The organism is Micromonospora sp. SYSU B005, assembly GCF_055362685.1.
Window position 1 is genome coordinate 170,932 of record NZ_JAXCFU010000004.1, and the last position, 226,186, is coordinate 397,117.

Genomic DNA, 226,186 nt, shown 5'->3' on the forward strand with positions numbered 1-226,186 from the left:
CCACAGACCCCAGCAGGAGACGTGCACCGGCCACGGCCACGCGGTGACGACGTTGTTGAAGAACCCCCGCACCGGGAACGAGGCGGGCGAGCCCGCCGGCCGCACCGGCACCGCGACCCCGTCCAGCTCGGCGTGCCCGTCGGCGTGGGGCATCGGCGGGACCGGGTCGTCCCGGCGGCCGACCGTCCAGCAGCAGATCGCCGGGAAGAACAGGGGACGACCCGCCGGCACCACGCAACGCCGGCTGACCCCGCCACCCTGCGTGCCGGCCAGGAACCACACGTCGGCGGGCTGGTGACGCCCGCCGTGCCGGCCGGTCGTGTCCTTGAGCGGGTTGACCGGCTGGCGGTGGGCGGCCACCCAGGCCACCCACCGGGCGGCGAGCGGGGCCAGTGCCGGTGCCGGGTCCGGGGCGGGGAGGTGCATGACGGCAGATGGTAGTGCGGGCGCGCCCGGCTGCGGCGACCCGTCACGGGACGCATAGGATGTGCGGTCATGGCACGCGTGCTCACTCCCCGTGCGGAGGACTTTCCCCGCTGGTACCAGGACCTGATCGCCAAGGCGAAGCTGGCCGACAACGGCCCGGTCCGGGGGACCATGGTGATCCGACCGGCCGGCTACGCCATCTGGGAGCGGATGCAGGCCGAGATGGACGCCCGGATCAAGGCGGCGGGCGCGGAGAACGCGTACTTCCCGCTGTTCATCCCGGAGAGCTACCTCAAGCGTGAGGCCGAGCACGTCGAGGGCTTCTCGCCGGAGCTGGCGGTGGTCACGCACGGTGGCGGCAAGCAGCTCGCCGAGCCGGTGGTGGTGCGCCCCACGAGCGAGACGGTCATCGGCGAGTTCATGGCCAAGTGGATCGACTCGTACCGCGACCTGCCGCTGCTGCTCAACCAGTGGGCGAACGTGGTCCGGTGGGAGCTGCGCCCGCGGATCTTCCTCCGCACCAGCGAGTTCCTCTGGCAGGAGGGGCACACCGCGCACGCGACCCGTGAGGACGCCCGCGCCTACGCGCGGCGGATCCTGCACGAGGCGTACGAGGATCTGATGGTCAACGTGCTCGGCATCCCGGTCGTGGTCGGCCTGAAGACCGCCCGGGAGCGCTTCGCCGGCGCCACCGCCACGTACACGTGCGAGGGCATGATGGGCGACGGCAAGGCGCTGCAGCTGGGCACCAGCCACGAGCTGGGCCAGAACTTCGCCAAGGCGTTCGACATCAGCTACTCCTCGGCCGAGGGCGGCCGGGAGCACGCGTGGACCACCTCCTGGGGCACCTCCACCCGGATGCTCGGTGGTCTGATCATGTGCCACGGCGACGACAACGGGCTGCGGGTGCCGCCGAAGCTGGCGCCGGTGCAGGCGTACGTGATGATCGTCAAGGACGGCGAGGGCGTGAGCCAGGCGGCGGCCAAGCTGTGCGACGCGCTGCGCGACGCCGGGGTGCGGGTGGCGCTCGACGACCGGACCGACACCGCGTTCGGCCGCCGCGCCGTCGACGCCGAGCTGCGCGGCTACCCGGTCCGCGTCGAGGTCGGCCCGCGTGACCTGGCCGCCGGCAACGCGGTGGTGGTCCGGCGTACGGACGGCTCGAAGGCCCCGACGCCGGTGGCCGACGTGGTCGGCGCGGTGGTGGCCGCGCTGGATGCCGACCAGCGGGCGCTGCACGACCAGGCGCTGGAGTTCCGCCGGTCCCGCACCGTCGAGGTGTCGACGCTGGCCGAGGCGATCGAGGCGTCCGCCACCGGCTGGGCGCGGGTGCCGTGGTCGGCGGTCGGCGTCGAGGGCGAGGCCGAGGCGAACGGCCAGGGCGTGACGGTCCGCTGCCTGGTGCGCGCCGACGGCTCGGTGCCGGACTCGGAGGACGAGCCCGACCTGGTGGCGATCCTCGCCCGCGCGTACTGAGATGCGGCCCGGCGATCCGGCCGGCCGGTTCGCGCCGGGGCGGCTGATCCTGCACCGGAACGTGCGGCACGGCCGGATCGGCTGGGTCCGGTCGGCCCGCGTGGTCTCCGACGACGAGCGTGGCCTGCTGCTCTGGGTGGCGCGGACAGCGCCCGTCGCGCACGAGGTGACGGAGGCCGGCCTGGGCATGCGGGCCGTGCCGTTCGCCGAGTGGGTGACGTCGTCCTACCGGCTCGCGCAGGGACTGTGGAACGGCCCGCCGGTGCTGAAGTTCCTGCCCACCGGCGCGGCCCACTCGGTCTGGTGGTTCCGCGACGCCGCCGGCCGCTTCCAGAACTGGTACGTCAACCTGGAGGAGCCCGGCGTCCGCTGGGACGACGGCACGGTGGCCGGCGTCGACATGGTCGACCAGGACCTCGACGTGGTGGTGTACCCGGACCTGAGCTGGGAGTGGAAGGACGAGGACGAGTTCGCCGAGCGGCTGGCGTTCCCGGAGCACTACTGGGTGACGGACGAGAAGGCGGTACGCGCCGAGGGCGAGCGGGTGATCCGAATCGCCGAGGCGGGGGAGTTCCCGTTCGACGGCACCTGGTGCGACTTCGCTCCGCCCGCCGAATGGGACGTACCGGACGAACTTCCGCCGGGCTGGGACCGCCCGCCGGTGCGCTGAACGAGTGTCCTCGGTCACGGCCCGGGCTTCCCCGGGCGTGGTGTCCGGGTCCGGTGTGAGAGTTCCGGTCCGGATCTGGCAGAATGGTTCGCTGGTATCCGGCACGCGTCCGGCGCCCTCTAACCCGGGCGCGTCGCCAGTTCACCGAGCAGTCTCCGGCCCAAACCCCACTGTGCCGGTCGGCGCTCACCCGCACACCGCCCGTACGGGCCGGTGAGATCGCAACAGGAGCGAAACAACTGTGGCCGTAAAGATCCGGCTCCTGCGGATGGGCAAGATCCGCAACCCGCAGTACCGCATCGTCATCGCCGACTCGCGCACCAAGCGTGACGGTCGGGCGATCGAGTTCGTCGGTGTGTACCAGCCGAAGGAAGACCCTTCGGTGATCGAGGTCAAGTCGGAGCGGGTCCAGTACTGGCTCTCGGTCGGCGCCCAGCCGAGCGAGGCCGTGCAGCGCCTGCTGGAGCTGACCGGTGACTGGCAGAAGTTCAAGGGCCTGCCGGCCCCGCCGCCGCTGAAGGTCGCCCCCGAGCGGGCCGACCGCAAGGCGGCGTACGAGGCCGAGGCGAAGGCCGCCGCCGGCGTGGCGGACACCCCGGCGAAGCCGGCCAAGAAGGCCGCCGCCAAGGCGGAGGAGCCGAAGGCCGAGGCCCCCAAGGCCGAGGAGCAGACCGGTGCCGAGTCCGGCGAGCAGGCCTGACATGCCGCTGCGTCCCGCTCTGGAGCACCTGGTCAAGGGCATCGTCGACCACCCGGACGACGTCCGGGTGCGCATGGTCGACTCCCGTCGGGGCAAGCGCCTCGAAGTCCGCGTGCACCCCGAGGACCTCGGCACGGTGATCGGGCGGTCCGGCCGGACCGCCAAGGCGCTGCGCCAGGTGATCGGCTCCATCGGCGGGCGTGGGGTACGCGTCGACATCGTCGACTCGTACTGATGCTTCTCGTCGTCGGCCGGATCGGTAAGCCGCACGGCATCCGCGGTGAGGTCACCGTGGAGGTGCGTACCGACGAGCCCGAAGCACGGTTCGCCCCCGGTTCGGTGTTGACCACCGAGCCGGGGGTCACCCCGTCGGAGCCCGGCGCCTGGCGGGTGCCCCCGACGCTCACCGTCGAGTCGGCCCGCTGGCACCAGGGCCGCCTGCTCGTCGCCTTCGAGGGCGTGCTGGAGCGCGACGTCGCCGAGGCGCTGCGCAACACGCTGCTCGGCGTGGACAGCGCCGACGTCGCCCCGCCGGAGGACCCGGAGGAGTTCCACGACCACCAGCTGGTCGGGCTCACCGTGGTCACCCGCGACGGCGAGCACGTGGGCGAGGTGGCCCGCATCGACCACGCGCCCGCGTCCGACATGCTGGTGCTGCGGCGCCCCGAGGGGCGTACCGCGCTGGTCCCGTTCGTCAAGGCGATCGTGCCCGAGGTGGATCTGGCGGGCGGTCGCGTCGTCGTCGACCTGCCCGGCGGCCTGCTCGACCTCTAGCTCTCGACCTCCGGCTGGAGCCACCGCATGCGCGTCGACATCGTGTCGATCTTCCCCGAGTACTTCGCCCCGCTGGACCTGTCGCTCATCGGCAAGGCCCGCGCGAACGGCACGCTGCGGCTGGCCGTACACGATCTGCGGACCTGGACCCACGACGTGCACCGCACCGTCGACGACACGCCCTACGGCGGCGGTCCCGGCATGGTCATGCGGCCGGAGCCGTGGGGTGAGGCGCTGGACGCGCTGGCGCCCGGCGAGCTGAGCCCGGACGGGCACACGCTGCCCCGGCTGCTCGTGCCGTCGCCCGCGGGCGTCCCGTTCACCCAGGCCCTGGCGCACGAGCTGGCCGCCGAGTCGCACCTGCTGTTCGCCTGCGGCCGGTACGAGGGCATCGACCAGCGCGTGCTGGACCACGCGGCGACCCGGATGCCGGTGACCGAGGTCTCCCTCGGCGACTACGTGCTGTTCGGCGGCGAGGTGGCCGTGCTGGTGATCCTGGAGGCGGTCACCCGGCTGCTGCCCGGCGTGCTCGGCAACGCCGGGTCGCTGGACGAGGAGTCGCACGCGCACGGGCTGCTGGAGGCACCGCTCTACACGAAGCCGGCGAGCTGGCGCGGGCTGGACGTGCCCGAGGTGCTGCGCTCCGGCGACCACGCCCGGATCGACCGCTGGCGGCGCGACGAGTCGCTGCTGCGGACCGCGGCCCGGCGCCCGGACATGATCGGCGCGCTGGCCCCGGAGACGCTCGACAAGCGGGACCGGGTGACGCTGGAGCGGGGCGGATTTTCCCCGCCACCGGGGCATGTGGCAAAGTAGAGGGGTTGCCGCATCCGTCCACGCCGTGGGCGGTTGCGAGGACCCTCGACCGGGGCCGGTATCGCCGGTCACCACCCGGGGGTCAGAATCACCCATCCGCGCATCGACTGACGATGCGCCGTGAGCCTCACGAGGACGCAGCGATGAACATCCTGGACGCCCTTGACGCCCAGTCGAAGCGTACCGACCTGCCCGACTTCCGTGCCGGTGACACCGTCAAGGTGCACGCGCGGGTCGTCGAGGGCAACCGCTCCCGGGTCCAGATCTTCCAGGGCGTCGTCATCCGCCGCCAGGGTGACGGCCTGCGTGAGACCTTCTCGGTCCGCAAGGTCAGCTTCGGTGTCGGCGTGGAGCGGACCTACCCGCTCAACGGCCCGGGCATCGACCGGATCGAGGTCGTGACCCGCGGTGACGTGCGTCGCGCCAAGCTCTACTACCTGCGTGAGCTGCGCGGCAAGAAGGCCAAGATCAAGGAGCTGCGGGAGAAGCAGCCGGCGAACTGATCCACGTTCGCCACGCCGCCCGGCCTGCGCGGATGTCGTATCGACCAGACCGCATTACCCTGGTCGGTACGGGCGCAGCCGGACGGTGCGAAACGGTCCACTACCGCCCGTGGGGTCTCCGAGGAGACTCCCGGGCGGTAGTGTCGTTTCCGCGGACCGGAGAGTGGCATGGTGCAGATGGTTGACGAGGACGGCGCCGTCGATCCCTGGCGCCGGCGGGCCCGCCGCAGCCGCCGCCAGATGCCGCTCTGGCAGGAGTTGCCGCTGCTGCTGATCGTGGCGTTCTGCCTCGCGGTGCTGATCCGGACCTTCCTGCTCCAGGCGTTCTTCATCCCCTCCGGGTCGATGGAGGACACGCTGCTCGTCGGCGACCGGGTGCTCGTCAACAAGGTCGTCTACGACGTCCGGGACCCGGTCCGCGGCGAGGTGGTGGTGTTCCGGGGCACCGACCGCTGGGTCGCCCAGGAGGCGCCCGCGCCGCCGACGAACTTCGCCGGCCGGGTCGGCCGCACGCTCGGCGACCTGGTGGGCGTCAGCCGCCCCGGCGAGAAGGACTTCATCAAGCGCGTCATCGGCGTACCGGGCGACAAGGTCTGGTGCTGCGACGACGGCCGGGTGGTGGTCAACGGGGTGCCGCTGGACGAGACGGCGTACGTCTCCGAGGACTCCCCGGTCGAGCTGCCACCCAATCCGAAGGAGTGCCGGTCCCGGCAGTTCACCGAGGTGGTGGTGCCGCCGGGGCAGATCTTCGTGATGGGTGACCACCGGCTGGTCTCGCAGGACGCCCGATGTCAGGGGCCGGTGCCGATCGAGAACGTGGTCGGCCGCGCCTTCATGATCGTCTGGCCTTCGCAGCGTTGGACGAGTCTGCCCGTACCGGAGACCTTCTCGAGCGTGCCGCGTGCGGACGCCGCGGCGGCGCCGGGGCCGGTGCCGGTGGATCCCGACCCGGTCGGCGGCGTCGTCCTGATCCTCCCGGTCGCGGCGACGCTCACCGTTCTGGCGGGTTCGGGGCGACCGCGGCGTACCCGGCGACGTAGGCTCCACCCGTGATCGACGAGCAGACCGAGAAGCCCCGCAGCTCCTTCTGGAAGGAGCTGCCCATCCTCCTGGGCGTGGCGATCCTGGTCGCGGTGCTGGTGCGTGCCTTCGTGCTGCAGACCTTCTTCATCCCGTCGCCGTCCATGGAGAACACCCTCAAGATCGACGATCGGGTGCTTGTCAACAAGCTGGTCTACGACTTCCGCTCGCCGCACCGGGGTGAGGTCATCGTCTTCAAGGCGCCCACCGAGTGGAGCGGCAACCCCGACGGCGAGGACTTCATCAAGCGGGTCATCGGCGTCGGCGGCGATCACGTGGTCTGCTGCGACCGCACCGGCGGCCAGGAGCGGCTGGTCATCAACGGCAAGCCGATCGACGAGCCGTTCATCTTCCCCGGCAACAAGCCCGCCGACCAGGACTTCGACATCACGGTGCCGAAGGGGCGCCTGTGGGTCATGGGTGACCACCGGGAGGCGTCCGGCGACTCGCTGGAGCACTGGCAGCAGTCGGGCGAGGACATCAACGTCGCCACCATCCCCGAGGGCGAGGTCGTCGGCCGGGCCTTCACCATCTTCTGGCCGGTCAGCCGCGCGACCTGGCTCAGCGTTCCGAAGCAGTTCGACGGGATCCCCAATCCCTGAGCAGGCCCGCGCCACGCTCCGGCACGCCGGCCCCGCGCCGGCGGCGGGAGGGCGTGGTCGTTCGTCGCAGGCGTCTGGCAGGCTGGTGCGGTGACCGTCTACACCCCTCGTCGCGCGGCCCGGGTGCTGCTGGTCGACGCGTCCGACCGGGTGCTGCTGTTCCAGGGCAGTGATCCGGCCCGGCCGGGTCACCGCTACTGGTTCACCCCCGGCGGCGGGCTGGACCCGGGGGAGTCCCCGGCCGACGGCGCCGCCCGCGAACTGGCCGAGGAGACCGGCCTGCGGATGGCCCCGGCCGAGCTGGGCGCTCCGGTCTGGGCGGACACCGTCGAGTTCCCGTTCGACGGCGTCTGGTACCGCCAGGAGCAGCAGTTCTACCTGGTCCGGGTGACGGGCTGGGAGGTCGACACCGCGGGTTTCAACGACGTCGAACGGGCGAGCGTGCACGGGCACCGCTGGTGGCCGGTCGCCGAGCTGGCCGCCACCGCCGAGCGCTACTACCCGCCGGACCTGCCCGGCCGGCTCGGCGCCGTGCTGGCGGGAGGCGGCGCATGCTGACTCCGCCGCGCACCGTGGTCCGCCGCGACGGCGGCCTCTACGCGCTGGAGCGCGCCCTGCAACGGCGTGGCTTCCGGCACGTGGCGGGCGCCGACGAGGCCGGCCGGGGCGCCTGCGCCGGGCCGCTGGTGGCCGCCGCCGCGATCCTGCCCGAGGGCCGGCGCGGCGAGATCGACGAGCTGGCCGACTCGAAGCTGCTCACCCCCGCCGCCCGCGAGCGCGTCTACGACGAGGTGGTGGCACGGGCCCTGGCGTACGCCGTGGTGGTCATCCCGGCCGAGGAGGTCGACGCCCGCGGGCTGCACGTGTGCAACCTCGCCGCGATGCGCCGGGCGCTCGCCTCGCTCACCACCCGCCCGGAGTACGTGCTGACCGACGGCTTCGGCGTCGACGGGCTGGACGTGCCGGGGCTGGCGGTCTGGAAGGGCGACCGGGTGGCCGCGTGTGTGGCGGCGGCGAGTGTGCTCGCGAAGGTCACCCGGGACCGGATGATGGTGGAACTGGACGGGCGGTTCCCCGGCTACGGCTTCGCCGAGCACAAGGGCTACATCACCGCCGAGCACAGCGCCGCCCTGCGCGCGCTCGGGCCCTGCCGGGAACACCGCTTCTCGTACGTGAACGTGGCCGCCGTCTCCGGACGGGACGGCCGGCCTCCCCGCGCCCGCCGCCCGGTGGGCACCGACGCGGCGTCGCCCGAGCCCGCAGCAGGGCTGCCGGGTCTCGGGCCCGGAGCGTTCGCCGGCCGCCCGGACGAGCCGATGGGGCACTGCGGCGCGTCAGGGGGTACCGTCGGCGTGGCGTTGGGCGAGCAGCCGCGACCTCCGGCGTCGGTGGGGGAAGATGTGGTCATGGAAGGCGGAGTGCGATGAGCGCGGAAGATCTCGAGAAGTACGAGACCGAGATGGAGCTGCAGCTCTACCGGGAGTACCGGGACATCGTCCGCCAGTTCTCCTACGTGGTGGAGACCGAGCGCCGTTTCTACCTGGCCAACCAGGTCGACCTGCACGTGCGCAACTCCGACGGCGAGGTCTACTTCGAGGTCGAGATGCACGACGCCTGGGTGTGGGACATGTACCGCCCTGCCCGTTTCGTCAAGAATGTTCGAGTAATGACGTTTAAGGACGTCAATGTGGAAGAGCTCGAAAAGCCCGACATCTCGCTTCCCGCAGATTCCGGATTCGGGAGCTGACCGCAGGCGGCTGAACGCCCCCGATCACTCCGCAGGCACGACCACCTCGACCCGCTGCACCAGGTTGTTCGCGAACCCGCCCCGGTTCCACGGCTGCTCGACCGGTTGGGTCCGCCCCGACGCGTCGGTCGCCCGGGCGCCGAGCACGTACCGCCCCGGGGTCGCCGTCCAGTTCACCGACCAGCGGCGCCACGCCCACTCGCCCCCGGCCGGCTCGTCCAGGACCGCCGGTGTCCACGTCCCGCCGCCGTCGGTCGTCACCTCGACCGAGGTCACCGGCGCGTGGCCGGACCAGGCCCGGCCGTCCAGAGTGCACGGCCCGGGCCGCAGCACTCGGGTGCGGGACATGAAATCCGGGAACCCGGGCGGACGCACCAGCGCACGCGGCTCGATCCGGGTCACCGGCACGCCCGGGTCGTCGGCGTCGCGCCGCAGCCGGTAGGCCACCGCGTTCTGGTAGCCGTCGAACGGCTCGGTCGTCACGGTGATGTCGCGCAGCCACTTCACGTGCGCCATGCCGTACCAGCCGGGCACGATCAGGCGCAGCGGTGCGCCGTGCTGCGGCAGCAGGGGAGCGCCGTTCATCTCGTACGCCAGCAGCACCTCCTCACGCAGCGCGTCGGCCACCGGCAGCGCCCGCTGGTAGTCCTGCTCGACGCCGCGCTCCACTCCGTGGTCCGCGCCGGTGAACACCACGTCCACCGCGTCGCCGGACAGGCCGGCCTCGCGCAGCAGCGGCGCCAGCGGCGTACCGGTCCACTCGGCGTTGCCCACCGCCTCCACCAGCCAGGGCTGGCTCACCGGGCGGGGATGCAGCAGCGCCCGGCCGTTGCCGGCGCACTCCAGCGTCACGCGGTGGGTCACCCGGGGCCGGTCGAGCAGCGCCGCCAGGTCCAGCCGCAGTGGACGCTCGACCGCGCCGGACACGTTCAGCGCGTACGCCGCCGGGTCGACGTCCGGGATGTCGTAGTGGATGAGCAGGTAGTGCAGGCCCGCCGGGGTCACGTCGTACCGCAGCGCCTCCAGCGGGATGCCGTGGTTGCGCGCGGCGAGCTGAAGCTCCTCGGTGCTGATCGCCTCGTCCGGCCCGGCCACCCGGGAGGGCCGGCTCACGTCGTCCACAGTGGTCATTCCTGCTCCGTCCGCTCCAGCACGTCGTAGCCCACGAACGTGAACATCCGCACCCCGGGCGTCAGCGGGCGGGGCGTGCCGGTGAAGCGGTGCGCGCCGACGCCCACACCGTCGGCCGGGCTGTTCACCGCGACCGGCTCGAAGCCCTCCTCGGCGAACCACTCGCAGATGACCGGCACCAGGTCCGGCTCGCGCCGGTGCCGCGTCCACAGCACCGTGCCGCCGGTGGCGCAGAGCGAGGCGCAGTGCCGCACCGTCGCCCGGATGTCGTCGTCGCTGATGTTGCCGAAGATGCCGCAGACCAGCACCAGATCGGCCGGGGCCAGATCGGCGTACCGGTCGGTCAGCGAGGCGTCCCCGGTCACCACCTCCACGCCGGTGAGCCCGGCGTCGGCCGCGGCACGGCGGGCCGGATCGGTGTTGCGCGGATCCAGCTCGACCAGGCGGGCGGTCACGTCGGCGCCCCGCGGATGGGCGGCCAGCACCGGGATCAGGTCACGGCCCTGACCCGCGCAGAGACTCAGCGCGCGCAGCGGACCGGCCGGCGCGGCGTCGAGGGCGTCGGAGACACGCTGCCGCACCTCGGCGAGCCGCCGGGCCAGTGCGGACTCGGGCTGGTCGTAGTCGCTGTGCCAGGCGTACCAGTCCTTCGTCACCCGGCCAGCATAGGCGTCCGGGCCGTAGCAGATCGGCCCCGAATTCGGCGCTCGTCCACAGTGAGGGCGTCGTCCACAGGGCCGGCCGGTGGGGTGCGCGGGAGGGTGCCCGGGCCGGGCAGGGTGCTCGCGTGCGTTCCTCGATCTCTTACGCAGTGGTGTTGTTCCTCGTCGTCTGCCTGCCGGGGCCCTCCGCGTCTTCCCGGGCGACGCTGTCGGCCCCGGCCGGGCCGTTGTCGGGGCTACCTTCGGGTGCCCCGGCTTCTGGTGCTTCGGCGACGGGCGGCTCGGCTGCGGGACTTCGGGGTGCGCCCGGTGGGCGGTTCCGGTGGCCGCTGCCGGGCGCGCCCCGGGTGGTGCGGCGCTTCGACCCGCCGCCGCAGCCCTGGCGGTCCGGGCACCGGGGCGTCGACCTCGCCGCCGAGCCGGGCGCACCGGTGCTGGCGGCCGGCGCCGGGACCGTCCTGTTCGCCGGCACCGTCGCCGGCCGGCCGGTGCTCACCGTCGGCCATTCCGACGGGCTGCGCACCACATACGAACCGGTCCGCTCCCGGCTCACCGCCGGTACCCCTGTGAACGCCGGCACGCCGCTCGGCGACCTGCTCGCCGGGCATCCCGGGTGCGTGGAGGCGGCCTGCCTGCACTGGGGACTGCGACGCGACGCGGAGTACCTCGATCCGCTGGCCCTGCTCGGGCTCGGTCGCGTCCGGTTGCTGCCGCTGCACCCCGTCCCCGCCGGGTGATCGGCTGTGTCGCTCAGCGCTGGGCGAGCAGCGTGGGCAGCCGGACGGCCAGCCGGTCGTACTCGTCGGGGGTGTTGTAGACCTGCCCGCACAACCGCAGGTAGCCGCGCCCGTTCCAGCCGGCGATCGACACCTCGGCGGAGAGCCGGTCGGCGATCCGGGCCCGCAGATCCCGGGCCGCGTCCAGCGTCGTCGCGACACCGGGCGGCAGCGGCACGAGCCGCATGGCGACCGCCGGTCCGCCGGGCTCCGGCAGCCGCTCCGGCGCCACACCGAGCGCGTCCCCGACGACCCGTTGCCCGTACGCGGCCAGCGCCGCGTTGTGCGCGCGTACCCGGTCCACGCCGAGGCTGCGCAACGTGAACAGGCCCACCGGCGCGGCCAGCCAGCCGGTGTAGTCGAGCGTCGCCTGCCACTCGACACGGACCGGGAAGCCGCTGTCCTGCTCCCACGAGACGACTAGCGGCTGGATCTTCTCCCGCCACTGCGGCGCCACCACGAGTACGGCGGTGCCGCGTGGCGCGTACGCCCATTTGTGCAGGTTGCCGACCCAGAAGTCGGCGCCTACCGACGCGACGGTGGCCGGCAGCATGCCCGGCGCGTGGGCGGCGTCCACCAGCACCGGCACGCCCTGCTCCCGGGCCACCGCGACGATCGCCGCGGTCGGGAACAGCCGGGCGGTCGGCGAGGTGAGCTGGTCGACGATCAGCAGTCTGGTACGCCCGGACCGCAGCCCGGTGCGGACGATCTCGACCACCTCCTCGTCGGTGGCGGTCAACGGCACCGGCAGCGTGCGGTGCACCGCCGCGGTGCGGGCGCACTCCCTGGCGATCGACAGCGCCACCGCCCCGTACCCGTGGTCGGTGGTCACGATCTCGTCGCCGGGGCGCAGCGCGAGCGACTGCAACACCACGGCCGCACCGGTGGTGGCGTTGCCGACGAGCGTGGTGCCGTCCGGGTCGGCGCCGAGGAACGCGGCCAGGTGCCGGCGGGCGTGGGCGATCCGGTCGACCAGGCCCTGCGTGAAGAACCGCAGCGGGTTGGCCTCCATCTCGTCGCGCAGGCGCTGCTGGGCGCGTTGCACGGCGATCGGTACGGCGCCGAACGAGCCGTGGTTGAGGTGACTGACGGAGGGATCGAGGGAGAAGAGCAGCCGAGCCCCGGGAATCGGCTCGGGCGGCTGCGGCACCGTCATCCACCGATCCTAGCCCGGAATGGATCATGCGCCGGCCGGATTCGGTGGTCAGGCGCGGGGGTGTGCCTGCCGGTACGCGGCGCGGAGCCGCTCGACCGAGACGTGCGTGTAGATCTGGGTGCTGGCGAGCGACGAGTGCCCCAGCAGCTCCTGCACGGCGCGCAGGTCCGCGCCTCCTTCGAGCAGGTGCGTGGCGGCGGAGTGGCGCAGCCCGTGCGGCGTGACCCGCGGTACCCCGGCCGCACCGGCCCACCCGGACACGATCCGCCGCGCGGTGGTCGGGTTGAGCCGCCCGCCCCGCGTCCCGAGCAGCAGTGCCCGGCCCGAGCCCGGGGTCAGCAGAGTGGGCCGGCCGTCGCGCAGCCAGGCATCGAGCGCCCGCTGGGCCGGCACCCCGTAGGGCACCGAGCGTTCCCGCCCGCCCTTGCCCAGCACGCGTACCACCCGGCGGGCCTGGTCGACGTCTGTGACGTCGAGGCCGCACGCCTCGCTGACGCGTACCCCGGTGCCGTAGAGCAGTTCCAGCAGCAGCCGGTCGCGCAGCAGCACCGCGTCGGGCGGTCCGTCGCCGGCCGCCTCGGGGGCCGTTCCGTGGTCGCGTCCGAGCCCGGCACCGTCGGGGTGGACCGTCGAGCGGTCGGCCTCGGCCGGGCCCGGGCGCTGCCGCGACGGGGCCTCCACGAGAGTGGCGGCCTGGTCGGCGCGCAGCACGGTGGGCAGTTCCCGCCGCGCCCGCGGGCTGGCCAGCGGCGCGGCCACGTCGTCGGCGAGCAGGCCGGTCCGGTGCGCCCAGGCACTGAACGTCCGGGCCGCGGCGGCGCGCCGCGCCATCGTCGTCCGGGCCGCCCCCATGGTCCGCTGCTTCGCCAGCCAGCTGCGCACCACGGAGAGGTCCAGCTCCGGCAGTTCGGCGCAGCCCATCCGGACGGCGTGATCAAGCAGCGACACGAGATCCGTGACGTACGCCCGGACGGTGTGGACGGAGCGGTTGCGCACCCGCGACAGGTGGTCGGCGAAGTCGTCCACCGCCTCGCGCATCGAGGGCGGCAGTTCCTCGTGCGCGTCCCGGGTGCCGCGCTGCCGTTTGCTCACCGCGGCACCCGATCCGGGCGCACACGGTCGCGGCGGCGGAGGCGGACGGCGATCACCGCCCCAGCGTAAGGCCGGAGCACCGCCCGTCGCCGTGCCGCCGCCCGCCGCTTCGCCGTGCCGCCCGGCTGTCGCTCCCGCCTTCGCGGCGGGTCGGCCGTCGCCCGTGGGTTGTGCCGTCCGCCACGTCGCCCGCGTCCTTCCGCCGCGGGATGCGTGACGACGCGCTGAGCGGGGTGGCAGAAGCCGGTCTGGACAGGGGAAACTCATGCTGCGGCACGCTCCGGTGCGGCGACCGGCGGGCAGCGTGGCCCGAGCCGGCCCCGACGGAGGCCGATCCGGCCGCGATCAGGCCAGTGCGTCCCGTGACGGTGACGCCGGTACGAGGAGGCCGAGAGTGGGAGTGGACGCCGTCCTCTACCGGCAGATATCGGCGGGCACCGGTCGTCGCCGGCCCGCGTACGTCTCGATCGAGGCCGTTGCGGACTCGCAGGACGTGCTGCTCGACCTGCTCAAGCGTGTCCGGGGCGGTGGGCGGACCCCGCTGCTGGACCGCGTCGACCCGCTCGGCGAGCTGACAGTGAGCGCCGAGCGGATGCCGCAACTGCTCGCCGAGCTGCGGTGCCTGGCCGAGGTGGCCGGGGCACCGGCCGAGGTCGAGCACGTGCACCGGCTGGCCCGGCTCGTCCGCCGATGTGCCGAGCGTCGCGACGCCGAGATCCGGTTCGAGGGCGACTGACGCGCTCACGAACGGGCGGCCGGTGGTGGCGGTGCGAGCGCGTAGCCGTCGTCCCGGCGTACCACCATCGCCAGTTCCTCCAGCATGGACAGTTTGCGCATGGCGGTACGCAGGTCCACGCCCGCCCGCGCCGCGACGCTCTCCAGGTCGAGGGCCCGGCGGCGGGGCAGCGCTTCCAGCACCTGGGTGGCCTCCTCGTCGAGCCGGTCCCGGGGACGTTCGGGCGCCCGGGCGGGCGGGGCCAGGTCGTACCCGATGCGTCCCACCTCCTCCAGCACGTGCGCGACGTTCGCGACCAGCCGCGCCTCCGGCCGTTCCCGCAGCACCTCGTGCCCACCGACCGACATCGCTGAAGTGACCGGCCCGGGCACCACCATCGCCGGGCGGCGCAGGCCGAGCGCCCGGTTGAGCGTCTGGGTGGCGCCGCTGCGAGCGGCGGCCTCGACGAGGACAGTGCCGTTCGTCGCCGCCGCGATGACCCGGTTGCGGATGAGGAACCGTGGCCGCAACGGCTCCGCGCCCGGAATCCACTCGCTCACCAGCAGGCCGGTTTCGGCGATCCGGTCGAACAGCGCGGCGTTGCCCATCGGGTAGGGGCGGTCCACCCCGCAGGCGAGCACGGCGACGGTGCGCCCGCCCGCCGTCAGCGCCCCGCGATGCGCGGCGGCGTCGATGCCGAACGCCCCGCCGGACACGACTGTCCACTCCCGGTCGGCGAGACCGTAGCCCAGCTCGGTGGCGATGTGCGCGCCGTAGGGGGTGGCCGCCCGCGCGCCGACGACCGCCACCGAGCGTGCCAGCGCCTCGCCGAGCGGCCACGCTCCGCGTACCCAGAAGCAGAGCGGCGGATCGGTCTCCACGTCGACCCGTCGGGTGGCGCCGGACAGCGCCAACCGGCGCAGGTCGCCGACCTGGGTGGGCCATTCGTCGTCGTCCGGGGTGACCAGCCGGGCGCCGAGCCGTTCGCCGCGGGCCAGCGCGTCGGCGGCGACCGTCCGGGCGTCACCGGCGGCGCCGCGCGCCGCGACGGCCGACCGCAGCGTCCGCTCCGGCGCCCCGCCGGACAGCAGCAGATCGAGTGCCGCGACCGGGCCGAGCCGCTCGACCAGGGCGTACACCGACCGGGTACCGGGCTCGGCGAGCCAGGTGAGCGCGACCCGCGCCAACCGGCGGTCGTCGGCGCTCACGCAACCTCTCCCGTCCGGAGCTGGATGGCCTCCGCCACGTCGTCGTGGTCGGGCCGGTCCCGCCCGTCCAGGTCCGCGATGGTCCAGGCGAGCCGGAGTACGCGGTCGTAGCCGCGCGCGGACAGCGAACCGGTGTCGAGCCGGCGGCGGAGATCCGTGGTGACCCGGGCGGGCAGGTGCCACGGCGGCCGGCGCAGGTACGGGCCGGGGACGTCGGCGTTCACCCGATGCCCGGTGGCCGCCCAGCGCTCGGCGGCGGCGTGCCGCGCGGCGACCACCCGGGCGGCGACGGTGGCCGAGGACTCCTGCGCGGCGCCGGTGCTCAGCAGCTCCGCCGCGCGTACCGCCTTCAGCTTGACCTGCACGTCCACCCGGTCGAGCAGCGGACCCGACAACCGTCCGAGGTAGCGTCGCCGGGCCAGCGGCGGGCACTCGCAGTCGACGTCGCCGGAGGGCTTCGCGCACGGGCAGGGATTGGCCGCCAGCACCAGTTGGGTGCGGGCCGGGTACTCGGTGGCGCCGCGGGTGCGCGCCACCCGCACCCGGCCGCTCTCCAACGGCTGCCGCAACGCCTCCAGCGCGCCCTTGCCGAACTCGGGCGCCTCGTCCAGGAACAGGACCCCGCGGTGGGCGAGCGACACCGCGCCGGGCCGGGCCAGCCCGGAACCGCCTCCGACGAGCGCGGGCACCGTGGCGGTGTGGTGCGGCGCCTGGAACGGGGGACGGCGCAACAGCCCGCCGCCGGGTGGCAGCAGACCGGCGATCGAGTGCAGCGCGGTCACCTCCAGGGCTGCCTCGTCGTCCAGCTCGGGCAGGATCGACGGCAGTCGTTCGGCAAGCATGGTCTTGCCGGCGCCGGGCGGACCGAGCAGCGCGAGGTGGTGGCCACCGGCGGCGGCGATCTCCAGCGCCCGCCGCCCGAGTGGCTGCCCGGCCACGTCGACCAGGTCCGGCCCGGCCGTGCCGTGGCCCGGGGCGGGAACGGGCGGAACGAGCAGCGGGCTGCCGTCGCGGACGTGGGCGACGAGTCGATGCAGCGTGTCGACCGCGTGCACGCGTATGCCCGGGATGACTGCCGCCTCGGCGGCGTTGCCGGCGGGTACGACGACGCGGGTGTGCCCGGCGCGGGCGGCGGCGGCGACCATCGGCAGCGTGCCGCGGACGGGGCGTACCGCGCCGTCGAGGCCGAGCTCACCGAGCACGACAGTGGCGTCCAGGGCGACCGGCGGCAGTTCACCCGAGCCGGCCAGGACGGCGAGCGCGATGGCGAGGTCGAACGCCGAGCCGTACTTCGGCAGGGTGGCGGGGAGCAGGTTGAGGGTGATGCGCCGGTTGGGCCACTTCTGGCCGGAGTTGACGATCGCGGCGCGGACCCGGTCGCGCGCCTCGTGCAGGGCGGTGTCGGGCAGGCCGGAGATGATCACGGCGGGCAGTCCGGGAGCCAGGTCGGCCTCGACCTCGACGAGATGCCCGGCGACGCCGGCCAGGCCGACGCTCAGCACCTTCGCGTATCCCATGTCAGAACGCGCCGCGGACGTGCTCGACGCGGGCGGGGCCGGTGAGCGGGAGCCGGACGGAGAGCACGTCGAAGCGGACCTCGTCGGCGGTGATCCCGGTCTCGGCGAGCCAGCGCGCGGCCAGGCCGCGCAGCCGGCGGGCCTTGGCCGGTACGACGGCCTCGGCGGGCGAGCCGAACTGCTCGGTGCGGCGGGTCTTGACCTCGCAGATGGCCAGGACCCGGCCCTCCCAGGCGATGATGTCGATCTCGCCCTCGGGGCAGCGCCAGTTGCGGGCGACCGGGCGCAGGCCCGTCTCGATCAGGTGCCGTAGCGCGCACCGCTCGCCGTACGCCCCGACGGCTCGGTTCCGGTTCGTCATGCCGGCCAGGATGCGACCGGCGGACGGGAGCGGGGGCGCCGTGAGGGGCTGCCCTGTGGACAGGAGCGGCCTTGTGGACGGACCGACGATCATGCGGCCGTTCTGCTACGGAACCCGGCAGAGGCATGATGATCCGACTCGATCGCGAGGGGGAGTGCCGTGACTGATCGGAACACGTCGTTCGATGCGTCGACCTGCGGCATCTGCGGGCAGCCGTCGGATGCCCGCCATGGCGGCGACGGACCCGGCGCCGGCCGGAGAGTCGACTACGTCGTGGTCGGCACGAGGGGCGGGATCGCGGAGTTCCGCGAGGCGGACGCCGAATCCCGGGTTCGGAGGACGGATGCGGCGGTGCTCGCCCTGAATCTGAGGGTCGAGCAGTCCAGCCTTGCGGGCAGGCGTTTCAGCTGCCTGGTGGTGCCCGACCAGTACGGGGTCACCAGAAGTGACTTCAGACTCGCGTGAACCGGTACGTCGAGCGGCTCGCGCGGATGATGCCGCCTCCGCCCCGGTCGAGCGCGCCGCCGAACTGGCCCGCGGTGGAGCGCTCGCTCGGCTTCGCACTCCCCGGCGACTACAAGGATCTCGTCGACCGGTACGGCCCGGGGAGGTTCGACGACTTCCTGGCGGTGCTCGTGCCCGGTCATCCGGTGCCGCGACTGGACCTCGTGCACGGTGTCGCGGAGGCCACCGAGACGTTGCGCGCGTACGCCTCCAGCGGGGAGGCGCTACCCGCGCCGGTCGACGGTCTGACGGCGGTCGCGCTGACCGACAACGGAGACACCGTCTACTGGCTGCGTGACCCCGGCAGCCCGCCTGACCGGTGGCGCATCGCGGTGAACGGCGCCCGGGACTTCGGCGAGTGGCACCTGTTCGACGGTTGCCTGGCTCACTTCCTGGTCGCCGTGCTGAACCGCGAGTCGGTGGTGCCCGGGTTCCCCGGCGACTTCCCCTACCCGGACGTCGCGCCGATCTTCACGCCGTACGGCTACTGAGCGTGTCCCGCCGGCGACCCGGCGATATCGGCGCTGACCTGGGCCGATCCCCGGAGACCCGAATGGCGCGGCTGGAGCCCGTCGCATACCGTGCCGGTCGTGGACGGACGACGGAACTATTCCGAGGATGAGCAGGGGTCGCGATGGGGCGACCGGGGATACGAGTCGGACTGGCGCGCCGCGGGCGAGCCCCGCTACCGCGACGACGACTACCGCACGCCCGAGCAGCGCGCCGGTGAGAATCGGTACGCCGAGCCGGGCCGGTACTCCGCCGCCGATCCGCTGGTGGACGACACGAGCAGCTGGCGGTCGCAGCGGCCGGACGACCCGGAGGTCTCCGGTGAGCTGCCCGGGTCGCGCGCCGGCCGTCGCGCGGCACGCGAGTCGGCGGCCGACCCGCTCGGCGCGGTGTCCCGCAGCGGAGTCGACGCGCTCGGCACCGCCGCGCACGGCAACCCGCTGTCGAGCACGCTCGGTACGCCGGCTACCGCCCCGCTGACGGGTGCCGCACCGGCCGGTGCCGACCCGTACGGTCTCATCGCCCTCGGCAGCGACCCGGCGGGCGGCGCCGGCGTCGACGCCCGGAGCGCTGCCGCCGGCGTCGAGAAGCCCCGGCTCAGCCCGATCGGCGGCTATCCGGTCGTCGAGCCGGCGCCTGGTGCCGACGGCGGGGCCGAAACGGCCGCCGCGGCACGGCTGAACCCCGGCGAGGCCACTCCGCTGCGGATCGGCGAGCGTCCGGGTGGTCCGGCCCAGCCGGCGGCGACCCCGAATCCGCTGGAGATGCCGACCGGTCCGATGCCCGCGGTGCTGCCCCGCCCGGACGGGCCGCCGCCCGGTGACGGCGTCTACCGGACCCGGCGTCCGGCGCTGGCGGTCCTGCTGGCGGTGATGGTGCTGGTGCTGGAGGTGCCGGCGGTGCGGGTGCTGCTGCACGGCCTGTTCGGCGACCCGGTGTCGACGTCGCACGTGGTGGTGGGCATCTTCCTGGTGGTGGGTCTGCCGATCTTCGGCACCGGCCTGTACGGGCTGCGCACCGGCGGGCTGGCGCTCGCCGACGGCAGCCGGGGCTGGCTGCGCCCGCCGACCGCCTACCTGACCGTCGGCCTGGTGCTGTTCCTCGCCGCCGCCCTCGCGGCGGGCTGAGCCCGACCCCAGTACGCCGGAGTGGCGGTGTCACCGACAGGGTGACGCCGCCACTTCGCCGTCCTGGAGTCGATCAAGGCGCACCTGGAGTCGATCACGCCGGCCTCCGCACCCGGGGGTCGTGCAGCGGAGAGGGCGCGTACACTGGTCGACTGGCGACCGCCTCGCGCGGTCGACCTCGCGTGCCCTCTCCACGGTCTCCTCCGTGGGGCGACGGCCTCCCTGGTCCCGGTCTGACGTACCGGGCCCACCCTGGCCGGCGACCGGGCGCCAGGCGTCCGGCCGCCGGCTGGACGGACAACCAGGGACAACGTAGGAGTAACCCACCATGGCCGTCGTGACCATGCGTCAGCTGCTGGAAAGCGGTGTGCACTTCGGGCACCAGACCCGCCGCTGGAACCCGAAGATGAAGCGCTTCATCTTCACCGAGCGCAACGGTATCTACATCATCGACCTGCGCCAGACGCTCGACTACATCGAGAAGGCGTACGAGTTCGTCCGCACCACCGTCGCCGGTGGCGGCAGCATCCTGTTCGTCGGCACCAAGAAGCAGGCCCAGGAGGCCATCGCCGAGCAGGCGACCCGGGTCGGCCAGCCGTACGTGAACCACCGCTGGCTCGGTGGCATGCTGACCAACTTCCAGACCGTGTACAAGCGGCTGCAGCGGATGAAGGAGCTGGAGGCCCTGGGTGACCTGAGCGGCACCGCCGCCGGTTACACCAAGAAGGAGACGCTCCAGCTCTCCCGCGAGAAGATCAAGCTCACCAAGACCCTCGGTGGTCTGCGGGACATGCAGAAGCTCCCGGCCGCGGTCTGGATCGTCGACACCAAGAAGGAGCACATCGCCGTCGACGAGGCCCGCAAGCTGGGCATCCCGGTGATCGCGGTGCTCGACACCAACTGCGACCCGGACGAGGTCGACTTCCCGATCCCGGGCAACGACGACGCCATCCGTTCGGCCGAGCTGCTGACCAAGGTCGTGGCCGCCGCCGTCGCCGACGGTCTGATCGCCCGTTCCGGCCGTAACCGGGGCGCGGACGAGAAGCCCGAGGCCGGCCAGGTCGCCGCCGACGAGCCGCTGGCCGAGTGGGAGCGCGAGCTGCTCGAGGAGCCGAAGAAGGCCGACGAGCAGCCCGCCGCCGCCGCTGCCGCCGAGCCGGCCGCGCCTGCCGCCGAGCAGCCGGCGACCGCCTCCGCGGAGTGATCTCGCCGTCGCGTCCCCACCGTCTGGGTTCCCGGCGGTGGGGACGCGACGGGTACGCCGGGCAGAACCGGCCCGGAACCGGGTAACCAGCACCCCAGACCACCTCACTGACACCGAAGAGAGAGTCATGTCCAACTTCACCGCCGCGGACGTCAAGAAGCTCCGCGACCTCACCGGCGCCGGCATGATGGACTCCAAGAAGGCGCTGACCGAGGCCGAGGGCGACTTCGACAAGGCCGTCGAGATCCTGCGCGTCAAGGGCGCCAAGGACGTCGGCAAGCGGGCCGGGCGCACCGCCGCCAACGGCCTGATCGCCCACTCCGGCCAGGCGCTGCTCGAGCTCAACTGCGAGACCGACTTCGTCGCCAAGAACGACGCCTTCATCGCGCTGGCCCAGCAGCTGGTCGAGCACGGCGTGGCCAGCGGCGCCACCAACGCCGAGGAGCTGCTCGCCAGCAGCATCGACGGCAAGAGCGTGGCCGACCTGATCCAGGAGCAGTCCGCCAAGATCGGCGAGAAGCTGGTGCTCAACCGCTTCGCCAAGCTGGACGGCACCACCGCGGTCTACATGCACCGCAAGAGCCAGGACCTGCCCCCGGCAGTCGGCGTGCTGGTCGAGTTCACCGGCAAGTCGGACGAGGCGGCCGACGCCGACGCGCGCGCCGTGGCCATGCAGATCGCCGCGATGCGGCCGAAGTACCTCACCCGCGACGAGGTGCCGGCCGAGACCGTCGAGTCCGAGCGGCGCATCGCCGAGCAGACCGCCCGCGAGGAGAACAAGCCCGAGGCGGCGCTGCCGAAGATCGTCGAGGGCCGGGTCAACGCCTTCTTCAAGGACTTCGTCCTGCTGGAGCAGGCGTCGGTCGCCGACAACAAGAAGACCGTCAAGCAGGTGCTGGCCGACGCCGGCATCGAGGTGACCCGCTTCCTGCGGTTCGAGGTCGGCCAGGCCTGAGCCGCCGCACCGGGCCGTCCGGCCCGGGCACAGGGGAGAACGTCGACGAGGAGGCCGCCGGTGTACGCGACAGGCACCGCGGCCTCCTCGTCACATAGGGTCGGCAGGGGCACGTACGCGACGCTCGCGCGATGCGCGGGGAGAAGGGGCGGGGCGGATGACGCAGGTTGTGAGTGACCGGAGCCTGGCGGCGGAGGACCCGACCGCCCCTCCGCCCGGTCGGTCCCGCCGGGTGGTGCTGAAGCTCTCCGGTGAGGTGTTCGGCGGCGGCGCGATCGGCGTCGACCCCGACGTCGTGCAGGGCATCGCCCGCCAGATCGCCACCGTGGTACGCCGCGGCGTGCAGGTCTCCGTGGTGGTCGGCGGCGGCAACTTCTTCCGCGGCGCCGAGCTGCAGAAGCGCGGCATGGACCGGGCCCGCGCCGACTACATGGGCATGCTCGGCACGGTCATGAACTGCCTGGCCCTCCAGGACTTCCTGGAGAAGGAGGGCATCGAGACCCGGGTGCAGAGCGCCATCACGATGGCCCAGGTCGCCGAGCCGTACATCCCGCTGCGCGCGATCCGCCACCTGGAGAAGGGCCGCGTGGTCATCTTCGGCGCGGGCGCCGGCATGCCGTACTTCTCCACCGACACGGTGGCCGCCCAGCGGGCGCTGGAGATCCGCGCGGACGTGGTGCTGATGAGCAAGAACGGCGTGGACGCGGTCTACACCGCCGACCCCCGGATCGACCCGACCGCGAGCAAGCTCGACTCGATCACCTTCTCCGAGGTGCTGCGCCGTAACCTGCGGGTGGCCGACGCCGCCGCGTTCAGCCTCTGCATGGAGAACGGCCTGCCGATGCTGGTCTTCGGCGCCCAGGGCGACGACACCATCGTCCGGGCCGTCGGCGGCGAGAAGATCGGCACCCTGATCACCGCCTGACCGGCCCGCCGGACCGGCAGCGGTCCCTCTGCCACGGCAGCACCCGCACCACACACGACGAGCGACAGAAGGAGGCGAGGAGACCGGTGATCGACGACACCCTCCTCGAGGCGGAGGAGAAGATGGAGCGTGCCATCGAGCACGCCAAGGAGGAGTTCGGCGGCATCCGTACCGGACGCGCCAACGCCGCCATGTTCTCCCGGATCGTGATCGACTACTACGGCAGCCCGACCCCGCTGCCGCAGATGGCGTCCATCGCGGTGCCCGAGCCGCGCATGGTGATCATCAAGCCGTACGACAACTCGCAGCTGGGCGCCATGGAGAAGGCGATCCGCGACTCGGACCTCGGGGCCAACCCGAACAACGAGGGCAACCAGCTCCGCATCGTCCTGCCGCAGATGACCGAGGAGCGGCGCCGCGACATGATCAAGGTCGCCCGGCAGAAGGGCGAGGAGGCCAAGGTCGCCGTCCGCAACATCCGCCGCAAGGCCAAGGAGGAGCTGGACCGCCTGGTCAAGGACGGCGAGGTCGGCGAGGACGAGGGCCGGCGCGCGGAGAAGGAGCTGGACGACCTGACCCAGCGCTTCGTCGCCAACGTCGATGAGCTGGTCAAGCACAAGGAGAGCGAGCTGCTCGAAGTCTGAGCACCCGCGTACCTCGCACGGCACCGCGCCGCCGTCGCCCGTCCGGGCGGCGGCCCGGTGCCGTCGTCGTGCCCGGCGGCGCACACCCTCGGGGCCGCGGCGGGTGCAGTAGGCTCGGCACGATTCCCGACCACCACGGGGTGAACGGCGGGAGTCGCCCGGCCGTCGGTCGGTAAACAGGAAGTCTCACGCCGGTAGGGGATGGTCTTGGTCTTGCGTCATGTGGTGGCTCTCGTACCGGCTGCCGGTGCGTGATGTCCCACCCCGACCCCTACGGCAACACCGAGTCGCGTGGCTGGGACCGCCCGGCCGCCCCGGCCCTGCCCTGGCCGGACACCGATCTGGAGCCCGGCCCCTGGCGGCCCGGCCCGGCCGCGCACACCCACCCCGCCGAGCCGGACACCTACGCCCGTCCCGGAGCAGGCCCGGACACGTACGCCGGTCCGGACACGTACGCCGGATCTGACACCTACGCCGGGCCGTACCCGACGACCTCGCGGCACCACGACGGCCCTGGCCGGTACGACGGACCGCCGGCCGGCGACCGTGGGCGGCCCGCCGGGCCGGACCACGACGGCCCCTGGGGTGAGCCCGCCCGCGACGACGAGTACCCGACCGCGCAGATCGCGCCGGTGCGCGACGAGCCCACCGAGCAGATCCCGGCGGTACGCGACGAGCCCGCCTCGGAGCCGCCGGCCGGCCGCCGCGGGCCGGGACGCCGGCGGGCGAGCGCCGAGCGTCCGCCGACCACCGCCCCGAAGACGTCCCGGGCGGGGCGCAACCTGCCGGCCGCGATCGGCGTCGGGGTGGCCCTCGGCGCGGCGGTCGTGGTGCCGCTGTTCTTCTTCATGCCGGCGTTCCTCGCCGTGCTCGCGACCGCTGTGGGGATCGGCATCTGGGAGATGGCCCGCGCGGTACGCCGCAGCGGCGCCCACCCGCCGCTGGCGCCGCTCGTCGCCGGTGGCGTGATCACCGTGGGCCTGGCCTGGTACGCGGGCCCCGACGCGCTCTGCCTCGGCCTGCTGGTCACGGTGCTGGGCACGATGATCTGGCGGCTGGGCGACGGGCCCGGCAACTACCAGCGTGACCTGACCGCGGCCACCCTGATCGCGGTGTACGTGCCGTTCCTCGCCGGGTTCGCGGCGATGCTCGCGGCGGCGCCCGGTGACGGGCACCTGCGGGTGCTGGTGACGCTGGCGGCGGTGGTGCTCTCCGACACCGGCGGGTACGCCGCGGGCGTGTCGTTCGGCAAGCACCCGATGGCGCCCACGATCAGCCCGAAGAAGTCCTGGGAGGGCTTCGCCGGCTCGGTGACCGCCGCGGCGGCGGGCAGCGCGGCGCTGCTGTGGGCGTTGTTCGACGTGGCCCCCTGGTGGGGTGCGCTGTTCGGGATGGCGATCTCGGTCTCGGCGGTGCTCGGTGACCTCGCCGAGTCGATGATCAAGCGGGATCTGGGCGTCAAGGACATGAGCAACCTGCTGCCCGGGCACGGCGGCCTGATGGACCGGCTCGACTCGATCCTGTTCGCCGTGCCGGTGGCGTACCTGCTGCTCGCCGTCTTCGTCCCGGTGGTGAACTGAGGCATGCGTCACGGCGGCGACCCGCTGCGGGCCGGGTGGCCGGGGGCGATTCGACACGTACGGACGGGTGCGTCCGGGCGGGAGCGTGTCAGACTGGACGCGCCATGACGAGTCTTCCGCTGATCTCCGTAGACCCCGACGCCCGCGGCCGCCGGCCCGCGATGCCTCCCCGCCACCTCGCCGACCTGGACCTGCCGGGCCGGCAGGCGCTCGTCACCGAGCTGGGTGAGCCCGCGTTCCGCGCCAAGCAGGTCTCCAACCACTACTTCGGCCGCCTGGTGCGCGACGCGGAGCGGATGACCGACCTGCCGGCCGCGACCCGGGAGCGGCTGGCGGGTGAGCTGCTGCCCACGCTGCTCACCCCGGTCCGCGAGCTGGCCTGCGACGACGGCGCGACCCGCAAGGCGCTCTGGCGGCTGCACGACGGCTCGCTGGTGGAGAGCGTGCTGATGGGCTACCCGGACCGGGTGACCGTCTGCATCTCCAGCCAGGCCGGCTGCGGCATGGCCTGCCCGTTCTGCGCCACCGGCCAGGCCGGGCTGACCCGTAACCTGTCCACCGCCGAGATCGTCGACCAGGCGGTCTACCTGGCCGGGGTGGCCGCCTCCGGCGCCGTGGCCGGGTCGCCGCCGCGGCTGTCGCACGTGGTGTTCATGGGCATGGGCGAGCCGCTCGCGAACTACTCGCGGGTGGTGGCGGCGATCCGCCGGCTGGTCGCCCCGGCGCCGGAGGGACTGGGCCTGTCGCAGCGGCACATCACCGTGTCGACCGTCGGTCTGGTGCCGGCGATCCGCCGACTGGCCAGCGAAGACCTCTCGGTGACCCTTGCGCTGTCGCTGCACGCCCCCGATGATGAGCTGCGCGACGAACTCGTCCCGGTCAACCAGCGCTGGAAGGTGTCCGAGGTGCTGGACGCGGCGTGGGACTACGCGGCCACGACGGGGCGTCGCGTGTCCATCGAATACGCGATGATCAAGGACGTGAACGATCAGCCGTGGAGAGCCGATCTGCTCGGGCGGCTACTGGCCGGCAAGCTGGCCCACGTGAACCTGATCCCGCTCAACCCGACTCCGGGCAGCCGCTGGGACGCCAGCCCGAAGCCGGTCGAGCGGGAGTTCGTCCGGCGGTTGCGCGACGCCGGCGTGTCGACCACGGTGCGCGACACCCGGGGACGCGAGATCGACGGGGCCTGTGGGCAGCTCGCCGCCGCCGGGGACACGGACGGCGACTCACGCGCGGCAACGGCGTAGCGGTACGAGACCAGGAGACATAGTGGCGAGTCAGGGTCAGCGTTTCCGGCGTAAGGCGCTCCGCCGGGGCTACAAGGTCGACGAGGTCGACGCCTTCCTGGACCGGGTCGAGGCGACACTCGACGGCCAGCCGATCGGCGCGCCCGTGGCCTCCCAGGAGGTCCACGACGTCGTCTTCCGGGTCCGGTTCAACGGCTACGACGAGTGGCAGGTCGACCTGCACCTCGACCGGGTCGAGCGGCAGCTCGCCGAGCTGGAGGAGCGCGGTGGCGCGCCGGCCGGGCGCGGTGGCGACCCCCGGATGGCCGACCGGCTCGGCCCGCCGATGCGCGACGACCGGGGTATGTCGCCGGTGCCGCAGCCGCCGATGCCGCCCCGGCAGATGCCCGCCCAGCCCGGCCCGCCCGCCGACCGGTACGGCAACCGCTACGACGAGCCGACCGGCGCGTTCGCCGGTGGTTACGACGGCCCGCGCGGTGGCTACGACGGCCCCCGCGGCCCGGGTGGCCCCGGCCCGATGGGCCCGGGCGCGCCGATGGGGCACGGCGGCCCGCCGCCGCGCGGCCTGCCGCCCGGCCCGGGCGGCTACGGTCCACCGGACAACGGCCCGGGCGGCTACGGTCCGCCGGACAACGGTCCCGGTGGGTACGGTCCGCCGGACAGCGGCCCCGGTGGGTACGGTCCCCCGGACAGCGGCCCTGGCGGGTACGGCCAGGAGGAGCGCTTCGACGGGTTCGAGGCCGGCCGGCGTGCCCGTGCCGACATGACCGCCGAGATCCGCATGCCCGAGCGTGAGCTGCGCGGCCGTGGCCCCGGCGGCCCGCCGGCGCTGCCGCAGCAGGGTTACGGCGCACCGGAGCCCGGCTACGGCCCGCCGGACCCGGGTTACGGGCCGCCGGACCAGGGCTACGGCCCGGGCCCCTCGATGACCGGCCCGCCGCTCGTGAGCCCGCCGGTCGCCGGTCCGCCGATGGTGGGGCCGCCGATGGCCGGCCCGCCCGGCAGCGACCTGCACCGGGTCGACCAGATCCGGCGCAGCTTCCAGGTCCGGCGGTTCGGCAGCGGGTACGACCCGGACCAGGTCGACCGGTTCTTCGAGACACTGCTCGGCGGCATGCAGGGGCGCAACCCGATGCCGGTGAACCCGAAGGAACTCGACACGCTGCGCTTCGGGCTGGTGCCCGGTGGCTACTTCGAGGCCGAGGTCGACGCCGCGCTCAAGGACGTGCAGGACATCCTGCTCGGCCGCTGACCCCGCCTCCCGAGACGACGAAGGGCCCGCCCCCCGGGTGAGGGGGCGGGCCCTTCGCGCACTACCGTGGGCGCCGCGCGTCAGGACCGCAGGCCGTTGCGGCGCAGCACGGCGTCGCCGATGACGATGGCGATCAGCAGTCCGGCGATCCCGAACAGCCAGATGTGCTCCACCCGGCCCTCCTCGATCCCGCAGAGCGCCATCAGTACCAAAGCCACCGCCGACAGCACCGCACCGATCCGTCCGGACTTGCGGTGTCCGGGCTTGTGCTGATCTGGCGCGGTTACCGGCTCGTCTCCTGCCACTGTCGGTCCTTCCCTCGCGATCGGATCTCCGATCAGTCTGGCACGGCCCCAACCGGGCCCGGCGCAGGGTCCGACCTCCTGTGCCGGGGATGACCCGGGCGGGCGACAGCGGGCGGGCGGCGCGGCCCGGGTCGTTGGTCCCGTACCGGTGGGGGCGGATGGCCACTACCGGCGTCGCGGGACGGCGAGCACACTGCCTCCGGTAGCGTCTTGACGTACACCTTGATGCCTTTTTGAGGAGGACTGCGGTGCGAGTGACCGGTACGGGGCATGCCAGCATGCGGATCGACACGGCCGCGGGCAGCATCCTGTGCGACCCGTGGGTCAACCCCGCCTACTTCGCCTCGTGGTTCCCCTTCCCGGACAACTCCCTGCTCGACTGGGCGACCCTCGGCCAGGTCGACTACCTGTACGTGTCGCACCTGCACCGGGACCACTTCGACGCGAAGCACCTGCGTGACTTCGTGTCGAAGGACGCCACCGTCCTGCTGCCCGAGTTCCCCACCTCGGAGATGGAGGACGAGTTCCGGGAGCTGGGCTTCACCAAGTTCCTCAAGGCCCCGAACGAGCAGGTCGTGGAGCTACCAGGCGGCCTGAAGATCATGATTCAGGCGCTGACCAGCCCGACCGACGGCCCGATCGGCGACTCGTCGCTCTGGGTCGAGTACGACGGCGTGCGGCTGCTCAACCAGAACGACGCCCGCCCGACCGACCTGACCGTCTTCGCCGAGCTGGGCCACGTGCACGCGCACATGCTCCAGTTCTCCGGCGCGATCTGGTACCCGATGGTCTACGAGCTGCCGCAGGCGGCGAAGACCGCGTTCGGCAAGCAGAAGCGGGACCGGCAGTTCGACCGCACCTGGCGCTACATCGACGACCTGAAGGCCGACCACGTCTTCCCGATCGCCGGCCCGCCGTGCTTCCTCGACGACGAGCTGTGGCAGTTCAACGACATCTTCGGCGACGAGGGCAACATCTTCCCCGACCAGTCGGTGTTCCTGGCCGAGTACGCCAAGGTCGGCGGCACCAACGGCATCGTGCTGCTGCCGGGCAGCGTCTCGGAGGTCACCACCGAGGGCGCCACCACCACGCACCCGGTGCCGGTGGAGGAGTTCTTCGCGAACAAGGTCGCCCACCTGGAGGAGATGCGGGAGCGCAAGCGCCCGGTCATCGAGGCCGAGAAGGCGTCCTGGCGGCACCCCGAGGTCGACGTGCTCGGTGAGATGAAGCGCCGGATCGAGCCGCTGCTCGACGAGTCGATCTACCTGGCCAAGGGCGTCGGCGGGCCGGTCCGCTTCGACCTGGTCGGCTACGACGGCGCCGAGGTCGAATCCATCGTGGTGGACTTCCCGGGCAAGGAGGTCCGGCCGTACGCGGACGAGAAGGTCCGCTACCGGTTCCGGACCGAGCGGGCGCTGATCGAGCACCTGCTGCACATCGGCGAGGTGGACTGGGTCAACTCCCTCTTCCTGTCCTGCCGTTTCTCCGCGGCCCGCATCGGCCAGTACAACGAGTTCGTCTACGCCTTCTTCAAGTGCCTGTCCGAGGAGCGCCTCCAGTACGCCGAGGGCTGGTACGACGAGCACGAGCGGGCGGTCGACGCCGAGGACATCACGCTCGACGGCTGGGTGGTGCAGCGGCGCTGCCCGCACCTGAAGGCGGACCTGAGCCGGTTCGGCATCGTCGACGGCGACCAGCTCACCTGCCAGCTGCACGGCTGGAAGTTCGACCTGGCCAGCGGGCGCTGCCTGACCAGCGTCGGGCACAAGATCCGCGCGCACCGCGCCGACGCGGAGACCTCGACGCCGGCCGTCTGACGGTTTCGCCCCGCACGCCGCCCCGGCACGCGACCATCGGTCGTGAGGGGGCGGCGTGACGGGTGCGGACAGGGAACCGGCGTACCGGTTCGGGCGCGGCAACGAGATGGCGCGCGACGCCTCCCGGGTGGAGGCGTTCAGCGACGCGGTGATCGCCATCGTGCTCACCCTGATGGCCGTCGAGCTGCTGTCGTTCGACCCGGACACGCCGCAGGACGACGGGCTGCCGGCCGCGCTGCTGCACGAGTGGCGCGCCTACCTGGCGTACGTGATCACCTTCGCCATCGTCGGCCAGGTCTGGCTGACCCACCACAACATGTGGCGTTACGTCCGCCGGGTCGACCAGATGCTGCTGGTGCTGAACCTGCTGCTGCTGATGTTCGTGGCGGCGATCCCGTTCACCGCCGACCTGCTCGCGGACAACCTGCGCGGCACCGTCGGTGACCAGCGGCTGACCGCCGCGCTGTACGCGGGCGTGGTGCTCGGTGAGGCGCTGTTCTTCAACCTGAGCTGGTGGTGGGCGCGCCGCCGCGGACTGCTGCAACCGGGCCTGGACCCGAGGCTGGCGCGGGCGGTGGCCCGCCGGTTCCGCCTCGGTCCGCTGCTCTATCTGGTCGCGTTCGCGATCGTGTTCGTCGACCCGGTGCTGAGCCTGCTGGCGTACCTGCTGCTTGTCGGCGTCTACCTGGTGCGCGGTCCGGGCGACCTCCCGCCCGCCGGCCAGGAGGCGCCCGAGACGCCGTGAGGACTCAGCCCAGGTCGGCGAGGATGCGGCGGGCGGCGTTGTGCCCGGCCGCGCCGATCACGCTGCCCGCCGGATGGCAGCCGGCGCTGCCCGCGTACACCCCGTCCACCCCCGTCGCGTACGGCATCCGGTCGGTGAACGACACAGTGTTGTCGACGTGGTGGATGTGTCCGCCGGTGATCCCGAAATGCGCCTCGATGCCGGGCGGCGGCAGCGGCACCGCGTCCGCGACCAGGTCACCGGCGCCCGGGGCGTACCGCTCGCAGATCGCGATCAGCCGCTCCACGTAGCCGGGCAGCGCCGCGTCCCAGGTGGTGCCGGCCAGCTCGTAGGGGACCGACTGCACGAACAGCGCCGACGAGTGGTGCCCCGCCTCGTCGGACAGCGACGGGTCGACAGTGGTGTGCAGGTACCACTCGATCGTCGGCTCCTCCGGCAGCCGCCCGGCCCGCACGTCCGCCCACATGCCGCGCAGCGCCGCCATCGGCGACTCGCCGCCGTCGCCGACGAGCGAGGCCGAGCCGGGCAGCAGGTGGATGGTCGACCCGAACGGGCTCGGCGCGTCGGTCGGCAGGCAGGAGAAGCGCGGCAGCCCGGTCAGCGCCAGGTTGAGCTTGAGCGTGGTGCCGGGGCGGCGGACCGCCGCCATCCGCGCGCCCAGCTCCGCCGGGAGCGCGCCGTCGGGCAGCAGCCCCATCAGCCGGTACGGGTCACAGGCGCCGAGCACCACCGGGGCGTCCACCTCCCGCCCGTCGGCGAGCGTCACCCCGGCGGCGGCGCCTCCGGCCAGCCGGATCGCGGTGACCGGCGCGTCGGCCACGATCCGCGCCCCGGCGCGCACGGCGGCCTCGGCGAACGTGCGGGACACCGTACCCATGCCGCCCCGGGTGATCATCCAGGTGCCGTCCGCGCCTGGTAGCCGGCACATGTTGTGCACCAGGAAGTTGTGCCCGGTGCCGGGGTCGTCCGGGCCGGCGTTCAGCCCGGACAGGCCGTCGGTGACCGCGTACATGCTGACCAGCAGCTCGGAGCGGAAGTCGAAGCGGGCCAGGTGGTCGGCCACCGAGCCGCGTACCAGGTCGACGAAGACCTGCCGCAACGCGGGCCGCACGTAGCGCTCGGCGGTCTCCTCGACCGGCAGCGGCTCGGCCAGCCACGCCGGGGCGAGATCCTCCCGCAGCTGGGCCAGCTCGGCGTGGAGCGCATCGTCGGCGGCGACGTCGGCGGGGGAGAACATCTCCGCGAGCTGCCGCCGGCTCGCCGCCACGTCGCTGCCGGCCAGCAGGTACGGCGAACCGAGCCCGCCCGGCGTGGGCAGGAAGTAGTGCGGGTCGCGGCGCAGCACCGGGATGGTCACGTCGAGCGTGGCCAGCAGCTCCGGCGGCATCAGCCCGAGCAGGTACGACCCGGTGGAGTGACGCAGCCCCGGCACCTTCGGGAACGGGTTCTCGGTGCGGGTCGCCCCGCCGATCACGCCGGACGCCTCCAGCACCAGCACGTCCAGGCCGGCGCGGGCCAGCAGGATCGCCGAGACCAGGCCGTTGTGCCCGGCGCCGACCACCACGACGTCGGCGCGGGACGGCAGCTCACTCGCGTCGCTCATGGGCCGGAGCGTAGCGGCGGGCGAGCTATTGCGGGAGGGTTCGCCCTGGGGCGCTACCGTTCCGGGCATGTCCCCGGCTGTCCAGATCGCGCTCGCGGTGGCGCTCGTCGTGGTGGTGCTCCTCCTCCTGCTCGTGCTGCGGCGCGACCGTCCCCGGGACCTGGTCGCCCCGGATCGCCCGGCCGGCGACGGGCAGGCCGAGGTGCTCCGGCTGGCCCGCGCGGGGCGTACCGTCGAGGCGGTCAAGGTGCTGCGCGAGCAGACCGGGCTGTCGCTGCTGGACGCGAAGCGGGCGGTGGACGCGCTGACGGCCGGTGGAACCTGGTCGCCCGGCCCTCCGGCCCCCGGAAAGGGCGTCGACGAGGCGGTGCGGGCCGAGGCCGCGCGGCTGCTGTACCAGGGGAAGAAGATCCAGGCGATCAAGGTGGTGCGGGAGCACACGCACATGTCGCTCGCCGACGCCAAGCGGTACGTCGAGGGCCTCTGACGCCGGACGGCCGTCACCGGGCGTTCACTCTATAGTGGCGGTGGTCGATGCATTTCTCGTCCTACCGTCGACGGGACACCCACCGCCTCCGGGAAGGTCACCCCCGATGGATCGTCGTACCGTCCTGCGTGCCACAGCCGTCGGTGGCGCCGCCGCCTTCGCCGGTGGTCTCTGGGCCGCCGCTGCCGCCCCGGCCCAGCCCGCCCAGCCCGGTCCCGGCCCGTACGGCGACCTGCTGGCCGCCGACGCCAACGCCCTCCAGTTGCCGGCCGGCTTCACCAGCCGGGTGATCGCGCGGTCCGGGCAGCGGGTCGCCGGCACCTCGTACACCTGGCACCCGGCGCCCGACGGCGGCGCCTGCTTCCCGGCCGGCGACGGCTGGATCTACGTCTCCAACTCGGAGGTCCCGCTCGTCGGCGGCGCCTCGGCGGTGCGGTTCGCCGCCGACGGCGCGATCGCCGCCGCGTACCGGATCCTCGGCGGCACGAACGTCAACTGCGCGGGCGGGCCGACCCCGTGGGGGACGTGGCTGTCCTGCGAGGAGGTGCCGCTGGGGCGGGTCTTCGAGACCTGGCCCGAGGGCGGCCGGTCCGGCGAGGAGCGGACCCGGATGGGCCGCTTCAAGCACGAGGCGGCGGCCTGCGACCCGCAGCGGCGGGTGGTCTACCTGACCGAGGACGAGGGCGACGGCTGCTTCTACCGGTTCGTCCCGGACACCTGGGGTGACCTGCGCACCGGCAAGGTGCAGGTGCTGTGCGCCCCGGACGGCCAGGTGACCGGCCCGGTGACCTGGCGGGGCCTGCCGGACCGCGACGGATTCCCGGTGCCCACCCGCTACCAGGTGGGCGCGGCGCAGACGTTCGACGGCGGCGAGGGCTGCTGGTACGCCGACGACACCTGCTGGTTCACCACCAAGGGGGACAACCGGGTGTGGGCGTACGACGCGGTGAACGAGCGGCTCGACCTCGCGTACGACGACTCACTGGTGCCGGCCGGTGCCGCGCCGCTGACCGGCGTCGACAACATCACCGGCACTGCCGGCGGTGACCTCTACGTGGCCGAGGACGGCGGCAACATGGAGATCAACGTGATCACCCCGGCCGGTGTGGTGGCACCGTTCCTGCGGCTGCTCGGGCAGCCCGAGTCGGAGATCACCGGGCCGGCGTTCTCGCCGGACGGCAGCCGGCTCTACTTCTCCTCGCAGCGCGGCACCAGCGGCGCCCGGGCCGGGACCGGCGGCATCACGTACGAGGTGCGCGGCCCGTTCCGGCGCTGACCTCCCGCCGTCAGGCGCGGGCCGCCTCCCGGGTGGCCCGCCACCGGCTCGCCGCCAGCGTGGCCGAGTAGCCGGACAGCACGATCACGTGGAACAGGTACAGCCAGAGCAGCACCGCCACGCCGCCGCCGATCTCGTCGAACCCGCCGAACGGCACGCCCAGGTCCAGCGGCAGCGAGCAGAACAGCACGAAGCCGTGCACGAAGCCGGACAGGTTCGCCGCCGTGAACGAGCCCAGGCCCACTGTGGCGAGCCAGTCCGGCGAGGCCGGGCCGACCACCCGGAACACCCAGATCAGCACCGGCGTGAGCACCAGCCACACCGCGAGGAACGACAGCACCACGCCGAGCGCGCCGATCCAGCCGCCCTGGCGTACCAGCCGGGTGGTCATCGGCAGCCCGAGCAGGATCGACAGCAGCAGCACCGGGGCCGGCGCCAGCAGCGGGAGCAGCAGCAGGCGCCCCCGCCAGCCGACCAGCGCGCCGGACTCGGCGCGCGGCTCGGCCACCGAGACGAAGGCGCGGCGCAGTCCTTCCCCGTAGAGCGAGGCCGGCAGCAGCGACGCCAGCGCCAGCAGCGGGGTCAGCCCCAGCCCGGCCTCGACGAGTGCGGCCGCCGCCCGGTGGGCGCCGATCTCGGTGGGCAGCGTGTCGATCGCGTACCCGGTCAGCCGCCGCACCCGGTCCGCCCCGGCGAGCAGCCCGGTCAGCCAGATCGCCAGCAGCGCCACCGGCACCACGGCGATCGCGCCGTAGAAGGTGATCGCGGCGGCGTGCAGCGACAGGTCCCGGCCGCGGACCGGCCGGAACGCCGCAGCCGTGATCCGCTTGGTCCGCTCCCACCCGTCGCCCATCGCCCTCTCGTTCCCCGTACGAGCCCGCGCCACGCATTACGATCCGGCGGCATGACGATCGCCACGACCGACCGGCTGGTGCTCCGCGACTGGACAGAGTCGCCGGACGACCTGGCCCGGATCTACGACATCTACTCACGGGACGAGGTGATGCGCTGGCTGGGCGGCGGCAAGGGGCGGATGACCGACCCGTCCGAGGCGCGCGAGCGGGTCCGGATGTGGCACGAACGCTGGGCGCCGTACGACGGCCGGTGGGGCCTGTGGGCGATCGAGCCGCGTGCCGGCGGGCCGGTGGCGGGGAGCATCCTGCTCAAGCCGCTGCCGGGACGCGACGGCGTCACCCTGACCGACGACATCGAGGTCGGCTGGCACCTGCACCCCGACGCCCAGGGCAACGGTTACGCGACCGAGGCGGCCCGCGCGGTGGTGGAACGCGAGTTCGCCACCGGCACCCCGAGGGTGTACGCGGTGGTGATGGCCGGGAACGACCCGTCGATGGCGGTGACCCGGCGCCTCGGCATGACGCACGAAGGCGTGCGCACCGACTGGTACGGCGGGGTCGAACTGGAGACCTTCGTCCTGGAACGTCCGGCCTGAGCCGTGCCGTTGGCAGTTCGCCCTCGGCCTCCTACGGTGGTGGGGACGCGGGGGAGGCACGGATGGTCGACGGTGGCGACGCAGCGCGTTGGCTGCACCTCCACGCCGCCCGGGGCGGTCCGGACGACCTGTCGCTCCTGGTGAACCGGGTCGCGCCCGTCATCGGGGCCACCGACATCGTGATCTACCTGGCCGACTACACGCAGTCCTCGCTCGTACCCCTGGTCGGCGCGGGCGCGCCCCGGGACGAACTCACGATCGAGACGACGCTGGCCGGCCGGGCGTTCACCGGCCTGCAGGTGCAGCGCGCCCCTGACCGCCCGGACCGGCTCTGGGTGCCCCTGCTGCTCGGCTGCGAACGGCTGGGGGCGCTGGAGATCGTGTCGTCGCGCGCCGGCGACCCCGCGCTGGACCGGCCGGCCTGGGAGGTGGCGGTCGCCGTCGCTCAGGTCCTGGTGAACCGCCGGCTCTACGGCGACGTCGTGGAACGGATCCGCCGCCGCCTGCCGATGCAGGTCGCCGCCGAGACCGTGTGGGGGCTGCTGCCGCCGCTGACCTTCGCGACGGACGAGCTGGTGATCACCGCCATCCTCGAACCGTGTTACGACGTCGGCGGGGACATCTTCGACTACGCGCTCAACGGTGACGTGCTCAGCGTCGGGCTCTTCGACACCTGCGGGCACGGGATCAAGGCGAGCGCGTTGGCCTCGCTCGTGGTCAGCGCGTACCGCAACGCCCGGCGCACCGGTCTCGACCTGGTCGACACGGCGATCAGCATCGACAGGTGGGTCCGCTCCGAACACCCCGGCCTGTTCGCGACCGCGCTACTCGCCGAACTCGACCGGCGGACCGGCGTGCTGCGGACCATCAACGCCGGCCACCCCGGCGCCATGCTGCTGCGGAACGGCAAGGCCGTCCGGGCACTGCCCGGACCGACCGCGCTGCCGCTCGGGCTGGGCAACCTGTCGACGCGGCGCCCGCGGGCGCACGAGGAGGCGCTGCACCCGGGCGACCGCATCCTCGCCTACACCGACGGCATCACCGACGCCCGGGGCGACGACGGGGAACGGTTCGGGCTGGACCGGCTCGTCGACTTCGTCGAGCGTGCCCTCAACGAGCGGCTGCCCAGCCCGGAGACGATGCGCCGGCTGGTGCGCGCCGTCCTCGCCTACCAGCAGGACGAGCTCGACGACGACGCCACCGCGCTGTTCCTGGAGTGGCAGCCCTCGCACCTGCCGTTGGAGCACCTGGAGCACCTCACCGCGCCAGACGGGACGATCGCGTCCCCGTAGCCCGGTGGAGACCTACGCCCGGGAGCGCCTCGCCTGACCGTTCGGCGGGACAGGCGCACAGTGGGTGCGACCGGCGGCTCCGAGAACGTGTGATCCTCCGGTGCGATCGGCAGGTTTCAGCGCTGCCAGGTGAGAGGATGAGGCATTCAGTGAGGTGGAGAAGGTGAGCGCCCCCATGTCGACCGACGCCGAGCGCAACCCGGACTGGCCGAGCACGTTTCACGTGCCGGCCGACGAACTCGCACGGCGCCAGGGCGTCGAGCCGGTCACCAGTCTCGACGACCTTGCCCGTCCGGACCTGATCGAATCGGACGAGGAACTGGACCGCTTCCTCGCCGACCTGTACGCCTCCCGGCGCGAGGGACTGGCTTGAGCATCATCGTCCTGGACACCGACGTGGCTTCGGCGATCCTGCGAGGCCGAGTGGACGAGCGGTTGAGAGCGCGGCTGACCGGGTCGACCCTCGCCATCACCTTCGTAACGTTGGGGGAGTTGACCAAGTGGACCGTGGTCCGCAGCTGGGGCCCGCGCAAGTTGGCTGACCTGGCGCTCTGGCGCCGGAACCTGGTCCTGCTGCCCTTCGACGAGGCCGTCGCGGTGCGTTGGGGCCGAATTCAGGCCACGGCCCAGCTCCGTGGACGGCCGCGGCCGGTCAACGACTCATGGATCGCCGCATGCTGCCTGGTCCACAGGCTTCCGCTCGCGACCTTCAACGGCAAGGACTACGCGGACTTCGCCGACCATGACGATCTAAAGCTCCTCGACCTGGCCTGACCACGACCCGTCCCGGGGCCGTTGGATCTGCTCGGGTGTCTTGACCAGCCCACGACGAGGAGGCGCTCGAGGCGTGATCGACACCAGTTCGCCGAAGTGGTGGCATCGCGGCGGCTGGGATGCCACCACCTCGGGGAAGTGGAGTGGATCATGTCGCCGGGCACTCCGGGACGAACCGGGGTGAGGCGCTGGGGAACAATGGTCCGGTGACCACTCCCCGAGATCTCGTGCTGCTCGGCTCGACCGGCTCGATCGGCACCCAGGCCATCGACATCGTCAAGCGCAACCCGGACCGCTTCCGGGTGGTTGCCCTCGGCGCGGGTGGCGGCAACGTGGAGTTGCTCGCCGCGCAGGCGCTGGAGCTGGGCGTGGAGGCGGTCGGTGTGGCCCGCGCGTCCGCCGCGCAGGATCTTCAGCTCGCGTTCTATGCCGAGGCGAGCCGGCGCGGCTGGGCCACCGGTGACTTCAAGCTGCCCAAGATCGTGGCCGGGCCGGACGCGATGACCGAGCTGGCGCAGTGGCCGTGTGACGTGGTGCTCAACGGGGTGGTGGGCTCGCTGGGCCTGCCGCCGACGCTGGCCGCGCTGCACGCCGGTCGTACCCTCGCGCTCGCCAACAAGGAGTCCCTGGTGGCCGGCGGCCCCTTGGTCAAGGCCGCCGTCTCGCGGCCGGGGCAGATCGTCCCTGTTGATTCCGAGCACTCGGCGCTGGCGCAGTGCCTGCGCGGCGGCGCCCGGGGCGAGGTACGGCGGCTGGTGGTCACCGCCAGTGGTGGCCCGTTCCGGGGGCGGCGGCGGGACGAGCTGACCGCCGTGACGCCGGAGCAGGCGCTGGCGCACCCGACCTGGAACATGGGCCCGGTCGTGACGATCAACTCCGCCACGATGGTCAACAAGGCGCTGGAGGTGATCGAGGCGCACGAGCTGTTCGACGTGCCGTACGCCGACATCGAGGTGATGGTCCACCCGCAGTCGGTGATCCACTCGATGGTCGAGTTCACCGACGGGTCCACGCTCGCCCAGGCCAGCCCGCCGGACATGCGACTGCCCATCGCGCTCGGTATCGGCTGGCCGGACCGGGTGCCCGGCGCCGCCGCGGCCGTCGACTGGACCACCGCCCACACCTGGGAGTTCTTCCCGCTCGACGACGCGGCGTTCCCGGCTGTCGCGCTGGCCAAGGCGGCGGGCGAGGCCGGGCGCTGCCGCCCGGCGATCTACAACGCGGCGAACGAGGAGTGCGTGGCGGCGTTCGTCGCGGGCCGGCTGCCGTTCCTCGGCATCGTCGACACCCTCCAGCGGGTGCTGGAGGACGCTCCCGATTTCGACGAACCAGGTACCGTCGAGGACGTGCTCGCCGCCGAGTCGTGGGCACGGGCGCACGCCCAGGAGATCATCGTCGGGTCGGTGGAAGGAGCTCGATGAGCTATCTGCTCGGGGTGGTGCTGTTCGCCCTGGCGATCCTCATCTCGGTGAGCCTGCACGAGGCGGGGCACATGCTCACCGCCAAGGCGTTCGGGATGAAGGTCACCCGCTACTTCGTCGGCTTCGGCCCGACGCTCTGGTCGTTCAAGCGGGGCGAGACCGAGTACGGCATCAAGGGCATCCCGCTCGGCGGCTTCTGCAAGATCGTCGGCATGACCCCACAGGACGACGACGTCGAGCCGGGGGACGAGAAGCGCGCCATGTGGCGCTACCCGGTGTGGAAGCGGACGATCGTGATGTCCGCGGGCTCGATCACCCACTTCGCCCTGGCCCTGATCGCGCTCTGGATCATCGCGGTGTCGGTGGGGCTGCCGAACCCGAAGTTCCCCAGCACCGAGGCCGGCTTCCGGGCCGAGCCGGCGGTGATCGCCATCGCGCCGTGCGTGGTGGTGGAGAACGCGGCCCGCGCCTGCGAGTCCGGCGACCCGGCCAGCCCGGCCGAGAAGGCCCAGCTCAAGGACGGCGACCGGATCACCGCGGTGAACGGCAAGCCGGTCTCGACCTGGGGCGACATGCTCGACGTGGTCCGGGCCACCCCGCCCGGCACGGCCACCGTCGCCTACGTGCGTGACGGCAAGCCGGCCGAGGCGCGGGTCGACCTGGCCTCGGTGCAGCGTCCGCCGCTGGGCGACCCGAAGGGTGCCACCTCGTCGGTCTCCGCGCTCGGCGTGGCGCTCTCGCCCAGCACTCCGACCCGGGTCGAGTACGGCCCGGTCGCCGCGTTCGGCGCCACCGCCGACTTCACCGGCACCATGGCCGTGCAGACCGCGCACGCCATGCAGCGCATCCCGCAGAAGGTGCCCGCGTTGTGGAACGCGATCACCGGCGGCGAGCGCGACGTGGACACCCCGATCAGCGTGGTCGGCGCCAGCCGGCTCGGCGGCGAGGCCGTGGAGAACAACGCCTGGCTGGTGTTCTTCATGCTCTTCGTGTCGCTGAACTTCTTCATCGGCGTGTTCAACCTGCTGCCGCTGCTCCCGCTGGACGGCGGCCACATCGCCATCGCCTGGTTCGAACGGGCGCGGTCCTGGCTCTACGCGCGCATCGGCCGCGCCGATCCGGGGCGTGTCGACTACCTCAAACTCATGCCGTTCACGTACGCGGTGATCCTGATCGGTGGCGCGTTCACGCTGCTGACGGTCACCGCCGATGTCATCAACCCCATCACGCTCTTCTCAAGGTGAGTGCCTGAAGTGACCGCTGTCAGTCTCGGTATGCCCCCCGTACCGCCGCCGCCGCTGGCCCCGCGCCGGGCCAGCCGCCAGATCATGGTCGGTTCGGTGCCGGTCGGTGGTGGCGCGCCGGTCTCGGTGCAGTCCATGACCACCACCCTCACCGCCGACGTCAACGCCACGCTCCAGCAGATCGCCGAGCTGACCGCGTCCGGCTGCCAGATCGTCCGGGTCGCCGTGCCGTCGCAGGACGACGTGGAGGCGCTGCCGGCGATCGCCAAGAAGTCGCAGATCCCGGTGATCGCCGACATCCACTTCCAGCCGAAGTACGTCTTCGCGGCGATCGACGCCGGCTGCGCCGCGGTCCGGGTGAACCCGGGCAACATCCGGCAGTTCGACGACAAGGTCAAGGAGATCGCGCGGGCCGCCGGCGACGCGGGCGTGCCGATCCGGATCGGCGTCAACGCGGGCTCGCTGGACAAGCGCCTGCTGGCCAAGTACGGCAAGGCCACCGCCGAGGCGCTGGTGGAGTCGGCGCTGTGGGAGTGCTCGCTGTTCGAGGAGCACGGCTTCCGGGACATCAAGATCTCGGTGAAGCACAACGACCCGGTGGTGATGATCCGCGCCTACCGGCTGCTGGCCGAGAAGTGCGACTACCCGCTGCACCTCGGCGTGACCGAGGCCGGCCCGGCGTTCCAGGGCACGATCAAGTCGGCGGTGGCGTTCGGCGCGCTGCTGGCCGAGGGGATCGGCGACACCATCCGGGTCTCGCTGTCCGCCCCGCCGGTCGAGGAGATCAAGGTCGGCAACGCGATCCTGGAGTCGCTGGGCCTGCGCGAGCGCGGCCTGGAGATCGTCTCCTGCCCGTCCTGCGGCCGGGCGCAGGTCGACGTCTACAAGCTGGCCGAGGAGGTCACCGCTGGGCTGGAGGGCCTGCCGGTGCCGCTGCGCGTCGCGGTCATGGGCTGCGTGGTGAACGGTCCGGGTGAGGCCCGCGAGGCCGACCTGGGTGTGGCCTCCGGCAACGGCAAGGGCCAGATCTTCGTCAAGGGCAAGGTCGTCAAGACCGTGCCCGAGGCGCAGATCGTGGAGACGCTGATCGAGGAGGCGCTGCGGATCGCCGACGAGATGGGCGCCGAGATCCCCGAGGAACTGCGTGACCTGGTGCCGGGCGGCGCCACCGTCACCGTGCACTGATCTGTTCTCCGCGTCGTCGTGCGGCCGTCCCCGTTCGGGGGCGGCCGCACGCGCCGTCTCAGGGCCGGGGCACGGCGGCGAAGGGGGAGAGGGTGAACCAGCCGGGCGCGGCGCGCCGCAGCGCCTCCGGCCCGGCCAGCTCCACCGCGCCGCCGCGCAGCGCCGCGGCCCACTCCAGGTCGCCCATCCAGACCTGGACCAGCGCGCGCAGGTCCGCCGTGACCGTCACCGCCACGTCGTGCCCGGGGTCGATGTCGCAGACGTCGGCTTCGCCCGCGGCGATCACCATCCACCAGTCGCGCTGCGTCGTGGGCACGTCCCGGAAGCGGAACCGCACGACGGTACGCCCCGGCGGGACCGCGTCGTGGTCGACGTGCCGGTGCATGTCCCACAGCAGCAGCTTCGGGTCCAGGTCGGCGTCGCCCAGTTCGCCGATCCAGCGCACGCCCCAGGCGCCGAGCGCCTCCAGCACGGGCCGCAGTTCGCGTCCGGCGGCGGTCGGGACGTAGCGCACGTCGGCGCCGTCGACGCGCCGCTCCACCACCCCGGCGCGGACGAGCTGGTGCAGCCGGCGGGACAGCAGGGTCGGTGACATCCGGGGCAGGCCCCGGCGCAGCTCGTTGAAGCGTTCCGAGCCGCTGACCAACTCCCGGACCACGAGCAGCGTCCACCGCTCGTCGAGCAGTTCCATGGCCTTCGCCACGGGGCAGAACTGGTGGTAGGAGGCCCCCATGGCGGGCACGCTACGCCCGGCCCGCCGCCCCGGCCAGGCGCCTGTCGGGAGCGGTACAGATCTCGTACTGGGGGCCGGGTCGTCCGCTGCCTAGCGTCCTGTGCAGGGACGACTGTGAGGAGCGACTGATGATCGAGGAACGGGAACAGGACGCCGCGGTGAAGGCCCGGCACCGTGCGATGTGGGCGATGGGTGACTACGCCGCCGTGGCCGCGCAGGTGATCCCGGAGCTGGGGGCGACGCTGGTCCGCGCCGCCGGGGTGGCGCCGGGCATGCGGGTGCTGGACGTGGCGGCCGGGACCGGCAACGCGGCTCTGCCGGCGGCCCGGGCCGGTGCGGAGGTGGTGGCCGGCGACCTCACCCCGGAGTTGCTGGCGATCGGGCGGGCCGAGGCCGAGCGGGAGGGCTTGACGCTGACCTGGGAGGAGGTGGACGCGGAGGCGCTGCCGTACGCGGACGCCGCGTTCGACGCGGTGCTGTCGTGTGTGGGCGTGATGTTCGCGCCCCGGCACCGGGCCGCCGCCGACGAGGTGCTGCGGGTGTGCCGGCCTGGCGGGACGATCGGCCTGGTCAACTGGACCCCGGAGGGCTTCGTGGGCCAGTTGTTCGCGGCCATGCGGCCGTACGCGCCGCCACCGCCGCTGGGTGCGCAGCCGCCCCCGCTCTGGGGCGACGAGGACCATGTCCGGGAGTTGTTCGGCGACCGGGTCGACGCGCTCCGGCTGGGGCGCGACGCCGTGGTGGTGAACCGGTTCGCCACGCCGGAACAGTTCCGGGACTTCTTCGCCACCCACTACGGGCCCACAGTGGCGGTCTACCGGGCGAACGCGGGCGACCCGGAGCGCACGGCCGGTCTCGACCGCGCGCTGACCGACCTGGCGGCCCGGCACCTGGACGGCGGCGTGATGCGCTGGGAGTACCTGCTCGTCACCGCGCGCCGCGCCTGACGGCACGCCGGTCGTCGTCCGGCCGGCGTGCCGTCGCGGCGGCGGTGTTCACTCGGACTCGGCGAGGATGGCGTAGAGCTTGCGCCGGGTCTCGTCGAGCACCTGGGCGGCCCGGGCGCGCTGGTCGTCGGTGCCGGTGGTCATGACCTGCCGCAGCGCCTGCATGGCCTGCGCCCCGGCGTCGCGGATGTCGTGCCAGCTGTTGACTGTCTGCTCGGCGAACTCCGCCCAGGGCGGGGTCTGCGCCGCGTCGGCCGCCTCGGCCTGCCCCGCCTCGGTCAGCGCGAACCGCTTGCGCCCGCCCTCGGAGTCGGCGGCCGTGGCGATGACGCCCTCGTCCTCCAGCAGTTGCAGTGTCGGGTAGATCGAGCCGGGGCTGGGCCGCCAGGCCCCGCCGGTGCGGGAGTCGATCTCCTGGATCATCTCGTAGCCGTGCATCGGCCGCTCGGTGAGCAGGGCCAGCACCGCGCCGCGGACGTTCGGCCGCCGTCCGCGTCCCCGGCCGCCGCGCCCCCGCCCGCGACCGTGCGGTCCGGGGGAGAAGGGCGGCGGACCCGGAGGTACGGGCGGGAAGCCGAAGCCGCCGTGGCGGCGCATCTCGTCGTGCATGGCGTGCATGCGTCGATGGAAACTCATCAGTGGTTCTCCTTCTGTCGTCGTATCACTGATGCATCAACGATATATCGGCAATGCATCGCCAGCAAGACGTCGCGTAAACCGGACTGCAAACCGTACGTACGTATTGTTAGGCTGCCGGTGTGCGCCTGCTTCCCGAACCGGGCCCGTCCCGGACCCTCGCCCTCTCCACGCTCGTCAACACCGTCGGGCGGGGCACCTGGCTCACCGCCAGCGCGCTGTTCCTCACCCGGTCGGTCGGGCTCTCGGTGGCCCAGGTCGGCGTGGCGCTCACGCTCACCGCGCTGGTCAGCCTGGTGGCGAGCACCCCGATGGGCTATCTCGCCGACCGCCTCGGCCCGCGCGGACTCCAGATGGCCGCGCTGCTCGCCTCGGCCGCGTGCACGACCGCCCTGGTCACCGTGCGCTCCTTCACCGGCTTCCTGGTCGTCGGCATGCTGATGGCGGTCGCGGACGCGGGCACCCGGGGTGCCCGGGGCGCGCTGATCGCCGGCGCCGTACCGCCCGACCAGCGGGTCCGCACCCGCGCCTACCTGCGCGCCGTCACCAACGTCGGGATCTCGGTGGGCACCGTGCTGGCCGGGTTCGCGCTCGCCGCCGACACCCGCGGCGCGTACGTCACGCTGATCCTGCTCGACGCGGCCACCTACGTGCTGGCGGCGGCCGTGCTGCTGCGGCTCCCGCCGGTGCCGCCGATGCCCGCCCCGGCGCACGGGCCACGGCTGATCGCGCTGCGGGACCGCCCGTTCCTCGCCTTCACCGTGCTGGACGGGCTCATGTCCATGCACTTCTCGCTGATCAACATCGCCCTGCCGCTCTGGATCGCCGGGCACACCAGCGCACCGAACTGGCTGATCTCCGTCTGCCTGCTCGTCAACACGGTGGTGGTGATCCTGTTCCAGGTCCGCGCCTCGCGGGGCACCGAGGACCTGACCGGCGCGGGCCGGGCCGCCCGCCGGGCCGGCGTCCTGCTCGCTGCCGCCTGCGCGCTGTTCGCCGCAGGGGGCGGCGTACCGGTGGCGGTGGCGGTGCCGCTGCTGCTGGCCGGCGCGCTGGTGCACGTGGTGGGGGAGCTGTGGCACGCGGCGGCCGGCTGGGGCATCTCCTTCGGCCTGGCCCCGGCGCACGCGCACGGGCAGTACCAGGGCGCGTACGGGATGGGCATGCAGCTCGGTTCGATGGTCGCCCCGGTGGTGGTGACCACGCTCGCGATCGGCTGGGGCGTGCCCGGCTGGCTGGTGCTCGGCGTGGTGTTCCTGCTGCTCGGCACGCTGGTGCCGCCTGTGGTGCGATGGGCCGCCCGGACCCGGCCGGCCGCGCCCGAACCGGTGCCGGCGGCGGCCGGCTGAGGGCCGTGCGGCAGGTGCCCGGTCGGCCCGCGCGCGCCGGGGTGGATCTGGCAGGCTGGTAGCCGTGCTCACGGTGCCGGTACGCCAACTCGGGGAGTCGGAGCGCCGCGCGGTCGAGCGGCTGCTCGACCTCGACCCGTACGCCGCCGCGCAGGTCGCCGAGCGGGTGGCGGCACGCGGTCTGGCCTGGTGGCGGGCCGAGGCGCGGATCCTCGGGTACGGCTCCCGCCGGCACCTGGAGTCGATCTGCTGGCTGGGCGGCAACCTGACCCCGGTGCTCGCGTCCGAGTCGGCGGTGACCGCGTTCGCCGACCAGTTGAGCGCCGAGGAGCGGCTCTGTTCCTCGATCGTGGGCCGGGCCGACGCGGTGCTCGGGCTCTGGGACCGCCTCTCCGCGCACTGGGGGCCGGCTCGGGACGTACGCCCGAACCAGCCGTTGCTGGCGACGGACGCGCTGCCCGCCGTGGCGCCCGACCCGCACGTGCGTCGGGTGCGCGGCAACGAGGTCGACCGGCTGTTCCCGGCGGCGGTGGCGATGTACACCGAGGAGGTCGGGGTGTCGCCGCTGGCCGAGGACGGCGGGCGCGGCTACCGGCGGCGGGTGACCGAGCTGGTGCGCGCCGGCCGTGCCTACGCCCGCTTCGTCGACGGGCGGGTGGTCTTCAAGGCGGAGCTGGCAGTGGTGACCCGCCGGACCGCGCAGGTGCAGGGCGTCTGGGTGGCGCCCGAGTGGCGCGGCCGGGGCATCGCCACCGCCGCGATGGCGGCAGTGGTACGCGACGCGCTGGAACGGGTCGCGCCCACGGTGAGCCTCTACGTCAACGACTTCAACCTGCCCGCCCGCCGGGTCTACGAGCGCTGCGGCTTCCGCCCGGTCGGCACGCTCGCCACAGTGCTGTTCTGAGGATCACTCCCGCCAGACGTCCCGATCCGGACACCCGGCGCTATGCTGGGCATGTTTTTATACTGACTAGTCAGTGCGGAATTCGGGAGCGGAATGAACATCGTCGAGGCCGTCGGCCTGGGCCTGCGCACTCGCCGCGGCTGGGTCTACCGGGACGTCGACCTCACCGCCGCGAGCGGTGAGCTGCACGCCGTCACCGGCCCGCCCGGCAGCGGACGGACCTCGCTGCTGCTCACGCTGGCCGGGCGCTTCCCGCACAACCACGGCGAGCTGCGCCGCCGCGGCCCGGCCGCGCTCGGCCAGGTGGCCGGCGTGCACGAACCCGACCCGACGCTCACCGTCGCCGAGCACATCACCGAACGCCTGCTGCTGCTCGGCCCGGTGCCGCGCCGCCGGCGCCGCCTCGTGCCGGTGGCAGCGGTCCGGGCCCGCCGGGCCTACCGCCGCGACGCCTACGCCGCCGCCATCGCCGGCGCCGGACTCACCGACGCGCCGCTGGACCCCGACCGGTACGGCCGCGACCTCACCCCGGTCGAGCGGCAGGTGCTCGGGCTCGTGCTCGCCAGCCTCGGCGGCCCCAGCCTGATCGTCGCCGACGACGTGGACGCCGGCGCCGACCGCCCCGAGCGGGAGTGGATGTGGGGCGCGCTGGAGCGCCTCGCCGACCAGGGGTACGCCGTGGTCGCCAGCGCCCGCACCGTCGAACCCGGAGTCGCCGCCACCGTGCACCGCATCGGCGACCCGGTTCCGCCCGTTCCCGCCCTGACCGTTCCCACCGAGCCCGCCGAGGTGCCCGCATGAGCGTCCTGCGACTGGCCGTGTTCGAGCTGCGACGGATGACCCGGGGCCGGCTGCCACGCGCCGCCCTGGCGGTGCTCACCATCGTCCCGCTGCTCTACGGCGCCCTCTACCTGTACGCGTTCTGGGATCCCTACGGGAAGATGGACCGGATCCCGGTCGCCCTGGTCGACGCCGACCGTCCGGCCACCGCCGGTGACGGCAGCGAGGTGCACGCCGGCCGCGACCTCACCGAGAAGCTGCTCGACCGCAAGGTCTTCGGCTGGACCGTCACCGACCAGGCCGACGCCACCAAGGGGCTGCGCGACGGGCGCTACCACCTGGTCTTCTCCATCCCGGAGGACTTCTCCGCCACCCTCGCCGCCGGCCCGGAACCGGACCGCCCGGCCCGGCAGGGCGAGCTGAAGGTCGTCAACGACGACGCCACCAACTACCTCTCCGGCCTGCTCGCCCGGTCGGCGTTCAGCGAGATCCGGGCCGCCGCCGCGCAGAGCACCGCCGCCACGTACTTCGACAAGATGCTGATCGGCTTCACCGACGCCAAGGCCGAGACCGGACGCGCCGCCGACGGCGCCGGGAGGATCGCCGACGGGCTCGGCAGCTCCCAGCAGGGCGCGGGAAAGATCGCCGACGGGCTCGGTGACGCCGAGGACGGCGCCGGGCAGCTCGCCGGTGGACTCAACCAGTCGGTCCAGGGCGCGGACAAGCTCGCCAAGGGCCTCGACCAGCTACGGACCGGCGCCGCCCAGCTCGCCGACGGCGCCGGCCGCGCCGCCACCGAGACCAAGGCCGCCGCGGCCACCGTGAACGCCGCCGCCGACAAGTACGAGCCGGTGCTGCGCCGCAACGCCGACAAGATCGAGAAGGCGGCCACACTGGTCGCCGACGGCGCGCAGCAGCTCGCCGCCGGGCTGGACGCGCTGCCGGGCAAGGCCGCCGAGGTGGTCGCGACCGCCGAGGAGATCCGCGACCGGCTCGACGCGGTCGCGAAGGAACACCCCGAACTGTCCGACAACCCGGACTTCGCCGCCGCCCGCAAGGCCGCCGACCGGGCCGTCACGCAGGCCCGCTCCGTGGTGGCCGCGCTGGACAAGACCGACATGGCCACGCTGCGCAAGCAGATGACGGACGTGGCGAAGACCGCCCGCGAGGTGGCCGCCGCCGCGCCGCACCTGGCCGACGACGTCGCCTCCGCCCGCGCCAAGGTCAACGAGCTGGCCGGCGGGCTCGCCACACTGGCCCAGGGCAGCGCCAAGCTCCGCGACGGGCTGGGCGACGCGTCGACCGGCGCGACCGAGCTGCGCGGCGGCCTCTACCGGCTCGCCACCGGCGCCCGCCAGCTCGACGGCGGCCTGGCCCAGCTCGGCAGCGGCAGCAACCGCCTGGTCGACGGGCTGACCCGGCTGGAGGGCGGCGCCGGCGACCTCGCCGACGGGCTCGCCGCCGGGGAGCGGAAACTACCCGGGTACGACGACGCGGCCACTCGCGCCGGCGTGCTCGGTGACCCGGTCGGCCTGATCCGCGACTCGCAGAACCCGGCCGGCTCGTACGGCGTGGGCTTCGCCCCGTACTTCCTGTCGCTGGCGCTCTGGGTCGGCGCGATGATCACGTACATGCTGTTGCGGCCGGTCAACCGGCGGCACGTGATGTCCGGCGCGCCCGGCTGGCGGGTCGTGCTCGCCGGGTGGCTCCCGGCCGCCGGCATCGGCCTGGCCCAGGTCACGGTGCTCTACACGGTGGTGACGCTCGGCCTCGGGCTCGACCCGAGGCACGGCCCGGCCACGTTCGGGCTGCTCGCCCTCACCTCGCTGGCGTTCACCGCGATCATGCAACTGCTCGGCGTGGCGCTCGGCCCGGCCGGCCGGCTGGCCGCGCTGGCGCTGCTGATGCTCCAGCTCACCTCGTCCGGCGGCACCTACCCGGTGCAGACCTCGCCCGGCTTCTTCCAGGCCGTCCACCCCTGGCTGCCGATGACGTACGTGGTGGACGGCCTGCGGCACACCATCAACGGCGGTACGACCGCCCCGGTGGTCGCCGCCGCGCTGGTGCTGCTCGCGTTCGGGCTGGGCGCGATGGCGCTCACCGTCGGCGCGGCCCGCCGGTCCCGCCGGCTGACCCCGTCGAAGCTGCACCCCGAACTGACCATGTGAGGATGAGCCGGTGACGGACGGACGGACACGCCGGCGCGAGGACACCCGCCAGCGCCTCTTCGTGGCGGCGGTGGACCTCATCGCCGAGCAGGGCTTCTCGGCCACCACCGTGGACGACATCGCGGCCCGCGCCGGTGTGGCCAAGGGGACCGTCTACTACAACTTCGAGTCCAAGACCGTCCTGTTCGAGGAACTGCTGCGGCACGGCATCGGCCTGCTCACCGCCGAGTTCCGGGCCGCCGTCGACGGGCTGCCGCCGCTGGAGGCGCTCGGCGCGCTGGTCCGCGCCCAGCTGGAGTACATCCGCCGCTACCGCGCCTTCGCCCAGCTCCTGCTCTCGGAGATGTGGCGGACCAACAGGGAGTGGCAGCAGACGCTGCGGCTGCTGCGCGGCGAGGCCATCGCGGTGATCGCCGACACCGTGCAGGCCGGCGTGGACAGTGGCGACCTCCCGGCCGACCTGGACGTGCGTACCGCGAGTTCGGCGCTGTTCGGCGTCGGGCTGGTGGTAGCAGTGGACTGGCTGGTCTTCTCGCCGGAGCGGCCGATCGACGAGGTGCAGGAGTCGCTGCTCGGCATCGTCCGGCGGGTCGCCCGGACCTGACCAAGGGCCGGTAATTCGGTTGAATCCGGGTCGCCGTGAGGACGAGGCTGGGGACACCGCCCCCACCGAGCCGAGTCCGGAGGACCTTCCATGCGCCTGCTCCGAGATCTCTGGGCCACGGCGCCCCGGCGGATGACGGCGGTCCTGCTGCTGATCGTGCTCGGCGCCGCCGGCCAGGCGGCCGCCTCCGCGCTGGCCGGGCCGGTGCTGGTGCACCGCTCGTCCGGCTGGTTCGTCGCGCTCGCGGTGGCGCTCGTCGCCGCTGTCGTCACCGACCTGCTGATCGGGCTGATCATGGCCCGGCTCACCGCCGACTGGTCGGCCGACGTGCGGCGGCGGCTCTGCCGGGTCGCGCTCGGCCAGGACCTGCCCACCCTGGAGACCACACCGGTCGGCGAACTGCTCGACCGGATCGACAACGACGTCTACCAGGTCGCCGCCGAGATGCGGAACACCGGCGTACGGCTGGCGCAGGGCCTCGCGGTCTGCGTCCTCGCGACGGTGAGCGCGCTGATCGTCTGGTGGCCCGCCGGTGTCGGCATGATCGTGCTCACCTCCCTGCTCGCGGTGACGCTGCGCCGCCCGACCGCCCGTATCGCCCCGGCCCGGATGGCCGAGGAGGAGGCGTGGTCCGACCTCGCGGCCGTGATGGAGGAGGCGGTGCACGGGCAGGACGACGTGCGCACCAGCCTCGCCCGTCCGTACGTGCTGCGTCTCTACGCCCGCCGCGCGGCCGAGGTGATCGCCCGGTGCGTCCGGGTGTTCCGGCTCTCCGCGCGGGTCACCGCGATCGCCGCCGGCGCGGTCGGGCTCGGCGTCGCGGGCGTGGTGCTGGGCGGCGCGTGGGCGCTGGCCACCGGCCGGGTGGACGCCGCGCGGCTCACCGCGATCTGGCTGCTGGCCGTCGCGTTCGGCGCGACTGTCGAGCAGATCGCCCGCTGGGTGCCGCACCTGCAACAGGCGTTCGGCGCCTGGGGCCGGGTGCAACTGCTTGCCGGATCGCCGCAGGAGCCGGACGGCGGCGACGCCCCGGTCGACGGCGACCTGACCGTGCGCGGGCTCACCTACCGCTACCCGTCCGGCGGGGACGACCGCGGTCCGGCGCTGCGCGACGTCCACCTCGACTTCGTCCGCGGGCGCTCGTACGCGCTCGTCGGGCGGACCGGCTCGGGCAAGTCGACGCTGGCAAAGGTGCTCACCCGGGCGGTGGAGGTACCGCGCGGCACGGTGTTCCTCGGCGGCACCGACCTGGTCGACCTGGACGTGGAGGAACTGCGCCGGTGGATCGCCGTGGTGCCGCAGCGCACCGAGATCCTGGCCGGCACGCTCGCCGAGAACGTGGCGCTGTTCGATCCGGAGCTGCTGGACGCGGCCGAGCGGGCGCTGGCCGAGCTGGGCCTGGCCGGCTGGATCGCCGAGCTGCCCGACGGCGTGCACACCCGGCTCGGCGACGGCGGCTACGTGCTCTCCGCCGGGCAGGAGCAACTCGTCGCGTTCGCCCGCATCCTGGTCCGCGACCCGCACGTGGTGATCCTCGACGAGGCCACCGCGCGGCTCGACCCGGTCACCGAGAACCGCGTACGAGAGGCCACCGAACGGCTGCTCACCGACCGGATCGGCATCGTCATCGCGCACCGGCTCTCCTCGGTGCGCCGCTGCGACGAGGTGGTCGTGATGGCCGACGGCGCGGTGCTGGAGGCCGGTCCGCTGCGCGAGTCGGCCCGCTTCGCCGAGCTGCTCGCCACCAGCCACGCCGGGGCGTACGCCGGGGTGGGCGCCCGGCGCGGCGGCGTGGACCTGCTCGACGTGCCCGCCTGGGACGACGCGCCCGCCACGCCGGCCGCGCCCGCGACGCGGCCGGCGGCCGTGCCGCGCGCCGACCCGCCACCGGCGCCGCCCGCGCCGCCCGCGCGGACCATGCGGGAGATCTTCCGGCTGGCCGTCAACGATCCTCGATACGGCCTGCTCTCGGTCGGCCTGTTCGTCGTGATGACGGTGCTCGGCCTGGACGGCGCGGTCCTGCCCTGGCTCTGGGCCGACCTGGTCGGCGGCGGCGACCCGTGGCTGCCCGCGCTGGGCATCGTGGCCGCGCTGCTGGTGGTGCTGCCGCTGCCGTACCTGACGAACCTGTGGTTCCCGCAGTGGTGGATCCGGCAGATGCTGCGGATCAGCGCCCGGCTGGTGCACGGGCAGACCGGCGCGCGCCGGGTCAGCGGGCACACCCCGGCCGAGGTGGTGGCCCAGGGCGGCGACACCGACCGGGTGGTGCACCTGGCCGACAACCTGATGGACCAGTTCATCTCGCTGGTCATCGTGGTCGCCATGACGCTGGTGACCGGCAGTCTCGTACCGGCGATGTTCTTCGTCGGCACGATGGTCGTCTCCGGGCTGGCGGCGACGCTGTTCGGGCCCCGGCTGGAACGCACCGCGGCCGGCACGGTGAAGGCGCGCGCCGCGTTCGCCACCGCGCTGGTCTCCGCGCTGTCCGCCGCCCGTACGGTGAAGCTGGCCGGCGCCACCCGCCCGGTGCTGCGCCACCTCGCCCGGCTGGACGAGGTACGCAGCGAGCGGCAGCGGCGCGAGATCGCCATGCAGGTGTGGGCCCGGTCCACCCCGTCGGTCGCCAGCGGCCTGCTGCCGATCGGCGCGTGGGCGCTCTACCTGGCCGGTGAGCTGTCCGCGGGTGCCACGCTGGTGGCCGTGTCCACGCTGGGCGCGGCCCGCTGGTTCGCGTGGACCACCGCGTCGCTGGTGTCGCAGTACCCGTCGGCGCGGGTGTGGACCAAGCGGACGGTGGCGATGACCGGCGAGGCCGTGTACGCGGCGCCGGTGCCCGGCCTGGATCTGGTCGCCGGCACCGCGCCCGCGCCCGAGCCGCCGCCCCGGCACCCGCTGCGCCGCATGGAGCTGGCCGGCTTCGGTGCGCTGCACTCCGACGGCACGCTCGCCGTCCGCGACGTGGACCTGGTGGTCGAGCGCGGGCAGCTGGTGCTGGTCGTCGGCCCGGTCGGGTCCGGCAAGTCGTCGCTGCTGCGCGCGCTGGCCGGGATCGTGCACCACGTCGGCGAACTGCGCTGGAACGGCGACCCGGTCACCGAGCCGGAGATGTTCCTGCGCCCCAACCAGGTCGGGTACGTGGGCCAGCTGCCCCGGGTGCTCTCCGGCACGGTGGCCGACAACATCGCGCTCGGCCACCAGGTGGACGCCGCCGGGGCGGTCACTACCGCCCAGCTCGAACACGACCTGGCCGCCGCCGGGGGTGGGCTCGGGCTGCTGATCGGGCACAAGGGCACCCGGTTGTCAGGCGGTCAGCTCCAGCGGCTGGCGCTGGCCCGGGCGCTCGCCCCGCGTACCGAACTGCTGGTGGCCGACGACGTGTCGTCGGCGCTGGACGTGAGCACGGAGCTGGCGCTGTGGGGGGCGTTGCGCGAGCACGGGGTGACTGTGGTCGGCTCGACCGCGAAGCGGGCCGCGCTGGTCCGGGCCGACCACGTGGTGGTGCTGATCGACGGCACCGTGGCCGACCAGGGCACCTGGACCGACCTGGAACCCCGCTGGAACCACCTGGCCGGCTGACCTCTCGGGGTCTTCCCCGTCGCACGGGCGGGGCGGACGGTCAGAAGGCTCGGGTGTACTGGTCGGGCCAGGTGGGGGCGGCGCCGAGCTTGGCGGCGGCGCGGCGCGGCCAGTACGGGTCGCGCAGCAGTTCCCGGCCCAGCAGCACCAGGTCCGCCTCGCCGCCGGCCACGATCTGCTCGGCCTGCTCGGGCTCGACGATCAGGCCCACCGCGCCGGTCGGCACCCCGGCGTCGCGGCGGATCCGGGCGGCCAGCGGCACCTGGTAGCCGGGTCCGACCGGGATGGACGCCTTGACCGCCGCGCCGCCCGAGGACGTGTCGACCAGGTCGACTCCGGCGGCGGCCAGTTCCCCGGCGAGCACCACGCTGTCGTCGACGGTCCAGCCGTCGTCGGTCCAGTCGGTGGCGGAGATCCGGGTCAGCACCGGCACTGATTCGCCGACGGCGGCGCGTACCGCGCGGGCCACGTCGAGAGTGAGCCGCATCCGGGCGGCCCGGTCACCGCCGTAGCCGTCGGTGCGCCGGTTGGTCAGCGGGGACAGGAACTCGTGCAGCAGGTAGCCGTGCGCGGCGTGGATCTCCACGGCGGCGAACCCGGCGTCGAGCGCCCGCCCGGCGGCGGTGGCGAAGGCGTCCACCACCGCGGCGATGCCCGACTCGTCCAGCGCGGTCGGCGTGCGGTACTCCGGTACGAACGGCTGGTCGCCCGGGCCGACCGGGGTCCAGCCGCCCTCGGCGTCCGGCACGCCGCCGCGCGCCGGTGCCCACGGCCGGTACGTGGACGCCTTGAACCCGGCGTGCGCGAGCTGCACGGCCGGCACCGCACCCTGACCGGCGACGAACGCGGTGATCGGCCGCCACGCGTCGACGTGTGCGTCGGACCAGAGCCCGGTGTCCTGCGGGCTGATCCGGCCCTCGGGCACCACAGCCGTCGCCTCGGTGATGACGAGCCCGGCCCCGCCGACCGCGCGGGAGCCGAGGTGGACCCGGTGCCAGTCGGTGGGCAGGCCGTCGGGTCCGGCGCTGTACTGGCACATGGGCGCCAGCGCGATCCGGTTGGGCAGCGTGACGCCGCGCAGGGCGAGCGGGGTGAACAGGGCGCTCATTGGCGAGGATCCTCCGGTCATGACTTCGGGTGCGCCCCGGTTTCGCGGGACGCACCCGAAGAGGTGTGGATCAGGCGGGTACGGGGTCGAGCCGCTCGGTCTCGACCGGCTCGATCAGGTCGCGCTTGCCGGCCGAGTCGTACGCGGCCCGGTCGAGCGTGCCCTCCCGGGCAGCCACGATGGTCGGCACCACCGCTTGCCCGGCCACGTTCGTGGCGGTGCGGATCATGTCCAGGATCGGGTCGATGGCCAGCAGCAGGCCGGCCCCGGCCAGCGGCAGGCCGAGCGTGCTCAGGGTCAGCGTCAGCATGACGATCGCGCCGGTCAGGCCGGCGGTCGCGGCCGAGCCGACCACCGAGACGAACGCGATCAGCAGGTAGTCGGTGACGCCCAGGTTCACGCCGAACACCTGCGCCACGAAGATCGCGGCGAGCGCCGGGTAGATGGCGGCGCAGCCGTCCATCTTCGTGGTGGCGCCGAACGGCACCGCGAAGGAGGCGTACTCGCGGGGGACGCCGAGGCGCTCGACCGAGCGCTGGGTCACCGGCATGGTGCCCACCGAGGAGCGGGAGACGAACGCCAGCTCGATGGCGGGCCAGGCGCCGGCGAAGAAGCGCAGCGGGTTGAGCTTGCCGGCCACGGCGAGCAGCACCGGGTAGACCACGAACAGCACCAGCGCGCAGCCGACGTAGACGGCCGTGGTGAACTTCGCGAGCGGGGCGAGCAGGTCCCAGCCGTACGAGGCGACGGCGTTGCCGATCAGGCCGAGCGTGCCGATCGGGGCGAGCCGGATGACCCACCAGAGCGCCTTCTGCACGATCGACAGCAGCGAGCGGTTGAGCGCCACGAACGGCTCGGCGGCGTCGCCGACGAGCAGCGCGGCGGCGCCCACCACCAGGGCGAGGAAGACGATCTGCAGGACGTTGCCCTCGACGAACGCGCCGACCGGGTTGGTCGGGACGATGCCGGTGAGGAAGTCGATCCAGGAGCCGGTGGTCTTCGGCGCGGTGGCGCCGGCCGGGTCCAGGTCGACGCCCCGGCCCGGGTCGGTGAGCAGGCCGATGCCGATGCCGATGCTCACCGCGATCAGCGCGGTGACGGCGAACCAGAGCAGCGTCTTGACTGCGAGCCGGGCGGCGTTGGCGACGCCGCGCAGGCTCACCACGCTGACCACGATGGCGGTGAAGACAAGCGGCGGCACGGCGAGCTTGAGCAGCTGGACGAAGAGGCCGCCGACGGTGTCGAGCGTGCTGGTCAGCCAGGCGAGGTCGGCGGCGCGGGCGAGGAAACCGAGCGCCACGCCGAGCACGAGGCCGAGCAGGATCTGGACGGAGAAGGGGATTCTGCGCAGGGCGGAAGTCATGGGGACGGATCCAAGGTCTGGAGAGGGAAGGCGGGCGTCGGGGGCGTGGAGCTACGCCGGACAGACGCCGCTGGCCTGCCGTCGGAGATCGACGTACAGGCGCTCGGTGAGGCACCAGACATTGGTCATCGTCGCGACACGTTACTCCCCTCCGGCGCCGGAACGGAAGGACCGTCGCCGGTGAGGCTCCTTACAGCCAGGTAGCCGGCGGTGACCAGTCCCCAGGCCGCCACCACGACCAGCAGCACCCGTTCCGACACCCCGAGCAGCGTGCTGCGCCCGACCAGCAGCAACGCCAGCGCGACCACGGCGGCAACCGGCAGTGCCAGCCCCGCGCCGACCGCGGCGATCCGCCGCAGCCCTTGGTCCGCCACCCGGGAGAACAGCACCACGAGCATGGCGAACACCACGGCGGCGGTCGCCGCGATGCTGGCCCCGCCGTGGACCAGGTCGGCCACCGTGGGGGCCTCGAACGGCGGCAGCGGGCAGCCCTCGCTGCACGTGACAGCGCCCGAGAGCACAGTGGCGACCGCGCCGACGCCGAGCAGCCCGGCCGCCGCGCGCAACCCCGGTGGCAACGCCCCGGCGAGCAGCAGCAGCGACGCGGCCACCGAGAAGATTCCGATCCGGTACGCCCCGGCGTACCCGCTGTCCGTGATGCCCGCTTCGCTCACGTACCCGGCGGGGCCCGGACCGGGACCGGCGATCACCGCAACGGTCACCGCGCCGACGCCTGCGGCCAGGCAGACGGCGGCGAACGCGGCGGCGATCCGGCGGCCTGTGTCCTCAGCCACGTCCGTGCGGGGTGGTCCAGCCGGACAGGTCGGGGCCGAGCGGCACGATCCGGGTCGGGTTGATCATGTCGTGGGTGGCGTAGTAGTGCCGCTTGATGTGGTCGAAGTCCACCGTCTCGCCGAAACCCGGCGTCTGGAACAGGTCCCGCGCGTACGCCCACAGCACCGGCATCTCGGTGAGCTTGCGCTCGTTGCACTTGAAGTGCCCGTGGTACGCCACGTCGAAGCGCACCAGCGTGGTGAACAGCCGCACGTCCGCCTCGGTGATCGCGTCGCCCATCAGGTAGCGCCGACCGGCCAGCCGCTCACTCAGCGCGTCCAGGCGGGCGAACAGCGCGGTGAACGCCTCGTCGTACGCCTCCTGCGAGGTGGCGAAGCCGCACCGGTAGACGCCGTTGTTGACGTCCCGGTGGATCTCCGCCATCAGCGCGTCCATCTCCGGGCGCAGCTCGACCGGGTAGAGATCGGGGGCGTCCGGCGCGTGGAACCGTCGCCACTCGGTCGAGAAGTCCAGCGTGAGCTGCGGATAGTCGTTCGTGACCACCCGCCCGGTGAGCGTGTCCACGAGCGCGGGCACCGTCACCCGGCCGGTGTAGTCCCTGTCGGTGGACAGGTACGCCTCGGACAGGAAGCCGATGCCGAGCACCGGGTCGAAGCCGTCCGGGTCGAGCGCGAACCGCCAGCCCCGCTCGTCCCGGATCGGGTCGACGGTGCCCAGCGAGATCACCTCGTCCAGCCCGAGCAGGCCGCGCACGATCCGGGCCCGGTGCGCCCACGGGCAGGCCCGGCACCAGATCAGCCGGTAGCGGCCCGCCTCCAGCGGCCAGCGTCCCTGCTCGTCCGGCCCGCCGCCCTCGGGTGACGTGGAGTGCGGGGTGACCCGGCCGGTGAACCGGTTGGGCTGGCGGACGAACGCGCCGCCGCCGCTTGTCTCTGCGCTGAACTGGGCCCCGGACATGCGGCAAACCTATCCGCTCCGGTCACGGATATCCTGGCGCCGGGTACCCCCACCGACCCCTTCCCACCCCCCGAAGGACGTACGCGCGATGACAGTGGCCTATCTCGTTGCCGGAGTCCGCACCCCGATCGGCCGGTACGCCGGCGCTCTGGCCGGGGTCCGCCCCGACGACCTGGCCGCGCACGTCGTCCGCGAGCTGGTGGCCCGCCACCCCTCGGTCGACTGGGCCCGCACCGACGACGTGATCCTGGGCTGCGCCAACCAGGCCGGCGAGGACAACCGCAACGTGGCCCGGATGGCCGCGCTGCTCGGCGGCCTGCCGGAGGAGGTGCCGGGCAGCACCGTCAACCGGCTCTGCGGCTCCGGCCTGGACGCGCTCGCCTCCGCCGCCCGCGCGATCGTCGCCGGTGAGGCCGACCTGGTGGTGGCCGGCGGCGTGGAGAGCATGAGCCGGGCGCCGTTCGTCATGCCGAAGGCGGCCACGCCGTTCGCCCGCACCGCCGAGGTGTACGACACCACGATCGGCTGGCGGCTGGTCAACCCGCTGATGCGTAGGGGCTGGGGCATCGACTCGATGCCGGAGACGGCGGAGAACGTCGCCGCCGAGTTCGGCGTGGACCGGGCCGCGCAGGACGCCTTCGCGTACCGGTCGCAGCAGCGGGCCGCCAAGGCGCAGGCCGACGGCCGGCTGGCCGAGGAGATCGTCCCGGTGACGGTGCCCGCCGGCAAGCGCGAGACGAAGCTGGTCGAGGCCGACGAGCACCCGCGCGAGACGACGCTTGCGAAGCTGGCCGCGCTGCCCACCCCGTTCCGTGAGGGCGGCACTGTCACCGCCGGGAACTCCTCCGGCGTCAACGACGGCGCCGTCGCGCTGCTCGTCGCCTCCGCGGCCGCCGTCGAACGCTACGGCCTCACCCCGCTGGCCCGGGTACGCGGCGCCGCGTCGGCAGGCGTACCGCCACGGATCATGGGCATCGGCCCGGTCCCGGCGACCCGCAAGCTGCTGGACCGGACGGGCCTGTCGCTCGCCGACGTGGACGTGATCGAGCTGAACGAGGCGTTCGCCGCGCAGTCCGTGGCGGTGCTGCGCGAGCTGGGCCTGCCGGAGGACGCCGAGCACGTCAACCCCGGCGGCGGGGCGATCGCGCTGGGGCACCCGCTCGGTGCCAGTGGCGCCCGGCTGGCGCTGACCGCCGCGCTGGAACTGCGCCGGCGGGGTGGCCGGCGGGCGCTCGCCACCATGTGCATCGGCGTCGGCCAGGGCATCTCGCTGCTGCTGGAATCGGCCGACTGAACCGGGCCGCCGGCATCGCCTCCAATGGATCTCCCGAACCCGGCCGTACCGGCCTAGAGTGGTCTGGACCACATGATCCGCCATCGACGGCGGACGACGACCTGGGGGACCGAGCGATGCAGACGCCGGAGAGCCTGCCCACCGAGATCGACCTGAGCCGGCCGAGCGCCGCCCGGGTCTACGACTACTTCCTCGGTGGGGCGCACAACTTCGAGATCGACCGGCAGCTCGCCGAACAGATCGCGGCCATGACGCCGAACCTGGCCGCCACCATGCGCTCCGGGCGGGAGTTCCTGCGCCGGGCCGTACGGGTGCTGCTCGACGCCGGCATCGACCAGTTCCTCGACATCGGCTCCGGCATCCCCACCGTCGGCAACGTCCACGAGGTCGCCCAGGCGGCCGACCCGGACGCCCGGATCGTGTACGTCGACATCGACCCGGTCGCGGTGGCGCACAGCCACGAACTGCTCGCCGGCAACGACCGGGCCACGGCGGTCCTGGCCGACCTGCGCGAGCCGAAGCTGATCCTGGACCACGCCGCCGCCAGCGGCCTGATCGACTTCGAGCGGCCGCTGGGCATCCTGCTCGCCGGCGTGGTGCACTTCGTGCCCGACGCCGACCGCCCGGCCGACATCCTGGCCACCCTGCGCGCCGCCGCCGCGCCCGGCAGCTACCTGGTCATCTCCCACTCCACGTTCGAGGACCAGCCGCAGGAGATGCTGGACGCGCAGCGGCTGTCGGCGCGTACCGCCACGGAGATCACGCTGCGCTCGCGGGCCGAGATCACCGGCTTCTTCGGCGACTGGACGATCCTCGAACCGGGCGTGGTGCACATGCCGCTGTGGCGGCCCGACTCCCCGTCGGACGTGGACGAGCACCCGGAACGGTTCGGAGCCTTCGGCGGCGTCGCCCGGCACGACCGCACAGCCGGCTGAGCCCATGCGCGCCCCGGACAGCGACGGGGGAGACGTCAGCCGGCCCGGCGCCGCCGCGTACGCCGCCGAGTGGGCTCGCGCGGTGCGCCGCATCGGGTTCGTGCCGCTGAGCGCGGCCGAGACCGAGCGCCTGCTGGTGCCGCTCACCGAGCGGCTCGGTGAGGCCCTGCTCGCCCCCACCTTCTCCGCCCGTCCCGCGGAGGAGGTGGGGCGTGCCCTGGTCGAGGCGCACCTCACCGAGCCCGGCGTACTCGACTGGTCGGTGCAGGCGCTCGGTGACCGGTTCCTGCAGTGGGTGCTGCCGTCACGCACCGAGTCGCCGGAGCTGCGCGAGCGGGTGGCGCTGCTGCAGGGCGCGTTCGCCGCCGGCTTCGCCCGCGCGTTGCGCGACCGGGTCTTCAGCCAGCAGGAGCGGATCGCCCGGTCCGCGTGGCAGGCCCGGGACACCGTCGAGCAGGCGCTGCGGGACAGCGAGGCCCGCTTCCGGGCGGTCTTCACCGGCGCCGCCATCGGCATCGGCATCGCCGGGGTGGACGGGCAGATCATCGAGGTCAACCAGTCGTTCGCGGACATGCTCGGCTACGCCGTCGCGGAGATGCGGCGGATGAACGTGTCGGCGTTGTTCCACCCCGACGACGCGGCCGGGATGTGGGAGCTGTACCAGGAGCTGATCGAGGGCAAGCGGGACAGCGCGCGGGTGGAGAAGCGCTACTACCGCAAGGACGGCAGCGTGGTCTGGACCGACCTCGCGGTCTCGCTGATCCGGCACGACGACGGCAAGCCCCGGTTCACCGTCGCGATGGTGGAGGACATCACCCAGCGGTACGAGCTGCAGCAGCGGCTGCGCTTCCAGGCGCTGCACGACCCGCTGACCGGCCTGCCCAACCGCACGCTGTTCTTCGAGCAGCTCGGCGCGGTCTTCGAGGGCGCCGGCCCGGACCAGCGCGTCGGGCTCTGCTTCATCGACCTGGACGGCTTCAAGGCGGTGAACGACAGCCTCGGCCACGACCTGGGCGACCGGCTGCTCAAGGTGATCGCCCGCCGGCTCAGCGACTGCGTGGCCGGGCGCGGTCACCTGGTGGCCCGGATGGGCGGCGACGAGTTCGTCATCCTGGTCGACTCCGACGGCGGCATTGACGACGCGGTGGAGGTCGCCGAGCTGGCCCTGGCCGCGGTGTCCGCGCCGGTGCACGTCGGCGACCAGCAGCTCGCCGTGTCGGCGAGCATCGGCATCGTGGAGTGCCCGGCGGCGGAGACGAGCGTCGGTGACCTGATGAAGGCCGCCGACACCACGCTCTACTGGGCCAAGGCGGAGGGCCGGGGCCGCTGGGCGGTGTACGACCCGGAGCGCAGCGCCGCCGACATCGCCCGCTCCGCGCTGGCCGCGAACCTCCCCGCCGCGCTGGACCGGGGCGAGTTCGTGCTGCACTACCAGCCGATCGTGTCGCTGCTGGACGGCACGATGGTGGCGGTCGAGGCGCTGGTCCGCTGGCAGCACCCGGAGCTGGGACTGATCGGGCCGGACCGGTTCATCGGGCTGGCCGAGGAGACCGGCCTGATCGTCCGCCTCGGCGCCTGGGTGCTGCGTCAGGCGTGCCGCGACGCCGAGTCGTGGCGGCGCGCGTACCCGGACACCACGCCTGTTGTCAGCGTCAACCTGGCCGCCCGGCAGGCCGACGACCCGGCCATCGTGGAGACGGTGGCGGAGGCGTTGCAGCACACCGGCCTGCCGGCCGAGCTGTTGCAGCTGGAACTGACCGAGAGCGCCGTCATGGGCAGCGCCGGCGAGCCGCTGCGCACGCTGCACCAGCTCGCCGGACTCGGGCTGCGGCTGGCCATCGACGACTTCGGCACCGGCTACTCCAACCTCGCGTACCTGCGGCGGCTGCCGATCCACTGCGTGAAGCTGGCCGGTCCGTTCGTCGAGGGGATAAAGGGTGACGGCGGGGACGTGGTCGCCGACCACCGGGACGAGCGGATCGTGGACGCGCTGGTCCGGCTGGCGCACGCGCTGGAGCTGTCGGTGACGGCCGAGGCGGTGGAGACCGAGGTGCAGGCCGAGCGGCTGCGGGCGCTGCGCTGCGACACCGGGCAGGGCCGCCTCTTCGGCGCCCCGATGCCCGCCGACGGCATCCGCGCCCGCCTGGGCGGGTAGGAGAGAACGGTGAGCCTTACCGATTCGCAGGCAGTGGTGTCGGTGGTCGCCGCGCTGGCGATCGTCGCCGGCCTGGCCGGAGTGATCGTGCCGGGGCTGCCGGCACTGCCGCTGTGCTGGGGCGGCGTACTGGTGTGGACGCTGTTCGGCGACGCCGGACCGGGCCGCTGGGCGGTGCTCGCCGCCGCCACGGCGATCGCCGCCGGCGGCACCGTGCTCAAGTACCTCTGGCCGGGGCGCAACCTGAAGCGGACCGGCGTGCCCACCACCTCGCTGCTGGCCGGCGGGCTGCTCGGCGTGATCGGGTTCTTCGTGATCCCGGTGATCGGGCTGCCGATCGGCTTCGTCGGCGGCATCTTCGGCGCCGAACGGCTGCGACTCGGCGACACCCGCCTGGCCTGGCCGGCCACCGTGCAGGCACTCAAGGCGGCCGGGCTGTCCATGCTGCTGGAGTTCACCGCCGGCCTGATGATCGCCGCGCTGTGGGTCGCGGGGCTGCTGTTCGTCTGACCGTCGCCGGGCCACCCGGCGACCACCCCACCGGTACGGTCGACCGGATGCGGACAACCGTCCTGGGCGGCCTCGGCGCCTACCCCACCGCCCACCAGGCCTGCGCCGGCTTCCTCGTCGAACACGACGGCTTCCGGCTGCTGATCGACCCCGGATACGCGACGCTGCAACCGTTGCTGGCGCTCACGAGGGCGGAGCACGTCGACGCCGTCTACGTCAGCCACGGCCACCCCGACCACTGCGCGGACCTGCAACCGCTGATCCGCGCCCGGGTCCTCGCGAACCGGTCCGGGCCGCCCCTGCCGGTGTACGCCCCCACCGGCAGCCTCGCCGGACTGCTCGCGATCGACGAGCCGGGCCTGCTCGAACCCGGGTACCGGCTGACCGGGTTCACACCGGGGGAGACGCTCCGTCTCGGGCCGTACGAGGTGCGGACGTTCGCGTTGCCGCACTGGCTGCCGAACGCCGGAGCCCGGTTCTCGGCGGCGGGCCTGGTGCTCGCCTACACCGGGGACACCGGACCCAGCCCGGCGCTGGTGGAACTGGCCCGCGACGCGGATCTGCTGATCGCGGAGGCGACCTATCCGGACGACATCCCGCAGCGGCACGAGGGCAACCTGTCCAGCGCCGTCGAAGTCGGCCGGTACGCCGCCGAGGCCGGGGTGCGGCGCCTGCTGCTCACCCACCTGTGGCCGGGGACGGAGCCGCGGGAGGCGCTGGCCGCCGTACGGCGCGGGTTCGCCGGCCCGGTGGAGGTGGCAGCGCCCGGGCTGACGGTGGCAGTCGGCCGGTAGGGAGCGGCGGCGCGGGGCGTCCGGAGGGTACGGCCGATAGCCGTACATCAGTGAGAGAGAGGTGGACGCCGCGCGCCGCCGCGGACCGGGCGTTGCCGAGCGCCCGGTGCCGGCCCGTCGGGTCGGGCCTGGTCACGCCCACAATGATGCCCCGGGTGGGATCGGGCGACAACGCAATTACCGGGGTGCGTATTGACCGCCTTGATCGGCCGGGAGCACACTGCGAGCACTCGCACGAGGATCGCCTCGAGGAGGTGTGCAGTGGCCACGACGCCCGCGCCGACCGCCGAGCAGCCGATGGACGACGACGCCCGACGACTCGCCGAACTCGGCTACAAACAGGAGCTGCGCCGCAAGTGGAGCGGCTTCTCCAACTTCGCGATCTCGTTCTCCATCATCTCGATCCTGGCCGGCTGCTTCACCACGTTCGGCCAGGCGTGGAACAACGGCGGCCCGGTGGCGATCTCCTGGGGCTGGCCGCTGATCTCGCTGTTCATCCTGATCATCGGCTTCTGCCTGGCCGAACTGGTGTCCGCGTACCCGACCGCGGGCGGGATCTACTGGTGGGCGGCGACGATGGGCCGGCCGGTGCACGGCTGGTTCACCGGCTGGCTCAACCTGATCGGGCTGGTCGCGGTGACCGCGTCGGTCGACTACGGCTGCGCCACGTTCCTCAACCTGACGCTGTCGGCGCTGTTCGACGGCTGGGCCGGCACCGGGCACCAGACGTTCGGGCTGTTCGTGGTGATCCTCGCGCTGCACGGGCTGATCAACATCTACGGGCACCGCGTCATCGACGTACTCCAGAACGTCTCGGTCTGGTGGCACGTGGCCGGCGCGGCCGCCGTGGTGCTGATCCTTGTCCTGGTCCCGGACAACCACCAGAGCTTCCAGTTCGTGTTCACCGAGCGGTTCAACAACTCCGGCTTCGGTGACGGCGACACCGGCGGGCTGGCGTTCTGGTTCTACGTGCTGCCGCTGGGCTTCCTGCTCACGCAGTACACGATCACCGGCTTCGACGCCTGCGCGCACGTCTCCGAGGAGACGCGCGGCGCGTCGAAGGCCGCCGCGCAGGGGCTGTGGCGGTCGATCTTCTACTCCGCGGTGGGCGGCTGGATCCTGCTGCTGGCGTTCCTGTTCGCGGCCACCGACGTCGACGCGATCAACGAGGCGGGCGGCTTCTCCGGGGCGATCTTCGAGAGCGCGCTGACGCCGTTCTTCTTCAAGGCCGTCATCATCATCTCCACCATCGGGCAGTTCTTCTGCGGCATGAGCTGCGTGACGTCGATGTCGCGGATGGCGTACGCGTTCAGCCGCGACCGGGCGGTGCCCGGCTGGCGGCTGTGGTCGAAGGTGAACCGCAACGGCACGCCCGTCAACGCCATCATCGGAGCGACGCTGGCCGGGCTGGTGCTCACGCTGCCCGCGCTCTACCAGCGCGGCGGCATCCCGGTCGCGTTCTACGCGGTGGTCTCGGTCGCGGTGATCGGGCTGTACCTGTCCTTCATCATCCCGATCTTCCTGCGGCTGCGGATGGGCGACCGGTTCACCCCGGGCCCGTGGACGCTCGGCCGGCGCTACAAGCTGCTCGGCTGGATCGCGGTGGTCGAGATCGCTGTCATCTCGGTCTACTTCGTGCTGCCGATCGTCCCGGCCGGTGTGCCCGGCAACCCCGACTTCAGCTGGACGGCGGTGAACTACGCGCCCATCGCGATCGGCGGCGTGCTGCTCGGCGTCGCCATCTGGTGGTACGCCTCGGCCCGCAAGTGGTTCACCGGCCCGCGCCGCACGGTCGACCAGGCCGAACCCGAACCCGAACCCGCCGAGCCGTCGTGACGTGTCGGTGGGGCCTGCCATGATTCGGCCATGAATGCGGAAGCGGTGGTACGCGCGTTGTGGGATCGCATGCAGGCCCGGGACTGGACCGGCGTCGGCGAGGTGCTGGCCGACGACGTGGTGGTCGAGTGGCCGGTCAGCGCCGAGCGGATCGTGGGCCGCGAGAACTACGTGAAGGTCAACGCCGAGTACCCGGAGGGCTGGTCGATCCGGGTGCTGCGGGTGGTGGCATCCGGCGACACGGTGGTGTCCGAGGTGGAGGTGCCGCACGAGGGGATGGGCGTGCACCGGGTCGCCTCGTTCTGGACCGTGCGCGACGGGCGGATCGTCGACGGCCGGGAGTACTGGACCAGCCTCGGCCAGGACCCGTCCCCGCAGTGGCGAGCGGCCTGGGTCCAGCCGATCTGACGCCGCCGGCTGTCCGCGTACCCCAGGGGTCAGATCGTGGGGCGGCGGTGGGTGAGCGGGAAGCGGAGGATGCGGTCGTCGCCGGCCGCCGGGGTGCCGCGGCCGTCGCGGTTGCTGGTCGCCACCCAGAGCGCGCCGTCCGGCGCGACCTCGACGCTACGCAGGCGGCCGTACGTGCCGGCCAGCTCCGCCACCGGTACGCCGACGCGGCCGGCGGCGTCGACGGGCACCGCCCAGAGCCGGGCGCCGCGCAGCGCGGCGACGTAGAGCGTGCCCCTGGTGAACGCGGCGCCGCTCGGGGACGCCTGCGCGGGCGGCCAGACGACGACCGGGTCGCGGAACCGGGGATCACCGGCGACGCCCTCGACGAGCGGCCAGCCGTAGTTGCCGCCGGGCACGATCCGGTTCACCTCGTCCCAGGTGCTCTGGCCGAACTCGGTGGCGAACAGCCGCCCCTGCCGGTCCCAGGCGAGGCCCTGCACGTTGCGGTGGCCGTAGCTGTAGACGAGCGAGCCGGGCAACGGGTTGCCCGCCGGCACGCCCCCGTCCGGGCGGATCCGCAGGATCTTGCCGTTGCGGCTGGTCAGGTCCTGCGCGCGGGCGGACACCCCGGCGTCGCCGATCCCGGCGTAGAGCATGCCGTCGGGGCCGAACGCGATCCGGCCGCCGTCGTGGACGGCGCTGCGGGCGATGCCGCTCACCAGCACCTGCGGCGCGCGGGACGAGCCGAGGCGGAACCGGACGATCCGGATGTCGGTGGCGGTGGTGTAGGCGGCGTAGACCCACCGGTCCCGGCGGTACGTGGGGGACACCGCCAGCCCGAGCAGGCCCGCCTCGCCGCCCGCGGCTGCGTCGGAGATCCGGGCCACCTGCCGGGCCGGGCGACCCGGGCGTACGCGCAGGATCGTGCCCTGGTCCCGCTGCGCGACCAGGGCGCTGCCGTCGGGCAGGAAGTCCAGCCCCCACGGCGCCTCCAACCCGGCCGCGACGACGCGGGGACGGGTCAGGTCGTAGCCGGACCAGCCGGCGCGCCCGTCGAAGCCGCGCAGGTCGAGCGCGACCGGGCGCTGGTGCGCGTCGGCGGGGGCCGGCCGGTCCGGGCCGTCCGCGGACGGCCGGCCGGTGGGCCGGTTGCCGGCGTGGGCGTCGGTCGCTGCCAGCACGATCGCGAGGACGGCGGCGACGACCGCGACGGTACGACGGCGCATGTGCACTCCCCGGTTTCGCACCCGGCCTCGCCGGGGCATTGACGGTGATCCGGTTTGCCAGTAGACCTTGGTGATGGAGGCCCCTGATGAAGCAAACGCCGCTCTCGCTGGAACAGTTGCGGGTCGCCGTCACCGAGGGTGAGATCGACACGGTGGTGCTCGCGCTCACCGACATGCAGGGCCGATTGCAGGGCAAGCGGTTCCACGCGCCCTACTTCCTGGACCAGGTGGTCGCCAACGGCAGCGAGGGGTGCAACTACCTGCTCGCCGTCGACGTCGACATGAACACCGTCGACGGGTACGCGATGTCGAGCTGGGAACGCGGCTACGGCGACTTCGCCATGAAACCCGACTTCGCCACCCTGCGCCGCACGCCGTGGCAGCCCGGCTCCGCGCTGCTGCTGGCCGACCTGGAGTGGCTGGACGGCTCCGGCCCGGTGGTCGCCTCACCCCGGCAGATCCTGCGCCGCCAGCTCGACCGGCTGGCCGCGCACGGGCTGACCGCGTACGCCGGCACCGAACTGGAGTTCGTGCTCTACCGCGACTCGTACGAGGAGGCGTGGCAGCGCGGCTACCGCGACCTGACGCCGGCCAACCAGTACAACGTGGACTACTCGCTGCTCGGCACCGCCCGGGTCGAGCCGCTGCTGCGCCGCATCCGCACCGAGATGGCGGGCGCCGGGCTCACCCCGGAGAGCGCGAAGGGCGAGTGCAACCTCGGCCAGCACGAGATCGCCTTCCGGTACGACGAGGCGGTGCGCTGCGCCGACCACCACGTCATCTACAAGAACGGCGCGAAGGAGATCGCCGCCCAGGAGGGCATGGCGATCACGTTCATGGCGAAGCCGAACGAGCGGGAGGGCAACTCCTGCCACATCCACTTCTCGCTGCGCGACGCCTCCGGCTCGTCGGCGATGCTGGGCGACGGGCCAGCGCACCTGAGCGTCACCGGGCAGCGGGTGCTGGCCGGGCTGCTCGCCACGATGCGCGAGTTCAGCCTGTTCTTCGCACCGAACATCAACTCCTACAAGCGCTACCAGCCCGGCTCGTTCGCGCCGACCGCGCTGCGCTGGGGCACCGACAACCGCACCTGCGCGCTGCGGCTGGTCGGGCACGGGCAGGGGATGCGGGCGGAGAACCGGGTGCCGGGGGCCGACGTCAACCCGTACCTGGCGATCGCCGCGCTGGTGGCCGGCGCGGTGCACGGCATCGAGAACGAGCTGGAGCTGGGCGACGAGTGCGCCGGGAACGCGTACGGCGACCCGGACGCCGAGCGGGTGCCCACCACGCTGCGTGACGCGCTGGACCTGTGGCAGCGCTCGGAGGTGGCCCGGGAGGCGTTCGGCGACGAGGTGGCCGCCCACTACGCCAACCAGGCGAAGGTCGAGCTGACCGCCTTCGACGCCGCGGTGACGGACTGGGAGCTGACCCGTGGCTTCGAACGCCTCTGACCCCGCCGCGCTCCCAGGCCCTCCTCCGCGATCTTGCACTTGCGGCCCTCGGTGCGGGCGTTATGCGGCTTTCGCCGGGGCAGCAAGTGCAAGATCGCGAGGGCGAGGGCGAGGGCGAGGGCGAGGGCGAGGGGAGGGGAGCGCGCGTGGGTGAGGTGATCTCGCCTGTTGATGGAGCCGGGATCGGGGTTGTTCCGGGGTGCTCCGTTGAGGACGTGGATGCCGCGATCTCGCGGGCTTCCGCGGCGTTCGAGACGTGGCGTCGGGTGGCGCCGGGGGATCGGGGGCGGCTGCTGCGGCGGTTCGCGGCCCAGGTCGACGCGCACCTGGAGGAGCTGGCTCTCCTGGAGGTACGCAACGCCGGGCACACCATCGGCAACGCCCGCTGGGAGGCGGGCAACGTCCGCGACGTGCTCGACTACTACGCGGGCGCGCCGGAACGGCTGACCGGCCACCAGATCCCGGTGTCCGGCGGGCTCGACGTCACGTTCCACGAGCCGCTGGGCGTGGTCGGCGTGATCGTGCCGTGGAACTTTCCGATGCCAATCGCCGGCTGGGGATTCGCCCCGGCGCTCGCCGCCGGCAACACGGTGGTGCTGAAGCCGGCCGAGCTGACCCCGCTCACCGCGCTGCGCCTGGCCGAACTGGCCCGCGACGCCGGCCTGCCCGACGGCGTGTTCACAGTGCTGCCCGGCCGGGGCAGTGTGGTCGGTGAACGCTTCGTCACCCATCCGGCGGTCCGCAAGATCTGCTTCACCGGCTCGACCGAGGTCGGCACCCGGATCATGGCCGGCTGCGCGGCCCAGGTGAAGCGGGTGACGCTGGAGTTGGGCGGCAAGTCGGCGAACATCGTCTTCGCCGACGCGGACCTGGAGAAGGCGGCTGCGACCGCGCCGTACGCCGTCTTCGACAACGCCGGCCAGGACTGCTGCGCCCGCTCCCGGATCCTGGTCCAGCGCCGGGTGTACGACCGCTTCCTGGAACTGCTCGAACCGGCCGTACGGGCGGTGCGGGTGGAGGACCCGGCCCGGGACACGGCCGAGATGGGCCCGCTGATCTCCGCCGCGCACCGGGACCGGGTCGCCGGGTACGTCGACGGTGCGGACGTCGCATTCACCGGCTCGTGCCCCGACGGCCCCGGATTCTGGTACGCCCCGACGGTGCTGCTCGCCGGCTCCCCGGCCGACCGGCACTGGCGGGAGGAGGTGTTCGGCCCGGTCGTCTCGGTGCTGCCGTTCGACGACGAGGCGGACGCGATCCGGCTCGCCAACGACACCGAGTACGGGCTCTCCGGCTCGATCTGGACCCGGGACGTCGGGCGGGCGGTGCGGGTGGCCCGCGCCGTCGAATCGGGCAACCTCAGCGTCAACTCGCACTCCTCGGTGCGCTACTGGACCCCGTTCGGCGGGATGAAGCGTTCCGGCCTGGGCCGGGAGCTGGGTCCGGACGCGCTGCACGCCTTCACCGACGTCAAGAACGTGTTCATCGGCACCGAGGAGTGATCACAGTGCAGGGACGGCTTTCCGACCGGGTGGCGGTCGTGACCGGCGCGGGCAGCGGCATCGGGCTGGCCACCGTACGGCGATTCGCCGCCGAGGGCGCCCGGGTGGTGTGCGTGGACATCGACGCCGACGCCGGTACCCGGGCCGCCCAGGAGGTGGGCGGCGAGTTCGTCGCCGCCGACGTGGCCGACGAGGCGGCCGTGCGCGACCTGTTCGACGGGGTGGTGCAGCGGCACGGCCGGGTGGACGTGTCGTTCCACAACGCGGGCATCTCGCCGCCGGACGACGACTCGATCCTGGAGACCGGCCTGGACGCCTGGGAACGGGTGCTGCGGGTCAACACGACGAGCGTGTACCTGTGCTGCAAGTACGTCATCCCGCACATGCGGCGGCAGGGTAAGGGCTCGATCATCAACACCGCGTCGTTCGTGGCGCTGATGGGCGCGGCGACGTCGCAGATCGCGTACACGGCGAGCAAGGGCGGGGTGCTGGCGATGACCCGGGAGCTGGGCGTGCAGTTCGCCCGCGAGGGCATCCGGGTCAACGCGCTGTGTCCCGGGCCGGTGGCGACGCCGCTGCTGCTGGAGTTGTTCGCCAAGGACCCGGAGCGGGCTGCCCGGCGGCTGGTGCACGTGCCGATGGGCCGGTTCGGCGACCCGACCGAGATCGCCGCCGCGGTGGCGTTCCTGGCCAGCGACGACGCCTCGTTCATGACCGCCGCGCAGTTCGTCGTCGACGGCGGCATCACCGGCGCGTACGTCACCCCGCTGTGAGCGTTCGGAGAAGGCCGGTCATCGGCATCACCGCGTACGTCGAGCCGGCCGGCTGGGCGGTGTGGCGGGACGTGCCGGCGACGCTCGTGCCGCACGCGTACGTCCGGGCGGTCACCGCGGCGGGCGGCCGGGCCGTGGTGCTGCCCCCCGACGACGCCGACGCGGACGTGCTGGGGCTGCTGGACGGGCTGCTGCTGGCCGGCGGCGCGGACGTCGGCCCGGAGCGGTACGGCGAGCCGCCGGACCCGCGTACCGAGAGCCGGCCGGAGCGCGACGCGGGGGAGGTGACGCTGCTGACCGCCGCGCTCGCCGCCGACCTGCCGGTACTGGGCGTGTGCCGGGGGATGCAACTGCTGGCGGTGGCGTACGGCGGCCTGCTGCACCAGCATCTGCCGGACGTGGTCGGGCACGACGGGCACCGTCCCGCGCCGGGTGTCTACGGGTCGCATCCGGTGCGCTTCGCCGCCGGCAGCCGGACCGCCGAGGTGATGGCCGGGGTGGACCGGGTCAACTCGTACCACCATCAGGCGGTGGCCGACCCCGGCGGCCTGGCGGTGACCGGCTGGGCCGACGACGGGGTGGTCGAGGCGGTGGAGGATCCGGCGCGGCGCTTCGTGCTCGGGGTGCAGTGGCATCCGGAGAACGAGGCCGAGCCGCGGCCGGTGGCCGCGCTGGTCCGGGCCGCGATGTCGGCCAGATCACACACCCGCGTTTCGTAGGTGCGCGGACAGCCGAATCGGCGGTCCCGCCGACCAGGCGAGGTCCACCCGAGTCGCCCCGGAGCGTCGGTTACGCCAGGATGACACGGAGGTAAGCAGCGTCGAACGGTGCGGGTGCGTTACGTTGCTCGACCTTCGGGGTAGTAGGCGGGGACGGTCGGCGTGACAGCGCCGACCGTCGTGATCATGGCCGGAGCGGGAGGCTGCATGGGCTCGGCCCAGGGGGGCGGGGGCGACAGTCGTTCGTCCCCGGCGGCCGGCGAGGCGTCACTGTCGCCGCTGCTCGCCGCGGCGTTCGCGGCCGGCGGCGAGATGGGCGAGCGGCTGCGCGCCTTCGACTGGTCCGCCACCCCGCTCGGCAGCCCGGACCGCTGGCCCGCCGCGCTCTCCCACGCGATGAGCACCATGCTGTCGTCCCGCGCCCAGATGGTGGTGTTCTGGGGCGAGCAGCACCTGGCCTTCTACAACGACGCCTACCGGCCCACCATCGGCGACAAGCACCCCGCCGTGATCGGGCAGGCCGCGCACCGGCACTGGGCCGAGACCTGGGACGTGCTCGGCCCGCTGCTGGACGGGGTGCGCCGCACGGGTGTGCCCTACCGGGGTGAGAACCACCCCTTCGTGCTGAACCGGCACGGCTTCCTGGAGGACGTCTACTTCGACGTCTCGTACGACCCGATCCGCGACGTCGACGGCACCGTCAGCGGGATCTTCTGCTTCGTCAACGAGACCACCGGGCGGGTGCTCGGCGAACGCCGGCTGCGGGCCCTGGCCGAGCTGGGAAACGAGCTGGGCGACGTGCCGAGCATGCTCGAACTGGGCCGGGCCGTCGCCCGGGTGCTCGACGCCCACGACGCCGACGTGCCGTTCAGTGCGCTGTGGTTCCCCGACGAGCGCGGCACGCTCGTGCCGGGCGGCTGCACAGGTGTGGACCCGGTCACCGTCGCCGGTCCGCCGCCCGGGCTGCCCGACGGCGAGCCGCTGACCGCACCGCGCTGGATCGCCACCGCCGACCTGCCCGGCGCGGTGCCCCCGGACGCCGCCGGCCAGGCGCTCCTGCTGCCGCTGACCGCGACCAACGAGTCGGCCGGCGTGCTGCTGCTCGGGGTGTCCCGCCGGCTGCCCTTCACCGACGACTACCGCGACTTCGTCGACCTGGTCGGCGCGCAGGTCTCCCGGGCGGTGGGCAAGCAGCGGGCGTACGAGCAGGAACGCGCCCGCGCCGCCGAGCTGGCCGCGCTGGACCGCGCCAAGACCAGCTTCTTCGCCAACGTCAGCCACGAGTTCCGTACCCCGCTGACGTTGGTCCTCGGGCCGCTGGAGGAGATGCTCGCGGACCGGGAGCTGCCCGAGCGGTACCTCGACCGGCTCACCGTCATGCACCGCAACGGGCTGCGTCTGCTCAAGCTGGTCAACACGGTGCTCGACTTCTCCCGGCTGGAGTCCGGCCGGCTGGCCGCCCGCTACCAGCCCACCGACCTGTCCGACTACACCTCCCGGCTGGCCAGCACGTTCCGCTCGGCCACCGAGCGGGCCGGGCTGCGCCTGGTGGTGGACTGCCCGCCGCTGCCCGCGCCGGTCTACGTCGACCGGGACATGTGGGAGAAGATCGTCCTCAACCTGGTGTCGAACGCGGTCAAGTTCACCTTCGACGGCGAGATCCGGGTCCGGGTCCGCGCGACCGACGGCGCCGCCGTCCTGGAGGTGGCCGACACCGGCGTCGGCATCGCGCCCGAGGAGCTGCCGCAGGTCTTCGAGCGGTTCCACCGGGTGGCCGGCGCCCGCTCGCGTACCCACGAGGGCACCGGCATCGGGCTCGCCCTGGTGCGCGAGCTGGTCGAGATGCACGGCGGCACTGTCACCGCGCACAGCATCGTCGACCGGGGCACCACGTTCACCGTGACACTGCCGTTCGGGTACGCGCACCTGCCCGCCGACCGGGTGGCCGCGTTGTCCCCGGTTCCGCTGAGCGAATCGGAGCAGGCCCGCCTGTACGTCGCCGAGACAGCGCTCTGGACCGACGAGGTGGCCCGGCCCACCGGACTGCCCGAGGCGTCCGGCGCACCGGGTGGATCCGGCCGCATCCTGTTCGCCGACGACAACCCCGACCTGCGCGAGCACGTCGTCCGGCTGCTCTCCCCGGCGTACGAGGTGGTGGCCGTGCGGGACGGCGTGGAGGCGCTGCGGCTGGCCGTCGAGACCCCGTTCGACCTGGTGCTGACCGACGTGATGATGCCCCGGCTGGACGGCTTCGGGCTGGTCGCCGCGCTGCGCGCCGAACCGGCGACCCGGCACGTGCCGATCGTGCTGCTCTCCGCGCGGGCCGGCGCCGCCGAGGAGGTCGCCGGCCTGTCCAGCGGCGCCGACGACTACCTGACCAAGCCCTTCTCCAGCCAGGAGCTGGTGGCCCGGGTGCGGGCCAACGTCGAACTGGGCCAGTTGCGCGGGCAGATCATCCGCCGCCTGCGGGCCCTCGCCGACGCCGCTGTGGAGATCAACACCGCCCGGTCCACCGCCGACGTGGTCCGGGTGGCCGCCCGGCACGCGCTGCGCCTGGCCGAGGCAGGACGGGTCCGGGTCACCGCCACCGGGGCCCGCCACGAGGAGGACGCCGGCGGCGACCTGCCTGCCGAGCCGACCGTGGTGCTGCCGCTCTCCGGCACCTCCGGCGAGCAACTCGGCGAGCTGCGCGTGTGGCGCGGAGAGGGTGGTGGCACCGAGGAGGCGGCGCTCACCGAACTGGCCCGGCTGATCGGCGTACGGCTGGAGAACGCCCAGCTCTACGAGGCCGAGCACCACATCGCCACCACGCTCCAGCACAGCCTGCTGCCGCGTACGCTGCCGCAGCTGCCCGGCGCGGTGATCGCCAGCCGCTACCTGCCGGGCAGCGCGGACGTGGAGGTCGGCGGCGACTGGTACGACGTGATGGCCACCGCCGATGACGGCCTGGTGCTGGTCATCGGCGACGTGGTCGGCAAGGGCGTGCGGGCCGCCGCGGCGATGGGCCAGCTCCGCAACGCGCTGCGGGCGTACGTCCTGGAGGGCTACGACCCGGGCGAGGCGCTGACCCGGCTCAACCGGCTGGTCCACTCCGCCGGCAGCGGCTCCTTCGCCACTGTGGTCTGCCTCGGCTTCTCCCCGCGCACGGGCCGGATCCGGTACGCGAGCGCGGGCCATCCCTCACCCCTGCTGATCCGCGGAGACGAGGTGGCGTTCCTGCACGATCGGGCCCTCGGACCGCCGATCGGGGCGATCCCCGGCGCCGTCTATCCGGCCGCCGAAGGTGAACTTGCGCCGGGCAACCGGCTTCTGCTCTACACCGACGGCCTGATCGAGGACCGGTCCGCGGGCATCGACGCCGGGCTGGGCCAGTTGCGGGCCGACGCGACGGCGCGCGCCGGGCACGTGGCGGACCTGGTCGACGCCGTCATGGCCCGGGTGGCCGAGCGGTCCCGGCACGACGACGTGGCGGTGCTCGCGCTGGAGGCGGCCGAGCTGAACCGGTTCGCGCTGCGCCTGCCCGCCGACCCGACCCGGCTCAGCGTGCTGCGCAAGCGGCTGGAGGACTTCCTCGTCGCCCACCACGTCGGCGAGACCGACCTGTTCGACCTGACCGTGGCGGTCTCCGAGGCGGCGGCGAACGCGATCGAGCACCCGGTCGACCCGGTGGACCCGACGATCGAGGTCGAGGTGACCATCGCCGACCGTACGGTCACCGCGACCATCCGGGACAGCGGACGCTGGCGGGAGTCGAGCGGGTCGACCTTCCGGGGGCGCGGGCTGGCGCTGATCCAGGCGCTGGGCGAGATGAACGTGACCCGTTCCGCGAACGGCACCGAGCTGACGCTGCGCCGCCGGCTGGCCGACTAGAGACGTGCCATCGGGCATGATGATCGGCATGCGTTACCTGCTGCCTCACCCCGACGCCGTGGCCGACCTCAGCGATCTTGACGTCGGGCTTTACGACGGCACGCAGCCCCTTCCAGAGAACCTGGACGACGTCGAGTTGTACGCGGTGCCGTACGGGCTCATCGATCCGCGCCTGTGTGAGCCGATCACTCGGATGCCTCGGCTCAACGTCGTGCAGACAGTGACCGCTGGTTACGACCACGTCCTGCCATTCCTGCGGCCTGGTCTGACCCTGGCCAACGGCCGGGGCGTTCACGATGCGGCTACCGCCGAACTCGCCGTGACGCTTACGCTCGCCGCCCGGCGCGGACTGCCGCAACTCGTCCGGGCGGGCGACGAGGGCCGCTGGGACGCGTACTGGTCGCGTGGACTGGCTGACGCCCGGGTCCTCATCGTCGGCTACGGCTCGATCGGCGCCGCGATCGAACGCCGGCTCGCCGGGTTCGAGGTAGCCGTCAGCCGGGTGGCCCGGACTGCCCGCCCCGGGGTCCGGCCGATCTCAGAGATCGCGGACATGCTGCCGCACGCGGACGTCGTCATCCTTTCCACACCGCTGACCCCGGAAACCGAAGGCATGGTGAACTCGGACTTCCTCGCCAAGATGGCCGACGGGGCCCTGCTGGTGAACGTGTCAAGGGGCCGGGTGGTGGACACCGACGCGCTGCTCAGCGAACTCGGCAAAGGCCGGATGCACGCCGCCTTGGACGTTACCGAGCCCGAGCCGCTGCCCGCTGGTCACCCGCTGTGGTCCGCGCCGAATGTCCTTATCAGCCCGCACGTCGGCGGCCTGACCGCGGCGTTGTCACCCCGGGCTCGCCGCTTGTTGGTCGACCAGGTACGGCGGCACGCAGCGGGCGAACCACTCGCGAACGTTGTCGTCGCGCCATGACCGCCCGCTGCGGACGTCCGAGGTAGCGGCGACCCTCGCCCACGGCACGGACAGGTTCCGCGCCGTCAGGGCTGGGCGAGCCAGTCCTGGTCGCCCAGCCCGGAGATGTCCAGCACGCGCCGGACCTGCAAGGACGGCAGCACGGTGAGCGCGTCCGGGAACCGCTGGGCCAGCCGGACCACCGCGTGGATGGCGGCCGAGTCGAAGAAGGTGACCGCCCGCAGGTCGAGGGCCAGCCGCTTGGCGGGCTCGCGGAGCGCGGTCTGGAACATGGTGTCGGCGGTCGCCATGTCGACCTCGCCGGTCACCTGGACGCGCAGTTGGTCGCCGTCGACCTGGGCGGTCACGGAGAAGACGGGCGCCGCGCCCCCTTGATCCACGGAGCAACAATGGCACAGCGTTTGCGGCACGGCAACAACCTCCCCGGCGGGCCTGTGGCGGGGGGCACACCGGCCCCGGCGATAGGCTTGGACCATGACCGTCCGTGCGCCGCTGACCCCCGGCACGCTCTCCCCGTGGCGAGCGGTTCCCGCCCACATCCCGCGCCCGGAGTACGTGGGTAAGAAGCGCCCGCAGGAGTGGCGCGGCTCGCACGTGCAGACGCCGGAGACCATCGAGAAGATGCGCGTGGCGGGGCGTCTCGCCGCCCAGGCCACCCAGCTCGCCGGTGAGCACTGCAAGCCCGGGGTGACCACCGACGAGATCGACAGGGTCGTGCACGAGTTCCTCTGCGACCACGGCGCCTACCCGTCGACGCTCGGCTACCGGGGCTTCCCCAAGTCGTGCTGCACCAGCCTCAACGAGGTGATCTGCCACGGCATCCCCGACACCACTGTGCTCCAGGACGGCGACATCATCAACGTCGACGTCACCGCGTACCTGAACGGCGTGCACGGCGACACCGACGCCACGTTCTGCGTGGGCGAGGTGAGCGAGGAGGCCCGCCTGCTGGTCGAGCGGACCCACACGGCGATGATGCGCGGCATCAAGGCGATCGCACCGGGGCGGCAGATCAACGTCATCGGCCGGGTGATCGAGTCGTACGCCAAACGCTTCGGCTACGGCGTGGTCCGCGACTTCACCGGGCACGGCATCGGTGAGGCGTTCCACAGTGGCCTCTACGTGCCGCACTACGACAGCCCGCGCCCCACCGACGTGATGGAACCGGGGATGACGTTCACCGTCGAGCCGATGATCACGCTCGGCACCTACCAGTACGACATGTGGGACGACGGCTGGACCGTGGTCACCAAGGACCGCCGGTGGACGGCCCAGTTCGAGCACACCATCGTCGTGACCGACGACGGCTACGAGATCCTGACGCTGCCGTGACCGACACCCCCGCGGCACTGCGCGAGGCGCACCACGCGGACGTCTCCGGCGGGTGGCTGCGTCCGGCGGTCTTCGGCGCGATGGACGGCCTGGTCACCAACATCGCGCTGATCGCCGGTGTGGGCGGCGGCGGGGTGTCCCCGCGCAGCGTGGTGCTGACCGGCACGGCCGGCCTGGTGGCCGGCGCCATCTCGATGGGCCTCGGCGAGTACACGAGCGTCCGGTCAGCGAACGAGCAGGTCGCCGCCGAGGTGGCCAAGGAGCGGCGCGAGCTGGAACGCCACCCGGAGGCCGAGGCCCGGGAACTGGCCGACGCGTGGGTCGCCCGTGGACTGCCCCGGGATCTGGCGACACAGGTCGCCGAGGCGGTACGCGCCAACCCCGAGGAGGCGCTGCGCGTGCACGTACGGGAGGAACTGGGCGTCGACCCCGACGACCAGCCCAGCCCGTGGGCCGCCGCGATCTCGTCGTTCATCTGTTTCTCGATCGGCGCCCTGGTGCCGCTGCTGCCGTACCTGCTCGGCTTCACCAGCCTCTGGCTGGCGCTCGCCGTCGGCGGCGTGGGGCTGTTCGTGGCCGGTGCGGTCGTGGCCCGGTTCACCAACCGCGCCTGGTGGCGCAGCGGCCTGCGGCAGTTGCTGCTCGGCGCGCTGGCGGCCGGCGCCACCTACCTGATCGGCGCGCTGATCGGCGTCGGCGGCGGCATCGGCTGACGGTAAACCGTCCGCGACCGGCAGCCGTCGGCGAGCCGCCAGCCGTCCGCAGGTCGTCAGCCGGACAGCAGGTCGTCGATGGTGCCGTCGACCGGGCGGCCCCGGGCAGCCAGCTCCTCGGCCTGGCGGGTCAGCGCCGCGCCCACCTCGGTCATGTCCGCCCCGGCCAGCCCGGTACGCCGCACCGCGTCCCCCGGGTCGCGGAAGTAGGTGCGGCTGAACAGTCCCTGCACGGTTGCGGCGGCCAGCCGTGCCTCGCCGAGCATGAGCAGCGCCTGGTCCGTCTCGTACCACTCGGCCAGCCGCAGCGCCCGGGCGTGCGCCGCGCTGCCCCGGTACCACGCCTGCCGCGCCGCGCTCGTGAACTCCGCCGGCCGGGCCCGTGCCAGCCGCGCCAGGTGCTCGTCGCGCAGCTTCCGCAGCCAGCCGGTCGGATCGTGCAGGGCGCGCGTGGTGACGTACCGGTCCGCGGCCAGCGGCCAGCGGGACGTGATCGTCGTCGCCCGGCGCAGGTAGTCGTCCGCCCCGGCCACCGTGAGGTCGACGAGCACACCGTCCACCCGCCGGGTGGCGGGCGGCGGCCCGGCGCCCGGCCGGTAGGTGACGACCAGCAGCCCGACCTCGCGGTCCCCGCCGCCGTCGTCGTCGCCGTGCGCGAGCGGACCGTGTACGGCGACCGCCAGCACGTCGGCCGGGAACCGCCGCAGGACGGCGTCACCGACCCGCTCGGCCACCTGCCACCGTGGATCGTCCAGACGCCGCTCGGCGTTCACGTCGAGCGCCACGGTCCACCTCCGTCCGACAGGTCGCCTGCGGCAACCCTAGTCAGATCGGGCCGGACCGCCCCGGCGACGCGGATGTCGGATTGTGCGCGGCTGCGGCCGGGAAGGACGCTCAGGCGTTCGGGACCAGGCGGAACACGCGGATCTCGCGGCCACCGGCGCGCTCGACGTACGTGCGGTACGCGGGCCACTCCTGCACCAGCCGCTGGAACAGCCGTTCCCGTTCCTCGCCCGTGACCTGCTCCGCGGTGACCGGGATCCGGCGTCCCTTGACGTCCACCTCGGCACCCGGGTGGGCCATCAGGTTGAACGTCCAGGACGGCTGGTGCTGCTGCCCCCAGTTCGAGCCGATCACCACGTAGGCGTCGCCGTCGGGGACGTACACCAGGGGGTTGCTGCGGGGCTTGCCGGAGCGGCGGCCGGTGGAGGTGAGCACCAGCGTGGGCACGAGCCCGAAGGCGACCACGCGGCCCTTCGTCATCCGCCCGACCAGCCGGTCGGCCGGGACGAGCAGGCGCATGGTGGCGCCGAACCAACGCTGGTGACCTAGGCGGCGGGTGAGGGTTCCCAGGGCTGACATCCGACAAGTGTGCCGCCCACACCGCGCCCCGTCACCCCCTCGGACGGTCAGTCCGCCCCAAGGTCGACTCCATTTCCCCGAAGTGGTGGCATCCACCTCACCGGGATGCCGCCACTCCGGCGAAGTGGTGTGGATCATGGCGGGTGGGGGTCAGTCGAGCCGGCGTTCGATCGGCAGGCGGGAACGGGTGAACAGGGCCGCGCCGCCCATCGCCACCAGCGGCACCACGACCAGCGCGGCGAGCGTCACGCCGGGCACCGTCACCGGGTACTGCGCCTGCACCGGCCAGGCTTCCGCGTACCGCTGGTTGAGCGCGGCCAGGACGACCACGGCGGAGCCGAGCCCGGCGACGATGCCCAGCGCCGAACCGAGCACCGCGATCACCCCGGCCTGGCAGAGCGACAGCAGGCGGCGTACCCGGGGATCGGCCCCGACCGCCGCGAGCGTGGACAGGTCCCGGCGGCCCTCGGCGGCGGCGAGGCCGGTGGCTACCGCGGCGGCGCCGAGCGTGATCACACCGGAGGCCACCGCGAGAAGGAGCAGCATCGGGCGCTGGTCCGACGGCGGGTCGGCGGTCGCCAGCTGCGCCGACATGGGCCCGATGTCGAACAGCTCGTCGGCCAGCATCTCCATCTGCCGTTCGGTGGGCGAGCCGGCGGTGTCCAGTAGGTAGCCCATCGGCACGGCGGTCAGGCCGAGCGCGTCGGCGGCGGCGGGGGAGAGCACCAGCCGGTCGACTGTGAGACCGCCGCGCAGCGCGTACGCGGGCAGGAGACGCCCGGTGGGCGGGCCGCCGGAGTTGTAGTTGACCTCCACCCGGACCTGTCCATCCGTCACCCGCCGGGGGTCGGTGACCACCACGCCGCCGGCGGCGAGCGTCCGGCGCGCGGCGGCCAGTTCGTCGGCGGGCGCTCCGGTGAGCGCGGCCAGCGCGCCGCCGTCGTCCACGAGCGCCGGCAGGTAGACGTCGACCGGCTCCTGGAAGGGGCTCACGCAGCGCGGATCCCGCCGGGCCGCGTCGGGGACCGGGCCGGCGGCGTCGTACGGGCAGCGCTGCTCGGGCGGAACGAGCGCGTACGTGGTGCAGTCGTTCTTGTCCCGGACGTCGCCGACGCACCCGGGGGTCGCGACGGACACCACTGTGGCGTCGGGCAGGACCGCGCGGGCCCGAGCGGCGACGACCTCGGCCGACGGCGGGTCCGCCGGTGTCTCACCGGAGTGGGTGAGCAGCACGTTCCCCGGCGGCAGGCCGGGTTGCCAGAGCTCTCGCGACCGGGTCTCGTCGCTCGCCACGTAGACGCCGAGCGCGACGCTTCCGGCCACCGCCGCCATCACCGCCGAGATGGCGGGCGCGGCCGAGGACCGGTTGCGGCTGGCGTCACGCAACGCGAGCCGGGGGGTCAGCGGCAGCAACCGGCCGGCCCGGCCCAGCGCGCCGACCAGCGACGGGGTGCAGAACACCAGCCCCAGTTCGCCCAGCGCGACACCGGCCAGCACTCCGGTCTGCGAGGTGCGGCCGGCGGCGAACGCGGCGATCGCGGTCCCGGCGACGGTGAGCGCCACCCCGATCAGCAGCCAGCGGCGGCGGGGCCGGGTCGCGTCGCGCCGGCCGGCCAGGCCGGTCGCCACGTCCTGCCGGGCCGCCGCCCAGGCCGGCGCCATCGCCGCGAGCACCCCGGCCAGCACCGCCGTCGCGGCGATCGCCACCAGCGCGGCCGGGAAGATCCGGTACGCCCCGAGGCGTTCCCCGAGCAGGTACTGCTCGACGATCGGCCGGCCGGCGAACGCGGCCCCGATGCCGAGCAGCATGCCCAGGGCGGCCCCGCCGGCACCGAGCACCACCCCGTCGGCGAGCACGATCCGGCGCAGGTGGGAGGCGTCGCCACCGGCCACCGCGACGAGTGCGAGGTCCCGCCGCCGGCGCCGGACGCTCACCGCGAAGGCCGGGCCGACCAGCAGCACCACCTCCAGCAGGCCCAGCCCGCCGACGACGCCGACGACGCCGGCCTCGTCGGCGTCCGGTACGGACATGCCGCGGTTGAACTCCTGCCGCCCGGGCAGCGGGTCACGGACGACGACCTGGATGCCCTGCGCGTTCAGCCGGTCGGCGAGCCCCGGTTCCAGCGGGCCGGGCAGGTCCACCAGCCAGGTGTCGCTGCCGGCTGCGGTCTCCCGGGTCACCCCGGCCAGCGTGACCACGTCCCGGAGGTTGTCCGGGTACTCCACCACCCCGACCACCCGGTACGTGGCGCCGTCGACGCTGCGGACCGGGTCGCCGATGCGGGTGTCGAGCCGGCGCAGCGCCGTCGGGCTGACCGCGATCTCGTCGGGGCGTACCGGCGGCCGGCCGTCGAGGACCTCGGCCAGCGGCCGGGTGAGCGGGTCGGTCAGGTCCAGGGCGCGCGCGTCGAGCGACTCGACGTGCCGGTTGACCCGCGTCGAGAACGTCATCCACCAGCCCGTGCGGGCGACCCGGCTGCCCTCGGGCAGCAGCGCGCGCACCTCCTCGGCGGTCGCCGGACGGGTCCGGCCGACCCAATCGCCCTCGACCGGCCAGGCCGACTCGCCCCAGGCGTCCTGCGTCACCGGCGTCAGGCTGTCCCAGCGCAGCGCGATGTCGGCGCCGCCGAGCTGGCGCTCGATGCGCTCGGCGCGGTTCAGATCCGCCATGTCGTAGCTGACGGCGGCGAAGCTGAGGCCGAACACCGGCAGCGCGATCATCACCAGCACCAGCAGCGTGCGCCGACGGGACCGCCGGGCCTCCCGGCGGGCGATTCGCAACGCGGTCCGCCACGACCCGCGTACGGCGGCGAGGCGGCCGCCGGTCACCGGCTGCTGCCGCTGAGCAGGTGGTCGACGCCGATCAACGGTGCGGTCGAGTCGACCATCACCCCGTCGCGCAGGAAGACCACCCGGTCCGCCCAGCCGGCGTGCCGGGCCTCGTGGGTGACAAGCACCCCGGCCGCCCCGGCGTCCACCCGGCGGCGCAGCAGGTGCAGCACCGCCTCGCCGGTCTGGGAGTCCAGCGCACCGGTCGGCTCGTCGGCGAGGACCAGGCGGCGCTGGCCGACGAGGGCCCGGGCGATGGCCACCCGCTGCTGCTGACCGCCCGACATCTGGTCCGGGAAGCGGTCGGCCAGATCCTCCAGGTCGACCTCGCGCAGCGCATCGAGGGCCGACTGGCGGGCGGCCCGTACGCCGGTGCCGTCCAGTTCCAGAGGAAGCGCCACGTTCTCCACGGCGGTCAGGCTGCCGAGCAGGTTCAGGTCCTGGAAGACGTACCCGATCCGGCGGCGGCGCAGCCGGGCCAGCTCGCGGGCGGACAGCCCGACCAGCGCCTCGCCCTCGACCACCACCTCGCCGCCGGTGGGCCGGTCCAGGCCACCGGCGAGCGCCAGCAGCGTGGACTTGCCGGACCCGGAGGGGCCCATCACGGCCACCAGCTCCCCGGCCCGCACGGTCAGGCTCACGCCGCGCAGCGCGTGCACGGCGGCCTCACCGGCGCCGTGGGTCCGGCGTACGTCCCGCAGTTCCAGCACCCCGTCGATCGGGTCCATCAGCGCCTCCCGTGCCGGGTCACCGGCGGGCTTCGTCGCCGGCCCGGTCCACCGCCTCGGGGTGGTCGACCGCCCGGATCGGCGCCGGGCGGTGCCGGACCAGGCTCGTCTCGCAGTGGTCGAGCCACCGCACCTCGGCCTCGGTCTGGAAGATCATCGCGTCCAGCACCAGCCGCCAGGGTAGATCCTCCGGCTTGTCGCTCGTGTACTTCAACCGGGTGAACTCCTGGAGCGCGCGCATGGTGGCGGTGCGCTGGGTCTGCACCACCGACCGCACGTCGACGCCGGGGGTGGTCAGCGCCAGCGCCAGTTTGATGGACAGCTCGTCCCGGGGCCGGTCGGCGCGGCTGATCGGCGTGGCGAACCACAGCGCCAGGTCCGCCCGTCCGGCGTCGGTGATCTCGTACGGCCGCTGCCCGCTCTCGTTCTCCGGCAGCGGGCGGACCAGTCCGTCACGTTCCAGCCGGGCCAGCGTCGTGTAGACCTGTCCGATGTTCAGCGGCCAGGTCGACCCGGTCGACTCCTCGAACGCAGCGCGCAGCTGGTAGCCGTACATCTGGCCGCGTTCGAGCAGGGCGAGCAGGCCGTGACGGATGGACATGACCGCGAGTATGCATACCTGGTATGCGCAACGCAACCGGAGGGTTCCGCCGGGTGACCGGCGCCGCGCTCAGGCCGGGCGGCCCGGGAACGGAACGGTGACCGGCGTCACCCCCGCCGTGCGCCGCCAGCGGGTGGCGCGCAACGCGCAGTCGGTGAGCGCGGCTAGCGCGGTGTTCCGGTCCGCGCCGGTGGTGTGCGGCAGCGCGGCCCGCCAGTGCCCGGCCGTCCGCTCCTCGATCTCCACCGCCAGGCGCAGCGCGCTCGCCCGATCCGTCACCGGGTAGGGCAGCGCGTATCCGGCCCGGTCGGCGGGCACCTGCCCGGAGCCCTCGGCGAGCTGGAGCAGCAGCGCGTCGCGGCGGGACCGGTGGGCCGCCTCGGCGGCGCGGGCCGCCGTACGCGCCGCCTCGGTCAGGTGCACGCCGATCACCCCGTACGCCCAGATCGCCGCATACTCGGCGGCGAGCGCGTCGGCGAGCGCGGTGGCCGGGCCGGTCGTCGGGCTGTTCACTTGAGCGCCTCCACGTGGGTCGCCCGGGCGGCGGCAATGGAACCGAGCAGCGCGGCCCGCTCGGCCGGCGCGGCGGCGCACGCCTTGGCCGCGTTCGTCCGGCCCTCCTGCTCGGCCCGGCGCAGCTCGGTGAGCACGGCGTCGGGTGCGGGCGCGCTCGCCGAGCCGGCGGGCGCCGGGGCACCGGACGGCGCCGGACGGCCGATCACGCGGCGTAGCTCCTCGGCGTGCGCCCGGTGCGCGTCGGCGATCGGGGTGAGCCGCCCGGCCAGCGCCGGGTCGGCGGTGGCGGCGGCCCGGTAGCGGGCCTCCAGCGCGAGCGCCTCGGCCACCAGCGGCTCCAGCGCGTCCGGCTCCGGTGGCTCCTCGTCGCGGTCGAAAAGATCACAGCCGGTCAGCGGCGCGGTCGCGCCGCCGAGCGCCACGAGCCCGCCGGCGCGCAGCAGCCAGCGCCGGGAATGCCCCGCTCTGACCTGGTCGGATGGTGTTCTGCCGATCCCCACCTGACAGAGTCAACACCATTCGCGCCGTCTCGTGGGTCAGGGTCTCGGTGCGCCGCCGGGTCCGTCGGCGGTCGTTAGCGTTACGCTCTGCGCAACCACCGGGCGCGGACGCCCCGGTGGCGCGCCGGTATGGCGGGCCGATCGCCCGCACCGGCCAGGGACAACACGGCCCGTGGGCCGTGGCAACAGCAGGAGAGGTGCGCGCAATGACGCAGCGTGGCCGTGCCACCCGGTCGACGGGGCCCGCCGGGCGGCCCCGCCGGCCCGACGGCCCCCGCGGCACGGACCGGAGCGGCGCACCCCGCGGCGATCTCGCCGCCCGCCGCAACCGGCTGCGCGAGGTGATCGAACCGGTCGTCACGGCGGCCGGTTACGACCTGGAGGATCTCTCCGTCTCCCGCGCGGGCCGCCGGCACGTGGTCCGGGTGATCGTGGACGCCGACGGCGGGATCAACCTGGACGCCGTGGCGGACGTCTCCCGCGCGGTCTCGGCGGCGCTGGACGCGGCCGAGGAGGCCGGCGGCGACATCGTGGCCGGCGAGTACCAGCTGGAGGTCAGCTCGCCCGGCGTGGACCGCCCGCTCACCCTGCCCCGGCACTGGCGGCGCAACGCCGGGCGGCTGGTGAAGGTCACCGTCCGCGGCGACGCGGGGGACCGCCAGCTCACCGGCCGGATCACTGCTGCCGACGACGAACGCGTGGTGCTGGAGACCGACGCCGGCCCCGCCGAACACCCGTACGCCGAACTCGGGCCCGGCCGGGTCCAGGTGGAGTTCAACCGCCTGGACGACCTGGCCGACGAGGACTTCGGTGACGACACCGACGACGACGAAGATCTGGAGGACGAGGAGAGGTGAACATCGACCTCGCGGCGCTGCGCGCCCTGGAGCGCGAGCGGGAGATCCCGTTCGACACGATCCTCGCGGCGATCGAGACCGCGCTGCTGACCGCCTACCGGCACACCGACGGCGCCGAGCCGCACGCCCGGGTGGAGATCGACCGTAAGAGCGGGGCCGCCTCGGTCTACGCGCAGGAACTGGACGCCGACGGCACGGTGACCCGGGAGTGGGACGACACTCCGCACGACTTCGGGCGGATCGCCGCCATGACCGCCAAGCAGGTGATCCTCCAGCGGCTGCGGGAGGCCACCGACGAGGTGCACTTCGGCGAGTACGTCGGCCGCGACGGTGACCTGGTCACCGGTGTGGTGCAGGCGCACGAGACCCGCCGGGAGAAGGGCATCGTCAGCGTCGACCTGGGCAAGCTGGAGGGCGTCCTGCCGCAGTCCGAGCAGGTCCCCGGCGAGCGGTACGAGCACGGCGAGCGGATCCGCTGCGTGGTCGTGCACGTCGCCAAGGGCATGCGCGGCCCGCAGATCACGCTGTCCCGGTCGCATCCCGGCCTGGTGAAGAAGCTGTTCGCGCTGGAGGTGCCGGAGATCGCCGACGGCACCGTGGAGATCGGCGCGATCGCGCGTGAGGCAGGTCACCGTACGAAGATCGCCGTGCGTTCGACCACCTCCGGCGTCAACGCCAAGGGCGCCTGCATCGGCCCGATGGGCCAGCGGGTCCGGGCCGTGATGAGCGAGCTGCACGGCGAGAAGATCGACATCATCGACTGGTCGGACGACCCGGCCACCTTCGTCGGCAACGCGTTGTCGCCGGCCAAGGCGCTGCGGGTCGAGGTGGTCGACCTGGCCTCCCGTACCGCCCGGGTGACCGTGCCGGACTTCCAGCTCTCGCTCGCGATCGGCCGGGAAGGGCAGAACGCCCGCCTCGCGGCCCGGCTGACCGGTTGGCGCATCGACATCCGGTCCGACGCGGAGACCGCGGCCCCGCAGAGCCGGGGCGGAGCTGATCACGTCCCGGAGCCGGGCGGCGCGATCTCCGGCGGCTAGGGGTAGACTTACTCAGTGGCACGACGCACGATTCCGGAGCGCACCTGTGTGGGCTGCCGGAAACGAGCGCCGGCCAGCGAGTTGTTGCGGGTCGTCGCGATCGGTGACGAGGCTGGTCACATCAGCCTCCGGCCCGATCCGGCCCGCAGACTGCCGGGTCGGGGAGCGAACATGCACCCTGATCCGGCCTGCTTCGCGCAGGCGGTGCGACGCCGCGCCTTCGGGCGGGCACTGCGCCTCACCGGGGTCCCCGACCACGGTGCGCTTGCGGAGCACGTCGACGCGCAACCCCCGACGACCGGTCAAGCCCGACCGGTCGAGGGTCGCTAGCAAGGTAGGACGACCGACATGAGCACACGATGAAGTCCCTGAAATGACCAGGCTTCAAGTGCAGGAGTGAGGTCGCTGCGGGTGCTGCCCGCACGACCTCGGAGTGAGGAGTGCAGTGGCAGGAAAGGCCCGCGTACACGAGCTTGCCAAGGAGCTCGGGGTCGAAAGCAAGACCGTTCTCGCCAAGCTCAAGGAGATGGGCGAGTTCGTGAAGTCCGCGTCCAGCACCGTCGAGGCGCCTGTCGCCCGGCGGCTGCGTAGCGCGTTCGTAGCCGGTTCGTCGGCGCCCGCCGGCCCGCCGGCTGCCGCGCCCAGTGGCCCGGCACCGACCCCGACGCCCACCCCGACCCCGGGTGCCCCCCGGGTCTCGGCCAAGCCGATGCCGCCCCGGCGTCCGGCCGCGCCGACCCCTGGACCGAAGCCCAAGGGCCCGGTCCCCGGCCCGCCGCAGCCGGCGACTCCGGTCGCCAAGCCGGCGAGCGCGCACGACATCGAAGTGGCAGCCGCCGAGGCGCGTGCCGCCGCGCTCAAGGCTGAGCAGGAGGCCGCGGTCAAGGCCGCCCAGGCCGCCCGTCAGCAGCAGCGCGAGACCGTACGCCGGGAGCCCCCGGCCGAGGGCGGTGCTCGCCCGGGTCCGCGTCCCGGCCCGAACGCCATGCCGCCGCGTCCGGGTTCCCCGGCCGCCGGTCGTCCCGGCGGTCCGGGTCAGGGTCAGGGCCCCGGTGCCCGGCCCGGCGGTCGTCCGCCGGCGCGCGGCGCCGGTAACAACCCGTTCGGTATCCAGGGCGGCCAGCAGCAGCGGCCCCCGGCCGCCGGTGCGGGCGGTCCCCGTCCCAGCCCGGCCGGCATGCCGCCGCGGCCCAGCCCGGCGTCGATGCCGCCGCGGCCGAGCCCGGCCTCGATGCCGAGCCAGCGCCCGACCACCGGCCGCCCCGGCGGCCCCGGTGGCGGTCGTGGTGGACCCGGCGGCGGCGCCGGTCGTCCCGGCGGCGGTGGCGGTGGCTACCGCGGTGGACCCGGTGGTGGCGGCGGTGGCGGTGGCTACCGCGGCGGTCCCGGTGGTGGCGGCGGTGGCGGTGGCTACCGCGGCGGTCCCGGCGGCGGTGGCGGTGCTCCCGGCGGTGGTTTCCGTCCGGGTGGTCCGGTCGGCGGCGGTGGCCGTCCCGGTGGCGGCGGTCGTGGCCGTGGCGGTGGCGCGGCGGGTGCCTTCGGGCGTCCCGGCGGCCGGCCCACCCGCGGTCGCAAGTCCAAGAAGCAGCGCAGACAGGAGTTCGACAACCTGTCGGCCCCGACCATGTCCTCGGGCGCGCCCCGCGGTCAGGGTCAGGTCGTCCGGTTGTCCCGTGGCGCCTCGCTGTCGGACTTCGCCGACAAGATCAACGCCAACCCGGGTTCGCTGGTCCAGGAGATGTTCAACCTGGGCGAGATGGTGACGGCCACCCAGTCGTGCTCCGACGAGACCCTGCAGCTGCTGGGTGAGCACCTCGGCTTCGACGTGCAGATCGTCAGCCCGGAGGACGAGGACCGCGAGCTGCTCGCGCAGTTCAACATCGACCTCGACGCCGAGGTCGCGGCGGACCGCCTGGTCAGCCGTGCGCCGGTCGTGACCGTCATGGGTCACGTCGACCACGGTAAGACCAAGCTGCTCGACGCGATCCGCAAGGCGAACGTGGTGGCCGGCGAGGCGGGTGGCATCACCCAGCACATCGGCGCCTACCAGGTCCACGTCCCGCACGAGGGCGAGGACCGCGCGGTGACGTTCATCGACACCCCGGGTCACGAGGCGTTCACCGCCATGCGTGCCCGTGGTGCCCAGGTCACGGACATCGTGATCCTGGTGGTCGCGGCCGACGACGGCGTCATGCCGCAGACCATCGAGGCGCTCAACCACGCCAAGGCGGCGGACGTGCCGATCGTGGTCGCGGTCAACAAGGTCGACAAGCCCGAGGCGAACCCGGACAAGGTCCGCCAGCAGCTGACCGAGTACGGCCTGGTCGCCGAGGAGTACGGCGGCGACACCATGTTCGTCAACGTGGCGGCCAAGCCCGGTATCGGCATCGAGGAACTGCTCGAGGCCGTGCTGCTGACCGCCGACGCGTCGCTGGAGCTGACCGCTCCGATCGACGGGCCGGCGCAGGGTGTCGCGATCGAGGCGCACCTGGACAAGGGCCGTGGTGCGGTGGCGACCGTGCTGGTGCAGAAGGGCACCCTGCGTGCCGGTGACTCGATCGTCGCCGGTGGGGCGCACGGCCGGGTCCGGGCCATGCTCGACGAGAACGGCAAGCCGGTCGATTCGGCCGGTCCGGCCCGTCCGGTCATGGTGCTGGGTCTGACCACGGTGCCGGGTGCGGGTGACACCTTCCTGGCCGCCGAGGACGACCGCACCGTGCGGCAGATCGCCGAGCAGCGGCAGGCGCGGAGGCGGGCGGCGTCGTTCGCCAACTCCCGTGGCCGGGCCACTCTCGAGACGCTCATGGAGCAGCTCAAGGAGGGCGAGAAGACCTCGCTCAACCTGGTGCTCAAGGGCGACGTCTCCGGTTCCGTGGAGGCGCTCGAGGACGCGCTGTTCAACCTCGACATCCCCGAGGAGGTCCAGCTTCGGATCATCCACCGGGGCGTGGGCGCGATCACCGAGAGCGACGTCATGCTCGCGAGCGCCTCGTCCGAGGCGGTCACGATCATCGGCTTCAACGTGCGGGCCTCGAACAAGGTCCGCGAGATGGCCGACCGCGAGGGCGTGGAGATCCGGTACTACACCGTCATCTACCAGGCCATCGAGGAGATCGACGCCGCGCTCAAGGGTCTGCTCAAGCCGGAGTACGAGGAGGTCGAGCTGGGCACCGCGGAGATCCGCGACGTCTTCCGCTCGTCCAAGATCGGCAACATTTCCGGCTGTATCGTCCGGTCCGGCCTCATCCGCCGCAACGCCAAGGCGCGGCTGCTGCGGGACGGGGCGGTCGTGGCGGACAACCTCACGATCAGCTCCTTGAAGCGGTTCAAGGACGACGCGACCGAGGTCCGCGAGGGCTTCGAGTGTGGTCTGACGCTGGGCGGCTACAACAACGTCCAGGTCGGCGACGTCATCGAGACGTTCGAGATGCGCGAGAAGCCGCGCGCCTGAGAACCACGCGTACGACCGGCCGGCGGCCGGCGGCCGGGGCCTTCGGGCCCCGGCCGTCGCCGTTTCCGCAGGCTGCGACAATCTGCGGCGTGATCCGGTACGCACTGCTCCTCGCCCCCTCCGCCAACCGCGTCTACGCCGACGCGGCGGCCCGGCTGGCCCGCGCCGAACTGGCCGTGTTCGCCGGTTCCGGCGTACTGGACGCCGTACCGGCCGACGCGGAGGTGACGCGGATCGGCGGGGTGGAGTACCTGACGTTCACCACCGGCGGCCCCGGGCTGGGCGAGCGGGACCTGGCTCACCTGGCGAACCTGTCGGCCGCGTACGCGCTGTTCGAGCGGGTCGGCGACGACCTGCTGCGGCCGGTGCCGCTGCGCCCGCTGGCCCGGTACGACTCCGACCTGATCACCATCCCCAAGTACGCCGGCAAGACCAACGAGCAGTTCACCCGGCTGCTGCTCAACGTCACGGTGCTCGCCTCCGCCGCCGCGCCGCGGATGCTGGACGGGCCGGTGGTGGTGCTGGACCCGCTCTGCGGCCGGGGCACCACGCTCAACCAGGCGCTGATGTACGGCTACGACGGCATCGGCATCGAGCGCGACAGTCAGGACGTGGAGGCGTACGCGGCGTTCCTGCGTACCTGGCTGCGCCGCAAGCGGCTCAAGCACACCGCCGAGTCGACGTCGGTGCGCCGGGACCGCAAGCTGGTCGCCCGCCGGTTCGAGGCGGTGCTCGCGCCGTCGCGGGACGAGCACCGGGCCGGGGCCACCCAGCGGGTCACCGTGCTCAACACCGACACCACCCGGGCCCGCGAGGCGTTGCGCGCCCGCTGCGCGGACGTGATCGTCACCGACGCGCCGTACGGGGTGGCGCACGGCAGCCGTACCGGCCAGGGGTTGTCCCGCAGCCCGCTGGAGCTGCTCACCGCGGCCGTGCCGGTGTGGCGGGAGCTGCTGCGCCCCGGTGGCGCGATCGGGCTGTCCTGGAACACCCACGTGGCGCCGCGGGCGCAGGCGGAGGCGGTGCTGGCCGACGCCGGTCTGCGGGTGCTCGGCGGCCCCGGCTTCGGTGACTTCGCCCACCGGGTCGACCAGGCGATCGAGCGGGACGTGCTGGTGGCGGTCGCGCCTTGAGTGCGTGCCGTGGATGAGGCCGAGGGCGGCTTGGAGTTCGGCGGGTAGGGGGTCCGCTGCGGCTGTCTCACGTCCGCACATCGGCCAGATCCGCGCCCGGCGGCCTCGATCACTCTCACGGCTACCGGGCGAATGATCGCGCCGTTGCCCCGGCTCCGACGCGGGCGCCGCCTCCGACCGAAGCTGTCACGCCGGCAGAAGGCCGTCACGCGAAGGTCCGTGCCCACGGCGAACGCGACCCCGCGAGACATGGCCGGTCGTCCGGGTATGCCTAGCCATACTCGCAATACGCCCACGAGTGTCAGTGACCGCGACACGAACCCCATGATCTTCTGGCTCTGCAACGGAACCAGAAGGAAGGTGGCACTTCGTGACGACGAGAATGAAAGGGGTGCTGGCATTCTTAGTCATTTCGTTTGGGATGAGTTGGGCGTGGTTGCTCCTCGCCCGGCTGGGCTTGGGGCTTTCGCTGGTCAACCCGCTGGTTCAGCTTCCTTTTGGCTTCGCCCCAGCCATGGCTGCGATCGTCGTACGTCGGTGGATCACGCGGGAGGGGTTCCGCGATGCGGGGCTCGCTCCTCGTTTGCGCGGTGCGTGGTCCTCCTATCTCGTGGCTTGGCTCGGTCCGATGGGGCTCGTGGTGGCTACCGTCGGGTTGGCGGTGGCGACGGGCCTGTGGAATCCGGATCCCTCTGCCCTGGACGGCGCCGTTCCTGGGCTTCCGGGGTGGGCGCTCGTTCTTCTGCTGATGGTTGCCGTCCCGTTGCTCACCCCCTTCTACTGGGGTGAGGAGTTCGGCTGGACGAGCTATCTGAGGCTCAGGATTTTCGTGGGCAGGCCGCTTATGTCGGCCACCGTGACAGGGCTCATCTGGGCGGTCTGGCACTATCCGCTCGCCTTTCTCGGTTATATCGAATTCACCAATGTTCTCCTCGGGCTGTTGGTCTGGACAGTGGGTTTCCTGCTGCAGGAAATCATTCTCGCCTGGCTGCGCTCGCGGAGCGACAGTATCTGGCCGCCGAGCTTGGCTCACGCCGGCAACAACATGGTTCTGGCCCTGCTGACAGGATTGCTGCTGAGCGAAGGCGGAGAACTCGGTGAGATCACGGTGATGCTCCTGACGGCGGTACCGATGGCGGTCGTGTGCGTCTGGATCCTGGCCGGACGACGGCTCGCGGTACCGAGGGCCGTCGATGACCAGGCAGAGAGCGCCGCCCAGCCCGAGCCGGCCAGCAAATGGCAGCGCGGAGTCACGCCGCAGGCGTACCGTTGCTCGCCGTGTATACCGGAACCGCGCTGTTCGACCTGTTGCTCCCGGGTGACTCCCGGTCCCTGAAGGCCAAGCGGTCCTACGTCCGGCCGATCGTCGCCGCGCTGCGCAAGTTCGAGGTCTCCGCCGCCGAGGTGGGGGCGCTGGACCTGCACGGCCGGGCCGAGATCGGGGTGGCTGTGGTGGCCGCCGAGCCGGCCCACGTCCGCGAGGTGCTCGACTCCTGCGAGCGGCTGGTCGCCGCCCGCCCGGAGACCGAGCTGCTGTCGGTCCGCCGTCGACTGCACGGCGAGGACGACTGACGGCGCGTCGCGCGGCACTCCGGCCGTGCCGCGCGACGCCCGGCCGGGCGCGGGTAGTGTTCTTCAGCGTTGGGCGGTCGGACCCGGCGGCGCCCACGCGCCCGCCGTCTCCGGCCGACGGCCCGGATCGCCTGGTGGTCCGGTGCCGTCATTGGTACAGGTGATCCCGGAGGTGGGGGACATGACGGATCAGGCAAAGGTTCGCCGGCACGCGGAGCGCATCCGGGAACTCGTCGCGTCGTTGGTGCGCAGCCAGATCAAGGACCCCCGGCTCGGCATGATCACGATCACCGACGCCCGGATCACGGCCGACCTGCGCGACGCCACCGTCTTCTACACGGTGCTCGGTGACGCGGCGGCCCAGGCGAGCACCGCCGCCGCGCTGGAGAGCGCCAAGGGCATGCTGCGCAGCACCGTCGGCAAGGCGCTCGGGCTGCGGCACTCGCCGACGCTGACCTTCGTCCTCGACGACGTGCAGGACCAGGTCAAGCACATCGACGACCTGCTCGCCGCCGCGCGTACCGCCGACGCCGAGGTGCAGCGGCTGGCCGCCAAGTCCTCGTACGCGGGCGACGCCCAGCCGTACCGGGTCGAGGACGACGAGGACGCCGACGACGCCTCGGCCGAGGACGAGGACGACGACGAGCCGCGCGCCGGCGAGCGCCGGTGACCGAGGCGGCCGGGCCCACCGAGACCGCGTGGGCGGCCGCCGTCGCGGCGGTACGCGATCTCCCCGCCGACGCGCGGGTGCTGCTGATCTGCCACGTGAACCCGGACGGGGACGCGCTGGGCAGCATGCTCGGCTTCGCGCTGGGCCTGCGCCGGCTCGGCGTACGCGATCTCCAGGCCACCTTCCCCGGCCCGCCGGAGGTGCCGGAGCCGTTCCGCTGGATGCCCGGGGTGGACCTGCTGGTGCCGCAGGACGACGCGTACCCGGCGCCGGACCTGGTGATCTGCTTCGACGCGGCGAGCGAGTCCCGGCTCGGTGACCTGGCCGACCGGCTGGACACGGCGGGCGCCTCGCTGGTGCTCGACCACCACGCCTCGAACACCGGCTTCGGCCGGATCAGCCTGGTCGACCCGCACGCCGCAGCCACCTCGGTGGTGGCGCTGGAGCTGCTGGACCGGCTCGGCGTCACGCTGGACGCGGAGATCGCGACCGGGCTGTACGTCGCGCTCACCACCGACACGGGCTCGTTCCGGTTCGAGGCGACCACCCCGGCGGTGCACGAGACGGCGGCGCGCCTGATCGCCACCGGCATCCGGCCCGGCGACATCTCCCGGCGGATCTTCGACACCCGCCCGTTCGGCGCCGTCCGCCTCTTCGGCGAGGTGCTGGGCCGGGCCACGCTGGAACCGGCGGCCGCCGACGGGCACGGGCTCGTCTGGACGTACGCCACCCGCGACGACCTGGTCCGCCACGACCAGCCCGCGTACGTGCTGGAGGCGCTGATCGACTCGGTGCGCTGCACCGCCGAGGCGGACGTGAGCTGCGTGGTCAAGCAGGCGGGCGAGGCCGAATGGGCGGTGTCGCTGCGCAGCAAGGGCGCGGTGGACGTGAGCCGGGTGGCGGTGACGCTCGGCGGCGGCGGGCACCGGTTCGCGGCCGGCTTCACCGGCCGGGGATCGCTCGACGAGGTGGTCGGCCGGATCCGTGCCGAACTCGCTGCCGCCCCTTAAGGACGGATTGTCCCTTAATCTCCGCGGTGCCGAGGCGTGGCGGCACACCGAGATGTGAGCTGATCGGCGGCTTTTCCAGGGATTACGAGGCGTGCCAGCCTTTCCGCCGTGCGTGACGCTGGGGACAATCGGGTGATGGATCATCCCCGTGAGCTCACCGTCGAGGCGCCCCGGGCCTGGGACCGGCCGGTCGTCGCCGTGCCGGTGCTGATCTGCCTGTCCCTGGTCGGCGGCCAGATGCCGTCCTTCTCGACCGCGGCGAACCTCTACATCCTCACCACCGGCGGGGGGTTGATCTGGGTCGGCCTGAGCAACCGGGTGCCCCGGCGTCCGGCGCCGCGCCGGCTGCCGTCGGTGGCGCTGTGGTGGCTGGTGCCGGTGACCGTCTTCGGGGTCTTCGAGGGGGCCACGTTCGTGATGGCGGCCGGTGACGACTTCCCCACCTTCTCCCGGCTGGCCGATCCGCTGCTGGAGGACAATCTGGCCCGGTCGGCGGCCTGGTTCGCGTGGCTGTCCGCGTTCTGGGGACTGGTGCGCCGATGATGCGCGCACTGGCGATCGGCGGGTTCGGAGTCTCGATCGTGCTGTTCGCGGTGGTCGAGTGGGCCGCGCGCCGGGAGGGTTCGCGGATCCCGTCGCTGGCCGACGTCTGCGCGTTCGTCATGCCGTACGAGGTGGGCCCGGTGCCGGTCGGCCGGATCGGGCTGTTCGGTTTCTGGTGGTGGCTGGGCTGGCACTTCCTGGCCCGCTGACCGCCCTCGCCGGAGCGGGACGACGACGTTGATCTTTCCGCATTTCGGGAACTGTAGGCAGTATCTGGAAAGTGAACGTTAATTTGGGTGCGGGACCGGCGCTTCGCGGCGCTGGTCACGGGCGGTGGTGCCGCACCCGGCCTCGCCTCCCTCCAGGGTCAGACCGACCCGGGCTCCCGCTGCCAGGCGAGCCGCTCCGGTGATCCCGGACCGCTGCCGGGCGCTCAGCCGCCGACGACCTCCGGTCGCGGCGCGATTCGCCGTCGCGCCGATCCGGAGCGCCGGGCGCCCGTAGGACCGCCACGTCCCGGCGGTCCGCACCCTGGAAGGACCTCAGATGCCCAGCAAGCGCAAGCCGCAGACCGAGACCACCACCGACGAGGCGCGCGAGCAGATGCGCCGCGCGCTGCAGACCTCGATGGACACCCGTCAGTGACGTACGCCGTCCGGCGGTGACGCCGGCCGGGCCCGCGGTCCACACCCCGGCCCGACGCCGACGTCACCGCCGCTCGGGGCGCATCGCCGCCCGCGCGCCGTTACCGTCGCCCGGTGAGACGCATCCTCGTGGTCGGCGGCTCCGGCGCCGGCAAGAGCACACTCGCCGGTGAACTGGCCCGGCGACTCGACCTTCCCCTGATCCACCTCGACCGGCACTACTGGCGCCCCGGCTGGACCGCCTCCGCCCCGGCCGACTTCCGCGCCGAGGTGGCCGCGCTCGCCGCCCGCCCGGCCTGGGTGATGGACGGCAACTACGCGAGCACGCTCGACCTGCGGCTGCCCCGCGCCGACCTGCTGGTGCTCTGCGACACCTCCCGGCTGCGCTGCATGGTCCGGATCGTCCGCCGCCGGTGGGCACATCGCGCCGCGGCCCGCCCCGACCGGCCCGAGGGCTGCCCGGAGCGGCTCGATCTCGACTTCCTGCCCTACGTCTGGCGTTACCCCCGCGACTCCCGGCCCCGGGTGCTGGCCGCGCTGTCCGAGCACGCCCCCGGGCTGCCGGTGCGCCGCCTGCGGGGGCGCCGTGACACGGCCCGGTTCCTGGCCGACGTGGGTAAGTAGTACCGCGCCTTGCGGACCTTACTGGGGGCGTGCCAGGATCGGCGGCGATGAGCACCACTGCCGCCCCCGCCGTCACCGCCTCGCCGCGGCGGATCGCCGCGCTCGCGCTGCCCGCCCTCGTGGTGCTGGCCGCCGAGCCGCTCTACGTCCTGGTCGACACCGCGGTGGTCGGTCACCTCGGGCGGGTGCCGCTGGCCGCGCTGGCCGTCGGCGGCACCGTCATGACGCTCACCGCCTGGGTCGGCACCGTCGTCGCGTACGGCACCACCGGCCGCTCGGCCCGCCGGTTCGGGGCGGGGGACCGGGCCGCCGCGGTGGCCGAGGGCGTCCAGGCGTCCTGGCTCGCGCTCGCCACCGGAGTGCTGGTGGCGGTCGCCATCGGCATCGGCGGCGGCGCGCTGGCGCGTACCCTCGTCGGCGGCCCCGGCGAGGTGGTCGACGCCGCCGCCGGATGGCTGCGGATCGCGGCCCTCGGCGCGCCCGGCCTGCTGCTCGCCGCCGCCGGCAACGGCTGGCTGCGCGGCATCCAGGACACCCGCCGCCCGCTGCTGTTCGTGCTCGGCCCGAACCTGCTCTCCGCGGTGCTCTGCCCGCTGCTGGTCTATCCGGCCGGGCTCGGCCTGGTCGGCTCGGCGGTGGCGAACGCGATCGCGCAGACGCTGTCCGGCGTGCTGTTCGCGGCGGCGCTCGTGCGGGAGCGGGTCTCGCTGCGCCCCCGGCCCCGGGTGATCGGCCAGCAGCTCGTGCTCAGCCGGGACCTGCTCGTGCGGGGCGTCGCGTTCCAGGCCAGCTTCCTGTCCGCCACCGCCGTCGCGGCCCGCTTCGGCGCCGCCGCGGTCGGCGCGCACCAGATCGCCGTACAGCTGTGGTTCTTCACCACACTGGTGCTCGACGCGCTGGCCATCGCCGCGCAGTCGCTCGTCGGCGCCGCGCTCGGCGGCGGCGACGCGGCGGCCGCGCGGTTCCTGGCCCGCCGCGTCGCGCTGCTCGGCGGGCTGTGCGGCGTGGCGTTCGCGGTGCTCATCGCCGCCGGCGCCGGCGTGGTGCCGTCGTGGTTCAGCTCCGATCCGCAGGTACGCGAGCAGGCCATGACGGCCTGGCCCTGGTTCGTCGCGCTCCAGCCGATCGGCGGCGTGGTGTTCGCGCTCGACGGGGTGCTGATCGGCGCGGGCGACGTGCGCTACCTGCGCAACCTCACCATCGTGTGCGCGTTCGGCGGGTTCCTGCCGGCGATCTGGCTGGCCTACGCGTTCGACCTCGGGCTGGGCGGGATCTGGGCCGGGCTGACGCTGTTCGTGGTGCTGCGGCTGGTCGGCCTGCTGCTGCGGATGCGCTCGGGCGCGTGGGCGGTGGTCGGCGCGGTCCGCTGACGCCGGTCAGCATGAGACCGGCAGCTCGATCGGGTGCTCCGGGTCGTACAGCGCGTCGGGGTCCTCGGGGGAGCCGATGCCGGCCGGGTCCAGGCCGCCGGGGCGGATCAGCCCGAGCTTCACGGCGTCGCAGTCCACGCCCGACCCGTAGCTCGACATCCGGTGCAACCAGAGCCCCCGGTCGGCCCGTGCCACGTCGCCGGCGTGCGGCAACCGCCAGACGATCTCGTCGTGCAGCACCACCACCGAGTGACCGGATCGGGAGGCGAGGTCGCGGAACCCGTAGACCCAGACGAAGTTGCTGGTCACCTCCAGCATCCGTACGCCGTCGGCTTGCCGGACGGCGCGGTAGGTGAACCGGCCCTTCGTCCGCGGCTGGTCCGGGGTGAGCCGGGCGTCCGGGGCCAGCCGGGTCGCGTACGTGGCGATCGTCTCGGTGGACCAGTCCTTCCGCACCGACTCCCGGGCAGCCGGCGCGACGTGACGCAGCAGCGGGGCCGGGCTGCCGCCGGTCATGAACGCGCGGTCCAGGCGGGCGGTCAGCATGGCGGCGCGGACCCGCGCCAGCCCGGCGGACACCTCGGCGCCGGTGAAGCCGCCGGTCGGCCGGGCCGGTGGCAGCACGATCCCGGCCGCCCCCGCCGGCCAGTCCGCCGCCGGCGTGCCGGCGAAGACATCCGGCGGGACAGTCGGTCCCGCGGTCGCCGGAGCGCCGGTGACCGCCGGGGACGGCGCGGCTGCCGGACGCCGGAGCTGCCGGTAGCCGTAACCGGCGGCACCGGCCGCGGCTGCCAGCAGCAGCACCACGCCGAGCGCGGCCGTCAGCCGGCGGGCGCGCCGCCGGCACCAGATCCGCAGGCGTACGGCGAGGCTCGGCCGGATCTCCCGCTCCAACCGGTCCAGCCAGTCGGGGTAGCCGTCCCGCTCGGATCCCCTCGGGCTCAGCACGGGTCCGCGACCTTCAGCGAGCGGTCCAGGTCGTACACGGCGTCCGGGTGCTCCCCGGAGCTGCCGGCGTCCCCGTAGGTCGGCGTGATCTCCAGTTCCAGCAGACCCTTGCTCAGACCGGCGCACTCCACGTTCGTCACGTAGGAGTTCGCGTCCCGCATCCACAGCCCTCGGGAGCCGGTGACGACGTCCGCCGGGAGGGGCACCTCCCAGATCACCGTGTCGTGCACCAGGATGACGTCCGGGACCGACGGGGCGCGGGTGCTCCGGACGGCGTAGACCCAGACGAAGTTGGTGGTGATCTCCAGGACGCGGATGTCGTACGCATCCCGGGTCGCGCGGTACGAGATCCGCCCCTGCACCCGCGGCGGGTCGTTCGTCAACCGGGTGCCCGGCCCGAGCCGGGTGGCGTAGTTGGCGGCGCCGCCGGCCGTGAAGTCCTTCCGGATGCTGGCGCGGGTGTCCGGGGCGAACTGGCGCACCAGCCGATCCGGGCTCTTCTCGGTGAAGAACGTGCGGTCCAGCCGGGCGGTGACCAGGGCCTTGCGTACCTTGGCCAGACCGTCGGCCACCTGCTTCTCGGTGAACGGGCCGGTCCGCTTGACCCGGGGCAGCGCGATCCCGGCCGCACCCTCCGGGAAGCCGGCCGCGGGGGTGCCGTCGAACGGGCCGGCGGCCGGCGGGGGCGACGCGGAGCTGACCGCCTGCTCACCGCTCGGCGGGCTCGTCGTCGGGTATGCCGTCGAGATCTCGCGCCAGCGCTGGAAGCCCTGGTAGCCCAGGCCGCCGACGAGCCCGAAGAACGCGAGTAGCGCCAGCACGACCACGCCGCCGAGCAGCTTGCCGGAGTGCCCGCCGAGCGCGATCCGCAGCCGGTCCGCCCGGCCGGGCGGCACCTCGGGCTCGGGCCGGCGCAGCCACTCGGGCACCCGTCCCAGTTCGTCCTCCGGCGGTCGGCCGGTGGAGTAGGGGTCGGGGGTGGAGCGGTGATCGGTCATCGGACTTCCCGGGCAGACGGGTCGGGGGCGCACGATCTTGACACCTCGCCGAAGCTGGGCGGTATCCCCCGCAGGGCCGATCACCGGCGTCTGGCAGGCTTGGCGGTCGTGAGCACAGACGGTCTGATCGTGGTCGACAAGCCCGGCGGCATGACGTCGCACGACGTGGTGGCCCGCATCCGGCGGCTGGCCCGTACCCGCCGCGTCGGTCACGGCGGCACGCTCGACCCGATGGCCACCGGCGTCCTCGTGATCGGTGTGGGCCGGGCGACCCGGCTGCTCACGTACGTGATCGGCGCCGGCAAGAGCTACGCCGCGACAATCAGGCTGGGACAGTCCACGGTCACCGACGACGCCGAGGGCGAGGTGGTCGCGACCACCCCGGCCGGCGCGGTCACCGACGACGGGGTACGCGCCGCGCTGGCCGCCCTCACCGGCGAGATCGACCAGGTGCCGAGCGCGGTGAGCGCCATCAAGATCAACGGTCAGCGGGCGTACAAGCGGGTCCGCGACGGCGAGGCGGTCGAACTGCCCGCCCGGCGGGTCACCGTGTCACGGCTGGACGTGCTGGCGATCCGCCGGGACGTCCCGGACGTGGTGGACGTGGACGTGGACGTGACCTGCTCGTCCGGGACGTACATCAGGGCGCTGGCCCGCGACGCGGGCGCGGCGCTCGGCGTCGGCGGCCACCTCACCGCGCTGCGCCGGACCGCTGTGGGCGGGTTCACGCTCGACGAGGCGGCCACGCTCGACCAGCTCGAGGAGCGCGCGCCGGACGTGGTGAACCTGCCGCTGGACGCCGCCGCCGCGCGGTTCTTCCCGCGCCGGGACGCCACCGCCGACGAGACCCGGGTGCTCTCCCACGGCGGGCCGCTGGCACCGGCCGGGATCACCGGGCCGTACGCCGTCTTCGACCCGGCGGGCGGGCTGATCGCTATCGTCAGCGAGCGGGACGGTCGGGCCCGCGCGGAGATCGTGCTGGCCCCGGCCTGAACGGCGCGCGGGGCGGACAGGGGAGGAACGGCATGCAGCGGTGGCGGGGGTACGAGGCGGCGCCCGGCGGCTGGGGACGCTCGGTGGTCACCATCGGCGTCTTCGACGGCGTGCACCGGGGGCACCAGGCGACCATCGGGCACGCCGTGGCACGCGCCCGGGAGCTGGGCGTCAAGTCGGTGGTGGTGACGTTCGACCCGCACCCGGCCGAGGTGGTACGCCCCGGCTCGCACCCGGCGGTGCTGACCGAGCCGGCCCGCAAGGCCGAGCTGATCGAGGCGCTCGGCGTGGACGTGCTCTGCGTGGTGCCGTTCACAGTCGAGTTCTCCCGGCTGCCACCCGAGGCGTTCGTGCACGACGTCCTGGTCGCGCACCTGCACGCCGCGCTGGTGGTGGTCGGCGACAACTTCCGGTTCGGGCACCGGGCCGCCGGTGACGTGCCGCTGCTGGAGCGGCTGGGCCGTACCTTCGGGTTCGCGGTCGAGGGCGCGCCGCTGGTCGCCGAGGCGGGGACGGTCTTCTCCTCCACGTACATCAGGTCCTGCGTCGACGCGGGCGACGTGGGCGCGGCGGCGGCGGCGCTCGGCCGCCCGCACCGGGTCGAGGGCGTGGTGGTCCGCGGCGACCAGCGCGGACGTGAGCTGGGTTACCCCACCGCCAACCTGCTGACCCACAGGTACGCGGCGGTGCCCGCCGACGGCGTGTACGCGGCCCGCCTGGTGCGCCGCGACGGCGAACCGCTGGCCGCGGCGGTGTCGATCGGCACCAACCCGACGTTCTCCGGCCGGGAGCGGCGGGTGGAGGCGTACGCGCTGGACTTCAGCGGCGACCTGTACGGCGAACGGCTGGCCCTGGACTTCGTGGCGCACCTGCGTGAGCAGCGGACATACGACGCGATCGAACCGCTGGTGGCCCAGATCGCCGAGGACGTGGAACGCACCCGCCGGGCGGTGCTCTGACCGGCGCGGGGGCACCTTGACCGGCCGTCCGTCCCGAGGGCTGGTAGGCTGACGGAGACGTCGGCTGACCGACGGGGGCCTCGCGTGCCTGCACGACGCCGCGGGTGCGAGGAACCGGTCCGTTGCACCGGTCACCACGACCGCTCCGGACCTCATCGAATGACCCACGAAACAGGGAGAACATGGCGCTCGACCAGGAAGCCAAGGCCAAGATCCGCCAGGAGTACGCCACCGCCGAGGGCGACACCGGCTCGCCCGAGGTGCAGGTCGCGGTCCTGACCAAGCGGATCGCGGAGCTCACCGAGCACCTGAAGGTGCACAAGCACGACCACCACAGCCGCCGTGGGCTGCTGCTGCTGGTCGGCCGGCGCCGCCGGCTGCTGAACTACGTCCAGAAGAAGGACATCAACCGCTACCGGTCGCTCATCGAGCGGCTCGGCCTGCGCCGATGACCTGACGGGGGAGTGGCCGCCTGGCTGCTCCCCCGTTTCCGGTACCACCGAAGAACCCGGCCGCGCGACACCCGAGAGGGAGCCGGTCAGCACCGGTCTCCGGTAGTGGCCCCCGGGAATCCCGGCACGACGCCGGCCGTCCCGGGCGCTTCGATCGAAGACCGGCCGCCTGAGCAGTTCCCGTGTCGTCGGCCGACGACGCGAAGGAGCACCACAGCACATGACCGAGACCAACCTCGGCACCGAATCCCGTACCGCGGTGATCGACAACGGGGCCTTCGGCACCCGCGAGATCACCTTCTCCACCGGCCGCCTGGCCCGCCAGGCTGCCGGCTCCGTCGTCGCCCAGCTCGGCGAGACGGTCGTCCTCTCCGCCACCACCGCCGGCAAGCAGCCGCGCGAGTCGTTCGACTTCTTCCCGCTGACGGTGGACGTCGAGGAGCGGATGTACGCCGCGGGCCGGATCCCCGGCTCGTTCTTCCGCCGCGAGGGCCGGCCCAGCGAGGACGCGATCCTCACCTGCCGGCTGATCGACCGGCCGCTGCGCCCGTCGTTCGTCAAGGGCCTGCGCAACGAGGTCCAGGTCGTCGAGACCGTCCTGGCGCTCGACCCGCAGCACCCGTACGACGTGGTGGCGATCAACGCCGCGTCGATGTCGACCAAGCTCTCCGGCCTGCCGTTCTCCGGCCCGATCGGCGCGACCCGGGTCGCGCACGTCGACGGCCAGTGGGTCGCCTTCCCGACCCTGGAGGAGCTGGAGCGGGCCACCTTCGACATGGTCGTGGCCGGCCGCACCCTGCCGGACGGCGAGGTCGCGATCATGATGGTCGAGGCCGAGGCCACCCCGAACGCGGTGGCCCTGATCTCGGGCGGCGCGACCGCGCCGACCGAGGAGATCGTGGCCAGCGGCCTGGAGGCCGCCAAGCCGGCCATCCGCGAGCTGTGCCGGGCGCAGAGCGAGCTGGCCGAGGTGGCCGCCAAGCCGGTCAGCGAGTTCCCGGTGTTCCTGGACTACCAGGACGACGTGTACGACGCGGTGGCCGACGTGGCCCGCGCCGACGTCACCGAGGCGCTGAAGATCGCCGGCAAGGCCGACCGCGAGGAGGCCCTGGACCGGATCAAGGCCAAGGTCGCCGAGGAGCTGACCGGCCGGTTCGAGGGCCGCGAGAAGGAGCTGTCCGCCGCGTTCCGCTCGCTGACCAAGTCCGAGGTCCGCAACCGGGTGCTGCGCGAGCAGGTCCGCATCGACGGCCGCGGCCCGCGTGACATCCGCCCGCTGACCGCCGAGGTCGGCGTGCTGCCGCGGGTGCACGGCTCGGCGCTGTTCGAGCGCGGCGAGACCCAGATCCTGGGCGTCACCACGCTGAACATGCTGCGCATGGAGCAGATGGTGGACACGCTGTCCCCGGAGAACCGCAAGCGCTACATGCACAACTACAACTTCCCGCCGTACTCGACCGGTGAGACCGGCCGGGTCGGCTCGCCGAAGCGGCGCGAGATCGGCCACGGCGCGCTCGCCGAGCGGGCGCTGATCCCGGTGCTGCCCTCGCGCGAGGAGTTCCCGTACGCCATCCGGCAGGTCTCCGAGGCGCTCGGCTCCAACGGCTCCACCTCGATGGGTTCGGTCTGCGCCTCGACGCTGGGCCTGCTCTCGGCCGGTGTGCCGCTGAAGGCGCCGGTCGCCGGCATCGCCATGGGCCTCATCTCCGACGAGGTCGACGGCAAGACCCAGTACGTGACGCTGACCGACATCCTCGGTGCCGAGGACGCGTTCGGCGACATGGACTTCAAGGTCGCCGGCACCCGTGACTTCGTCACCGCGCTCCAGCTCGACACCAAGCTGGACGGCATCCCGTCGGACGTGCTGGCCGCCGCGCTCCAGCAGGCGCACGAGGCCCGGCAGACCATCCTCGACGTGATGCAGCGGGCCATCGAGGCGCCGGCCGAGATGTCGGACTACGCCCCGCGGGTGACCACCGTCAAGATCCCGGTCGACAAGATCGGCATGGTGATCGGCCCGAAGGGCCAGACCATCAACGCGATCCAGGACGAGACCGGCGCCGAGATCTCCATCGAGGACGACGGCACGATCTACGTCGGCGCCACAAACGGCCCGTCCGCCCAGGCCGCAGTCGACCGGATCAACGGGATCGCCAACCCGACGCTGCCCAAGGCCGGCGAGCGGTTCCTCGGCACCGTGGTGAAGACCGCCGCGTTCGGCGCCTTCATCTCGCTGCTGCCGGGCCGCGACGGCCTGCTGCACATCTCCAAGGTGGGCGACGGCAAGCGGGTCGAGAAGGTCGAGGACTACCTCAACGTCGGCGACAAGGTCGAGGTGGAGATCGCGGACATCGACGCCCGCGGCAAGATCTACCTGGACAAGGTCCGCCCGGAGGGCGCCGAGGCACCGGCCGCCGCCGAGGGTGGCGACCGTCCGTCCGGCCGTGACCGCGGCGGCGACCGCGGCCCGCGTGACCGGGGTGACCGGGAGCGCCGCTCCGAGGGTGGCGAGCGCCGCTCCGAGGGTGGCGAGGGCGGCGGCGAGTCCCGTCCGCGCCGCCGGACCCGGCACAGCTGATCCACCGACCGGCCCGGGTGACGTCCGCGTCACCCGGGCCGGCCCACGGCTCCAGGTCGCCTGCGCGAGCTGGAGCCGTCGTACGTCCCGCCGTTCCTCGTCATCCGGAGAGCAGGTTTCTCGTGAGTTCGTCAGGCGCCTCGACGGGACGGGGGGTGGCGCCGGCCGGCTCGGCGGCCCGCGCGGTCACCCGTACGCTCAGCGACGACCCGCTCGGCGGCACCGTCCGCCGTACCGTGCTGCCCAGCGGGCTGCGGGTGCTCACCGAGGCGATCCCGGCGATGCGCAGCGTGTCGTTCGGCATCTGGGTGGCGGTCGGCTCGCGCGACGAGACCGGCACGCAGGCCGGCGCCGCGCACTTCCTGGAGCACCTGCTGTTCAAGGGCACCAACAAGCGCAGCGCGCTGGAGATCTCGGCGCAGATCGAGGCCGTGGGCGGCGAGACCAACGCCTTCACCACGAAGGAATACACCTGCTACTACGCGCGGGTGCTGGACGAGGACCTGCCGCTGGCCATCGACGTCATGTGCGACCTGGTCGCCGACTCGGTGCTGGCCCCCGCCGACGTGGAGACCGAACGCGGCGTCATCCTCGAAGAGATCGCCATGCACGACGACGAGCCCGGCGACGAGGTGCACGACCTGTTCGCCCGCGCCGTCTACGGCGACCACCCGCTGGGCCGGCTCATCTCCGGCACTGAGGAGACGGTCACGCCGATGACCCGGCGGCAGATCCAGGGCTTCTACCGCCGCCGCTACACCGCGCCGCAGATCGTGATCGCCGCCGCCGGGAACCTCGACCATGCCGCAGTGGTCAAGCTGGTCCGGCAGGCGCTGCGCGGCACCCCGCTGGACACCGACCCGGCGTCGCCCGCGCCGCACCGGTCGGCCACCCCGGCGGTACGCACCAAGCCGGCCACCACGCTCGTCGAGCCGAAGGAGACCGAGCAGGCGCACGTCATCCTCGGCTGCCCGGGGATCGACCGCACCGACGACCGGCGGTTCGCCCTCGGCGTGCTGAACAACGTGCTCGGCGGTGGCATGTCCAGCCGGCTGTTCCAGGAGATCCGGGAGCAGCGCGGCCTGGCGTACTCGGTCTACTCGTACGCCAGCCAGTACGCCGACAGCGGCGTGTTCGCCGTCTACGCCGGCTGTGCGCCGGGCAAGGTGGACGAGGTGCTGGACCTGACCCGCGCGGAGATGGCGCGGGTGGCCGCCGAGGGGATCACCGAGGCGGAGCTGGCCCGGGGCAAGGGGATGAGCAAGGGCTCGTTCGTGCTCGGGCTGGAGGACACCGGCTCGCGGATGAGCCGGCTCGCCAAGGGCGAGCTGCTCTACGGCAACCTGATGCCGGTGGACGACCTGCTGTCCCGGGTGGACGCGGTGACGCTCGACGACGTGAACGCGCTCGCCGCCGACCTGCTCGGCCGGCCGATGTCGCTGGCCGTGGTCGGCCCGTTCGACTCCGGCAGTTTCGCGGCCACGAGCTGAGCGGCCCACCGGTCCGCCGGATCCCGTGCCGGGCGCTGGGATAGGTTGTGGGCCGTGACTGAGCAGCAGAAGACGGCGGCCCGGGTCGGTGTGCTGGGTGCCCGGGGCCGGATGGGCATGGAGGTCTGCAAGGCGGTCGACTCCGCCGCCGACCTGGAGCTGGTCGCGGCAGTCGACCAGGGCGACGACCTGGACGCGGTGGCCCAGGCGGGCGCCGGGGTGGTCGTCGACTTCACCACCCCCGACGCGGTCATGGACAACCTGCGCTGGTGCGTCGAGAACGGCGTGCACGCGGTGGTGGGCACCACCGGCTTCACCGAGCAGCGGCTCGCCGAGGTGCGCGGCTGGCTCGCCGACCGGCCCGGCGTGGGCGTGGTGATCGCCCCCAACTTCGGCATCGGCGCGGTGCTGATGATGCAGTTCGCGGCGCGCGCCGCCCGCTACTTCGAGTCGGTCGAGATCGTCGAGCAGCACCACCCGCGCAAGCTGGACGCGCCGAGCGGCACCGCCACCCACACGGCCCGGCTGATCGCCGCGGCCCGCGCCGAGGCCGGTCTGGGGCCCGCGCCGGACGCCACCCGCGACGAGGTGGCCGGCGCCCGCGGTGCCGACATCGACGGGGTACGGGTGCACGCGGTACGCGCCACCGGCCTGGTCGCCCACCAGGAGGTGCTGTTCGGCACCACGGGTGAGACGCTCACCATCCGGCACGACTCGTACGACCGGGTGTCGTTCATGCCCGGCGTGCTGCTCGCGGTCCGTGAGGTGGGCCGCCGGCCCGGGCTGACGGTCGGCCTGGACGCCCTGCTCGACTGACCCGCCGCGGTGTGCCCCCGGCCTGCTGCGGGAAACCGTTTTGCCTGGTCGGGGGCGTCGACCTAGGCTGCTTTTCATGATCGATTCCGGACACTCCGACCGCACCGGCCGCCGGGTGACGCTGCGCCCGGTGGACGACGACAACTGGCGGGCCGTGGCGGACGTCGCGCCGCACGACGACCAGCGGGCCTTCGTGGCCGCGCTCGCCGCCCGCTACCTGCTTCTCACCGAACGCTCGGACGTCTGGAACTCGCTTGCCGTGTACGCCGACGAGACGGTCGTGGGCCACGTCATGTGGGGCGTGGACGACGACGAGTCGCGCTGGATCGGCGGCATGGTGATCGACGCCGCCGAGCAGGGCCGGGGCCTGGGCCGCGCCACGGTGCGGACGCTCGCGGACCGGCTCGCCGAGGCGGGCCAGCCGATCCGTCTCAGCTACCACCCCGACAACAAGCCCGCCGCCGCCCTCTACACGTCCCTGGGCTTCCACCCCACAGGCGCGATGGAGGACGACGAACTGGTAGCCGAACTCCTCCCCCCGGCCTGACCCTCACCCCCGGGCTTGCCCCCGGTCGATCATGAGGTTGGCGGCCTTTTCGATCTCCCCGACTGCCGCCAACTTCATGATCGACGGGGTGGGGCGGTGGGGTGGGCGGCGGGTGGGGTGGCGGTCCTGCCCCGTGCCGGGACCGCCGGCCCACCCACGCGAGGGTGGACCGGCGAGACGAGCGGAACTCATCGCTGCGGCGGAAGATTTTCCTCCGGGACCGCCACGTGGAAGCGGAGCTGGGGGACGAGCATGTCGTCCACGTCCAGCGCGCGGGTCGCGCCGTCCGGCTCCCAGCCGGTCGAGCCGAGGAACTTCCGGGTCGCCGCGTCGGCGTCGAACGTCCACGCCACCGCCCGGGTCAGCCCGTCGGACCGCCAGTGGTCGACAGCCGCGGCGAGCAGCCGGCTGCCGTGCCCGCGCCGCCCCCACCGGGGCTCGACCAGCAGGTCCGTCACCGCCGCGACGCCCGAGCCGAGCGCCTCGGCCGGCTCGTCCGGGGCGAGCGCGTCGGCGTCGGCCGGACCGGAGGCGACGAACCCCACCAGATAGGATTGCGCCGCCTGTTCGACGGCGACCAGCACCCGGTGCGCGCCCGAGGGCGGCTCCTGCACCGCCGCACTCCACCGCCGCGCGAGGTACGCCTCGTCGAGGTTGTCGAGCACGTGCCGGGGCAGGATCCGGCGGTACGCGACCCGCCAGGTCGCGAGCTGGATGCGTGCGATCTCGCCGGCGTCCTCGGGACGCGCGGGCCGGACGTAGCCTGCAGCCATGGCACGTGAGCCTACGCAGGGCGAGGAGGGTGACGGTGGCGCAGGGTGCCGGGCGGGCGGTCGCGCAGGTCGTCGCCGTGGTGGCGCTCGCCGCGGCGGTCACCGTGTTCCTCTCCGTGGCGGCGGTGCGGCACGGCTTCTTCGACCTGCAGGTCTACTACGGCGCGCTGACGTACTGGGCGCGTGACGGCGGGGAGATCTACGACTTCCTGCGCCCCGGCACGCAGTACGGCTTCACCTACCCGCCGTTCGCCGCGCTGGTGATGCTGCCGATGGCGTACCTGCCGTGGGGCGCGGCGATCGTGGTGAGCGTGACCGCGACGGTGCTGGCGAGCGCCGTGGTGATCTGGCGGCTGCTGGACCCGGTGGCCCGCCGGTCCGGCTGGACGCGCTGGTTCGCGCTCGCTGTCGCGCTGTGCCTGGCCGCCGCGTACGAGCCGATGCGCGAGACGGTCAACTTCGGCCAGGTCAACATGCTGCTGCTGTTCCTGGTGGCGGTGGACCTGCTGTGGCTGCTGCCGGCGCGCAGCCGCTGGGCGGGCGTGGGCATCGGCCTGGCCACCGCGATCAAGCTGACGCCCGGCATCTTCATCGTCTACCTGCTGGTCACCGGCCGCTGGCGGGCCGCGCTGACCACAGTCGGCACGGCCGCCGTCGCCACGCTCGTGGCCGCCGGGCTTTTCCCCGACGCCTCCCGGGAGTTCTGGACCGAGGCGCTGTGGAACACCGACCGGGTCGGTGAGCTGGCGTTCGTCTCCAACCAGTCGCTGCGCGGGGTGGTGGCCCGGCTCGACCCGCAGCACCCCAGCACGATCGCCTGGCTGGCGCTCGTACTCCTGACGCTCGTGGTGTGGGCGTGGCGGTCGCGGGCGGCGGTGGCCGCCGGCGACGAGGCCACCGGCCTGGCCCTCACCGGCGCCGTGATGTGCCTGGTCAGCCCGGTGACCTGGGTGCACCACCTGGTCTGGCTGCTGCCCGGGTTGATCCTGCTCGTGGACAACGGCATGACGGCGCCCGCGCGCAGCCGGCGGCGCCGTCTGCTGCTGGCCGCCGCGTTGATCGGGTACGCGCTGCTGTGCAGCCGGATCGTCTGGTCCTGGGAGAAGGACTTCTCCGGCGTGGACGGGTTCCTCGGCAGCAACACGTACGTGTGGATCAGCCTGGCGCTGCTGCTCGGGCTGCCGGTCCGGCGCTGGCTCACGCCGGCGGACGGCGCTCGTCCCGGCGACGGCGTCCCGGCCGGGTCAGCCTCCGGTGATGTACCGCAGCTCGCGGAGCAGGATCGGGGTGCGCCCGCCGGAGAGCGGCACCGGGTAGGTGGACTCCTCGCCGTCCGGTAGGTGCCCGGCCCGTTCGTAGAAGCGGCGGGCACGGGCGTTGTCGGCGAGCACCCAGAGCCGGTAGGTGGTCCAGCCCCGCTCGGCCAGGCCGTCGCGGGCCGCCGCGAGCAGCGTCCGCGCGGCGCCTGAGCCCCAGTGCGCGGGCTCCAGGTAGATCGCCAGCAGCTCGCCGTGCGCCGGGTCGAGGTCGCCGCGGTCCTGGTTGTTCCGGTACGGCCCGAACGTGGTGAACCCGACGATCGTGCCGCCGTCCTCGGCGACGAGCGTGGTGAACGGGTGCTCCGGGTCGGCGGTGCCGAGGTCGCGGCGGCGCTGTGCCCAGGCGCGCGGGTTCAGCCGGCCCAGCACCTCCTCGGGCATGATCCCGGCGTACCCGGCCTGCCAGCCGTGGACGTGCACCCGGGCGATCGCCTCGGCGTCGTCCGGTTCCTCCCGGCGAATGGTGAGCACCTGTCCGTTCTATGCCCCGACGGGCGATCGGTCCAGCCGCCGCTCCCGGTGTCGTACCGCTGGATTAGGGTCGCCGGCGATGGCCGTACCGGAATCGCTCTCCCTCGCCCAGGCCCGCCGGATCGCCCTGGCCGCCCAGGGCTTCGCCGACCCGGCGCCTTCAGGCGTGCCCACCCGCCGCCACCTGCGCCGGGTGCTCGACCGGGTCGGGCTGATCCAGATGGACTCGGTGAACGTGCTTCAGCGGGCGCACTACCTGCCGCTCTACAGCCGGCTCGGGCCCTACCCGACCGCGCTCCTGGACACCGCCGCCTACCGCCGCCCGCGTGAGCTGTTCGAATACTGGGCGCACGAGGCGTCACTGGTGCCGGTGGGGCTGCACCCGGCGTTGCGCTGGCGGATGGCCAAGGCCCGCGACGAGGCGTGGGGCGGGATGCGCCGGATCGCCGAGGAGCAGCCCGAGCTGGTCGCCTGGGTCCGTGACGAGGTGGCCGCCCGAGGGCCGCTGACCGCGGCCGAGATCGAGCACGACGCCCCACGGGAGACCGGCAACTGGGGCTGGAACTGGTCGGCCGTGAAACGGGCGCTGGAGTTCCTGTTCTGGGCCGGCGAGGTCACCGCCGCCGACCGCACCAACTCGTTCGCCCGCCGCTACGACCTGCCCGAGCGGGTGCTCCCGGCCGCCGTGCTGGACGCGCCCACCCCGACCGACGCCGAGGCGCACCGGTCGCTGGTGTCGATCGCCGCCCGCGCGCTCGGCGTCGCCGCCGAGCCGGAGCTGCGCGACTACTTCCGGCTCCCGGTCGCCGGGGCGCGGCGGGCGGTGGCCGAACTGGTCGAGGCGGGCGAGCTGACCCCGGTCACGGTGCAGGGCTGGCGGCACCCCGCCTACCTGCACGCCGAGGCGCGGCTGCCCCGCTGGGTCCGCGGCAACACGCTGGTCAGCCCGTTCGACCCGCTGGTCTGGGAGCGGGCGCGCACCGAGCGGCTGTTCGGCTTCACCTACCGGATCGAGATCTACGTGCCGGCGCCGCAGCGGGTCTACGGCTACTACGTGCTGCCGTTCCGCCAGGGCGAGCGCTTCACCGCCCGGGTCGACCTGAAGGCCGACCGGAAGGCCGGGGCGCTGCTGGTGCCCGCCGCCTGGGTCGAGCCGGGCGCCGACCCGGGGGAGACCGCAGTGGCGCTCGCCGCCGAGCTGTACCGGCTCGCCGGCTGGCTCGGCCTGGACGCGGTCGCCCCGCCCGCCGCCGGAGACCTGGCAGGGCCGCTGGCCGCCGCGCTGGTGGGCGTGGCCGGTGTACGGTGAGCGCGTGACGAGCGTTGACCGGCCTGCCACCGCGCCCGACCCGCACACCGAGCCGCACCCGCACGGGCACGTGAAGCCGGAGTCCGGGCCGCAGGGCGAGGCGCACGCTTACGCGTACGCCGGGCAGCCTTCGCACGCCGAGACGCACGCGCACGCCGGTCCGCACGCTCCCGCCGGAGCACCCGGAGCACCCGGAGCACCCGGAGCGCCCGGAGCGCCGTGGCCGGGTTACCCGGCGGCGTACCAGCCGGTCGAGAGCGACCGGCTCACCCGGCTGGTGATGCGCCTGCACGCCCGCGCCCCGCGCTGGGCGGTGCCGCTCGCAGCGCTCGGCTGCGTCGGCCTCGGCATCGCGTACGCGCTGGTCAGCGACCCGACCCGCAGCGACCCGGACGCCGCGCCGACCTGCCTGCTCAAGCTGACCACGGGGCTGGACTGCCCGGGCTGCGGCGGCACCCGCGCGCTCTGGTACGTGCTGCACGGCGACCTGCCCGCCGCAGCCCGGCACCACTTCCTGTTCGTCTTCGCGCTGCCGTTCCTGACCTGGCTCTTCGTGGCCTGGGCCGGCAACCGGGCGTTCGGCTGGAAGCTGCCCGAGGCCCAGTTCAGCCCCAAGGTCATCGGCGTGTTCCTGGCCGCCTGGGGGGTCTTCTCGGTGGTCCGCAACCTACCGTGGGCCCCCTTCACCTCGCTCTACGTCTAACCGGAGCCCAGCCCTCGCGAGATCTTGGTACGAAACGGCCCCCAGAGGGGCGCTTTCCTACCAAGATCTCCTTCGGGGGCCGATCGCCGAGCCGGCGGTGCGGCCGCGTGGCCGATTTCCACGGCGGGGGGCGGGCCCACTACAGTCGCAGGAATGCCGGAGATGGTTCAGCCCCAGGTCAAGTTGATCGCGTGGACCCAGTTCCAGGCACCCGAAGAGGTGCCCTGGTCCACCGACGCCGACGGTGGGCAGGCGCTCGCCGAGTTCGCCGGCCGGGCCTGCTATCAGAGCTGGAAGAAGCCGAACCCGGCCACCGCCACCAACGCCGGTTACCTGGCGCACATCCTGGAGGTCGGTCACCTGAGCGTGCTGGAGCACGGCTCGGTGAGCTTCTACTTCAGCGGCGTCTCCCGCTCGTTCACGCACGAGCTGATCCGGCACCGGCACTTCTCCTACTCGCAGCTCTCCCAGCGCTACGTGCCCGAGCGGGACGCCGCGATGGTCGAGCCGTCGGTGATCGCCGACGACCCGGAGCTGCACAAGAAGTTCGTCGAGGCCACCGACGCGGCGGTGCGGGCGTACACCGAGTTGCTGGAGGGGCTGGAGGCCCGCTTCACCGACGAGCCCAACCCGACGCTGCGCCGCAAGCAGGCCCGCCAGGCGGCCCGGGCGGTGCTGCCGAACGCCACCGAGACGCGGATCGTGGTGACCGGCAACTACCGGGCCTGGCGCCACTTCGTGAAGATGCGCGCCACCGAGCACGCCGACGTGGAGATCCGCGAGCTGGCGGTGGAGTGCCTGCGCCAGCTCAAGGGCGTCGCGCCGAACGTCTTCGCCGACTTCGAGATCTCCACCCTGCCCGACGGCACCGAGGTGGCAGCGTCGCCGCACGCCGAGTGACTCGTCGCCCTTCGCCGCCGGGCCACCGGCGGCCGTCCGCTAGGTTGTGAGCATGACGCACGACCACTCCGCCGCCCCGAGCCGGGGCGCGTCGCGCCCGTTCGGGCGAGTGATGACGGCCATGGTGACCCCGTTCACGCCGGACGGCGGCCTGGATCTCGACGGCGCCGCCCGGCTGGCCGAATACCTCGTCGACGAGCAGGGCAACGACGCGCTGGTCCTCAACGGCACCACCGGTGAGTCCCCGACCACCACGGAGGCGGAGAAGGAGTCGCTGATCCGCACCGTGGTCGAGGCGGTCGGCGACCGGGCCCGCATCGTCGCCGGGGTGGGCACCAACGACACCCGGCACACCGTCGAGCTGGCCACACAGGCCGAGAAGGCCGGTGCGCACGGCCTGCTGGTGGTCACGCCGTACTACAACAAGCCACCGCAGGCCGGCCTGCTGCGGCACTTCACCACCGTCGCGGACGCCACCGGCCTGCCGGTCATGCTCTACGACATCCCGCACCGCGCGGGCGTGGCGATCGCCACCGAGACGCTCGTGAAGCTGGCCGAGCACGGCCGGATCGTCGCGGTGAAGGACGCCAAGGGCGACCTGTTCGCCACCGCGGAGGTGCTCGCCCGCACCGACCTGGCCTACTACAGCGGCGAGGACGCGCTCACCCTGCCGATGCTGTCGATCGGCGCGGTCGGCGTGGTCGGCACCTCCACCCACTTCACCGGCGCGCTGACCAAGCAGATGATCGAGGCGTTCGAGGCGGGCGACAACGCCCGGGCGCTCGCCCTGCACCGGCAGTTGCTGCCGCTCTACACCGGCATCTTCCGCACCCAGGGCACGATCCTGGTCAAGGCCGGCCTGGGGGCGCAGGGTCGCCCGGCCGGCCCGGTGCGGCCGCCGCTCGTCGACGCCACCGGTGACGAACTGGCCCAGCTGCGCGCCGACTGCGCCGCGGCGGGCCTGCCCCTGCCCGAATGAATCAACGACACGACGGACGCCGCGCGACGGCGTCGCAGAATGAGGTGACGCGTGACCGAGGCGCACATCGAGGGTGAACTGCCCCCGCCGCTGCCCGAGGGCGGCCTGCGGATCATCCCGCTCGGCGGACTCGGCGCCATCGGCCGGAACATGACCGTCTTCGAGTACGACGGCAAGCTGCTGATCGTCGACTGCGGGGTGCTGTTCCCCGACGTCGAGCAGCCGGGCGTGGACCTGATCCTGCCCGACTTCGGCCCGATCCTGGACCGGCTGGCCGACGTGCAGGCGATCGTGCTCACGCACGGCCATGAGGACCACATCGGCGCGGTGCCGTACCTGCTCGCGCACAAGCCGGACATTCCGCTCGTCGGCTCGCAGTTCACGCTCGCGCTCGTCGAGGCGAAGCTGGCCGAGCGGCGGATCCAGCCGTACACGCTGACCGTGCGGGAGGGCGGCCGGGAACGGCTGGGCCCGTTCGAGTGCGAGTTCTTCGCGGTGAACCACTCGATCCCGGACGCGCTGGCGGTGGCCATCCGTACGCCGGCCGGCCTGGTGCTGCACACCGGCGACTTCAAGATGGACCAGCTTCCGCTCGACGGGCGGATCACCGACCTGGCCGGGTTCGCCCGGCTCGGCGCCGAGGGCGTCGACCTGCTGCTGTCCGACTCGACGAACGCGGAGATCCCCGGGTTCGTCACGCCGGAGAAGGAGATCGGCCCGGTCCTCGACTCGATCTTCGCGAAGGCCAAGGGGCGGATCATCGTCGCCTCGTTCGCCTCGCACGTGCACCGGGTGCAGCAGGTCTTCGACTCGGCCGTGGAGCACGGCCGCAAGGTGGCGCTGATCGGCCGGTCCATGGTCCGCAACATGGGCATCGCCCGCGACCTGGGCCTGCTGAACATCCCGGCCGGCCTGGTGGTCGGGATCGAGGAGGCCACGAACCTGCCGCCCGAGCAGATCGTGCTGATGTCCACCGGTTCGCAGGGTGAGCCGATGAGCGCGCTGGGCCGGATGGCCAGCGGCGACCACCGGCACATCACCATCGCGCCGGGCGACACGGTGGTGCTGGCGTCCTCGCTGGTGCCCGGCAACGAGACCTCGGTCTACCGGGTGATCAACCGGCTGGCCCGGGCCGGCGCGGTGGTGGTGCACAAGGACGTCGCGAAGGTGCACGTCTCCGGCCACGCCCCGGCCGGCGAGCTGCTCTACCTGCTCAACGTCGTACGCCCGAGCAACCTGATGCCGGTGCACGGCGAGTGGCGGCACCTGCGGGCGCACGCCCGGCTCGGCATCGAGTCCGGCGTCGCGCCGGACCGGGTCGTGCTCTGCGAGGACGGCGACGTGGTCGACCTAATCGAGGGCCGCGCCAGCCTGGTCGGGCGGGTCAAGAGCCGGTACGTCTACGTCGACGGTCTCGCCGTCGGTGACGTCAGCGAGTCGCTGCTCACCGAGCGCCGGATCCTCGGCGACGGCGGGTTCATCGCGACGACCGTGGTGGTCGACTCGGTCACCGGCAAGGTGGTCGCCGGGCCGACCGTCTCGGCGAAGGGCTTCTCCGAGGACCCGGAGGCGTTCAACCCGGTGGTCCCGCTGGTCACCGAGGCGCTGAACCGGGCCGCCGCGGACGGCATCACCGACCCGCACCAGCTCCAGCAGATCGTCCGCCGCACGGTGGGCCGCTGGGTCAACGACGCGTACCGTCGCCGGCCCATGATCGTCCCGACCGTCGTCGAGGTCTGACCCGACCGCGCCGCGCGCCGGTCCACCGTCCGCGGTGGGCCGGCGCCGTCGCTTTCCGGGTACGCCCCGACACGGCGCGTCGAAACGTGCCGCCGGTACTCATCCGATCGGCGTCCGTCTCCGTACCTCCCGGTGGCCGGCGTGCCCCTGCGCCGGTCGGGAGGAGCGTGGCGGATGGACCGCAGACGGATGACAGTCATCGGCGTACTGGTGGCGGCGGCCGGGTTGACGGCGGCGGTGACCGTACCGTCGTTCGCCGGTGAGGAACCCCGGCGGGCCGCGCCGGCGGCCGACGGCGTCGCGCCGGAGGTCCTCGACGCGATGGGCCGCGACCTTGCGCTGACCCGCGACCAGGCGGCGAAGCGGCTGCGGACCGAGCGGTGGGCGGCCGGCACCGTCACCCGGCTGCGCGGTGAGCTCGGCGCCGGCTACGGGGGCAGCTGGCTCAGCGCGGACGGCGCCACGCTCACCGTGGCGGTGGCCGACCCGGCCGGCGAGGCGCGGGTACGGGCGGCGGGCGCGGTCCCGAAGCGGGTGGCCCGCGGCGTCGCCGAGCTGGACGCGGTGAAGTCCCGGCTGGACGCGGCGGGCGCCGACGCCAGCCCGGACGTGGCCGGCTGGTACGTCGACGTGGCAGACAACGCGGTGGTCGTGATCGCCCGGCCGGGCGCGGAAGCCGACGGTCGCCGGCTCGCCGCCGCCGCGGGGTCGAAGGCCGGGATGGTCCGGGTGCGTACCGCCGACGAGGCCCCGCGTCCGCTGTTTGACGTGCGGGGCGGCGACGCCTACCTGATCAACAACGCGGGCCGCTGCTCGGTGGGCTTCTCCGTGGTCGGCGGGTTCGTCACCGCCGGGCACTGCGGCCGGCCGGGGGACCGCACCACCGGGTCCAACCGGGTCGCCCAGGGCACGTTCGCCGCGTCCTCGTTCCCCGGTGACGACTGGGCGTTCGTGCGGGTGAACGCCGACTGGACGCCGCAGGGCGTGGTGACCGACTTCGCCGACGGCGGCACGGTGGCGGTGAACGGCTCCACCGAGGCGCCGGTGGGCGCGTCGATCTGCCGGTCCGGCTCCACCACCGGCACCCGCTGCGGCCTGATCCAGGCGAAGAACGCCACAGTCAACTACCCGGAGGGCACCGTCACCGGGCTGACCCGGACGAACGTCTGCGCCGAGCCGGGTGACTCCGGCGGCGCGTGGCTCTCCGGCGACCAGGCGCAGGGCGTCACGTCCGGCGGATCCGGCGACTGCACCCGGGGCGGCACCACGTTCTTCCAGCCGGTCAACGAGATCCTCCAGCGCAACAACCTGACGCTCGTCACCGCCGGCGACCAGCCCGCGCCCACGCAGCCGCCGGCGGGCGGCGGCGAGACCACCCCGCCCGCGACCGCCCAGCCCACCCCGCCAGCCGGCGACACCGAGTGCTCCGGGCAGGTGAGCCGGACCGGCCGGATCGCCGCCGGACGGACCCAGATCCAGCCGGACGGGCGCTTCTACCGGGTGCCCGACGGCACCCAGGAGGCGTGCCTGTCCGCGCCGGACGGCGCCCGGATGGTGCTGGAGCTGCAACGCTTCACCGGCGGCGCCTTCCGCACCGTGGCCCGCGCGGCCACCGCCGACGGCACGGCCCGCCTGACCGCCGAGACGTCGGCCGGTGCCTACCGGTACCGCGTCGTCGGGTTGTCCGGCTCCGGCGAGTACACGCTGGCGTTCTCCGCCCGCTGACCGCCGCACCCAGACCGCGGCCCTCGACCACCACCGCCCGGTGGCCGGGGGCCGCGCCGCGTCCGCGGCACTGTCGGTCGGTGCGGCGGCTCAGGGCAGCGCGGCGACCGCTTCGGCGTACGCGGTGCCGGTGCGGACCGCGGCGGCCACCAGCACCGCGAGCTGCGCCGGGGCCACCCCGCAGGACAGGTCGGTGGAGACGCCCGCAGCCAGCACCAGCGTCCCGTCGCCGGGCTCGTGCACGTACGCGGCGGGCAGCAGCCGGTCGTGGTTCCAGGCGTTGCAGAACGCGTACGCCTCGGCGCGCCGCCCGGCCGGCAGCCGCCGCTGCGCCACCACCCGGGCGTGCAGCACGTCGCCGTCCCGGCCGAGCAGGCGGAACTGGATCGTGGCCTCGCCCCACCGCCCGGCGAGCGTGCCGTCCGGCTCCACCGCGTACGGCTCGCCCCGGGCGTCGAGCGCGGCGGCGAGCAGCGCCGCGTCCAGCGGTGCCGGTTCCTCCGGCCCGGGCAGCAGGGGTTCGGCCGGATCATCGGCGTCCGGCTCCTCGTCGAACTCGCTCTCGGCAGCCAGCGACACCGGCGCGGCGAGCGGCCGCTCGGCCAGCCAGGAGGCGATCCGGCCGGACTGGTGCCCGGTGCCGTTGCGGGCGTCGAAGCTGCCGGCGAGCGCCGTCGCCAGCGCCTGCAACTGCGTACCCAGCGTCGCCACGTCCACCTCGGCCGCCGGCCGGGAACCGTGCCCGGGGCGGTGGATGCGCCGCCCGCCCAGCCCGGCCTCGGCGGCCAGCGCGCACAGCAGCGCGCCCGCTGCCGCGAACTCCATGGCGGACAGGTCGTCGGCCGGGCGGTCCAGTTCGGGCAGCTGCTCGGTGAGGATCTCCAGCCCACGATGCAGGTAGCCGCCCAGCGCGCAGAAGCGCAGGTGCGCTGCGAGCAGCGGGAACGCCGTCTTCTCGCCGCGGTGCCGGCGGTACGCGTACACGTGCGCCCGGGCGGCCCGCGTCACCGCGCCGGTACGCAGCCACGGCAGCAGCCCCACGGCGAGCGCCCGTTCCGGCTGGTCGGTGCAGGCCGTCGCGCCGGCCGCTGCCGCCTGCCGCTCGCCGCGCCGGGTCGGTGGCGCCTGCGGCTCGACCCAGCCGGTCAGCGCCGGCGCCAGCGCCGCCAGTGCCGCGTCCGGCTCGCCCCAGCCGGCCAGCAGGTCGGCCCGCCGGGCCGGGGCGCACCCCGCACAGCCGGCCACCGGGTCGGTCTCGTCCGCCGCCGACCAGCGCTCGTACGCCCGCCGGGCGGCCGGCTCGTCACCGAGGTGGTCGGCGAGCCGGCAGCGCAGCTCCGCCACCGGCGCCGCGTCCTCGCCCAGTTCCCCGGCGAGCGCGCCCAACAGGGACCGGGCCTGGTCCAGGCCCACCCGGGGCGTGCCGAACGACGCCTCCACCGCCTGCCGCTGATGCCGGCGCAACCGGGTCAGCTCGTCCGGGCTGGCGTCCAGCAGCCCGGGGTGCCCGTCCAGCGTGGCCCGCATCCGCCGGACCGGCTCCACCGCCCGCCACCGCTCGCCCCGGTGCAGGTACGCCTCGACCAGCGCGAACCGCGCCGACACCGCGGTACGCGGATCGCCGGTGGCGTCCGCCCGGGACGCGATCCGCTCCAGCTCGGCGCAGCGCTCCGCGCCGTCGGGCCGGTCCCGGGCGTCGGCGAGAGCGGCGGCCAGCCCCCTGTCGCGTGCCGTGGTCACCGGAGCGTCCCGCCGGCCAGCTCGTCGACGGCGGCGGCGAGCTGGCACCCGGTGGTCACGCCACAGTCGACGAGCCGGTCGAGCTGGTGCGGCGTCACCCCGCGTTCCAGGTCGGTGGTGACCTCGCCGCACACCTGGGCCGACCCGTCGTCGGCGACGTGCACGTACGCCTTCGGCCAGAGCCGGTCGTGGTTCCACGTGTTGCAGAACGCGTGCAGCTCGGGCACGCGCTCGATGCCGAAGTGGTCCGCGACGACGGTGCGGACCTGGAGCAGCTCACCGGCCGCGCCCCGGCGGTGGAACCAGATCAGGTTCCGCTCCCAGCGGCCCACCAGCGCGCCGTCGGGTTCCTCGGCCACCGCGTACCCCCGGTGGGCGAGCACGGCGGCGATCAGCTCGCCGGTCAGCGGGCGCAGTTCCTGCGGGTGTCCGGCCAGCGGACCGTCCGGACCGTCCTCGATCTCCGGCGACGCCATCGGGCATCCCTTCTGAGGCGAATAACACAAACGACGGTCCGACCCGTGCTGCGACGCGCGGACACGACCCGGAAAAGCGGCGATCCACCGGGTGCCGCCGTTACCGTGACTCTATGGCGGGCCGTACCTCTCAGGCGAGCCGGCGGCGCGGCGCGTCGCCGCGTGGCACCACGAACAACCGCGCCCGGCAACCGGCGAAGAAGGCGGCGGCGCGGAAGCCGGCGCGGCGGCGACCGGCTCCCGGGCCGAGCCCGGCCGCGTTCGTCGGCCGGGCGGTCGGCGCCGTCTGGATGGGACTGGCCCACACGGTCGGCTGGACGTTCCGGGCCGCCGGGCGGCAGGCCGCGTCCACCCGGGAGCTGGATCCGGAGCACCGCCGCGACGGCGCCGGGCTGCTGCTGTTCGGCCTGGCCATCCTCAGCGCGGTGGGCATCTGGGGCGGCGGGGCCGGGCCGGTGGGCCGGCACCTGGCCGACACCGTACGGCTGTTCATCGGTGCCATCTCGATAATCCTTCCGGTGCTGTTCATGGTCGGCGCGTGGCGGCTGATGCGGACCCCGGCCGATCCCGAGCACCGCGGTCGCGGCCTGGTCGGCTGGGGCTCGATGATGCTGGCGACCGCCGCGATGCTGCACATCGGGCAGAACCCGGTCGACGAGGTCCAGCGTGACTTCGCGGGTGGCCTGATCGGCGCCGGCGTGGGTGACCTGCTGAAGTCGGCGGTGACCGCCTGGGTGGCCATGCCGCTGCTGCTCCTGCTGCTGGTGTTCGGCCTGCTCGTGGTCACCGCGACGCCGATCAACAAGATCCCGGAGCGGCTCGGCCTGCGCGCCGACCCGGCCGGGGCGGACGCCGACGAGGAGTTCGCCGAGGACGAGGCGCCGGCGAAGCCGGCCCGCAAGCGGCCCGCGAAGCGGATGCCGCCGCCGCTGGAGCCCTTGGACCCGGACGACGAGCTGGCGGGCGTCGACCTCCAGGAGACGCTGGTGCTGCCGCGCAAGCCGCCCAAGGTGCCGGCGAACCGCAAGCCGGTCGAGCCGCCGGAGCACTCGCCGCTGCCCACCCGCGCCGAGCAGCTCGCGCTGACCGGGCTGGCCGGCGACTACACGCTGCCGCCGGCGAACCTGCTCGGCAGCGGCGCCAAGCCGAAGAGCCGCAGCAAGGCAAACGACGAGGTGATCGCGGCGCTCACCGGCGTCTTCGAGCAGTTCGACGTGGACGCCGCCGTCACCGGCTTCACCCGCGGCCCGACAGTCACCCGGTACGAGGTGGAGCTGGGCCCGGGCGTCAAGGTCGAGCGGATCACCCAGCTGTCCCGCAACATCGCGTACGCGGTGAAGTCGCCGGACGTGCGCATCCTCAGCCCGATCCCGGGCAAGAGCGCGGTCGGTGTGGAGATCCCGAACACCGACCCGGAGAACGTGTCGCTCGGCGACGTGCTGCGCTCGCGCGAGGCGACGAGCGACCACCACCCGATGGTGGTGGCGCTCGGCAAGGACATCGAGGGCGGCTACGTGGTCGCAAACCTCGCGAAGATGCCGCACATCCTGATCGCGGGCGCGACCGGCGCGGGCAAGTCGTCCTGCCTCAACTCGCTGCTGGTGTCGATCCTGACCCGTGCGACGCCGGACGAGGTGCGGCTGCTGCTGATCGACCCGAAGCGGGTCGAGATGACCGGCTACGAGGGCATCCCGCACCTGGTCACGCCCATCGTGACCAACCCGAAGAAGGCGGCCGACTCGCTGGAGTGGGTCGTCCGCGAGATGGACATGCGCTACGACGACCTCGCCGCCAACGGGGTCCGGCACATCGACGACTTCAACCGCAAGGTGCGCAACGGCGAGATCAAGGCGCCGCCGGGCAGCGAGCGGGAGATGCGGCCGTACCCGTACCTGCTGGTGATCGTGGACGAGCTGGCCGACCTGATGATGGTCGCGCCGCGCGACGTGGAGGACTCCATCGTCCGGATCACTCAGCTCGCCCGGGCCGCCGGCATCCACCTGGTGCTCGCGACCCAGCGGCCCTCGGTCGACGTGGTCACCGGCCTGATCAAGGCGAACGTGCCGTCCCGGCTCGCGTTCGCCACCTCCTCCCTCGCCGACTCCCGGGTCATCCTGGACCAGCCGGGCGCGGAGAAGCTGCTCGGCCGCGGCGACGGCCTGTTCCTGCCGATGGGCGCGTCGAAGCCGCAGCGCATCCAGGGCGCCTGGGTCACCGAGCGCGAGATCGCCGACGTGGTGAAGTTCTGCAAGGACCAGCGCGAGCCGGAGTTCCGCCCGGACGTGCTCGCCCCGGCGCAGGACAGCAAGAAGAAGATCGACGAGGACATCGGCGACGACCTGGACCTGCTCGTGCAGGCGGTCGAGCTGGTGGTCACCTCGCAGTTCGGGTCGACCTCGATGCTCCAGCGTAAGTTGCGGGTCGGCTTCGCCAAGGCGGGCCGGCTGATGGACCTGATGGAGACCCGGGGCGTGGTCGGCCCGTCGGAGGGCTCCAAGGCCCGCGACGTGCTGGTCAAGCCGGACGAGCTGGAGGAGGTCCTGGCCGGCCTGCGCGGCGGCGAGGACTGACGGCCCCGCAACGGACGACGGCGGCCCCACCCGAGGGTGGTGGCCGCCGTCGGCGGTTCCGGGTCAGCTGAGCAGCGCGGCGTTGATCGCGATGCCGATCACCGCGCCGACCACGCTGGCGGCGGCGGCGTACCAGCCCAGCGGCTTGTCGCCGAGGACGGCGCCGACGACCCCGAGGATCACCCCGAGGACACCGAAGATGAGCGGGGACACGAAGACCGCCAGGGCCGCGAACACGAAGCCGACGATGGTGCAGATCCGGGCGGCGTTGGTGCGCGGACGGGCGGGGGCGTGGATGTCGGCCATGGGGGTTCCTCCGTGAGTGATGTCGCTACCGGTCAACGGAAGATCCGGTACCCCGGGCGCCGCACCGTCCAGACCGGATGCGGCATCGATCAGGCGAACAACTTCAGTCCGATCACACCGGCCACCACCAGCAGCAGGCACGCCACGCGCGGCAGGTTGACCGGCTCGCCGAGCGCGAGCATCCCGACCAACGCGGTACCCACAGCACCGATGCCGACCCACACCGCGTAGCCGGTGCCGACCGGGATGTCGCGCAGCGCGTACGCCAGGCCGCCCATGCTCGCCACCAGGGTGACGGCGAAGACGGCGGAGGGGAGCGGACGGGTGAAGCCGGCGCTGCGATCAAGCGCGATCGCCCACGCGGTCTCCAGGAGTCCGGAGATCACCAGCACGATCCAGGCCATGGGACATCACCTCTGACGGGCGGGCCCGGCGCGGAGCGGGCCGGGCGACGGTTGGGTCACGCGGGGCGTCTTGGCCTGACCGGGTACGCCCACCACTCGTCCGGGACGGCCCGGGGGCCGTCGTGGCCGACGGTAGCACCGGGCGGGCCGGACCGGCGGCGGGGTGAGAAAGCCCACCATGGGTGGAGTTGACGTCAACTTCAAGTTGCAGGATGGATGCCATGACCCTGCTCTTCTCCGACGACGACGTCGCGGCCGCCGTGGACGCCCCGCTCACCGTCGCGGCCATGCGCGACGCGCTGCTGGCCGCGCACGCCGGGCGGCTCATCGCCCCGCCCCGGGCGTCCGCGCCGCTGGGCGGGGGCCGGATGGTGCTCACCGCCGGGCACCTCACCGGGCAGTGGTACGGCTTCCGCTCGTACGACACGTTCGGCCACCCGGAGAGCGGTCAGCTCGTCGTGCTGCACGACGCGACCACCGGCGCGGTACGCGCCATCGCCGTCGGCGAGGAACTCGGCTCCCGGCGTACCGGAGGACTCGGTGGCGTGGCGGTGGACGCCCTGGCCCGCGCGGACGCCGCCACCCTCGGCGTGGTGGGGTCCGGGCGGCAGGCGTGGACCCAGGTCTGGGCCGCGGCGGCGGTCCGGCCGCTGCGCGAGGTGACGGTGTTCAGCCGCTCGGCGGCCCGGCGGGACGCGTTCGCCGCGCGGGTCCGCGCCGAGCTGGGCGTGCCGGCCCGCGCCGTCGGCTCGGCCGCCGCCGCGGTACGCGACCGCGCCATCGTGGTGCTCGCCACCACCAGCACCGTCCCGGTGCTCGACGCCGCCGACCTGGCCCCCGGCACCCACGTCAACACGGTCGGCTTCAAGCAGGTCGACCGGCACGAGTTCGGCCCGGACCTGCTCGACGCCGCCGACCTGCTGGTCACCGACTCACCCGGGCAGGCCGCCGCGTACGTCCCGCCGATGCTCGCCGCCGTCGAGCCGTACGCCGGGCGGCTGCGCGACCTGGGCGCGGTGCTGGCCGGCGCGGTTCCCGGCCGGACCACCGCGGACCAGATCTCGGTCTTCTGCTCCACCGGCCTGGCCGGCACGGAGGTGTTCCTCCTCGATCGGCTGGCCCGGGTGGCCGTGTCCGCGCGCTGACCCTGGCCGGACGGGTGCGCGGCGCACCGGAACCGGCCCGGTACCCTCGGATGGTGTCTGCCTCCTCCTCCACCCCGCGATCCGACGGGCGCCGCGTCGCCCTGCTGACCCTCGGCTGCGCCCGTAACGAGGTCGACTCGGAGGAACTGGCCGCCCGGCTGCACGCCGACGGATGGCAGGTCACCACCGACGGCGAAGGCGCCGACGTGGTGGTGGTGAACACCTGCGGGTTCGTCGAGAAGGCCAAGCAGGACTCGATCCAGACGCTGCTGGCCGCCGCCGACACCGGCGCCAAGGTCGTCGCCGCCGGGTGCATGGCCGAGCGGTACGGCCGTGAGCTGGCCGACAGCCTCCCCGAGGCGCAGGCGGTGCTGAGCTTCGACGACTACCCGGACATCGCCGCCCGCCTCGACTCGGTGCTGGCCGGCGAGGCGATCGGCGCGCACACCCCCCGCGACCGGCGGGAACTGCTGCCGCTGACCCCGGTGAAACGCCGCGACGCGGCGGTGTCGCTACCCGGGCACGGCACCCCGGCCCGGGTCGCACCGGAGACCGACGCGCACACCCCGGCCCACCTGCGGCAGGTGCTGCGGCACCGGCTCGACACCGGCCCGGTGGCGTCGCTGAAGCTCGCCAGCGGCTGCGACCGACGCTGCGCCTTCTGCGCCATCCCGGCCTTCCGCGGCGCATTCGTCTCGCGTACCCCGGACGAGCTGCTCGCCGAGGCCGAGTGGCTGGCCAAGACCGGCGTCCGGGAGCTGGTGCTGGTCAGTGAGAACTCCACCTCGTACGGCAAGGACCTGGGCGACCCCCGCGCGCTGGAGAAGCTGCTGCCGCAGCTCGCCGCGATCGACGGGATCGTGCGGGTCCGCGCCAGCTACCTCCAGCCCGCCGAGACCCGGCCCGGCCTGGTCGAGGTGATCGCCACCACACCGGGCGTGGCCGCGTACTTCGACCTGTCGTTCCAGCACTCCAGCGAGCCGGTGCTGCGCCGGATGCGGCGCTTCGGCTCCACCGACCGGTTCCTGGAACTGCTCGCCTCGGCCCGCGCGCTGGCACCGGACGCGGGCGCGCGCAGCAACTTCATCGTCGGCTTCCCCGGCGAGACGAAGCAGGACGTGGCCGAGCTGGTCCGGTTCCTGACCGAGGCGCGGCTGGACGCGATCGGCATGTTCGACTACAGCGACGAGGACGGCACCGAGGCCGCCGGGCTCACCGGCAAGGTCTCCGCCGCCACGATCAAGCGGCGGTACGACAAGCTCAGCGCGCTGGCCGACGAACTCTGCTCGCAGCGCGCCGAGGAGCGCCTCGGCGCGACGGTGGAGGTGCTCGTGGACTCGATCGCCGACGGCGTGGTGGAGGGGCGGGCCGCCCACCAGGCACCCGAGGTCGACGGCTCGACCACGCTCGTCGCGCCGGTCGGCGGCGGGGTCGATCTGGCCGCGCTGCGCCCCGGTGACCTGGTCCGGGCCACGGTGACGGCGACCGAGGGCGTGGACCTGGTAGCCGTACCGGATGAGATGATCTCGGCGGCGCCCGGCGCGGTACGGTGACGGCGGGCCCTGATGGAGCGGGGAAGCCACGTGGGGCGATGCGGGACATGACGGGAGCGGAGTCGACGGCCGCTGCCCCCGTACCGCTGCTCAACGCGGCGAACGTGCTCACCGGCGCGCGACTGATGCTGGTGCCGGTCTTCGTGGCCACCGTGATCGCCTCCGGCATGAGCCACGCGGGCTGGCGGATGACGGCCTGCCTGATCTTCGTGGTGGCCTCCGCGACCGACCTGGTCGACGGCTGGATCGCCCGCCGGTACGAACTGGTCACCTCGCTGGGCAAGGTCGCCGACCCGATCGCCGACAAGGCGCTCACCGGCGCCGCCCTGCTGCTGCTCTCCGTCTACGACCTGCTGCCCTGGTGGGTGACGGTGGTGATCCTGGCCCGTGAGCTGGGCATCACCGGGCTGCGCTTCTGGGTGATCCGGCACGGGGTGATCGCGGCGAGCCGGGGCGGCAAGGTCAAGACGGCGCTGCAGATCCTGGCCATCACCTGGTACCTCTGGCCGATGCCGGAGGCGCTCGCCGCGGTCGGCCCGTGGATCATGGGCGCGGCCGTGGTGGTCACCGTGGTCACCGGGTTCGACTACATCGCCCAGGCGTTGCGGCTGCGCCGCCCGGCCCGTTGAGCCGGTCGGCGGGCCCGTCGGTCCGGGCGGTCGGTCCGTCGGTCCGGGGCCCGGGTCCGTCGGTCCGGGCGGCGGACGAGTAAGCCGGCGTGGGGCGGGAAATGGGGGCGGGCATGGACACCGACGCGAGTAACCAGCGGCCCGCCGGCAGCCCGGCGGCCGCCGTGGTGCACCGCCTGCACGAGTGCGGCGAGACGCTGGCCACCGTCGAGTCGCTGACCGGCGGCCTGCTCGCCGCCGCGATCGTGGAGATCGCCGGGGTCAGCTCGATCTACCGGGGCGGCATGGTGGTCTACGCCACCGAACTCAAGGCGACGCTCGCCGGCGTACCGGAGGACCTGCTTGCCGACCGCGGCCCGGTCGACCCGGACGTGGCGGCGGCGCTGGCCGAGGGCGGGCGGCAGCGCTGCGGCGCCGACTGGGGCCTGGCCACCACCGGCGTGGCCGGTCCGGAGCCGCAGGACGACAAGCCGGTCGGCCTGGTCTACGTGGCGGTCGCCGGACCGGACGGCACCGAGGTTCGCCGGCTCGACCTCGAGGGCGGGCGCGACCACATCCGCTCGGCCGCGGTGATCGAGGCGCTGCGGCTGCTGGCCGACCGCATCGAGCTCCCCGCCGACGCCGACGCCGACGCCGCCGAGGCGGCCGGGGTCGGCCGCCGGTGAGCCCGCGCGGCGCCGACACGCCCGGCGGCGGGATCGCCGGACCTGTCGATCCGCCCGGATTTTCAGAGGCGGGGTGGGATGTCGTCGTGGCGACCAACGGGTACGGTTGCGGGAAGGCTCCGGCGGTCGCCGTCGGCGCCGGAGCGGTCCACCGCGTCCGGCGCGACGCGGTCCGGCCGGAGATGGTGGTCCCGTTCAGGGGGAGGTGCGATGGTCCTGCTACGCCGGGTGATCGGTGACGCGCTGCGAGCACGCAGGCAAGGGCAGCACCGCACCCTCCGCGAGGTCTCCTCCGCCGCCAACGTCAGCCTCGGCTACCTCTCCGAGATCGAACGCGGCCAGAAGGAACCCTCCAGCGAACTGCTGGCCGCGATCTGCGACGCGCTCGGCGCCCGCCTGTCCGAGCTGCTCCGCGAGGTGAGCGACACCGTCGCCCTGGCCGAGCAGATGCCCGGCGTGCTGGTTCCGGTGGCCGACGAGCCGGCCTCGGTGACGCCGGCCGCCGTCCGCAAGGCGACGAACAGGAGTGTCCGGCAGGTCACCTCCGACGGCGCTGTCGCTGTCCAGGTCCGGCAGGACTCGCCCCTCAAGGCCACGCTGCGCAGCACCCGCGTACGCCCCGCCGAGCGGGATGTGGTCTGCGCCGCCTGACCCCGGCTGTCACGTCGTGGGCAGGCTGGCGTTCGCGTCGTACTGTTGATCAGGAGCGTACGGGTGCCGGAGTGGCGTCCGGCTGGGACGATGTAGGCGCGACGCTACTGAGGGGACGAGGCGGAGATGGCTAACCCGTTCGTCAAGGGTTGGAAGTACCTGATGGCGCTCTTCGGCGCGAAGATCGACGAGCACGCCGATCCCAAGGTGCAGATCCAGCAGGCCGTCGAGGAGGCACAGCGCCAGCACCAGGCGCTGGTGCAGCAGGCGGCCGCGGTGATCGGCAACCAGCGTCAGCTGGAGATGAAGCTGTCCCGGCAGATGACCGAGGTGGAACAGCTCCAGGGCAACGCGCGGCAGGCGCTCGCAGTGGCCGACCAGGCCCGGGGCCGGGGTGACGAGACCGAGGCCGGGCGCTACGAGCAGACCGCCCAGATGCTGGCCACCCAGCTGGTCTCCGCCGAACAGGCGCTGGAAGACCTCAAGACGCTGCACGACCAGGCGCTCGGCGCGGCCGCGCAGGCCCGCAAGGCGGTCGAGAACAACTCGATGATCCTCCAGCAGAAGCTGGCCGAGCGCACCAAGCTGCTCAGCCAGCTGGAGCAGGCCAAGATGCAGGAGAGCGTGGCCCGCTCGCTGGAGTCGATGTCGTCGCTCACCGCGCCCGCCAACACCCCCTCGCTGGACGAGGTCCGCGACCGGATCGAACGCCGCTACGCCACCGCCATGGGCCGGGCCGAGCTGGCCGGCAACTCGGTCGAGGGCCGGATGCTGGAGATCCAGAAGGCCACGCTCGACTCGGCCGGATCGGCGAGACTGGAGCAGATCCGGTCGAGCATGGCCGGTGAGCAGCTCGGCAGCCGGTCCGAGACCCCCGCCGTGGGGCAGCCGGCCGACCCGGCCGCCGCCGCCCGGCTCGACGAGATCCGGGCCAGCATGAGCCGGGAGCGTGGCACCGGGGAGACCACTACCGGCTGACGGAGGGGCGGACACGATGGCGGACGAACGGGCCCGGCACTTCCGCAGGCTGCGCCGGCTACGCAACTCGGCGCGGCGGTGGAGCGTACTGGCGGGAGGGCTCGGCGGCGCCGCCGCGGTGCTGACTCCGTACGCCGGACTGGGCCTGGCGGACGCGGCCTGGGCCGGCGCCGCGGGCAGCGCGATCGCGGTGGCCGCCTGGCGCTGGGTCGACCACCGGGCGCTGGCCGCCGTGCCGCCACCACCCGCCCTGGACCCGGCCGAGGCCGCCGCCCGCTCCCGCGCCCGGCTGGTCGCCGCCGTCGAACGGCTCCCAGTCGGGCCGGGCGTCGTGGCCGAGGTACGCCGGGTCCGCTCCCGCCTCGCGCTGCGCGGCACCGCCGCGGCCGAGCCGTGGGCCCGGCTGGACCGGGCCGCGCTCACCCTGGCCGGGCTGGCCGGACGGCTGACCGGGCTGGCCGAGCCGGCGGTCCGGGAGGCGGCCGAGGCCGACCGGTCCCTGCGTGAGCTGGCGAACCGGGTGGCGGGCGTGGAACGCGCGGCGAAGCTGACCCCGCAGAGCACGCTGAACGAGGTGCACGCCACGCTCGTGGCCCAGTTGGAGGACGGGGTGGCCGCGTACGAGCGGCTGGTGGTGGCCGCCGCCGGTTACGTGGCCGAGGACGCGCGCCCGAACACCGAGCACCCGTCCGCCGCGCGCCTGACCGAGGCCACCGACCTGCTGCACGGCGTGGCCTCCGCCCTGGCCGAACTCCGCACCCCCCTCCGCGCCCCCTGACAGTTCCCTCCCCGCCCAGGCGCGCCCGACCAGCGCGCCCGACCGGCGCGGTCGATCATGAGGTTGACGGCAGTTTCTCCATTTCGGCCGCCAACTTCATGATCAACCCTGCGGCGGGGCGTGGACGGGGTCAGGTGGGGGTCGTGGTGCGTGTGGAGGGGGTCCAGGGGGACGTGCCGACGACGTTTGTCGCGCGTACCCGGTAGTGGTAGGTCATTCCTCGCGCGAGGCCGGTGTTGGTGAAGCCTCGGCCGGTCACGTGGAACGTCGCCGGTTCGCGGGTGAAGGCGGCGTCGGTGGCGCGCTGCACGACGAACCCGGCGCCCGGTCCGGCCGGCGTCGGCGCCGACCAGGTCACCGTCACGCTGGCCGTGTCCGGCCCGGACACGCTCGCGGTGACGCTCACAGCGGTCGGGGCGACCGGCCGGGCCGGTGTGGTCACCGTCGCCACAGTCGACCAGGGTGAGGCGGCACCCAGGTACGTCGTGCGTACCCGGTAGTAGTACGTGGTGTCCGGCGCGACCGCCGGGTCCACGTGGGACTCGCCCACGGCGATGGCCGTGGTGCCCGGGCCGCTGGTGAACGTCGGGTTCGTGGCCCGCTGCACGTCCACCCCTGTCGCGAAGGAGTGGTTGGCCCAGCGCAGCGCCACCCGCAGCGGCCCGGTCGGCGGCAGCACCGCTGTCACCCGGGTCGGCGCGGACAGGTGCACCGCCGCCGGTACCGCGTTGGACCAGGACGAGCAGCTCACCGCGTTCTCGGCGCGGATCCGGTAGTGGTAGGTGACGCCGGGCGTGACGGTGGCGTCGGTGTACCGGGTGGCGGTGGCGGCCACCGTGATCTCGGTCAGCCCGGTGGTGAAGGTGCTGTCGGTGGCCCGTTGCAGCCGGTGGCTGGTGGGTACGGGCCGGCTGCCGTTGCCGGTCCAGGTCAGCGCGATGGCGGGGAGCGCGGTGGCGCTGCCGGGCGCCGGGGTGGCGGTGAGCCCGGTCGGCGCCTTGGGTGCCACGCGCACCACCAGCGGCCGGCTCATGCCCTGGTCGCGCAGTCCGGCCGAGCGGGTCTGCCAGCGGTACTCCCAGCCGAGGTTGACCAGCTGGTTGACCACGACAGCGGGGCGGCCGTCGACCGGGCTGACCGGGCCGGCGTCCAGCCGTACACCGGCCGGGCGGGTGGGGTCGAGCAGCCGTACGCTGTCGCCGATCTTGAACGGCAGGGCTGGTGGTACGGGACGCAGCGCCACCACGACGTCCTCCCGGGGGTTGACCCGGACGGTGTCCTTCCAGCCCAGTTCGCCCGGGTCGGGCGGGCGGACCGTGCCGTCCCAGCCGACCCGGTTGACCAGCTGTACGTCGCAGCCCTCGATGTGGACGGGATGGGTGCGCGGGGCGTCGCCGACGATCCGCCAGAGCTGCGTGCCGTCGCCTGGAGCGCCGACCGCCACGGCCGGGTCGGTGGCGTGCAGCACCTCGGTGGCCGGGTCGGCCGGGCCCAGCGGAAGGGTGGCCGGGGCGAGCGGTCCGGCGACCGGGTGGCCGACGCCGAGCCGTCCCACCGCGCGGCCGTGCCGGGCCTCGAACACCTGCCCGACCGACTTCACCGCCAGCGGCAACGTGACCGGGGCGGTCGCGCCCGCCGGCGTGAACGTGACCGAGGTGGCCCGCGCGGGAACCAGCGTCGGGCGCGGGGTGGAGGTGCCGATCGCGGTGTCGTAAGCGGGTTGCGGCACGATCGGCGGCGGCTGGCTGCGGGCGTACGCCCCGGGCAGCCGCTCGGCGAGCCGCCGGGTGTCGTACGGCTGCGCGGGGGTGCCGGTGACCCGGATCTGGAGCAGGGTGCGGGTGTTCGGGCCGTACCCGGGGCGGGTGGGCGGCAGGCCACCGGAGGCGGTCCGGTCGGGCGCGCCGGTGTGGTGGTCGTAGCGGATGTCGAACCGGGGCAGCGGCGCGGGGCAGTCGTTGTAGAGGATGAGCGTGCTGCCGGGCGGCACCGTGGAGAAGTCCACCACCACGTCGGCCCGTTCGCCGGGGGCGAGCAGCAGCGCGTGCCCGTCCACGTTGAGCACCGTCGGGTCCTGCCTGTCGTACCGGTAGTCCACCGGCCGGTTGGTCAGCACCACAGGCGCGGGGAGCAGGCCGCCCTCGTTGCCGATCTGGATCATCTCGGGTCCGGCGGCGGCCGGGTCGGGCACGCCGCCGTCGCGTCCGTCCGCCGGCCAGTACGCGGGCCGCCCCGATGCGCGTACCGCCTCGACCATCGGCACCTCACCGGCGTCCGGGTCGGCCGGGCTGCCGTCCTCGCCCCACATCGGCGCGTCGGAGGCGGCCCGGTAGAGCTGGAGGTTGAGCGCCCGGTCCGCGCAGGCGTTGAGGATCCGCAACCGGTACGCCCGCGGCGCGACCTCCAGGTACGGGTAGGCCACGCCGTTCACGAGCGGGGTGTCGCCGTACGCCTCGGGCACGGCCGAGGGGTGCGGCACGCCCGGTACCAGCGGCGGCTCGTCCGGGTCGGTGTCGGGGTCGTGGTGCGGGTTCGGCACCGGGGCGACCCAGGGGCTGGCGCCGCCGTCCGGGTCGTGGGTCCACGGCCCGTAGTCCCAGCGTCCGGTCGGGTTGGTGCCGGTGAGCCGGTACGGGTTCTGCCGCGGCTGGTAGACGTGCGGGTGCCACAGGCTGCCCTTGGCGCCCCAGCGGTCCCGGTCCCAGGTGGGGTCCTGGGCGGCGAGCTGCGCGTCGTCGGGTACGAACGTCTTGTCCTCGATCACCAGCGGGAGCTGGTCGGCGGGGAGCACGCCGTCGTCGACCAGCCGTTCCTCGGCCGGGTCGGTGAGCAGGTAGAGCGCGATCTGCCCGGAGTAGACGGTGAGCCGGGACAGGCCGAGCGTGTTGTCGTGCAGCCACATGAGCCGGCCGCTCTGGTCGTTCGGGAAGTACAGTGTGGTGGCGCCCGCGCCGGGCGGCGGCATGTCGGGCACCGGCGTCACACAGGCACCCGTCGGGTACGGGGTGATCTCGCCGGCCGGGGTCACCCACTGCCACGGGTTGCCGGCGCTTATCCACCCGGTCTGCGCACCGGACAGGTGCGGCACGGCCCGGTTCTGCGGGTACGGCGCGGGACCGTCGAGCGGTCCGGCCCCGGCGCCGTCGACCGTCTCGTCGACGGGCAGGAACAGCTCGCCCGCTCGCCCGGTGGGGAGCTGGTTGATGAACTTGATCCGCACCGGACGGCCCCGCCGGGCCATGATCATCGGGCCGAGGTGCCAGGGGCGGTCGGGCGGGCCGACCGTGTTGTGCCCGGAGGCGTCGGTGCCCAGGTTGAGCTGCCGGTAGCCGCGCAGCCGGGTGGCGGGCAGGTCGCGGTGCAGGCGCTGCGCGTACTCCTGGAGGCCGATCTCGTAGTAGTCGCAGCCCGGCCAGGTGATGGTGTCCGGGACGGCGACGGGCAGGCGGGCGCCGAGCCCGGCGGTGGCCGGCTGCCCTGGTAGCGGCAGCGGGTCGACGAACTTGCGGATGCCGGTGCCGGGTACCGGGCGGCCGTCCGGGTCGAACGTGGGCAGCGGGCTGGCGGCGGTGTTCGGCACCGGGCCGAACAGGCGCGGGACGGCGGTCGGGTCCAGGCTCGCAGGCGCCGGACCTTGCTCGTCGTCGCCGTCCCGGGCGGCCGGAACGGCGGGTGCGACGGAACCGGCCGGCGCCGGGTCACCGGTCGGCGCGGTCTCGACGGCGACGACGGCGGCGCGGTCCGGGCGTCCGGGCCGGCTGCGGCGGAACAGCACCATGGCTCTCCCCGGGGTCGGGGCGCGCCGGCCGACACCCCGGCGTGGCGGGCGTACGCGCTGCTGACGATCCGTGAGCGGTCCACCGCAGCATGCGACGTCACAGGGGTGAGGCGGAAGTACCCAATCGTCCCTATCTCGGCCGATCTTGGGCGTTTCGTGGAAGTTCCACGGCGGGTTGGCAGGCCGGGCACCAGTAGGTGACCCGTTCGCCCAGTTCCTCCTTGCGGATGGCGGTCCCGCAGCGGCGGCACGGCTGGGCCCGGCGGCCGTACACGTAGCTGGTGCCGCCCCGGTGCAGCACCCCGGTGGTGCTCTGCGTCCAGCGGCCCCGGTTGGCCGCGAGCAGTCGCTGGGCCAGCGCGACGGTGCCTGGCAGGTCCGGCACCGCGCCGACCGGCGTCCACGGCGACACGCCGCGCAGGAACAGCACCTCGCACTTGTAGAGGTTGCCCACCCCGGCCAGGTTGCGCTGGTCGAGCAGCGCCTCACCGATGGTCCGGTCCGGGTCGGCCGCGAGCCGGCGGACCGCCTCGCCGGCGTCCCAGTCCGGCCCGAGCAGGTCCGGGCCGAGGTGGCCGACGAGCGAATCCTCCTCGGCCGTCGGCACCAACGCCAGTTCGTGCAGGTGGTAGCCGACGGCGACAGCGGCGGGGGAGCGCAGCACCACCCGGATCAGGTGCGCCGGCCGTGCGCTCCAGCGCTCACCCGGCGCGTACGCCCGCCAGGCGCCGTCCATCCGCAGGTGCGAGTGCAGCGTCCACGGCTCGGCGTCGGTGCCGGTGAGGCGCAGCAGCAGGTGCTTGCCCCGGCTGGCCGACTCGCGCACGGTCCAGCCGGTCAGGTCCGTGGTGGCGAGCTGTGGCACGCGGAAGTCGGACCCGGTGAGCCGGGCCCCGGCGAGCGCGCGTTGCAGGACGCGCGCGGTGTTCCAGACGGTGTCGCCTTCGGGCACCCGGCCATTGTCCCCCGGCCGAGCAGAATTCGCATGTGTCGCTATTTGTACTGAGGTTCCACTTGATCTGCGGAAACGCCACGATCAGGGGGTTCTGAGGAGATGCCCATGGCACATTCACGACGTCGTACCGTCGTCGCCCTGACCGCCCTGCTCACCGTGGCCGCCGGACTGCCCGGCACGCCCACGTCGGCCGCGCTCCCGCCTGCCGCCGTACCGTCCCGCGCCACCGCGCCCGGCCCCGAACGCTGGTCCGTCGACCTCGCCGTCGCCGGCGGCGACGACGTCAACGTCGCCTGGCGGTCCGGCCGCCTGCGCCTGGCCGACCCCCGGCCCACCGCCAGCACCCGACCGGCCGCCGTCGGCGGACCGGTCGCCGAGGGCATCCTGCTCTCCGCGCCGCGCACCCTGGACCGGCCCGCGACCCGGGTACGCGCACAGTTCGCCGCCCGCACCGGCGACGGGGGTACGGCGGTGGCCCAGGTACGCGGCTGGCGTGGCCGAGGCTGGACCGAGTGGCGCGACGCCACCGAGGCGGTGTTCGACGCACCGGTCAGCCGGGTGCAGGCGCGCGTCGTGCTGACCACCAGCGGCAGCGCGTCGGAGGCCACCGTCACCGGCCTGACCCTGGCCGCCGACAAGGTCGCCACCACGGCGGTCCAGCCGGCCGCCGCGCTCAAGTACCGGGTGTACGCGACCCGGATCGGCCTGGTCGGCGGCATCACCGCCAACGGGCACACGGTGGGTACCCGGGACCACTTCGCGGCGCTGCCCACCCGGCGCGGCCTGTCCCCGCGCGACACCGGCGACTACACCGTCAAGGTCTGCACGACGAACGGCAGCCGCTGCGAGTACGCCCCGGTGTGGGACGTCGGCCCGTGGAACACCCGCGACGACTGGTGGAACCCGGCGTCGGTCCGGGAGAACTGGAAGGACCTGCCGCGCGGGTTGCCGGAGGCGCAGGCGGCGTACCAGAACGGCTACAACGGCGGGCGCGACCAGTTCGGCCGTACCGTCCGCAACCCGGCCGGGCTGGACCTGGCCGACGGCACGTTCTGGGACGGGCTGCGGCTCACCGACAACGCGTGGGTGGACGTGACGCTGCTGTGGACCGGTGGCGGGGCGCGGGCTGTGGTCGGCTCCGGGCCGCTGAACCTGCGCGCCGGGGCGAGCACCTCGTACGCGAGCCGGGGGCTGGCCGCCACGTACGCCCACGTGCCGGTGCAGTGCTACGTGACCGGGCAGCGGATCGCCGGCACGTACCGCACGACGACGAGGTGGTACCGCCTGGTGGGCGGCAACTACGTCAGCCACGCGTACCTGTCCTCGATCTACGGCGGCACAGTCCCCCGCTGCTGACCCTGCCCGCCCGCCCCTGCCTCTCCTCCGCGATCTTGCAGTTTCGGCCCTGCCCCTGCGGCATTCGCCCGTTATGCCGGGGCGCCAAGTGCAAGATCGCGGGGGAGACGGGTGATGGTGACCAGGGCGCCTGGGGTGGCTCGGAGGGTGTCGGCGGCTCGGCCGGTGTTCACCGCTATCGCGACCTGGGCGGCCGAGTCGACGTAGACCACCAGGGCGCCGGGTTCCGCGTCGCCGAAGGTGCGGCCGTGGACCGCCTCGTGGCCGTTCACCAGCACCTGGGCCGGCAGACCGTCGAGCAGCGTGCCCGGCGCGGCGAGCTGGACGTTGCCGAAGTGGTCGACGGTCAGCACCTCGGCGCTGAAGCCGCCGGGCTCGGCGCGTACCACCGGTTCCGGCAGCCGGACCAGCGTGCCCGGGTCCACTGCCGGTCCGGCCTCGGCCGGCGGCGCGCCGAGCGCCAGCCGGGCGGCGACCGGCGCGAACACGTCCCGCCCATGGAACGTGCGGGAGACGACCGGGCCGAGCCAGTCGGGGTTGGTCAGCTCCACCGCTTCGGTCACCCCGCCGAGCGCCTCCGCAGCCGGGATCAGCAGCCCGTTGTCCGGCCCGACCAGCAGCCCGCCGGGCGCGGCGAGCGCGATCCCGCGCCGCGTCGTGCCGACGCCCGGGTCGACCACCGCGACGTGCACGCCCCACGGCAGGTACGGCACCGTCTGCGCGAGCACCGCCGCGCCCCGGCGTACGTCGGCCGCCGGGATCAGGTGCGTCACGTCGATCACCCGGACGGCCGGGGCGAGCCGGGCCAGGACGCCGTGGCACGCCGCCACGAACCCGTCGGACAGCCCGTAGTCGGTGGTCAGCGAGACACACAGCGGGGTGCCGTTCACTTGTTGCCCGCCCCGGTCAGGTGCCGCGCCAGGCGCAGCTCGTCGTGCAGCGGGATCCCGTCCGCGCCGACCTGGGGAATCGTCGGCTTGACCGCGCGAGCCCGGTCCACGGCACCCGCGTCCACCGCCACGATGCGCAGTCCCCGGCGCTGGTAGAAGCGCAGCGCGCCGGCGAACCCGCCGCCGTCGTCGACAGCCACCAACGCGGGCAGGTCACGCAGGTCGTAGCGGGTGTCGTGGACCACCACGATCGGCCCGCCCCACTCCCGCTCGTGCAACGCCGTCAGCGCCGCGCGGTCCCCGTCGCGCGCCTGGCGTACCCGGATCGAGGCCACCGACACACCCTAACCGGGGCGGCCGGGCGGTCAGCCGCGCAGGCGCAGGCCGCGCGGGGTGGCGCGGAAACCGGCAGCGGTCAGCGCGTCGCGCAGCGGGGACGCGTGCACGGCCTCGCCGTCGGCGCGTTCCACCGAGATCGCGCCGAGCGCACCGGAGTGCACCGCGTCGGCGAGCGCCTTGCCGGCCACGCCGAGCGTGTCGGTGTCGTCGGTGAACGACAGGATCGTCCGGCCGCCCCGCTCCACGTAGAGCACCAGGTCACCGCCGACGAGCACGACAAGCGCGCCCGCCTTGCGCCCGGCCCGGTGGCCGGTGGCCGGTGCCGCGCCGTCGCCGGAGTCGACAACGCGTTCCGGCCAGGGCAGCGCCGCGCCGTACGGATTCGCCGGGTCGGTGGCGGCGAGCACTACCGTCGGGCCGCCCCGGCCCTGGCTGTCGTCGGCGAGCGCCCGGATGCGGTCCACCGCACCCGGCACCGCGAACTGCGCCGCGCCGAGCCCTTCGACGAAGTAGCCGCGCCGGGCCGCCCCGCGTTCCTCCATCGCGGACAGCACCGGGTAGACCCCGGCGAAGCCGCCGGTGACCTGCTCGGCCACGACCGCGCCCCGGGTCACCACGCCGTGCCGTTCCAGCAGCAGATCGGCGAGGGCGGCGGCCCGGCGGGTGGGGTCGCTGTCGCGTTCGGGCAGCCGGGACCAGCGACCGGCCATCGTGGGCGGACCGCCACGGCTGGGCAGCGCCACCCGGCCCGGACGGCGGTAACGGGTGCGTGGCGCCGACGGCCGGGACCGGTGCGCCCCACCCGCGCCGAGCGCCGCCCGCAGCGGCGCTAGCGTGTCGTTCGTGAGGTGGCCGGCCCACACCAGGTCCCACACCGCGCCGGACAGGGCGGCGTCGTCGGTGGCGCCGACCCGGTCGGACAGCGAGCGGAAGAACAGCGCCTGCCCGTCGGCGAGCGCGTCGAGCACCGACTCGTGCAGCGGGGTCAGCGTCAGCGCCTCGTCCGGCGGCGGGAGCAGCAGCGGCGCCACGTCGGCGTACGCGAGCGTCACCCACCCGTCGCCACCGGAGATCGCACCCGCACCGGCCCACACCACCTCACCACTGGCGCAAAGCTCGTCGAGCTGGGCGGGGGAGTAGTCGGCGACCCGGGCGGGCAGCACCAGACGTTCCAGCGCGGACGCCGGCACACTCACGCCCTGCAACTGCTCGACGGCGGCGGCGACCGCCTCGACGCCCCGGGCCGACGAGCCGACCTGCTGCCAGCGGGGCAGGAACGCGGCGAGTGCGCGCGGCGGCACCGGCTCGATCTCCCGGCGCAGGGCGGCCAGCGAACGGCGGCGCAGCATGCGCAGCACCTCCGCGTCACACCACTGGGTGCCCACCGTGTCCGGGGCGAACTCACCGGAGACCACCCGGCCGCCCGAGGCGAGGCGCCGCAGCGCCTGCTCCACCACGAACACGCCGAGCCCGAACCGGGCCGCGCAGGTGGCCGCCGCGAACGGGCCGTGCGTACGGGCGTACCGGGCGACGAGGTCGGCGAGCGGATCGGCCACCGGCGCGAGGTACGCCTCCGCCACCCCGACGGGCAGCGCCACCCCGAGCGCGTCACGCAGCCGGGCGGCGTCCTCGACGACGACCCAGCGGTCCTCGCCGGCGATGCGGACCCGCAGCACCCGCCGGGCCGCGGCCAGCTCGTCGGCCCAGGACTCCGGCACTCCCCGCTCGGCCAGCTCGGCGCTGCTCAGGTCACCGACCACGCGCAGCAGCTCGACCACGTCCTCCGGGTCGCGGGGGCGTCGCTGCTCGGTGAGCCAGCGCAGCTGACGGGCGGTCTCGGCGAGCACCTCCGGGTCGAGCAGCTCCCGCAGGTCGACCCGGCCCAGCAGCTCGCCGAGCAGCCCGGAGTCGAGCGCCAGCGCGGCGGCCCGCCGCTCGGCCAGCGGGGCGTCGCCCTCGTAGAGGAACGCGCCGACGTAACCGAACAGCAGCGACCTGGCGAACGGCGACGGCCGTTCGGACTCCACCTCGACCAGGCGTACCTTGCGGGCGGCCAGGTCGCGCATCAGCTCGCCGAGGGCGGGCTGGTCGAAGACGTCCTGGAGGCACTCGCGGGCCGCTTCCAGCGTGACCGGGAAGTCGGCGTACTCGCGGGCCACGTCGAGCAGTTGCGCGGCGCGCTGGCGTTGCTGCCACAGGGGCTGCCGCCGCCGGGGGTCACGGCGGGGCAGCAGCAGCGACCGGGCCGCGCACTCGCGGAACCGGGACGCGAACAGCGCCGACGTGCCCACCGACTCCTCGACGAGCTGGGCGATCTCGTCCGGCTCGAAGACGGCCACGTCGGCACCGGGTGGCGTCTCGGCGGTGTCGGGCAGGCGCACCACGATGCCGTCGTCGGAGGGCATGACCTGGGCGTCCACGCCGTACCGCTCGGCCAGCCGGCGGCCGATCGCCAGCGCCCACGGCCCGTTGACCCGCGCGCCGAGCACCGAGTGCACGGCGAGCCGCCAGTCGCCCAGCTCGTCGCGGAACCGTTCGACCACCACCGTCCGGTCGTCCGGCAGCGACCGGGTGGCGGCCTTCTGCTCGCGCAGGTAGTTCATCAGGTTGCCGGCGGCCCAGTCGTCCAGCCCGCCGGCCCGCAGCGCCGCGACCGCGTCGGCGTCGGACTGCCGCAGCAGTGCCCGGACCCGGGCGCCGATCGCCCGCCCCAGCTCCACCGGGCGGCCGAGCTGGTCGCCCTTCCAGAACGGCATCCGGGCCGCCTGGCCGGGCGCGGGGGAGACGAGCACCCGGTCGGGGGTGATCTCCTCGATCCGCCAGGACGACGAGCCGAGCAGGAACACGTCACCGACCCGGGACTCGTAGACCATCTCCTCGTCCAGCTCACCGACCCGCGCGGCCCGCTCGGCGCCGGCCAGGAACACGCCGAACAGGCCCCGGTCGGGGATGGTGCCGCCGCTGGTCACGGCGAGCCGCTGCGCGCCGGGCCGGCCGGTCAGCACGTCGGTGGCGCGGTCCCAGACCAGGCGCGGCCGCAGCTCGGCGAACGCGGTGGACGGGTAGCGCCCGGAGAGCATGTCGAGCACCGCGTGCAGCGCCGAGTCGGGCAGCTCCGCGAACGGAGCCGCCCGCCGGACCAGCACCGCGAGGTCGCCGAGCCGCCACGGCTCCAGCGCCACCATCGCGACGATCTGCTGGGCCAGCACGTCGAGCGGGTTGCGCGGGTAGTGCAGCTCCTCGATCGCACCGGCGCCCATCCGCTCGGCCACCACCGTGCAGGAGAGCAGGTCGCCCCGGTGCTTGGGGAAGACGACGCCGCGCGAGACCGCACCGACCTGGTGCCCGGCCCGCCCGACCCGTTGCAGCCCGGCCGCCACGCTCGGCGGCGCCTCGATCTGCACCACCAGGTCGACGGCGCCCATGTCGATGCCCAGCTCCAAGCTGGACGTGGCGACCACGGCGGGCAGCCGGCCGGACTTGAGCGCCTCCTCGATCTGCTTGCGCTCCTCCCGGGACACGCTGCCGTGGTGCGCCCGCGCGATCACCGCCGGCGCCCCGGCCGCCGCGCCGGACTGCGCCATCACCTCCGCCGGCTGCCGCGGCGCGCGCACCGGCCCCACCGGCCCGCCGAACGCCTCCGCCCCGCGCCGGGCCCGGCTCCCGTCGGCCGGCCCGCCGCCGGAGACCGGGCCGAGCCCGTCGGCGTCGTCGAGCCCGGCCTCGTCGCCGGCCGGCGGGCCGTCGACGCCGGGCAGCAGATCGGATACGCGCACCGGCTCCCCGCCCCGGGCCAGGCGACCGCCCTCCGGGCCGGACGCCGCCTCGATCTCCTCGGCGGCCAGCTCGTTGAGGCGGGCGCAGAGGCGTTCGGCGCTACGCCGGGAGTTGGTGAACACGATCGTGGACCGGTGCGCGCGGATCAGCGCGAACACGCGTTCCTCGACCGCCGGCCAGATGGAGGGGCGGCGGGGCGCGAGGCCGCCGAGATCGTCCTCGGGTGGCTCCTGCTCGTCGAGGCGCGTCATGTCCTCCACCGGGACCTGGACGCTGACCTCGATGGTCTTGTTCGACGGCGGCTGCACCACGTCGACCGGGCGCGCGCCGCCGAGGAAGCGGGCGCACACGTCGATCGGCCGGACGGTGGCGGACAGCCCGATCCGTTGCGCCGGTCGCTCCAGCAGCGCGTCGAGGCGTTCCAGGGACAGCGCCAGGTGCGCGCCGCGCTTGGTGCCGGCGACCGCGTGCACCTCGTCCACGATGACCGTGTCGACGCCGCGCAGCGAGTCGCGGGCGGCGGAGGTGAGCAGCAGGAACAGCGACTCGGGTGTGGTGATGAGGATGTCCGGCGGGGTGCGGGCGAAGGCCCGGCGCTCGTCGGCCGGGGTGTCGCCGGTCCGCATCCCGACGGTGACGTCCGGCGGGACCAGGCCGAGCCGGGAGGCGGCCTGGCGGATGCCGGTGAGCGGGGCGCGCAGGTTGCGTTCCACGTCGACGGCGAGCGCCTTGAGCGGGCTCACGTAGAGCACCCGGCAGCGGCGCCGGGGATCGGCCGGCGGTGGCTCCTTGGCGAGCCGGTCGAGCGACCAGAGGAACGCCGCGAGCGTCTTGCCGGAGCCGGTCGGCGCGACGACGAGCGCGTTGCGGGCGGCGGCGACCGAGCGCCAGGCGCCCTCCTGGGCCGGGGTGGGCGCGGCGAACGCCGCGGTGAACCACTCCCGGGTCGCCGCGCCGAACTCCGCCAGCACCCCGCCCGACCTGCCTGACCCGTCTGACCTGCCCGACCCGTCTGACCTGCCCGACCCGCCTGACCGGGCCACCTCGTCCGCCACGCACCCATCCTGCCGCGCGGGTGTGACAACCGGCCCGCCGCCGGACCGTTCCGTCCCGCGCGCGGCAGTCGAAGAATGGAATGGGCGATTATTCCGTTAAGTCTTACTTAACTGCTTGCTTGTGGGCTGCAACATAAAGTAACTTCACTCGCGATGCGGCGTGGGGTGGAGGCGTGGATGACCGTCGAGGAACGAGGCCGGGGGTCCGGAACCGACGTGCTCATCCGCAAGGTCGACAGTCGACTGGCGGCGCTCCGCGCCGGGCTGCACGGTCCTGATCTGGAGCTGGCCGAGGAACTCGCCGCGCGGCTGCGCGAGATGATCCTGGCGACCGCCCGGTCCAGCGCCGCCGACCGTGCCCGGGTCCGGGCCGCCGTGCACTACTTCGTCCAGCGCCGGGAGAGCCGGGACGCCCGGCTGCCGCTGCGCTCCCTGGCCGCCGCCCAGCGCGCGGTAGACCGCGCCGCCCACCAGCTGGCCACCCCCGGCCCCACCCCCTGACCGCCCTCTCCCACCCGTCCCCTCCTCGCCCCCAACCACTCCGGTGATCAAGGAGTTCGCGGCGGGTTCCGCCGCGTGATCCCGGACACGAACTCCTTGATCACCGGGCGATGGGGCGGCTGCACGCCGGGTGGCCGGGTGGGGTAAGGGTGGGTTTTGGGGAAAACCGCCCGGTTCGGTGCCTCTGTGGCGTGTGATCGGTTGTGACACCAGCGTGTTCGCGCGCTGTCACCTCGACCGGGAGTACGCGTGCTCGTCCTGCTGATCGTGCACCTGGTGGCGGCGCTGCTCGCCCCGCTGCTGGTCCGCCGGTGGGGTCCGCGCGCCTGCCTGCTGCTCGCGCTCGCCCCGGCCGCCACAGCGGTCTGGGCGGCGGCGCACACCGGAGCGGTACGCGACGGCGGCGAAGTGGTCGAGACGTACCAGTGGATCTCGCAGCTCCAGCTCGACGTGGCGCTGCGCGTCACGACGTTGTCCTGGCTGATGCTGCTGCTCGTCGGCGGCGTCGGCGCGCTCGTGCTGGTCTACTCCGCCCGCTACTTCCCGCCCGGGTCCATCGGGCTGGCCCGGTTCGCCGCCGTCATGGTCGCCTTCGCCGGGGCGATGCTCGGCCTCGTCGTCTCCGACGACCTGCTGCTGCTCTACGTCTTCTGGGAACTGACCACCGTCTTCTCGTACCTGCTCATCGGGCACAGCACCGAGCGCCGGTCCAGCCGGTGGGCCGCCGCGCAGGCGCTGACAGTGACCACGCTGGGCGGGCTCGCCATGCTCGTCGGGTTCCTGCTGCTCGGCCACCACGCCGGCGGCTACCGGTGGTCGGCGGTGGCCTCGGCGCCGCTGCCCGGCGGCGGGTACCTGGTCGTCGCGGTGCTGCTCATCCTCGCCGGGGCACTGGCGAAGTCCGCGGTGTTCCCGTTCAACGCCTGGCTGCCGGTGGCGATGGCCGCCCCGACGCCGGTGAGCGCGTACCTGCACGCGGCGGCGATGGTGAAGGCCGGCATCTTCCTCATCGGACTGCTCGGCCCGGTGCTCGCCCCGGTCGACGGGTGGCGGCCGGTCACCGTGGTCGCCGGCCTGGTCACGCTCGTCATCGGCGGGTGGGCGGCGCTGCGGCAGACCGACCTGAAGCTGCTGCTGGCGTACGGGACGGTCAGCCAGCTCGGTCTGCTCACCGTGGTGTTCGGCGCGGGCACCCCGAAGGCGGCGCTGGCCGGGGTGGCGATGCTGGCGGCACACGCCCTGTTCAAGGCGGCGCTGTTCCTGGTCGTCGGCATCCTCGACCACGAGGCCGGCACCCGTGACCTGCGGGAGCTGTCCGGGGTCAGGCGGACCGCGCCGGTGCTGGCCGTCGTCGCCACGCTGGCCGCCGCCTCGATGGCCGGGGTGCCGCCGCTGCTCGGGTTCGTCGGGAAGGAGGCGGCGCTCGCCGCGTTCACCGGTGATCCGCTGGTGCTGACCGTGCTGGTGGTGGGCAGCGCGCTCACCGTCGCGTACAGCATCCGGTTCCTCTGGGGCGCGTTCGGCACCCGGCCCGGCACGCCGGACACCGAGCTGGCCCGGCCGCCCGCCGCGATGCTCGTACCCCCGGCGCTGCTCGCCGTGGCCGGGCTCGCCGCCGGCCCGGCGGCCGGGTGGCTGAGCGGCCTGTTCGAGCCGTACGCCGAGCTGTTCGGGCCGGTCGAGGAGCACCTGGCGCTCTGGCACGGCCCCACGGCGGCGCTCGGCCTGTCCGCCCTCGTGCTGGCCGGCGGTGTGGTGCTGCACCTGGTCCGCGGCCCGCTGGCGCCCGCGCTGGCCCGGCTGCGCTCGCCGGTGGGCGGCAACCAGGGGTACGAGTGGGTGACGCACGCCTTCGACCGGCTCGCCATCGAGGTCACCGGCGCCACCCAGCGCGGGTCGTTGCCGCAGTACCTCGGCACCGTGCTGCTCGTGCTGGTGTTCGTGCCGGGCGGGGCGATGATCGCGACCGCGCCGTGGCGGGTCGACCTGGCGACCTGGGACAACCCGGCCCAGCTCGTGGTCTGCGTGGTGATCGCGGTGGCCGCGCTGCTCGCGGTCGGCGCGCGCCGCCGGCTCACCGCGATGCTGCTCGTCGGCGTGACCGGCTACGGCACCGCGATGATGTTCGTCCTCTACGGCGCGCCGGACGTGGCACTGACCCAGTTCCTGGTGGAGACCGCGACGATCGCCGTGTTCGTGCTGGTGCTGCGTCGGCTGCCGGAGCGGTTCTCGGCCCGTCCGCTGCGCCGCAGCCGCTGGGTCCGCCGCGGTATCGGGATCGCCACCGGTGTGGTGATGGCCGGTCTGGCGCTGGCCGCGGCCGGGGCGCGGCGAGCGCCGTCGATCTCCGCCGACTTCCCGGACCTGGCCCTGATCGAGGGGTACGGCCGCAACGTCGTGAACGTGACGCTGGTCGACATCCGGGCCTGGGACACGATGGGGGAGATCTCGGTGCTCGTGGTCACCGCGACCGGCGTGGCCAGCCTGATCTACGAGCGGTCCCGCACCGGGCCGCGTCCCCGCCGTCCCCCACCGGCCGCACTGCGCGCCGGCGACCGGCGCACGGTGTGGCTGCGCGGTGGGCAGACGCTGCCGGAACGGCGGCGGTCGATCGTGTTCGAGGTGGTCACCCGGCTGATCTTCCACACCGTCCTGATCTTCTCGCTGTTCCTGCTCTTCTCCGGGCACAACGCCCCCGGTGGCGGCTTCGCTGGCGGGCTCGTGGCCGGCCTCGCGCTGGCCCTGCGGTACCTGGCCGGCGGCCGGTACGAGCTGGCCGAGGCGGCGCCGGTCGGGGCCGGCACGGTGCTCGGCGCGGGTCTGGGCATCTCGGTCGGCAGCGGCGTGCTCGGCCTGGCGCTCACCGGCGAGGTGCTCCAGAGCATCAAGGTCAACCTGTGGCTGCCGCTGGTCGGTGACTTCTACCTGGTCACGTCCCTGTTCTTCGACATCGGCGTCTACCTGGTGGTGGTCGGGCTGGTGCTGGACATCCTGCGCAGCCTGGGCGCCGAGGTGGACCGGCACGTGGAGGCGGCGGGCGAGGCGGGGCGCGGCCTGGTCATCCAGCGCGAGGGCCAGTCGTGAGCGCGAGGAGTGAGCCGGGTTTGCGAGCCCCGCAGTCGCGAACAGAGGTGGCTCAGTGACGCGCGGGGCGGCCGGGCCGACGCTGGTGCTGGTGCTGGCGGTCGGGGTGCTCGTCGCCGCCGGTGTCACGCTGCTGCTGGAACGCAGCCTGACCCGGATCCTGCTCGGCATCATCCTGCTCGGCAACGGCGTGAACCTGCTCATCCTGCTGGGCGGGCGGTCCGGCGCCGCTCCGCTGGTCGGTACCGCCCCGCAGCGGGAGATGAGCGACGCGCTGCCGCAGGCCATGGTGCTCACCGCCGTGGTGATCACGTTCGGGCTGACCGCGTTCCTGCTCGCTGTCGCGTACCGGAGCTGGTACACCAGCGGCGACGACGAGGTGCAGGACGACCTGGAGGACCGGCAGATCGTCCGGCTCGCCGAGAGCAACGAGGTGTCCACCGCGGACCTCGGCGGTGAGGGCCCGGACGACGACCCGGAGCAGGTGGACCCGGAGCCGGCCCGCCGGCGGTTGCGCCGGGACGGGGAAGCCCAATGAGCGCCCTGGTGCCGCTGCCGGTGGTGGTGCCGCTGCTCGGCGCGGCGCTCACCCTCGTGCTGTCCGGCCGGCCCCGCCTGCAACGGTCGATAAGCGTCCTCTGCCTGTCCAGCGTCCTGGTGGTGGCGGCGGTGCTGCTGGTGCAGGCGTACCGGTTCGGGCCGGTGGTGGTGCAGGTGGGCGGCTGGCCGGCGCCGGTGGGCATCGTGCTGGTCGCCGACCAGCTGGCGGCGCTGATGGTGCTCGTCTCCTCGGCGGTGACGCTGTGCGTCCTGCTCTACTCGATCGGCCAGGGCCGGGGGGAGACCGGGGAGACCGCGCCGGTGAACATCTACCACCCCACGTACCTGGTGCTCACCGCGGGCGTGACGAACGCCTTCCTGGCCGGGGACCTGTTCAACCTGTTCGTCGGCTTCGAGATCCTGCTGGCCGCGAGCTTCGTGCTGATCACGCTGGGCGGCACCGAGGTGCGGTTGCGGACCGGATCGACGTACGTGGTGGTCAGCATCCTGTCGTCGCTGCTGTTCCTGTCCGCGGTGGGGCTGGTGTACGCGGCCACCGGCACGCTGAACATGGCCCAGCTCGCCGGTCGGCTGGACGCGCTGCCGTCGGGCGTACGCCTGACCCTGCAACTGATGCTGCTGCTCGCGTTCGGGATCAAGGCGGCGGTGTTCCCGCTGTCGGCGTGGCTGCCGGACAGCTACCCGACCGCGCCCGCGCCGGTGACGGCGGTCTTCGCCGGCCTGCTCACCAAGGTCGGCGTGTACGCGATCATCCGCACCGAGACGCTGCTGTTCCCCGGCGGCCAGGTCGCCACGCTGCTGATGGTGGTGGCCGGGCTGACCATGGTGGTCGGCATCCTCGGCGCGGTGGCCCAGTCGGACCTGAAGCGGCTGCTGTCCTTCACGCTGGTCAGCCACATCGGCTACATGATCTTCGGGGTGGCGCTGAGCACCGTCGCCGGCCTGTCCGGGGCGATCTTCTACGTGGTGCACCACATCACCATCCAGACCACGCTGTTCCTGGTCGCCGGCCTGGTCGAGGAACGCGCGGGCAGCACCGACCTGCGCCGCATCGGCGGCCTGGCCCGGATCGCCCCGATGCTCGGCGTGCTCTTCTTCGTCCCCGCGATGAACCTCGCCGGCATCCCGCCGTTCTCCGGCTTCCTCGGCAAGCTCGGGCTGCTCCAGGCGGGCGTCGCAGCGGGCGGGACGCTGCCCACGGTGCTGGTCGCGGCCGGTACGCTGACCAGCCTGCTCACGCTCTACGCGGCCTCCCGGGTGTGGAACATCGCGTTCTGGCGGGAGCCCCGGCTGGCCACCACCACCCCGCCGGCCCGGCTGCCCGGACTGATGGTCGGGGCCACCACCGCCCTGGTCGCGCTCGGTGTGCTGTTCACGTTGGTGGCCGGGCCGCTGTTCCAGGTCACCGCCGACGCGGCCACCGACCTGCGCGAGCGCACCCCGTACGTGCGGGCGGTCCTGCCCCGGGACGTGCCGTGACCGACGACCTGCCCCCGGGCGGAGGCGCGACCGGTGAGCCCGCCGGCGTATCCCGTGCGGCGCCCGCCCCGGACGCGCCGACGGCGACCGTCGGGCGGGGCGGGCGGCGGCGGGACCAGGCGCTGGCACTCGGCTGGCTGGTCGCCGCCTGGCTGCTGCTGTGGGGCGACGTCTCCCTGGGCAACGTGATCGCCGGACTGGTGGTCGGCGTGGCCGTGCTGCTGTTCTTCCCGCTGCCGCCGGTCACCTTCGGCGGCCGGGTACGCCCCCGCGCGCTGCTGGTGTTCGCGGCGACGTTCGTCGCGGAACTGGTCAGCGCCAGCGTGCACGTGGCAGCCGTGGCGCTGCGTCTCGGCTACCGCCCGCGCGGCGCGATCATCGCGGTGCCGCTGCGCGTGCGCACCGACCTCAACCTCGCGCTCACCGCCGAGGTGATCTCGCTGGTGCCGGGCACGCTGATCCTCGACGTCGACCGGGCCGCGGGCGTGCTCTACGTGCACGTGCTCGACGTGCGCGGACCCGAGGACATCACCGGCAGCCGCGAGCGGGTGCTCGCCGTCGAACGGCGCATCGTCCGCGCCATCGGATCTCCCGACGAGGTACGCCGGCTCGACCTCGCACCCGACGAACGGAGGAACCACCCGTGACAGTCCTGCTCGCCGTCGCGTTGACCGTGCTGCTCTCGGCCACCGCGCTGCTCGCCCTGGCCCGGATCTACCGGGGCCCGTCCCTGCTCGACCGGGTCGTCGGCGCCGACCTGCTGCTGTCGGCGATGCTCGCCGCGGTGGGGGCGGAGGCCGCCGTGAACCGGCACGCCACCACGCTGCCCGTGCTGGTGGTGCTCTCGCTGCTCGGCTTCATCGGGTCGGTGTCGCTGGTGCGCTTCGCGGTCCGGGCTGAAGCGTGAGCGCGAGGAGTGAGCCGGTTTTGCGAGCCCCGCAGTCGCGAACGAAAGGAGGCTCCCTGTGAGCGCGAGGAGTGAGCCGGTTCTGCGAGCCCCGCAGTCGCGAACGAAAGGAGGCTCAGCCTGATGGCCGGCGCGGTCGCGGACTGGGTGGGTGGGGTGCTGCTGCTGGCCGGTGCGGTGCTGGCCCTGGTCGCCGGCATCGGGCTGGTGCGCTTCCCGGACGTGCTGGACCGGATGCACGCGGCCACCAAGCCGCAGGTGCTGGGCGTCCTGCTGTTGCTGGCCGGGCTGGCGCTGCGTCTGCGTACCCCGTCGGACCTGGGCATGCTGGTCCTGGTGGCGATCTTCCAGCTCTCCACCGCGCCGGTGGCCGCGCAGATGATCGGCCGGGCCGCGTACCGCTCCGGGCGGGTCGACCGGACGCTGCTGGACGCCGACGAGCTGGCCGGACGCTGAACCGGACGTGCGGGAGGCTTCCCGGCACCCTCAGCGAACGTCCAGCGGGTACCGATAAAATGGGCCGCATGATCGACTCTCCTGCCCCGGAGGGCAGCAGTAGCCGGCCGGGTAATACCCGGCGAATTCCTTCCCCGACGACCCCGGGAGCCCTGAACCTCCCGTGTTGATCCTCGTCGGTCTCCTTCTCATCACCGTCCTCACCGCCGCCACCGGTTACTTCGTGGCCCAGGAGTTCGGTTACGTCGCCGTGGACCGTGGCAAGCTCAAGCAGCTCGCCGACGGTGGCGACCGTGCCGCGGCCCGGGCCCTGGAGGTGACCGGGCGGCTCTCCTTCATGCTGTCCGGCGCCCAGCTCGGCATCACCGTGACCGCCCTGCTCGTCGGTTACGTCGCCGAGCCGTTCCTCGGCGCCGGGCTGGCCGACCTGCTCGGCCTGGCCGGGCTGTCCAGCGCGGTCACGCTGCCGTTGTCGGTGGCGCTCGCCCTGGTCATCGCCACCGTCGTGCAGATGGTCCTGGGTGAGCTGGCCCCGAAGAACCTGGCCATCGCGCGGGCCGTGCCGCTCGCCCGGGCGCTGTCCCGGTCCACCCTGATCTACCTGAAGATCGCCGGTCCGCTGATCACGCTGTTCGACCGGGCCGCCGTACGGCTGCTCCGCCGCATCGGCATCGAGCCGATCGAGGAGCTGCCCAGCGGCGCCACCCCGCAGGACCTGGAACAGATCATCGCCGAGTCCCGGGAGGAGGGGCACCTCGACGCCGAGATGTCCGACCTGCTGGACCGGGGTCTGGACTTCCGGGAGCTGACCGCCGGGGAGGCGATGGTGCCGCGCGTCGACGTGCACACCATCCGGGCCGACGAGCCGGTCAGCCGGATCGTCGAGCTGCTGGACACCGGCCACTCCCGGTTCCCGGTGAGCGGCGCCGAGGGCGTCGACGACCTGGTCGGCGTGGTCGGCATCGCCGACGTGCTCGGGGTGCCCCCGGCGCAGCGCGCGACCACCCGGGTCGACGCGGTGGCCGTACCCCCGTTGCTGGTGCCCGAGACGCTGCCGCTGCCGACGGTGCTGGACCGCCTGCGGTCCGGGCACCGGCAACTCGCCTGCGTGGTCGACGAGTACGGCGGCTTCGCCGGCGTGATCACGCTGGAGGACCTGGCCGAGGAACTGGTCGGGCCGATCCGCGACGAGGACGACCCGCCGGACCGGGCCGCGGCGCGGCAGGAGGACGGCTCCTGGGTGGTCCCGGCGCGCTGGCGCATCGACGAGGTCGCCGACAGCACCGGCATCGAACTGCCCGAGGCGCCCGAGTACGACACGCTCTCCGGTCTGGTGATGCGGGAGCTGGGCCGGGTGCCCGAGGTCGGTGACCGGCTGGAGATCCCGGTCGCCGCGGACGGCGACGAGCCGGCCGGCGGCCCGCGGGTGCTGGTCGAGGTGCTGGCGGTGGACCGGCACGTGGCCGACTCGGTGCGGCTGCGGCCCGCCGCCTCGGTGTCCGGGGAGGGTTCCGCATGAGCCCCGGATTCGCGTTGTTCTTCTCCGTGGTGCTGCTGGCGCTCAACGGGTTCTTCGTGGCCGCCGAGTTCGCGCTCGTCGCCTCCAAGCGGTACCGCCTCGAACAGGCGGCCGCCGGTGGCGGCCGGGCGGCCCGCGCGGCGCTGGACGGCGTCCGCGAGCTGAGTCTGATGCTGGCCGGCGCGCAGCTCGGCATCACGCTGTGCACGCTGGGTCTGGGCGCGCTGGCCGAACCGGCCATCGAGCACCTGCTCAGCCCGCTGCTGCACGCGGTCGGCCTGCCCGAGGCGGTCAGCCACGTGGTGGCGCTGGTGTTCGCGCTGTCGCTCGTGACGTTCCTGCACCTGGTGGTCGGCGAGATGGCCCCGAAGTCGTGGGCGATCACCGACGCGGAGCGGTCGGCGATGCTGCTGGCGCTGCCGTTCCGGGCGTTCGCCCGGATCGCCCGGCCCGTGCTGTCCCTGCTCAACGGGCTCGCGAACGCGATGCTGCGCCTGTTCGGGGTGCAGCAGCAGGACCAGCTCGCCCAGGTGCACGGCCCGGACGAGCTGCGCATCCTGCTGGAGCAGTCCCGGGAACACGGGCTGCTCGGCGCCGAGCAGCACCAGCTGCTGACCAGCATGCTGGAACTCCAGGGCACCACGGTCGCCCAGGTGATGGAGCCGTTCGACCGGATCGTCACGGTGGGCCGGAGTGAGACCGCCGAGCGGATCGAGCACGTCTCCCGCGACAGCGGCCGGTCCCGGCTCGCCGTGGTCGACACCGGTGGTGAGGTGTGCGGCCTGGTGCACGTACGCGAGGCGGTGCGCGCCGTCACCACCGGCCGCCCGGCGACCGCGGAGGAGCTGATGACCAGCGCCTTCACGCTGCCGGCCGAGGCGTCGGTGACCGAGGCGGTGGCCGCCATGCGGGCACGGCAGGCGCAGCTCGCGCTGGTGAGCAACGGTGGCGGGCCGACCCGGCCGATCGGGTTCGTCGCGCTGGAGGACCTCCTGGAGGAGGTCATCGGCGAGTTCGACGACGAGACCGACCCGGTGCCGCGAGGCCGCCGGATGCGCTGACCGTCGTGATCCGTACCGGCCCGGCGAGGTGGGAGACCACCTCGCCGGGCCGGCGTCGTTCCGGCGGGGCATGGCCGGGCGGGCAGCGGGAAAGCCCCGGCATGCGGTTGACCGGGGTGTCGCGGGACTCCGCCTGGACCGGGCTCTCGGTGAGCACCACGCTGCCCAACCCGAGCACCCGGCCGGGCCTGCGCCTGCCGGGCCGGGTGACGCTCGCCGCCGGCGGCTCGGACGTACCGGTCCGGCACATCCGGCTCGGGCTGGTCACCCAGGTCGAACCGGAGGACCCGGAGGCGCCGCGCCGCCTGGTGCAGTTCCAGACGTGGACGATCGCGGGACGGTTCGTGGTGCCGGCCGGACGGCGGCGGGCCGTCGAGTTCGCCGTGCCGCTGCCGTGGGAGTCGCCGGTGACCACGTACGGCGGGGTGCCGTTGCTGAGCCTGCGTACCGGGCTGCGCACCGAGGTGTCGGTGGATCCGGAGGTGGACCAGGGCGCGATGGTGCCGGTGCTGATCCACCCGCTGCCCACCCAGGAGCACGTGCTCGCCGCACTGGACACGCTCGGCTTCGCGATCCGGCAGGCCGGGCTGCGCGAGGGACGGCTGCCGGGGGTGGAGCAGACGCTGCCGTTCCAGCAGTGGTACGGCTTCTGGGCCGCCCCGCTCTACGCCGGCCCGATGACCGAACTCGAAATGATCATGCTGACCGACTCGGCCGGCATGGAGGTGCTGCTCTGGCTGGACCGGCGGCTCTCCCTGGCCGGGATCACCCACCAGAGCATCAGCCGGTTCCGGGTCTGGCACGCCGGTGCCGACGAGCGCGACTGGGTGGCCACTGTGGACGGCTGGCTGCGGCACGCCATCGACAGGCACGCGGCCGCCGCCGCACACGCCGACTGGTCGGCCACGATCCGCGAGTCGGCGCACGTCAGCCGCCCGCCCGACCGTCCGGTCGCGCCCGGTTACGGCCTCGGGGGTACGGCCGGCGGCGCGGGCATCGGCGGTGGCGGCGGAGGCGGCGACGGGACGTGACCGGCGCCGCCGGTCAGCCGGCGGCGAGCTTCAAACTGAAGCCGAGGAACAGCACCGCGACGGCAGTCGTGCCGCTCGCGGCGAGCCGGCGGCGCTGCCGGAACTGGGCCGCCAGGTACGTGCCGGTGAAGATCAGCACGGTCAGGTAGATCGCGCTGGCGACCTGCGCGATCAGCCCGAGCAGCAGGAACGACAGCGCCGGCCACGCGTACCGGGGGTCGACGAACTGGATGAAGAACGAGACGAAGAACAGGATCGCCTTCGGGTTGAGCAGGCTGATCACCAGCGCCCGCCGGAACGGCTCCCGCTGTTCCGCCGGCTCCACCTCGTCGATCAGGCGCGGCGTGGCCGGGTCGTTGCGGTCGCGCCAGCGCCGCCACGCGCCGCGCAGCATGGCCAGCCCGAGATACCCGAGGTACGCCGCCCCGGCGTACTTGATCACCAGGTAGAGCGGGGGATACGCCTGGAGCAGCGAGGCCACACCGGCGGCGGAGAGCACCATCAGCACCGCGTCGCCGACGAACACCCCGGCGGCGGCCCGGTAGCCGGTGGCCACGCCCCGGCGGGCGGCGGTGGCCAGCACGAAGAGCGAGTTGGGGCCGGGCAGCAGCACGATCGCCACGGTGCCCAGCACGTACGTCCAGATGTCGGTGATCCCCAGCACGCCGGACATCATGACGCCGCGCCCGCCGTCGGGCGAAGCCTTTCCCGCAGGCTGACCTGTGCGTTCGGCCACTCCTGCGCGAGCATCGAGTACTGCACGGTGTCCCGCCAGGAGCCGTCGGCACGCTGCTTGTGCTGCCGCAGCACGCCCTCGCGGCTCGCGCCGAGCCGTTCGATGGCCCGCTGCGAGCGGTCGTTGCGGATGTCGGTGTGCCAGACCACGCGGACGGCGTCGAGGTCGTCGAAGGCCCGGCCCAGCAGCAGCAGCTTCGCCTCGGTGTTGACGCCGGTACGCCACCAGGGGCGGCCCAGCCAGGTGTAGCCGATCGCCAGCGACCGGCGGACCGGGTCGATCTCGTAGTAGGAGGTCGTGCCGATCACCGCGCCGGTGACGGCACAGCGCTGCGTCCAGCACACCTGCTCGCCGCGTTCCTGGGCGTCCAGGTAGGCGGCGACCACCCGGCGCATCTCGGCGGCGTCGGCCGGCTGCGTACCGCCCAGGTGCCGCCACACCTGCGGGTCGGCGGTGGCGGCGTACAGCTCGTCGGCGTGGGCGAGGTCGAGCGGCTCCAGCACGACGTGCTCGCCGCGCAGCACCGCCGGCTCGTGCCACGGCGAGCGGGCCGGGCGCAGGTACGCCGGCACCGGCGCGTTCACCCCGGGTGCGGGTTCGGGGCGGCCCGGCGTGAGCCGCAGCGGCACCACACCGGCCCAGTACGGCAGCGCCTCGTCGGCCGGCTCGTCGTTGACGCCGCCGGTGCGCATCCGTACCGACACCTCGCGCAGCGGCAGCGCCAGCACGGCGGTCTCGGCCAGTTCGCGCCGGTTCGGCGGGCGGCTGTCGGCGGACCGGCCGGCGGCGACCTTCTCCACCAGCGCGGTCAGCACCGCCGCCTTCTCGCCGGCGTCGTCGACCAGGTGGGCGGTGCCGTGCGCCACCACCGACCGGTAGTTGGCGCTGTGGTGGAACTGGGAGCGGGCGTAGATCAGCCCGTCGAGGTGGGTGACGGCGACGCAGACCCTCAGCCCGGCCTCGCCCCGGGCGGCGAGCAGCGGCCGGCTGCCGGTGGATCCGTGCAGGTAGAGGGTGTCGCCGATGCGCACGTGCAGGGTCGGCAGGATGCGCGGCTCACCGTCCACCGTGAACGACAGCGCGCAGTGGTACGCCTCGTCGAGCAGCGCGTGCGCGGTGGCCCGGTCGTAGTGCATCCGGTCGCGGGTGCGGGTGGCGGTGGTGCGTTCGGTCGGGGCGTACACGTGACATCCCACCTTTGTTCTAGTACAATGTCGGAACTGTGGCAGCACAATATCAGGTGACCGGCTCGACGTCCGCCGCGATTTCGGCAAGCGTCGAATCCGGCATCCGCACCGGCGATCTCGCCCCCGGCGACGCCCTGCCCGCCGTCCGTGCGCTCGCCGCCGAGCTGGACGTCAGCCCGGCCACCGTCGCGAAGGCGTACCAGGAACTGCGGCAACGCGGCCTGGTGGCGACCGCCGGCCGGCACGGCACCCGGGTCCGCCCCCGCCCGCCGGTCGCCGGTCGCCGCGCCGCGTTGCTGCCCCCGCCGCTGCCCGGCGGCCGTGACCTCTCCGCCGGCCAGCCCGACCCCCGGCTGCTGCCCCCGCTCGGCCCGCACCTGGCAGCGCTCGCCACCGAGATCGGACCCCCCGGTGGGTACGCGACCGACGCCGTGCTGCCCGAGCTGGCCGCCCTGGCCCGGGACCGGCTCGCCGCCGATCGCGTGCCGGCCGGTGAGCTGACCGTCACCGGCGGCGCGCTCGACGGCATCGAACGGCTGCTCGCCGCCCACCTGCGCCCCGGCGACGCGGTGGCGGTGGAGGACCCGGGCTGGGCCAACCTGCTCGACCTGATCGCCGCGCTCGGGCTGCGTACCGTCGGGGTGCCGGTGGACGACGAGGGCCCCACCGTCGGCGGCGTCCGGGCGGCGCTCACCGCCGGAGTCCGGGCGCTCGTGGTGACCAGCCGGGCGCAGAACCCGACCGGCGCCGCCGTCTCCGCCGACCGGGCCGGCGCGCTGCGGACGCTGCTCGCCGGCCGGGCCGACCTGCTGCTGATCGAGGACGACCACGCCGCCGAGCTGGCCCGCGTACCCCTGCACCCGCTCGCCGGGGCGACCCCGGCGTGGGCCTTCGTCCGGTCGGTGAGCAAGCCCTACGGGCCCGACCTGCGGCTCGCGGTGCTGACCGGCGACGAGGCCACAGTGGCCCGGGTGGCCGGGCGGGCGCGGGTCGGCGCCGGCTGGGTCTCCACGGTGCTGCAACGCCTGGTCGTGTCGCTGTGGCGCGACCCGGCCACCGCCGAGCTGGTCCGGCGCGCGGCGGACAGCTACGACAGGCGGCGCGACGGGCTGGTGGCCGCGCTCGCCGCGCGCGGGACGGTCGCGCACGGGCGTACCGGGATCAACGTCTGGGTGCCGGTGCCCGACGAGACGGTGGCGATCACGACGTTGCGCGACGCCGGGTGGTCGCTCGCCCCCGGCGGCCTGTACCGGATCGCCGCCGCCCCCGCCGTGCGCGTCTCGGTGGGCGCGCTGGACGAGGCCGACATCCCGGCGCTCGCCGACGCCCTCACCGCGGGAAGGAAGGGCCCCCTCCTAACGCATTCGGTATAGGAAGGGCCCCTTCTCAACACCTCCGGACAGCGCGGCGGGCCGCTCGCGTGCGCACCGCCGGACGGGGTAGAACGATCGGCATGGCCGAGACCGAGAGCGCACCCGGAGCACAGGAGTTCATCCCGCCGTCGGCGGACACCATCGACGAACTACGCGCCGCGGCGGGCGACTGCCGGGGCTGTGAGCTGTACCGGGAGGCCACCCAGACCGTCTTCGGCCGCGGCGACGAGCACGCGCGGGTGGTCTTCGTCGGCGAGCAGCCGGGCGACATCGAGGACCAGAAAGGGCTGCCGTTCGTCGGGCCGGCCGGGCGGCTGCTGCGCAAGGCCGTCGACGACGCGGCGCTCGACCCCGCCCAGATCTACCTGACGAACGCCGTGAAGCACTTCCGCTTCGAGCTGCGCGGCAGGCGGCGCATCCACCAGACCCCGGACCGCGTGCACGTCACCGCTTGCCGGCCTTGGCTGGTCGCCGAGTTCGCCCGGCTGCGTCCGGAGATCGTGGTGGTGCTCGGCGCCACCGCCGCCAAGGCGCTGCTCGGCCCGAGCTTCCGGGTGACGAAGCAGCGCGGCGAGCTGCTGCCCTGGCCCGCCGCCGCGCAGCACCCGGAGGACTTCGAGCGCGTGCCGGTCGACCGGACGGGCGCTGTCGCCGACGCCCCGGCGGCCCGGCTGCTCGCCACCATCCATCCGTCCGCGGTGCTGCGCGCCGACAACCAGGACGTGGCGTACGAGGGCCTGGTCGCCGACCTGAAGGTGGCCGCCAAGGCGCTCAAGAAGTGATCTTGCCGAACACGTCCTTGGCGACGATTCGCCCGTCCCGGACCCGGTAGACGTCCAGCCCGCGAAGCACGGTGCCGTCCTCGGCCGGCGGCCAGGCCCACTCGCAGACGGCGCGGTCGCCGGTGGCCCAGACCGCGCCGAGTGCCGGACCGTCGCCGGGACCGAGCTGCCCGGCGAAGACCTCGGCCACCGCCGCCCGGCCCCGTACCGTGCCGGCCGGCCCGTCCCAGGCGTTCGGGCAGTAGGTGACGTCCTCGGCCAGGCAGGCCGACACCGCGGCCAGGTCACCCCGCAGCCAGGCCGCGTTGAACTCCTCGATCAGCGCGTGTGCGTCCACATCGGGCACGCTAGCGCCGGGCCGCGCGCGCCGCTGCCCCGGTCTCAGGGGCGCTGCTGCCAGGTGCAGAGGCAGACCCGGTTGCCGTCCGGGTCGGCGAGCACCCAGAAGCTCGGCGCCTCCGCGTCGCTGACCAGCGTCCCGCCCGCCGCCAGCGCCGCCGCGATGCGCGCCTCCACCTCGGCCGGGTCGACCCACACGTCCGGGTGCCACCGCTGCCGGGGCTCGTCGAGGCCGGAGCGCTGGAACCAGACCGTCGGCAGCACGCCGTCCGGGTCGCGTACCTCGTCGTCGTCCGGGCCCCGGCCGTCCGGCGACTGCCAGGTCAGGACCGCCCGCCAGAACGGCAGCACCGCCGCGTGCTCCGGGGTGTCCAGCGCGAGTTCCAGGCGGGCCAGCCCGGCGGCCGACAGGGTCAGCCCGGCGTCCGCGGCCAGGGCCGCGATCGTCCGGGCCAGCCGCAGGTCACGCTGGGTCACGCCACCCGCGTCGTGCGACCACAGCCGCACGTCCACATGGGTGTAGCGCAGGTCCAGATCGGGATGATGATCGACCCGCTCGGCCTCCGCGCCGACCGCGGCCACCAGCGCCAGTCCGGCCGCGAAATCGGGGGTACGGATGCGCGTCTGCAACGCCCCCAGCAGGTACGTCCACCCGTCCAGCCCGGCCTCGGCGACCTGCTTCCCCGTGAGTGTGCTCATCCGGCCATCCTGGTCCACCGCGCGGCGGCGGACCAGCCCCGCTCACCCCTGTCCGGGGCGGCTGAGCGGTGCCAGACTTGCCGACATGGAGCAGCATCTCTACGAGCCCGTCCACGACGAGTTCCGCGACCTGTGCCGCCGGTTCCTGACCCGGGAGGCGGTGCCGCACCACGAACGCTGGGAGGCCGACGGGATCGTCGACCGGGAGGTCTGGCGGTCCGCCGGCGCGGCCGGGCTGCTCGGCCCGGACGTCGACCCCGAGTACGGCGGCGGCGGGCAGCGCGACTTCCGGTTCAACGCGGTGCTGGACGAGGAGGTCGTCGCGTCCGGGTGCTCGGGTCTGGGGTTCGGCCTGCACAACGACGTGGTCGCGCCGTACCTGACCGAGCTGACCACCGGCGACCAGCGCAAGCGGTGGTTGCCGGGCTTCTGCTCCGGCGACCTGGTCACCGCGATCGCGATGAGCGAGCCGGGCGCGGGCAGCGACCTGGCCGGCATCCGCACCAGCGCGGTCCGCGACGGCGACAGCCTGGTCCTCAACGGGCAGAAGACGTTCATCACGAACGGTGAGATGGCCGACCTGGTGGTCGTGGTGGTCAAGACCGCGCCCGAGCAGGGCGCGCACGGGGTGAGCCTGGTCGTGGTGGAGAGCGGCACGCCGGGCTTCAGCCGGGGCCGTCGCCTGGCGAAGGTCGGATTGAAGGCCAACGACACCGCCGAGCTGTTCTTCGACGACTGCCGGGTGCCGGCGGAGAACCTGATCGGCACCGAGAACCACGGCTTCTACCACCTGATGGCCAACCTGCCCCGGGAACGGCTCAGCATCGCCGTGGCAGCGGTGGCGGCCTGCGAGAAGCTGCTCGCGCTCACCATCGAGTACGCCCGCTCCCGGGAGGCGTTCGGCCGGCCGATCGGCCGGTTCCAGCACAACCGGTTCCTGCTGGCCGAGCTGGACACCGAGGTCACCATCGCGCGGACCTTCGTCAACCACTGCATCGCCGAGTTCAACGCCGGCCGCCTGTCGGTGACCGACGCCGCGAAGGCCAAGTGGTGGACCACCGAGTTGCAGACCAAGGTGGCCGACCGGTGCGTGCAGTTGCACGGCGGCTACGGCTTCATGGCGGAGTACCCGGTGGCCAAGGCGTGGCTGGACAGCCGGGTGCAGACCATCTACGGCGGCACCACCGAGATCATGAAGGAGATCATCGGCCGGGGCCTCGGCCTGTAGCGAAACCGGGTGCCGGCCGGGCGGGCCGGTGCGGGAGGATGGGGCACCCGTCCCCACCAGGAGCGCCGCATGTCCACCGACCTGACCGCGCCGGCCCCGCCCCGGCCCGACGTCGCCGGCATCCAGCGGCGTACCGTCCGGCTGCTGTTCCTCACCCAGATCATCGGCGGCATCGGCGTCACCATCGGCATCTCGGTCGGCGCGTTGCTCGCCGCCCGGGTCGCCGGCACCGCCCTGGCCGGGCTGGCGCAGAGCGCCGGTGTGGTCGGCGCCGCGCTGCTCGCCATCCCGGTCACCCGGCTCATGACCGCGCGTGGCCGGCGGCCGGGGCTGGTCCTCGCGTACGCGGTCGGCGCGGTCGGCGGCGTGCTGGTGGTGGTCGCCACCGCGACGCGCCTGGTGCCGCTGCTCTTCGTCGGCATGCTGCTGTTCGGCGGCGGCACGGCGGCCAACCTCCAGGCCCGCTACACGGCGGTGGACCTGGCCGAGCCGCACCGCCGGGGACGGCAGCTCTCGCTGGTCGTGTGGGCCACCACCATCGGCGCGGTGGCCGCGCCGAACTTCGCCGCGCTCGCCGACGAGACCACCCGTGGCTGGGGCCTGCCGGCGCTGGCCGGCCCGTTCGCCTTCAGCGCCGTCGCGTTCACGCTCACCGCCGTCGTACTCCTGGTCCTGCTCCGGCCGGACCCGCTGCTCACCGCGCGCCGGCTGACGGCGGCCGAGCCGGCGGTGGGCGCCGCACCGGCTGTCGCCCGCCGCGGTGGCATGGCCGCCGCGTGGCGCACGGTACGCGGGCGGCCGGCCGCCCGCCTCGGCATCGCCGCTGTCGCGGTGGGGCACCTGGTGATGGTCGCGGTGATGTCGATGACCCCGGTGCACCTCGGCGAGTGGCACTCCGACGCGGACGTCCTGCCGGTGGTCGGCCTGGTGCTGAGCCTGCACATCGCCGGCATGTACGCGCTGTCGCCGGTGGTGGGGTGGCTCACCGACCGGTTCGGCCGGCGGCCGGTGATCCTCGGCGGGGTCGCGCTGCTGCTGGCCGCGTGCGCGGTCTCCGGCACCGCGGGGCACAGCACACCGCTGCTGTCGGTGGGGCTGACGCTGCTCGGGCTGGGCTGGTCGGGCACGATGGTGGCGGGCTCGACGCTGCTGTCGGAGTCGGTGCCCACCGCCGACCGGCCCGGCGTGCAGGGCCTGTCCGATCTGCTCATGGGGCTGGCCGGGGCGGGTGCGGCGGCGGCGAGCGGGTTCGTCATGCGGGCCGTGGGGTACCCGACGCTCACCCTGCTGGCGGCGATCGCGGTGGTGCCGCTGGTGGCGCTGGCACTGCGCCGTACCGGCACGGCACCACTCGACGAGGAGGACTGAACACGTGCGGCTGACCGACTTCTGGACGCGGCTGGAGGAGGCGTTCGGGCCCGGCTACGCGGCCAGCATCGCCAGGGACCAGGTGCTGTCCCAGCTCGGCGGGCGGACCATCGAGCAGGCGCTCGCGGCCGGTGAGCAAACGCACGTGGTCTGGCGTGCCGTGGTCGCCGCGTATCCCGACCGGGTGCCCGCCCGACTACGCTGAGCAGCCTTTTCATCGATCCCGCGTGTCGCTTGCCCAGTCGTACACCTGTTCGGCTATTGTCCACAGCGGGGTGCTCGTCCACAGCTCACGGCCCGTCGGCTGGTTTTCTGTCGGACCCAGCGCCTAGCGTGTCCCGCGTGACGCGAAGCTCAGGAAAGACGCCGGCGAAGGCAGGGGTGGCAACGATGGCAGCAGGGCCTGACCGGGAGAAGGCGCTCGACCTTGCTCTCGCTCAGATCGACAAGCAATTCGGCAAGGGTTCGGTGATGCGGCTGGGGGAGCGGCCCGTCGTGCAGACGGCTGTCATCCCGACCGGCTCCATCGCGCTCGACGTGGCGCTCGGCGTGGGCGGTCTGCCCCGCGGCCGGGTGGTCGAGATCTACGGTCCGGAGTCCAGCGGTAAGACCACCGTCGCGCTGCACGCGGTGGCGAACGCCCAGCGGGCCGGCGGCATCGCCGCGTTCATCGACGCGGAGCACGCGCTCGACCCGGAGTACGCACGGGCCCTCGGCGTCGACACCGACGCCCTGCTGGTCTCCCAGCCGGACACCGGCGAGCAGGCGCTGGAGATCGCCGACATGCTGGTGCGCTCCGGCGCGATCGACATCATCGTGATCGACTCGGTGGCGGCCCTGGTGCCGCGCGCCGAGATCGAGGGCGAGATGGGCGACAGCCACGTCGGTCTCCAGGCCCGGCTGATGAGCCAGGCGCTGCGGAAGATCACCGGTGTGCTCAACAACACCGGCACCACCGCGATCTTCATCAACCAGCTCCGCGAGAAGATCGGCGTGATGTTCGGCAGCCCGGAGACCACCACCGGTGGCCGGGCGCTGAAGTTCTACGCCTCGGTCCGGCTCGACGTGCGCCGCATCGAGAGCCTCAAGGACGGCACCGACGTGGTCGGTAACCGCACCCGGGTCAAGGTCGTGAAGAACAAGGTCGCCGCGCCGTTCAAGCAGGCCGAGTTCGACATCATGTACGGCAAGGGCATCTCCCGCGAGGGCTCGCTGATCGACGTCGGCGTGGAGCAGGCGATCATCCGCAAGTCCGGCGCCTGGTACACCTACGACGGTGACCAGCTCGGCCAGGGCAAGGAGAAGGCCCGCGAGTTCCTCCGCGAGAACCCGGACGTGGCGGCCGAGATCGAGAAGAAGATCCTGGAGAAGCTCGGCGTCGGCACCGGTGGTGCCGGTGACGCCGCCGGTGGCCCGGAACTGCCGCCGGTCGACTTCTGATCCGCTGACCCGTGGCAGGACGACGCGCCCGTACGGGCCGGGGCTGGGATGCCGGCCCACCCCGTACGGGCGACGCCACAGGTACGCCCCGGCCTCGCCGGGGACGCCGTGATCGCGCGGCGGAGCCCGATGCAGGGGAGGCTCCGGCTCCGCCGCGCGACGAGGCCGAGGTGGCCCGGGAGATCTGCCTGCGGCAGCTCGCGGTGCGCCCGCGCACCCGGGCCGAGCTGGCCGGCGCGTTGGCCCGGCGCGGCATCTCCGAGGAGGTCGCCGAGCAGGTCCTCGACCGGTACGACGAGGTCGGCATCGTCGACGACGCCGCCTTCGCCCGCGCCTGGGTGAGCAGCCGGCACAACGGCCGCGGGCTGGCCCGCCGGGCGCTCGCCAACGAGCTGCGCCAGCGCGGCGTCGACGGCGAGGTGGCCGGCGCGGCACTGGACGGGCTGGACGACGAGACCGAGGCGCAGACCGCCCGTGCCCTGGTGGACCGCAAGCTGCGCACCGCCAGGGGCGAGCCGGACGCGGTGTTCCGGCGCCTGGTCGGCATGCTGGCGCGCAAGGGCTACCCGGCCGGGGTGGCGATCCGGGCGGTGAAGGACGCGCTCGCCGCGCAGAGCGCCGAGGCGGCCGAGTTCGCCGAGCACATCGACGCGGACGCGCTGGCCGACGCCGAGCACGACCTCGACTCCCGCCGGCTCGACTGACCGACCGGCGGCCGGTGTCGCGGTCGCCGTCCCGAGGGGAGGCGCACACCGTGCTGAAGGCGTGTCTCAACGGCACCCGACGCCGGGACGAGCACCCCGCCGTGCCGCTCACCCCGGCCGAACTGGCCGCCGACGCGGTGCGCTGCGCGGCCGCCGGGGTGGCGGCGGTGCACGTGCACCCGCGCGACGAGGCCGGAGTCGAGTCGCTCGACCCGGCGGTGATCGCCGCTGCGGTCACCGCCATCCGGGCCGCCCGTCCCGGCCTGCCGGTCGGCGTGAGCACCGGCGCCTGGATCGTCCCCGACCCGGCCGTGCGGGTCGCCGCCGTCCGTGCCTGGACGGTGCTGCCCGACTTCGCCTCGGTCAACGCCCACGAACCCGGGGCGGCCGAGGTCGCCGCCGCCCTGCACGAGCGCGGCGTGATGGTCGAGGCCGGCCTGTGGACGCCGGCGGCGGTCGACGCCTGGCGCGGCTGGTCCGCGCCCGCCGGGCGGGTCCTCGTCGAGTGCATGGCCGAGCAGGTCGAGACGGCTCTCGCCGACGCGGCGTCGATCCTCGCCGCGCTGCCCGACGGGCACCCGCCGGTGCTGCTGCACGGCGAGGGCCCGGCCACCTGGCCGGTGTACGCGGAGGCAGTCCGGCGGGGTCTGCACACCCGGATCGGCTTGGAGGACACGCTGCTGCTGCCCGACGGCACCCAGACCCCCGACAACACCACCCTGGTAACCACAGCCCGCACCACCGCCGCTCCCTGACCCACCCCGCCCACCCCACCCACCCGGCCCACCCCGCCCGCCCCCGCCCCCGCCCCCGCTCGCTCCCGCTCGCTCCAGTCCGGTCGATCATGAAGTTGACGGCACCTCCCGTCCGTTTTGTCCAGGCCAACTTCATGATCACGCCCGTCAACCTCATGATCGTGCGGGGAGGGGGGTGGGGGTGCCCTCACGTGCCTGCGACGGGCCGGGTGGCCCAGCGCGGTGATCAAGGGGTTTGTGTCACCCGAAGGCCCGTGGAGTGACGTCAACTCCTTGATCGTGTGGGCGAGTGGCGGGCGGCGTCGATGGGGGAGGGGGCCTGAGCAGGTCGGGAGCGGCGAGCAGTGGCGCCGGAGGGCGGGGTTTGTCCGGGCCTGTCCGGCATCTGATCACCACTGAGTGACGCCGCAACTTCTCTCCGTCCGGGTGGTTTGATCATGACTCCTTGACCGAACGGCCCCTCGCGACCTAGCCTCGCCATACAGGCTCACTTTGCCCGACCAGCGCAGGCTAAGCGCACAACATAGATCTCGTAACAGAACAGCATCACTTTGGCCAGCTACACCGGCCCTTGACGGAAGCTCCGGAACCTTTCGCAGCCTCCGACAACTGCAACCGGCCGCCAGCGGTGCCCCATGAGGGACACCGCCGACGGAAAGCTGCCCACAGCCAGCCGCTCCGGTCGGGCGTCCAGAGCCGCAGGCGCGTGTCCTTCGCGCGTGTCCTGCGGCGCCGACGTTTCAGGGGGAGGCGGCCATGGCAGGGCGGCACAGGTTCACCGGCGGTCTGCCACACGGCCCCGAACCCGCATCGGCGGGCGACAACCCGGCTACCGGGCATCGGCGGGCGAGTGTGCCCGCGTACCGGTGCGGAGCGGCTCGATGAGCGCCTTCGACATCGTCCTCCTCCTGGTCGTGCTGCTGCTGGTCGTGGTGGTGGTCGGCGCCGTGCTGTTCGGCGTGCGTACCCTCAAGCGGCTCAGCCTGGCGCCCGCGCCGGAGGACCCGGCGTTCATCGCGGAGAAGGACCGGCAGGAGCAGTCCCTCGCGGCGTTGCGGACGGCCGCCGACGAGGTGAACAGCACCATCGACGTGGCGAAGTCCGCTGCCTCCGCGGCGCGGGCCGAGGCGGCCGCCGCCAAGGCGGAGGCGAAGGCGGCGCGGGCCGAGGCGCGGCGGGTGCTCGACGACGCCCGCGCCGAGGCCGACACGGTGCTGGAGCGCGCGCACAAGCAGGCCGAGGCGGACGCCGAGCAGTTGCGCGCCGCGGCACGGCGCAGCGGCGAGCGGGAGGTGGCGGTGCTGGCCGCCACCACCCGGGAGCAGGCGGCCGAGGTGGAACGCCGCGCCGCCCGGATGGACGAGCGGGAGCGGCTGCACACCGAGGAGGTGGAGCGGCTGGCCGAGCGGGAACGGCAGCTCACCGCCGCCACCGCGGCGCTCGCCGCCCGGGAGGCCGCCCTGGCCGAGCGCGAGCGGGTGCTGACCGAGGTGGAGGAGCAGCGCCGCCGGGAGCTGGAGCGGGTGGCCGGCCTGACCGCCGACGCGGCCCGCGCCGAGCTTGTCGAGTCGATCGAGGGGCAGGCGAAGCGGGAGGCCGCGCTGCTGGTCCGGGAGATCGAGGCGGACGCCCGGGGCAGCGCCGAGCAGCGTGCCCGCAACATCGTCGTGGACGCCATCCAGCGGGTCGCCAGCGAGCAGACCGCGGAGAGCGTGGTCAGCGTGCTGCACCTGCCCGGCGACGAGATGAAGGGGCGCATCATCGGCCGCGAGGGGCGCAACATCCGCGCCTTCGAGTCGGTCACCGGCGTCAACCTGATCATCGACGACACGCCCGAGGCGGTGCTGCTGTCCTGCTTCGACCCGGTACGCCGCGAGGTCGGCCGGGTCACGCTGGAGAAGCTGGTGCTGGACGGCCGGATCCACCCGCACCGGATCGAGGAGGTCTACGACCTGGCCCGGCAGGAGGTCGAGGAGCTGTGCCTCCGGGCCGCCGAGGACGCGCTGGTCGAGGTCGGCATCACCGAGATCCACCCGGAGCTGGTCACGCTGCTGGGCCGGTTGCGCTACCGCACGTCGTACGGGCAGAACGTGCTCAAGCACCTGGTGGAGACCGCGCACATCGCCGGGGTGATGGCCGCCGAGCTGCGGCTGGACGTGCCGACGATCAAGCGGTGCGCGTTCCTGCACGACATCGGCAAGGCGCTCACCCACGAGGTCGAGGGCAGCCACGCGATCATCGGCGCGGACGTGGCCCGCAAGTACGGCGAGAGCGAGGACGTGGTGCACGCCATCGAGGCGCACCACAACGAGGTGCCGCCGCAGACCATCGAGGCGGTGCTGACCCAGGCGTCTGATGCCTGCTCGGGCGGGCGGCCGGGTGCGCGGCGGGAGAGCCTCGAGGCGTACGTCAAGCGGCTGGAGCGGATCGAGGAGATCGCGGCCGGCAAGCTGGGCGTGGAGAAGGTCTTCGCCATGCAGGCGGGCCGGGAGATCCGGGTGATGGTCAAGCCGGACGACGTGGACGACATCGGCGCGGCGGTGCTGGCCCGGGACGTGGCCAAGCAGATCGAGGAGGAGCTGACCTACCCGGGTCAGATCCGGGTGACAGTGGTGCGCGAGTCGCGGGTCACCGAGATCGCCCGCTGAGCGGCGGGCGGACAACGGAGAACGGGCGGGTGGGGTTCTCCCCACCCGCCCGTTTCGTGTCCGTCGGACGACGTCAGCTCAGAGCGACGTGGCGCCGGTGCCACCGTCGGTCTGCGTCGCCGGCAGCGGCTTGGCCGCGGTGCGCGGAAGCCGGGTCAGTCGCTTCTGCAACCACCAGGCCAGCACCGACAGCAGGCCGCAGATGCTGATGTAGATGGCCGCGACGATCAGGTACGTCGGCACGTACGGCAGGCCGAACGCCAGCCGGCCGCCGATCTGCTTGCCCACGAAGAGCAGCTCCGGGTACGTGATGATGAAGCCGAGCGCGGTGTCCTTGAGCAGGACGACGAGCTGGCTCACGATCGCCGGGAGCATCGACCGGAACGCCTGCGGCAGCAGGATCAGCCGGAGCACCTGGTTCTTGCGCATGCCGATCGCGTACGCGCCCTCGGACTGCCCGTACGGCACGGCGTTGATGCCGGCGCGGAAGATCTCCGCCAGCACCGAGCCGTTGTAGAGCGTCAACCCGATGACCAGCGCCCAGAACTTGTCGATCGGCCAGCCGTACTGCAACGGCACGTAGTAGCCGAAGAAGATCAGGATCAGCAGCGGGATGGCCCGGAACAGCTCCACCACGAACGTGGCGGGAGCGCGGAACAGCACCTTGTCGCTGAGCCGGGCGCTGGCGAAGAACGCGCCGAACAGCAGCGCCAGCACGGTGGCGACGGCGGCGACCTTCAGTGTGGCCCAGAGGCCGTTCAGCAGTTCCCGCTGCACGGCCGCGTACTGGAACTGCTCCCACTTGCGGGCCTCGAACTGGCCGGTCTCGTTGAACTTGTAGACCACGAACGCGATCAGCGCCACGATCGCCGCGATCGAGACGATGCCGAGGATCCGGTTGCGCATCCGGGCCTTCGGGCCGGGGATGTCGTAGAGGACGCTGCTGCTGCTCATCGGGCCACCGCCCACTTGCGCTCGAGGATCCGCTGGAGCACCACCAGCGGGATGATCAGGATGAGGAAGCCGATCACGATCCAGGTGAGCACGATGAACTGCGGCTCACCCCGTTCCGACATGTACGCCGGGATGGCGCCGGCTTCCAGCACGGAGAAGCCGGCGGCGATCGTGGTGTTCTTCAGCATGGCGATGAGCACGCTCATCATGGGCGGGACCATGGCCCGCAGCGCCTGCGGCAGCACGATCAGCGTCAGCACCTGGGCGAACGTCATGCCCAGCGCGCGGGCCGCCTCGGCCTGGCCGGTGGCGACGGTGTTCACGCCGGAGCGGACCACCTCGCAGATGAACGCCGAGGTGTACGCGATCAGCGCGATGCAGGCGCTGTTGAAGTAGTCGATGTTGACGTCCAGCTTCGGCACCGCGAAGACGAGGAACGCGAACACCAGCGTCAGGGGAGTGTTGCGCACCAGGTTGACGTAGGTGGCGCCGAACGCCCGCAGCGCGGGCACCGGGGACACCCGCATCGCGCCGAGCAGCATGCCGAGGACGAGACTGCCGACGCCGGCGATCAGGAACAGCTTGACGGTGTTGAAGAACCCCTCGCGGAACAGGCTCGCGTTGTCCGTCAGGACGCGGAAGAACTCGCCCATACCTCGCTCTCACTCTCTCCAGACGGGACCGGGCGGGGAGGAGGACCTCCCCGCCCGGTCCGACGTCGGTGCGGACCGTCAGTACCGCTCGAGCTGCGGCGGGGTGGCCGGCGAGCCGGACTTGCCGAGCGTGCCGTCGTAGATCTTCTTCCAGGTGCCGTCGGTGAACGCCGCCTCGATCTGGTCGTTCACGTAGTCACGCAGCGCCTTGTCGTCCTTGGGCAGGCCGATGCCGTACTTCTCGGTGCTGAACGGCTGGCCGACGACCTTGAGCTCGTCCGGGTTCTGCGCGGCGTAGCCCTTGAGGATGGCGTCGTCGGTGGTCACCGCGTCGACCTTCTTGTCGAGCAGCTGCGAGACGCACTCCGAGTAGGTCTTGAACTCGACGATGTTCTCGCCCTCGGTCAGGCCCTCGTCGCGGATCTTCTGGATCGGCGTGGAGCCGGTGGCCGAGCAGACCTTCTTGCCCTTGAGCGTGTCCTTGCCGGTGATCGACGACTCGTCCTTGCGGACCAGCAGGTCCTGGCCGGCGACGAAGTACGGGCCGGCGAAGGAGACGTCGTTCTTGCGCTTGTCCGTGATCGAGTACGTGCCGACGTAGTAGTCGATCTCGCCACCCTTGATCGCGGTCTCCCGGTTGGCGGACGCGATCTCCTTGTACTCGATCTTCGCCGGGTCGACGCCGAGCGTGCTGGCGACGTACTGGGCGATCTCGATGTCGAAGCCGCACCGCTTGCCCTGGGCGTCCTTGTAGCCGAGGTTCGGCTGGTCGAACTTGACGCCGATGACGACCTTGCCGGCCGACTTGATCTTCTCGAAGGCCGGGCTGCCGGCGACGTTGGCGTCCGTCTTCGGGGTGAAGGTCACGCCCGAGCTGCTGCAGTTGTCGCCCTGCGCTCCACCGCTGGCGTTGCCGCCGCCGCTGGGAGCCGGGTTCCCCTCCTTGCCACAGGCAGCTGCGGAAAGGGCGAGCGAGGCCATCATGGCCACCGCCGCCACGCGCTTGTAACGCATACACATCTCCTTCTTCGACGGAGCCGACGGGACGACTCCACTACGGACGCTCAGTGGGTGAGGATCTTGGAGAGGAAGTCCTTGGCCCGCTCGCTGCGCGGGTTCGCGAAGAACTCAGCCGGCGGCGCGTCCTCGACCAGCTTGCCGTCGGCCATGAAGATGACCCGGTTCGCGGCGTGCCGGGCGAAGCCCATCTCGTGGGTCACCACGACCATGGTCATGCCCTCGCTCGCCAGCGACGTCATCACGTCGAGCACCTCGCCGACCATCTCCGGGTCCAGCGCGCTGGTGGGCTCGTCGAACAGCATCGCCTTGGGCTGCATGGCCAGCGCGCGGGCGATCGCCGCCCGCTGCTGCTGACCGCCGGAGAGCTGCGCCGGGTACTTGTCCGCCTGGTTGGCGATGCCGACGCGGTCCAGCAGGGCCAGGCCGCGCTCGCGGGCGGCGGCCGGCTTCTCCTTGCGGACCTTGACCGGCCCCAGGGCGACGTTCTCCAGGATGGTCTTGTGCGCGAAGAGGTTGAACGACTGGAACACCATGCCGACCTCACTGCGCAGCTTGGCCAGGGGCTTGCCCTCGGCCGGCAGCGGCTGCCCGTCGAACGTGATGGTGCCGGAGTCGATGGGCTCCAGCCGGTTGATGGTGCGGCACAGCGTCGACTTGCCGGAGCCGGACGGGCCGATCACGACGACCACCTCGCCCCGGCCGACGGAGAGGGACACGTCGTCGAGCACGTGCAGCGGCCCGAACCACTTGTTGACCCCGTCGAGCACGATCAGCGGGTCGCCCGTCGTCACGTCGTCCACCGTCCCTGTCGTCCATGGCGGAATTCGGGGGTCGGTCGACCCCCGGTTGGGCAACTGTAGGCGGGGTGATGTGGCAGAACGCAACTCAGATGGTCACGGAGCGGTAACACCGGTCACCTGCATACCGGCCCGTCCGAATTTCGTCACAGTCCGGGTGGGCCGACTGGCGCCGAAGCCGCAGGCCGGAGATCATGAGGCGATGACCGACGCGATCCGGCTGACCGACTACGCCCGCGGTGGCGGCTGCGCCTGCAAGATCCCACCGGGCGAGCTGGAGGCGATGGTCGCCGGGCTCGGCGCCACCGGCGGCTCGGTCGACCTGCTGGTCGGCCTGGAGAACGGCGACGACGCCGCGGTGGTCCGGCTGGACGAGCGTACGGGTCTGGTGTGCACCGCCGACTTCTTCACCCCGGTGGTCGACGACGCCTACGACTGGGGGCGCATCGCCGCCGCCAACGCGCTCTCCGACGTGTACGCGATGGGCGGCACCCCGCTCGTCGCGCTCAACCTGCTCTGCTGGCCGCGCGGGGTGCTGCCGCCGGAGATGGCCCGCGAGGTGCTGCGCGGTGGTCTGGACGTGGCCCGGGAGGCGAACTGCCACCTGGCCGGCGGGCACAGCGTGGACGACGACGGCCCGAAGTACGGCCTGGCGGTCACCGGCGTGGTCCGGCCGGAGGAGCTGATCACGCTCGACGCCGGGCGGGCCGGGCTGCCGCTGTCGCTGACCAAGCCGCTCGGTGTGGGCGTGCTCAACACCCGGCACAAGCAGACCGGGCAGCGCTTCCCCGAGGCGGTCGAGTCGATGGTCCGGCTCAACCGGGACGCGGCCCGCGCGGCGGTGGCCGCGGGCATCCGCTGCGGCACCGACGTGACCGGCTTCGGCCTGCTCGGGCACGCCTCGAAGCTGGCCCGCGCGAGCCGCCTGACGGTGGCGATCGACGCGGCGGCGGTGCCGTATCTGACGGGCGCGCGGGAGGCGCTGCGCGACGGGTACGTCAGCGGCGGCACCCGGCGCAACCTGGAGTGGGTCACCCCGTGGACGGACTTCGGCGGCGCGGACGAGGGGGAGCGGCTGCTGCTCGCCGACGCGCAGACCTCGGGCGGCCTGCTGGTCGCCGGTGAGGTGCCGGGCGGCACGGTGATCGGTGAGCTGCTGCCCGCGTCGGAGCACCTGATCCGGGTGCGCTGAGCCTCGATGTCGCGGCGCGGCTGAGCCGTCGCCGCGGCACCGTACCCGATAAACTGTCATCTTCCAGCTACTCTGGGCAACGTCGCCCGAGGGAATTTTGCCCGGAATGGTCACAGACCGGTAACTTGCGCCTGGCTGAGGTCAAATGCACCCCACCATCGTCATTAAGGCCCGATCCGGAGGCCGGTGGAACGAGCGCAGCGAGGAGGCGGCATGACCGAGCTGTGGAACTGGAGAATCGACGGCGGCGAGCCGGTGGAGGTCTACCCGGCACTGGCCGAGGCGCTCGGCCGGGTGGTGATGCCCATGGCCGTCGCCGACCCGATGCGGCTCCCCGCGTACGCGGTGGTCTGCGACGTGTGGGAGGCGCCCGGGCTGTACGGCACCGTGGTCGACTGTTACGGCGTGCCCGAGAGCCTGACCGAGCTGCCCGCGATCGCGGCGCTGGCCCGGCTGCTGGGCCGCAACTGCCTGATGCGGGACGACACGCTCGACGCCGGCCGGCACCTGCTGGTCGCGCCGGACGGCACGATCCGGCCGGTGCACTTCGACGTGGCCGACACCGACGACGGCGAGGTGCTCAGCCACCACCGGCTCTGCACCGTCGCCGACGCGCGCTGCCGGGGCTGGTCACAGTGCCACCGCTCCCGCTGGGCGCCGGACACGGTCGCCCCGGCGCTCGCCGCCGCCTGAGCGCGGGCGCCGGCGCGCGCCCATGAGCGGTGCTCGCCGCCGTGCCCCCACCGGCGGCGAGCGGTGGCGGTCCCGGGCTCAGCCCCGGGCCGCCGGCTGCTGCCCCCGCACCACGAGCTGGTCGAGCAGCGTCGCCGTGGCGGCGGCCACGGCTTCCACCGCGGCGTCGAACGCGGCCGCGTTGTGCGCCGCCGGGGTACGGAATCCGGAGATCTTCCGGACGTACTGCAACGCGGCGGCGCGGATGTCCTCCTCGGTCACCACCGGGACGTACGGCTCACGCAGGGTCTTGATGCTCCGGCACACGGCTCCTCCTCGTTCGATCCGATCGGCTCCACCCGGATACGCTGTCCGGGTCATGACTACCGCAGCCGCGGGCAGCCCGCGCACCTACCAGGTGCGTACGTACGGCTGCCAGATGAACGTGCACGACTCCGAGCGCATCTCCGGCCTCCTCGAGGACGCCGGGTACGTGCGCGCCGCGGAGGCCGACGAGCAGCCCGACGTGGTGGTGTTCAACACCTGCGCGGTCCGGGAGAACGCCGACAACCGCCTCTACGGCAACCTGGGTCATCTGCGCCCCGTGAAGGCGAAACACCCGGGAATGCAGATCGCCGTCGGCGGCTGCCTCGCCCAGAAGGACCGCGGCGACATCGTCCGCAAGGCGCCCTGGGTGGACGTCGTCTTCGGCACGCACAACATCGGCTCGCTGCCGGCGCTGCTGGACCGGGCGCGGCACAACGCCGCGGCCGAGGTCGAGATCCTGGAGTCGCTGGAGGTCTTCCCCTCCACGCTGCCGACCCGGCGCGAGTCGACGTACGCCGGGTGGGTCTCGATCTCCGTCGGCTGCAACAACACCTGCACGTTCTGCATCGTGCCCTCCCTGCGCGGCAAGGAGAAGGACCGCCGCCCCGGCGACATCCTCTCCGAGGTCCGCGCGCTGGCCGACTCCGGCGTGCTGGAGGTGACGCTGCTCGGGCAGAACGTCAACTCGTACGGCGTCGAGTTCGGCGACCGGTACGCCTTCGGCAAGCTGCTGCGCGCCTGCGGCGACATCGACGGGCTGGAGCGGGTGCGGTTCACCAGCCCGCATCCGAAGGACTTCACCGACGACGTGATCGCCGCGATGGCCGAGACGCCCAACGTCTGCCACTCGCTGCACATGCCGTTGCAGTCCGGCTCCGACGACGTGCTGCGCGCGATGCGCCGCTCGTACCGGTCGGAGCGCTACCTGGGGATCATCGAGAAGGTCCGGGCGGCGATGCCGGACGCGGCGATCACCACCGACATCATCGTCGGCTTCCCCGGCGAGACCGAGGCCGACTTCGTCCGCACCCTCGACGTGGTGCGGGAGGCGCGGTTCTCCTCGGCGTTCACGTTCCAGTACTCCAAGCGCCCCGGCACCCCGGCCGCGACCATGGACGGCCAACTGCCCAAGCAGGTCGTGCAGGAGCGCTACGAGCGGCTGATCGCCTGCGTCGAGGAGATCACCTGGGCGGAGAACAAGAAGCTCGTCGGCGAGACCGTCGAGGTGCTGGTGGCGGTGGGTGAGGGCCGCAAGGACGAGCGAACCGGCCGGATGTCCGGCCGGGCCCGCGACGGCCGGCTCGTGCACTTCGCCACCGGTGAGCTGGCCGGAAAGATCCGCCCCGGCGACATCGTGCACACAGTCGTCACGTACGCCGCCCCGCACCACCTGAACGCCGACGGCGCACCGCTGGCGCACCGGCGCACCCGGGCCGGGGACGCGGCCGAGGCGGGACAGGTTCCGCGTACCCCCGGGGTGCTGCTCGGCCTGCCGACGGTCGGCGCGCCGGCCGCGGCGCCCGCCCCGGTCGGCGGCTGCGCCGCGCACTGAGCCGAGCGTGACGGCGGGGGCCCGACCTGGGCCCCCGCCGTCACGGCCTCAGCAGGCGGTGCCGTTGAGCTTCACGCTCCCCGGCGTCGCGGCGGTGCCGTTGGCGGTGAAGCCGACGGTGACCGACGCGCCCGGCGCCAGCGACGACGCCCAGGCCGGCGCGGCCGCAGTCACAGTGGTGCCGGACTGCGTGACGGTGGCGTTCCAGCCGCTCGCCAGCGTCACCCCGGACGGCCAGGTCCAGGTGGCCGACCACGGGTTCACTGCGGCGGTGCCGGTGTTCTTGACGGTCAGCTCCCCCTGGAAGCCACCCGACCAGGAGTTGATCTGCTTGTAGGTGGCGGTGCAGCCGCCGGTCACCGGAGGCGGCGGGGTGGTCGGCGCCGGCGAGGTGTTCGGCGTGCCGGTCGGGGACGGGCTGGTGGTGCCGCCACCACCGGTCGGCGGGATCAGGTACGGCGTGAGGATGTCCTGCTTCGGCTGGTTGATCGTGGTCCAGTCGTCGTTGGCGATGCCGCCCGTGTCACCGGAGTTCGGGTTCCACGACCAGTACGTGAACGACATGCCGTTCACGCCGGTGCCGGTGTACGCCATCAGGTTCTGCAGCCAGATCTTGTCCTTCGGGTCCTGGAGCGTGGTGCCGAACTCGCCCATCATGATCGGCGCGATGTTCTGCTTGTACAGGTAGCCCCAGTACTTGTCCCAGATGGCCGGCATGTTCGCCGGGTACGACGGGTCGTCGAACCAGGCCTGCCGGTAGACCGACGTGGCGTACTCGTGCGGCGAGTAGACCAGCCGGTTCGCCACGTTCAGCCGCACCGGGAACTGCCCGGCCTTGGACAGGTTGCCGCCCCACCAGCCGCAGTCCTCGTCGTTGCTGGGGTCGTTGTCCCAGACGTTCGACAGGCCGCCGCTCGGGCAGCTCACCCCCTCCACGAAGATCAGCCAGTTGGGCTGCACGCCGAGGATCGCGTTGCCGGCCCGCTCGGCGGCCAGCCGCCAGTCCCGGGCGGTGTCGCCGCAGCCCCAGCAGGCGCCGGTGGCGGCCGGGTTGGTGCCTTCGGCGTGCGGCTCGTTGTGCAGGTCCGCGCCGATCACAGTGGTGTTGCCGGCGTACCGCTGGGCCAGCATCTTCCAGTCGTTGATCCAGGTCGTCTCGGAGACCGTCGAGGTGTACCAGAGCGGCGACTGCCCGGCCGACGTCGGCCGGTGCCGGTCCAGGATGACCCGCATCCCCTTGCTGCCGGCGTAGTCGATGACCTTGTCGAGGATCTGCAGCGGGGAGAGCCCGATCAGGTCCGGGTTGACGAAGTCGTTGATGCCGGTGGCGGTCGCGCCGGCCTTGAGCGCGTCGTTCGAGTACGGGATCCGCAGCGTGTTGTATCCCAGCCGGGCCATGGTGTCGAGCTGCGAGCGCCACGGGTTGCTCGACCACAGGCCGTGGAACGTCTTGTTGTCGGTCTCCATCCCGAACCAGTTGATGCCGGTCAGCCGGACTGTCGCGCCCGTACTGTCGACGATCTTGCTGCCGCTGGTGTGCAGGTAACCGGTGCCGGTGCCACCGGCCGCCGCGGCGGCCGGTGCGGTGGAGACGGCGGCGGCGACGAGAACGCCGGCTGCCGCGGTGGCGAGCGCCGTCAGGGCGCCGCCGAGGGCGGTGCGTCGGTGCATGGAAGCTCCACTTCGGATGCCCGCGCCGCGCAGGCGCCGCGGGCGGCAGGACCAGGAGGCACGTCCCGCTCGTCATCGAGTACGCGCGCAGCGCGCGCCGGGCCGTGTCGTGTGGACGGCCACCCGCGAGATGTCGCACCGGCGACCGTCGACGGCGAGATCAGCCGTCGGTGCCCTCGTGCCGGTGCCTGAACCTGGCTCCGCCGCTCATTCTGATCAGCCCGTCTCGATGCGTCAACCCGCCCCCGGACGCGGGTGAGCCCCCGGCCGACCGGCCGGGGGCTCACCCGATGTGTCCGTCCGCCGGCCTGCCCGGCCGGGGTGCTTCCGTCAGCCGGCCTGCTCGGCGAGCTGGAGGAACTGCCGCTTCGAGGCGAGCGCCTGCTCGGCCTCCTTGATCCGGCGGGTGTCACCGGCGGCCTGGGCCCGGGCCAGCCGGTCCTCGGCCTCGGCGACCTGGGCGCGCATCTGCGCCAGCAGCGGGTTGTCCTCCTTGGAGGTGCGCCGCCACGCCGAGTCCATCACCTCGCGGACCTTGTCGTCCACGGCCCGCAGCCGGCGCTCCAGCCCGGCGGCGGCCTCGCGCGGCACCCGGCCGGCCTCGTGCCACTGCGCCTGGATGTCCCGCAGCTTCGCCTGGGCGCCCTTCGGGTCGCCGTCGACGTCCAGCGCCTCGGCCTCGGCCAGCAGCGCCTGCTTGCGCTCCAGGTTGGCGCGCTGCTCGTTGTCGCGGGCGGAGAAGACCTCGCTGCGGCGGGTGAAGAACTCGTCCTGCGCGGCGCGGAACCGTTCCCAGAGCTTCTGTTCGGCCTCCTTGGCGGCGCGCGGCGCGGCCTTCCACTGGGCCATCAGATCCTTGAGCTGACCGGCGGTGACGCCCCAGTCGCTGGAGTCCTTGAGCTTCTCCGCCTCGGCGACCAGCTCCTCCTTGACCGTCTGCGCCTGCTTGCGCTGCTGGTCGAGGGAGGCGAAGTGGGCGCCCCGGCGGCGGGTGAAGCCGTCCCGCGCGGCGGCGAACCGCTTCCACAGCTCACCGTCGGTCTTCTTGTCGACGCCGCGGATGGTCTTCCACTCGTCGAGGATCTCCTTGAGCCGGTCACCGGCGGTCTTCCAGCCGGTCGACTCGGCGGCCAGCTTCTCGGCCTCCTCGACCAGGGCGGTCTTGCGCGCCAGCGCCTCGCCCCGGGCGGCCTCGCGGGCCGCCTTGGCCTCGCCGGCCTTCTCCTCGGCGACGGTGGCCAGCTTGTCCAGGCGGGCGGCAAGGGCGTCGATGTCACCGACGACGTGCGCCTCGGCCAGCGACCCACGGATCCGGCGGATCGTGGTCAGGGAGTGGCCGGCGTCAGCCGCGCCCGAGTTGAGCCGGGCCTCGGTCAGATCGACCTCGGTCACCAGGTCGGCGTAGCGCCGGGCGAAGTGGGCGAGCCCTTCCTCCGGTGCCCCTGCCTGCCAGGATCCGACCACCCGCTCGCCCTCGGCGGTCTTGACGTAGACGGTGCCGTCCTCGTCGACCCGTCCGAAGGCAGTCCAGTCGCTCATGTGCCCATCCTCGTTCTCCCGGCGCCGAGGGGACAGCCCCCTCGTTCGCCGCCACGGCGCAGCAAACTTTCTCCCGGCATTGTCACAGGTCCGCCCCCGTCCGTGTCGAGCGCCTGTCGCCGACCGTGACCATACGGTGTTGTACGCCCTCGATGACCGGATCGGCGCGGGGACGCACCGGGGGATCCCGATAGGTTTGGGGGCGTGCCACTGGTCGCCGCCGCCGTCTGCCCCCACCCGCCGCTGATCGTGCCCGAGCTGGCCGGCGCCGCCGCGCCCGAGCTCGACGACCTGCGCGCCGCCACCGACGCCGCCGTCGCCCGGCTGCTGGCTGCCGAGCCGGAGGCGATCCTGCTCGTCGGCGGCGGGCCGGAGACGGTCCGGTTCAGCTCCGCCGAGCACGGTTCGCTTCGCCCGTACGGGCTGGACCGGCACGTGCGGCTCTGGAAGGTCAACTGCGCGGGCGGGGACCGCCTGCCGCTGAGCCTGACCGTCGGCGCCTGGTTGCTGAACCGCTCCGGCACCGAGCTGCCCCGGCTGGCCCGCTCGGTGGCGTACGACGCCACACCGGCCGAGTGCGCGGCGTTCGGCGCGAGCCTGATCCTCGACGACGACCCGCGGGTCGCGCTGCTCGTGCTCGGCGACGGGTCCGCCTGCCGGGGCGTCAAGGCGCCTGGCTACGACGACCCGCGCGCTGAGGCGTACGACGAAGGGGTTGCGGTTGCCCTGGCCGGCGCGGACGCCGACGCCCTGCTCGGCCTGGACCCGGTGCTGTCGGCGGAGCTGAGGGTCGCCGGGCGGGCGCCGTGGCAGGTGCTGGCCGGCGCGGTCCGGGCGGCGGGCGGTGACTGGCGCGGCGACGTCAGCTACCAGGACGCGCCCTACGGCGTTGCCTACTTCGTGGCGAACTGGGAGCGGGCGTGACCGTCGTGGCGGTGGTCGGGCCGACCGCGGCCGGGAAGTCGGCGCTGAGCATCGCGCTGGCGCACGCGCTCGGCGGCGAGGTGGTCAACGCCGACTCGATGCAGCTCTACCGGGGCATGGACATCGGCACCGCGAAGCTGACCCCGGCCGAACGCGAGGGCGTGCCGCACCACCTGCTGGACATCTGGCCGGTGACCGAGCCGGCGAGCGTCGCCGAGTACCAGACGCTGGCCCGCGCTGCCGTCGACGACATCCTGGCCCGGGGCCGGGTACCGCTGCTGGTCGGCGGCTCCGGGCTGTACGTGCGGGCGGTGCTGGAACGGTTCGAGTTCCCCGGCACCGACCCGGCCCTGCGGGAGCGGCTGGAGGCGGAACTCGCGGCGGTGGGCCCCCTGCCGCTGCACGCGCGGCTGACCGAGGCTGACCCGGGCGCGGCGGCGAGCATCCTGCCCACGAACGGGCGGCGGATCGTGCGGGCGCTGGAGGTGATCGAGCTGACCGGCGCGCCGTTCACCGCGTCGCTGCCGTCGCCCACGCCGTACTACCCGTCCGTGCAGCTCGGCGTCGACCTGGACACCGGGCGCCTCGACGAGCGGATCGCGCTGCGGGTGGACCGGATGTGGGCCGACGGCCTGGTCGACGAGGTACGGGCGCTGGTCGGTGAAGGGCTGCCCGAGGGGCGGACGGCCAGTCGGGCGCTCGGCTACCAGCAGGTGCTGCGGTTCCTGGCCGGGGAGCTGACCGAGGCCGAGGCGCACGAGGAGACGATCCGCGCCACCCGCCGGTTCGTCCGGCGGCAGCGCTCCTGGTTCCGGCGTGACCCGCGCGTCCACTGGCTGGACTCGGCGTCGCCCGCGTTTCTCGACACTGCCCTGCGGGTGGTCGCCGAGCATCGGCCATGATGGGGGCGTGGAGTTCACAAAGGGTCACGGCACCGGCAACGACTTCGTCATCCTGCCCGACCCGGACGGCACCCTCGACCTGACACCCGGCCTGGTCGCGGCGCTCTGCGACAGGCGGCGCGGGCTCGGCGGCGACGGCGTGCTGCGTGTCGTACGCGCCGCCAAGCACCCCGAGGGCGTCGCGCTCGCGGGCGAGGCCGAGTGGTTCATGGACTACTGGAACTCCGACGGCTCGTTCGCCGAGATGTGCGGCAACGGGGCCCGCGTGTTCGTCCGCTACCTGCTGGACCGTTCGCTGGCCGTCGCCCCGTCGGGCGGGACACTGCCGATCGCGACCCGCGCCGGCCTGGTGCGTGCCCGGGTCGAGGGCGCGGACGTGGCGGTCGAGATGCGCCGCCCCCGGCTGTACGACACGGCGACCGCCACGCTCGGCGGGTTGACGCTGCCCGGCACCGCGGTGGACGTCGGCAACCCGCACCTGGTGTGCGCGCTGCCCGCCGCGCTGGAACTGACCGGCCTGGACCTCACCCGCGCGCCCGAGGTGGACGCCTCGACCTTCCCGTCCGGGGTGAACGTCGAGTTCACCACGGCGGGCGAGCCGGTGACCGGCACCGACGGGCACGTGCTGATGCGGGTGTACGAGCGCGGCTCGGCCGAGACGCTGTCCTGCGGCACGGGCGCGTGCGCGGTGGCGGCGGTGGCGTTGCGCGACGCCGGCCTGGACACCGGCACGGTGACTGTGGACGTACCAGGCGGACGCCTCACGGTCACGGTGACGGCCGACTCCTGCTGGCTGTCCGGCCCCGCCGTCCTGGTGGCCACAGGCACCCTGACCCCCGCAGCCCTGCGCCCGTAGCCCTGCACCCGTAGCCCTCGCCCTGCCTCGCCCGCCCTGCCCTGCCCCGGCCCGCCCGCGTTGCTTCTGCCAGCTGATCAAGGAGTTTGTGGCGGAATCCCGCTGCTCCGGTGACGCGAACTCCTTGGTCAACACGGGGCTGAGTGGTGGCCGCGGTCCGGCCGTTCCGTCCCCGGCGCGCTGCCGCCCTGCTGCCTCGGCGCGCTGCGGCCCGGCGGCCCGGCATGATCAACACCAGTTCGGCGAAGTGGTGCTGTCGTGGGGTCTCTGATGCCACCACCTCGCCGAACTGGTGTTGATCAAAGGTGCTGATGCCGCTACTGAGGCGCTGCTGGGGATCTTGGAAGATTTGGGTCCCTCTGAGGGCCGTTTCCTTCCAAGATCTCGTGTGGACGCGCCGGGGACGTCTGACTGCGCCGGTGCGCTGACCTCGGCGCGGGCGGGCCCCGTGTGAGGAGGCAGGAGGTGCCCCGCGAGAGGGCGCTGGCCTGTGCGAAGGCGCCGCGAGAGGCAGGGGCGTGCCTGGGTCAGGGGGTGGCGCTGGCGTTGGCGGCGATCTCGGGCAGGTCGGCCGGGCCCGGGTCGGCCGCCGGAGCCGGCGTCGCGGCCGGGTTCTGGGCGGCGGCCCGTACCGCGGCGGCCACCGCCGGGGCGACCCGGGAGTCGAAGACGCTCGGCACGATCACCGTCGGGTTGATCTTGTCCTCGCCGACCACGTCCGCGATGGCCCGGGCGGCGGCGAGCGCCATCTCCTCGGTGAACTCCTCGGCGTGGGCGTCGAGCATGCCGCGGAACACGCCAGGGAAGGCGAGCACGTTGTTGATCTGGTTCGGCTGGTCCGAGCGGCCGGTGGCGACCACCGCGGCGTACTTGCGCGCCTCCCGCGGGTCCACCTCCGGGTCGGGGTTGGCGAGCGCGAAGACGATCGAGTCCTTCGCCATCTGGGCGACGTCCTCGCCGGTGAGCAGGTTCGGCGCGCTCACACCGATGAACACGTCCGCGCCGCGTACCGCCCCGGCCAGGTCACCGGAGTAGTTCTCCTTGTTTGTGTTCTCGGCCAGCCACTGCCACGCCGGGTTGAGGTCCGGCAGTCCGCGGTGCAGGGCGCCCTGGCGGTCGTACGCGATGATGTCGCCCACGCCCTGACGCAGCAGCAGCTTCATGATCGCGGTGCCGGCCGCGCCGGCGCCGGAGACCACGACCCGGACGTCCGCGAGCTGCTTGCCCACGACGCGCAGCGCGTTCGTCAGCGCGGCCAGCACGCAGATCGCGGTGCCGTGCTGGTCGTCGTGGAAGACCGGGATGTCCAGGGCCTCGCGCAGCCGGGCCTCGATCTCGAAGCAGCGCGGCGCGGCGATGTCCTCCAGGTTGATGCCGCCGTACGCGGGCGCGATCGCCTTGACGATCGCCACGATCTCGTCGGTGTCCTGGGTGTCCAGCACCACCGGCCACGCGTCCACCCCGCCGAAGCGCTTGAACAGGGCCGCCTTGCCCTCCATCACCGGCAGCGACGCGGCCGGCCCGAGGTTGCCCAGGCCGAGCACCGCGGTGCCGTCGCTGACCACGGCGACGGTGTTGCGCTTGATGGTGAGCCGGCGCGCGTCGGCCGGGTTCTCCGCGATCGCCATGCAGACCCGGGCCACACCCGGGGTGTACGCGCGGGACAGCTCGTCGCGGGTGCGCAGCGCGACCTTCGGGGTGACCTCGATCTTGCCGCCGAGGTGCAGCAGGAAGGTGCGGTCGGAGACCTTGCGGACGTCCACCCCGTCGAGCGCGGTGAGCGCGTCGACGACCTGGTCGGCGTGGCCGGCGTCGGCGGTGTCGCAGGTGAGGTCGACGATCACGTGGGCGGGGTCGGAGTCGACCACGTCCAGCGCGGTGACGATGGCCCCGGCCTCGCCGGCGGCGGTGGTGAGGCGGCCGATGGAGGAGGCGTCGGCGGGTACCGCGATCCGGATGGTGATGGAGAATCCGGCACTCGGCAGTCGTGTGTTGGCCACGAGAAACTCCTCCGTCGGCGCTGAGCGGCTCGACTGGCATTTCTACTCGCCCGCCCAGGTCGCCCGGCATCCGCCCCCGCTACCCGTCGGTAGCGTCACGGGCATAACACAGGTGCGCCCGGCGTTGTCACATGTCAGGATTGCTGTCACGCGCCGAAAATTCTCGGCGTTGCCCAAAACGGACAGGAGGCGCATTTGCGCGAGCAGGAGACCGTCCATCCCTACACCGACGACGAGTTCGACGCCACCACCGGCGAGTACGAGCTGTCGGAGCGGCAGGCGCTGCGGCGGGTCCCCGGCCTCTCCACCGAACTCACAGACATCACCGAGGTCGAATACCGCCAGCTCCGGCTGGAGCGGGTCGTCCTGGTGGGGGTCTGGACCGAGGGCACCCAGACCGACGCCGACAACAGCCTCACCGAGCTGGCGGCGCTGGCCGAGACGGCCGGCTCGCAGGTGCTCGAAGGGCTGATCCAGCGTCGCCAGCGGCCCGACCCGGCCACGTACATCGGCCGCGGCAAGGTGGACGACCTGGGCGCGGTGGCGCTGTCCACCGGCGCCGACACGATCATCTGTGACGGTGAGCTGTCGCCGTCGCAGCTGCGCAACCTGGAGCAGCGCACCAAGGTCAAGGTGGTCGACCGGACCGCCCTGATCCTCGACATCTTCGCCCAGCACGCCAAGAGCAAGGAGGGCAAGGCGCAGGTCGAGCTGGCCCAGCTCGAATACCTGCTGCCGCGCCTGCGCGGCTGGGGCGAGACGCTGTCCCGGCAGACCGGTGGTAGCGGCCGCGGCGGTGGCGCCGGCGGCGGCGTGGGTCTGCGTGGTCCCGGTGAGACCAAGCTGGAGACCGACCGGCGGCGCATCCGTCACCGCATCGCGCGGCTGCGCCGCGAGATCAAGAGCATGGCGACGGTACGCCAGACCAAGCGCGCCCGGCGTACCCGTAACGCGGTGCCCGCGGTGGCCATCGCCGGCTACACGAACGCCGGCAAGTCCAGCCTGCTCAACCGCCTGACCGGGGCGGGCGTGCTGGTGGAGAACGCGCTGTTCGCCACGCTGGACCCGACCACCCGCCGGGCCACCACGTCCGACGGCCGGCTCTACACGCTGTCCGACACGGTCGGGTTCGTCCGGCACCTGCCGCACCAGATCGTCGAGGCGTTCCGCTCGACGCTGGAGGAGGTCGCCGACGCCGACCTGGTGGTGCACGTGGTCGACGGCACCCACCCGGACCCGGAGGAGCAGGTCCGGGCGGTACGCGAGGTGCTCGCCGAGGTGGGCGCGGACCGGCTGCCGGAACTACTGGTGGTGAACAAGACCGACGCCACCGACGAGGAGACGATGCTGCGGCTCAAGCGGCTCTGGCCGGAAGCGGTCTTCGTCTCCGCCCACAGCGGGCGCGGCGTCGACGAACTGCGCGAGGCGGTCGAGCGTCGGCTGCCCCGGCCTGCCGTCGAGGTGCGCGCGGTGCTCCCGTACGACCGGGGTGACCTGGTCTCCCGGGTGCACCGGCAGGGTGAGGTGCTCAGCACCGCGCACCTGCCCGAGGGCACGCTGGTGCACGTGCGGGTCAGCGAGGGTCTGGCCGCGGAGCTCGCGCCGTACCGGGCGGGTGACCGGCTGACCAGTGACGAGCGGGTGGGCGCCGGGCGGTGAGCCGTCCGGCGTCACCCGCCGGAAACCCGCGCCGTGCGACACTGAGCGTCATGCGGCACGTTGTCTCCTCGGTCACGCTCGCGCTCGGCCTGGTCGGCGCGGTCGTGGCGCCGGCCGGGCCGGCCCCGGCGGCTCCCGCCGCGGCCCCCGTGCTGGCCGCGGCTCCCAAGAAGAAGTGCACCGTGGAGGACAGCCGCCTCCGCGAGCTGTCCGGCCTGGTGGCCACCAGCAACGGGTACGTCGTGATCAACGACGGCTCGGACGACCCGAGCCGCAAGCGGGTCTTCTACCTGGACACCAAGTGCAAGGTGGACAAGGACGTCCGTTACTCCGGTGACGGGCCGCTCGACACCGAGGACCTCGCGCTCAGCCCGGATCGCAAGACCCTCTGGATCGCCGACACCGGCGACAACGTGGAGAAGAAGACGCGCCGGGAGCGGGTCGCGGTCTGGACGATGCCGCTGAGCGGCTCGAAGCAACCGGTGCTGCACCGGCTCAGCTACCCGGGCAAGGAGCCGCACGACGCGGAGGCCCTGCTCGTCGGCGACGACAACATGCCGCTGGTGATCACCAAGGATCTCTCCGGCAAGTCGGAGATCTTCACCCCGACGGTGAAGCTGAAGGCGAGCGGTGACACCGAGCCGATCCCGATGAAAAAGGTCGGCGAGGTCACGCTCCCGAAGACGAACACCGAGAACAAGCTCGGCTCGCCCGGGCGGGCGCTGGTCACCGGCGCCGCCCGCTCGCCCGACGGCAGCAAGGTCGTGCTGCGCACGTACGCCGACGCGTTCGAGTTCGACGTGGCCGGCGGCGACATCGTCAAGGCGATCACCACCGGCAAGCCCCGGGTCACCCCGCTGGCCGACCCGTTCGGCGAGGCGATCTCCTACACGCCGGACGGCAAGCTGTTCGTCACCGTCTCCGACGGCGGCACGCTCGACGAGTCGGACCCGATCGACATCCTCAGCTACACCCCGTCGACCACCGGTGCCGAGGCGCTGCCGAACGGCGGCAAGGCCGAGACCAAGGCGGCGGCCGAGAAGTCCTGGCTCGAAGGGCTCTCGCTCGACGAGATCACGTACCTGATCGCGGCGGTCGGGGTGCTCGGCGCGCTCCTGGTCGGCGCGGGCGTGTTCGGCATCCTGCGGGCGCGGCGCAAGCCGGCGCCCCGGGCGCCGGCCGACGAGCCCGAGCACAGCGGCGAGTTCCCGGTGAACAACGGCTTCCCGTCCGCGGAACGGCCGGAGGCGCCGCGCGGCGGCGTCTACGGCGGCGGTCAGGGCGGCGTCTACGGCGGCGCGCCGAACGGTGACCGCCCGGCGTCCGGCGGTGTCTACGGTGGTGGCCGGCCGGGCGGCGGCGTGTACGGCGGCGGCCCCCAGGACGGCGGTCGCGGCCAGGGCGGTGGCCGTCCTCCGGGCGCGGGCCGTCCGCAGGGCGGCGGCGTCTACGGCGGCGGCGGTGCCCCGGCCGGCGGCGGAGGTCGCGGAGGCGGCGTCTACGGCGGCCAGGGGGGACCGGGCGCGGGTCAGGGCGGTCCCGGTCGGGGCGGCCCGGGTGGCGGCGGTCAGGGCAGTCCGGGTGGCGGCTACGGCGGCGGACCGGGCGGGGCCGGATATCGCGGGCAGCCGAACGGCGGCGGGCCGCGGGCGGAGGGCGGCCGGGCCGAGCCGCCGCGCCGCGGCCAGGAACCGCGTGGCGGGCGCCGCGACGGCTACGACGATCAGGGTCGGTACGGCCCGGTGTCCGGCGGCGGCCGGGAGTACCGCGGCGACCGCTACTGAGACGACACGACGAAGGGGCGACCGGCGACCGGTCACCCCTTCTCGTCTGCCGTCGTCAGATGCGGCGCAGGACCGCCACCACGCGGCCCATGATGGTGGCGTCGTCGCCGGGGATCGGGTCGAAGGCCGGGTTCTGCGGCATCAGCCAGACGTGCCCGTCCCGCCGCCGGTAGGTCTTCACCGTCGCCTCACCGTCGAGCATGGCGGCCACGATGTCGCCGACCTCGGCGTTCGGCTGCTGCCGGACGACCACCCAGTCGCCGTCGCAGATCGCCGCGTCGAGCATCGAGTCGCCCTTGACCTGGAGCATGAAGACCTCGCCCTCACCGACCAGCTCGCGGGGGAGGGGGAAGATGTCCTCCACCGCCTGCTCGGCCAGGATCGGCCCACCGGCGGCGATGCGGCCCAGCATCGGCACGTACGCCGGGGCGGGCCGCTGCGCGCGGGCCGCCTCGTCGTCCGCCTCGCCCGGCGCGCGGACGTCGACGGCGCGCGGACGGTTCGGGTCACGGCGCAGGAAGCCCTTCTTCTCCAGCTCCTTGAGCTGGTAGGCGACGCTGGACGGGGACACCAGCCCGACCGCCTCGCCGATCTCGCGCACGCTCGGCGGGTAGCCGTGGCGCTCGACCCAGTTACGGATGAACTCCAGGATCCGCCGCTGCCGGGCGGTCAGGTCAACTGTCGCCGGGTCGGGGAAGCTGCTCACCACCGGGGTGACCGGACGCACCGCGGCGGGGGCGGTGCGGCTGCGGGCGGTGCGGGGGCGACGGGTCGCCGGAGGACCCGCCCCGTCGTTCGGCTGCGGGTTCTTCTGCCGGCTGGCCCGGTCCTCGGTCACGTCCGTCCCTCCCTGGTCGGCGCTGGGGTGCCTCGTCGGCTCGTGGTGCGTGTGGTCTGACCGTATAGGTGAGATCGGCCATTTTCAAACATCTGTACGACGTGCTGTCGGCGTGTCGCGCCGAATTCCTGGATTTCCGAACTGGTGTTCTGATAGAAGGGTACGCCGCTCGAACGGATGTTCTATCCCGGCCACCCGTGACTAGCACGGGAGGCCGTCCGTTGGGCTCCTCGGCGGCGTCGCGCCGGGCGTGATCCTGACGACTCGCCGGACACGCCCGTCAACTTGACCTCGCTTGGGGTTCGGCATACGGTCGACCCCTAGATGTAGTAGTCACACGGGCGTAAGTTGCCTACAGGTTGGGTTCAACTACCGAACGCACTCCCGCACCGCGCACTCGGCGACGGTCATCAGACGATGGCCCCGCCGTGCCGACGCGTGCCCGGGAGCCGGTAGGTGTGCCCGCGATCGACTGAGGAGGTCGGGCGAATGCGGTGTCCGTACTGCCGGCACGCCGACTCCCGGGTGGTCGACTCGCGGGAGGCCGACGACGGCCAGCTCATCCGGCGGCGACGGTCGTGCCCGGAGTGCGGCAAGCGGTTCACCACCGTCGAGGAGGCGGTGCTCGCGGTGGTCAAGCGCAGCGGGGTGACCGAGCCGTTCAGCCGTACGAAGATCATCGGTGGGGTGCGCAAGGCGTGCCAGGGGCGCCCGGTCGACGACGACTCGATCGCGCTGCTGGCACAGAAGGTCGAGGAGACCGTACGGGCCAAGGGGGCGGCCGAGATCCCCAGCCACGAGGTGGGCCTGGCCATCCTCGGTCCGTTGCGTGACCTCGACGAGGTGGCCTACATGCGGTTCGCCAGCGTCTACCGGTCCTTCGACTCGCTCGCCGACTTCGAGCGCGAGATCGAGACGCTGCGGGCCGCCGCGCGCGCCCGGGAGGGCGCCGGTGCCGGTGCGGCGGACGCCGCCGGCGCGATCAGCTGACATTTTCGGGTTTCTGACAGGTACACGAGGCGCGGTGGGTGACCGTGCCGACGAGGGGGGCGAGGGCGTGACGACCAGCAAGTCACGGAACAAGGCCGGGGCGGGGCTGAAGATCGAGCGCGTCTGGACGACCGAGGGGGTGCATCCCTACGACGAGGTCGCCTGGGAGCGCCGCGACGTCGTCATGACGAACTGGCGGGACGGCTCGATCAACTTCGAGCAGCGCGGGGTGGAGTTCCCCGAGTCCTGGTCGGTGAACGCGGCGAACATCGTGACCACCAAGTACTTCCGGGGCGCGGTGGGGACCCCGGAGCGGGAGTGGTCGCTGCGGCAGCTGATCGACCGGGTGGTCGAGACCTACCGCACCGCCGGTGAGGAGTACGGCTACTTCGCCACCCCGGCCGACGCCGAGGTGTTCGCGCACGAGCTGACCTGGATGCTGCTGCACCAGGTGTTCAGCTTCAACTCGCCGGTGTGGTTCAACGTCGGCACGCCGTCGCCGCAGCAGGTAAGCGCCTGCTTCATCCTCTCGGTCGACGACTCGATGGACTCCATCCTCGACTGGTACAAGGAGGAGGGGCGGATCTTCCAGGGCGGCTCCGGCGCCGGGGTCAACCTCTCCCGGATCCGTTCCTCGAAGGAGCTGCTCTCCTCCGGCGGTACCGCCTCCGGCCCGGTCAGCTTCATGCGCGGCGCGGACGCCTCCGCCGGCACCATCAAGTCCGGTGGCGCCACCCGGCGCGCGGCGAAGATGGTCATCCTCGACGTGGACCACCCGGACATCGAGGAGTTCGTGGCGACCAAGGCGCGCGAGGAGGACAAGATCCGCGCGCTGCGTGACGCCGGGTTCGACATGGACCTGGGCGGCGCCGACATCGTCAGCGTGCAGTACCAGAACGCCAACAACTCGGTCCGCGTCTCCGACGAGTTCATGACCGCGGTGGAGAACGGCGGCGGCTTCGACCTGCGCGGCCGGCTCGACGGGCAGACCATCGAGACGATCGACGCCAAGAAGCTGTTCCACACCATCTCCCAGGCCGCGTGGGAGTGCGCCGACCCGGGCCTGCAGTACGACGACACCATCAACGACTGGCACACCTGCCCGGAGACCGGGCGGATCACCGCGTCGAACCCGTGCTCGGAGTACCTGCACCTGGACAACTCCTCGTGCAACCTGGCGTCGCTGAACCTGATGAAGTTCCTCCGCGCCGACGGCGGCTTCGAGGTGGAGAAGTTCGTCAAGTCGGTCGAGTTCGTCATCACCGCGATGGACATCTCGATCTGCTTCGCCGACTTCCCGACCGAGAAGATCGGTGAGACCACCCGCGCCTACCGGCAGCTCGGCATCGGGTACGCCAACCTGGGCGCGCTGCTGATGGCCTCCGGCCTGCCGTACGACTCGGAGCAGGGCCGGGAGGTGTCCGCCGCGATCACCTCGCTGATGACCGGCACCGCCTACCGCCGTTCCGCCGAGCTGGCCGGCATCGTCGGCCCGTACGACGGCTACGCCCGCAACGCCGAGCCGCACAAGCGGGTCATGCGCAAGCACGCCGCCGCCAACGACGCGATCAAGGCGACCGGCACCGTGGCCACCGCCGTGCAGCGCGAGGCCACCAAGCAGTGGACGCTCGGCAACAAGCTCGGTGACAAGTTCGGGTGGCGTAACTCGCAGGCCAGCGTGCTCGCCCCGACCGGCACCATCGGCCTGATGATGGACTGCGACACCACGGGTGTCGAGCCGGACCTGGCACTGGTGAAGTTCAAGAAGCTGGTCGGCGGCGGCTCGATGCAGATCGTCAACCAGACCGTGCCGCGTGCCCTGCGCAGCCTCGGCTACCCCGAGGAGCAGGTCGAGGCGATCGTCGAGCACATCGCCGACCACGGTCACGTGGTGGATGCCCCGGGCCTCAAGCCGGAGCACTACCCGGTCTTCGACTGCGCCATGGGCGAGCGCTCGATCGCGCCGATGGGTCACGTGCGGATGATGGCGGCCGTCCAGCCGTTCATCTCCGGCGCCATCTCCAAGACGGTCAACATGCCGGAGCAGGCCACCGTCGAGGACGTCGAGAAGATCTACTTCGAGGGCTGGAAGCTCGGCCTCAAGGCGCTGGCGATCTACCGGGACAACTGCAAGGTCGGCCAGCCGCTGTCGGCTGCCAAGCCGGGCAAGGGCGCCGTCGAGGCCCAGGCCCCGGCCACGCCGGAGAAGGTCGTGGAGAAGGTCGTCGAGTACCGCCCGGTGCGCAAGCGGCTGCCGAAGAAGCGCCCGTCGGAGACCATCTCGTTCTCGGTCGGCGGCGCGGAGGGCTACCTCACCGCCTCGTCCTACCCGGACGACGGCCTCGGCGAGGTCTTCCTCAAGATGTCGAAGCAGGGCTCGACCCTGGCCGGCGTGATGGACGCCTTCTCGGTGGCCATCTCCATCGGTCTCCAGTACGGCGTCCCGCTGGAGACGTACGTCAGCAAGTTCACGAACATGCGCTTCGAGCCGGCCGGCATGACCGACGACCCGGATGTGCGCATGGCCGCCTCGGTGATGGACTACATCTTCCGTCGCCTGGCGCTGGACTTCCTGCCGTACGACCGCCGCGCCGAGCTGGGCATCTTCACCGCCAAGGAGCGGGCCGCCCAGCTCGCGGCCGAGGCGGAGGCGGAGGCGAGCGGTGCGGACCTCACCGCGATGGCCTCCTCCGCCCCGGTCGAGGCGCCCGAGCCGAAGACCGGCCCGATCGCGCAGCCGGCGCAGGAGATGGCCGACGCCGCAGCCGTCAAGCCCGCGCCGTCTGTGGGTTCCAGCACCGAACTGCTGGAGGCCGTGATCGGCAAGGCCGCCGACGCGCCGCTCTGCTTCACCTGCGGCACGAAGATGCGGCCCGCCGGTAGCTGCTACGTCTGCGAGGGCTGCGGCTCCACCAGCGGCTGCAGCTGACATCGAGCGAAGTCGCATCTGCTGCGACAGCGACCGCCCGATCCCTTAGGGGTCGGGCGGTCGCTGCGGCAGGGACGAGGTGTCGTCGATCGTCAGACGGACGGGTCCCAGGCGATGAGCTGGTCGAAGATGCGGCGGTCGCCGTCCAGCTCCAGCTTCGGGGAATCCGGCGTTATGCGGCCGTAGAAGAACAGGACCAGGTCACTGGCAGTGCCCCGGGCGGAGACGTCGGCCGTGTCCCGGTCCGGGTCCTCACCGGCGGCCGGCTCGCCGAGCCGGCTGGCCTGTGCGCCGTCGCCGGACAGCCGAAGGCGCCACGAGCGGCCCTCGGTGGCGTGGTATTCGACGACGGCGGGTTCGTGCGGCCAGGCGACATCCGTCGAGCAGAGGGTGAACTGGCAGTCGTCGAAAGCGTCGAGGGCGACCTCGTCCGGCAGCGGCTCCGGGCTCCCCACGGCGAGCTGAGCGTCGTGGGTGTGCACCGCGATCTCGGCGACCTGGCGCCGAGCCCACGCACCGGAGGTTTCCGGTGACTGCGAATCACCCCACCACGTCCAACACCGGCGGTCCGGGCCGGCCTCGCGCAGCGCGCTCGTCAGCCGCTCGACGGACTCGCGCCACCAGGCCAGGAGAGCCTGGCGTTCCCGAGGCGCACCCGTGCCGTCGTCCCACACGGACTTGTCCGGGGGACCGTCGGCCGGCCCTGCGGCGACGATGGCGGCCGACCTGCGGCGGCCCATGCCCAGGTGCTGTACGAGATCGAACAGCGTCCACTCCGGACAACTCGGCACCGGCGCGTCGAGGCTGGGCGCCGCAGCGACCGCGGCGTGGAAAGCGGTCGACCGGTCGTCGATCAGCCGCAGGTGATCGGCGAAGGTGAGATTCGTGTGCACCCGGGCTGTCTATCAGTGTTCTTCGAAAGACGGACAGCGATTTTCGCCGCGCACGCGGCGGGTGGTGCCGGCGGTCATACCTCGCCGCGTACGCGAGCTGGAATGCTCGGGGGATGAGCACGACCGACATCTATCGGGTCTTCGCCGAGCGTGAGACGCGCGGCGTGTCCCCGGCGTACGAGCGGTTGTCGCAGGCGGTGGCCGGTGACCCGGAGCTGCTCGCCCTGCTCGACACGCTGCCACCGGCCAAGCGTCAGCCGAACCTGCTGTTCGGGGTGGTGCGGCTGCGCGGCGGGCCGGTGGACGACCCGGCGGCGTTCCGCGAGTACGTGATCGCGCACTGGCCGGACGTCGCGGCGCAGATGCGGGTGCGGGCGACGCAGACGAACGAGGCGGGGCGCTGCGCGGTGCTGCTGCCGGTGCTCGCCGCCCTGCCGCAGCCGCTGGCGTTGCTGGAGGTGGGCGCGTCCGCCGGGCTGTGCCTCTACCCGGACCGGTACGCCTACCGCTACGGCGACCGGCAGATCGGCGAGGGCGAGCCGGTGCTCGACTGTGACCTGACCGGCACCGATCCGCCGCGGCGTCGTCCGGAGGTGGTGTGGCGGGCCGGGCTGGACGTGAACCCGCTCGACGTCACCGACCCGGCCGACGTGGCCTGGCTGGACGCGCTGATCTGGCCGGAACACCGGCACCGCCGGGAACGGCTGCGCGCCGCGGCGGCTGTCGCGGCGGCCGATCCGCCCCTGCTGGTACGCGGTGACCTGGTCGACGACCTGCCGGCGCTGGCGGCGCGGGCCCCGGCCGGGGCGACGCTCGTGGTGTTCCACAGTTCGGTGCTCTACCAGGTGCCGCCGCAGCGCCGGAACGCCTTCACCGCGCTGGTGCGGACCTTGCCCGGCCACTGGATCGCCAACGAGGACCCGTCAGTTCTGCCGCACGCCGATCTGCCAGAGCCCTCTGCCGATGGGTTCCACAACGTGCTGGCCCTGGACGGCCGCCCGCTGGCCTGGACCCGGGGTCACGGGCAGGCGCTCACCTGGCTCGGCCCGGCGCGGCCGTGAAGACCGCCGGACCGCCCGGCCCGGCTCAGTCCGGCAGCGAGTCGACCGCCGAGGCGAGCACGCCGCGCAGGTCGGCCTCCGCGCCGGCCGGCAACGTCTGGGGCTTGACCACCTGGTACGCCACGCGTACCTCGTAGTGGTCACCTCGCCAGGCCCAGCCGTCGAACCGGGTCTCCCCGCCGTCCCACGGGCGTACCGCCGTACAGGAGGTGTCGCCCGGTCCGGCGTCGCTCGGTTCGGCGGCGATGCGGTCGCACCGGTCCCGCCGCCACTTCGCGTCGTACCTGCCATCGGTATCGACGGCCACGGTGACGACCAGGTCGCCGCGCATGGAGGTGCCGCTGGTCAGATCGACCGCGCACTCCTTGGAGCCGCTGCGGTCACCGAGGTTCGCCGAGGCGCTGGGCTGAGCGCCGGGCGACCGTAGCAGCGCCGCGCCAACCCCGCCCTCCGCCCCGTCGATCATGAGGTTGACGGGGCGACACGCCGACCTCGCCCCCGTTAACCTCATGATCGACGGAGCGAGGGCGGGCGGCGGTCCGGCCGGCTACTAGGGTCGCGGGGTGACCGAACCGCGGTGGCTCTCCGAGACCCGTGCGGCGTACGACGCCGTCGCCGAGGACTACGCGCGGCTGCTGCCCGACGTGGTCGAGCCGCCGCTGGACCGGGCCCTGCTGGCCGCGTTCGCCGAGACGGTCGGGCCGGGCCGGTCCGTGCTGGAGGCGGGCTGCGGCACCGGCCGCGTCACCGCCCACCTGCACCGGCTCGGCCTCGACATCAGCGGCGTCGATCTGTCGCCCGGCATGGTGGCGGTGGCCCGCCGCGCGTACCCGGACCTGCGCTTCGAGGTCGGCTCGCTCATCGAGCTGACCGCGCCCGACGCGTCGCTGGCCGGGCTGGTCTCCTGGTACTCGGTCATCCACCTGCCACCGGAGCTGCTGCCCGAGGTGTTCGCCGGTTTCCACCGGGTTCTCGCTCCGGGTGGTCACCTGTTGCTCGCGGTGAAGGCCGGCGACCGGCGCGACCGACGGGAACAGGCATACGGCCACTCCGTCGCCTTCGACGTCTACTGGCTGTCCCCGGATCGGCTGGCCGCACAACTCACGACGGCCGGGTTCGTGGTGTCGGCGACGATGGTCCGCGCGCCGGTCGGCCGGGAGCGGCAGCCCCAGGCGTTCCTGCTCGCGCAGCGTCCGGCCGACTGAACTCTCCGGCACCACTCACCACAGCCGACACCCGGCCTGTACCGCACGTGATGACGGGGCAGCGAAGAGTTGCCGTCCTGGCTAGGGTTGACGATCTCGGCGGAGGGAGACGTCATGCGCACCCGGATGCTCCTCGCGTCGACGCTGCCGTTGCTCTGGGGCGCTGTCGTCGGCTGGTGGACGCCGCGCGGGCCCGGCACTGTGGGCGCGGCACTCGCCTCCGTGGCGGTGAGCCTCGCCGTCGGGCTGGCCGCCGGGTGGCTGAGCCGGTCCCGCTGGTTCATGCTCGTCGCGCCGGTGATCTTCGCGGTGGCCGTCGAACTGGTCCGGCTGCGGCTGCGCGGGCCCACCGTCGACCGTCCGCACCTGTCCGGCTTCGGCGTCGTGGCACTGCTCGCCGGCCGGGGCGTACACGGACTCCTGACCTTGTTGCCGCTGCTGGTCGGCGCCGCCTACGGCGCCGGACTGGCCCGCCGCCTCGACGCGGTGCCGCCGCGCCGGCCGGTGCCGCGCTGGGCGGGCCGGATCGGCGTCGGCCTGCTGGCCGCGCTGCTCGCGCTCGTCACGGTCGGCGCGGCCGTGCCGGGCCGCACCGACCCGATCCCCGGCGGCATCGCCCGCTTCGACACCGTCGAGTCCTCCGGGCGCGAGCTGGGCCTGCTGATCAGGGGTACGGACCGCAGCGCTCCGGTGCTGCTCGTGGTGCCCGGGCCGCCCGGCGGCTCGGAGATCGGCTCGGTCCGTCGCCACCTGCCCGAGCTGGAGCGCCGATTCGTGGTGGCCGTGTGGGACCGTGCCGGCGGGCCACGCTCCTGGTCGGGCTTCCGCGCTCCGTCGAACTGGCGCCTGGACGACGAGGTGGACGACCTGGTCGCGGTGGCCCGGCACCTGCGGGAACGGCTGGGCCGGGATCGGATCCACCTGGTCGCGCACTCCGGCGGCACCATCGCCGGCCTGCTCGCCGTGCGACAGCACCCGGAACTGTTCGCCGCGTACGTCGGCGTCGGGCAGGTGGTGAGCCTGCGCGAGGCCGACCGCAGTCAGTACTCCGACACCGTGGCCTGGGCCCGCCGCACTGGCCGGACGGCACTCGCGGACCGGATGACCGCGCAGGGTCCGCCGCCCTACCGCGACGTCTGGGCGTACGAGCCGTTGCTGACAAACGAGGCCGGGGCCTTCCCGGTCGACCGGGAAGGCGCGAGCGAGGACGAGACCGGGACCGTCGGCAACCTGGGCGTGTCCGAGTACAGCCTGCTGGAGAAGGTGCACCTGTTCGGTTTCCTGGACGGCTGGGACGTGCTCTACCCCCGGTTGCAGGAGATCGACTTCCGGCGTGACGTGCGGCAGCTCGCGGTGCCGGCGTACTTCGTGGACGGCGCGCAGGAGGTGCCGGGCCGGCTGCGCCTGTTCGACGAGTGGTACGCGCAGCTCCAAGCGCCGCGCAAGGACCATCTGGTGATCCCGCGTGCCGGGCACCGTTCGATGTTCGAGCGGCCCGAGGCGTTCCTGCCGTACCTGGAACGCCTCGGGAGCGACGGCGGCCCGGGCGGCAACTAGGCAGGAGGCCACTCGGACAGGTGCCGGCAGGGGGGCCGGTCAGGGGCGGCGCGGAGTCACGGATACCTGCTCGGCGATCGCGACGACCTGGCCGGCGGAGAGCCGCAGCGGCGCCTGCAGGTTGACCACGGCCCCGCCGGGCACCTCTGCCTGCAGGAACCAGAGCTCGTCGGTGCGGATCAGATGGGCTTCCCGGCCGCCCACCGTGACCCTTCGCTCGTCCCGGGCTCCCATCACGGTGCGCAGCAGGTCCGGGTCACGGCGCGGAACCACCTGCACGGTGAGCGTCTCGTCGGGGGAGTCGCCCCGCAGGGTAAGGATGGTGTCGTCCTTGAACATGGCGACCCGCCAACCGCGCGGCGCCACCCGGACCCGCAGCGGCACCTGCTGCGGCTCGTCGACGACGTGCTCGGCCAGCCGGAGCAGCGCCGCGTTGTCGGCGAACACGCCGTGGCCGGTCAGCGTCACCCACTGACCGGGCCTGCGCTCCCACGACACGACGAGCCGACGCGGTCCGCCGGGATTCGGCTCCTCGTACATCTCGGCCGGGCGGCCTGCGACGGCCACCGGACGCGACGTCTTCGTGATCTGTGCCGGTGCACTGTCCCAGACGAAGAGGTGGACGTCGTCGGTGGTGCTGCGGGACAGGTACACGGCGAGGAACTGGCCCGGAGCGTAGCTGTAGCGAGGTGGGCTCAGCGTCGCCGGCCGCGACCGCAGGGTCAACGGAAACTCCGGGATCGTCGCAGCCACCAGGGTCAACGGCTCCGCCGATCGATCGAGCGGACGTACCGCGAGGCCGACGCCCGCCCCGGCTACCACCGCGGCCGCGGCGGCCACCAGGAGCGTCCGCCGCCGCAGCGGCGGGACGGTCCGGCGTACGGATGCGGCGGTGAACTCGCCGGCGAGGCGTTCCCTCGCGAGGCGGAGCGTCTCGGTGGACGCTTCCGGGGCATCCGGCCCGTGCGTCCGCAGCAGGTTGATCTCGTTCATGTCGGCTCCTCGATGGCGAGCGCGAGTCGGGTGAGTCGGCGGGCACGGTGCAGGCGGGAACGGACGGTGCCGAGCGGGATGTCGAGCACGGCGGCGATCTGCTCGTACGACAGGTCCGCCCACGCGGTGAGCAGCAACACGTCCCGGTCCCGCCGGTGCAGCGAGGCCAGCGCCAGGGCCAGGTCCCGGCGTAGGGCGCCGGCGTCCAGCCGGTCGATCGCGTCCTCGATCACCGGCGGTGCCAACTCGCCGGCGGCGAGCCGGGCCAGCGCGCGGTAGCGGCGTTCCTCGGTCCGCACGTGCCGGCGCACGAGGTTGGTGGCGATCCCGAACAGCCACGGCCGTACGCCGACGTCCGAGGTGTAGGACGCCCTCCGCCGGAATGCGACCAGGAAGGTCTCGGCCAGTAGGTCGTCGGCCGGCGGGCCGATGCGACGAGCCAGATAACGGTGCACGGGGACGGCATGCCGGTCGAACAACGGCCCGAACCGCTCCGGCTCCGTGACGGACGCGCGGATCACCTCGTCGTCCGAGGGCTCGTCGGGCGGCCCGACCCCGGGATGTCCCCGCTCGTGGGCCTCGGCCCGGTGCATCTTGTTTGTCACACCCGTTCATGCCCGGTCGGCGCGGACCGGTTCACGGCGGAACCGCACCCGGTCTTGGTGTCCCTCCCGGACAGCCGGCGCGACGGGAGGTACCAGCGTAAGCACCCAGGCGCCGCGCGAGGGTACGGGAGGCCACTCCGTAGACTCCAGCGGTGCGTGACGAGCCGGCCGACCGGCCCCTTACCGAACCGCACCCGTCGCGGCTGTCGCCGGATCACCCCGGACGGGAACGGATCCTTGCCGCGCACGCCGCCGCGCTGGCCGCCGGGGAGGCCGGCTACCTGGACCCGGAGACCGGGCTGTTCGTGCTCAGCGCGGGATTTCTCGCCCGGCGTGGCACGTGCTGCGGGCGAGGCTGCCGGCACTGTCCGTACGTGGCCGATTAGAGGGCTTCCGTCCCCGCTGGGGCACGCCGTACGGTGTCCGACGGAACTCCGGCGGGTCGAACCCGCCGCCGACCGCGGAGGTCTCCCGTGCGTGCCCGATTCTGGCTGGCCGTTCCGGCCGTCCTGCTCGCCGCCGGCTGCGCCGACGAGGCGCCCACGGCGGCCGGGCCGCCGCCCCCGCCTCCGCCGGTCCCGGTCGCGGCGGCGTCCTCGGGCGGGGCGTGCCGGCTGCTCGACTTCGCGGTGATCGCCGAGCACACCGGCGGCACGTTCGACGTGGCGGCGGCCACCGAGCGGGGCGACACCCACACCTGCGTGGTCCGCGCCGCCGGGGCGGTGCTGCCGGAGCTGACGCTGTCGGTGACCGAGACGTCGATCGACGCCGCCACGTTCGCCCTGGACGTGCAGCCCAGCGGCGCGGCGAAGATCAGCAAGCTGGGCAAGGCCGCCTACCGGCGCACGCTGCCCAAGACCGCGAAGTCCGGGCCGGCCGCCGAGGTCGGCTGGCTGGCCACCGAGGGGCGGCTCGCCACGCTGCGCTGGACCGCCCCGACCGGCACCGCGAAGGCGGAGGCGGACAAGACGGCCGGCAAGCTGGTCACGCTGGCCAAGGTGATCGACACCAGGCAGCTCTGACCGGGAGCCGCGTCAGCGGGCCGCGACGAACACCCGGGACGCCACCTCGCGGGGCAGCCGGACCCGGTCACCGGAGCGGTCGATGGAGACGGCGTCGCGTTCCTGCGCCACCGTCACCGTCGCGCCCGGGTCGACGCCGGCGGCGTGCAACTGCCGGAGCACGTCCGAGTCGGTCTGCACGCTCTCGCAGATCCGCCGCACCACGACTGTGCCGGACAGGCCGGGGAACGCCAGGTTGCGCTCACCCTCGACCGCGTCGGCGGGCACCTGGCCCGGGTCGCCCAGCTCCTCCAGGCCCGGGATCGGGTTGCCGTACGGCGAGCGGGTCGGGCGGTTGAGCAGGTCGAAGACCCGCTTCTCCACCGCGTCGCTCATCACGTGCTCCCACCGGCAGGCCTCCTCGTGGGCCTCCTCGTAGGGCATCCCGATCACGTTCACCAGCAGCAGCTCGGCCAGCCGGTGCTTGCGCATCACGGACACGGCGGTGTTGCGGCCCTGCGGCGTGAGGGTCAGGTGCCGGTCGCCCTCGACGGTGAGCAGGCCGTCGCGCTCCATGCGGGCGACGGTCTGGCTGACGGTCGGGCCACTCTGCTTCAGCCGCTCGGCGATGCGGGCACGAAGCGGCGGCACCCCCTCCTCCTCGAGTTCGAGGATGGTGCGCAGGTACATCTCGGTGGTGTCAACAAGGTCGTGCTTCACGTCTGCGGCCTCCTGGGCTCCGATGGTACCCGTTACCACCGACCATCGACGGAGGCGAAGCCGGAGGTGGCGCGCCGAATGGTGTTGACTGGACCGTATGTCCGCCACCGCAGACCTGCTGGTCGAGCCCGACCGGCTCGCCGCCGAACTCGATCACGCCGACCCGCCGACCCTGCTCGACGTCCGCTGGCGGCTGACCGGCCCGCCCGGGCGCGACGACTACGCCGCAGGCCACCTGCCCGGCGCCGTCTTCGTCGACCTGGACACCGAGCTGTGCGGACCGCCCGGCGCCGCCGGGCGGCACCCGCTTCCGGACCCGGCGGCGTTGCAGGCCGCGCTGCGGGCCGCCGGCGTCCGCACCGGTCATCCGGTGGTCGTGTACGACGGCGGCGACGGCATGTCCGCCGCCCGCGCCTGGTGGACGCTGCGCTGGGCCGGGCACCGGCAGGTGCGGGTGCTGCACGGCGGCTTCCCGGCCTGGACGGCCGCCGGGCTGCCGGTCGACACGAGTGTGCCCGCCCCGGCGCCGGGCGACGTGACCGTGGCGCCCGGCGCGCTGCCGGTACTGGACGCCGCGCAGGCCGCCCGGCTCGCCGCCGCCGAACCCGGCGTGCTGATCGACGTCCGGGCCGCGCCGCGCTACCGGGGCGAGCACGAGCCGGTCGACCCGGTCGCCGGGCACGTGCCGGGCGCGGTGAACGTGCCCGCACCGGAGTACGTCACGCAGGGCCGGTTCCCCGACGCCGGTGCGCTGCGGGAGCGGTTCGCCGCCGCCGGGGTGGACGCGGACGCGCCGGTCGGTGCGTACTGCGGCTCCGGGGTGACCGCCGCGCAGGCCGTGCTCGCGTTGCACCTGGCCGGTCGCCCGGACGCCGCGTTGTACGTCGGCTCGTGGAGCGAGTGGGTGGCCGACCCGGACCGTCCGGTCGCGACAGGTGGCACGTCCGGCCGGTGAGCGTACGACTGGTGGGCGCGTCCCGGACCACGTGCGACGATGGCCGCATGGCCGACGACACGGTGGTGGTGTGGGACGAGGCTCTCCTCGCCTACGACATGGGCGACCATCCCCTCGACCCGGTGCGGGTCGAGCTGACCATGGCGCTCGCCCGTGAACTGGGTGTGCTGGACCGGCCCGGCGTACGGCTGGTCAAGCCCGAGCCGGCCGACGACGCGCTGCTCACCCGCGTACACGATCCGGCCTACCTGGACGCGGTCCGGTCCGCGCCGCGTGACCCGCTGTTCGCCGGCTTCGGTCTGGGCACCTCGGACAATCCGGTCTTCGACGGGATGCACGACGCGAGCGCGCTGATCGCCGGCGCCACGACGGCCGCCGCCGAGGCGGTGTGGCGCGGCGACGCCCGGCGCGCGGTCAGCGTCGCCGGCGGGCTGCACCACGCCATGCCCGCCCGCGCCGCCGGGTTCTGCGTCTACAACGACCCGGCCGTGGCCATCGCGCGGCTGCTCGACCTCGGCGCGCAGCGCATCGCGTACGTGGACGTGGACGTGCACCACGGCGACGGCGTGCAGGAGATCTTCTACCGCGACCCGCGGGTCCTCACGATCAGCCTGCACGAGACGCCGCTCGCATTGTTCCCCGGCACCGGGTTCCCGGACGAGACCGGCGGCCCGGGCGCGGAGGGCACCGCTGTGAACGTGCCGCTGCCCCCGGGTGTGGGTGACGCGGGCTGGCAGCGGGCGTTCCACGCGATCGTGCCGTCGGTGCTGCGCGCGTTCCGGCCGCAGGTGCTCGTCACCCAGTGCGGCGCCGACGGGCACCGCAAGGATCCGCTGGCCGACCTGCACCTGTCGGTGGACGGGCAGCGGGCCACGTACCGCTCGCTGCGGGCGCTCGCCGACGAGCTGTGCGACGGTCGCTGGGTCGCCACCGGCGGCGGCGGGTACGCGCTGGTCGAGGTGGTGCCCCGGGCGTGGACGCACCTGCTCGCGATCGCCACCGGTGAGCCGGTCGACCCGGCGATGCTGACCCCGCCCGGCTGGCGGGAGCTGGCCGCGCGGCGGCTACCCGGGCACGACGTGCCGTTGCGGATGACCGACGACGTGGACCCGTCGTACCTGCCGTGGCAGCCCAGCGGCGAGCCGAACGCGGTGGACCGGGCCGTCGCGGCCACCCGCAAGGCCGTCTTCCCGCTGCTCGGGCTCGATCCGCACGACCCGCGCGACTGAGCCGGCGGCAGGGGAGGACCGACCGGTGACCACCGTCGAACAACCGCTGGACGTGCTGCTCAGCGACGGCACGACCGTCCAGCTGCGACCGATCCGTCCGGAGGACGCGCCCGAGATCGTGGCCATGCACGGCCGTTTCTCGGAGCGCACCCGATACCTGCGGTACTTCTCGCCGTACCCGCGTATCCCGGAACGCGACCTGAAGCGTTTCGTCAACGTCGACCACCGCGACCGGGAGGCGTTCGTGGTGCTGGCCGGCGAGCGGATCGTCGCCGTCGGCCGCTACGAGCGGCTCGGCCCCGCCTCGCCCGAGGCCGAGGTGGCGTTCGTGGTCGAGGACGCCTACCAGGGCCGGGGCATCGGCTCGGTGCTGCTGGAGCACCTGGCCGACGCGGCCGGGCGCCACGGGATCGTGCACTTCGTCGCCGAGGTGCTCCCGGCCAACGGGACGATGCTGCGGGTCTTCGCCGACTTCGGCTACCAGGTCCAGCGCCAGTACGCCGACGGCGTGGTGCACCTGAGCTTCCCGATCGCGCCCACCGAGGCGACGCTTGCGGTGCAGCGCGGCCGGGAGCACCGCACCGAGGCCCGGTCGATCGCCCGGCTGCTCGCGCCGCGTGGCATCGCCGTGTACGGCGCCAGCACCACCGGCCAGGGCGTCGGCGCGGCGCTGCTCGGGCACCTGCGCGACGGCGGCTTCGCCGGGGCGATCGTGCCGGTGCACCCGAGCGCGGCGACGGTGGCGGGGCTGCCCGCGTACCCGTCGGCGGCCGACGCCGGCGAGGACGTCGACCTCGCCGTGGTGGCGGTCCCGCCGGACGCGGTGACCGACGTGGTGCACGACGCCGCACGCGCCGGCGCGCACGGCTTGGTGGTGATCTCGGCCGGGTTCGCCGAGTCCGGCCCGGCCGGCGCGGCGGCGCAGCGCGCGCTGGTCCGCGCCGCGCACCTGGCCGGCATGCGGGTGGTCGGCCCGAACTGCCTCGGCGTCGCCAACACCGACCCGGCGGTACGCCTCAACGCCACGCTCGCCCCGGTGCTGCCGGCGGCGGGCCGGGTCGGCGTGTTCAGCCAGTCCGGCGCGTTCGGGGTGGCGCTGCTGGCCGAGGCGTCCCGGCGCGGGCTCGGCCTGTCCAGCTTCGTGTCGGCCGGCAACCGGGCCGACGTGTCCGGCAACGACCTGCTCCAGTACTGGCAGGACGACCCGGCCACCGACGTCATCACGCTCTACCTGGAGACGTTCGGCAACCCGCGCAAGTTCGCCCGGCTGGCCCGGCGCATCGGCCGCAGCAAGCCGGTGGTGGCACTCGCCTCGCTGGCGCGGCCGCCGGGCGTGGGGGAGGCACCCGCGCTGGACGCGGCGGCGGTGAGCGCGCTGTTCGCCCAGTCCGGTGTGATCCGGGTGGACACCGTGTCCGAACTGCTCGACGTGGGTGTGCTGCTGGCCCACCAGCCGCTGCCGGCCGGGCGGCGGGTCGCGGTGGTGGGCAACTCGTCGGCGCTGACCGGGCTGGCCGCGACCGCCTGCGCCGCCCAGGGACTGGCAGTCGCCGACGGCTACCCGCAGGACGTGGGGCCGAGCGCCGGGGCCGCCGCGTACGCCGCCGCGCTCGGTGACGCGGTGGCCGACGAGCGGGTGGACGCCGTGGTGGCGGTGTTCGCGCCGCCGCTGCCGGGCCAGCTCGCCGACCCGGTGGCCGACTTCGCCGCGGCGCTGCCCGACGCGAAGGTCACCGGCAAGCCGGTGGTGGCGACGTTCCTGGCCGGGCTGGTGCCGGCCGGGGTGCCGGCGTACCCGAGCGTGGAGGAGGCGGTACGCGCGCTGGGCCGGGTGACCGCGTACGCGGACTGGCTGCGCCGGCCACCGGGCGTGCTGCCGGAACTGGCCGACGTGGACCGGGCGGCCGGGCACGCCGCGTTGCGCCCGGACGGGGCCGACTCGGCGGCGTTGCTGCGCGCGTACGGGATCGACGTGGTGGAGTCGGTGCCGGCCGGCAGCGCCGACGAGGTGCTGACGGCGGCCGACCGGCTCGGCTGGCCGGTGGCGCTCAAGGCCGCCGCGCCCGGGCTGCGGCACCGCCTCGACCTCGGCGCGGTACGCCTCGACCTGGCCGACGCCGCCGCGCTGCGCCGCGCGTACGCCGAGATGGCCCCGGTGTTCGGCGCGGAGGTGCTGGTGCAGCCGATGGTCGCGCCGGGTGTGGCGTGCGTGGTGGAGCTGGTGGAGGATCCGGCGTTCGGGCCGGTGGTCGGGTTCGGGCTGGGTGGCGTGGCGACCGAGCTGCTGGGCGACCGGGCCTGGCGCGCGGTCCCGCTCACCGACCGGGACGCCGCCGAGCTGGTCGACGAGCCCCGCGCGGCGCCGCTGCTGCGCGGGCACCGGGGCGCCGCGCCGGTGGACCGGGCGGCCCTTGTCGACCTGCTGGTGCGGGTCGGCCGGCTCGCCGACGAGCAGCCCCGGGTGCGGTCGCTCACGCTGAATCCGGTGCTGGCCCGGCCGGACGGCATCTCGGTGCTGCACGCCGCCGTGCGCACCGGCGCCGAGGCCGCCCGCCCGGACACCGGCCCGCGAAGGTTGTAGACCTCAGCCGCGCGCGGAGATCTGCTGCACCGACCACTCGTTGCCGTCCGGGTCGCGGAAGAACGCGAAGCCGACGTTGTCCAGCGGGTGCGGCACCGGGTACGGGTTCTGGCCCATCACCTGGATCTCGCTCACCTCGACGCCCCGCTCGACCAGTTCGGCGCGCGCCCGTTCCAGGTCCGGTACGACCAGTTGCACGCCCTTGAGCGAGCCCGGCGGCATCTCCGGTACGACGCCCCGGCCGAGGACGATCGAGCAGCCGGAGCCCGGGGGAGTGAGTTGGACGATCCGCCCCGCGCCGCCCAGATCGGTGTCGTGGTCGAGGTCGAAGCCGAGCCGTTGCGCGTAGAACTCCTTGGCCCGGTCCAGGTCGGAGACCGGTACGACCACCACTTCCAGCGTCCAGTTCATGTCGTCGCTCCTGTCGTCGAATCGGTGTGCAGCACTGCCGCGAGCCGGTCGAACGCCTCGCTCAGGCCGCGGGTCATCGGATAGCGCAGGACGGTGTCGCGCCCCTGCGCGGTGGCGTACCGCAGGTGGGTGACGACCGTGGTCCGGTCCGCCGGACCGGTGAAGTCGTGACGCACCAGCGTCTCGCCCGGATAGGACTGTCCGTCGAAGAGTTCGGTGCAGACCAGTCGCGCGGGCGGGTCGACCTCCCGGTACGTGCCGCCCTGGCCCATCAGGTCGCCGTCCGGCCCTCGGGAGACGAACCGCCACCGTCCGCCCACCCGCAGGTCCACCTCGCACTCGACGAGGTGCCAGCCGCGGGCGCCCCACCAGCGGACCAGCAACTCGGGGCGGGTGAAGGCGGCGAACACGAGGTGGCGCGGAGCGGCGAAGTCGCGGCTGAGCCGGATCTCCCGGTCGCCGGGCAGGCTCACGGTCAGGCCGGTCACCGCTGCTCCCCGGCGGTCAGTTCGGCGAGCACCTCGTCCAGTCGCGCGTAGCTCTCGGCCCAGTAGTCCCGGTAGTCCGCCAGCCACGCGACCGCCTCCCGCAGCGGCCGGGCGTCGAGCCGGCAGGGACGGCGTTGCGCGTCCCGGCCCCGGGTGACCAGGCCGGCGCGTTCGAGCACCTTGAGGTGCTTGGAGACGGCCGGCTGGCTCATCGCGAACGGCTCGGCCAGTTCGGTGACAGTCGCCTCCCCGGCGGCCAGCCGGGTGAGGATGGCGCGCCGGGTGGGGTCGGCGAGCGCGGCGAAGGTGGCGTCGAGCAGATCCGCGGACACGTTCATAACCTCCTGGTTGTGTAACCAGTCGGTTGTATACGGTGGGAGCGCGCAGGTCAAGCACGACAGGCCCCGGCGAACCGCCGGGGCCTGTCGGGGCAGGGATGGATCAGCAGGCGTACGCCTCCAGCCGGTTCGCCCGCTCCGGGTCGCGCAGCTTGAGCAGCGTGACCTTCTCGATCTGCCGGATCCGCTCCCGGGACAGGCCGAACTCGCGGCCGACCTCGTCCAGCGTGCGCTGCCGGCCGTCGTCCAGGCCGAAGCGCAGCCGGATCACCGCCTGCTCCCGCTGGGACAGCGTGGCCAGCACGATGCGGACCTCGTTGCGCAGCTCGCCGTTGGTGGCGGCGTCGCCCGGCTCGGTTCGCGGGTCGACGGCGGCGACGAAGTCGCCGAGCGCGCTCTCGCCGTCCTCGCCGACGGCCTGGTCCAGGCTGACCGGCTCCCGGTCGTAGGAGATCAGCTCGATCACCTGGAACTCCGGGATCTCCAGCGCCGTGGCGACCTCGCTCACAGTGGGCTCGCGGCCCAGCGTCACCGACAGCTCGCGGCGTACCCGGACCATCCGGTTGACCTGCTCGACCATGTGCACCGGGATGCGGATGGTGCGGGCCTGGTCGGCCATGGCGCGGGTGATGGCCTGGCGGATCCACCAGGTGGCGTAGGTGGAGAACTTGTAGCCCTTGGTGTAGTCGAACTTCTCGACGGCGCGGATGAGGCCGAGGTTGCCTTCCTGGATGAGGTCGAGGAAGGCCATGCCGCGACCGGTGTAGCGCTTGGCGATGCTCACCACCAGCCGCAGGTTGGCCTCCAGCAGGTGGTCCTTGGCGGCGCGGCCCTCGGCCGCGATCAGCGCCAGGTCCGCGCGCAGCTCGGCGGAGACGGGGGTGCAGGTGGCCAGCTTCTCCTCGGCGAAGAGGCCGGCCTCGATCCGCTTGCTCAGCTCGACCTCCTGCGCCGCGGTGAGCAGCTTGGTGCGGCCGATGCCGTTCAGGTACGCCCGGACCAGGTCGGTGGAGACGCCGCGCTCGTCGGTGGCGTCGAGGTCCGTGAGGGTGATGTCCATGTCCTGGTGCTCGATCATCTGCTGGGTCATCTCTGTTCTCCCCGTGTCCGACGTGCCTACCGGTCCCGTGCCGCCCACGCGGTGGTGGCCGATGACAAACAGCTTGGCGGTCGGGGCGTGAGACGGGAGTGAGGCGATCGGGGACCCGACAGGAATCCACGTGGGAATCCGGCATTCCCTTGCCCGGCGCGGTTACCGTGCCACCGACCGGCCGTCGGGGCCGGCCCGGCACTGACGATCGGAGAACGTGGTGGTCTTCAAGCGGCTCATGCAGGCGATGGGTGTGGGCGGACCGTCGGTGGAGACGGTGCTGGCCAACCCGAACTGCCGCCCGGGCGGCGTTCTGGAGGGCCGGATCCAGGTGGTCGGCGGTGACCACCCGGTGGACGTGAGCTACATCGCACTCGGCCTGGTCACGCGGGTCGAGGTGGAGAGCTCCGACAGCGAGTACGACGTCAACCAGGAGTTCGGCCGGGCCCAGATGACCGGCCCGTTCCGGCTGGAGCCGGGGCAGCGTCACGACGTGCCGTTCCGCTTCCAGGTGCCCTGGGAGACCCCGCTGACCGACCTGTACGGCCAGCACCTGCACGGCATGACGATGGGTCTGCGTACCGAGCTGGAGGTGGCGCGGGCGATGGACAAGGGTGACCTGGACCCGGTGGCGGTGCACCCGCTGCCGGCCCACGAGCGGCTGCTGGAGGCGCTGCTGCGGCTGGGCTTCCGCTTCGCCCGTGCCGACGTCGAGCGCGGACACATCTACGGCCTGCACCAGCAGTTGCCGTTCTACCAGGAGATCGAGTTCTACCCGGCGCCGCAGTACGCGGGCGCGATGAACCAGCTGGAGGTCACCTTCGTGACCGATCCGCGCCAGGTCCACGTGGTGCTGGAGCTGGACAAGCGGGGCGGCCTGTTCACCGAGGGCCGCGACGCGTTCGGCCGGTTCACTGTGGACCACGCGACCGCGGACCACACGGACTGGGCCGCCCAGCTCGACGGCTGGCTGCGGCAGTCGCTGTCCCGCCGGGGCCTGTTCTTCTAGAGGTCGAGCACGAGGGTCCGGGGACCGACGTTGACGCTCTCCACCAGCATGTGGGCGCGGAACCGGCCGGTCTCCACCTTCGCGCCCCGGGACCGCAGCTGTTCGACCACGGCGTCCACCAGGGGTTCGGCCACCTCGGCGGGAGCGGCGGCGGTCCAGCTCGGCCGCCGGCCCTTGCGGGCGTCGCCGTAGAGCGTGAACTGGCTGACCACGAGCAGCGGCGCCCCGACGTCGGCGGCGCTGCGCTCGTCGTCGAGGATGCGCAGCTCGTGCAGCTTGCGGGCCATCGTGGCGGCCACCTGGGGGGTGTCGGTGTGGGTGACGCCGAGCAGCACCAGCAGCCCGTCGGAGATCTCGCCGGTCACCTCGTCGCCGACAGTCACCCGGGCCCGGCCGACGGTCTGCACCACCGCCCGCATCAGTCGGTCACCGGCTCGACGATGCCGCGCTCGACCAGGTGCGCCACGATCGGTCCGGCCGCCTCGGCCAGCTCGTCCGGCGCCACGTCGTGCGCGGCGGCCAGCAGGGCGAGCTGGTCGCGCAGCGGCAGCCGGCCGTCGGCGCCGCCGACCAGGGCGAGCACCAGCGGGTCGATCTCCTCCGACCAGCGCAGGCCGCGCGGCACGGCCAGGACCTGCCGGTCCACCGCCCAGCCGTCGTCGCCCATGGTGGCCTCCTGCCGGAGCTGGAGCCCTTCGGCGGCACGGTAGCGGGCGGCGAGCAGGCCCTCGGTGTCCCGGGCGCGCAGCCAGTCCTGCCTGGTGAACCACTCGCCGATCCGGTCGCCCAGCGGCGGCTCGACCCGCTGGCGCAGGTCCTCCACCCGCACGACCGGCTGGTCGTGGCCGGAGCGGCGCAGCGAGACGATGCCGAAGCCGATCGCCTCGACCTTGTACGCGTCGAACCAGTCCAGCCAGGCCGCCATCCGCTGCGGGTCGGCGCTCTCGCCGACGTCGGTGAGCCACAGGTTCACGTACGCCATCGGGTCGGCCACCTCGCGCTGGATCACCCAGGCGTCCAGGCCGGTGCCGGCGAACCAACCGGTGACCCGCTCGGCCCAGTCCTCGCCGGTGACGTGCACCCAGTTCGCCAGGTACTGCATGGTGCCGCCCTCGGTGAGCAGGTCCGGCGCGGCGGCGGCCAGCTCCGCGCCGATCGCGTCGCCGACCCGCCCGGAGTCCCGGTAGACGTGCGTGGTGGTGCCCGGGCCGACCACGAACGGCGGGTTGCTGACCACCAGGTCGAAGCGGCGCCCGGCTACCGGGGCGACCATGTCGCCGCGCAGCAGCTCCCAGTCCTGACCGTTGAGCGCGGCGGTGGTGGCGGCGAACCGCAGCGCCCGCTCGGAGACGTCGGTGGCGGTGACCCGGCGGGCGTGGGTGCCCAGGTGCAGCGCCTGCACGCCGGAACCGGTGCCCAGGTCGAGCGCGGTGTCCACGACCGGGCGCACGGCGGCCGAGATCAGCGTCTGGGTGGCGCCGCCGATGCCCAGCACGTGCTCGGAGTGCAGCGGGCGCCCGGGCCGCGCACTGGCGGGCACGTCGGCGAGCACCCACCAGTCGTCGCCGTACGGCTCCAGGTCGACCCCGGCGCGCAGGCCGTCGCCGTGCCGCTCCACGATGCCCCCGGCCAGCGCCTCGTCCAGCGCCAGCGGAGCCAGCGCGTCGGCGACCGCCGCCTCCGGCTCGGTCTGGTCGCAGATGAAGACGCGGATCAGCGTGGCCAGCCGGTCCCGGTCCTCGGTGGCGCGCAGCGCGGCCCGGTAGTCGTTGCGGGCCACCGCGCCGGTGGTCTGCGGGCCCAGGCGGTCGGCGATCCCGTTGGCGGTGAAGCGGGCGAGCGTCAGCGCGGTGCGCAGCGCGTCGACCCCGGCGGGGGAGAGCAGCATGTCGTGACGGTCCACGTGCTCATCCTGCCTCGGGCGTCGTCCGGCGTGGCGCGCACCCGCCGATCCATAACGTGGACCGTATCTATCGGCAACTATCTCTTTCATGTTTATCGATCTCTGGTTAGCATTCCTGCCAACATCCGTCGATGGGGTGATCCGGCCACAAACCGGGCTGCCCCGGTAGGGAGCCAGACGATGCCCGACGTGTCCCTTCCCCGGCGCCGCGCGCTGCGTGCGCTCGCCGTCACGGCCGCCGCCGCGGCCTTCGCCGCCGCCGCCTCCACGCCCGCTCTCGCCGCACCCACCGGGGAGATCCGGTACGCCGGTGCCGCCGACGCCGTCAGCGGCAGCTACGTGGTCGTGCTCAAGGGCGACGCGGTCGGCACCGCGAACACCCTCGCCGCCCGTACCGCCGTGCCGGACCGGGCCGCCGGCCTGGCCAAGCGCTACGGCGGCAACGTCGGCACGGTGTGGAGCTCCGCTCTCACCGGCTACAGCGCGAAGATGACCCCCGCCCAGGCGCGCCGGCTCGCCGCCGACCCGTCCGTCGCGTACGTCGAGCAGGACCGCGTCATGACCACCCAGGGCACCCAGACCGGCGCCACCTGGGGCCTGGACCGGATCGACCAGCGCAACCTGCCGCTGAACAGCACCTTCACCTACCCGAACACCGCCAGCAACGTGCGCGCCTACATCATCGACACGGGCATCCGCACCACGCACAGCGACTTCGGCGGCCGGGCCACCTGGGGCACCAACACCGTCGACACCAACAACACCGACTGCAACGGCCACGGCACCCACGTCGCCGGCACCGTCGGCGGCACCAAGTACGGCGTGGCCAAGGGTGTGCGCCTGGTCGCCGTCAAGGTGCTCAACTGCTCCGGCAGCGGCACCACCGCCGGCGTGATCAGCGGCGTCAACTGGGTCACCTCGAACGCGGTGAAGCCGGCCGTGGCGAACATGAGCCTCGGCGGCGGCGCCAGCACCACGCTGGACAACGCGGTGGCCAACTCGATCAACTCCGGCATCACGTACGCGCTCGCGGCCGGCAACTCCAGCGCCAACGCGTGCAACTCGTCGCCGGCCCGGGTCGCCTCGGCGATCACGGTGGGCGCCACCACCAGCACCGACGCCCGTGCCTCCTACTCGAACTACGGCTCCTGCGTGGACATCTTCGCCCCGGGTTCGTCGATCACCTCGGCGTGGCGTACCAGCGACACCGCCACCAACACGATCAGCGGCACCTCGATGGCGTCCCCGCACGTGGCCGGCGCGGCGGCGCTCGTCCTGTCCGCCAACACCTCCTACACCCCGGCTCAGGTGGCCAGCTACCTGACCAGCAACGCCACCACCGGCAAGGTGACCAGCCCGGGCTCGGGCTCGCCGAACCGGCTGCTCTTCGTCGTCAACTGACGACACCGGTGACCTGACCACACCGTGGGCCGCGGCCCGGTGGACCTCCCAGGGGTCCGCCGGGCCGCGTCACGTGGTCGGGGAGTCGCCGCCCCTGACCGGCGGGCGGCGCGGCACTATGGTCCCCATGACGCTGTCACTGCCCATCGACCCGCAGGCGAACGAACTGCTGGGCCGCAGCCCGCTGGCCCTGCTCCTCGGCATGGTGCTGGACCAGCAGATCGTCCAACCAGGGAAAATGGCGTTCTAGGTCGCGCGGAGTCGGATTCAGGGGCGCGGGTTGTGGACTGGCTCGGCGTCGTCCGGCCAGTTCGACGTGAAGATCCAGTCGAGGCCATCCTCCCCGTCCGTATCCAGATGGGGAGCGCGACGCAGGCCGGCGCGTGCCGCGACCTTCAGCGACGCCGCGTTGTCGGGTCGGACTCTCGCGATGATCGGATAGTCGGGCAGGTGCGCGGTTGCCCAGTTGACGACGGCGGTGGCGGCTTCGGTGGCTACTCCGTTGCCCCAGGCCAGCGGGTCAAGGCGGTAGAAGAGGTTCAAGATGGTGCGGCCGTGCAGCTGCATCAGCTTGATGCCGCAAAAGCCGAGCGGCTGATGGGTCCGCAGCTGGCTGTGGACGGTCCAGTAGCCGAAGCCGTGCTGGTTCCAGTGTTCGTTCCAGCGTTGGTAGCGCTCCTCGGCTTCTGCACGTGTGGCAAGCGCGTCAGCCGGATTGTGGGCGTATGCCGTTGGATCGCTGTGGATTCGATAGATGGTGTCGATGTCAGCGTGGGTCGGGCGGCGTAGCGACAGCCGGGGAGTCTGCACTTCTTCGTTGTCGATCAGGTCGGCGTGGCCCATGTCTGGATCTTCTCCTTCCGGTGCCATCGGGTGGAGGTTCGACTTGGTGGCACCTTCGACACGTCAGGTAATCGTTGGTGGCGGAGTTTGGTGAGGGACCATGACTGCCATGACACTGTCCTTGCCCATAGATCCTGCGGCGAACGAACTTCTCAATCGGAATGCGCTGGCCCTTGTTCTCGGGCTCGTCCTGGACCAGCAGGTGCCGATGGAGAAGGCGTTCTCCTCCCCGTACGTGCTGGCGCAGCGGCTCGGCCACGAGCCCGACGCCGCGGAGCTGGCCGGGTACGACCCGGAGGCGCTGGTGGAGATCTTCGCCCGGCCGCCCGCGCTGCACCGCTTCCCCAAGGCGATGGCGGCCCGCGTTCAGGAGGTGTGCCGGGCGCTCGTCGAGCGTTACGACGGCGACCCGGCCCGGCTCTGGTCCGACGTGACAGACGGCCGGGAGCTGCTGCGCCGGGTGGGTGAGCTGCCCGGGTTCGGCCGGCAGAAGGCACAGATCTTCGTCGCGCTGCTCGGCAAGCGGTTCGGGATCACCCCGGACGGCTGGCGCGAGGCGGCCGGCGACTACGGCGACGCGGACGCCCACCGGTCGGTCGCGGACGTGACCGATCCGGAGTCGCTGCGCCGCGTACGCGAGTTCAAGCAGCGGATGAAGGCGGAGGCGAAGGCCGCGAAGGGCTGATCCGCCGCCCGCCGCCGCAACCGGCCCGCCGTCCCTGTCGTTTGTTGCCAGGACGGGGGGACGGGGGCGGACGATGACCGAGCAGCGGGGCGGGGCGCTGCTGCGTACCGCGTCCAGTCCCGGGCGGGCCACCTTTCTGGAGCTCTTCTTCGACCTGGTCTTCGTGTTCGCGCTGACCCGGGTCTCCCAGCGGCTGATCAGCGGTCTGGACGGCTCCGCCGGGGCGGTGGCCGCCGACGTGGGCAGGACCCTGCTGCTGTTCCTGGTGCTCTGGCAGGTCTGGACGATCACCACCTGGGTGACCAGCCGGTACGAGCCGGAGCGCACCGTCATCCAGGTCGTCGTGGTCGGCACGATGTTCGGCAGCCTGGTGCTGGGCGTGACGCTGCCGCGCGCCCTGGAGGAGCGGGCGCTGCCGTTCGCGCTCGCGTACGTGGTGGTGATGGTCGGCCGGCCGCTGCTGATCTTGGTGGCGTTGCGCGCGCACCCGCGGCGCCTGGTGCCGCTGCGGCTGGCCGCCTGGGCGGGATTCAGCGCCCCGCTCTGGATCGCCGGCGCGCTGATGCCCGGTCCCCGCCTGGCGCTGTGGGTCGTCGCGCTGGCGGTGGACCACCTCGGCACGATTCTGGGCTGGCCGCTGCCGTGGATCGGGGCCTCGCGCATCCGGCAGTGGCTCGTCGCCGGGGAGCACCTGGCCGAGCGCTACCAGCAGATCTTCCTCATCGCGCTCGGTGAGTCGATCCTGGTGATCGGCGTGACCTTCAGCGGGAAGGAGTTCTCCGGCGACGCGGCGGTGGCGTTCGCGATCTCGTTCGTGATCACGGCGTTGCTCTGGCGGATCTACTTCTACCGGGCCGGTCACCTGCTCGCGGAGGCGCTGCGGGTGGCCGGCACGCCGGGACGGCTGGCCGAGTCGGCGGCGCAGACCCACCTGTTCATGGTGCTCGGCGTGATCGGCGCGGCGGTCGGCTACGAGCTGGTCATCACCCACCCGTACGACACGGCCCGGCCGAGCTGGTGGTGCTGGTGCTGCTCCTGCCCGCGCTGGCGGCCGTGCCGGCGATGTTCGCGCTCGGTGCGGTGGCAGTCGTGCTGGCGATCGTCGCGTTCGCCGACGCCCGCCGGGCCTGGCACCGGCCGCCGGAGGCCCCCGCCTCGCCGATCGGGCGGGAGGCGCTCGGCGAGGCCGGCCCCGAGGCGTGAGCGGTCAGGCTGCGGTCGGGCGGGACAGCGACGCCAGCGCGCGGCGCACGTCGGCCAGCGAGACGGTGGCGGAGTCGTCCAGGTCGGCCAGGCCGGCCTCGATCCACTGCCGCATCAACGTGGTCACGCCGATGCCGCGCGCGTCGGCGGCGGCGCGGACCCGCTCGTACGTCTCCAGCGGAAGCCGGACCGACCGGCTGACCATCGGCACGTCGGTGTCGGGGGTGGGCAGCTGCGCCGGTGACGTGTCGTCGATCAGCTCGGCGAACGCGTCGCCTCCGGCGTGGAACCGCTTGGTCGCCTCGTCACGATGCATCGTGACCGCCTCCTCGTCGGCGTGATCTCCGCACCGCCTCGTCGTAGCGCTTGGCCTCGACGTCGCTCAGCTCGCGGGCGGAGAGGATGTCCCAGTCGTTGTCGGTGCCGTCGGCCTCGGCCAGCAGCACGGCGAGCCGCCGGCCCCGGTGGTCGGTGGCGTAGACCACCATCACGTCGTCACCGAGGTGCCGGATGACCCGGCGGTTGCTGTGCAGGGCCTCCCAGACTTCCCCGGGTGTGACGTCGTAGACCCGCAGGTTCGCCAGCGCCTCGTCGGTGAAGCTGAACCGGTTGGCCACGGGCGAAGCGTACCACGCACGTAACACGCGTCCGGCTGTCACGAATTTCGCCGATCATCCGTCCGGAGTGACAGGATGGGCCCTATCCCCTCGTAGGAGGTCCGTGGTGAAGCGTCAGGCGTACCAGCCGATACTGATCACCGACGCCCCGCGCAGCCAGGACGACCAGCTCAACAGCCGGCAGAAGCGATACGTGCTGATGATGGCCATCCGGGTCGCGTGTCTGGTGGCGGGCGCGATCCTGGTCGGCGCGAAGGCCCCACTGCTCTGGCTCTGGCTGCCGCTGTGCGCGCTCGGCATGGTGCTCGTGCCCTGGCTCGCCGTGCTGCTCGCCAACGACCGGCCGCCCAAGGAGGAGCACCGGCTGGCGAACCGGTTCCAGAACCGGCGCCGCGAGGAGCCCGCCCCCACGGCCGTGACCGCCGAGGAGAACCCGCACAAGATCATCGACGCCGAGCCCTGACCAGCCCGGGCGGAGCACCGCCCGGACCGGCCACCGCCCGTCAGGGCGCCGGGCGGGCGCCCACAGTCGTCACGGCGAGCGCGCCCAGGTCACCGGCGCGGGCCAGCGCGGCACGCGGGTCGGCCCCGGCCAGCCACGCGGTGAGCAGCCCGGCTGCGAACGCGTCGCCGGCGCCGGTCACGTCCACCACGTCCACCCCGGGCGCCGGCGCGAACTCCACCACACCGCCGCGCTCCACCCACACCGCGCCCGCCGCGCCGCGCTTGACCACCACCCGGTGCGCCACGGCTGTCAGCGCCCGCGCCTGCGCCGCCGGGTCCAGCCCGCCGGCCAGCACCGTCGCCTCGTCCGTGTTGACCAGCAGCAGGTCGACGTCGCGTACCCAGGTCAGGAACGCCCCGCCGACGCGCCGCAGCGGCGCCGCGGACGCCGCGTCGACGCTGACGGTCAGCCCGCGCTCGCGGGCGGTGGCCAGCGCGCGCAGGCCGGCGCCGCGCGACCCGACGTCCAACAGGGTGTACGCGGACAGGTGCAGATGCCCGGCGTCGGGCGCGGCGGCCAGCGCCGCGTCCACGTGCCCGGCGGTCAGCCGCAGGTTCGCGCCCCGCTGGCTGATCATCGTGCGCTCCCCGTCGTGGGCGAGCACGATGACGGTGCCGGTCGGGTAGCCCTCGTGCCGCTCCACCGCGCAGTCCACACCGATCCGGGTCAGCTCGGCCACCCGCTCCCGGCCGGTCTCGTCGTCGCCGACGGCGGCGACCAGCGTCACCGCGGCGCCCTGCCCGGCGAGCCAGGCCGCGGTGTTCGCCGCCTGCCCGCCGCCGCTGAACCGGATCCCGGCCGCGGTGTCCGAGCCGGTGGCGAGCGGCCCGGACAGCACCGCGAGCACGTCGGTGATCACGTCGCCGACGACGACTATTCGCGGCGTGGCGCTCATGGGGCGCGGCGGGTCGCCGCGGCGACCGCGATCCGGGCCGCGAGGTCGGCGTTACGCAGGATGATCCGGACGTTCACCGCCAGGCTCGCGCCCTCGGTCGCCGAATGGAAGTGCGACAGCAGGAACGGGGTGACCGCCTTGCCGGTGATCCCCTCGCGGGCCAGCGCGGCCAGCCCTTCGGCGAGCGTGCGGTCGTGCAGCGCCGGGTCGAGCTGCTCGTCGGCGGGCAGCGGGTTGGCCACCACCAGGCCACCGTGGTGCACGCCGTGCGCCGCGCGGGCGGCCAGCACGTCCGCCACCTGCTCCGGCGACTCGACCGACCAGTCCAGGTCGAAGCCCGAGTCGGTCAGGTAGAAGCCGGGGAAGCGGCGGGTGCGGTAGCCGACCACGCCCACCCCGAGCGTCTCCAGCCGCTCCAGCGTGGCGCCCACGTCGAGGATCGACTTCACCCCGGCGCAGACCACGGCGATCGGCGTCCGGGCCAGCGTGACCAGGTCGGCCGACTCGTCGAACGTCTGCGCCGCCTCCCGGTGCACGCCGCCGAGCCCACCGGTGGCGAACACGCCGATCCCGGCCGCCGCCGCGACAGCGCTCGTGGCCGCCACGGTGGTGGCGCCGTCAGCGCCGGTTGCCGCCGCCGGGGCCAGATCGCGGACCGAGAGCTTGCTCACGCCGTCGACGGTGGCGAGCCGGGTGAGCTGGGCGTCGTCCAGCCCCACCCGCAGCTCGCCGGCGACCATGCCGATGGTGGCCGGCACCGCCCCCGCGTCCCGTACCGCCTGCTCGATCTCGCGCGCCACCCGCAGGTTGTCCGGGCGGGGCAGCCCGTGCGAGACGATCGTGCTCTCCAACGCCACGACCGGGCGGCCGTCCCGCAGGGCGTCGGCCACCTCACTACCGAGACTGATGTGAAAGTTGGTCACGTCGGTTACCGTACGGGCCGCTTCCGGCCGGGGCCCAGGTGGACCGGGGCGGACCGACCTGCAAAACTGGAACGCCGGAGGTGTAGTCGTGAGCACAGAGGTTCTCGAGCGTCCCGAGCTGAAGGACGCGGACACTGGTCCGGAGATGTTCCACTACGTCCGCAAGGAGAAGATCGCCGAGAGTGCCGTCATGGGCACCTACGTGGTCGCACTCTGCGGCGAGACGTTCCCGGTCACCAAGGCGGCCAAGCCGGGTTCGCCCGTCTGCCCGAAGTGCAAGGAGATCTACGACTCGTACTCCGAGTGACAGCGGGCGGCTCCGCCGCCCCTGGACGTAACCTGCGGCGGTGACCACCTCCACCGCCCTGCTTCTCGCCGACCTGACCGGCGTGGCGGTCTTCGCCGCCTCCGGCGCCTCCGCGGCGGTGGCGAAACGGCTCGACCTGTTCGGCGTGGTCTTCGTCGGCGTGGTCGCCGCGCTCGGCGGCGGCATCTTCCGCGACCTGGCCATCGACGAGGTGCCCCCACTGGCGTTCGCCGACTGGCGCTACGCCGCCACCGCGGCGGTCGTCGCCACGGCCGTGTTCTGGCTGCACCCCCAGCTCGCCCGGCTGCGCACCACGGTGCTGGTGCTCGACGCCGCCGGCCTCGGCCTGTTCACCGTCACCGGCACGCTCAAGGCCCTCGACGCCGCCGTGCCGGCGGTCGGCGCCTGCATGATCGGCATGCTCACCGCCATCGGCGGCGGTCTCGGCCGGGACCTGCTCACCGGCGAGATCCCGGTGGTGCTGCGCCGCGAGATCTACGCCCTCGCGGCGCTCGCCGGAGCGATCACTGTGGCGCTGCTGTCGGCGTGCGGACAGGCCACCGCCGTGCCGCTGACCGGCGCCGTGCTGCTCGTGTTCGGGCTGCGCCTGATCGCGCTGCGCCGGCGCTGGTCCGCCCCGGTGGCGACGATGCGGCCGCCACGCACCGGCACCCGGGGACCACTGACCTGACCCGCCCTGCGCCGGGGCGGGCGGATGTGACAGGCGTGGCGTCGAGTGGGGCGTACGGCCCGCGCTGGTTATGCTGAACCGGCCTTCGCGGCACCGGATGCGCGAGGGCGTTTTCATGGGCGGCGGCTCCCGTGGCCCCGGTCGGGCCCGCCGCCGTCCGCGGCGGAGAGGAGCTACGCGTGCCACCGCGGATGCCGACGCTCGACACGTTCCCGCCCCTGCGCGCCTGGCAACGCAAGGCGCTCGTCGAATACCTGCGCCGCCGGACCGAGGACTTCACCGCGGTCGCCACGCCCGGCGCCGGCAAGACCACGTTCGCGCTGCGCATCGCCGCCGAGCTGCTCGCCGACGGCACCGTCGAGGCGGTGACCGTGGTCGCGCCGACCGAGCACCTGAAGACCCAGTGGGCACAGGCCGCCGCCCGGGTCGGCATCCAGCTCGACGCCGCGTTCCGCAACGCCGACCTGCACTCCGCCGCCGACTTCCACGGCGCGGTGGTCACCTACGCCCAGGTGGGCATGGCGCCGCAGGTGCACCGGCGGCGCACCATGACCCGGCGCACGCTCGTCATCCTGGACGAGATCCACCACGCCGGCGACTCGCGTACCTGGGGCGACGGCGTGAAGGCGGCCTTCGAGCCCGCGGTACGCCGGCTGATGCTCACCGGTACGCCGTTCCGCTCCGACGACAACCCGATCCCGTTCGTCAGCTACGAGCGCGGCGGCGACGGGCTGCTGCGCTCGCGCGCCGACTCGGTCTACGGCTACTCCGACGCGCTGCGCGAGGGCGTGGTCCGGCCGGTGCTGTTCCTGGCGTACTCGGGGGAGACCCGCTGGCGCACGAACGCCGGTGAGGAACTGGCCGCCCGCCTCGGCGAGCCGATGACGCAGGACCTGATCGCCCAGGCGTGGCGTACCGCGCTGGACCCGGCCGGCGACTGGATGCCGCAGGTGCTGCGTGCCGCCGACGCCCGGCTGAGCGTGCTGCGCGCCAACGGCATGCCTGATGCGGGCGGCCTGGTCATCGCCAGCGACCAGCAGGTGGCCCGCTCGTACGCGAAGCTGCTGGAGCAGGTGACCGGTGAGAAGGCCGCAGTGGTGCTCTCCGACGACCAGGGCGCGTCCGCGCGGATCGCGACGTTCGCCGCCTCCCAGCAGCGGTGGCTGGTCGCGGTGCGGATGGTGTCCGAGGGCGTCGACATCCCCCGGCTCGCCGTCGGCGTGTATGCGACGAGTGCCAGCACCCCGCTGTACTTCGCGCAGGCGATCGGCCGGTTCGTCCGGGCCCGCCGTTCCGGCGAGACCGCGTCGGTTTTCCTGCCCAGCGTGCCGCACCTGCTCGGGCTCGCCAGCGAGATGGAGGCCGAGCGGGACCACGTGCTCGGCAAGCCGAAGGACCGCGAGGGCTTCGACGACGACCTGCTGGAGCGCGCCCAGCGCGACGACGGCGCCAGCGGGGAGCTGGAGAAGCGTTTCGCGGCGCTCTCCGCGACCGCCGAGCTGGACCAGGTGATCTTCGACGGCGCCTCGTTCGGCACCGCCGCCCAGGCCGGCACGCCCGAGGAGGAGGAATACCTCGGTCTGCCCGGTCTGCTCACCGCCGACCAGGTCTCGCTGCTGCTGACGAAGCGGCAGGCCGAGCAGCTCGCCGCGCAGAAGCGCCGGGCCGCCCAGCGGACCGCTGAGCCGGCCGCTGCGGCCCCGGCGGCGGCGCCCCCACCGATGAGTGCCGCCCAGCGTCGGGTGGCGCTACGGCGGCAGCTGAACGCCCTGGTGGCCGCCCGGCACCACCACACCGGCCAGCCGCACGGGAAGATCCACGCCGAGCTGCGCCGGATCTGCGGCGGCCCGCCCAGCGCGCAGGCCACGATCGAGCAGCTCGAGGAGCGCATCGCCACCGTGCAGACCCTGTAAGGAAGGGCCCCCTGTTAACGCCTCCGGTAGAGCAGGGGCCCCTCCTTAGCACCGGGCGGCACCGCGCGGCATCAGGCGGCACCCGCACGAAAAACCGGCCGGAGGCTCCCCTTGCGGGTGCCTCCGGCCGGTCATGTCGGGTTGTGGACTTCTTGTCGGACCTCAGTTCGCCATGAGATCGGCGCCTCGCCAGCTGAACTCCGGGTCCGACGCGTAGCGCACGGTGATCTTGATCAGATCCTCCGCGTACTTGTTCGCGTGGTGCCCACAGAACACCAGCTCGCTCCCACCCGCCAGAGTGATCCGGAGCTTGCCGGCAGCATTGCAGCGGTCGCACCGTTCATCGGCGGCCGGGGGGCTCACCGTCTCGGGCGGCGGCGTGAGGGTCGGGGTCATCGCCTTCCTCCTCTGGTCGTCACCGATGAACACTCTCTTCGGTTGCTCACCTATCGTGCAACACCCATCTCGGGCCCTGCCTTCCCTGTGTGCCCGCGGGGGACCGAGGTCACACCTGGCGTGGAGGACAGTGTGCCGTGCACCAAGGGTGCCACGTCAACGATCACAAACAGGCAACCGAACGATCACCAAAGAGTGTTCTACGGTTGGTGATCAAACCGGCACGATTTGTTGACGTGCGCGGTCAGTCCAGGTAGTCGCGGAGCACCTGGGAACGCGAGGGGTGCCGCAACTTGGACATGGTCTTGGATTCGATCTGCCGGATGCGTTCCCGGGTCACGCCGTACACCTGGCCGATCTCGTCCAGGGTGCGCGGCTGGCCGTCGGTGAGGCCGAAACGCAGGCGCACCACGCCCGCCTCACGCTCGGACAGCGTCTGCAGGACCTGCTGGAGCTGGTCCTGCAGCAGCGAGAACGACACCGCGTCGACGGCGACGACCGCCTCGGAGTCCTCGATGAAGTCGCCGAGCTGGCTGTCACCCTCGTCGCCGATGGTCTGGTCGAGCGAGATGGGCTCCCGGGCGTACTGCTGGATCTCCAGCACCTTCTCCGGTGTGATGTCCATCTCCTTGGCCAGCTCCTCCGGGGTGGGCTCGCGGCCCAGGTCCTGGAGCAGCTCGCGCTGGATACGGCCGAGCTTGTTGATCACCTCGACCATGTGCACCGGGATGCGGATGGTGCGGGCCTGGTCGGCCATGGCGCGGGTGATGGCCTGGCGGATCCACCAGGTGGCGTAGGTGGAGAACTTGTAGCCCTTGGTGTAGTCGAACTTCTCGACGGCGCGGATGAGGCCGAGGTTGCCTTCCTGGATGAGGTCGAGGAAGGCCATGCCGCGGCCGGTGTAGCGCTTGGCCAGCGAGACCACCAGGCGGAGGTTGGCCTCCAGCAGGTGGTTCTTGGCGCGCTCGCCGTCCCGGGAGATCCACATCAGGTCGCGCTGGAGGTCGCGGACCAGCTTCTCCTCGCCCTCGTCGGCGGCGCGCAGCCGCTCGGCGGCGTAGAGGCCGGCCTCGATCCGCTTGGCCAGCTCGACCTCCTGCTCGGCGTTGAGCAGCGGCACCTTGCCGATCTGCTTCAGGTACGCCCGCACGGAGTCGGCGGAGGCGGTCAGCTCGGCGTCCCGGCGCGCCTGCTTGAGCGCCTCGGACTCCTCGTCGTCCCACTCGAAGTCGTTGTCGGTGGCGGAGCTGGCCGCGTCGGCCTCGGCGGCCTGGGTCAGCTCGGCCGGCTCCTCGACCACCACGTCCTCGATCTCGGCGGCCAGTTCCTCCGGGTCGATCTCACCGTCGGGGCCCTCGGCCTTGCCACCGGCCTTGGCCGGCTTGGCCGCGGCGGTCTTCGCCGCCACCGTGGCCTTGGTGGCGCGGGTCGCCTTGGTGGCCTTCGCCGGGGCCGCGGCCTTGGCCACGTCGGCGGTGGTGGCCTTGCGCGCGGTCGCCTTCCGAGGGGCCGGGGCGGGCGACTCGTCGGCGGCCGGAGCCTGCTTCGGGGCGGGCGCGGCGGCCTTCTTGGTGGTCTTGGCGGTGGTCGCGCGGGAGGCCGGGGTGGCGGACCGGGCGGCGGCGACGCGGCGGCGGGTGCTCGCCGAGCCGTCCACCACCACCGTCACGCCCGCCTCGGAGAGTGCGCGGAGGATCTTCTTGGCCTGGGCCGGGGTCACCTCAGCGGACTCGACGGTGCGCGCGAGCTGGGCCGACGTGAGCTGGCCGCCGGCGCTCTGCGCGTGGGCGATCAGGGTGTCGGTGAGCGAGCGAACGTCGGCGCCGGTCTGGCGGGGATCTGTCACGAAGACCTTCCGGAGGCGAAAGAGCGAGCACGGCCGGGTCGTCCGGCGCAGCATGGGACGGCCGCGCCGGGCGAGTCGTTGAGGACCCCCGTGTCCCGGCCCGTCCGGTCGCTGGCGGTCCGTGGCGCGTGGGCAGGGTGAATTGTAACGCCGTCTGCCGCGATCATCCCGCGCCGCACGGCGGACCCGCGGTCCGGGACCGCAGATTCGGCGCAGATGTGGACTTTGTAAGGATGATACCCGCGCGCGAGACGGCCGGTCCCGATCGTGCGGGAAGGGGAGAAACATGATCACCTCGACGCCCACGGCGCGGGAGTTGCTCACGATCGCTGTCGACGTGGCCCGGGAGGCAGCCGCCACCGCGTACCGGATGCGGGTCGAGGGTGTCTCGGTGGCCGCGACCAAGAGCACGGTGACCGACGTGGTCACGGCCGCCGACCGGGCGGTGGAGCGGCAGGTGGTCGCCGCGCTGCGGCAGCGGCGGCCCGGCGACGCGGTGCTGGGCGAGGAGTACGGCGCGGGGGAGACCGGCCCGGCCGGCGACGACGGCGTGCGCTGGATCCTCGATCCGATCGACGGAACCGTGAACTACCTGTACGGGCTGCCCTACTGCGCCGTCTCGCTGGCCGCCGAGGTGGCCGGTGAGGTGGTCGCCGGGGTGGTCCGCAACGTCGTCACCGGCGAGGAGTGGACCGCGACGCTCGGCGGCGGCGCGTGGCGCGACGGGCAGCGGCTGCAGGGTTCCACCGCGACCGACCTCGGGCAGGCGCTCGTCGCCACCGGGTTCGGCTACGACGCCGGCCGCCGGGCGCACCAGGCGCGGGTGGTGACCGAGCTGATCCCGCACATCAGGGACATCCGCCGGATGGGCGCCGCCGCGCTCGATCTCTGCCTGGCCGCCGAGGGGCGGGTGGACGCGTACTACGAGAAGGGGCTGGCCGACTGGGACCTGGCCGCCGGCGGGCTGGTCGCCCGGGAGGCCGGGCTGCTGGTGACCGGCCTGACCGGCCGCCCGGCCGGACCGGACATGGTGCTCGCCGCGCCGCCGGCGCTGCACGGGCCGCTGCACGACCGGCTGGCCGACCTGGACGCCTCCGGCGGGCCGTGACCGGCGCCGGACACGCGACGGGGCGGCCTCCCCGGAGGGAGACCGCCCCGCGTCGCCGGGCCGCCGTCGGCTACTTCTCGATCGGCATCGGGCAGGTCTCGGGCGGCGCCTGCGGCGCGCCCAGGTCGCCGAGCGACTGGTTGACCTCGGTGGTGGTGGCGAGCTGCTGGAACTGGTTGCCCAGTACCACGTCGACCACGTCGTCCTTGCGGTTCGCGTCGAAAGCCTGGTTGGCCTCGTTGAGGAAGTACGCCCGCAGCAGGTGTGCCGAGCCCACGGCCTTGGGCCCGAACCGGAGCTCGGCCACGCCGTCGAACGCCTTCTTCTCGTTGCCGACCTTCTTGACCTGGAACTTGCGGTTGCGGAAGTCGTCCGCGACGCTGCCGGCCCGGCCGGCCTCGTCGGTGGCGTTGTAGACGTTGATCTTGACGTCCTTCTGCTCCCGCAGCCGCAGGTCGACCAGCGGCCAGCCGTCCGGGCAGGCGGCCGCCGTACCGGCTGTGCCCTGACTGTCCTTCAACACGGCGACGACCACGACGACCAGGGCGACAGCCGCCAGCAGTCCGACGACAACGAGTGCTCGCACTCGCGCAAAACTCATCCTGGGCGCTCCCCGGACAGTGATTGGGTGGTGGCGGGCGACGCGGTCGGGCCGCGACCGGTCGGCCGTCCAGTACGCCGCTGAGGTTAACGCTTGTCCGGCTCAGGCGTGGAAACAGTCCGACATACCGGCGCGCCGGGCGGTGAACCGGTAGGACTACCCCTATCTTCGTGTCGCCTGAGTCACATTGGGAACAACTTCGGGCGCAGAGGCGTACATCTCTCCCGCAAGGGCGGTATACATGCCTCGCCCACAGGGGGGGTAAGGTTCCGCGCTCACCGGGGGCATTTCGCACCGGCGGGCCCGGCCCACCGCTCGTCGGGTCGGGTGCCCGACAGAGATGGTGGCCGGTCAGGGGAACCGAAACGGCGTCGTCCGGCGTTACAACCGGCAGCGACAATATCGATATTGGAGAGTGAAACCGATGGCCACCGACTACGACGCCCCGCGTCGCGACGAGGTCGACCTCGGCGAGGACAGCCTGGAAGAGCTCAAGGCCCGGCGGGTCGACTCACAGTCGGGCGCCGTGGACGTCGACGAGGCCGAGGTGGCCGAGAGCTTCGAGCTGCCCGGCGCCGATCTGGCCGACGAGGAGCTCACGGTCAAGGTCCTCCCGATGCAGCAGGACGAGTTCCGGTGCGCCCGCTGCTTCCTGGTCCACCACCGCAGCCAGCTGGCGGTCGAGCGCAATGGCGACCTGATCTGCCGCGAGTGCGTCTGATCCCGACCGGGGACACCAGCGGCGGCCTCCTCGACGGGGCCGCCGCTGTTCGAGCCGCCGCCGTGCGCGCGTGGCCGGGAGCTGCTTGACTCGTACGGGCGGCTGCCACGCCGCGCGGAGCAGGAGGGCGGACGGGTGAGCGAGCGCAGCGAACAAGCCGGCCCGGACACGCCCGGCCCGGAGGTACCCGGCCCGGACAGCCCGGACACCGTGGAGCTGGGCGCCACCGTCGCCGCCCTGACCGCCGACGACATCGCGCCCGCCCGCCGGCGGCAACTGCTCACCCGGCTGGTCGGGCAGGCCCGCGCCCGCGGGATCAGCGACCTGTTCAAGCCCCGTGCCGCGGTGCGCTGGATGACCGACACGGTCGCCGAGGTCGCACCGCACGTGCCGATCCGTGACCTCGCCACGCTGCGGCGGCACTTCCCCGGCCTGGACGACGAGGCGCTCGCCGACCGGCTGGTCCGCAACGCGTCCCGCGCCACCGCCGGGGTCGGCGCCGCGGGCGGCGGGGTCGCCGCCGTCGAGTGGGCGGTGACGCCCACCCTGCTCTCCGCACCCGTGCTGCTGGCCGCCGAGACGGTGGCCGTGGTGGCGATCGAGCTGAAGCTGATCGGCGAGCTGCACGAGGTCCACCGGGTGGCGCTGCCGGCCGGCGGCACCGGCCGTGCCGTGGCGCTCGTGCAGTCCTGGGCCACCCAGCGGGGGATCAACCCGATGATGCCCGGTGTCGGGGTCAGCGCGGTGCTCGGCACCGCCGCCCGCCGCGAACTACGCGACAGCCTGATGCGTCGCTTCGGGCGCAACCTCACCACGCTCGGGCCGTTCCTGACCGGCGCCGCCGTGGCCGGCTACCTCAACCGCCGGGCCACCCGCGCGCTCGGCGAGCAGCTGCGCAAGGACCTGCGGCGTACCGCGCGGGCCCTCCCGGACAAGCCGTCCTGACCGGCTGCGCCGAGCCTCGGCGGCAGCGCCGGGCCGGGCCGTCAGGCCGCGTCGCGGGCGGCCAGCAGGGCGGTCGCCAGCTGGACCGGATGCCGGGTGCTGACCACCCAGAACGGGGTCGGGTCGGCCGGGTCGTCCAGCACCACCTGCACCGCGCCGCCGATCCACGGCCGCTGCACCACGAAGGCCAGCGGGTCGGAGCCGACACCGAGCACCTCGCGCCGGCCGGCCGCGTCCAGCGGCACCACGTCCGCGACGTACCGCACCGGCAGGTGGGCGTCGTCCACCCGCAGCTCGCCGTCACGCACCTCGACCCGGATCCGGCCCAGCCACCACAGGCCGGCCACGGCGGCGGGGATCAGCAGGACGAACGGCAGCCAGGCGCGTGCCCCGGTCGCGCCCATCCACAGCTCGACCGCGAGCAGGACGGCCGCGGCCAGCCCGGCCGGCCAGGCCCACCAGGGCAGCCCGAGGCGCTCCGCGTACGGCGCGGCGGTGGCCGTCGGGGCGGCCGGAGATGACGACTGACGCACACAGACGAGGGTACGGCGCGCGGGCGGCCCGGCAACCGGCAGGATGGCAGGGGCACCCCGCAGGACCGGACGGAAGAGGATGACCGTGACAGACGTCGTACCCGTGCCCGTGCGGCTGCTCGACCCGGAGCTGCCACTGCCGGCGTACGCCCATCCCGGCGACGCCGGGGCGGACCTGGTGGCCGCCGCGGACGTCGAGCTGCCCCCCGGCGGCCGGGCCCTGGTCCCCACCGGCGTGGCGGTGGCGCTGCCGGACGGCTACGTCGGGCTGGTGCACCCCCGATCCGGACTCGCGGCCAGACTCGGCGTGACGGTGCTCAACGCGCCCGGTACGGTCGACGCCGGCTACCGGGGTGAGATCCTGGTCAACCTGATCAACCACGACCGGGACACACCGGCCAGGATCAGCCGGGGTGACCGCATCGCGCAGCTCGTGGTCCAGCGGGTCGCCCGGGCCGAGTTCCGGCCGGTGGCCGAGCTGCCCGGGTCCCGGCGTGGCACCGGCGGGCACGGATCCACCGGCGGGCACGCCGGGCTGGTCCCGGCGCCGTCCGGCGGGCAGAGCGAAGAGGTGGCAGGGTGAGTGTGAACAGCGGAGGGTGGGCGCAGTGATCTTCTCCCGGAAGCGGGCCGACGAGGCGCGTGACAATGGGGTCCTCGACGCCGAGGAGACCCCGTCGGCGCCGGACCGCGGCCCGTACGACGTCAGCGAGGCGCCGGACGCGCCTCGCCTCGACCTGGGCAGCCTGCAGATCCCGGCGGTGCCGGACGTCGAGGTGCGGGTCCAGGCCGACCCGCAGGGCGTGATCCAGCAGGTCGTGCTCGTGCACGGGCAGAACGCGCTCCAGCTCGGCGTCTTCGCCGCGCCCCGGTCCGAGGGCATCTGGGACGAGGTGCGCGAGGAGATCCGCCAGTCGCTCGTGAACGACGGCGCGACCGCCCGGGAGGTCGAGGGCGAGCACGGGCCCGAGCTGCGCGCCCGCGTGGCTACCCCGGACGGGCCGACCGACCTGCGGTTCGTCGGCATCGACGGCCCGCGCTGGATGGTGCGCGGCGTCTTCCAGGGCGCGGCCGCCACCGACCCGGCCGCCGCCGGCCCGCTCGCGGCCTGCCTGGACGGCCTGGTCGTCGACCGCGGCCAGGAGGCCAAGCCGGTGCGCGAGCCGCTGCCGCTGCGGCTGCCCCGCGAGGTCGCCGAGCAGCAGGCCGCCGACCAGCAGGAGGTCTGAGCCACACGTGCCCGGGCCCGGCGCCGATCGGCGCCGGGCCCGCGCCGTGTCCGGTTCGCCGGCGGCGGTACGCGCGACACGCCGCTCCCGCCGGCGGGCCACACCGGCGTACGCTGGCGGGACGGTTCCGCCGCCCGCGGGGCCCCGCTGTGGAGAGGGTGACGCGGAGGTCATGACGACCGACGAGAGCCGGGGGTCGCTGCGGCGGCTCCTGCACCGGCTCACCGCGAGCGAGGCCGAGATCGAGGCGCAGGAGCTGCGCCGGGAGAGCGCCGAGTCCGGCGGCACGCCCGCCCACCAGTGCAACAGGGGTCAGGTGGTGTCGGTGGCCGGAAGGCTGCGTACCGTCGTCTACACGCCCCGCACGAACCTGCCCACGCTGGAGGCCGACCTCTACGACGGCAACGACGTGGTGACGCTGGTCTGGCTGGGCCGCCGGCACATCGCCGGGATCGAGCCGGGCCGGCACCTGACCGCGCGCGGCCGGGTGGCGGTGCGTGACGACCGCAAGGTGATCTACAACCCGTACTACGAGCTGGAGTCGCCGAAGTGACGACCGGACAGCAGCACACCCCGTCGGGGCTCGGCCCGCAGGACGAGGAGCGGCTGCCCAGCCTCGCCGAGCAGATGGCCGACCAGCTCGGCGGATGGCGCGGGCTGGTCGAGTCGAGCATCCCGGTGGTGGTCTTCGTGATCGCCAACGTGATCGGCGAGCTGCGCCCCGCCGTGTACGCCTCGGTGGCGGTGGCGCTGCTGATCGCCGGGCTGCGGCTGGCCCAGCGCAAGCCGGTGCGGCACGCCGTCAACGGGCTGTTCGGCGTCGGCATCGGCGCGCTGCTGGCGCTGCGCACCGGCGACGAGCGCGACTTCTACCTGCCGGGCATCCTCTACGGCATCGGGTACGGCCTGGCGCTGCTGCTGTCGGCCGCGATCCGGCAGCCGCTGGTCGGCTGGATCTGGTCGGTGCTGGTCGCCAAGGGCCGCTCCGAGTGGCGCGACGACCCCAAGCTGGTCCGCACCTTCACCCAGCTCACCGTGCTCTGGGGCGTGGTGTGGCTGGCCAAGGTCGGCGTACAGGCCGGGCTCTACCTGGCCCACCAGGACACCGCGCTCGGCGTGGCCCGGCTCGCACTGGGCTACCCGCCGTACGCGCTGCTGCTGCTGATCACGGTGTGGGTGGTGCGCCGGGTCACCCGGGAGACCGCACCCACCCCGTTACCCGGCTCCTGACCCCGCCTCAGGCGCGGTCGCGGTGCCGGTCCGCGCTGGCCGGGCCGAGGATCACCGCGCGCACGTCGTCCTCCACCGCCGCGGTGCAGACGAACACCAGCTCGTCGCCGGCCTCGATCGGGTCGTCCGGGGTGGGCACCAGCACCCGCTTGCCACGCACGATCGCCACCAGCGCCGCGTCCCGGGGGATCGGCACCGCGTGGATCGGCTGCCCCACGTAGGGCGCTGTCGGCGGCAGCGTGATCTCGACCAGGTTCGCCTCGCCCTGACGGAACGTCATCAGCCGGACCAGGTCGCCGACGGTGACCGCCTCCTCGACCAGCGCCGCCATCACCCGCGGCTTGCTCACCGCGACGTCCACGCCCCACTGCTCGGTGAACAGCCACTCGTTCTCCGCCCGGTTGACCCGGGCGACCACGCGGGGCACCGCGAACTCGGTCTTGGCCAGCAGCGACACCACCAGGTTGACCTTGTCGTCGCCGGTGGCGGCCACGACCACGTCGCACCCGGCCACGTCGGCCTCCTCCAGGCTGGCCAGCTCGCACGCGTCGGCGAGCACCCAGTCGGCGGCCGGCACCCGGTCGGGCCGCAGCATCTTCGGCTGCCGCTCGATCAGCATCACCTGGTGGCCGTTGTCGATCAGCTCCTGGGCGATCGAGCGGCCCACGTTGCCGGCGCCGGCGATGGCGATCCGCATGGCTCAGTGCCCCCCTTCCGGCGGCGCCGCCGCCACCGACGTGACCGGGCCGTTGATGTCGTCGGTCACCAGCATGTAGACCTGATCGCCCTCCTGGATCACCGTGGAGGCGGTGGGCAGGGTGCCGATCCCGAACCGGTTCAGGTAGGCCACCCGGGCACCGACGGCCTGCTCCAGCTGCCGCAGCGGCCGGCCGATCCATTCCTTGTGCACCGGCACCTCGATGATCGAGACGGTGCTCGTCGGGTCGCGGAAGATCTCCACGTTGCCCTCGGGGACCAGGTGGCGCAGCATCCGGTCGGCGGTCCACCGGACGGTCGCCACGGTCGGGATGCCGAGCCGCTCGTAGACCTGGGCGCGGCGCTGGTCGTAGATGCGGGCCGCGACCCGGGACACGCCGAACGTCTCCCGCGCCAGCCGAGCCGAGATGATGTTGGAGTTGTCGCCGCTGGACACCGCCGCGAACGCGTCGGCCCGCTCGATGCCGGCCTGGCGCAGCACCTCGCCGTCGAAGCCCGCACCGGTGACCGTGATGCCGGCGAAGTCCGGCCCGAGACGGCGGAACGCGTCCGCGTCCTGGTCGATCACCGCCACCGAGTGCCCACGCGACTCCAGGCTGTGGGCCAGGGTCGATCCGACCCGGCCGCAGCCCATGATCACCACATGCACGGTGTCCGCTCCTCCCACGGCGCCGCCCGCCGACCCGTCGCCTGCGAGCCTGCCACGTCCCCCCGCGGGACGGGGGACCGAACCGTACCGCGCGGCCGCACGCGGGGGAGATCGACCACCCCCGCGCCCCGGACCCGGTGGTCGTACGCTTGGCGGTTGTGGCCCGACCCACCTCGCTGCTGAAGCGACTCCTCCTCGGTCGACCGTTCCGGTCCGACCGCCTCCAGCACACCCTGCTGCCGAAGCGCATCGCGTTGCCGGTCTTCGCCTCGGATGCGCTCTCCAGCGTGGCGTACGCCCCGGACGAGATCCTCCTGACGCTGTCCATCGCCGGAGCCTCGGCGTTCTTCTTCTCGCCGTGGGTGGCGCTCGCGGTCGTCGTGGTCATGCTGACCGTGGTGGCGAGCTACCGGCAGAACGTGCACGCCTACCCCTCCGGCGGCGGCGACTACGAGGTGGCGACGGTCAACCTCGGTCCCAAGGCCGGCCTGGCGGTGGCGAGCGCGCTGCTCGTCGACTACGTGCTCACCGTCGCCGTCTCGGTCTCCTCCGGCGTGGCGAACCTCG

219 protein-coding genes, 1 pseudogene and 1 riboswitch (2 of these 221 running past the window's edge) are annotated in these 226,186 nt (G+C 73.4%); of the genes and pseudogenes, 147 read left to right on the top strand and 73 right to left on the bottom strand.

What is annotated here, in order from left to right; genetic code table 11:
- A protein-coding gene (locus SM452_RS12355; RefSeq protein WP_463839950.1) for a hypothetical protein crosses the window boundary here: on the bottom strand, window positions 1-426 show its 5' portion. It extends 105 nt beyond the left edge of the window; the window shows 426 of its 531 coding nt (coding positions 1-426); it begins with the start codon at window positions 424-426; its stop codon lies off the left edge, out of view.
- A 69-nt stretch (window positions 427-495) separates the two neighbouring features.
- On the opposite strand from SM452_RS12355, the gene proS reads away from it, so the two are divergent.
- From proS to SM452_RS12415, 12 genes are all read left to right on the top strand, one after another.
- Window positions 496-1,902 (top strand): proline--tRNA ligase, encoded by a 1,407-nt coding sequence (gene proS, locus SM452_RS12360; RefSeq protein WP_262014786.1) that lies wholly within the window; start codon window positions 496-498, stop codon window positions 1,900-1,902.
- 1 nt (window position 1,903) lies between these two features.
- The gene (locus tag SM452_RS12365) at window positions 1,904-2,572 is read left to right on the top strand and encodes a ribonuclease FAU-1 family protein (protein WP_463839951.1); all 669 of its coding nucleotides are present in this window, start codon (window positions 1,904-1,906) and stop codon (window positions 2,570-2,572) included.
- A gap of 241 nt (window positions 2,573-2,813) precedes the next feature.
- Window positions 2,814-3,272 (top strand): 30S ribosomal protein S16, encoded by a 459-nt coding sequence (rpsP, locus tag SM452_RS12370; RefSeq protein WP_018786330.1) that lies wholly within the window; start codon window positions 2,814-2,816, stop codon window positions 3,270-3,272.
- A complete protein-coding gene (locus SM452_RS12375; protein ID WP_026268109.1) occupies window positions 3,247-3,507 on the top strand; it encodes an RNA-binding protein in 261 nt (86 codons plus the stop codon). The genes rpsP and SM452_RS12375 overlap by 26 nt, the downstream gene beginning before the upstream one ends.
- On the top strand, window positions 3,507-4,046 hold the full coding sequence (rimM, locus tag SM452_RS12380; RefSeq protein ID WP_030269963.1) for a ribosome maturation factor RimM: 540 nt from the start codon (window positions 3,507-3,509) through the stop codon (window positions 4,044-4,046). The genes SM452_RS12375 and rimM overlap by 1 nt, the downstream gene beginning before the upstream one ends.
- Window positions 4,047-4,073: 27 nt before the next feature.
- Window positions 4,074-4,862 (top strand): tRNA (guanosine(37)-N1)-methyltransferase TrmD, encoded by a 789-nt coding sequence (gene trmD / locus SM452_RS12385; RefSeq protein WP_262014788.1) that lies wholly within the window; start codon window positions 4,074-4,076, stop codon window positions 4,860-4,862.
- Between the two features lie 143 nt (window positions 4,863-5,005).
- Window positions 5,006-5,365, top strand: coding sequence for a 50S ribosomal protein L19 (rplS, locus tag SM452_RS12390; RefSeq protein ID WP_013284591.1), 360 nt, complete (start codon window positions 5,006-5,008; stop codon window positions 5,363-5,365).
- A gap of 168 nt (window positions 5,366-5,533) precedes the next feature.
- Window positions 5,534-6,418: a signal peptidase I gene (gene lepB, locus SM452_RS12395; protein WP_262014789.1), complete on the top strand. Its 885-nt coding sequence runs from the start codon at window positions 5,534-5,536 to the stop codon at window positions 6,416-6,418.
- Window positions 6,415-7,047 carry a signal peptidase I gene (gene lepB, locus SM452_RS12400; protein WP_262014790.1) on the top strand — a complete coding sequence of 211 codons (633 nt, stop codon included), beginning with the start codon at window positions 6,415-6,417 and terminating at the stop codon, window positions 7,045-7,047. Before lepB (SM452_RS12395) ends, lepB (SM452_RS12400) begins: the two co-directional genes overlap by 4 nt.
- 90 nt (window positions 7,048-7,137) lie before the next feature.
- The gene (locus SM452_RS12405; RefSeq protein WP_262014791.1) at window positions 7,138-7,605 is read left to right on the top strand and encodes an NUDIX hydrolase; all 468 of its coding nucleotides are present in this window, start codon (window positions 7,138-7,140) and stop codon (window positions 7,603-7,605) included.
- Window positions 7,599-8,474: a ribonuclease HII gene (locus tag SM452_RS12410; protein ID WP_262014792.1), complete on the top strand. Its 876-nt coding sequence runs from the start codon at window positions 7,599-7,601 to the stop codon at window positions 8,472-8,474. The genes SM452_RS12405 and SM452_RS12410 overlap by 7 nt, the downstream gene beginning before the upstream one ends.
- Complete coding sequence (locus tag SM452_RS12415; protein WP_011905215.1) at window positions 8,471-8,794, top strand: DUF2469 domain-containing protein; 324 nt, start codon at window positions 8,471-8,473, stop codon at window positions 8,792-8,794. The genes SM452_RS12410 and SM452_RS12415 overlap by 4 nt, the downstream gene beginning before the upstream one ends.
- 24 nt (window positions 8,795-8,818) lie before the next feature.
- On the opposite strand, the gene SM452_RS12420 is transcribed toward SM452_RS12415, so the two are convergent.
- The gene (locus SM452_RS12420) at window positions 8,819-9,925 is read right to left on the bottom strand and encodes a sulfite oxidase (protein ID WP_463839952.1); all 1,107 of its coding nucleotides are present in this window, start codon (window positions 9,923-9,925) and stop codon (window positions 8,819-8,821) included.
- The gene (locus SM452_RS12425) at window positions 9,922-10,581 is read right to left on the bottom strand and encodes a methyltransferase domain-containing protein (protein WP_463839953.1); all 660 of its coding nucleotides are present in this window, start codon (window positions 10,579-10,581) and stop codon (window positions 9,922-9,924) included. The genes SM452_RS12420 and SM452_RS12425 overlap by 4 nt, the downstream gene beginning before the upstream one ends.
- Before the next feature lie 131 nt (window positions 10,582-10,712).
- Between SM452_RS12425 and SM452_RS12430 the strand changes: the two genes are divergently transcribed.
- The gene (locus SM452_RS12430) at window positions 10,713-11,324 is read left to right on the top strand and encodes a murein hydrolase activator EnvC family protein (RefSeq protein WP_463839954.1); all 612 of its coding nucleotides are present in this window, start codon (window positions 10,713-10,715) and stop codon (window positions 11,322-11,324) included.
- A gap of 13 nt (window positions 11,325-11,337) precedes the next feature.
- On the opposite strand, the gene SM452_RS12435 is transcribed toward SM452_RS12430, so the two are convergent.
- Both SM452_RS12435 and SM452_RS12440 read right to left on the bottom strand, forming a co-directional pair.
- Window positions 11,338-12,519 carry an aminotransferase class V-fold PLP-dependent enzyme gene (locus tag SM452_RS12435; RefSeq protein ID WP_357210674.1) on the bottom strand — a complete coding sequence of 394 codons (1,182 nt, stop codon included), beginning with the start codon at window positions 12,517-12,519 and terminating at the stop codon, window positions 11,338-11,340.
- Window positions 12,520-12,567: 48 nt separating this feature from the next.
- Window positions 12,568-13,557: a tyrosine recombinase XerC gene (locus tag SM452_RS12440; protein WP_463840023.1), complete on the bottom strand. Its 990-nt coding sequence runs from the start codon at window positions 13,555-13,557 to the stop codon at window positions 12,568-12,570.
- Window positions 13,558-14,005: 448 nt separating this feature from the next.
- Here SM452_RS12440 and SM452_RS12445 point away from each other — a divergent pair, with 448 nt between their 5' ends.
- Window positions 14,006-14,347, top strand: a complete 342-nt coding sequence (locus tag SM452_RS12445; protein WP_262014796.1) for a hypothetical protein — start codon at window positions 14,006-14,008, stop codon at window positions 14,345-14,347.
- Window positions 14,348-14,352: 5 nt separating this feature from the next.
- On the opposite strand, the gene SM452_RS12450 is transcribed toward SM452_RS12445, so the two are convergent.
- From SM452_RS12450 to SM452_RS12460, 3 genes are read right to left on the bottom strand one after another with little or no spacing between them, the layout of a single operon-like run.
- Window positions 14,353-15,534, bottom strand: a complete 1,182-nt coding sequence (locus tag SM452_RS12450; RefSeq protein WP_463839955.1) for a DNA-processing protein DprA — start codon at window positions 15,532-15,534, stop codon at window positions 14,353-14,355.
- The gene (locus SM452_RS12455) at window positions 15,531-17,051 is read right to left on the bottom strand and encodes a YifB family Mg chelatase-like AAA ATPase (protein WP_463839956.1); all 1,521 of its coding nucleotides are present in this window, start codon (window positions 17,049-17,051) and stop codon (window positions 15,531-15,533) included. Before SM452_RS12455 ends, SM452_RS12450 begins: the two co-directional genes overlap by 4 nt.
- Before the next feature lies 1 nt (window position 17,052).
- Window positions 17,053-17,412 carry a YraN family protein gene (locus SM452_RS12460; protein WP_463839957.1) on the bottom strand — a complete coding sequence of 120 codons (360 nt, stop codon included), beginning with the start codon at window positions 17,410-17,412 and terminating at the stop codon, window positions 17,053-17,055.
- Window positions 17,413-17,571: 159 nt separating this feature from the next.
- Between SM452_RS12460 and SM452_RS12465 the strand changes: the two genes are divergently transcribed.
- The 10 genes from SM452_RS12465 to SM452_RS12510 all read left to right on the top strand — a co-directional run bounded on the left by SM452_RS12465 (window position 17,572) and on the right by SM452_RS12510 (window position 27,363).
- On the top strand, window positions 17,572-17,877 hold the full coding sequence (locus SM452_RS12465) for a hypothetical protein (protein WP_262014799.1): 306 nt from the start codon (window positions 17,572-17,574) through the stop codon (window positions 17,875-17,877).
- Entirely contained in the window at window positions 17,874-18,407 is a 534-nt protein-coding gene (locus SM452_RS12470) for a hypothetical protein (RefSeq protein ID WP_355506881.1), read from the top strand. Before SM452_RS12465 ends, SM452_RS12470 begins: the two co-directional genes overlap by 4 nt.
- A gap of 90 nt (window positions 18,408-18,497) precedes the next feature.
- Entirely contained in the window at window positions 18,498-19,553 is a 1,056-nt protein-coding gene (locus tag SM452_RS12475; RefSeq protein ID WP_410054941.1) for a hypothetical protein, read from the top strand.
- Window positions 19,554-19,881: 328 nt separating this feature from the next.
- The gene (rpsB, locus tag SM452_RS12480; RefSeq protein ID WP_355506884.1) at window positions 19,882-20,757 is read left to right on the top strand and encodes a 30S ribosomal protein S2; all 876 of its coding nucleotides are present in this window, start codon (window positions 19,882-19,884) and stop codon (window positions 20,755-20,757) included.
- Window positions 20,758-20,884: 127 nt separating this feature from the next.
- Window positions 20,885-21,712 (top strand): translation elongation factor Ts, encoded by an 828-nt coding sequence (gene tsf, locus SM452_RS12485; RefSeq protein WP_030269902.1) that lies wholly within the window; start codon window positions 20,885-20,887, stop codon window positions 21,710-21,712.
- Between the two features lie 157 nt (window positions 21,713-21,869).
- Window positions 21,870-22,637, top strand: coding sequence for a UMP kinase (gene pyrH / locus SM452_RS12490; protein WP_013284607.1), 768 nt, complete (start codon window positions 21,870-21,872; stop codon window positions 22,635-22,637).
- An 86-nt stretch (window positions 22,638-22,723) separates the two neighbouring features.
- Window positions 22,724-23,281, top strand: a complete 558-nt coding sequence (gene frr / locus SM452_RS12495; RefSeq protein ID WP_091419619.1) for a ribosome recycling factor — start codon at window positions 22,724-22,726, stop codon at window positions 23,279-23,281.
- 254 nt (window positions 23,282-23,535) lie between these two features.
- Window positions 23,536-24,861 carry a phosphatidate cytidylyltransferase gene (locus SM452_RS12500; RefSeq protein WP_357210662.1) on the top strand — a complete coding sequence of 442 codons (1,326 nt, stop codon included), beginning with the start codon at window positions 23,536-23,538 and terminating at the stop codon, window positions 24,859-24,861.
- Between the two features lie 104 nt (window positions 24,862-24,965).
- Window positions 24,966-26,111: a dual-specificity RNA methyltransferase RlmN gene (gene rlmN / locus SM452_RS12505; protein WP_262014804.1), complete on the top strand. Its 1,146-nt coding sequence runs from the start codon at window positions 24,966-24,968 to the stop codon at window positions 26,109-26,111.
- Window positions 26,112-26,133: 22 nt separating this feature from the next.
- Window positions 26,134-27,363: a DivIVA domain-containing protein gene (locus tag SM452_RS12510; protein WP_262014805.1), complete on the top strand. Its 1,230-nt coding sequence runs from the start codon at window positions 26,134-26,136 to the stop codon at window positions 27,361-27,363.
- Between the two features lie 80 nt (window positions 27,364-27,443).
- On the opposite strand, the gene SM452_RS12515 is transcribed toward SM452_RS12510, so the two are convergent.
- The gene (locus SM452_RS12515) at window positions 27,444-27,668 is read right to left on the bottom strand and encodes a hypothetical protein (RefSeq protein ID WP_013284612.1); all 225 of its coding nucleotides are present in this window, start codon (window positions 27,666-27,668) and stop codon (window positions 27,444-27,446) included.
- Window positions 27,669-27,916: 248 nt separating this feature from the next.
- Here SM452_RS12515 and SM452_RS12520 point away from each other — a divergent pair, with 248 nt between their 5' ends.
- Entirely contained in the window at window positions 27,917-29,485 is a 1,569-nt protein-coding gene (locus tag SM452_RS12520) for a Rieske 2Fe-2S domain-containing protein (protein WP_262014806.1), read from the top strand.
- 106 nt (window positions 29,486-29,591) lie between these two features.
- Window positions 29,592-30,230, top strand: coding sequence for a TMEM175 family protein (locus SM452_RS12525; protein WP_030269894.1), 639 nt, complete (start codon window positions 29,592-29,594; stop codon window positions 30,228-30,230).
- A gap of 4 nt (window positions 30,231-30,234) precedes the next feature.
- On the opposite strand, the gene SM452_RS12530 is transcribed toward SM452_RS12525, so the two are convergent.
- Window positions 30,235-31,833 carry a phytoene desaturase family protein gene (locus tag SM452_RS12530; RefSeq protein ID WP_463839958.1) on the bottom strand — a complete coding sequence of 533 codons (1,599 nt, stop codon included), beginning with the start codon at window positions 31,831-31,833 and terminating at the stop codon, window positions 30,235-30,237.
- Between the two features lie 67 nt (window positions 31,834-31,900).
- Between SM452_RS12530 and SM452_RS12535 the strand changes: the two genes are divergently transcribed.
- Together SM452_RS12535 and SM452_RS12540 are read left to right on the top strand one after the other, a co-directional pair.
- A complete protein-coding gene (locus SM452_RS12535; protein ID WP_262014808.1) occupies window positions 31,901-32,320 on the top strand; it encodes a ribosomal protein L7/L12 in 420 nt (139 codons plus the stop codon).
- Between the two features lie 106 nt (window positions 32,321-32,426).
- On the top strand, window positions 32,427-33,596 hold the full coding sequence (locus SM452_RS12540) for an alkaline phosphatase PhoX (RefSeq protein WP_355506895.1): 1,170 nt from the start codon (window positions 32,427-32,429) through the stop codon (window positions 33,594-33,596).
- A gap of 10 nt (window positions 33,597-33,606) precedes the next feature.
- On the opposite strand, the gene SM452_RS12545 is transcribed toward SM452_RS12540, so the two are convergent.
- Complete coding sequence (locus tag SM452_RS12545; RefSeq protein ID WP_355506897.1) at window positions 33,607-34,449, bottom strand: YhjD/YihY/BrkB family envelope integrity protein; 843 nt, start codon at window positions 34,447-34,449, stop codon at window positions 33,607-33,609.
- Between the two features lie 51 nt (window positions 34,450-34,500).
- Here SM452_RS12545 and SM452_RS12550 point away from each other — a divergent pair, with 51 nt between their 5' ends.
- The 7 genes from SM452_RS12550 (at window position 34,501) to ispG (ending at window position 40,962) form a co-directional block, all read left to right on the top strand.
- A complete protein-coding gene (locus SM452_RS12550; RefSeq protein WP_355506899.1) occupies window positions 34,501-35,046 on the top strand; it encodes a GNAT family N-acetyltransferase in 546 nt (181 codons plus the stop codon).
- 62 nt (window positions 35,047-35,108) lie between these two features.
- Complete coding sequence (locus SM452_RS12555) at window positions 35,109-36,338, top strand: PP2C family protein-serine/threonine phosphatase (RefSeq protein WP_355506902.1); 1,230 nt, start codon at window positions 35,109-35,111, stop codon at window positions 36,336-36,338.
- 175 nt (window positions 36,339-36,513) lie between these two features.
- Window positions 36,514-36,711, top strand: a complete 198-nt coding sequence (locus SM452_RS12560; RefSeq protein ID WP_262014813.1) for a hypothetical protein — start codon at window positions 36,514-36,516, stop codon at window positions 36,709-36,711.
- Entirely contained in the window at window positions 36,708-37,112 is a 405-nt protein-coding gene (locus tag SM452_RS12565) for a type II toxin-antitoxin system VapC family toxin (RefSeq protein ID WP_262014814.1), read from the top strand. The genes SM452_RS12560 and SM452_RS12565 overlap by 4 nt, the downstream gene beginning before the upstream one ends.
- A 206-nt stretch (window positions 37,113-37,318) precedes the next feature.
- Complete coding sequence (gene dxr, locus SM452_RS12570) at window positions 37,319-38,533, top strand: 1-deoxy-D-xylulose-5-phosphate reductoisomerase (RefSeq protein WP_047894153.1); 1,215 nt, start codon at window positions 37,319-37,321, stop codon at window positions 38,531-38,533.
- Complete coding sequence (locus SM452_RS12575) at window positions 38,530-39,777, top strand: M50 family metallopeptidase (RefSeq protein WP_355506905.1); 1,248 nt, start codon at window positions 38,530-38,532, stop codon at window positions 39,775-39,777. The genes dxr and SM452_RS12575 overlap by 4 nt, the downstream gene beginning before the upstream one ends.
- Window positions 39,778-39,786: 9 nt before the next feature.
- The gene (ispG, locus tag SM452_RS12580) at window positions 39,787-40,962 is read left to right on the top strand and encodes a flavodoxin-dependent (E)-4-hydroxy-3-methylbut-2-enyl-diphosphate synthase (protein ID WP_013474403.1); all 1,176 of its coding nucleotides are present in this window, start codon (window positions 39,787-39,789) and stop codon (window positions 40,960-40,962) included.
- Window positions 40,963-41,020: 58 nt separating this feature from the next.
- Here ispG and SM452_RS12585 read toward each other — a convergent pair whose 3' ends face one another.
- Entirely contained in the window at window positions 41,021-41,695 is a 675-nt protein-coding gene (locus tag SM452_RS12585) for a winged helix-turn-helix transcriptional regulator (RefSeq protein ID WP_355506908.1), read from the bottom strand.
- A 128-nt stretch (window positions 41,696-41,823) separates the two neighbouring features.
- Between SM452_RS12585 and SM452_RS12590 the strand changes: the two genes are divergently transcribed.
- Complete coding sequence (locus tag SM452_RS12590) at window positions 41,824-42,642, top strand: class I SAM-dependent methyltransferase (protein ID WP_463839959.1); 819 nt, start codon at window positions 41,824-41,826, stop codon at window positions 42,640-42,642.
- Window positions 42,643-42,690: 48 nt separating this feature from the next.
- On the opposite strand, the gene SM452_RS12595 is transcribed toward SM452_RS12590, so the two are convergent.
- Window positions 42,691-43,278: a PadR family transcriptional regulator gene (locus SM452_RS12595; protein WP_262014820.1), complete on the bottom strand. Its 588-nt coding sequence runs from the start codon at window positions 43,276-43,278 to the stop codon at window positions 42,691-42,693.
- A 122-nt stretch (window positions 43,279-43,400) separates the two neighbouring features.
- Here SM452_RS12595 and SM452_RS12600 point away from each other — a divergent pair, with 122 nt between their 5' ends.
- The 6 genes from SM452_RS12600 (at window position 43,401) to SM452_RS12625 (ending at window position 52,659) form a co-directional block, all read left to right on the top strand.
- Window positions 43,401-44,627, top strand: coding sequence for an MFS transporter (locus SM452_RS12600; protein WP_262014821.1), 1,227 nt, complete (start codon window positions 43,401-43,403; stop codon window positions 44,625-44,627).
- A gap of 64 nt (window positions 44,628-44,691) precedes the next feature.
- Window positions 44,692-45,531 (top strand): GNAT family N-acetyltransferase, encoded by an 840-nt coding sequence (locus SM452_RS12605; RefSeq protein ID WP_262014822.1) that lies wholly within the window; start codon window positions 44,692-44,694, stop codon window positions 45,529-45,531.
- 93 nt (window positions 45,532-45,624) lie between these two features.
- The gene (locus SM452_RS12610; protein WP_262014823.1) at window positions 45,625-46,332 is read left to right on the top strand and encodes an ATP-binding cassette domain-containing protein; all 708 of its coding nucleotides are present in this window, start codon (window positions 45,625-45,627) and stop codon (window positions 46,330-46,332) included.
- Entirely contained in the window at window positions 46,329-48,479 is a 2,151-nt protein-coding gene (locus tag SM452_RS12615) for a YhgE/Pip domain-containing protein (protein WP_463839960.1), read from the top strand. The genes SM452_RS12610 and SM452_RS12615 overlap by 4 nt, the downstream gene beginning before the upstream one ends.
- A 10-nt stretch (window positions 48,480-48,489) precedes the next feature.
- Window positions 48,490-49,083: a TetR/AcrR family transcriptional regulator gene (locus SM452_RS12620; protein WP_073830318.1), complete on the top strand. Its 594-nt coding sequence runs from the start codon at window positions 48,490-48,492 to the stop codon at window positions 49,081-49,083.
- A 90-nt stretch (window positions 49,084-49,173) separates the two neighbouring features.
- Window positions 49,174-52,659, top strand: coding sequence for an ABC transporter ATP-binding protein (locus SM452_RS12625; RefSeq protein WP_355506916.1), 3,486 nt, complete (start codon window positions 49,174-49,176; stop codon window positions 52,657-52,659).
- 40 nt (window positions 52,660-52,699) lie between these two features.
- Here the strand turns inward: SM452_RS12625 and SM452_RS12630 are convergent, their stop codons facing one another.
- The 4 genes from SM452_RS12630 to SM452_RS12645 form a co-directional block, all read right to left on the bottom strand.
- On the bottom strand, window positions 52,700-53,767 hold the full coding sequence (locus tag SM452_RS12630; protein ID WP_262013650.1) for an NADH:flavin oxidoreductase/NADH oxidase: 1,068 nt from the start codon (window positions 53,765-53,767) through the stop codon (window positions 52,700-52,702).
- 70 nt (window positions 53,768-53,837) lie between these two features.
- Window positions 53,838-55,118, bottom strand: a complete 1,281-nt coding sequence (locus SM452_RS12635; RefSeq protein WP_355507198.1) for a dicarboxylate/amino acid:cation symporter — start codon at window positions 55,116-55,118, stop codon at window positions 53,838-53,840.
- 137 nt (window positions 55,119-55,255) lie between these two features.
- A complete protein-coding gene (locus SM452_RS12640) occupies window positions 55,256-55,924 on the bottom strand; it encodes a DUF998 domain-containing protein (RefSeq protein WP_262013649.1) in 669 nt (222 codons plus the stop codon).
- A complete protein-coding gene (locus SM452_RS12645) occupies window positions 55,917-56,882 on the bottom strand; it encodes a glutathione S-transferase family protein (RefSeq protein WP_013284636.1) in 966 nt (321 codons plus the stop codon). The genes SM452_RS12640 and SM452_RS12645 overlap by 8 nt, the downstream gene beginning before the upstream one ends.
- An 88-nt stretch (window positions 56,883-56,970) precedes the next feature.
- On the opposite strand from SM452_RS12645, the gene pcaF reads away from it, so the two are divergent.
- From pcaF to SM452_RS12680, 7 genes are all read left to right on the top strand, one after another.
- The gene (gene pcaF / locus SM452_RS12650; RefSeq protein WP_463839961.1) at window positions 56,971-58,176 is read left to right on the top strand and encodes a 3-oxoadipyl-CoA thiolase; all 1,206 of its coding nucleotides are present in this window, start codon (window positions 56,971-56,973) and stop codon (window positions 58,174-58,176) included.
- 116 nt (window positions 58,177-58,292) lie between these two features.
- On the top strand, window positions 58,293-59,111 hold the full coding sequence (locus SM452_RS12655) for an SAM-dependent methyltransferase (protein WP_463839962.1): 819 nt from the start codon (window positions 58,293-58,295) through the stop codon (window positions 59,109-59,111).
- A 4-nt stretch (window positions 59,112-59,115) separates the two neighbouring features.
- On the top strand, window positions 59,116-61,266 hold the full coding sequence (locus SM452_RS12660) for a putative bifunctional diguanylate cyclase/phosphodiesterase (RefSeq protein ID WP_355506920.1): 2,151 nt from the start codon (window positions 59,116-59,118) through the stop codon (window positions 61,264-61,266).
- Between the two features lie 9 nt (window positions 61,267-61,275).
- Entirely contained in the window at window positions 61,276-61,776 is a 501-nt protein-coding gene (locus tag SM452_RS12665; RefSeq protein ID WP_463839963.1) for a DUF456 domain-containing protein, read from the top strand.
- Window positions 61,777-61,823: 47 nt separating this feature from the next.
- On the top strand, window positions 61,824-62,570 hold the full coding sequence (locus SM452_RS12670) for an MBL fold metallo-hydrolase (RefSeq protein ID WP_262013644.1): 747 nt from the start codon (window positions 61,824-61,826) through the stop codon (window positions 62,568-62,570).
- A 261-nt stretch (window positions 62,571-62,831) separates the two neighbouring features.
- Window positions 62,832-64,406, top strand: a complete 1,575-nt coding sequence (locus SM452_RS12675) for an amino acid permease (protein WP_355506929.1) — start codon at window positions 62,832-62,834, stop codon at window positions 64,404-64,406.
- 30 nt (window positions 64,407-64,436) lie between these two features.
- Window positions 64,437-64,814 (top strand): nuclear transport factor 2 family protein, encoded by a 378-nt coding sequence (locus tag SM452_RS12680; RefSeq protein ID WP_355506931.1) that lies wholly within the window; start codon window positions 64,437-64,439, stop codon window positions 64,812-64,814.
- 29 nt (window positions 64,815-64,843) lie between these two features.
- Here the strand turns inward: SM452_RS12680 and SM452_RS12685 are convergent, their stop codons facing one another.
- Window positions 64,844-66,022, bottom strand: a complete 1,179-nt coding sequence (locus SM452_RS12685) for a PQQ-dependent sugar dehydrogenase (RefSeq protein ID WP_262013642.1) — start codon at window positions 66,020-66,022, stop codon at window positions 64,844-64,846.
- A gap of 86 nt (window positions 66,023-66,108) precedes the next feature.
- Between SM452_RS12685 and SM452_RS12690 the strand changes: the two genes are divergently transcribed.
- From SM452_RS12690 to SM452_RS12715, 6 genes are all read left to right on the top strand, one after another.
- Window positions 66,109-67,473, top strand: coding sequence for a glutamine synthetase family protein (locus SM452_RS12690; protein ID WP_355506935.1), 1,365 nt, complete (start codon window positions 66,109-66,111; stop codon window positions 67,471-67,473).
- Between the two features lie 146 nt (window positions 67,474-67,619).
- Window positions 67,620-68,975 (top strand): aldehyde dehydrogenase family protein, encoded by a 1,356-nt coding sequence (locus tag SM452_RS12695; protein ID WP_463839964.1) that lies wholly within the window; start codon window positions 67,620-67,622, stop codon window positions 68,973-68,975.
- 5 nt (window positions 68,976-68,980) lie between these two features.
- Window positions 68,981-69,748 carry a 3-oxoacyl-ACP reductase gene (locus SM452_RS12700; protein WP_463839965.1) on the top strand — a complete coding sequence of 256 codons (768 nt, stop codon included), beginning with the start codon at window positions 68,981-68,983 and terminating at the stop codon, window positions 69,746-69,748.
- The gene (locus SM452_RS12705; protein ID WP_262013640.1) at window positions 69,745-70,467 is read left to right on the top strand and encodes a gamma-glutamyl-gamma-aminobutyrate hydrolase family protein; all 723 of its coding nucleotides are present in this window, start codon (window positions 69,745-69,747) and stop codon (window positions 70,465-70,467) included. Before SM452_RS12700 ends, SM452_RS12705 begins: the two co-directional genes overlap by 4 nt.
- Before the next feature lie 207 nt (window positions 70,468-70,674).
- Window positions 70,675-74,337 (top strand): SpoIIE family protein phosphatase, encoded by a 3,663-nt coding sequence (locus tag SM452_RS12710; protein ID WP_463839966.1) that lies wholly within the window; start codon window positions 70,675-70,677, stop codon window positions 74,335-74,337.
- 28 nt (window positions 74,338-74,365) lie between these two features.
- On the top strand, window positions 74,366-75,265 hold the full coding sequence (locus SM452_RS12715) for a 2-hydroxyacid dehydrogenase (protein WP_355506944.1): 900 nt from the start codon (window positions 74,366-74,368) through the stop codon (window positions 75,263-75,265).
- A gap of 65 nt (window positions 75,266-75,330) precedes the next feature.
- Here the strand turns inward: SM452_RS12715 and SM452_RS12720 are convergent, their stop codons facing one another.
- Window positions 75,331-75,645: an STAS domain-containing protein gene (locus SM452_RS12720; RefSeq protein WP_355506946.1), complete on the bottom strand. Its 315-nt coding sequence runs from the start codon at window positions 75,643-75,645 to the stop codon at window positions 75,331-75,333.
- 94 nt (window positions 75,646-75,739) lie between these two features.
- Between SM452_RS12720 and map the strand changes: the two genes are divergently transcribed.
- Both map and SM452_RS12730 read left to right on the top strand, forming a co-directional pair.
- Complete coding sequence (gene map / locus SM452_RS12725; protein ID WP_030269849.1) at window positions 75,740-76,597, top strand: type I methionyl aminopeptidase; 858 nt, start codon at window positions 75,740-75,742, stop codon at window positions 76,595-76,597.
- A complete protein-coding gene (locus SM452_RS12730; protein WP_120571123.1) occupies window positions 76,594-77,310 on the top strand; it encodes a VIT1/CCC1 transporter family protein in 717 nt (238 codons plus the stop codon). Before map ends, SM452_RS12730 begins: the two co-directional genes overlap by 4 nt.
- Before the next feature lie 56 nt (window positions 77,311-77,366).
- Here the strand turns inward: SM452_RS12730 and SM452_RS12735 are convergent, their stop codons facing one another.
- The 7 genes from SM452_RS12735 to SM452_RS12765 all read right to left on the bottom strand — a co-directional run bounded on the left by SM452_RS12735 (window position 77,367) and on the right by SM452_RS12765 (window position 83,789).
- Entirely contained in the window at window positions 77,367-78,095 is a 729-nt protein-coding gene (locus SM452_RS12735) for a nucleotidyltransferase domain-containing protein (RefSeq protein WP_327652905.1), read from the bottom strand.
- Window positions 78,096-78,204: 109 nt separating this feature from the next.
- Window positions 78,205-78,672 carry a nitroreductase family deazaflavin-dependent oxidoreductase gene (locus tag SM452_RS12740; RefSeq protein WP_120571121.1) on the bottom strand — a complete coding sequence of 156 codons (468 nt, stop codon included), beginning with the start codon at window positions 78,670-78,672 and terminating at the stop codon, window positions 78,205-78,207.
- Window positions 78,673-78,822: 150 nt separating this feature from the next.
- A complete protein-coding gene (locus SM452_RS12745; RefSeq protein WP_463839967.1) occupies window positions 78,823-81,501 on the bottom strand; it encodes an FtsX-like permease family protein in 2,679 nt (892 codons plus the stop codon).
- Window positions 81,498-82,229, bottom strand: a complete 732-nt coding sequence (locus SM452_RS12750) for an ABC transporter ATP-binding protein (protein ID WP_366620948.1) — start codon at window positions 82,227-82,229, stop codon at window positions 81,498-81,500. The genes SM452_RS12745 and SM452_RS12750 overlap by 4 nt, the downstream gene beginning before the upstream one ends.
- A gap of 19 nt (window positions 82,230-82,248) precedes the next feature.
- Window positions 82,249-82,830 carry a PadR family transcriptional regulator gene (locus SM452_RS12755; RefSeq protein ID WP_013284661.1) on the bottom strand — a complete coding sequence of 194 codons (582 nt, stop codon included), beginning with the start codon at window positions 82,828-82,830 and terminating at the stop codon, window positions 82,249-82,251.
- 69 nt (window positions 82,831-82,899) lie between these two features.
- Window positions 82,900-83,343 (bottom strand): ferritin-like domain-containing protein, encoded by a 444-nt coding sequence (locus SM452_RS12760; protein ID WP_355506951.1) that lies wholly within the window; start codon window positions 83,341-83,343, stop codon window positions 82,900-82,902.
- Window positions 83,340-83,789 (bottom strand): hypothetical protein, encoded by a 450-nt coding sequence (locus tag SM452_RS12765; RefSeq protein WP_355507200.1) that lies wholly within the window; start codon window positions 83,787-83,789, stop codon window positions 83,340-83,342. Before SM452_RS12765 ends, SM452_RS12760 begins: the two co-directional genes overlap by 4 nt.
- Window positions 83,790-84,052: 263 nt before the next feature.
- On the opposite strand from SM452_RS12765, the gene rimP reads away from it, so the two are divergent.
- From rimP to SM452_RS12830, 13 genes and pseudogenes are all read left to right on the top strand, one after another.
- Window positions 84,053-84,703: a ribosome maturation factor RimP gene (gene rimP, locus SM452_RS12770; protein WP_262013632.1), complete on the top strand. Its 651-nt coding sequence runs from the start codon at window positions 84,053-84,055 to the stop codon at window positions 84,701-84,703.
- Window positions 84,700-85,743: a transcription termination factor NusA gene (gene nusA, locus SM452_RS12775; protein ID WP_463839968.1), complete on the top strand. Its 1,044-nt coding sequence runs from the start codon at window positions 84,700-84,702 to the stop codon at window positions 85,741-85,743. The genes rimP and nusA overlap by 4 nt, the downstream gene beginning before the upstream one ends.
- 15 nt (window positions 85,744-85,758) lie before the next feature.
- Window positions 85,759-86,095: pseudogene (locus tag SM452_RS12780) on the top strand (YlxR family protein).
- Between the two features lie 93 nt (window positions 86,096-86,188).
- Entirely contained in the window at window positions 86,189-89,194 is a 3,006-nt protein-coding gene (gene infB, locus SM452_RS12785; RefSeq protein ID WP_463839969.1) for a translation initiation factor IF-2, read from the top strand.
- Window positions 89,195-89,283: 89 nt separating this feature from the next.
- The gene (locus SM452_RS12790) at window positions 89,284-90,327 is read left to right on the top strand and encodes a TRM11 family SAM-dependent methyltransferase (protein WP_463839970.1); all 1,044 of its coding nucleotides are present in this window, start codon (window positions 89,284-89,286) and stop codon (window positions 90,325-90,327) included.
- Window positions 90,328-90,697: 370 nt separating this feature from the next.
- Window positions 90,698-91,663 (top strand): CPBP family intramembrane glutamic endopeptidase, encoded by a 966-nt coding sequence (locus tag SM452_RS12795; RefSeq protein ID WP_355506954.1) that lies wholly within the window; start codon window positions 90,698-90,700, stop codon window positions 91,661-91,663.
- Window positions 91,606-91,899: a DUF503 domain-containing protein gene (locus tag SM452_RS12800; RefSeq protein WP_043325814.1), complete on the top strand. Its 294-nt coding sequence runs from the start codon at window positions 91,606-91,608 to the stop codon at window positions 91,897-91,899. Before SM452_RS12795 ends, SM452_RS12800 begins: the two co-directional genes overlap by 58 nt.
- Window positions 91,900-92,080: 181 nt before the next feature.
- Window positions 92,081-92,569, top strand: a complete 489-nt coding sequence (rbfA, locus tag SM452_RS12805) for a 30S ribosome-binding factor RbfA (protein WP_463839971.1) — start codon at window positions 92,081-92,083, stop codon at window positions 92,567-92,569.
- Window positions 92,566-93,579: a DHH family phosphoesterase gene (locus tag SM452_RS12810; protein ID WP_463839972.1), complete on the top strand. Its 1,014-nt coding sequence runs from the start codon at window positions 92,566-92,568 to the stop codon at window positions 93,577-93,579. Before rbfA ends, SM452_RS12810 begins: the two co-directional genes overlap by 4 nt.
- Before the next feature lie 135 nt (window positions 93,580-93,714).
- The gene (locus tag SM452_RS12815; protein ID WP_262013628.1) at window positions 93,715-94,122 is read left to right on the top strand and encodes a hypothetical protein; all 408 of its coding nucleotides are present in this window, start codon (window positions 93,715-93,717) and stop codon (window positions 94,120-94,122) included.
- A complete protein-coding gene (locus SM452_RS12820; protein ID WP_463840024.1) occupies window positions 94,122-94,331 on the top strand; it encodes a DUF6186 family protein in 210 nt (69 codons plus the stop codon). Before SM452_RS12815 ends, SM452_RS12820 begins: the two co-directional genes overlap by 1 nt.
- A 549-nt stretch (window positions 94,332-94,880) precedes the next feature.
- On the top strand, window positions 94,881-95,390 hold the full coding sequence (locus tag SM452_RS12825; RefSeq protein ID WP_355506958.1) for a P-loop NTPase family protein: 510 nt from the start codon (window positions 94,881-94,883) through the stop codon (window positions 95,388-95,390).
- A gap of 47 nt (window positions 95,391-95,437) precedes the next feature.
- Entirely contained in the window at window positions 95,438-96,760 is a 1,323-nt protein-coding gene (locus tag SM452_RS12830) for an MATE family efflux transporter (RefSeq protein WP_463839973.1), read from the top strand.
- Between the two features lie 6 nt (window positions 96,761-96,766).
- On the opposite strand, the gene SM452_RS12835 is transcribed toward SM452_RS12830, so the two are convergent.
- Window positions 96,767-97,708, bottom strand: a complete 942-nt coding sequence (locus SM452_RS12835) for a hypothetical protein (RefSeq protein WP_262013626.1) — start codon at window positions 97,706-97,708, stop codon at window positions 96,767-96,769.
- Window positions 97,702-98,706: a hypothetical protein gene (locus SM452_RS12840; RefSeq protein WP_463839974.1), complete on the bottom strand. Its 1,005-nt coding sequence runs from the start codon at window positions 98,704-98,706 to the stop codon at window positions 97,702-97,704. Before SM452_RS12840 ends, SM452_RS12835 begins: the two co-directional genes overlap by 7 nt.
- 108 nt (window positions 98,707-98,814) lie before the next feature.
- Between SM452_RS12840 and truB the strand changes: the two genes are divergently transcribed.
- The 7 genes from truB (at window position 98,815) to SM452_RS12875 (ending at window position 106,541) form a co-directional block, all read left to right on the top strand.
- The gene (gene truB / locus SM452_RS12845) at window positions 98,815-99,699 is read left to right on the top strand and encodes a tRNA pseudouridine(55) synthase TruB (RefSeq protein WP_463839975.1); all 885 of its coding nucleotides are present in this window, start codon (window positions 98,815-98,817) and stop codon (window positions 99,697-99,699) included.
- 32 nt (window positions 99,700-99,731) lie between these two features.
- Window positions 99,732-100,658 (top strand): bifunctional riboflavin kinase/FAD synthetase, encoded by a 927-nt coding sequence (locus SM452_RS12850; RefSeq protein ID WP_013284677.1) that lies wholly within the window; start codon window positions 99,732-99,734, stop codon window positions 100,656-100,658.
- Between the two features lie 182 nt (window positions 100,659-100,840).
- Window positions 100,841-101,110: a 30S ribosomal protein S15 gene (rpsO, locus tag SM452_RS12855; RefSeq protein ID WP_013284678.1), complete on the top strand. Its 270-nt coding sequence runs from the start codon at window positions 100,841-100,843 to the stop codon at window positions 101,108-101,110.
- Between the two features lie 220 nt (window positions 101,111-101,330).
- Complete coding sequence (locus SM452_RS12860; protein WP_463839976.1) at window positions 101,331-103,688, top strand: polyribonucleotide nucleotidyltransferase; 2,358 nt, start codon at window positions 101,331-101,333, stop codon at window positions 103,686-103,688.
- 122 nt (window positions 103,689-103,810) lie between these two features.
- Window positions 103,811-105,178 (top strand): M16 family metallopeptidase, encoded by a 1,368-nt coding sequence (locus tag SM452_RS12865; RefSeq protein ID WP_396880364.1) that lies wholly within the window; start codon window positions 103,811-103,813, stop codon window positions 105,176-105,178.
- Between the two features lie 54 nt (window positions 105,179-105,232).
- A complete protein-coding gene (gene dapB / locus SM452_RS12870; protein WP_262013621.1) occupies window positions 105,233-105,994 on the top strand; it encodes a 4-hydroxy-tetrahydrodipicolinate reductase in 762 nt (253 codons plus the stop codon).
- A 76-nt stretch (window positions 105,995-106,070) separates the two neighbouring features.
- Window positions 106,071-106,541, top strand: coding sequence for a GNAT family N-acetyltransferase (locus SM452_RS12875; protein WP_463839977.1), 471 nt, complete (start codon window positions 106,071-106,073; stop codon window positions 106,539-106,541).
- Between the two features lie 188 nt (window positions 106,542-106,729).
- Here the strand turns inward: SM452_RS12875 and SM452_RS12880 are convergent, their stop codons facing one another.
- Window positions 106,730-107,314, bottom strand: coding sequence for a GNAT family N-acetyltransferase (locus SM452_RS12880; protein ID WP_355506975.1), 585 nt, complete (start codon window positions 107,312-107,314; stop codon window positions 106,730-106,732).
- Between the two features lie 35 nt (window positions 107,315-107,349).
- Between SM452_RS12880 and SM452_RS12885 the strand changes: the two genes are divergently transcribed.
- A complete protein-coding gene (locus tag SM452_RS12885) occupies window positions 107,350-108,654 on the top strand; it encodes a glycosyltransferase family 87 protein (RefSeq protein ID WP_463839978.1) in 1,305 nt (434 codons plus the stop codon).
- Here the strand turns inward: SM452_RS12885 and SM452_RS12890 are convergent.
- Window positions 108,559-109,104 carry an N-acetyltransferase family protein gene (locus SM452_RS12890; protein WP_463839979.1) on the bottom strand — a complete coding sequence of 182 codons (546 nt, stop codon included), beginning with the start codon at window positions 109,102-109,104 and terminating at the stop codon, window positions 108,559-108,561. The two genes, SM452_RS12885 and SM452_RS12890, sit on opposite strands and share 96 nt — an antisense overlap.
- A 79-nt stretch (window positions 109,105-109,183) precedes the next feature.
- Between SM452_RS12890 and SM452_RS12895 the strand changes: the two genes are divergently transcribed.
- From SM452_RS12895 to SM452_RS12920, 6 genes are all read left to right on the top strand, one after another.
- Window positions 109,184-110,413: a winged helix-turn-helix domain-containing protein gene (locus SM452_RS12895; protein ID WP_262013616.1), complete on the top strand. Its 1,230-nt coding sequence runs from the start codon at window positions 109,184-109,186 to the stop codon at window positions 110,411-110,413.
- 70 nt (window positions 110,414-110,483) lie between these two features.
- Window positions 110,484-111,116, top strand: a complete 633-nt coding sequence (locus SM452_RS12900; protein WP_463840025.1) for a DUF2752 domain-containing protein — start codon at window positions 110,484-110,486, stop codon at window positions 111,114-111,116.
- A gap of 162 nt (window positions 111,117-111,278) precedes the next feature.
- The gene (gene thyX, locus SM452_RS12905; RefSeq protein WP_026268015.1) at window positions 111,279-112,016 is read left to right on the top strand and encodes an FAD-dependent thymidylate synthase; all 738 of its coding nucleotides are present in this window, start codon (window positions 111,279-111,281) and stop codon (window positions 112,014-112,016) included.
- Window positions 112,017-112,068: 52 nt separating this feature from the next.
- Complete coding sequence (gene dapA, locus SM452_RS12910) at window positions 112,069-112,995, top strand: 4-hydroxy-tetrahydrodipicolinate synthase (RefSeq protein ID WP_463839980.1); 927 nt, start codon at window positions 112,069-112,071, stop codon at window positions 112,993-112,995.
- 51 nt (window positions 112,996-113,046) lie between these two features.
- Entirely contained in the window at window positions 113,047-114,735 is a 1,689-nt protein-coding gene (locus SM452_RS12915) for a ribonuclease J (protein WP_463839981.1), read from the top strand.
- Window positions 114,736-114,909: 174 nt separating this feature from the next.
- Entirely contained in the window at window positions 114,910-116,460 is a 1,551-nt protein-coding gene (locus SM452_RS12920; protein WP_355506986.1) for a S1 family peptidase, read from the top strand.
- A 90-nt stretch (window positions 116,461-116,550) separates the two neighbouring features.
- Here SM452_RS12920 and SM452_RS12925 read toward each other — a convergent pair whose 3' ends face one another.
- Window positions 116,551-118,200: a type III secretion system chaperone family protein gene (locus tag SM452_RS12925; RefSeq protein ID WP_463839982.1), complete on the bottom strand. Its 1,650-nt coding sequence runs from the start codon at window positions 118,198-118,200 to the stop codon at window positions 116,551-116,553.
- Entirely contained in the window at window positions 118,197-118,676 is a 480-nt protein-coding gene (locus tag SM452_RS12930; RefSeq protein WP_262013610.1) for a type III secretion system chaperone family protein, read from the bottom strand. The genes SM452_RS12925 and SM452_RS12930 overlap by 4 nt, the downstream gene beginning before the upstream one ends.
- A gap of 113 nt (window positions 118,677-118,789) precedes the next feature.
- On the opposite strand from SM452_RS12930, the gene SM452_RS12935 reads away from it, so the two are divergent.
- On the top strand, window positions 118,790-121,246 hold the full coding sequence (locus SM452_RS12935) for an FtsK/SpoIIIE family DNA translocase (RefSeq protein ID WP_262013609.1): 2,457 nt from the start codon (window positions 118,790-118,792) through the stop codon (window positions 121,244-121,246).
- A 63-nt stretch (window positions 121,247-121,309) separates the two neighbouring features.
- Here the strand turns inward: SM452_RS12935 and SM452_RS12940 are convergent, their stop codons facing one another.
- Both SM452_RS12940 and SM452_RS12945 read right to left on the bottom strand, forming a co-directional pair.
- Window positions 121,310-121,552: a hypothetical protein gene (locus SM452_RS12940; RefSeq protein ID WP_355506992.1), complete on the bottom strand. Its 243-nt coding sequence runs from the start codon at window positions 121,550-121,552 to the stop codon at window positions 121,310-121,312.
- A gap of 89 nt (window positions 121,553-121,641) precedes the next feature.
- Complete coding sequence (locus SM452_RS12945) at window positions 121,642-121,956, bottom strand: DMT family transporter (RefSeq protein WP_355506994.1); 315 nt, start codon at window positions 121,954-121,956, stop codon at window positions 121,642-121,644.
- A gap of 59 nt (window positions 121,957-122,015) precedes the next feature.
- Window positions 122,016-122,081, bottom strand: a riboswitch (guanidine-III (ykkC-III) riboswitch).
- Window positions 122,082-122,177: 96 nt separating this feature from the next.
- Here SM452_RS12945 and SM452_RS12950 point away from each other — a divergent pair.
- The 7 genes from SM452_RS12950 to pspM all read left to right on the top strand — a co-directional run bounded on the left by SM452_RS12950 (window position 122,178) and on the right by pspM (window position 128,355).
- The gene (locus SM452_RS12950; RefSeq protein ID WP_463839983.1) at window positions 122,178-123,101 is read left to right on the top strand and encodes an ornithine cyclodeaminase family protein; all 924 of its coding nucleotides are present in this window, start codon (window positions 122,178-122,180) and stop codon (window positions 123,099-123,101) included.
- Between the two features lie 50 nt (window positions 123,102-123,151).
- Window positions 123,152-124,654 carry a 30S ribosomal protein S12 methylthiotransferase RimO gene (rimO, locus tag SM452_RS12955; RefSeq protein WP_262013607.1) on the top strand — a complete coding sequence of 501 codons (1,503 nt, stop codon included), beginning with the start codon at window positions 123,152-123,154 and terminating at the stop codon, window positions 124,652-124,654.
- 47 nt (window positions 124,655-124,701) lie between these two features.
- Window positions 124,702-125,283 (top strand): CDP-diacylglycerol--glycerol-3-phosphate 3-phosphatidyltransferase, encoded by a 582-nt coding sequence (gene pgsA, locus SM452_RS12960; protein ID WP_194799814.1) that lies wholly within the window; start codon window positions 124,702-124,704, stop codon window positions 125,281-125,283.
- 113 nt (window positions 125,284-125,396) lie between these two features.
- Window positions 125,397-125,948 (top strand): CinA family protein, encoded by a 552-nt coding sequence (locus tag SM452_RS12965; RefSeq protein ID WP_262013606.1) that lies wholly within the window; start codon window positions 125,397-125,399, stop codon window positions 125,946-125,948.
- A gap of 210 nt (window positions 125,949-126,158) precedes the next feature.
- Window positions 126,159-126,599, top strand: a complete 441-nt coding sequence (locus SM452_RS12970; protein WP_262013605.1) for a helix-turn-helix domain-containing protein — start codon at window positions 126,159-126,161, stop codon at window positions 126,597-126,599.
- A 126-nt stretch (window positions 126,600-126,725) separates the two neighbouring features.
- Window positions 126,726-127,577: a PspA/IM30 family protein gene (locus tag SM452_RS12975; protein ID WP_091419792.1), complete on the top strand. Its 852-nt coding sequence runs from the start codon at window positions 126,726-126,728 to the stop codon at window positions 127,575-127,577.
- 16 nt (window positions 127,578-127,593) lie between these two features.
- Window positions 127,594-128,355, top strand: a complete 762-nt coding sequence (pspM, locus tag SM452_RS12980; RefSeq protein WP_194799817.1) for a phage shock envelope stress response protein PspM — start codon at window positions 127,594-127,596, stop codon at window positions 128,353-128,355.
- Between the two features lie 130 nt (window positions 128,356-128,485).
- Here the strand turns inward: pspM and SM452_RS12985 are convergent, their stop codons facing one another.
- Window positions 128,486-132,133 (bottom strand): fibronectin type III domain-containing protein, encoded by a 3,648-nt coding sequence (locus SM452_RS12985; protein WP_463839984.1) that lies wholly within the window; start codon window positions 132,131-132,133, stop codon window positions 128,486-128,488.
- 130 nt (window positions 132,134-132,263) lie between these two features.
- Window positions 132,264-133,085 carry a DNA-formamidopyrimidine glycosylase family protein gene (locus SM452_RS12990; protein ID WP_357209296.1) on the bottom strand — a complete coding sequence of 274 codons (822 nt, stop codon included), beginning with the start codon at window positions 133,083-133,085 and terminating at the stop codon, window positions 132,264-132,266.
- Between the two features lie 108 nt (window positions 133,086-133,193).
- Here SM452_RS12990 and SM452_RS12995 point away from each other — a divergent pair, with 108 nt between their 5' ends.
- A complete protein-coding gene (locus SM452_RS12995; RefSeq protein ID WP_463839985.1) occupies window positions 133,194-134,444 on the top strand; it encodes a hypothetical protein in 1,251 nt (416 codons plus the stop codon).
- Window positions 134,445-134,515: 71 nt separating this feature from the next.
- On the opposite strand, the gene SM452_RS13000 is transcribed toward SM452_RS12995, so the two are convergent.
- From SM452_RS13000 to SM452_RS13010, 3 genes are read right to left on the bottom strand one after another with little or no spacing between them, the layout of a single operon-like run.
- Window positions 134,516-135,334, bottom strand: a complete 819-nt coding sequence (locus SM452_RS13000; RefSeq protein WP_463839986.1) for an SAM hydrolase/SAM-dependent halogenase family protein — start codon at window positions 135,332-135,334, stop codon at window positions 134,516-134,518.
- A complete protein-coding gene (locus SM452_RS13005) occupies window positions 135,331-135,669 on the bottom strand; it encodes a hypothetical protein (protein WP_402811579.1) in 339 nt (112 codons plus the stop codon). The genes SM452_RS13000 and SM452_RS13005 overlap by 4 nt, the downstream gene beginning before the upstream one ends.
- A gap of 30 nt (window positions 135,670-135,699) precedes the next feature.
- Complete coding sequence (locus SM452_RS13010) at window positions 135,700-140,421, bottom strand: Lhr family helicase (protein ID WP_463839987.1); 4,722 nt, start codon at window positions 140,419-140,421, stop codon at window positions 135,700-135,702.
- A gap of 261 nt (window positions 140,422-140,682) precedes the next feature.
- Between SM452_RS13010 and SM452_RS13015 the strand changes: the two genes are divergently transcribed.
- The 10 genes from SM452_RS13015 to SM452_RS13060 all read left to right on the top strand — a co-directional run bounded on the left by SM452_RS13015 (window position 140,683) and on the right by SM452_RS13060 (window position 151,104).
- Window positions 140,683-141,006 (top strand): hypothetical protein, encoded by a 324-nt coding sequence (locus SM452_RS13015; protein WP_262013659.1) that lies wholly within the window; start codon window positions 140,683-140,685, stop codon window positions 141,004-141,006.
- 249 nt (window positions 141,007-141,255) lie between these two features.
- Entirely contained in the window at window positions 141,256-144,090 is a 2,835-nt protein-coding gene (locus SM452_RS13020) for a Na+/H+ antiporter subunit A (RefSeq protein ID WP_262013598.1), read from the top strand.
- Between the two features lie 55 nt (window positions 144,091-144,145).
- Complete coding sequence (locus SM452_RS13025) at window positions 144,146-144,628, top strand: Na(+)/H(+) antiporter subunit C (RefSeq protein ID WP_047894325.1); 483 nt, start codon at window positions 144,146-144,148, stop codon at window positions 144,626-144,628.
- Entirely contained in the window at window positions 144,625-146,130 is a 1,506-nt protein-coding gene (locus SM452_RS13030) for a Na+/H+ antiporter subunit D (RefSeq protein ID WP_262013597.1), read from the top strand. The genes SM452_RS13025 and SM452_RS13030 overlap by 4 nt, the downstream gene beginning before the upstream one ends.
- Window positions 146,127-146,777 carry a Na+/H+ antiporter subunit E gene (locus SM452_RS13035; RefSeq protein ID WP_463839988.1) on the top strand — a complete coding sequence of 217 codons (651 nt, stop codon included), beginning with the start codon at window positions 146,127-146,129 and terminating at the stop codon, window positions 146,775-146,777. The genes SM452_RS13030 and SM452_RS13035 overlap by 4 nt, the downstream gene beginning before the upstream one ends.
- Window positions 146,774-147,037, top strand: a complete 264-nt coding sequence (locus SM452_RS13040; RefSeq protein WP_013284715.1) for an MrpF/PhaF family protein — start codon at window positions 146,774-146,776, stop codon at window positions 147,035-147,037. The genes SM452_RS13035 and SM452_RS13040 overlap by 4 nt, the downstream gene beginning before the upstream one ends.
- A gap of 123 nt (window positions 147,038-147,160) precedes the next feature.
- On the top strand, window positions 147,161-147,493 hold the full coding sequence (gene mnhG / locus SM452_RS13045) for a monovalent cation/H(+) antiporter subunit G (RefSeq protein WP_262013595.1): 333 nt from the start codon (window positions 147,161-147,163) through the stop codon (window positions 147,491-147,493).
- Between the two features lie 163 nt (window positions 147,494-147,656).
- Window positions 147,657-149,012, top strand: a complete 1,356-nt coding sequence (locus tag SM452_RS13050) for a hemolysin family protein (protein ID WP_262013594.1) — start codon at window positions 147,657-147,659, stop codon at window positions 149,010-149,012.
- Complete coding sequence (locus SM452_RS13055; RefSeq protein WP_262013593.1) at window positions 149,009-150,073, top strand: hemolysin family protein; 1,065 nt, start codon at window positions 149,009-149,011, stop codon at window positions 150,071-150,073. Before SM452_RS13050 ends, SM452_RS13055 begins: the two co-directional genes overlap by 4 nt.
- 101 nt (window positions 150,074-150,174) lie before the next feature.
- A complete protein-coding gene (locus tag SM452_RS13060) occupies window positions 150,175-151,104 on the top strand; it encodes a sporulation protein (RefSeq protein ID WP_355507024.1) in 930 nt (309 codons plus the stop codon).
- Window positions 151,105-151,117: 13 nt separating this feature from the next.
- On the opposite strand, the gene leuE is transcribed toward SM452_RS13060, so the two are convergent.
- Both leuE and SM452_RS13070 read right to left on the bottom strand, forming a co-directional pair.
- Entirely contained in the window at window positions 151,118-151,780 is a 663-nt protein-coding gene (gene leuE / locus SM452_RS13065) for a leucine efflux protein LeuE (RefSeq protein ID WP_262013591.1), read from the bottom strand.
- A complete protein-coding gene (locus SM452_RS13070; protein ID WP_463839989.1) occupies window positions 151,777-153,024 on the bottom strand; it encodes a bifunctional pyridoxamine 5'-phosphate oxidase family protein/GNAT family N-acetyltransferase in 1,248 nt (415 codons plus the stop codon). Before SM452_RS13070 ends, leuE begins: the two co-directional genes overlap by 4 nt.
- 38 nt (window positions 153,025-153,062) lie before the next feature.
- Between SM452_RS13070 and SM452_RS13075 the strand changes: the two genes are divergently transcribed.
- Together SM452_RS13075 and SM452_RS13080 are read left to right on the top strand one after the other, a co-directional pair.
- The gene (locus SM452_RS13075; protein ID WP_463839990.1) at window positions 153,063-154,400 is read left to right on the top strand and encodes an aminotransferase class I/II-fold pyridoxal phosphate-dependent enzyme; all 1,338 of its coding nucleotides are present in this window, start codon (window positions 153,063-153,065) and stop codon (window positions 154,398-154,400) included.
- An 80-nt stretch (window positions 154,401-154,480) separates the two neighbouring features.
- The gene (locus SM452_RS13080) at window positions 154,481-155,182 is read left to right on the top strand and encodes a UdgX family uracil-DNA binding protein (protein ID WP_262013588.1); all 702 of its coding nucleotides are present in this window, start codon (window positions 154,481-154,483) and stop codon (window positions 155,180-155,182) included.
- Here the strand turns inward: SM452_RS13080 and SM452_RS13085 are convergent.
- Together SM452_RS13085 and SM452_RS13090 are read right to left on the bottom strand one after the other, a co-directional pair.
- On the bottom strand, window positions 155,172-155,519 hold the full coding sequence (locus SM452_RS13085; protein WP_355507034.1) for a nuclear transport factor 2 family protein: 348 nt from the start codon (window positions 155,517-155,519) through the stop codon (window positions 155,172-155,174). The two genes, SM452_RS13080 and SM452_RS13085, sit on opposite strands and share 11 nt — an antisense overlap.
- 44 nt (window positions 155,520-155,563) lie before the next feature.
- Window positions 155,564-156,220, bottom strand: coding sequence for a 4a-hydroxytetrahydrobiopterin dehydratase (locus SM452_RS13090; protein ID WP_355507037.1), 657 nt, complete (start codon window positions 156,218-156,220; stop codon window positions 155,564-155,566).
- A gap of 85 nt (window positions 156,221-156,305) precedes the next feature.
- Between SM452_RS13090 and SM452_RS13095 the strand changes: the two genes are divergently transcribed.
- The 7 genes from SM452_RS13095 to rny all read left to right on the top strand — a co-directional run bounded on the left by SM452_RS13095 (window position 156,306) and on the right by rny (window position 164,363).
- Window positions 156,306-157,448 carry an acyl-CoA dehydrogenase family protein gene (locus tag SM452_RS13095; RefSeq protein WP_463839991.1) on the top strand — a complete coding sequence of 381 codons (1,143 nt, stop codon included), beginning with the start codon at window positions 156,306-156,308 and terminating at the stop codon, window positions 157,446-157,448.
- Window positions 157,449-157,517: 69 nt separating this feature from the next.
- On the top strand, window positions 157,518-158,816 hold the full coding sequence (locus tag SM452_RS13100) for an MFS transporter (RefSeq protein WP_463839992.1): 1,299 nt from the start codon (window positions 157,518-157,520) through the stop codon (window positions 158,814-158,816).
- Window positions 158,817-158,820: 4 nt separating this feature from the next.
- Window positions 158,821-159,021 carry a DUF3046 domain-containing protein gene (locus SM452_RS13105; RefSeq protein WP_030504158.1) on the top strand — a complete coding sequence of 67 codons (201 nt, stop codon included), beginning with the start codon at window positions 158,821-158,823 and terminating at the stop codon, window positions 159,019-159,021.
- A gap of 185 nt (window positions 159,022-159,206) precedes the next feature.
- Window positions 159,207-160,256, top strand: a complete 1,050-nt coding sequence (gene recA / locus SM452_RS13110) for a recombinase RecA (protein ID WP_013284729.1) — start codon at window positions 159,207-159,209, stop codon at window positions 160,254-160,256.
- 11 nt (window positions 160,257-160,267) lie between these two features.
- A complete protein-coding gene (locus SM452_RS13115; RefSeq protein WP_355507047.1) occupies window positions 160,268-160,960 on the top strand; it encodes a regulatory protein RecX in 693 nt (230 codons plus the stop codon).
- Between the two features lie 50 nt (window positions 160,961-161,010).
- Window positions 161,011-161,715, top strand: a complete 705-nt coding sequence (locus SM452_RS13120) for a 3-keto-5-aminohexanoate cleavage protein (RefSeq protein WP_463839993.1) — start codon at window positions 161,011-161,013, stop codon at window positions 161,713-161,715.
- Between the two features lie 881 nt (window positions 161,716-162,596).
- Complete coding sequence (rny, locus tag SM452_RS13125) at window positions 162,597-164,363, top strand: ribonuclease Y (RefSeq protein WP_463839994.1); 1,767 nt, start codon at window positions 162,597-162,599, stop codon at window positions 164,361-164,363.
- 78 nt (window positions 164,364-164,441) lie between these two features.
- Here rny and SM452_RS13130 read toward each other — a convergent pair whose 3' ends face one another.
- The 4 genes from SM452_RS13130 to SM452_RS13145 all read right to left on the bottom strand — a co-directional run bounded on the left by SM452_RS13130 (window position 164,442) and on the right by SM452_RS13145 (window position 167,790).
- A complete protein-coding gene (locus SM452_RS13130) occupies window positions 164,442-165,317 on the bottom strand; it encodes an amino acid ABC transporter permease (protein ID WP_463839995.1) in 876 nt (291 codons plus the stop codon).
- Window positions 165,314-165,970 (bottom strand): amino acid ABC transporter permease, encoded by a 657-nt coding sequence (locus SM452_RS13135; protein WP_194802967.1) that lies wholly within the window; start codon window positions 165,968-165,970, stop codon window positions 165,314-165,316. The genes SM452_RS13130 and SM452_RS13135 overlap by 4 nt, the downstream gene beginning before the upstream one ends.
- A 78-nt stretch (window positions 165,971-166,048) precedes the next feature.
- Window positions 166,049-166,984 (bottom strand): glutamate ABC transporter substrate-binding protein, encoded by a 936-nt coding sequence (locus SM452_RS13140; protein WP_013284736.1) that lies wholly within the window; start codon window positions 166,982-166,984, stop codon window positions 166,049-166,051.
- A 50-nt stretch (window positions 166,985-167,034) separates the two neighbouring features.
- On the bottom strand, window positions 167,035-167,790 hold the full coding sequence (locus SM452_RS13145; protein WP_366620851.1) for an amino acid ABC transporter ATP-binding protein: 756 nt from the start codon (window positions 167,788-167,790) through the stop codon (window positions 167,035-167,037).
- A 199-nt stretch (window positions 167,791-167,989) separates the two neighbouring features.
- Between SM452_RS13145 and selD the strand changes: the two genes are divergently transcribed.
- Both selD and SM452_RS13155 read left to right on the top strand, forming a co-directional pair.
- Window positions 167,990-168,979, top strand: coding sequence for a selenide, water dikinase SelD (selD, locus tag SM452_RS13150; RefSeq protein ID WP_463839996.1), 990 nt, complete (start codon window positions 167,990-167,992; stop codon window positions 168,977-168,979).
- Window positions 168,980-169,192: 213 nt separating this feature from the next.
- The gene (locus tag SM452_RS13155) at window positions 169,193-169,672 is read left to right on the top strand and encodes a hypothetical protein (RefSeq protein ID WP_135238912.1); all 480 of its coding nucleotides are present in this window, start codon (window positions 169,193-169,195) and stop codon (window positions 169,670-169,672) included.
- Between the two features lie 78 nt (window positions 169,673-169,750).
- Here the strand turns inward: SM452_RS13155 and SM452_RS13160 are convergent, their stop codons facing one another.
- A complete protein-coding gene (locus SM452_RS13160; RefSeq protein WP_262013578.1) occupies window positions 169,751-169,978 on the bottom strand; it encodes a DUF2277 domain-containing protein in 228 nt (75 codons plus the stop codon).
- Between the two features lie 52 nt (window positions 169,979-170,030).
- Between SM452_RS13160 and miaB the strand changes: the two genes are divergently transcribed.
- The gene (gene miaB, locus SM452_RS13165; RefSeq protein WP_262013577.1) at window positions 170,031-171,530 is read left to right on the top strand and encodes a tRNA (N6-isopentenyl adenosine(37)-C2)-methylthiotransferase MiaB; all 1,500 of its coding nucleotides are present in this window, start codon (window positions 170,031-170,033) and stop codon (window positions 171,528-171,530) included.
- A 48-nt stretch (window positions 171,531-171,578) separates the two neighbouring features.
- Here the strand turns inward: miaB and SM452_RS13170 are convergent, their stop codons facing one another.
- Both SM452_RS13170 and SM452_RS13175 read right to left on the bottom strand, forming a co-directional pair.
- On the bottom strand, window positions 171,579-173,201 hold the full coding sequence (locus SM452_RS13170; protein WP_262013576.1) for a cellulase family glycosylhydrolase: 1,623 nt from the start codon (window positions 173,199-173,201) through the stop codon (window positions 171,579-171,581).
- 330 nt (window positions 173,202-173,531) lie between these two features.
- Window positions 173,532-174,740 (bottom strand): DUF349 domain-containing protein, encoded by a 1,209-nt coding sequence (locus tag SM452_RS13175; RefSeq protein ID WP_194802971.1) that lies wholly within the window; start codon window positions 174,738-174,740, stop codon window positions 173,532-173,534.
- Window positions 174,741-174,944: 204 nt separating this feature from the next.
- On the opposite strand from SM452_RS13175, the gene SM452_RS13180 reads away from it, so the two are divergent.
- From SM452_RS13180 to dapF, 3 genes are read left to right on the top strand one after another with little or no spacing between them, the layout of a single operon-like run.
- The gene (locus tag SM452_RS13180) at window positions 174,945-175,664 is read left to right on the top strand and encodes a class III extradiol ring-cleavage dioxygenase family protein (protein WP_463839997.1); all 720 of its coding nucleotides are present in this window, start codon (window positions 174,945-174,947) and stop codon (window positions 175,662-175,664) included.
- Window positions 175,589-176,566 (top strand): tRNA (adenosine(37)-N6)-dimethylallyltransferase MiaA, encoded by a 978-nt coding sequence (gene miaA / locus SM452_RS13185; protein ID WP_436798868.1) that lies wholly within the window; start codon window positions 175,589-175,591, stop codon window positions 176,564-176,566. Before SM452_RS13180 ends, miaA begins: the two co-directional genes overlap by 76 nt.
- A gap of 7 nt (window positions 176,567-176,573) precedes the next feature.
- A complete protein-coding gene (gene dapF / locus SM452_RS13190; RefSeq protein WP_463839998.1) occupies window positions 176,574-177,422 on the top strand; it encodes a diaminopimelate epimerase in 849 nt (282 codons plus the stop codon).
- 527 nt (window positions 177,423-177,949) lie between these two features.
- Here the strand turns inward: dapF and SM452_RS13195 are convergent.
- Window positions 177,950-179,422, bottom strand: a complete 1,473-nt coding sequence (locus tag SM452_RS13195; RefSeq protein ID WP_262013573.1) for an NAD-dependent malic enzyme — start codon at window positions 179,420-179,422, stop codon at window positions 177,950-177,952.
- Between the two features lie 195 nt (window positions 179,423-179,617).
- Between SM452_RS13195 and hflX the strand changes: the two genes are divergently transcribed.
- Both hflX and SM452_RS13205 read left to right on the top strand, forming a co-directional pair.
- Window positions 179,618-181,081, top strand: coding sequence for a GTPase HflX (gene hflX / locus SM452_RS13200; RefSeq protein ID WP_262013572.1), 1,464 nt, complete (start codon window positions 179,618-179,620; stop codon window positions 181,079-181,081).
- Window positions 181,082-181,131: 50 nt separating this feature from the next.
- A complete protein-coding gene (locus tag SM452_RS13205; protein WP_463839999.1) occupies window positions 181,132-182,865 on the top strand; it encodes a hypothetical protein in 1,734 nt (577 codons plus the stop codon).
- A 55-nt stretch (window positions 182,866-182,920) separates the two neighbouring features.
- Here SM452_RS13205 and lexA read toward each other — a convergent pair whose 3' ends face one another.
- The gene (gene lexA, locus SM452_RS13210) at window positions 182,921-183,703 is read right to left on the bottom strand and encodes a transcriptional repressor LexA (RefSeq protein ID WP_013284750.1); all 783 of its coding nucleotides are present in this window, start codon (window positions 183,701-183,703) and stop codon (window positions 182,921-182,923) included.
- Window positions 183,704-184,192: 489 nt separating this feature from the next.
- Here lexA and nrdR point away from each other — a divergent pair, with 489 nt between their 5' ends.
- Window positions 184,193-184,693, top strand: a complete 501-nt coding sequence (nrdR, locus tag SM452_RS13215) for a transcriptional regulator NrdR (RefSeq protein WP_013284751.1) — start codon at window positions 184,193-184,195, stop codon at window positions 184,691-184,693.
- 34 nt (window positions 184,694-184,727) lie between these two features.
- Complete coding sequence (locus SM452_RS13220) at window positions 184,728-187,622, top strand: vitamin B12-dependent ribonucleotide reductase (RefSeq protein WP_262013570.1); 2,895 nt, start codon at window positions 184,728-184,730, stop codon at window positions 187,620-187,622.
- Window positions 187,623-187,714: 92 nt separating this feature from the next.
- On the opposite strand, the gene SM452_RS13225 is transcribed toward SM452_RS13220, so the two are convergent.
- Window positions 187,715-188,515, bottom strand: coding sequence for a maleylpyruvate isomerase N-terminal domain-containing protein (locus SM452_RS13225; protein WP_355507079.1), 801 nt, complete (start codon window positions 188,513-188,515; stop codon window positions 187,715-187,717).
- A gap of 113 nt (window positions 188,516-188,628) precedes the next feature.
- On the opposite strand from SM452_RS13225, the gene SM452_RS13230 reads away from it, so the two are divergent.
- Window positions 188,629-189,576: a DUF2332 domain-containing protein gene (locus SM452_RS13230; RefSeq protein WP_355507082.1), complete on the top strand. Its 948-nt coding sequence runs from the start codon at window positions 188,629-188,631 to the stop codon at window positions 189,574-189,576.
- A 25-nt stretch (window positions 189,577-189,601) separates the two neighbouring features.
- On the opposite strand, the gene SM452_RS13235 is transcribed toward SM452_RS13230, so the two are convergent.
- On the bottom strand, window positions 189,602-190,042 hold the full coding sequence (locus tag SM452_RS13235) for a hypothetical protein (protein ID WP_355507084.1): 441 nt from the start codon (window positions 190,040-190,042) through the stop codon (window positions 189,602-189,604).
- Between the two features lie 97 nt (window positions 190,043-190,139).
- On the opposite strand from SM452_RS13235, the gene SM452_RS13240 reads away from it, so the two are divergent.
- Both SM452_RS13240 and SM452_RS13245 read left to right on the top strand, forming a co-directional pair.
- Window positions 190,140-190,781, top strand: coding sequence for a class I SAM-dependent DNA methyltransferase (locus SM452_RS13240; RefSeq protein WP_463840000.1), 642 nt, complete (start codon window positions 190,140-190,142; stop codon window positions 190,779-190,781).
- Window positions 190,782-190,895: 114 nt separating this feature from the next.
- Window positions 190,896-192,338, top strand: coding sequence for an alpha/beta fold hydrolase (locus SM452_RS13245; RefSeq protein WP_463840001.1), 1,443 nt, complete (start codon window positions 190,896-190,898; stop codon window positions 192,336-192,338).
- Window positions 192,339-192,377: 39 nt separating this feature from the next.
- On the opposite strand, the gene SM452_RS13250 is transcribed toward SM452_RS13245, so the two are convergent.
- Both SM452_RS13250 and SM452_RS13255 read right to left on the bottom strand, forming a co-directional pair.
- Complete coding sequence (locus SM452_RS13250; RefSeq protein WP_463840002.1) at window positions 192,378-193,331, bottom strand: hypothetical protein; 954 nt, start codon at window positions 193,329-193,331, stop codon at window positions 192,378-192,380.
- On the bottom strand, window positions 193,328-193,924 hold the full coding sequence (locus tag SM452_RS13255; RefSeq protein WP_262013656.1) for an RNA polymerase sigma factor: 597 nt from the start codon (window positions 193,922-193,924) through the stop codon (window positions 193,328-193,330). The genes SM452_RS13250 and SM452_RS13255 overlap by 4 nt, the downstream gene beginning before the upstream one ends.
- 164 nt (window positions 193,925-194,088) lie before the next feature.
- On the opposite strand from SM452_RS13255, the gene SM452_RS13260 reads away from it, so the two are divergent.
- Both SM452_RS13260 and SM452_RS13265 read left to right on the top strand, forming a co-directional pair.
- Window positions 194,089-194,322 (top strand): DUF5522 domain-containing protein, encoded by a 234-nt coding sequence (locus tag SM452_RS13260; RefSeq protein WP_262013563.1) that lies wholly within the window; start codon window positions 194,089-194,091, stop codon window positions 194,320-194,322.
- Window positions 194,323-194,409: 87 nt separating this feature from the next.
- Entirely contained in the window at window positions 194,410-194,958 is a 549-nt protein-coding gene (locus SM452_RS13265; protein WP_135238924.1) for a hypothetical protein, read from the top strand.
- 12 nt (window positions 194,959-194,970) lie between these two features.
- Here SM452_RS13265 and SM452_RS13270 read toward each other — a convergent pair whose 3' ends face one another.
- On the bottom strand, window positions 194,971-195,657 hold the full coding sequence (locus SM452_RS13270) for a metal-dependent transcriptional regulator (protein WP_135238925.1): 687 nt from the start codon (window positions 195,655-195,657) through the stop codon (window positions 194,971-194,973).
- A gap of 97 nt (window positions 195,658-195,754) precedes the next feature.
- On the opposite strand from SM452_RS13270, the gene SM452_RS13275 reads away from it, so the two are divergent.
- The 3 genes from SM452_RS13275 to SM452_RS13285 are packed head-to-tail and all read left to right on the top strand — an operon-like array spanning window position 195,755 to window position 200,422.
- Complete coding sequence (locus SM452_RS13275) at window positions 195,755-196,612, top strand: sulfurtransferase (RefSeq protein WP_262013562.1); 858 nt, start codon at window positions 195,755-195,757, stop codon at window positions 196,610-196,612.
- Window positions 196,613-196,659: 47 nt separating this feature from the next.
- Entirely contained in the window at window positions 196,660-197,841 is a 1,182-nt protein-coding gene (locus tag SM452_RS13280; RefSeq protein ID WP_357209264.1) for an acetoin utilization protein AcuC, read from the top strand.
- A 25-nt stretch (window positions 197,842-197,866) separates the two neighbouring features.
- The gene (locus SM452_RS13285; RefSeq protein ID WP_355507098.1) at window positions 197,867-200,422 is read left to right on the top strand and encodes a bifunctional acetate--CoA ligase family protein/GNAT family N-acetyltransferase; all 2,556 of its coding nucleotides are present in this window, start codon (window positions 197,867-197,869) and stop codon (window positions 200,420-200,422) included.
- Window positions 200,423-200,425: 3 nt separating this feature from the next.
- On the opposite strand, the gene SM452_RS13290 is transcribed toward SM452_RS13285, so the two are convergent.
- The 4 genes from SM452_RS13290 to sigB all read right to left on the bottom strand — a co-directional run bounded on the left by SM452_RS13290 (window position 200,426) and on the right by sigB (window position 202,749).
- A complete protein-coding gene (locus SM452_RS13290; RefSeq protein WP_262013559.1) occupies window positions 200,426-200,833 on the bottom strand; it encodes a VOC family protein in 408 nt (135 codons plus the stop codon).
- Window positions 200,830-201,321: an SRPBCC family protein gene (locus tag SM452_RS13295; RefSeq protein WP_463840003.1), complete on the bottom strand. Its 492-nt coding sequence runs from the start codon at window positions 201,319-201,321 to the stop codon at window positions 200,830-200,832. The genes SM452_RS13290 and SM452_RS13295 overlap by 4 nt, the downstream gene beginning before the upstream one ends.
- Window positions 201,318-201,653 carry an ArsR/SmtB family transcription factor gene (locus tag SM452_RS13300; RefSeq protein WP_120573912.1) on the bottom strand — a complete coding sequence of 112 codons (336 nt, stop codon included), beginning with the start codon at window positions 201,651-201,653 and terminating at the stop codon, window positions 201,318-201,320. Before SM452_RS13300 ends, SM452_RS13295 begins: the two co-directional genes overlap by 4 nt.
- Window positions 201,654-201,762: 109 nt before the next feature.
- Window positions 201,763-202,749 (bottom strand): RNA polymerase sigma factor SigB, encoded by a 987-nt coding sequence (gene sigB / locus SM452_RS13305; RefSeq protein WP_463840004.1) that lies wholly within the window; start codon window positions 202,747-202,749, stop codon window positions 201,763-201,765.
- A gap of 220 nt (window positions 202,750-202,969) precedes the next feature.
- Here sigB and SM452_RS13310 point away from each other — a divergent pair, with 220 nt between their 5' ends.
- Window positions 202,970-203,758 carry a sporulation protein gene (locus SM452_RS13310; protein ID WP_262013655.1) on the top strand — a complete coding sequence of 263 codons (789 nt, stop codon included), beginning with the start codon at window positions 202,970-202,972 and terminating at the stop codon, window positions 203,756-203,758.
- Here the strand turns inward: SM452_RS13310 and dtd are convergent.
- Both dtd and SM452_RS13320 read right to left on the bottom strand, forming a co-directional pair.
- Entirely contained in the window at window positions 203,755-204,177 is a 423-nt protein-coding gene (gene dtd / locus SM452_RS13315; RefSeq protein ID WP_262013555.1) for a D-aminoacyl-tRNA deacylase, read from the bottom strand. The genes SM452_RS13310 and dtd overlap by 4 nt on opposite strands.
- Window positions 204,177-205,661, bottom strand: coding sequence for a DUF7782 domain-containing protein (locus SM452_RS13320; RefSeq protein ID WP_355507106.1), 1,485 nt, complete (start codon window positions 205,659-205,661; stop codon window positions 204,177-204,179). Before SM452_RS13320 ends, dtd begins: the two co-directional genes overlap by 1 nt.
- A 180-nt stretch (window positions 205,662-205,841) precedes the next feature.
- Between SM452_RS13320 and SM452_RS13325 the strand changes: the two genes are divergently transcribed.
- Entirely contained in the window at window positions 205,842-207,062 is a 1,221-nt protein-coding gene (locus tag SM452_RS13325; RefSeq protein WP_194802991.1) for a S8 family peptidase, read from the top strand.
- A 127-nt stretch (window positions 207,063-207,189) separates the two neighbouring features.
- Window positions 207,190-207,312, top strand: a complete 123-nt coding sequence (locus tag SM452_RS13330; protein ID WP_355507108.1) for a hypothetical protein — start codon at window positions 207,190-207,192, stop codon at window positions 207,310-207,312.
- 17 nt (window positions 207,313-207,329) lie between these two features.
- Here SM452_RS13330 and SM452_RS13335 read toward each other — a convergent pair whose 3' ends face one another.
- The gene (locus SM452_RS13335) at window positions 207,330-207,905 is read right to left on the bottom strand and encodes a GNAT family N-acetyltransferase (RefSeq protein WP_355507110.1); all 576 of its coding nucleotides are present in this window, start codon (window positions 207,903-207,905) and stop codon (window positions 207,330-207,332) included.
- 100 nt (window positions 207,906-208,005) lie between these two features.
- Here SM452_RS13335 and SM452_RS13340 point away from each other — a divergent pair, with 100 nt between their 5' ends.
- Together SM452_RS13340 and SM452_RS13345 are read left to right on the top strand one after the other, a co-directional pair.
- Window positions 208,006-208,590, top strand: a complete 585-nt coding sequence (locus SM452_RS13340) for an HhH-GPD-type base excision DNA repair protein (protein WP_355507112.1) — start codon at window positions 208,006-208,008, stop codon at window positions 208,588-208,590.
- A gap of 73 nt (window positions 208,591-208,663) precedes the next feature.
- The gene (locus SM452_RS13345) at window positions 208,664-210,037 is read left to right on the top strand and encodes a low temperature requirement protein A (protein ID WP_463840005.1); all 1,374 of its coding nucleotides are present in this window, start codon (window positions 208,664-208,666) and stop codon (window positions 210,035-210,037) included.
- 61 nt (window positions 210,038-210,098) lie between these two features.
- Here the strand turns inward: SM452_RS13345 and SM452_RS13350 are convergent, their stop codons facing one another.
- Window positions 210,099-210,410 carry a hypothetical protein gene (locus SM452_RS13350; RefSeq protein WP_262013550.1) on the bottom strand — a complete coding sequence of 104 codons (312 nt, stop codon included), beginning with the start codon at window positions 210,408-210,410 and terminating at the stop codon, window positions 210,099-210,101.
- A gap of 106 nt (window positions 210,411-210,516) precedes the next feature.
- On the opposite strand from SM452_RS13350, the gene SM452_RS13355 reads away from it, so the two are divergent.
- Window positions 210,517-210,873 (top strand): DUF3099 domain-containing protein, encoded by a 357-nt coding sequence (locus tag SM452_RS13355; protein ID WP_463840026.1) that lies wholly within the window; start codon window positions 210,517-210,519, stop codon window positions 210,871-210,873.
- Window positions 210,874-210,913: 40 nt separating this feature from the next.
- Here the strand turns inward: SM452_RS13355 and SM452_RS13360 are convergent, their stop codons facing one another.
- Together SM452_RS13360 and SM452_RS13365 are read right to left on the bottom strand one after the other, a co-directional pair.
- Window positions 210,914-211,810, bottom strand: a complete 897-nt coding sequence (locus tag SM452_RS13360) for a carbohydrate kinase family protein (RefSeq protein ID WP_262013549.1) — start codon at window positions 211,808-211,810, stop codon at window positions 210,914-210,916.
- A complete protein-coding gene (locus tag SM452_RS13365) occupies window positions 211,807-212,733 on the bottom strand; it encodes a pseudouridine-5'-phosphate glycosidase (RefSeq protein ID WP_355507116.1) in 927 nt (308 codons plus the stop codon). Before SM452_RS13365 ends, SM452_RS13360 begins: the two co-directional genes overlap by 4 nt.
- A gap of 88 nt (window positions 212,734-212,821) precedes the next feature.
- Between SM452_RS13365 and SM452_RS13370 the strand changes: the two genes are divergently transcribed.
- From SM452_RS13370 to SM452_RS13380, 3 genes are all read left to right on the top strand, one after another.
- Window positions 212,822-213,040 (top strand): DUF3039 domain-containing protein, encoded by a 219-nt coding sequence (locus SM452_RS13370; protein WP_091579574.1) that lies wholly within the window; start codon window positions 212,822-212,824, stop codon window positions 213,038-213,040.
- Between the two features lie 40 nt (window positions 213,041-213,080).
- Window positions 213,081-213,731, top strand: coding sequence for a trimeric intracellular cation channel family protein (locus tag SM452_RS13375; RefSeq protein ID WP_262013547.1), 651 nt, complete (start codon window positions 213,081-213,083; stop codon window positions 213,729-213,731).
- A gap of 179 nt (window positions 213,732-213,910) precedes the next feature.
- Window positions 213,911-215,644 carry a DEAD/DEAH box helicase gene (locus SM452_RS13380; protein WP_262013546.1) on the top strand — a complete coding sequence of 578 codons (1,734 nt, stop codon included), beginning with the start codon at window positions 213,911-213,913 and terminating at the stop codon, window positions 215,642-215,644.
- A 162-nt stretch (window positions 215,645-215,806) separates the two neighbouring features.
- Here SM452_RS13380 and SM452_RS13385 read toward each other — a convergent pair whose 3' ends face one another.
- A complete protein-coding gene (locus tag SM452_RS13385; RefSeq protein ID WP_262013545.1) occupies window positions 215,807-216,040 on the bottom strand; it encodes a DUF7455 domain-containing protein in 234 nt (77 codons plus the stop codon).
- A 244-nt stretch (window positions 216,041-216,284) separates the two neighbouring features.
- Window positions 216,285-217,886 (bottom strand): RNA polymerase sigma factor, encoded by a 1,602-nt coding sequence (locus SM452_RS13390; RefSeq protein WP_121684303.1) that lies wholly within the window; start codon window positions 217,884-217,886, stop codon window positions 216,285-216,287.
- A 286-nt stretch (window positions 217,887-218,172) separates the two neighbouring features.
- On the opposite strand from SM452_RS13390, the gene SM452_RS13395 reads away from it, so the two are divergent.
- A complete protein-coding gene (locus tag SM452_RS13395) occupies window positions 218,173-218,994 on the top strand; it encodes an inositol monophosphatase family protein (protein ID WP_262013544.1) in 822 nt (273 codons plus the stop codon).
- 70 nt (window positions 218,995-219,064) lie between these two features.
- Here the strand turns inward: SM452_RS13395 and SM452_RS13400 are convergent, their stop codons facing one another.
- On the bottom strand, window positions 219,065-219,580 hold the full coding sequence (locus SM452_RS13400; RefSeq protein ID WP_262013654.1) for a LytR C-terminal domain-containing protein: 516 nt from the start codon (window positions 219,578-219,580) through the stop codon (window positions 219,065-219,067).
- 439 nt (window positions 219,581-220,019) lie between these two features.
- Here SM452_RS13400 and SM452_RS13405 point away from each other — a divergent pair, with 439 nt between their 5' ends.
- Both SM452_RS13405 and SM452_RS13410 read left to right on the top strand, forming a co-directional pair.
- Window positions 220,020-220,316, top strand: coding sequence for a DUF4193 domain-containing protein (locus SM452_RS13405; RefSeq protein ID WP_013284790.1), 297 nt, complete (start codon window positions 220,020-220,022; stop codon window positions 220,314-220,316).
- A gap of 210 nt (window positions 220,317-220,526) precedes the next feature.
- Window positions 220,527-221,261, top strand: a complete 735-nt coding sequence (locus tag SM452_RS13410; RefSeq protein WP_262013653.1) for a hypothetical protein — start codon at window positions 220,527-220,529, stop codon at window positions 221,259-221,261.
- Between the two features lie 41 nt (window positions 221,262-221,302).
- Here SM452_RS13410 and SM452_RS13415 read toward each other — a convergent pair whose 3' ends face one another.
- On the bottom strand, window positions 221,303-221,794 hold the full coding sequence (locus SM452_RS13415) for a DUF3093 domain-containing protein (RefSeq protein WP_128139123.1): 492 nt from the start codon (window positions 221,792-221,794) through the stop codon (window positions 221,303-221,305).
- A gap of 85 nt (window positions 221,795-221,879) precedes the next feature.
- Between SM452_RS13415 and dut the strand changes: the two genes are divergently transcribed.
- The 4 genes from dut (at window position 221,880) to SM452_RS13435 (ending at window position 224,253) form a co-directional block, all read left to right on the top strand.
- Entirely contained in the window at window positions 221,880-222,377 is a 498-nt protein-coding gene (gene dut / locus SM452_RS13420) for a dUTP diphosphatase (RefSeq protein ID WP_181726802.1), read from the top strand.
- 25 nt (window positions 222,378-222,402) lie between these two features.
- Window positions 222,403-223,023, top strand: a complete 621-nt coding sequence (locus SM452_RS13425; RefSeq protein WP_463840006.1) for a DUF3710 domain-containing protein — start codon at window positions 222,403-222,405, stop codon at window positions 223,021-223,023.
- A 172-nt stretch (window positions 223,024-223,195) separates the two neighbouring features.
- Window positions 223,196-223,576 carry an OB-fold nucleic acid binding domain-containing protein gene (locus tag SM452_RS13430; RefSeq protein WP_013284795.1) on the top strand — a complete coding sequence of 127 codons (381 nt, stop codon included), beginning with the start codon at window positions 223,196-223,198 and terminating at the stop codon, window positions 223,574-223,576.
- Window positions 223,573-224,253, top strand: coding sequence for a DUF3159 domain-containing protein (locus SM452_RS13435; RefSeq protein ID WP_194803002.1), 681 nt, complete (start codon window positions 223,573-223,575; stop codon window positions 224,251-224,253). Before SM452_RS13430 ends, SM452_RS13435 begins: the two co-directional genes overlap by 4 nt.
- A 7-nt stretch (window positions 224,254-224,260) precedes the next feature.
- On the opposite strand, the gene SM452_RS13440 is transcribed toward SM452_RS13435, so the two are convergent.
- The gene (locus SM452_RS13440; protein WP_262013542.1) at window positions 224,261-224,950 is read right to left on the bottom strand and encodes a potassium channel family protein; all 690 of its coding nucleotides are present in this window, start codon (window positions 224,948-224,950) and stop codon (window positions 224,261-224,263) included.
- A 3-nt stretch (window positions 224,951-224,953) separates the two neighbouring features.
- The gene (locus tag SM452_RS13445) at window positions 224,954-225,619 is read right to left on the bottom strand and encodes a potassium channel family protein (protein ID WP_262013541.1); all 666 of its coding nucleotides are present in this window, start codon (window positions 225,617-225,619) and stop codon (window positions 224,954-224,956) included.
- Between the two features lie 158 nt (window positions 225,620-225,777).
- On the opposite strand from SM452_RS13445, the gene SM452_RS13450 reads away from it, so the two are divergent.
- Window positions 225,778-226,186, top strand: partial view of an APC family permease gene (locus tag SM452_RS13450; protein WP_262013540.1) — the 5' end (the start) only. 1,652 nt of this gene lie beyond the right edge of the window; only the first 409 of its 2,061 coding nucleotides appear in the window; it begins with the start codon at window positions 225,778-225,780; its stop codon lies off the right edge, out of view.

Excerpts from the sequence above, each read along its gene's own strand:
- proS (WP_262014786.1), top strand. The coding sequence starts at position 496 with ATGGCACGCGTGCTCACTCCCCGTGCGGAGGACTTTCCCCGCTGGTAC.
- SM452_RS12365 (WP_463839951.1), top strand. The coding sequence starts at position 1,904 with ATGCGGCCCGGCGATCCGGCCGGCCGGTTCGCGCCGGGGCGGCTGATC.
- rimM (WP_030269963.1), top strand. The coding sequence starts at position 3,507 with ATGCTTCTCGTCGTCGGCCGGATCGGTAAGCCGCACGGCATCCGCGGT.
- trmD (WP_262014788.1), top strand. The coding sequence starts at position 4,074 with ATGCGCGTCGACATCGTGTCGATCTTCCCCGAGTACTTCGCCCCGCTG.
- rplS (WP_013284591.1), top strand. The coding sequence starts at position 5,006 with ATGAACATCCTGGACGCCCTTGACGCCCAGTCGAAGCGTACCGACCTG.
- lepB (WP_262014789.1), top strand. The coding sequence starts at position 5,534 with ATGGTGCAGATGGTTGACGAGGACGGCGCCGTCGATCCCTGGCGCCGG.
- SM452_RS12410 (WP_262014792.1), top strand. The coding sequence starts at position 7,599 with ATGCTGACTCCGCCGCGCACCGTGGTCCGCCGCGACGGCGGCCTCTAC.
- SM452_RS12415 (WP_011905215.1), top strand. The coding sequence starts at position 8,471 with ATGAGCGCGGAAGATCTCGAGAAGTACGAGACCGAGATGGAGCTGCAG.
- SM452_RS12420 (WP_463839952.1), bottom strand. The coding sequence starts at position 9,925 with ATGACCACTGTGGACGACGTGAGCCGGCCCTCCCGGGTGGCCGGGCCG.
- SM452_RS12435 (WP_357210674.1), bottom strand. The coding sequence starts at position 12,519 with ATGACGGTGCCGCAGCCGCCCGAGCCGATTCCCGGGGCTCGGCTGCTC.
- SM452_RS12440 (WP_463840023.1), bottom strand. The coding sequence starts at position 13,557 with ATGCGCGAGGCGGTGGACGACTTCGCCGACCACCTGTCGCGGGTGCGC.
- SM452_RS12455 (WP_463839956.1), bottom strand. The coding sequence starts at position 17,051 with ATGGGATACGCGAAGGTGCTGAGCGTCGGCCTGGCCGGCGTCGCCGGG.
- SM452_RS12460 (WP_463839957.1), bottom strand. The coding sequence starts at position 17,412 with ATGACGAACCGGAACCGAGCCGTCGGGGCGTACGGCGAGCGGTGCGCG.
- rpsB (WP_355506884.1), top strand. The coding sequence starts at position 19,882 with ATGGCCGTCGTGACCATGCGTCAGCTGCTGGAAAGCGGTGTGCACTTC.
- tsf (WP_030269902.1), top strand. The coding sequence starts at position 20,885 with ATGTCCAACTTCACCGCCGCGGACGTCAAGAAGCTCCGCGACCTCACC.
- pyrH (WP_013284607.1), top strand. The coding sequence starts at position 21,870 with ATGACGCAGGTTGTGAGTGACCGGAGCCTGGCGGCGGAGGACCCGACC.
- SM452_RS12500 (WP_357210662.1), top strand. The coding sequence starts at position 23,536 with ATGTCCCACCCCGACCCCTACGGCAACACCGAGTCGCGTGGCTGGGAC.
- rlmN (WP_262014804.1), top strand. The coding sequence starts at position 24,966 with ATGACGAGTCTTCCGCTGATCTCCGTAGACCCCGACGCCCGCGGCCGC.
- SM452_RS12525 (WP_030269894.1), top strand. The coding sequence starts at position 29,592 with ATGGCGCGCGACGCCTCCCGGGTGGAGGCGTTCAGCGACGCGGTGATC.
- SM452_RS12530 (WP_463839958.1), bottom strand. The coding sequence starts at position 31,833 with ATGAGCGACGCGAGTGAGCTGCCGTCCCGCGCCGACGTCGTGGTGGTC.
- SM452_RS12535 (WP_262014808.1), top strand. The coding sequence starts at position 31,901 with ATGTCCCCGGCTGTCCAGATCGCGCTCGCGGTGGCGCTCGTCGTGGTG.
- SM452_RS12540 (WP_355506895.1), top strand. The coding sequence starts at position 32,427 with ATGGATCGTCGTACCGTCCTGCGTGCCACAGCCGTCGGTGGCGCCGCC.
- SM452_RS12545 (WP_355506897.1), bottom strand. The coding sequence starts at position 34,449 with ATGGGCGACGGGTGGGAGCGGACCAAGCGGATCACGGCTGCGGCGTTC.
- SM452_RS12550 (WP_355506899.1), top strand. The coding sequence starts at position 34,501 with ATGACGATCGCCACGACCGACCGGCTGGTGCTCCGCGACTGGACAGAG.
- SM452_RS12555 (WP_355506902.1), top strand. The coding sequence starts at position 35,109 with ATGGTCGACGGTGGCGACGCAGCGCGTTGGCTGCACCTCCACGCCGCC.
- SM452_RS12560 (WP_262014813.1), top strand. The coding sequence starts at position 36,514 with ATGTCGACCGACGCCGAGCGCAACCCGGACTGGCCGAGCACGTTTCAC.
- SM452_RS12575 (WP_355506905.1), top strand. The coding sequence starts at position 38,530 with ATGAGCTATCTGCTCGGGGTGGTGCTGTTCGCCCTGGCGATCCTCATC.
- SM452_RS12585 (WP_355506908.1), bottom strand. The coding sequence starts at position 41,695 with ATGGGGGCCTCCTACCACCAGTTCTGCCCCGTGGCGAAGGCCATGGAA.
- SM452_RS12590 (WP_463839959.1), top strand. The coding sequence starts at position 41,824 with ATGATCGAGGAACGGGAACAGGACGCCGCGGTGAAGGCCCGGCACCGT.
- SM452_RS12595 (WP_262014820.1), bottom strand. The coding sequence starts at position 43,278 with ATGAGTTTCCATCGACGCATGCACGCCATGCACGACGAGATGCGCCGC.
- SM452_RS12610 (WP_262014823.1), top strand. The coding sequence starts at position 45,625 with ATGAACATCGTCGAGGCCGTCGGCCTGGGCCTGCGCACTCGCCGCGGC.
- SM452_RS12615 (WP_463839960.1), top strand. The coding sequence starts at position 46,329 with ATGAGCGTCCTGCGACTGGCCGTGTTCGAGCTGCGACGGATGACCCGG.
- SM452_RS12625 (WP_355506916.1), top strand. The coding sequence starts at position 49,174 with ATGCGCCTGCTCCGAGATCTCTGGGCCACGGCGCCCCGGCGGATGACG.
- SM452_RS12630 (WP_262013650.1), bottom strand. The coding sequence starts at position 53,767 with ATGAGCGCCCTGTTCACCCCGCTCGCCCTGCGCGGCGTCACGCTGCCC.
- SM452_RS12645 (WP_013284636.1), bottom strand. The coding sequence starts at position 56,882 with ATGTCCGGGGCCCAGTTCAGCGCAGAGACAAGCGGCGGCGGCGCGTTC.
- pcaF (WP_463839961.1), top strand. The coding sequence starts at position 56,971 with ATGACAGTGGCCTATCTCGTTGCCGGAGTCCGCACCCCGATCGGCCGG.
- SM452_RS12655 (WP_463839962.1), top strand. The coding sequence starts at position 58,293 with ATGCAGACGCCGGAGAGCCTGCCCACCGAGATCGACCTGAGCCGGCCG.
- SM452_RS12660 (WP_355506920.1), top strand. The coding sequence starts at position 59,116 with ATGCGCGCCCCGGACAGCGACGGGGGAGACGTCAGCCGGCCCGGCGCC.
- SM452_RS12670 (WP_262013644.1), top strand. The coding sequence starts at position 61,824 with ATGCGGACAACCGTCCTGGGCGGCCTCGGCGCCTACCCCACCGCCCAC.
- SM452_RS12680 (WP_355506931.1), top strand. The coding sequence starts at position 64,437 with ATGAATGCGGAAGCGGTGGTACGCGCGTTGTGGGATCGCATGCAGGCC.
- SM452_RS12685 (WP_262013642.1), bottom strand. The coding sequence starts at position 66,022 with ATGCGCCGTCGTACCGTCGCGGTCGTCGCCGCCGTCCTCGCGATCGTG.
- SM452_RS12690 (WP_355506935.1), top strand. The coding sequence starts at position 66,109 with ATGAAGCAAACGCCGCTCTCGCTGGAACAGTTGCGGGTCGCCGTCACC.
- SM452_RS12710 (WP_463839966.1), top strand. The coding sequence starts at position 70,675 with ATGGGCTCGGCCCAGGGGGGCGGGGGCGACAGTCGTTCGTCCCCGGCG.
- SM452_RS12715 (WP_355506944.1), top strand. The coding sequence starts at position 74,366 with ATGCGTTACCTGCTGCCTCACCCCGACGCCGTGGCCGACCTCAGCGAT.
- map (WP_030269849.1), top strand. The coding sequence starts at position 75,740 with ATGACCGTCCGTGCGCCGCTGACCCCCGGCACGCTCTCCCCGTGGCGA.
- SM452_RS12740 (WP_120571121.1), bottom strand. The coding sequence starts at position 78,672 with ATGTCAGCCCTGGGAACCCTCACCCGCCGCCTAGGTCACCAGCGTTGG.
- SM452_RS12750 (WP_366620948.1), bottom strand. The coding sequence starts at position 82,229 with ATGGACCCGATCGACGGGGTGCTGGAACTGCGGGACGTACGCCGGACC.
- SM452_RS12755 (WP_013284661.1), bottom strand. The coding sequence starts at position 82,830 with ATGTCCATCCGTCACGGCCTGCTCGCCCTGCTCGAACGCGGCCAGATG.
- rimP (WP_262013632.1), top strand. The coding sequence starts at position 84,053 with ATGACGCAGCGTGGCCGTGCCACCCGGTCGACGGGGCCCGCCGGGCGG.
- rbfA (WP_463839971.1), top strand. The coding sequence starts at position 92,081 with ATGACGGATCAGGCAAAGGTTCGCCGGCACGCGGAGCGCATCCGGGAA.
- SM452_RS12815 (WP_262013628.1), top strand. The coding sequence starts at position 93,715 with ATGGATCATCCCCGTGAGCTCACCGTCGAGGCGCCCCGGGCCTGGGAC.
- SM452_RS12820 (WP_463840024.1), top strand. The coding sequence starts at position 94,122 with ATGCGCGCACTGGCGATCGGCGGGTTCGGAGTCTCGATCGTGCTGTTC.
- SM452_RS12830 (WP_463839973.1), top strand. The coding sequence starts at position 95,438 with ATGAGCACCACTGCCGCCCCCGCCGTCACCGCCTCGCCGCGGCGGATC.
- SM452_RS12840 (WP_463839974.1), bottom strand. The coding sequence starts at position 98,706 with ATGACCGATCACCGCTCCACCCCCGACCCCTACTCCACCGGCCGACCG.
- SM452_RS12850 (WP_013284677.1), top strand. The coding sequence starts at position 99,732 with ATGCAGCGGTGGCGGGGGTACGAGGCGGCGCCCGGCGGCTGGGGACGC.
- rpsO (WP_013284678.1), top strand. The coding sequence starts at position 100,841 with ATGGCGCTCGACCAGGAAGCCAAGGCCAAGATCCGCCAGGAGTACGCC.
- SM452_RS12860 (WP_463839976.1), top strand. The coding sequence starts at position 101,331 with ATGACCGAGACCAACCTCGGCACCGAATCCCGTACCGCGGTGATCGAC.
- SM452_RS12875 (WP_463839977.1), top strand. The coding sequence starts at position 106,071 with ATGATCGATTCCGGACACTCCGACCGCACCGGCCGCCGGGTGACGCTG.
- SM452_RS12880 (WP_355506975.1), bottom strand. The coding sequence starts at position 107,314 with ATGGCTGCAGGCTACGTCCGGCCCGCGCGTCCCGAGGACGCCGGCGAG.
- SM452_RS12895 (WP_262013616.1), top strand. The coding sequence starts at position 109,184 with ATGGCCGTACCGGAATCGCTCTCCCTCGCCCAGGCCCGCCGGATCGCC.
- thyX (WP_026268015.1), top strand. The coding sequence starts at position 111,279 with ATGGTTCAGCCCCAGGTCAAGTTGATCGCGTGGACCCAGTTCCAGGCA.
- dapA (WP_463839980.1), top strand. The coding sequence starts at position 112,069 with ATGACGCACGACCACTCCGCCGCCCCGAGCCGGGGCGCGTCGCGCCCG.
- SM452_RS12920 (WP_355506986.1), top strand. The coding sequence starts at position 114,910 with ATGGACCGCAGACGGATGACAGTCATCGGCGTACTGGTGGCGGCGGCC.
- SM452_RS12930 (WP_262013610.1), bottom strand. The coding sequence starts at position 118,676 with ATGGCGTCGCCGGAGATCGAGGACGGTCCGGACGGTCCGCTGGCCGGA.
- SM452_RS12935 (WP_262013609.1), top strand. The coding sequence starts at position 118,790 with ATGGCGGGCCGTACCTCTCAGGCGAGCCGGCGGCGCGGCGCGTCGCCG.
- SM452_RS12940 (WP_355506992.1), bottom strand. The coding sequence starts at position 121,552 with ATGGCCGACATCCACGCCCCCGCCCGTCCGCGCACCAACGCCGCCCGG.
- SM452_RS12945 (WP_355506994.1), bottom strand. The coding sequence starts at position 121,956 with ATGGCCTGGATCGTGCTGGTGATCTCCGGACTCCTGGAGACCGCGTGG.
- SM452_RS12950 (WP_463839983.1), top strand. The coding sequence starts at position 122,178 with ATGACCCTGCTCTTCTCCGACGACGACGTCGCGGCCGCCGTGGACGCC.
- rimO (WP_262013607.1), top strand. The coding sequence starts at position 123,152 with ATGGTGTCTGCCTCCTCCTCCACCCCGCGATCCGACGGGCGCCGCGTC.
- pgsA (WP_194799814.1), top strand. The coding sequence starts at position 124,702 with ATGACGGGAGCGGAGTCGACGGCCGCTGCCCCCGTACCGCTGCTCAAC.
- SM452_RS12965 (WP_262013606.1), top strand. The coding sequence starts at position 125,397 with ATGGACACCGACGCGAGTAACCAGCGGCCCGCCGGCAGCCCGGCGGCC.
- SM452_RS12970 (WP_262013605.1), top strand. The coding sequence starts at position 126,159 with ATGGTCCTGCTACGCCGGGTGATCGGTGACGCGCTGCGAGCACGCAGG.
- SM452_RS12975 (WP_091419792.1), top strand. The coding sequence starts at position 126,726 with ATGGCTAACCCGTTCGTCAAGGGTTGGAAGTACCTGATGGCGCTCTTC.
- pspM (WP_194799817.1), top strand. The coding sequence starts at position 127,594 with ATGGCGGACGAACGGGCCCGGCACTTCCGCAGGCTGCGCCGGCTACGC.
- SM452_RS12985 (WP_463839984.1), bottom strand. The coding sequence starts at position 132,133 with ATGGTGCTGTTCCGCCGCAGCCGGCCCGGACGCCCGGACCGCGCCGCC.
- SM452_RS12995 (WP_463839985.1), top strand. The coding sequence starts at position 133,194 with ATGGCACATTCACGACGTCGTACCGTCGTCGCCCTGACCGCCCTGCTC.
- SM452_RS13015 (WP_262013659.1), top strand. The coding sequence starts at position 140,683 with ATGACCGTCGAGGAACGAGGCCGGGGGTCCGGAACCGACGTGCTCATC.
- SM452_RS13030 (WP_262013597.1), top strand. The coding sequence starts at position 144,625 with ATGAGCGCCCTGGTGCCGCTGCCGGTGGTGGTGCCGCTGCTCGGCGCG.
- mnhG (WP_262013595.1), top strand. The coding sequence starts at position 147,161 with ATGGCCGGCGCGGTCGCGGACTGGGTGGGTGGGGTGCTGCTGCTGGCC.
- SM452_RS13055 (WP_262013593.1), top strand. The coding sequence starts at position 149,009 with ATGAGCCCCGGATTCGCGTTGTTCTTCTCCGTGGTGCTGCTGGCGCTC.
- SM452_RS13060 (WP_355507024.1), top strand. The coding sequence starts at position 150,175 with ATGCGGTTGACCGGGGTGTCGCGGGACTCCGCCTGGACCGGGCTCTCG.
- leuE (WP_262013591.1), bottom strand. The coding sequence starts at position 151,780 with ATGATGTCCGGCGTGCTGGGGATCACCGACATCTGGACGTACGTGCTG.
- SM452_RS13080 (WP_262013588.1), top strand. The coding sequence starts at position 154,481 with ATGGCCGAGACCGAGAGCGCACCCGGAGCACAGGAGTTCATCCCGCCG.
- SM452_RS13090 (WP_355507037.1), bottom strand. The coding sequence starts at position 156,220 with ATGAGCACACTCACGGGGAAGCAGGTCGCCGAGGCCGGGCTGGACGGG.
- SM452_RS13095 (WP_463839991.1), top strand. The coding sequence starts at position 156,306 with ATGGAGCAGCATCTCTACGAGCCCGTCCACGACGAGTTCCGCGACCTG.
- SM452_RS13100 (WP_463839992.1), top strand. The coding sequence starts at position 157,518 with ATGTCCACCGACCTGACCGCGCCGGCCCCGCCCCGGCCCGACGTCGCC.
- recA (WP_013284729.1), top strand. The coding sequence starts at position 159,207 with ATGGCAGCAGGGCCTGACCGGGAGAAGGCGCTCGACCTTGCTCTCGCT.
- rny (WP_463839994.1), top strand. The coding sequence starts at position 162,597 with ATGAGCGCCTTCGACATCGTCCTCCTCCTGGTCGTGCTGCTGCTGGTC.
- SM452_RS13130 (WP_463839995.1), bottom strand. The coding sequence starts at position 165,317 with ATGAGCAGCAGCAGCGTCCTCTACGACATCCCCGGCCCGAAGGCCCGG.
- SM452_RS13135 (WP_194802967.1), bottom strand. The coding sequence starts at position 165,970 with ATGGGCGAGTTCTTCCGCGTCCTGACGGACAACGCGAGCCTGTTCCGC.
- SM452_RS13140 (WP_013284736.1), bottom strand. The coding sequence starts at position 166,984 with ATGCGTTACAAGCGCGTGGCGGCGGTGGCCATGATGGCCTCGCTCGCC.
- selD (WP_463839996.1), top strand. The coding sequence starts at position 167,990 with ATGACCGACGCGATCCGGCTGACCGACTACGCCCGCGGTGGCGGCTGC.
- SM452_RS13155 (WP_135238912.1), top strand. The coding sequence starts at position 169,193 with ATGACCGAGCTGTGGAACTGGAGAATCGACGGCGGCGAGCCGGTGGAG.
- miaB (WP_262013577.1), top strand. The coding sequence starts at position 170,031 with ATGACTACCGCAGCCGCGGGCAGCCCGCGCACCTACCAGGTGCGTACG.
- SM452_RS13170 (WP_262013576.1), bottom strand. The coding sequence starts at position 173,201 with ATGCACCGACGCACCGCCCTCGGCGGCGCCCTGACGGCGCTCGCCACC.
- SM452_RS13175 (WP_194802971.1), bottom strand. The coding sequence starts at position 174,740 with ATGAGCGACTGGACTGCCTTCGGACGGGTCGACGAGGACGGCACCGTC.
- SM452_RS13205 (WP_463839999.1), top strand. The coding sequence starts at position 181,132 with ATGCGGCACGTTGTCTCCTCGGTCACGCTCGCGCTCGGCCTGGTCGGC.
- nrdR (WP_013284751.1), top strand. The coding sequence starts at position 184,193 with ATGCGGTGTCCGTACTGCCGGCACGCCGACTCCCGGGTGGTCGACTCG.
- SM452_RS13230 (WP_355507082.1), top strand. The coding sequence starts at position 188,629 with ATGAGCACGACCGACATCTATCGGGTCTTCGCCGAGCGTGAGACGCGC.
- SM452_RS13235 (WP_355507084.1), bottom strand. The coding sequence starts at position 190,042 with ATGATCGACGGGGCGGAGGGCGGGGTTGGCGCGGCGCTGCTACGGTCG.
- SM452_RS13245 (WP_463840001.1), top strand. The coding sequence starts at position 190,896 with ATGCGCACCCGGATGCTCCTCGCGTCGACGCTGCCGTTGCTCTGGGGC.
- SM452_RS13250 (WP_463840002.1), bottom strand. The coding sequence starts at position 193,331 with ATGAACGAGATCAACCTGCTGCGGACGCACGGGCCGGATGCCCCGGAA.
- SM452_RS13255 (WP_262013656.1), bottom strand. The coding sequence starts at position 193,924 with ATGCACCGGGCCGAGGCCCACGAGCGGGGACATCCCGGGGTCGGGCCG.
- SM452_RS13275 (WP_262013562.1), top strand. The coding sequence starts at position 195,755 with ATGTCCGCCACCGCAGACCTGCTGGTCGAGCCCGACCGGCTCGCCGCC.
- SM452_RS13280 (WP_357209264.1), top strand. The coding sequence starts at position 196,660 with ATGGCCGACGACACGGTGGTGGTGTGGGACGAGGCTCTCCTCGCCTAC.
- SM452_RS13290 (WP_262013559.1), bottom strand. The coding sequence starts at position 200,833 with ATGAACTGGACGCTGGAAGTGGTGGTCGTACCGGTCTCCGACCTGGAC.
- sigB (WP_463840004.1), bottom strand. The coding sequence starts at position 202,749 with ATGACCCAGCAGATGATCGAGCACCAGGACATGGACATCACCCTCACG.
- dtd (WP_262013555.1), bottom strand. The coding sequence starts at position 204,177 with ATGCGGGCGGTGGTGCAGACCGTCGGCCGGGCCCGGGTGACTGTCGGC.
- SM452_RS13325 (WP_194802991.1), top strand. The coding sequence starts at position 205,842 with ATGCCCGACGTGTCCCTTCCCCGGCGCCGCGCGCTGCGTGCGCTCGCC.
- SM452_RS13330 (WP_355507108.1), top strand. The coding sequence starts at position 207,190 with ATGACGCTGTCACTGCCCATCGACCCGCAGGCGAACGAACTGCTGGGC.
- SM452_RS13335 (WP_355507110.1), bottom strand. The coding sequence starts at position 207,905 with ATGGGCCACGCCGACCTGATCGACAACGAAGAAGTGCAGACTCCCCGG.
- SM452_RS13340 (WP_355507112.1), top strand. The coding sequence starts at position 208,006 with ATGACTGCCATGACACTGTCCTTGCCCATAGATCCTGCGGCGAACGAA.
- SM452_RS13345 (WP_463840005.1), top strand. The coding sequence starts at position 208,664 with ATGACCGAGCAGCGGGGCGGGGCGCTGCTGCGTACCGCGTCCAGTCCC.
- SM452_RS13360 (WP_262013549.1), bottom strand. The coding sequence starts at position 211,810 with ATGAGCGCCACGCCGCGAATAGTCGTCGTCGGCGACGTGATCACCGAC.
- SM452_RS13385 (WP_262013545.1), bottom strand. The coding sequence starts at position 216,040 with ATGACCCCGACCCTCACGCCGCCGCCCGAGACGGTGAGCCCCCCGGCC.
- SM452_RS13395 (WP_262013544.1), top strand. The coding sequence starts at position 218,173 with ATGATCACCTCGACGCCCACGGCGCGGGAGTTGCTCACGATCGCTGTC.
- SM452_RS13405 (WP_013284790.1), top strand. The coding sequence starts at position 220,020 with ATGGCCACCGACTACGACGCCCCGCGTCGCGACGAGGTCGACCTCGGC.
- SM452_RS13430 (WP_013284795.1), top strand. The coding sequence starts at position 223,196 with ATGACGACCGACGAGAGCCGGGGGTCGCTGCGGCGGCTCCTGCACCGG.
- SM452_RS13440 (WP_262013542.1), bottom strand. The coding sequence starts at position 224,950 with ATGCGGATCGCCATCGCCGGCGCCGGCAACGTGGGCCGCTCGATCGCC.